The organism is Bradyrhizobium sp. SZCCHNRI2009, assembly GCF_032485115.1.
In the GTDB taxonomy this organism is placed as follows: Bacteria; Pseudomonadota; Alphaproteobacteria; order Rhizobiales; family Xanthobacteraceae; genus Bradyrhizobium.
On the sequence record NZ_JAUEUH010000002.1, the window covers coordinates 115344 to 346029 of the forward strand.

A 230686-nucleotide genomic window follows, 5' to 3' on the forward strand; every position below is an offset into this window, starting at 1 on the left:
TGCGCGAGATGATCGGCGACCTCACGCCGAAATTCGGTTGCGGCCAGGGCGGCTGCGGCGCCTGCACGGTCCTCATCGATGGCGACGCGCACCTGTCTTGTCTGACGCTCGCCGAAGCCGTCGAGGGCCGCGCGGTCGAGACCCTCGACGGCATCAAGAGCGGTCCGAATTTACATCCGCTGCAGCGCGCCTTCGCCGAGGGTTTTGCCGCGCAATGCGGCTACTGCACGCCGGGCATGCTGATGGCGGCGAAGGCGCTGCTCGACAAGATCCCGCAGCCAAGCCGCGAGCAGGTGGTGGAGGCGATTTCGGGCAACATCTGCCGGTGTACCGGCTACGAGCCGATCATCAATGCGGTGCTGGCGGCGGCCGCGTCGCTGCGCGCGAGTGCGTGAGGAGAGATCGCCATGCTGGAACTGCGCAAGGACATCTTCGCCGACGAGCGCGACGACAATCTCAACGAGGTCGGCAAGGGCACCCAACGCCAGGACATGCTCGGCCATGTCACGGGGACCTCGACCTATTTCAACGATCACAAGCTGCAGGGCATGCTGCATCTGAAGGTCGTCAGATCCACGCAGCCGCATGCGCGGCTGCGCCGCATCGAGACCAGCGAGGCCGAACGGAGCGAGGGCGTGCGGCGGATCATCCGCGGCAGCGACGTGCCGCGCAATCTCAACACGCTGCTCAGCCTGATCAATTTTGGCAAGGACGATGAGCCGACGCTTGCCGTCGACAAGGTACGCTACCGCGGCGAGCCGATCGTCGCCGTCGTCGCCGAGACGCCGCGCGCGGCGGCCGAGGCGGCGGCCAGGGTACGCGTCGACTATGAGATCTTGCCGGCGGTGTTCGACGTCGAGGAGGCGCTGAAGCCGGGCGCGCCCACCGTCAACGAGACCTATCCAAAGAACACATTCACCTATCACGACCGTTACGATCATCAGAAGCTGCGTTTCGGCGACGTCGAGCGCGGCTTTGCCGGCGCCGATCACGTGCTGGAGCAGCGCTACCAGATGTCGCCGATCGAGCACGCGCCGGTCGAGACCAACGGCTCGATCGCCGCGCCCGACACCAACGGCCGCTACGTGGTCTATACCTCGACCCAGGCGCTGTTCTTCTCGCTCGACACCTGCGCCAAGATCCTCGATCTGCCGTCGAACACATTCCACTTCATCGGCGGCACGGTCGGTGGCGGCTTCGGCGGCAAGGTCGACACGCTGACCGAGCCGCTCGCCATTCTCGCTGCGATGTTGACGGGGCGCCCGGTGCGCTATGTGCTCGGGCGAGAGGAGGAGATGCAGTTCGGGCCGCCCCGCGGCGCCGAGCGCATCTACATCAAGGACGGGGTCATGCGCGACGGCCGCATCGTGGCGCGCCAGATCCGCGGCTATTTCGACTCTGGTGCTTATACGCGGCTGTCGAGCTACGCGGTGGTCAAATGTGCCGCGCACCTGCCGGGGCCCTACACGATCCCGAACGTCCATGGCGACATCTACTGCATCTTCACCAACCGCACGCCGGCCACCGCAATGCGCGGCTTCGGCATCACCGGCATGGACTTCGCGCTCGAATGCCAGATGGACAAGCTCGCGCATCTGATCGGCATGGACCCGATGGAGTTTCGTATCCTCAATGCCTATCGCGACGGCGACATGAAGGCGCATCGCCGCGAGGCCAAGAACACCGCGCTGATCGAATGCGTCCAGGTCGCGGCGGAGAAAGCGAAATGGCCGATCCGCGAGGAGTTCCGCCGGATGTCGTCGCGCAGGGATGGCGGTGGCGCGCGGGCCGCGGTGCCGTCGACGCCGCGCGAGCCCTCACAGCCGCGCTCGGCGCCGGCGCAGCAACGCACCAGCTACGATCGTGGTCTCTCGGCGCCGCCACAGCCCGAGCCGCCACCACCTCCGCCAACGAGCCCGGCGCCTTCGCCGGGGCACGGCGCGACGCGGTTCTCGTCGGTGTTCGGCACGAGGAGGCGCTGAGATGACGAGGCACCGCGGCCGCGGCATGGCGGCGATCAACTATCCCATCGGCATGAATCTCGGCGGCGATCCGAGCCAGGCGCTGGTGCATTCCAATCCCAGCGGCAAGTTCACGGTGGCGCTGTCGTCGATCGATCTCGGCCAGGGCATGAAGTCGGTGACGCGGCAGATCTGCGCCGAGACGCTCGGCGTGCCGGTCGAGGACGTCTATGTCGACACCGCCGATTCCGACACCGGCCCGCATTGCATGGGCTCGTTCGCTTCGCGCGGCACGCATCGCGTCGGCAATGCCGTGATGGCGGCGGCCAAGGAGGCGCGTGGCGTCATGATGGAGGCCGCGGCCGAGGAGCTCGAGGTCAACGCCAGCGATCTCGAGACCGATGGTCGCGGCAACATTCACGTCAAGGGCGCGCCGCAGCGCTCGATCTCGGTGAAGGACGTCGCCATCGCCGCGCAGTTCCGCCAGGGCAAGACCATCTCCGGCCGTGGCATCTTCCTGGTGCCGCTGTCGGAGGTGGATCCCGAGACTGGCGAAATGTCCCCGGCGACCTGCTACGCGCATGCCTGTCTCGTCGCCGAGGTCGAGGTCGATGACGAGACCGGTGAGGTCGGCGTGGTCAGGATGGACAGCGCCTATGAGCTGGGACGCGCGCTCAATCCCCGCCTCGTCGAGCAGCAGCTGGTCGGCGGCGCCTGGATGGGCATGAGCCACGCGCTCTACGAGACGACGGAGCCGTACTACCCGGACCCGAAGCAAGGACCGCGCGACTTCGTGGAATACCTGATGCCGGGACCTGGCGACATCTGTCCGCACGACATCGCCGTGCTGGAGCGGCCGGCGCCCGACGGACCGTTCGGCGGTAAGGGCCCTGGCGAGATGTGCGCCAATCCGGTGCTTCCTGCCATCGCGAATGCGATCTTCAAGGCCGTCGGCGTGCGCCTCGACGAACTGCCGATCACGCCAGAGAAAGTGCTGCGCGCGATCAAGGCCCAGGGCGGCGCCCGGCCGCAGACGCGGCGGTGACGCAGCATGGTGGTCCGCAGCAACATCGTCGGCATCGACTCGCCGCAGGCGCTGGAAAAGGCACTGCGCGCGGCGTACTACCTCGCCGATGACGGGCTCTCCACCGCGGCCTATCTCGCGCTCGCGCTGGGCAAGCCATTGCTCTTGGAAGGCGCGCCCGGCGTCGGAAAAACCGAGGCGGCAAAGGCAATCGCCGCGGTGCTCGGCCGCAAGCTGATCCGCCTGCAATGCTACGAAGGTATCGACGCTGCTGCGGCGCTCTACGAGTGGAACTATCCGCGCCAGATGCTCGCGATCCGCCAAGCCGGCGAGGAGAGCATCGACATCTATGGCGAGAGCTTTCTGATCGAGCGGCCGATGCTGGCATGCCTGCGCGCGCCCGATGCGACCGTGCTGCTGATCGACGAGATCGATCGGGCCGACCAGGAGTTCGAGGCGTTCCTGCTCGAATTTCTCTCCGATTTCCAGATATCGATCCCCGAGCGCGGCACGGTGCGCGCCGCGGAGCGGCCGATCGTGGTGCTGACCTCGAATCGGACCCGTGACCTGCACGAAGCGCTGCGCCGACGCTGTGTCTATCATTGGATCGACTATCCCGATGCGGAGCGCGAGGCGCGCATCGTGATGATGCGGGCCTCCAGTGTTGCCGAAGCGACCGCGCGGGCCGTGGTGGCTGCAGTGGCGAAGCTGCGGCGCGAGCCGCTGAGCAAGGCGCCCGGGATTGCCGAGGCGGTCGATTGGGCGGAGGCGGCGACGCTGCTCAACCAGACCGGCGCGCGCTGGCCCGATGCGTTCAAGCGCGCGATTGGCGTCGCGCTGAAGGATGAGGAGGATCTGTCCTTCATCGCGCCGCGGCTCGACGCGCTGCTCGCGGAGGCGATGACATGAGCGAGCCCCGCCTGCCGCAGGCGACCGAGATCTTCGTGACATTCGCTGCGCTGTTGCGGCGAAACGGCTTCGCAATTGCGCCGGAGCAGACCACCGCCTTCCTCGCTGCGATCGAACTGCTGGGGCCTGTCAGCATCGAGGATATCCGTCGTGCCGGGACGGCGACCCTCGCGCCGCCTCCGGAGCGGCTCGCGACCTACAATCTGCTGTTCGACGTCCATTTTGGTGTCGCCGAGGCAACGGCCTTCAGCGAGAGCGACAGGCAGGACGATGTCGTGCGTCTCCAGGAGGAAGGGGACGGCGCTGTCGATCCCGATCTCGCCGAGGAGCAGAACGAGTCAGGTCTGGCTGCGACGCGCGTTGAAGCGCTGGTCGCCCGCCGCTTGGCTGCGACGACGGGCGGCCATGCTCTGCAGCGCCTCGCGCGTCAGGCGCGTGCAAAACTGCCGAAACGGCGTGGCCACCGGCGCATGCGCGCGCGGCGCGGCAGCTTCGTGGACCTGCGCCGGACCCTGCGCGAGAGCATAAGGCGCGACGGTGAGGTGCTGTCGCTGCGGCGGTTGAAGCGGCGACCTCGATTGCGACGATTGCTGCTGCTGATCGATGTCTCCGGCTCGATGAAGGCGCGGACCGAGGACAACATGCGGCTCGCCCACGTGCTGGTGCAGGCCGTACCCCAGGCCGAGGTGTTCACCCTTGGCACACGGCTGACACGCGTGACGCGGCCCTTGCGGCTGAAGCGGCGCGAACAGGCGCTGCTCGCTGCCTCCCATCTCGTCAGCGACTGGGACGGTGGCACGCGTATCGGCGAGGCGCTGCAGGCCTTCCTCGCGGTGCCGCGGTTCTCGACCTACGCGCGGGGCGCCGTCGTGCTGGTCATCTCGGACGGGCTCGAGCGTGGTGACCATCACGTGCTCCGTGACGCCGTGTGGAGGCTGTCGCTGCGCGCCTGGCGCCTGAGCTGGCTGACGCCGCTGGCGACGGGGCCCGGCTTCAAGCCGCAGACCGAGGCGTTGCAGGCGATCGCGCCATTCGTCGACGACATCGCAGCCGGCGGGTCGGACGAGACCATCGTCGCGCATGTTCTGTCGCTGGCACAGAGGAGGGCGGCATGACCGGTTATGTCGATGCGCATCACCACATCTGGCGTCAGGCCGATCTGCCCTGGCTGGTCGGGCCGATGCAGCCGCGGATTTTCGGCCCCTATGAGCCGATCAGGCGCGACTACACGATCGAGGAGTATCTCGACGACATCGCCGGCAGCGGCGTCACGCAATCGGTCTACGTCCAGACCAACTGGGCCAAGGACGGCTTCGAGGACGAAGCCGCCTGGGTGCAGCGAACTTCTGAGCAGCACGGCTTTCCGCACGCGATCGTCGCCTATGCCGATCTGAGCGTCGAAGATGCGCGGCCGCAGTTCAGCCGGCTGGCGCGCTATCCCCTGCTGCGCGGGGTCCGGATGCAGCTGCACTGGCATGAGAACCCGCTCTATCGTTTCGCTTCGTCCCCAGACCTTTGCAGAGATACCCATATCCGCGCCAACATCGCGCGGCTCGCCGACTACGGCTGGTCCTTCGACCTGCAGGTCTTCGGGCCGCAGATGGCGGGCGCCGCAGCGCTCGCCGAGAGCTGTCCGTCCGTGACCTTCATCCTCCAGCATGCCGGCATGCTGGAGGATCTGTCCACGCGCGGTCGCGATCGATGGCGAGCCGGCATGCAGCGGCTGGCGAGCTGCAGCAATGTCGTCAGCAAGCTCTCGGGCCTCGGCACCTTCATTCGCCGCAACGATCCGGCGCATGTCGCCGACGTGGTGCGGGAGACGGTCGGAATGTTCGGCCCCGAGCGCTGCCTGTTCGGCTCGAACTTTCCGATCGAGAAGCTCTGGACCGACTACCGCGTACTGGTGGGGGCCTATGAGGCTGCCATCCGGGACCTCGACGAGCATGCGCGCGCGCAGGTCATGGGAGGGACGGCGCAGCGCGTCTATCGGCTGGGATGATACCGCCTGCAACGACAACAAAAGCAACAGGGAACGCTCATGGCGCTGGAAATCAAGGTTCTCGACTATGGTGATATCGAATTGGAATCGAGCTTCCTTGTGCTCGGCCGTGATTGCGGCCGCACCCGCCGGGTGCTGACGCTCGGCTTCCTGATCCTGGGCGGGCCGTATCCGGTCGTGGTCGATACCGGCTACCGCTCCAACCAGATCATGGAGACGCTGGGCATGCGCGGGCTGCAGTACCATGAGAACATGATCGAGAACCAATTGGCGCGGCACGGCGTGCGCATGGGCGATGTCCGCTACGTCTGCCACACCCATCTGCACATCGATCACGCCGGGAAGGACGATCTGTTCCCGATGAACACGACGGTCGTGCTCAACCGCCGCGAGCTCGAATACTCGGTTTCCGGGCTGATGCATCCGCAATATCCGGCGCCCGACATCAAGCATCTGATCGACCGGCTGCACACCAAGAGTGCGCTGCGTTTCCTCGACCTCGAGCTCACCGGCCCGGTCGAGCTGATGCCGGGCGTCTATTGCGACGCTGCGAATGCCCATACCGAAGGCTCGATGAACATCCACGTCCACACTGCCGATGGCATCGCTACCATCTGCGGCGACGTCATCTACGACTTCAACGACCAGATCGTGACGCCGTTCAACGAGATCCAGGATGGCGAGCCGCGCACCACCGGCAATCACGGCACGACAAAACGCGCCGAGAAGGCAGCGATCAAGAAGCTGCTGTCAAGTTCGCGCTATCTGCTGCCGGTGCACGATCGTCCCGCCAAGATCGAAGGCGGTGTGGTGGTGGGACGGCTGCACGACCAGGTGCCGGGGCCGCTGGTGCAGTCGCTGCCGCAGCGGCACTGGTTTCCGGCGTGAGCAGCACAAGGTGCCCCCATGACCCACGTGACGTTGCGCAGTGAGTTCGAAACTCTGATCGATCCGTATGCGCCGGTGGCGCAGGTCGCGACCGGCTTCGAGTTCACCGAGGGGCCGATCTGGCATCCCGTCGAGCAGTTCCTGCTGTTCTCCGACATGCCGGCTGATGTCCGCCGCCGCTGGGACGCCAAGCGTGGCGTGGTGGAGATGCGGCGGCCGTCGAACAAGTGCAACGGCATGACCTATGATGCCGAGCTCAATCTGATCGTCTGCGAACACGCGACGTCGTCGCTGGTGCGCGAGCGTCCCGACGGCCGCCGCGAGATCCTGGCATCGCATTTCGAGAACCAGGAGCTGAACAGCCCCAACGACGTGTGCGTCCACTCCAGCGGGGCGATCTACTTCTCCGACCCGTGGTATGGCCGCATGCCGGTCTATGGCGTGGAGCGGCCGCGCCAGCTCGGCTTCCAGGGCGTGTACCGGGTGCCGCCGGGCGGCGGTCCGCCGCGGCTGCTGGTTGACCGCCATCTGTTCGACCAGCCCAACGGGCTGTGCTTTTCCCCGGACGAGAAGCTGCTTTACGTCAACGATACGGTGCAGGCGGTGATCCGCGTGTTCGACGTCGGCGGCGATGGTGCGCTGGCGAACGGGCGCGTCTTTGCCAGCGGCATCCGCTCCGAGCTCGAGCCGGGCGTGCCCGACGGCATGAAATGCGACCAGCGCGGCAATGTCTGGGTCACCGCACCCGGCGGCGTCTGGGTCTATGCGCCTACGGGCGAACTGCTCGGCAAGGTGCGCGCGCCGGAGCTCGTCGCCAATCTCGCCTGGGGCGGTCCCGAGTTTCGCACGCTCTATCTCACCGCGACCCATTCGGTCTATGCGATCGCGACCAAGGTCGGTCCGCGCCACGAGCCGTATATGAGCGCGCGAAGTCGAGGGGCGTCAACGGCAGGTCTGGCGATGTCCAGCGCGACGTCCGCGCCATCGGCGCCGCAGCTGGCATCTGGCGACATGCAGCTCGATCCGCGCCGCTGCGCGATGATCATCCAGGATCTGCAGAACGACGTCATCATGGACGGTGGCGCCTTCGCGGATTCCGGCGCGCCCGGTCATGCCAAGCAGCAGCGCGTGGTCGACAATGTCCGGCGGCTCGCCGAGGTCGCGCGTGCGCGCGGCGTCGTCATCATTCATGTCTGGTTCGTGGTCGAGCCGGGCGCGCCCGGCGTGACCTTGAACGCACCGCTGTTCGAGGGGCTGGTCGACAGCAAGGCGATGGTGCGCGGCAGCTGGGGCGCGGCGCCTGTCGCCGGCCTGGAGCCGCGCAGCGGCGACTTCGTGGTCGAGAAGATGCGCATGAGCGCGTGGGAAGGCACGCGGCTCGAGACGATTCTCAAGGCCACCGGGCGCGACGTCCTCATCAATACCGGCGCCTGGACGAACATGTCGGTGGAGCACACCGCGCGCACCGGGGCCGACAAGGGCTACTTCATCGTGGTGCCGGAGGATTGCTGCTCGACCATGAACGCGGACTGGCACAATGCGTCGATCAACTTCGCCATGCAGAATGTTGCTGTCGTGACCACGGCCGACGCGGTGATCAGGGCGCTGGGGTGAGGCATGCCAAAGCTGCTGCATCTCGTCGCCTCGCCGCGGGCAGATTCGGAATCCAGCGCCGGCGCGCGCGCCTTCCTGGACCGCTTCAGGCAGGCGCGGCCGGGTTGGGACGTCGACGAGATGAATCTGTGGCGCGAGAGTCTGCCCGAGTTCGACGGCGAGATCCTGCAGGCGAAATATGCCCGCATGGGCGGCCGCGCCTTCACCGACGGCCAGCGCCGGGCGTTCGCTGTGGCCGAGCGCATGGCGGTGCGGCTCGATCTGGCCGAGCGCGTCGTGATCTCGACGCCGATGTGGAATTTCGGCATTCCCTACAAACTCAAGCACTGGCTCGACATCATCAATCAGCCGGGCCTCACCTTTCGCTTCGATCCGTCGCGTGGCTACCTGCCGCTTCTGAAGGATCGTCCGACGCTGGTGATCCTCGCCAGCGGCGGCGACTTCACCACCGGCATCAGCCGGGGGCGTACCGACCTCGCGACGCCCTATTTGCGCGAGGCGCTGCGCTTCATGGGCCTTCGCGACCTGCACTTCGTGGCGATCGGGCCGACCAGCGGGCCGGCGGCGCACACCGGCGTGGCGCGTGAGCGGGCGCACAGGCGGCTCGTCGAGATGGCCGCGCGATTTTGACGAGGCAGCCGCGCGGCGCGCATCAGGTCCTAGCAGCAAGCGGTGCGGCCTTCGACCGGCGACCGTCGTCCTCTAGCCGCGCTCTCGACTGATTCGGCCGCGAATTCAAGCGACAAGCTCGACTGTCGCTCCGGTCGCGTCGATCAGGTGAACACGTTCGACCTCGGTGCGGGGCAGCAGGGCACGAATCTCAGGCTCCGACATCAGGCTGAAGGCGGTCGAGAGCGCGTCTGCCGCCGTTGCATTGCCGGCGACCGTGGTCACGCTGCGATAGCGCTGCGCACAGCCGCCGTCGTGCGGATCGAACAGATGATTGAAGCGGCCTCGCGGATCGAAGCGGAAGCCATAGGCGCCCGATGTCGATACGGCGCGATCGATGATCGGAAGCAGTGCAGCGGTCCGGTCGGGAATGTCCGGATCGGCGATTGCGATCTCCCAGGGCCGTGCATCCGGCCGTGCGCCGATGGCGCGGGCTTCGCCCATGTCGACCAGGCTGTGCTGCACGCCCTCGCTGCGCAGGAGCTCGACGATCCGGTCCGTGACATAGCCCTGCGCGATGCCATTGAGGGTGAGCGCCATGCCGCGCGGCATGACGATGCGATCGCGGCTGACGCTGAGCCGCTGATGGCCGACCCGCGCCAGCGCCTCTTGCACGGCCGCTTGCGGCGGCCCGTCGGGATTGGCATGCGGGCGCGAAAAATGATCGGCATAGAGCGTCCACAGCGGTTGCACCGTCGGGTCGAAGCGGCCGTCGGTCATCGCGGCGTAGCGCTGCGAGCGTGTGAGGATGTCGACCAGCTCGGGCGCGGGGTCCACCAGCACACCGGTGCGGTTCAGCGTCACCAGCGCCGATTGCTCCAGATACAGGCTGAACAGGCGCTCGAGCCGCCGGGCTTCGCCGATCGACACCGTGATCAGCCGTTCGGCTTCCTGCCGGTCGCGGTGATGAAGCTTGATCGTGGCGACGGCGCCGAGCAGCGTGCCGCGCCATTCGACCGATCCGCTTGTGCTGTCGGCCGCCTGCGCCCAGGAAGGAGCAACCGCGAGACCCGCCAATGCGGCGCTGATGCGGATGAAGCGCCGGCGCGAGAGGTAAAGTGTCATCGCTGGACTCCCGTGGTTTGCTTCGAACCCGGCTCGGCCAGACCGGCGTTGTCGTCGGCGGAGCTCAGCACGTAGTCGCGGGGCACCTCGGTGAAGCCGACGATGCGGCCGCCGTGCTCGGCAGCGAACCGCTCGGCCGCGGTCCGATCCGAGAACGGCACCGCCTCGTCGCTGCCCATGCCGCTCCTGACCCGGCTGCCGATCACGAACACCGCCTTGCGCGCCTCGACCCAATTGTCGGCGCCCGGATTGTCCCAGCTCGCGGCTTTGCCCATGTCGGAGACGTAGATCGCCTGGATGTCCTTGGGCTCGTCGGGCAGCATCGTGAAGGCGATGGCGTCACGCGCGGAGGAGAACCAGACCGGTTCGATCAGGCTGGCGGCGAAGATCTGTCCCTTGGGGCCAGAATGCTCGAGCAGATTCATGCCGCAATAATGCCCGATCGCCTCCGCCGTCAGCTTGATCGGCGGCGGCGGCGCGGCCGCCTGCCTGTCGTTGCAGGCGGCAAGCGCAAAGGCGGCGATGAGCAAGCCGGCGAAAGCGAGGCGTTTCATAGCTCCCTCCGGGAGAAGGCCAGCGCGGCGCCGGCGAGCGGCACCAACGTCCAAAGCACCAGCGCTGTGAGCAACACCTGCACCGACAGCGTGCTGCTGCCGGCGAGCCCGGCCATGCCGGAGAACAGGCTGACATTGGCGAAGCCGGTCAGGTTGAACAGCCGGTAGGCGTCGGTCGGGTTGAGCAGCAGCAGCGCGCTGAGCACGCCGCCGGAAACGTTGCGGCCCTGATCGATCACGAGAAGGCCGAGCAGCGCCATGTCGTAGATCAGGACGAGCACGAGCCACAGGCCGATGCTGACCCCCGCTGCGGTGCCGCGGTCGCGCACCACTGCACTGACGAGATAGCCGATCGCGACGAACACCGCGCCAAGCAGAACGGAGGAGCCGATCATCGCGGCGAAGGCCGCGAGCCCGTCACTGTCGAAGTGACTGCCGGCGATCAGCAGCGCTACGGCAGCGGCGCCATAGCCGAGGCAGGTCGCGAAGGCGAGCACCGCGAGATGACCGAGGAACTTGCCGAGCAGCACCTGCCAGCGCGCCACGGGATAGCTGAGCAGCAGCAGCATGGTGCCGCGCTCCATGTCTCCGACGATGGCGTCGTGCGAGATCAGAAGCGCGATCAGCGGGATCAGGAAGATGGTCAGGCTCGACAGGCTGACGATGACGACGTCGAGCGCGCGCGCGCCCACGGTGCCGGTCGGTGCGCTGCCGAGAAAGGTCAGCGACAGCGCGAGCCCTGCCAGCAGCAGGGTCGACGCCAGCACCCAGCGGTTGCGGATCGCCTGCTGGATTTCCTTCGCGGCGATGGTGATCACGGCATTCATTGCGAACGCTCCGCGTGGCGCAGGAAATGCGCGTAGAGCTCGTCGAGACTGGGTGGAATGAGCTCGAGATCCTGCACGGCGGTGCCGTCGGCCGTCGCACGGCGCAGCAGAGCGATCTTCTCGTCCGGCGCTGCGTCGATCTCGACGATGTGGCCATTGACCCGACGATAGGAGGTCGCCTCCGGCAGCCAGGAGGGCCGGCCGGATGGCGGCAGCTCAGCGACCTTGACCCGGATCCGGGTCGGCAGTCGCGCGAGGCGGCGCAACTCGTCGAGCGTGCCGTCGGCGACCTTGAGTCCCTTGTTCATGATGATGACACGGCCGGCCCGCTCCTCCAGCTCGGTCAGCGCATGCGATGACAGCAGCACCGTCGTGCCCTCGGCGGCGAGCTTCTGGATCACCTCGTAGAACGTCTGGCGCAGCTCGGGATCGAGACCGGTGGTCGGCTCGTCCAGCAGCAGCACGCGTGGCCGGCCGATCAGCGCCTGTGCCAAGCCGAGGCGCTGGCGCATGCCCTTCGAGTAGGTATTGACGCGGCGTCCGGCAGCGTCGCCCAGCCCGACGACATCGAGCAGCGCCAGCGCGCCCTTCACAGGCTCGCGCTTGAGGCGGGCGTAGAAGCTCTGCGTCTCGCGGCCGGTGAGCGCGGCATCGAAGGCGACGTTCTCCGGCAGATAGCCGAGCCGACGCCGCGAGGAGAACTCGCCCGCGGCCGGGTTTTCGCCGAGCAGCGCGATCGCGCCCTTGGTCGGTTGGATCAGGCCGAGCATCATCTTCATCAGCGTGGTCTTGCCGGCGCCGTTGTGGCCGATCAGGGCCACCATCTCCCCGGCCGCGAGATCGAACGACACGCCCTTGACGGCTTCGACCTTGCCGTAGTGCTTGATCACGTCGGCGATATGGACGGTCGCGCTCATCGGGCGCTGCTCCTAGCGGCAGTGCGGCGCGCCGGCGGTGGCGACATCAGCGGATGGCTGTCGACCACGCCGCCGGGCAGGATCGCCGGGAACTGCGCCTGTGCCCAGCGGATCACCTGCACGGCCGGACTGTTGATCAGGACCTTGGCGGCCGGCGCGGTCCACAGCACGCGGTCGATCAGATCATTCGGCCGGTAGGCGGTGTCGGCAACGCCGTCGCCGTTGAGGTCGAAGCCCGGGTTGTCGCTCCAATAATTGCCGCGGCCGTCTTTCGACCAGTCGAGATGGCGGGTGCCGACATACTTGATCTGGCTGGCATTGTTGACGAAGGCATTGCCCCTGATGTCGTTGCCCTCGGAGCCGGCGGTAAAGTGAACGCCGATCTCGCACCCTTCGAACCAGTTGTCAGTGATATGGTTGTTGTTGGTGTTGTAGATGAACACGCATTTCTCGGGACCGGGACGGGCGCCGGCGGTCGGCGTGGCCGTGCTCGCATCGGCCTGCGGCACGCCTTCGTCGGTGCCGCGGTTCTCCGCGGTGGCCCAGCGCTCTGCCGGCTGCAGCCCACCGATCACGCTGTTGCCGGCGATCTGCGAGCCGTTGGCCGCGTTGAACAGCAAGCCGCGGTCGCGGTCGTGATCCGAGACGTTATCCCTCACGACGAGCGCCTTGGAGAACATCATCGCATAGCCGATGATGTTGCGGGTCGAGACGTTGCCGGAGATTTCGCTGTCGTTGGTGTACATGAAGTGGACCGCGAAGCGCAGGTCGCTGAAGCGATTGCCGCTGAAGACGTTGTTGCGGCTGGTGATGGCGAACACGCCATCGCGGCCGTACCGGAATTGGTTGTCGATCACCTTGGCGCCCGGCGCGTTCCAGACGGAGACGCCGTTGCCGGTGACGCCGCCGCGCGTCGCGCGCAGGCCGATGATGCTGTTGTGACGGACCATGGCGTTGGCTGATCCGTGCAGATAGATGCCGAACAGATTGCCCTCGATCCGGTTGTTCTCGATCACTGCGTCGTGCGCGGCCTGGTCGACGAAGATGCCGGAATCCATCTGCTCCAGCGCGCGGCCGGATCCGTTGATAGCGAGGCCGCGAATGACGGTGCCCGGCGCCGCCACGGTGATGACGCTCCCACGGCCGTCGCCGGTGATCACGGCGCCATGCGCGCCGGTCAGTGTCAGGCGACGGGTGATCCGCAGCGGCCCGTGATAGGTGCCTGCGGCCAGCGCGATCTCGTCGCCGTCGGCGGCGCGGTCGAGCAGGGCCTGCAGGTCGGTGGTTTCAGCTCCGACCTGCAGAGTCGCCGCCTGGGCGCGGAAGGGCAGGCCGGCGACGACAAGCGCCGCCAGCCCCAGAGTCTTGATATGGCGCATGCGCCGCATCGCTCACGCGTTCCGCGGCGAGACCAGCATGCGTCCGCGCATTTCCATGTGCATGGCGTGGCAGAACCATGTGCAGAAATACCAGTACACGCCGGGCTTGTCGGCGATGAACGTCACCGACGAGGTCTGCTGCGGATCGATCTCCATGTTGACGCCGTAGTTGACGATGCAGAAGCCGTGCACCAGATCCTCGACGTCGTCGATGTTGGTGACATAGACCGTCACCTCGTCGCCCTGCTTGACCTCGAACTTCTCGAGCGCGTAGGCGGGCGCGCTGGACCACATATAGACGCGCACCTTGTTGCCGTCGCGGATCACCTTGGCGTCGCTCTCCAGCGTGACGCCGTCGGCTGCGGCCTGCTTGCGGGCGTCGGCAAAGAACGGGTCGTCGCGCTTCCAGATCGAGGTCACGCGGCCCTCGAGCTTGGAGCGGTGCACGATCACGGCGTCATGCGGCTCAGCGAAGCTCGGGCCGTCATGCACCAGCTCCATCTTGTCGCCGGAGATGTCGATCAGCTGGTCGTTCTCCGGCTTGAGCGGGCCGACATTCAGGAAGCGATCCTTGGAGAACTTGTTCAGCGACAGCAGCCATTTGCCGTCGGCTTCCTTGGTCTCGCCCATCGAGGCGTGGTTGTGGCCCGGCTGATAGTGGACGTCGAGCTTCTGGATGATGGGGTTGACCTTCTCGCCCTTGAAGGCGCGCTTGGCGAGATCGAGGCTCCATTTGCAGACCTGGCTGTCAAGGAACAGCGTGGTGTAGGCGTTGCCCCGGCCGTCGAAGGCGGTGTGCAGCGGCCCGAGGCCGAGCTCCGGCTCGGCCACGACGACGTCGCGCGGCTTGATCTTGTCGTCGAACAGGTTGTCGATCAGGCGGACGTCGATCACCGTGACCGTCGGCGCCAGCTTGCCATTGGCGACGACGTGGATGCCATCGGGGGCCGTGTTGAGGCCATGCGGACTGTTGGAGACCGGCACGTAGCGCGTGTAAGGCGATCCTTTGCGGCCGTCGATCACGGGAACGCCGTTCATCTCCTTGAAGTCGCCCTTCTTGACGGCCTCCTCGATGCGCTTGATGTTGAAGATCGTGACCCAGTCCTGTTCGCTTGCCGTCATCTCGGCCAGGGTGACGCCCTTCTCAGAGTTGTAGCAGGTCGAGAACGCATATTTGCCCTGGTAGTCGCAGTCGGTGTTGTCGAGATTGCCGTCGACGATCACCTGCCAGGCGACCTTCATGGTGTCGCCGTCGACGGCCGAGAACATCGACCAGTATTTCGACTTGTCGTCGAGCACCTTGCCGTCGTTCGGCAGCGGCACCTCATATTCGCCGTTGCAGAAAACGTAACCGGTGCGCGGGAACTTCTGCGGACGCATGCCGTGGATGGTGTACTGGTTCGGCAGCTCGATGATCTTGTCGCATTTCATCACGTCGGTGCGAATGCGGGCGAGCCGGGTGTTGGCCTTGTCGTTGATGAAGATGTAGCGGCCGTCATATGTGCCGTTGGTGAACGACATGTGCGGATGGTGGCAGTCGCCGTTCATCCAGATGCCGAGCCGGTCCTTGAGCCGTTCGCGCGTCTCGGGCAGCAGCCCCTCGGTCATGATCTTGCGGCTCTCGTTGGTCTGGCCCCAGCCGGTGGCGCTGCACCGGTTGAAGACCGGAATGCGCATCAGCTCGCGCATCGAGGGCATGCCCACGATCCGCAACTCGCCGGTCTGGCCGCTGGAGAAGAATACATAGTACTCGTCGAGCTGGCCGGGCGCGACCTCCGCCTTGCCGGCGCCTTGCGCCGGTCGCGATTGTGCGGCGGCCGGCGTGGTCTCGACGCTCTTGCCGAGGCCGATGCTGCCGGCCACGCCGGCCGCGCCGAGCGCGGCGGTGCCGACGATTTGTCGGCGGCTGAGTTTCGTCTGGTCGTCGTCGTGCGCCATCGTCGTCTCCTTATGATGGATGAGTGAGATCGTCGGATTGAGCCGGCGCCGTTGTCGGCCGACCGGCATGGGTGATCACGGTCTTCGGACCGGCCTTGCCGGCGCGCATCGACGGCGATGACATCGCCTCGAACTTCTCGCGCTTGAGCCGGACCTGGATCATGTGCGGACAGCGCTGATCGTCGTAGTAGAGCTCCTGGCAATGCATGCAGTAGATGCATTCATTGACGTTGATGTGTCCCTCGGGATGGATCGACTGCACCGGACATTCCTTGGCACAGCGCTGGCAGGGCGAGCCGCACTCCTTCCAGCGACGCAGCCATTCGAAGGTGCGGATGCGTCCGGGAATCGCCAGCGCGGCGCCCAGCGGGCAGAGATAGCGGCAGAAGAAGCGTTCGATGAACAGGCCGATGCCGAGCAGCGCCGCGGCATACAGCACGAACGGCCAGCTGCGCGAGAATTTCAGGATGATCGCGGTCTTGAACGGCTCGATCTCCGCGACCTGCTCGGCGAGCGCGACCGAATACAGCGACAGCCCGAACAGGCCGAGGAAGATGATGTATTTGATCGGCCACAGCCGCTCATGCAGCCCCCAGGGCACCGTGATCTGCGGCACCTTGAGCCATTTTGCCACTGTGTTGGTCAGCTCCTGCAGCGCGCCGAACGGACAGAGCCAGCCGCAGAACGGCCCGCGGCCCCAGAACAGCAGTCCAGCCGCCGTTGCCGCCCACAGGATGAAGATCAAGGGCGCCGCGAGGAAGAACTCCCAATGGAAGCCGGTCAGCAGCGCGTTGACGAAGGTGACGACGTTGACGACCGAGAGCTGGGCGTTGGCGTACCAGCCGAGCCAGACCAGCACGAACAGCAGATAGGCGCGGCGCACCCAGGTGTAGAGCCGGGGACGGCGCACCAGAACGTTCTGGAAGAAGAAGATCCCTGTGAGCGCGGCCAGCGCCAGCGCGGTGATGCCGATGGAGACCGTCTGCGAGCGCCAGATGCGCATCCATAACGGCTCCTCGGTGTCGTCGGCGACCGGTTGCGCCGTGGTCGGGGCGGGACGCGCGGACGTCGCCTTCGCTGCCGACACAGCGGGGCGCGTCTGCTGCTTCAAGTAGGCGTCGGGCACCGTGTAGTCGACATCGAATGTCAGGAACGCCTTGTCGTGGCTGCCTGTGCTTCGTTGCACCAGGAGCTGGAGCTGCCATGGCTCGGTCGGGTCGAGCGTGAATTCGGGCGGCGTGATGAACAGTCCGATCTCGCGCAGGGCAGGGGCGCCGGCGGCGGTCAGCGCACCGAGTCGCATGTGGTTCTTGTCGCGGAGCCGTGTGCTTCCGCCCTCCTGCAGCACCTCGATACGGTCGAAGATGCCGCCTCGGACATAAGCGGAGCCCTTGAACGAGTAGACGCCGTCGCCGGCGACGACGATCGCCTGCTGTCCGGGCTGCAATCGCTGCTTGAGTCGCTGATAGCCCTCGTCGCCGAGCAGGCTGCGGCCGATCGTGGGCACGCTGGCCATGGCCACATAGAGATCGATGAAGGTGTCGCCGGCATCGCCGGGCTCCGGATTCTGCGCGGCCGCCGCATTGCCCGACTTGGCGAACGCGTCGTTGACGTCGCCGATGCTGAGATGCAGGCGCCGCACCGAGCCGTCGCCGAGCAGACTGCTCCAGTCGCGGATCTCGCTCTTGTCGGGATCGACCGTCTTGGTCACGCCGGGCTGCGCTGCGGCGGCGGTCGCCGCTGAGCCGGCGCCGATGCGGCCGCTGCGGATCAGGCGCGTGGCGGCGCGCACGATGCTGTCGTGCATCACCAGCACGGTGACCGTGGCACCTGAGACGATGTCGGCCTGCGGCGCATGTTCCGCGCCTTGCGCAATCGGCATCATGTCCTTGCCGAGCAGGCCGTTGAGTGCGGCAACGATGCGTGGCTGGGGAATGCCGATCAGCACGATCGGCTCTTTGTGATCGACCAGCTTCAGCCCGGAGATGACGCCCTTGGGATCGATGCCGACGAGGATGTGGATCGGCTTGCCCGAATAGCCGACGGAATTGGCGAAATCGGAGTTGAGATAGACGTAACCCTTGAGCTGATCGCCGCGATACACCGGCATGATCGGCGGCTCGCCTTGCGGCTCGCCGAAACGATCCGCATCCGGGAACAGCTCACCCGGCGTGATCTTCGAGAGGTAGGTTGCGAGATCGCCGGCCGCATGTGCTGCGCGCGGGGCCGCGATCGCGCAGAGCCCGATGAGGATTGCTACCAGGATAGCAGGCATGCGCCACCGATTGGTGGCGACATCACTCGCAACCATGATCACCTCAAGCGGAACGGACGGCCCGCGAAGGGGCCGTATTCCAGTCAGGACTGTTTCGGGGAAGGAAGGATCGTCGCCATTGACAATCCCTGAGCAAATAGAGCCAGGCTAAATTGACTCCTTATCGTGCCGGTTGTCTAGTGGGTCGCAATCCGACGGACGTTGCGCTGGATCAAACAAGCCAGGACAATCAGGCGGACCATCATATGTTGTTGACACGCACGCTCTCGCTCAAGTCGGAACCGGCCGGGAACCTGCATTCGATCGACGAGCTGTTCGCGCTCGCCAATGCGATGGAGCAGGAGGCGGCCGATCGCTACGACGAGCTGTCCGGAGAGATGCAGCGTCAAGGCCGGCTCGATCTGGCCGCTGTCTTCGCGAGGCTGGCCGCGGCCGAGCGCGAGCATGTCGACAGTGTCGCGCAATGGTCGCAAGCGCGAACGGGGCGTGCCCCCGATGCGTCGCTGGTGCGCTGGCAACCACCGGAGACCTTTGAGCCCGGCGTGGCACGCGAAATCCAGGACTCGCGGCTGATGACGCCGTACCGCGCGCTGTCGATGGCGGTGCGCAACGAGGAGCGGGCCTTTGCGTTCTGGTCCTATCTTGCGGCATTTGCCGATGATCCCGAGGTCAAGAGGGCGTCCGAGGCGATGGCGCGAGAGGAACTCGGTCATGTCGCGACGCTGCGCAAGGAGCGGCGCCGTGCCTATCATCTTGAGACCGACGCCAGGCGCGCGGCGTCGGTGGCGTCGGACGCCGGCACGATCGACGCCGGCCGGCTGGAGCGTCGACTCGCCGAGTTGCTCGACGCGATGGCTGTGCGCGCCGCTGGCCGCCCGGCGGATCGCGTGCGCGAGCTTGCGCAGGAAGCCGCGGCAATGGCATCGGAGGTTGCGGACCTGTTGCGCCTGCCGGCTGGGCTCGCGCAAGCCGATGCAGCCGTGCTGGCGGAGGCGCTCGCGGACGCGTATCTGGAGCATGCGGAGCGAGCGACCGAACCGGACCGGCTCGATCTGATGCAGCGGCTGGCGTCGCAGGCGATCGCCCGGCTGGCCTGGCTGCGGTCGCTCGGTTGAGTCCGACTCCAGAACTCCGCGAAAGAGGCGAAAGACAAGGGTCGCCCAGCCAAGCTGGACGACCCGATCATCATGAGGCTCAGTTGCGGGTCGGCGCCGGCACGGCGGTGCGGTTCGCTGGCACCGTGACGGGCTGGAAGGAGAACACGTCGCGACTGCGCGGATCGACGGTCACCTTGAGCCAGCGCACGTCGTTGTTGCCGTTGCCCTGATTGTCGCCGAACGTTTCGACGCGAACGAAGTTCTCAAGCCGCTGGCCGGCACTGTTGAGGAAGGGCTGGTCGATCCGGAAGTAATGGGAATCGCCGTGGACGTAGGCGACCGGCTTGCGGAACGCCTCGACTTCGGTGCGCAAGGCGGTCAGAAAGCTGACGAAGCCATCGGGCTGCCCGTCGGTTTCGGCGAGCGTCCTGGGATCGCGCAGCGGCGCGCGCGTCGGATCGGCCTGGTCCCAGCCCGGGTTGCCCTGGGTGATGAACATCACCGCGGCGGAGTTGCGCCTCTTGGCTTCCGCGAAGGTCTGTTGCATCCACAGAATCACGGCCGCGTTGCGCGCGTTGTATTCGTCCGGATCGGGATTTGTGTCGCAGAGATTGTTGCAGGATCCCTGGATGTTGAGGGTCGCGTAGGTGACCCGGCCAACGGTCCAGCGGCGATTCTCGACGCAGCCGACCTTGGTGCCGTTGGCGCTCAGACACAGCGGATCGGTCTGCACCTCCTGGCGCAGCTTGCGCTGGCCGAGCGAAAACGGCGTCGAGAAGAACACCTTGCGCTCGTAATCGAGCCGGTCGCGCGAGTTGAAGCCGCCATTCGAGGGGCGATCGCAATCGACCCAGTCATTGTCGCCCGGGGTGAACATCGCGGGCGCCTCGAGGCTGTTGAAGAAAGCGAGCGCCTGGGCGTAGAGGCCGGCGTCGCAGGCGGAATTGGAGCCCTGCTTCAGGTCGCCATCGTGCGCCGTAAATTTCAGTCGATGGGCGTTCATGTCGGCGATCAGGTTGGGGACGCCGACGGTGGCCTGCAGCGTGGAGTAGGGCAGGTCGCCCCACAGGCCGATGGCGTAGCTGTCGTCATCGTCGTCGAAGCCATGGTCGTGCGCAAGGCTCGGCGCGGCAGCGGAAAACGCCAGCAAAGACACCGTGACGGACAATGCGAGCAATTCATGAAAGGCAGATTTGAAAGATGATCGAAGTGACATTCTGCAAGATCCCCCAAGACCTCGGTTGCACCGCGCCGCTTCGTTCAAGCGGCGGCGGGACGATGCGGAGGCTCGATAACGGGGGCGTGACGATCGGCTGACAATCCGCTGACGGCGTCACGATGTTGCAATTCGGTGCACCATCAATGTCGTCGCCGCGCACAATGCGCAGATGGCCCGCCGCAACGTGTGCGGCGGGCTGTTCTTGACAGCGGCAGACTCCCGGTCGATCAGCGGTCGTCGCCGTATCCGTGCTCACCGTGGTCGTGATGATGCCAGCCGCCGTCGTGATCGTGATCGCCATCGTTATCGCCGAAGGCGAACAGATTCATCAGGTCGCCGATCGCAGGACGGTTCTTCGGCACATAGCGGTTGTCGTCCCGGTCATGGATCGGATTGGGGAGTCGGTCGCGGCTGACGGCGGAGATCGTGGGCAGCCGCCAGTTGCGCTCGATGAATTTCAGCAGCGAGACGTGATCGTAATAGGTGTGGTCGACATGACCCTTCTTGGCCAGCGGCGAGACCAGGATGAAGGGAATGCGGGTGCCGTCGCCGAGGAAGTCCACCGGCTGGACATAGCCGGAGTCATAGTAGCCACCGCCCTCGTCCGTCGTGATGAAGATCGCGGTCTTGGCCCAGAGCTGCGGGTTGGCCTTGACGCGATTGATCAGGGCCTCGAGGAATTTTTCGTAGAGGTCGGTGGTCGAATCGGCGGGATGCCCGGCGAGCGCCTCGAACGGACGCACGAATGACACTGCGGGCAGCGTGTTGTTCTGCACGTCCTTCACGAAGGCGCCGTAGTTCTGCAGCTTGGCTTCCTCGGCGGGGTTCTTCATGATGTTGTTGAAGCCGGTGAGCGGGTCGCAGATGCCGCAATAGGAGTGGAACAGCAGCGGCACACCGTCGACGCTCTTGGCGAAGGTGGTGGCATCGTCACCGCGGTCGGCGCTGTAGTATTTCCAGGACACGCCTTTTGCGGTCATCACGTCGGCGATGGTCGGCGCGCTCTGCGGCGGCAGCACGAATTTGTCCGAGCCGAGGGCATTCGGCTTGGCGCTGGTCTGGTTCCAGAACATGCTGTAGTTGTTGACGAGATAATAGTGGTTCGGCGCGCAGTTGTTGCTATAGACGCCGTTCTTGAAAAGCTGCTCGTTGACGGCGGCGACGCCGGGCGCGCTGGGGTCCGAGCAATTGACGTAGGAGCCGCCGCTGTAACCGTCCTGCTTGTAGTAGTTGTTGGTGCCGGGAACCGGATCCGGATTCTCGATCTGGTTGGCGTAGGGCACGGCGGGGGCGCCGTTCAGCGTCTCGGGATTGGTGAAGAACGCGGCGTGGCCGGTCACGAGCGCCTGGAAGTTGGCTCCGGTGCCGCCCATGATCGCCTGATGATAGTTGTCGCTGATCGCATACTCGTCGGCGAGCTGCTTGAAGAACGCTGCGTCACCGGGCTGGGCCTTGCCGGCGGCGTCGGTGAACGGGTTCATATTGTAGAAGCCCATCGAGATGGCGCCTTCCATCGGGTTGAACCCGCCGGCCGGATAGGGCTGACCGTTCGAGCCGGTGCCGATGGTCTGCTCGACCCACACGAATTTGTCGTGCTTGCCGCCGTCGATGTCCTGCCACATCTGGAAGAAGCGGTGCACTGGATCTCCGGTGTAGGCCGCATAGGAGACGTATTTCGAAATCTGGTACGGGCCGTTGGGAAGATTGGCCGGGAAGCGGGTGTCGAGGACGTTCTGCGGCAGGCCGATCCCGTAGGTGGTGTAGGGCTGCGGCAGTGTCGCATAGGCGCCGGTGGACGCGGTCTCGGCAGTGTAGCGAACCTCGTCGCGGCCGATCCGCTGCTCCGCCTTCTTGAAATGCCGGCCCGGCGTGCCGTCTTCGTTGACGATGCCCTTGCTGAGCAGATTGTCGATCGTCTGACCCGCCTTCGGCTTGTAGGTGCCGAACAGATTGTCGAAGGTGTGGTTCTCGCCGACGATGATGATGACGTGCTCGATCGGCGTACTCGTCGCCGGTTCGGCGAAGGCCGGCGCGACGCTGGTCGCGGTGAAGACGGCGGTGGTCGCAAGGGCGAGCGCCTTGGACCGTGTGACTGTTCTGGTCATGAGATCTCCGGACGGAGGAGGGTGGTGGCGCGCGCATGCTGATGGCCGCTTGCCTGCGACGATCTATCGCGGCAACAAATTGCAACGTGGTGTCGGTCTTGCTTCGGTTTTGTGAAATGCGCCGAGCAGCGCGGATACTGGACACGCACGTCACAGCACCAGCTTGGCAGCGCGTGTGCCGCCAGGAGCTTGACTCCATTGCTGTCGGGAGCCAGCGCTCGCCGGGCTATGGACCGGTGATACTGGTCAGAGCTGGCCGGGCACCCAGCTCAGCGCGAGGGCTTGGCCTTGCGCGATCTGGCTGGCCGACATTTTGGATGCGACGGCGTTGCGAAGCCGCAGGAAGTAGCTGCGCTGGGTCGACTTGGCATGTCCGGCAGCAAGGTTCAGCCATTTGTAGGCGAGCACGACGTCCTGTGGAACGCCATGACCCTTGTCGTACATCAGGCCGAGCATCGCTTGGCCGAACGGATTGCCGGCTGCGGCGGCCTGACAATAGAGATCGCTCGCGACCTCGTAGGCCTGCGGGGTTCCAAAGCCGTTTTCATACATGAAGCCGAGCATCGCCTGAGCGCGTGGATCGCCGCGCAGGGCAGGCGGGGTCAGCATGCGCACGGCGCGGACGAAGTCGCCGCGCGCATAGGCGATGCGTGCGGTGCTGACCGAATCGGCGCGAACGGGCGAGGCGAGTGCTCCGAGCAGCAGGATGGCTGCGGTGCAGGCGATGGTGAGGCGCCCCATCGTCGGCCGGATCACTTGGCTGGGGTCAACGGGTGGTGCGGACACGCAAATCATCCGTGATGCTCGCTCCGACTGATCCGCGGAGCTTGGAACGGAGTTCTTCTGCCACCTGATGCGCATCGCTGCCGTCGCGGATGATCTGCGGCCGGATGAAGATGATGAGCTCGGTGCGCGTACCCTTCTTGCCCTGATGCGAGAACGCGTCGCCAAGAACCGGAATCTCGTCGAAGGCCGGAATGCCGTTGCGATTGCCGGTCTGCTGCTCGCTGATCAGGCCCGCCAGCAGCACGGTCTGGCCGTTGGCGACCGAGATGGCGCTCTTGACCTTGCGCTGCGACACCGTCGGCGTGAGACTCGCGGCGGTCTGGGCCGCGACGTTGCTGATCTCCTGCTCGACCTCGAGCCGCACATTGCCGTTGGCGGCGATGCGCGGCACGACGCGCAGGATGATGCCGGTGTTGCGATAGTCGATGGTGTTGACGACAGTATTGCTCGACGACAGTACGGTCGCGCTGCCGGTCGATACCGGCACGACGTCGCCGACCTGCAGGGTGGCGGTCTGGTTGTTGATCACGACCAGCGAGGGATTGGAGAGCACCTTGACGCTGGTGACGGTATGGAGTGCGTCGAGGATCATGTTGGGCGAGGCGTCGTGTCCGATCAGGAAGTTGAAGCCGGGCAGAGCGCGGTTGATCAAGGCCGTCGTCGCCGCGGATGTCGTCGCTGTGGCGACCGACGTGGCTTGCGTATTGGTGATCGATCCTTTGTCGGTCCCGAGGCCGAGCACCTTGCTCGAAAGATAGGCCTGCACGCCGTAGGACAGCTCGTTGGTGAGCGTCACTTCGGCAATCGTGGCGTCGATCCCGACCTGCAGCACCGGCTGGTCGAGCTGCTGCAGCGTGTTGGAGATGATGCGGTAGTTCTCGCGGTCGGCATAGATGAGCAGCGAGTTGTTCACGGTGTCCGGGGTGATCCGGACATTCGGCATGATGGCCTGGCCTCCGCCAGCACCACTGCTGCGTGGCTCCAGCCCGGTCGAGGACGGCGTACTGCTGGAGGACGATGTGCTCGAAGATGACATGCTCGAGAGACCACCGGCTTGGGACCGGCTCGTCGGATTGGCGCTCGAACCCGATGATCCCGCTGCATTTGTGTTGAAGGAGAGCCGATCGGCGACCGATGTCGTCGTGCCGTCGGACCCCGGCGCGGTCTGGCCGTCGGCGCCGTCGGTGGAGGACGAGCCGGCGCCGCCGAACATGTCGGTGAGCACCTTGGCGAGCTGGCGCGCGTCGCCGTAGCGGACCCGGTAGACGTGGACGCTGGTGCGCCCGGAGTCGGCCTGATCGAGCCGGCGGATCCAGGTTGCCGCGCTCTGCAGCAGCGCTGGCTTGCGCGTCACGACCATGATCGCGTTCAGGCGATTGACGACCTGCAGCTTGACGAGATTCTGGCTCAATCCGTTCTCACCGGAGTCCATGATCTTCTCCAGCTCCGCCATCAAAGGCTCTGGCGCCGAATTGCTGACCGGGAAGATGCCGACGGACTGGCCGCGCATCCAGTCGACGTCGAAGCTCATCACCGTTTCGATCGCGGAGCGTCGCTCGGCTCCTGTGCCCTGGATCAGAAGCAAGTTCCGGGTAGTGTCGGCGCGCACGCTGCCGGCGCGAGTCGCGAAGCTGTCCATCAGCTTGAGGATCGTCTGCGCACCGACATATTGCAGCGGCACGACGGAGACGCCGTAGCCGGGCTCGGCGCGGCCGGCCTCGCCGTCGACGCGTCCGGCGCCGATGGCGTCGCCGAGCGGGGTCAGCTTGTAGCCGCCGCCTTCGCGGACCAGCACGACGCCGGACAGGCGCAGCGCGCTCTCCAGCACGAACAGGATGTCGGATTTCGGCACCGGCCGCGCCGACACCAGGCTGACGCTGCCCTGCACGCGGGGATCGATCGCGTAGCCCGCGCCGAGGATGTCGCCGATCACGACCTTCGCAACCACTGCGATCGGCGTGTTCTCGAAATTGAGGTCATAGCCCTTGCCATCGGCCGCCGGAAGCGGCCTGACCTCGGCGACCTCCTGAACCGTGGTCCCCTGATATGTCCGCGCGCTCGCGCGCTCGACCTCGGGGCGTCCCTGGATCGATGCGACCGGTCCACTGTCGCGCGGCAGGATATCGAGCGAGCGCACCTTGTCGATGACGTCGACATCGGCCGGCGCGCTGGCCTGGGAATTGAGCGTTGCCATGTTGCAGGAGGCGAGCAGCACCGCAATCGCCAGCAGCGAGGCAGGTCTGACAACCGCAGCGGACTGGCTTCGATTGCCGATACGAAACATGGACTTACCGATCTACTCGTGTTGACCGGCCGAAACGCAGCAGCGCCTCGTTTAGACCGCGCAGCCTGCATAGCGGTCCAATATGACACTTATGTATAATTGGCGGCTGCCGCCCGACCTTTGCGCCGCATGTGTGTCGGAAATGTCGGCGCCTCCGGCATTCGTACAGCCGTCATGTTCGCGATCAATAACGTGGGTCACCAGTAGCGGCGTGCCGAGACGTTGGGGCCGGCACGGGCGCCACCCGGATCACGCCATGAGCGGTACACTGTCGACCCAATTTCATGCCTATCTTCGCGAGCGCCATCCCCAGGCGGCGGGCGAAGGCGGAGCTGCGGGCGAAACGCAGATCGCGCTCTGGGACAGGTTCGGCCTGACCGCCGACGTTTTCGCGGAGGAGGTCGCCGGCTTCACCGGACTGCAGCGCGTCGCGCTGCGCGAACTGATGGCGGCACTCCCCGCGGTGAGCGAGTTCTCCGACCGCTTCCTCCGCGAGGTGCTCGGCTATCCATACAAAGATTCTGACGGCGCCGCCGTGTTCGCGATGGCCGATCCGACCGATCAGGCCGTGCGCCGGGCCGCCGAACTGGTGCTCGGCCCGCAGACTCTCTTCAAGGTCGCCTCGCATGAGGATATCGCCGTCGTCCTCGACCAGCGGCTTGGCGATTCCGACGACGCCGAGATCTCGCCGGCACAGGAGATCCGTGACGACGACATCGAAAGTCTGCGCGATCTCGCCAGCGGCGCGCCGGTCGTCCGCGCGGTGAACGATCTGATCGAGAAGGCGGTGGAGATGCGCGCCAGCGACATCCACATCGAGCCGTTCTCGACCGGCCTCGTGGTCAGGCTGCGTGTCGACGGCCTGTTGCGTCCGATCGCAGCGCCCTCAGGCGTGCTGCCGCAGGCAGTGATCTCGCGCATCAAGATCGTCGCCGGTCTGAACATCGCCGAGCGGCGCCTGCCGCAGGACGGCGCGGCGCGCATTCGCGCTGGCCGGGCCGAAATCGACGTCCGCGTCGCGGTCATGCCGACCCAGCACGGGGAATCGGCGGTGCTGCGCATCCTGCCGAAGGATCGCTCGCAGCTGGTTGCGAGCCGCCTCGGCCTCGCGACCCGCGACGACGCTGCACTCCGGCGCCTGATCACGCTGCCGCACGGCATGATCGTGATCACGGGGCCCACCGGCAGCGGCAAGACCACGACCCTGGCGACGATCCTGTCCATGCTCAACACGCCGGAGCGCAAGATACTCACTGTCGAGGATCCGGTGGAATATGAGATCCCCGGCATCAATCAGTCTCAGATCAAGCCGGCGATCGGGCTGACATTTGCGAGCGCGCTGCGCTCCTTCGTGCGTCAGGATCCCGACGTCATCATGGTCGGCGAAGTCCGAGACAGCGAGACGGCGCATGTCGCTGTCCATGCTGCGCTGACCGGCCATCTGGTGCTGACGACGCTGCACACGGAAACCGCCGCGGCGGCGGTGCCGCGCCTGCTCGACCTCGGCGTCGAAGGCTTCTTGTTGCGGTCGACCCTGCGCGCGGTGATCGCGCAGCGGTTGGTGCGCCAGCTCTGCGATCACTGCAAGACGCCGAAGCCGCTCGATGAGGACACGTGTCGCCAGGACCCACGCCTCGGTCATCTTGGCCTCGTCCCCGGCGACATCACCTGGCACCCGAGGGGATGCGAGCGATGCGGCCAGAGCGGCTATCGAGGCCGGGTTGGTGTGTTCGAACTGCTCGAGCTGAGCAGCGGTCTGCGCGAGCTGATCGCGGATCGTGCCGACGGCCTCGCGATCGATCGGCTGGCGATCCGGGAAGGCATGACGACGATGCTGGACGACGGCGTTGCCAAGTGCCGCGCCGGCGTCACCTCGGCCTCCGAGCTGCTTCGTGTCCTCGTTGCGCGGTGAGGTGGATCGTGCCGAGCTACCGCTATCGCGCTCTGACGCAGTCTGGTGAAATCGTCGTCGGATCTCTCGTCGCGCCGTCGCGCAGCGAGGTCGAACGGCGCATCTCGTATCTGCAACTGCTGCCGATCGAAACCGTGGAGGAAAAGAAGGAGCGGACGGGGGCTGCGTCCGGGTTCTCGTTCGGCGCTCCGTCCGCGGCTGAAGTGACCACTTTCACGCGCGACCTGGCCCTGCTGCTCAAGGCCGGCGCGCGGCTCGACGACGCGCTCGACCTGCTGTCCGGCGACTCCGACATCGGCCGCCTCCGTCCCGTGGTGGCGCGGCTGCGCGCGGCGATCATGGCCGGCGAAAGCTTCGCCGACGCGGCGGCCGCCCAGCCGCAGCTGTTCTCGCCGATGTATGTCGCGCTGATGCGCGTCGGCGAAGCGTCGGGAACGCTCGATCACGTGCTGACTGCGCTGGCCGGCGAACGCGAGCGTTCCGAGGCGACGCGACGCAAACTGACCGACGCGATGCAATATCCCGCCTTCGTCTTCCTCGCGGCGATCGGCGTGATGCTGTTCTTTCTCGTGGCCGTGCTGCCGAACTTCTCTGCCGTGCTGCGCGACTTCGGCGGCCGTGCCGATACCGCGCTCGGCTTCTTCATGACGATGTCGGATCTGCTGCGCGCCAATGCAGTTGCGATCACGCTCGGCTGTGCGGCGCTGCTTGCGGCAGGCTGGTGGCTGTTGCGTCAGCCCGCGGTTCGCGCCGGCCTGACCAGTGTGTTGGCGGTGACGCCCGGCATCGGCAGCCTCCTGCTGTTCTATCGGACCAGCCTGTTCTGCCGCAATCTCGGCCTGCTGCTCGGCTGCGGCGTCAATCTGAGCGCCGCCCTGCGCATCCTCGTTGACGTGATGGCGGTGACGTCGTCGCGCGCGCCATGGTCGGCGGCGGCGGATCGCGTCCGTCACGGCGGCAAGCTGTCCCAGGCGCTGTCGGCCGACAACATGCTGCCGCCGATGGCGCTGCGCATGCTGCGGCTCGGCGAGGAGACCGGCCAGTTGCCGACGCTGTCGACCCGGATCGCCGAATTCTACGAAGCCAAGCTGCAGCGGGGACTCGACCGTGTCGTCGGCATCGTCGGTCCCGCCGCCATTCTGCTGATCAGCGTGGTCGTCGGTGGCCTGATCGTCTCGATCATGACGGCCCTGCTTTCGGTGACGCAACTGGTCGGCTGACCGCCATCAAGGAGAACGACATGAGATCAGATACCCAGATCGAGCCGGCCACGAGGGCCGGGCGCGAGCAGGAGCGCGGCTTCACGCTGGTCGAGATGCTGGTCGTGATCACGATCATCGGACTGATCATGGGGCTGATCGGTCCGCGCGTTCTGAACTATCTCAGCGAATCCAAGACCAAGGCGGCGCGGATCCAACTGCAGAGCTTCTCGGCGGCGCTCGATCTGTTCTATCTCGATGCCGGCCGCTACCCCTCGACCTCGGAAGGTCTCGCGGCGTTGGCGCAACGGCCGGCCGGACTGAGCGCCTGGAACGGCCCCTATCTCAAGGGCGGTGCCGTGCCGAAGGATCCGTGGAATACGGCCTATGTCTACCGCGCGCCGGGCGACCACGGCCCGTATGACATCCTGTCCTACGGTGCCGATGGCCAGGAGGGCGGCAGCGGAACGGCGGCGGACATCGTCCTGGGAACGCCGACGCAGACGAGCGCGCGCAGTGAGTGACGACGGCCAGCGCGGCTTCACGCTGCTCGAGATGGTCTGCGTGCTCGCGATCGTCGCGCTGCTGGCGTCCGTCGCGCTGCCTTATCTGCCGCGACAGACGTCGCGGCCTCGGCTGCAGGCCTATGCGCTGCAAGCTGCGGTACTCCTGAAGTCCGATCGTGCCTCGTCGATGCGGACAGGTACGCGCGTCGACACTGAGATCGACACGTCGCGCCGCTTGATCCGCTCCGGTAGCGGCGCGGCTGCGTTGAAGCTGCCCGACGACGTCGCGTTCCTGGCGACGTTGCCGCGCAGCTGCCAGCATCGGCCGGTGCTGGCGACGATCAGCTTCTTTCCTGATGGCCTGTCCTGCGGCGGCGCGATTACCTTGTCGCGCGCCGATCTGAGCCTGGAGATCAGGGTGAACTGGCTGACGGGGAGGATCGACATTGTCTCGCGCGCGCTTGCCAATGGTTGATATAGGCGACCGGAGTGACGCAGGCTTCACGCTGATCGAGGTGCTCGTCGCGCTTGCCATCGTCAGCGTGTCGATCATCGCCATCGGCGCCGTGGTGTCGCGCAACGCGGCCAGTGTTCGCAAGCTCGAACAGCATGTCACCCTGGTCACCGACATGAGGCTGGCATTGGCAACGGTGCTGGCTGATCGCAGCCGGCTGCAGCCGGGCAGGATCGATCAGCGCTCCGGCTCTGGGGCGGTGGTGCTGCAAGTCAGGCCGCTCGGTGGTGATTGGAATGAGCCGGCCGGGCAGACCGGGTGGATTCCGGAGGCAGTGACCTTGCGTGTGAAGACCGGCTCGGGCGCCGTCGCCGATGTGCAGACGGTTCGCCTCGCGCGAGGAGCGCGCTGATGCGCGTCCCACCCGATCGACCGAAACAGCAGGGCTTTGCGCTGATCGAGGCGCTGGGCGCGCTCGCGATTGCCGGAATCGTGTTGTCGGCGCTGGCTGCGGTGACGTCGCAATGGCTGCCGGCATGGAAGCGCGGACTGGATCGCGTGCAGCGCGCCGAGATGGTGGCCGCCGCGCTGCGGCGGGTCGGCGATGATTTCGCTGCCGTGCAGTTTGTTTCGGCCAATCGCGAGCAGAAGGGACCGCTGTTCGTGGGCGACGAGGTCTCGGCGATGTTCGTGCGCGCCGAGTTTGGTCCGAATGCGGGACATGGCCTCGATATCGTGCGCATCGGCGAGGAAGGGGGCAGGGGCGAGCGCGCTCTGCGGCGATCGCGTGCCGCGTTCGAGCCCGTGTCGGTCGGCCAGCCCGTGACCGAGCATTTCAAATTCGTCGATCCCGTGGTGCTGCTGTCGGCGCCGTTCCGGATGTCGTTCGCCTATGCCGACAGGACGATGGCCTGGACGACGGAATGGCGCGATGCGACCAAGCTGCCGTCCGCCGTCCGCATGACGATCTACGACGACAGCCGTGGCGGCGCGGCCGTACTCGTCAGCGCAGTCCGTATTCAGGTCGATGCGCCGGGGGGCGGTTTTGCCGATACGGGAGCGGGCGGCACCGCGAACCAGCCAGCCGTGGCCGAGCCGGCCCAACCGAACAAGAGCGAGCCGGTCGACTGATGCCCGTTCGCTTCTTCAGCAATGGCTCTGCCGACCGGCGCGGCGCGCAGGATGGCTTCATCCTGATCGCGGCGCTGTGGATGCTCGCGGCGCTGGCGGCCCTCGTCGTGGTCGTCTCGCAGCAGCTGGGCAGCTCGGCGCGGTTGCTGCGGCTCGAAGACGAGGCGGTCGAGGCCGATGCGCTGATCTCGGCGGCCATCGAACTGTCGGCCTATCGCCTGCTGCTGTCCAAGGAGGAGGAACGGCCGCGGCAGGGCGGTTTCCGCCTGGCGCTTGCAGGCAACGACATCGCGGTCTCGTTCGTCAACGAAGCGGCGCGGATCGATCTCAACACGGCCTCGAAGGACATGCTCGAAAACCTCTTCGTCACGCTGGGCGTCGACCGGGATGCCGCCAAGGATCATGCTGAGCGGGTGGTCGCGTGGCGCTCCAAGCCATCCGATGCAGCCAAGGCCCAGGCGGAGGAGGCGCGCTATGCGGCGGCCGGTCTCAAGCGTGTCCCGCGCCTGGCGCCGTTCGCGCATGTCGGCGAGCTGTCGCTCGTCCTCGGCATTCCCGCATCGCTCGTCGATCGGGTCCTTCCGCTGGTGACCGTCTTCAACGGCTCTCCCGGAATCGATCCGACGATCGCTGCGCCGGAGGTCGTTGCAGCGTTGCCGGGAATGACGCCGCTGATCTTGAAGGATTTCCTCAACGCAAGGGCGTCGCTGTCACAGGATGCCGATACGCTGGCCAAGACGCTCGGTCCTGTTGCGAAGGATGCCGCCAAGGGCAAGAGCAAGGCCTATCGGCTGCGCATCGTCGTCGGTCCGGCGGGCGGGCTTCGTCATGCGGCGACGGCGGTGATCGTTCCCGGCGAAGGCGAGGAGCCTTATCGGCTGCTGGCGCGCCAGGACGAGGGGCCGCAACCGAGGGGAGCGCTTCAGGCGCGGGGAATGCCATGAAGCTGACCGAAGCGATCGAGCGCGGACTGACGGTGTGGACGGCGAGCGTCGCGACGGCGATCGAAGCCGTGGCCGATCGGCTGCTCAGACGTCCGCAGGTCCTGGTCCGCCATGACCGAACAGAAAGCGTCGCCTTGACGATTCAGGCGCAACCGAAGGCGAAGGTGAAGCCGATGCCGGCGCCGGCAAGGGTGAATCCGGCGGCCGGCGCTGCGCAGGCCGGGCTCTCGCCGGAGTGGCTGCGAACGTTGCGCGGCGCCGCGCTGGAAATCCATCTGGCCGCCGAGAGCGTCCTGGTCCGCCCGCTCGACTTTCCGAGGCAGGCCGAGCCGTTTCTCGATGGCATGATCCGGACTCAGATCGGCAGGTTGACGCCGTGGAATCTCGATCAGGTCCTCTACGGTTGCAGCGCCCCGCGCGCAGTCGGGGATCGGATCGCGCTGACGCTCGCGGCGACGCCGCGCGCTCTGGTCCAGCCCTTGCTTGCCTTGGCCGATCAGGTCGGCGCCGCCAGGCTCGTCATCACCGCCGATGTCGACTCAGCCGATGGCGGCCAGATCCAGATCTTCAAGACGTCGCTGCGCTCGTCGCTTGCCGGCGGGCGCGATCTCGGGCGCGTGCTCAAGCTCGGCTGGCTGTCGGTTGCTGCGACCACGGCCGTGCTGCTGATCGCGACAACATTGATCGGCGGATTTCTCGATGGCGAGCTCGAAGATGCGCAGGCGCAGGTCACGCGGCTGCGCGCGGCGCTGCGGCCCGCGATGGGCGCCACCGCCGCCGACGGGCTGCTCGCCAAGCGCAAGCAGACCAGTCCCGCCAGCGTCATCGTGCTCGACACGCTGTCGAAGATTCTGCCCGACGGGACGTATGTCGTCGAGATGCATGTCGAGAACGATCGGCTGCAGATCTCCGGCCTGACCCAGGACGCCCCCGCGCTGATCCGGCTGATCGAGCAGTCGCCGCAGTTCAGCCGCGCCACCTTCTATGCGCCGACGACGCGCACCGCCGGGGAAGCGGGCGAGCGTTTCCATATCGAGGCGCGCATCAACGCCTATTTCGGGGATCGGGCATGAACTGGGCGACATCGCTGCGCCGGATCTTCGTGAACTCGCCGGCCGCTTCTGCGATCCTCTATGCGGCGACCATCGTCGCACTGCTCTGGCTTGGTGCTGCAGCGGTCGCCGATCTCGTCGCCAAGCGCGACCAGCTCAATGACACCAACGCGCAACTGGCGCAGTTTTCCGGACGCAAACGGCCGGACAGCAGTTCCTCCTCGGACAGCGTGACGGCTCCGGGCGGATCGGTGTTCGTCGAGGGACGAACGGTCACCATCGCGGGCGCGGCGCTGGTGCAGCGCCTCACGGAGGCGATCAGCAAGGCCGGCGGCAGCGTGCTGTCGACCCAGGTCGAGCTACCGGCGGCGCGCGGCAACGAGAACCTGATCAGCGTCGTCGCCAGCTGCGAGCTCGAACAGCCGGCGTTGCAGCAGTTGCTCTATGATCTCGAAGCGGGATTGCCGTTTCTCTTCGTCGATCAGCTGCACGTGCAGCAACCGCTGGCGGCCGCGACCGGCGGTGTGGGGCGACTGACGGTGCTGGTCACCGTGTCGGGCCAATGGCAGGGAAAGATGTGATGCGATCGTTCGTCGGTTCAGGTCTCGTCACCGTTGCGACCGTATGCGTGCTTGCAGCTTCGCTCGGCCGTGCCTGGGGTGAGACGGCGGATGGTCTCGAGCCCGCTGCGCCCGTGCAGGCCGCGCCCGGCGCCTCCGACCCGCCGGCCGTTTCCGAGGTGCTCAGCGCGCAAGTCCCGGGGCGCAGGAGTGCCAACCCGCTGTGGGATGTTCCGATCAGTGCTCTCTCGGCGACGCGCGACCGTCCGATCTTCTCGGCCTCGCGCCGGCCGCCACCGGTTGCCGCACCCGTCATGGTCATGCGAGCGCCGCCGCCCCCGCCGCCGCAAGAGCCGGAACGACCAAACCTGCAGCTCGTCGGCACGGTGATCGGCGACGAGGAGAGCTTCGGCATCTTCGTCGATGCCTCGTCGCAGGCGTCGCTGCGCTTGCGGGTCGGCGCCTCGCATGAGGGATGGGTGCTGCAGTCGCTGCGACCGCGTGAGGCCTCGCTGCTGAAGGCGCCGGAGACCGTCACTCTGCAAATGCCGCAGCTCGGCACAGCCGGCAGCGGCGACGTGCAGGCGGGACCGATGACCCCGCCTGCGCCGCCGGGCGGACGCGAGCGGATGGCGCGGCGGGCGCGTTGAGGTCACGGCTTACCGCATTCAGAAGGTCACGAGCAATTCGCTCGCGGTGGCCTGCAGAGCGAGTACGGCAAGCAGGCCGAGGACGAGGAACGGGCCGAACGGCAGCGCCGTTTGGCCTGTCAGCCGGCGGCCCATGATGAAGAGGACGAGCGCTGCGGCGAGTGCCGTCGTCGCGGCGATGAGCAGCAGGATCGGCATATTTGGCAGGCCGGCCCAAAGCGTCGCAGCCATCAGAAACTTGACGTCGCCGAGGCCCAATCCTTGGCGGCCGCGGGCCATTGCGTAGAGCAGCCGCAGCAGCAGCAGCGCCGAGCCGAGGGCGAGGGCTGCGGCGCAATTCCACAGTGCCTCGGGGAGATCGACAAGCGTCGCCAGTCTTGCGAAGCCGCTGGCGGCGACCAGCGCATTCATCCAGTCCGGCAGCAGCCCGCTGCGCAGATCTGTCCAGATCAGTCCGGCGCAGGTCAGGAGCAGCGCGACGATCGTAACGATGTTGATGGCGTCGGTCACGCAGCCCTGGAATTCGCGGGGTCGGATCGCCCGAGCATAGGCCAGCTCAGGCTGCGAGCGATAGTCCCGCCATCATCAGGCCGATTGCGGCGACCCAGCCACCGACTGCGCGCACCGCGATCCCGCGCCAGCTCGATACCGGCTCGGTCTCAGGACGCCTGAAGGTGACCGCCAGCGCCATCACGAGGGTGATGGTGACGTAGCCCGCACTGGCGAGACCGGCGGCGTAGAGGAGGCGGTCGGTCTGCGGCACGAGCTCGCCGGCATTGGCGGCGCCGCGCATCACGCCGAGCACGAATGCAATCATGCTCAGCAGGACCACGGGAATGCGCAAGGCCGCCGCCAGCAGCAGCCCGAGAATCAGAATGGTCGCGGCATCGCCGAGTGGAGACACCGCCGTTGCGCCAGAGCCGGCGGCGAGTGCAAGCCCCGTGCACAAGCCGAGCGGGAACACCACGACCAGCCAGCGTCCGCTCGCTGTACCGAGCGAGCCGGCCAGCAACCCGAGGGCGACCCAGACCACGACGTCCTGCAGCGCGAGCAGCGGGTGCAGGGCGCCGGCGTAGAAGTCGCCGAGCCGGGCCGACACGATATGGGCATCAGCGAGCTGCGCTTGCGTCAGCAGCAGCGCCGATGCGAGCAGGGCGGTCCGGCGGTACGTGCTCATGCCGCGACTCCGAGGCTCGCGACGAGGAAGTAGCCGCCGAGCGCGGCGATGGCTGCTCCGACGCCTTGGATGATGCGCTCGCCGCCGGGCCAGCGCGCGAGCGCGCCGATGGTGATGCCGCAGGCGTGGAGAAGACCGGTCGCGACCACGAAGCCGCAGCCATAGGCCAGGGGATTTGCCGCCGTCGGAAGCTCGACGCCGTGCGCGTGGCCGTGAAAGATGGCGAAGATCGCAACGATGATGGCCGCAACTGCAAACGGGACACGGATGCGGATCGCGACCGCGAGCCCGAGCACCAGCGCCGACAGCGCGATGATGAGCTCCGGGACGGGCAATCCGACCTTGAGGATTCCCAGGACGGCCCCGAACGCCATCACCAGCGGGAAGACGACCGGCAGGATCCAGATCGCCGCGCCGCCGAGCTGCGCGCCCCAGATGCCGACTGCAACCATCGCGACCAGATGATCCAGCCCCGTCAAGGGATGCAGCAGGCCGCTGGCCAGCCCGCCGCCGACGCCCGTCTGCTCGTGGGCAAGGCTCGGATTCGCTGTCAGCAGCGAGAGCAGCGCCGCACCCAACACGGCGTGCAGGAGTTTGCGCGCGATCATGTTCGTCCCATTCGTCATCATGCGGCCGCCAGAACCCGCACCAGGCGGCCCAGGAACCAGAACATCGATACCGAGCCGATTGCATAGGCCGGCAGCTCGGCGCCCCAGCGCGGCAGCGCCGCGCCGAGGCGGCGATGTGCCCAGATCAGCGCCAGCACCAGCAGCACGAATAGGATCTGTCCGATCTCGACGCCGACATTGAAGAAGAGCAATGCCGCAGGCAGGATCCGTCGTTCGAGCCCGAGGCCTGCGAGCGCACTGGCGAAGCCGATGCCGTGCACCAGACCGAAGCTGAAAGCGACGGCCCATGGGTAGCGGGCGGTCAGCCCGATCTCGCCGCGCTGCTGTTTGACGATCTCGACGCCGACAAACACGATGCTGAGCGCGATGCAGGCGTTGAGCGGCCCTTCGGCGACGCCGATCCATCCGAACGCCGTTGCGGCCAACGAGGCGCTATGGCCGATCGTGAAGGCCGTGATCGTCTTGAGCAGGCGCCAGCCGCCCTGGACGATCCAGATCAGGCCGAGCACGAACAGCAGGTGATCGGCGCCGAGCAGGATGTGGTCAATGCCGAGGTTGACGTATGTCTTGGCGAGCTCGAGCCAGGTGTCGAGCGTCGGCGCATCGGTGCCCAGCACGGTCACGACCGGATTGGCCGCAGAGATCGTGTAGCTGCGCGTCTCTCCAGCGAGCGACGTCACGCGGATGATGGCGGCCGACATGTCCTCGCCGAGATTGGCGATCGTCATCTGCCCGACGAGGCCCTTGTCGCCGCAATTGAGCTCCGGCAGGCGCAGGTAGCAATGCGGGGGCATCTTGAGATCGATGCGGTTGACGCCATCCTTCGGCAAGGTCGTCCATCGCCCGATATAGACGCCGGAGCGCATCTCGCGAAACTCGAGCACGGCGATCGTCGCCTGATGCGCAGCCGCCGGCCGCCCGGGCAGCAGCGCTGCGAGCGCGAGCACGATGGCGATCAGGGCGCGCGCGCCGGTCACGGCTCGTACCTGATCGTGTAGTTGGCCTTGAGCCGGCTCACCGCCTCCCAGGCCCGTTTCCGTGTCTCTTCGGTGTGCCAGATCTTGGCCGCCTCGGCGCTGACGTCCTCGAGCTTCGCCGGGGCGCCCGGCTTCCGGGCGTCGAGACGAACCACGTGCCACCCGTCCTTCGACTGCAGCAAGGTCCATTCCTGGAGGGGCGCCTTGAGCAGGCCGTCGCTGAAGCCGTCGCCGAAGCCGGCGGCCAGGCTCGGCACCGGTCGGTCGAGAATCGCGCGCGTCTGATCGCGCAGCTCCTCGGATTCGCGCTGCTCGCGAATGTCGTCCAGATAGCGCCGCGCCGTCGCTTCGTCGCTGGGTGGCGTCATGAAGAAGCTGACACGCTCGGGCTCGTCGAACCGGGCATGATTGTCGGCGAACCAGGCGCGCAACTGCTCCTCGCTCGGCTGTGGCACGCGCACCTGATCGAAGATCAGATATTGCAGCTTGAACGCGACACGGTCGCGGATCATCTCGTCGCCGCGGTCAACGCCGAGCGTCTTGCCTTCCCGATAGAGGATTTCGCTGGCGACCCAGGCCTCGACCATCTTCTGCAGCTCGGCCTCGCTCGGGGTCCGCTGCTTGTCCTCGTCGAACGTGTCGATGAAGGACTGGCGCAGGGCCTTGGTCACGGTGATGACCTTCTCGTCCTTCGCCGGCGGGTGGATGATGGCATCGGCCGCGAAGATCAGGCCACCGAGAACGAGGAAGTGCAGGAGCGGCTCCCTGCTGAGCCCGCGCAGGGCGGTCACGGATGATGATCGCGCAGGGGAAGAGCTGTTGCCATCTTGCTGATTGGAGCGTGCAGGGGCGCTCTCGAAGGTCTGCGCCGCATTCGACATGGCAGGGGCTGACATACGTTCTTTACAACTCGGACCGCGCTCGTTGCGCGGCGCGTATATGCAACGGCACACTTGCCGTTGTCACCGGGCAAACGTCAGTGTCACAAAAATTTCGCAACGACTGCGGACCGCGATGTTCGTGGGGAAGGCACCGGCAAAAATAAATCCTTCAACAAACTGTCTCCGAGTTTTGGTTTGGTCGCGCCGCGAATGACGACGGCGCATCGGTCGCGTTGTCATCTCGGTTTGGAGATCGATCGAATTCTTTAGGGGCGACGATAATGGTTCCATCTACCAAGACAATCCTGCTGACAGCGGCCTCGGTCTCGCTGGCCCTGTCACAGAGCGCCGACGCTGGGGAGCGTTGGGGGGAAACGACCAAGAACAATCCGTATGTCGCGGGCGACATGCACAACCACAACACCTGCACCGACGGTTCGGTTGCTGCCGGCTATGCGATCGACCGCTCGGTCGGCAAGGGCACCGCGGCGGCTGGCGGCAACAATTTCGATCTCGACTGGTTCACGCTCGGCAACCACGGCGGTTCGGGCAACCGCGATTGCCGCTTCAGCGATGCGAGCGCCAACATCCCGGGCGACAATACGACGACGTATTGGAGCCAGACGCTCGGGAAGACCATCGACGGCATTACGATCACCAGCCTGAAGGGCACGCCGAACGGCACCGATACCGGCGCCAAGATGTGGCGCTGGCAGTCGATCAAGGAGATCGAGTACCCAACCATCGTCAATCGCACCGCGACCTACAACAAGGTGCTGGTCGAGGGCCTGGAGTGGATCCTGCCCGGCCACGAGCATGGCGACGTCGCCGTGATCGCCGGCCAGAACCCGCGCGGTTACGGCAATGCCGACAAGATGGCCGAGTTCGAATATCGCTTCGACCGCGCCGACACCGACGCCATCGGTCCGGTCGATGCCAGCAACAACCCGGTCTGGGCCGGCAAGGACAATGTCAACAATTCCGGCACGGCCGGTCACCAGAAGGCCGTCGCCGGCATCGCCTGGCTGCAGGCGAACCACCCGCTGCAATCCTATGCTGTGCCGACCCATACCGAGCGGCAGGGACCGTTCAATCCGAATGGCTCGGCCGGCTACAACATCGAGCACTTCCGTGACTTCAACAACGCCGGCCCGACGGTCGCGTTCGGCATCGAAGCCCCGGGTCACATGGCCGAGGGCGGCGTGAACGGCGGCTCGGGCTCCTATGGCTCGGGCGCAGTCGGCGGCGGCACCTACGGCATGCAGGGCGTCTACACCGCCAAGGTCGGCGGGCTGTGGGACGGTCTGCTCGGCGAAGGCCGCAACTTCTTCCTGTTCCAGAGTTCGGACTGGCACAGCCGCGGCGTCTATGGCGCGCGCGATCCCGGCACGACGGCGGACTTCATCCCCGGCGAGTATACCAGGCTGTACGTGCCGAACGAGCGGCGCTTCTCCCAGCAGTCGATCATCGACGGCATGCGCTCGGGTAATTCCTACTCGGTCAACGCCGACATCATCGGCTCCGATATGGAGTTCCGTGCGAAGGGTGAGGGGGACGATGACTGGAAGACGATGGGCGAGACGCTCGTCGTGCGCCCGGGCGAGAAGGTCACGCTCGAGATGGAGATGACCGTTCCGGCCTCCAACAACAGCCCGTACGGCTTCAACAATCCGCTGCTGCTGCCGGTCGGCATCAAGCAGCCGTTGAACAAGCCCTATCTCGACCACGTCGATCTGATTACCGGCGACATCACCGGTCCGATCGCGCCGGGCGCCCCGGGCTATGCGGTGGCCAATGCCAAGGGTGTCGATGGTGCGGCCATCGTCTACAACCCGTCGGCCAAGATCGCGAAGCAGATCCAGGCGACCAAGATGCGGAGCCACAAGCTGCGCGACGGTTCGACCCGCCTCAGCTTCACGACCACCTTCATCGCCGGCCAGACACCGTTCTACATCCGCGCCCGCGGCACCAACATCCCGCCGGCGACTCCGAACGTGTCCGACAGCGCCGGCAATCCACTGCTCGATGCCAACAACGCCACCGTCGGTTGCACCGATCCGGCATGTCCCTCGCACCTCGGCACGGTCGGCGGCGTCAAGAAGGTGACCAACGACGTGCAGGCCTGGTCGAACGTCTGGTTCTACGCGAACCCGATCTTCGTCCGAACCTACAGCACGCCCAAGCTGCTGGTCGAAAAGAATCAGGAGCTGGCCCGCAAGCTGGCTCACGAGCATCACCACTGGCACGATTGGGACCACTGGGGTCACTGGGGCCACTGGGGTCGCTGGGCGTTCAACCGCGACTGATTGATCGGCACCAATCCGGCGGGACATGTCGTCCCGTCGGATCCTGCTCACTCCGAGCGCCGGTTTGCGAACCGGCGCTTCGTCTTTGCAACCTGCTTTTTTCCTGGGGTTCGTCGAGGTGATGTCTCGTTTGTCCGCCGTGAGTCTCGCCGTCCTAGTCCTCACGATCGCAGTCGCATCGGCGCATGACGAGGAGCCGACGCAGGAGGTCTGCGACGCCGCAGTGGCGGAGGCCCGCGCACAGGCGGCGACCCTGCCGGCGGACGACGTGTCGCGCTATTTCGCCGAGCGGGACATTCAGCAGGCGCTGGTCGAGGCCGGCAATGGCGAGTTCGATGATTGTGTCGAGAAGGCCGAGAGGGCCGTGCTGGAAGTGCGCGACCGGCCCCACAGCCTGAGGCCCGGCGAGCGGCTCAACATTCTCAGTGCCGACGAAATGCCGACGCGCTGACGGGCGCGCACCGCTTCTCCACTCTCGTCATCCGGCTGTCATGCAAGTCGGCAAATTGTCGGTCCCGTTGCGGCGCGTGCAAGGCCTTGAGACATGGACCAGATCGAAGCTCTTTTTCCGATACCGTTGTTGCGTTCGCCTGGGCTCTTGAGCGCCGAGCTCAAGGACGCGGCGGTGGCAGCCATCCGCAATTCGAAGATCGAGAACAACCTGCGGTCCGGACAACTGTTCCACACCGAGGTCGCCGATCCCCGCGCCAACAATCTGTTTCAGACCATCGCCGAGCTCGCCGTGCCCAAGCTGATCGATTTCGGCGAGCTGCTGTTCGGCGAGAAGCTGCGCTGGACGGTCAAGGAGATGTGGACGAACATGCTGGAGACCGGCGGCAACCAGACCCTGCACGCCCACGCCAACAGCTTCATCTCCGGCATCTTCTATCTGACGCCGTCTCACCCCGGCAGCCGCACCGTGTTCGTGCGGCCGCCCGGCGGCAGCGACTTCTCGTTCCGCCATCACACGCGCAGCGCCGCGGTCGGCCCGTTCAATGCCGGCAAATACGTGCTGCCGGAGGCGGAGCCCGGCGATCTCGTGCTGTTCCCAAGCTATCTCTACCACGAGGTGCCGCGCAATCAGGGCGACCAACGTATCACGATCGCTTTCAACGCGATTCCTGATCATCTGGATTGCTGGGGCTACCGCGTCAGCTTCGCGTCCTGACGCTCTATCGTTCGAACTCGCGCGACAGCAGGTCGCGCGCTTCGCGTCGCGACGGCGCGGCGGAGTCGATTGCCCGAAGCAGGCGTTCAGCAGCCGCGCGATCCGATGCAAGCAGCGCTTTTGCCATGCTCATCAGCGGCGCATAGGCCGGCTCGAACTCGGCGCTGGCGCGAATGGAATCGAGGAGACCGGGCGCGGCGGCTGCGATGAGCGCCGGCCCGCGCGGTTCGCCGGTCAGCGCCGCGCCGACCTGGATGAATTGGTTGCGAGCCCGCCAATAGGCGCCGAGTCGTTGCTCCCACATTCCGCGTTTCGAGTCTTCCAGCAAATCGGCCGCGTCGGTCTTTGTCTGGCTCAGGACCGTCAGCAGCAATTGCCATGGGGCCGCCGAGAGAGCGTGGACGTTGCTGCGCGCGTCGAACGTGACGAATGGGAAATCGTCGGTGTTGCGCGGTCCCGGACCGGCGAAGCTCGCGAGTGCTTTCGCGCCGGCGACATACTGGCCCAGAAGGTCGACCGTCTGATCGAAGCCGAGAGGTTGAATGATCGGGTGAAGCTTCCGGTCGGAGAACCGTGCGGCGACGAGTTCGGGGGCGATCGGGCTCGGGGCGCCTGATCCGATCAGAGCCAGCATCGGCGTGCGCACGCTGTAATGGTTCAGCCAGGCGGACCCTTGTGGAAAGACTGCGAGAAAGCTCCTGATGATCGCGCGCAGCGACGGCGCATCGAGCTGATAGAGCGGCAGCCACTGGCAGAACACGCCCTCGGCCGCCAGTCGCCGCTTGACGGCCGCGAAATGTTCGACCGTGTACAGCGCGCCGCTGCCATCGAGCGCCGGGTGGAACAGGTCGGCCACGATCACGTCGTAGCGTCCGTCATCGGCGATGACGAAGCGCCGGGCATCGGCAACGGAGATCGGCGGCCTTTCCTTCTCGGCCGCAGGGTTGTCGAACCAGGGCAACAGCGCGACGACTTCGGAAGAGAGTTCGACCGCGCGCACGTCGAGATCCGGCATCTGCGCGGCGCCGAGCACGGTCGCGCCGGTGCCGACACCGAGGAAGAGGGCCTTGCGCGGCGCTGGATGCAAGAGCAACGGCAGCATGGCCTGGCGGAAATCGGATCGGACCGAACTGGTGCCGCCCATGCGAAAGTGGCCGTTGACCTCGAGATAGCGTGCTCCTGAGGCGTCGTCGACGACGCTCGCGGTCGCCATCGGTCCCTCGCGCACGGCCAGAAGCTTGCCGCCCGGCGGGACCCTGATGAGCAGCGGGGCGGGAAGCCACAACAGCGCGAGTGCAAGCAGAGCGGGCGCCGCCGCCCAGCGCAGCGCAGCGCGTCGGGGCTGCAGCAGCAGAAGATATCCGACGGCAACGAGGACCAATGCTCTCCAAGTGCCGAAAGCGGGAATCAGCAGCTGTGCCGCGACCAGCGGCGCAATGGCTGCGCCGAGGCTGTTGATGCCGACGGCCCAGCCGACCGATCCCCTGACGTTGCGGACATCCTGCATGAGCTGGCCGAACAAGGCGCCCATCGCCATCGCAGGCAACAGGAACAGCGCCAGCGCAATGCCGAGCTCGCCGACGACGCCGAGGCTCGCAGCGCTGTCAGCGAGGCCGCCCAGCAAGGGCGTCACGAGCGCCGTGCCGAGGCAGACGAGCGCGGTGCCGCTGATCAACGCGGTTCTGCCGCGCGCAACCGTGTGCCCCACGCGCTGCCAGATCATGCCGCCCATCGCAGTGCCCAGCAGGTAGGCGGCCAACAGACAGGCGAAGCTGTAGACCGTGTCCTGCATCATCTGCGCGGCCAGGCGCACGACCAGCACTTCGAACACGATGCCGAGCAGGCCGGTGACGAACAGGGTTCCTGTCAGGCGGAGGCCGGCGACAGCACGCCTGCGATCGTCGCGCGCGCGAGCGTCGACCTTTGGGGCTCGGTCGAGGCGAAGCGCTGCGAGCGCGCAGGCTGCGTTGACGGCTGCCAGGCAAAGCAGCGTCGCCGACAATCCGAGCGCGGGGATCAGCACGAAGGTGGACAGCAGCGTGCCGGCGACGGCGCCGGCGGTGTTCGCGCCATAGACGCCGGCGCTGACCGGCCGCGTGCCATGCGCCGCGGACATCATGCGTTCCAGCGCGGTCAGCGTGCCGCCCATCGCCACCGTCGCCGGCAACAGCATCAGCGTCGGCAGCAGGAAGCTCGCGCTCCACAACAAGATGGGGGAAGGCGCCGTGCCGAGAAGCGGCGCGAGGGCGCGCGCGCACGCGGGAAGCAGCCAGACCGCACATAGCCCCCACAGGCCGATGACCGTTTCGAGGACGGCATACACCCGGTGCGGATTGGCGGCGCGGCGGATCCGGCCATCGAGGATGAAGGCGCCCACCGCCAGCCCGGCAAAAAATCCTGCGATGGCGCCGAGCACGGCCATCATCTCCGTGCCCAGGGCGAGGGCGAGCTGGCGCGTCCAGACGATCTCATAGCCCAGCCCGGCGAGGCCGGATGCTGCAATCAGCAGCTTCAGCGTTCTCAGCCGAGCCATGCTCTGGCGGGCGACGAGATCGACGCCGGAAGACCGGGCGCCTTGCTTCTCCGCGACCAGATCATTGTCGCGCGGGTCTGCGTGGCGTGCCTCGGTCAAGATTTGGTACCTGCAATTCCCGTGATCGGTCTTCGGATGCAGCGCGCCGTGCGGGATACTGCTCCGGGCGCGGGATCAAGCTCGGCTGCATGGGCCGCCAAGGTCGAGATCGTTTCCTTGTGTTCGTGTTTCGTGACGGTGGTTTGACAGAAGCTGTGGGAGCACGCGGCTCGGCGCAGATGGTTGTATCGCATGAGACCCGTCAGGGAGCGATGACCAGACGCAGCCGCGATCTGCGGAACGTTGTGGTTGAATTCGGTAAACCATCGATCCTCTCCGATCCGGCATTGTTGTGCTGCGCACGAAAAACGGGTCGAAATCGGTGGAAACCAGTGTAAATGCGCGGTGATCGGGTGGCTCTGGTACACTTCTAATGGCTGATGTCTCGAATAAAACAGTGGAATCAACGTCTTGGCGCTTCTCCGTCGCGCCGATGATGGATTGGACAGAGAGCTTTTTGAAATCAAATAGTTAGGTGAAGGGCGTGTGCAAATCCTGTGCACGCATGTTCTACTATTCTTTCGCTTTCGTTCTCACGAAATTGCCGCCGGCGCTCGCCGAAAACTGTCGGTCCTGCATTGAAGCTTTGTCGGGACGCTGCTCTTGGCCGTCATGGTGTCGCGGAAATGCCGAGTGGCTGGCGATGTGAACGAACGCCTTGTTCGTCTGCACATCCGTTTGCGACGTCGAGGGTCGCCGGCAGGGTTGTTGTGCATGAGCGTAGCGCCGCAGCTAAATAACTGACAGAACGAGAACTTTGGAAGATGCCCCATCAACGGGGGACGGAGAGTGGGGACGGTAGCGCGCGACAAATCGTGATCATCACGCCTGATCATGCCCAGTCACCGGCGACCGTCCTGGCGCACGGCAGGACACCGTGTTTCTCTTGTCCCACGCGTCGAGTTCACCAATCGGATATAGGACCGCTTTCCCGATTTTGACGAAGGCCGGCCCAACGCGCATTGCTCGCCAGTTCCGGAGTGTTCCGACGCTCACTGCGCCACGGTAGCGATCCGAGACTTCCTCCGGTGTCAGGTATTTTCGATCCTCCATTGCATCACTCCCGATCACGCGACCATGAATGCAGTATTTTCCGGTCCCAGCGGCGCTCGATAGCCAGACGTACTCGTGGATAGTGAAAGAGAAAGCGAACGGCGGTACAAAGGCGTATCGTCCACTTCGATCTAGCGTCGCGATGTCCGGTGTGCTCAAGAAACCGCATCTCATTTCGATGAGTGATATCGTCAGCTTCAGGCCAGAAGCACACCTCAGCGATCGATTGACGGGTCGTAAAGCTGCGCTCTCACTCCGGCAGGCCCGCCAGCCGCAGCCCCTTCTTGAACGTAGCCCGATGCTCAGGCCGCTGGATCGGTATCCAATTCTCCAGATTGGACATCCGAAACGCGGGATGCAGCTTGAGCAAATGCGCGGCTGCGTCTTTCGCCTGCTCCATCCGCCCGGCAAGCGCGTGCGACGCGATGATGATCAGCACGACGAACCCTGAACTCGGCAATTGCCGGAACGATCGTTCGGCCCAGGACAGAGCCAGCTCGAAGCGCTCCGCGAACAAATGCGCCATCGCCATCCCGGCCTGCATCCGGAACATCTCTGGATCGAGCGGGCTGAATCGCATCGCACGTGTGAAGAAATCGATAGCGCTCTCGGGATCACCGCGCAAAACCCGCAGGAAGCCGCCCAAGAACCAGGCCGCCGCCAGATTGGGGTTGAGCAGCAGCGCCCTGTCGAGCAATGCAACCGCGCCCTCCAGATCACCGTCCAGATGGGCCAGCGTATGCCCCGCGCGGGTCAGCGCGACGGCGTCATCCCTGCCCAATTCGATCGCCGAACGAGCCAGCCGGATCCCTTCGGCGAACTCCAGGGACTGATCGGTCATCCAGCCGTTGATCTTTCGCAGGCAATAGCACCACGCCGCCATCGCATGGGCCGAGGCAAAACTGGGATCGAGCGAAAGCGCTTTCTGAAACAGAAGCGAAGCCTCGTCGATCGCGTCGCGCGTCCCGCGGTGCAAATGCGGCATCGCGCGCAAATAGTGATCATACGCGCTCAGATTCCCCGTCGGCTTTCGCCGGGCGCGGTCGATTTCCGCGCGCTCGAGTTGTGAGGCGATCACGCCGACGATGCTGGTTGCGATCTGGTCCTGAAGCTCGAAAAGGTCGTCGATCGTCTCTTCAAACCTATCCGCCCACAGATGAGTGCCGGTGGTCGCGTCCACGAGTTGCCCGGTGATGCGTACCCGGTTCGCGGACTGCCGCACACTGCCTTCGACGACGTAGCGCACGCCGAGCTCGCGGCCGACCTGCTGCTCATTCACGGTGCGTCCCTTGTAGGTGAAGCTCGAATTGCGGGCGATCACGAACAGCCAGCCGATCCGCGACAACGCAGTGATGATGTCTTCGACGACGCCGTCCGCAAAATAGTCCTGCCCGGGATCGCCGCTGAGGTTACGAAACGGCAGCACCGCGACGGAGGGAGCATCCGGGAGTGACAGCGTCGGCCGCTGGTCGCCCGCCGAAGAATGCGATCGGGCGTCTACGGCGGTGGCGGACACCTCGTCCTGCCGGACCTGCCCGATGAAGCGCATTCCCTTGCGCGAAATCGTCCGGATCAGGCGCTGCTCCTTGCCGCTATCTCCGACTGCCCGGCGCACGGCGTTGACGTGACTCGTCAATGTCGATTCGGAGACGATGCGACCCTGCCAGACGGCGGTCAGCAGATCGTCCCGTGTCACCACCTGATCCCTGTTGCGGACCAGGTAGAGCAGAAGGTCGAAAACTTTCGGCCCGACCGCGACGAGCTGCGAGCCACGGGTCAGCTCGCGCCGCTCCGCATCCAGGCAAAAATCTTCGAACAGGAAACGCAAAGCCGCTCCGCTTGGACGAAAATCCAATGAGAATTGAAGGCCGATTCAGCCCGTCCGCAAGGCTTTCCTGCCCGCATCAGCTCATCCTCGCCGTCGCAATAAGGCCGTCTCCGGCTGGAAAAGTCGAGGAAAATCAGCATGAAGATCGTTGTCGTCGGGGGCACAGGCCGGATCGGGACCAAGCTTGCCGGCTTGCTGCGCCGCAAGGGGCACGATGTCGTTCAGGCCTCCCCCCGCACGGGTGTCGACGCCGTCACCGGTGACGGGCTCGACTTCGCGCTGTCGGGCGCGGACGTTGTCGTCGATGTCGCCAATTCACCGTCGTTCGAGGACGGCGCGGTTCTGGAATTCTTCACGAGGTCCACCCGCAATGTCCTTGCGGCCGAAATCGCCGCGCGCGTACAGCACCACGTCGCACTGTCCATCGTCGGGACCGATCGCCTTCCGGATTGCGGTTACTTCCGCGGCAAGCTCGCCCAAGAGCGTCTGATCCGGAATTCGGGGCGTCGTTACAGCATCCTCCGCGCCACACAGTTCTACGAATTTGCCGACGATATCGTCGCGACCTCCACGCATGGACAAGTCGCCCGGCTCTCGCCGGCGCTGTTTCAGCCGGTCGCCGCGGACGATGTCGCTGCCGCGCTGGCCGCCGTGACGCTGGCCCCGCCGATCGACGGCATCATCGAACTGGCCGGCCCGGAGCAGCTCAGCCTCGACGACTTCGGCCGCAGATACCTCGCCGCGATCAACGACCCGCGCAAGGTCGTCGCCGATATCCACGCCCGCTATTTCGGCGCGGAGCTGGACGACCGATCGCTCACGCCGGGCGACCATCCGCGGCTCGGCGTCATCCGCTTCGCCGATTGGCTTTCCTCCCTTCGCCAGTAACGCAGCGCGGCCGGCGGTGCTCTCCGGCAACCGCCACGCCGCTCCTCGTGCGAGATGAACATGACCAAGGCTGTTCCACACGATCTTGAGGGAGAGGAGACGGCGGCAGCGCCCGAACCGCGCGAAGCCGTTCGCCCGTCGGCCAACCGCCCTCTCGCGGACGCCGAGATGGCCCGCGTGCTCGGCACCGAGCCATTTCGCATGGCACTGGACGCGACCGGCGGCGGGGTGACGCACTGGAAGCACGACCCGCTCCACGACGTCGTCGAGCCGATGACCCACCACGTCATCATGGCCTACAACGGCGTGGTTCAGCGCATGGAGCGGCGGTCGGGACGTTTCGTCTCGGCGGGCACGTTTCGTCCCGGCGTCGTGATCATCATTCCCGAGGGCGCGAGCTCGCGATGGGACATCCCGAAGCCGGTCGATGTCGTGCAGCTCTATCTTCCGCACAGCACGCTGGTTCGTGTGGCCGACGAAGCCGAAACCAACAGGCCGGCCGATCTCCTGGAACGGACCGCGCATCCCGACCCGATCACGTCCCGCCTGCTGCTGAGCGCGGCCGACGTCCTGGAAGGCAGCGAGGCCCTGGATTCGCTGTTCAGACAGCAACTCACCGACCTCCTCGCCACGCGTCTGCTGGCCGCGCACACCGGCGCGCCGACCGCGGTCCAGCCCATCGTCGGCGGTCTGGCGCCGAGAGTGCTGATGCGCGCCATCGAGCGGCTTCGCTCCGAGAGCGACGCGGACGTCTCGCTTGCGGCGCTCGCCGCGGACGCCGGCCTGTCGCGCTTCCATTTCTGCCGCGCCTTCAAGGAAAGCACCGGGCTCTCGCCGCACGCCTGGCTCCGCCAGCGCCGGCTCGAGCAGGCGATGCAGATGCTGCGCGACCCGGACGTGTCCGTCGTCACGGTCGCGGCCGCGCTCGGCTACGCCTCGCAGACCGCGTTTGCTGCTGCATTCAAGCGGCTGACCGGGGACACCCCTACCGATTGGCGCCGGCGGGCGCGTTAGCAGCAATTGCTCTTTAGTCGCCGCAACCGCGCTGGGGCACCAGCACACAGGGTTTGTTAGATCATCATCGTGTCCAAGCCCACCAATCGGAGATGACCAATGCCCTTGAACAAGCCGCTCAATCGGATTGTGAACACCACGCGCCGGAAGATCCTCGCGACCTCGGTGATGTCCGCGGTCTCGCTCAGCGTCCGTTCCACGACCGCGATCGGCGAGGAGTCAAGAAGCTCGACCTTCGCCGCGCAAGCGGTGGATCCGACGGCGTTCGTAACGACCAAAGACGGCGTGAAGATCTTCTACAAGGACTGGGGGCCGAAATCGGGTCAGCCGATCGTCTTCCATCACGGCTGGCCGCTCTCGTCCGACGACTGGGACACTCAGATACTGCATTTCGTCGGCAAGGGGTTTCGCGTGATCGCCCATGACCGCCGCGGTCACGGCCGTTCGAGCCAAGTCGGCGAAGGCCACGACATGGATCACTACGCGGCCGATGCTGCCGCGGTCGTCGACCATCTGGACCTGCGAAATGCGGTCCATGTCGGACATTCCACCGGCGGCGGCGAAGCCGCCCGCTACGTCGCGCGTCACGGCCGCGGCCGTGTCGCGAAGCTCGTGCTGATCAGCGCCGTGCCGCCGCTGATGGTCAAGACGGAGAACAATCCCGGCGGCTTGCCGATCGCCGTTCTCGACGATGTGCGCCGGCAGCTCGCCGCCGGCCGGGCGCAGTTCTATCTGGAATTCGCGAGCGGTCCGTTCTTTGGCTACAACCGCCCCGGTGCCACGGCGTCGCAGGCCGTGATCTGGAACTGGTGGCGTCAGGCCATGAGCGGCGGCGCCAAGGCGCATCTCGACGGCATCAAGGCGTTCTCCGAAACCGACTTCACCGAAGACCTCAAGGCCATCGCGGTGCCGACCCTCGTCCTGCACGGCAGCGACGACCAGATCGTGCCCGTCGCGGACTCGGCGCCGCTTTCGGCGAAATTGCTGAAGAACAGCTCGCTGAAAATCTACGACGGCCTGCCGCACGGCATCTGTACCACCCATGCAGCGATCGTGAATGCCGACCTGTCGGCCTTCATCGCCGGCTGATCCTCTGCATCGATCCAATCCAATCACAGGAGACACAAAATGCGACTGGTCGTCATCGGTGCCGGCTTCGCCGGTATGTATGCGGCATTGTCCGCCGCCCGGCTGCGCGACATCCACGGCGTTTCGCCCGAGGCGCTGGAGATCGCGCTGATCGCCCCGGAGCCGACCTTGGTTGTCCGTCCGCGGCTCTACGAACCAAACCCCGAAACGCTGACGGCGCCGCTGCTGGATGTGCTCGAGGCGATCGACGTGGTCTATGTGCAGGGCACCGCCGAGGCGATCGATGCTGCGGCGCGCGAAGTGAGCATAGCGGCACCCGGGGGCAAACGAACGCGGCTCGCCTACGATCGCCTGGTCGTGGCCACCGGCAGCCGGCTGTTTCGTCCGAGCATTCCCGGCCTTGCCGAGTACGGTTTCAGCGTCGACTCGCTGGACGACGCGGTGGCCCTCGACAGGCACCTGCACGGACTGGCCGGCCGGCCGGCCGGGAATGGCCGCGACACGGTCGTCGTCGCCGGCGGCGGGTTCACGGGCATCGAGGCAGCCACCGAGATGCCCGCGCGGCTCCGCGCCATTCTCGGCCCCGATGCGCGGCCGCGCGTCGTCATCGTCGAGCGCAATCCGGTCATCGCCCCCGACATGGGCGAAACCGCGCGTCCCGTCATCGAGAACGCATTGAAGCGGATCGGCGTGGAGACATGGCTGGGAGTCGGCGTTGCGTCGCTCGACCAGTCCGGCGTGACCTTGTCGGGTGGCGAGCGCATCGCAGCCGAGACCGTGATCTGGGCTGCCGGCATGCGTGCCGCGCCCCTGACCGCGCAGATTCCAGCCGAGCGCGACAGTTTCGGCCGGCTGCTGGTCGACCGCGACTTGCGCGTGCCGAGCGCGGCGGGCATCTTCGCGACCGGCGACGCTGCGCGTGCCGCCTGTGATGATGCCGGCAACTACGCGCTAATGTCGTGCCAGCACGCCACGCGGATGGGCGCTTTCGCCGGCAATAACGCCGCCGCCGAACTGCTCGGCGTTCCGACCGCGCCTTATCACCAGGCGGCCTACGTCACCTGCCTCGATCTCGGCGAGGCCGGCGCTTTGTTTACACGCGGCTGGGATCGGGCGATCGAGATGGTCGGCGACCAAGCGAAGAAGACCAAACGCGAGATCAACACCGCCTGGATCTACCCGCCGCTTGCAGAACGTGCCGCCGCGCTCGCCTCCGCCGATCCGGAACGCGTCACCGATCTCTGACCGCCTCACCGAACGAGCCGGACGTCTTCAGGGATGAAACCAGCCTTCAATAACCTACAACAGGAGACCAACATGAATCTGCAAAACACCTCACACCTCGTCACACCGAAGCCGGATGAACTGGTGCCGTCGCGCTATGCCCTGAAGGTCGGCGAGATCGACGTGCTGGTGATCAGCGACGGGGTGCTCCCGCTGCCGACCACGATGCTCGGGCACAACGCTGCGCCGTCGGCGCGGGCCGCTTGGTTCAAGGACATGTTCCTGCCGACCGACGCCTTCGATTGGGCCCTGAATGCCGTCGTCGTCCGGAGCGGCGGCAAGACCATCCTGATCGACGCAGGGCTCGGGTCGGATCCCGACCTGAACCTGCCGCGGGCCGGACAGCTGATCAAACGCCTCGACGCCGCCGGCATCGATCTCGCGTCCGTCACCGACGTCGTGCTGACCCATATGCACATGGATCACGTCGGCGGCCTGCTGGTCGAGGGCGTGAAAGACCGGCTGCGGCCGGACCTGCAGATCCATGTTGCGGCCGCCGAAGTCGAATTCTGGCGGGCGCCGGATTTCTCGCGAACGGCGATGCCGGAAGGCTTCCCGGACGCGCTGCGCGCAGCCGCGAAGCGGTTCGCGAGGGAGTACCACAACCAGATCCGGCAGTTCGACGAGGAGCATGAAGTCGCGCCGGGCGTCGTCGTCCGCCGCACCGGCGGTCACACCCCGGGACACAGCATCGTCCGCCTGACGTCCGGCGGCGAAGCGATGACCTTCGCGGGCGACGCCGTGTTCACGGTCGGCTTCGACCATCCCGACTGGCACAACGGCTTCGAGCACGACCCGGACGAGGCAACGCGCGTTCGCGAGGGATTGCTGCGGGACTTGGCGAAGACGGGCGAGTTACTGGTCGCCACCCATATGCCGTTCCCGTCCATCGGACGCGTCGGGCGCGAAGGTAACGTGTTTCGGTTCGTGCCGATCTACTGGGACTACTAATCGTTCACCGGATTGAAGCCGGGCTGCGGCGCAGGACATCACCAACGGAGTGTGCCTGCGCCGCAGTTTGCAAGGCTGGTCAGCCGGCTTCGCCGATCGCGCTTAGGCGCGAGCTCTAACTGGTTCCGGTGATCCGGCAGCGGTCCTCCATGGGCTCACGGCTAGGTCTTCCCAATTTTGCGAACCGGCTCGCTAGGCTGCGATTAGTGCCATCCGGCACGTTGATCTCTCGGGTCTTTCTTCTTCTAGCAACACTGTGAGTGTCGGAGCAGTGCCATACTGCAATAAGTGAGCAACAGAACTTACGACCGCCGAATCTACGCCGCGGAGAGGCGCTTTTATCTTGCCGTCGAACCCGCTCTACGCTCGCTCCTCTCAAATCCAAGTCTGAACTGCGCTCAGACACCGTGCGGTGGCTACACGAGGAGTGAGTCTCAGGCAGCATCTCTGCTGCGGCTCTGGTCTGACCGTTGGCATACGGCCGCGGGGTCTTGGCGATCTATCGACAGAAACCAGAGCGATCGAACTGCATCGGCGATGCAATTCGTCCGCAGATCCGAGATGGAAAGTCGGACGGCCCGCTAGCATCAGTTCAACACGGACCGGTCCAGCATCGAGGAAAACTGGTGTTAAAGCCGCACGCAAATCGCCCACACGGATGGACCAGACTGAGTGTCGAGCGGCGGCAGCTCGGCAGCAACGGCGCGCATCGTGGCCGTTAAGGGCAGGGCTGTAGCGTGCGACGTCGCGCAATTCGGCCGTTCCGCTCTGGCCTCGGACGTGCCACCTTTGCGGGACACCTGCGCGGAGGGCGGGGCTCGCGAGCCTTGATCCGCTTTCGCCAACCGTCGGGCAGAATCGTCCGCCATCCGGCACCGCTACGCCCAGGCCTCTCCGTATTCTCTCCACGGGGCGAGCAGAAGAGATGACCGATCCCGGTCCGGGCAGGCAGCTCCCCGTTCCGGCCACTGAGTTCTGCGTTATCGTTTTGGAGCAGCCGGCCTTTGGCGTGCCTCCGAACGCGCGGGGCCGAGACGCAAGGAGCAGCATCTGATCATGACCGAGTCCGTTCCGCCCCATCCATTCGATGATATGGAGGCGCTGGCTTGGCTGCGCTCTCAGCCCGACGGACGCGTGACGGTCAGCGCCGCGGAGCTCGGACGTCAGTGGGGCTGGAACAGGATGCGGACCAGTCGTCGCCTGAAAGCCTGGGAGCACGCGGGCCTGATCAGTCGTAACGCTGAAGCGATCAATGTAACGGGGACCGCGACGTCGATCGTTACAGATGGTACTGCCGTCGCTACGGACGCCGCCGGCGTTACAGGGATGTCCGGAGCGGAGGAAGGCCGTCGTTCCCTGACACGCGTCAAGCTCGCTGCTTTGATTGTGGCTCTGGCGCTGGCTTGTGTATCGGCTGCCTTTTCTATCGACGGCCTGACCGCGATCTTCGCCGGGGCTTTCTGGCCTGTCATCATGATGGGCGCCGTGCTGGAGGCCGGAAAGCTCGTGGCGGCGGCCTGGCTGACGGAGCATTGGACGTCTGCGCCGTCCCTCTTGAGGTTCGTCCTCGTCCTGATGATTGGTGTGTTGATGGGCCTGAACGCCATTGGCGTATTCGGCTTCCTCACCCGCGCTCACCTCGACCATATGGCATCCAGAGATCTCACCCTTGCCGACAGAACCGCAGACGTCGAGGCCCGCCTCGGGATGCAGAGCCGAGTGGTCACCGACATTGACCGGCGTATTGCCCAGATGGACGCGGCCGTCGACGAGGCGACGCGCCTTGGCAGGCCAGTCGGAGCGATGACGATTGTTGACCAGAGGCGTCGCGAACGTGCCGACATCGCTGCGGAACGGCAGCGTGAGTCCCAGGCTCTCGCCAATCTACAGATCGAAAAAGCCAAGATTGACGCGCAGCGCCGGCGCGCCGAGGCTGAGGTCGGACCGATACGCTATCTCGCCGAGCTGATTGGCATACCCGCCACGGACTTCGAGCGAGCGGTCCGGCTGCTCACGCTGGCGCTGGTTGCCGTCCTTGATCCGATGGCAGTGGCGCTGCTGCTCGCTGCCGGAGTTCACAGCAGGCGCGCTGGTTCATTCTGACTTTGCCGTTTCGTCTAAGCAAGCTCATTGCGCGATACGGGTCTGCCCCAAATCGGTGAGCAGCAAACCTGCGTACGCGCAGACTTCCAGCCGAAGGCCAGAAGAACAAAGCAAGGCCTTCTCACACCCTATGCACCTGTGGTGCTGACGCTTCGCGGGCCGCATGCGGCTATCTCATTGGGTGAAGCCAGCAATTCCGCTGAACACGTATTTACATAAGACATCCTGAGTGAATACAGCAGTCTTGCCGATTGATCGACAAATCGAATATCGTCAATAACTTGCCGGCGTTTGGGCGCGCATACGAATGGAATTGCCCGTCTCGTTCTCGATCGGTGGTGAGTTTGCGTCGGTTTAGGGGCCCCGAAAGCTGTCGGCTCTCGCGATCTGAATTGAAGTTCTCGCTTCCTGAGGGCTGCAGATTCATTGCGAGGCGCGCAGGGGCTCTGCCAGCCGGCAATCCCGTTGCGCGATCCTTCGGCCTCCGCAGGCCCAGGAAGCAACGTCCACGCGGCATAGGCGGCTCAATTCCGTCTGATATTTCTCAAGCTCAAGGGCCGATGACAGGCCGGGTCCGTTTGGACGCATCGATCCGCGCGTGGTTCGTGCGGCTGATACCGCCCGGCCGGATTGAACGATACGCATCCTGGTCACGGGAGCCGAGGGCCCGACGACCCCCGCTGCCGCTTCGCATCATGGCGGTTATCATCAGGCGTTGCTGACACAACGGGGCGGTGTGAGCTTACGCAGGTTGTTCGCGAATGATGAGGTGTTCGCAGCAGCTTATTTAGAACGCAACGGCAAAGCCGCATTGTCCTCGGTGAGATACGGACCGCGGTGGGGCCGGATGCGGCAAAGGTGGTTGGTGGCATGTGCTGCCATTCATCATGGGCAGTTCAGGCTCACTGTGGGCGCCGGCTCCAGACATGTCCCTTGCGCAATGTTTGTTTCGCATTGGTCACGACGGTCTCGGCCGCCACGATATCGATGCCCAGCACCCGCAGGATGGCCTGGGCCGCCATTGCTGGAATCGAGTCGTCTCTTTTGACCAATGCTTCGCGCATCGAGGCGCTGACGATGGCCAACAGCATCGCATACAGGGCCGGCGAATCGACCGTCTTAAAATAACCCTGGCGGATGCCGATGCCGACATCCTTGCGAATGCCCGCAAAGATCTGCTCACGAAATTCTCCGAGATCGGAGAGTGCGTGGACGATCAGGCGCCCCCATATCGGATCCTGCAGACCGCGTTCGATGAACAGCATCGTTGCGAGCGCAACCCGCTCGGTGCCCTGCTCAATTCCAGAAATCGCCTCGTCGACCTCGCGGACCAATGCGGCCGCGACGGCGCCGGCAACGGCCTCGACCAGCTCCGTCTTGTTTCGGAAGTGATAATAGAAGCTTCCGTTGGAGAGCCCGGCCTGCTCGGCGACTTCCATGACGGACGTGCGTTCGATTCCTTTTTTGGCCATGACCGCGATAGCCGTGTCCAGGATCAACGCTCGAGTCCGCAGGCGCTTGGTGTCGTCCTGACTTGCGTCCTGAAAGTGACGGCTCTTCTTCGTCCGGGGCGAGTACGTGCTCATGTCACGGCAATAGCACGGTCAGGCTGCGGCGGCTCCGATTATCCCATCCAATGAGCGCTGAATCATCTCCGTATATTCCGCCGCAGACGGGTGGTAGCGTGCGGTCTGGTTGAAGGGGCTCGCATGTGCGCGCGAACCCAAAGCTGAGACGTCGGCCCCCCGGTAACCAAGTTCGGCCAAGGTCGCCGGCAGGTTCAAGGTCCGCATCAACACGGCGATTGCCGCGGAAAGCGACGCTCCGGGGGAGAGTCCCATCGCCCCCGCAATAGCCGCGGCCCGATCGGAGGCGTGACAGCAGACGGAGTCCAACGAGCAGACCAGGCCAATGCCGCTCAACAGTCCATGATGGAAGCCCTGGTCGCCGCAGGTGATCGCGATGGCGTGCGCCGGTCCTAGGCCCATGCTGATGGCTACGCCGCCTGCATAGGCCGCGGCCATCATCTCCGATCGTGCGCGAAGGTCGCCGCCGCGTTGGGTTGCGTCTCGGATGGCCGCCATTGCTCGTCGGATGCCGTCCAATGCAAGCGCGTCGGCAAAGGGTAACATTCGGCTGGAAAGATAACCTTCCACGCAGTGTGAGATCGCATCGATTCCGGTGGCCGCGGTGAGCCGGGGCGGCAGCGTCAACGACAGCTCCGGATCGAGCATCGCAAAATGCGGCACGATGGCGGGCGAACTCATTCCCGTCGAGGCGGTCGTGGCGTCCGGGTGGATGCCGGCATCGGGCGATGCCTCGCTTCCTGTCCCGGCAGTGGTCGGAATCACTGCAAGCGGGGCGCATCGCCGAGGCTTGGCCGTGGGATTGCCGGCATAGTTGGTTACGCTTCCAGGGTTGGTTGCGAGCAGCGCGATGTATTTGGCCGTGTCGATCACCGAGCCGCCGCCGAGCGCGATCACGCCATCGCAATTGCTTGTTCTGTAGAGCGCCGCACCCCGGTCAGCGTCCGAGAACAGGGGATTTTCGGTCACGTCGTTCAGGATCGCCGCGGCCGGGCCCCGTTTGAGCGCAGCGGTGACGCGATCGACCAGGCCGACCGTCGTGATCCCGTGGTCGGTCACCAGCATCGGCCGCCTCATGCCCAGACGATCGAGCTCCTCGTCGAGGCAGGACAGTGCACCGGCGCCGAACACGGTGCGGGGAAGTTGCAGTGATGCGACCATCTGCAATCCTGTGATCATTTTCCGGCGAGGACCATGCGCAATGCTCTCACAACGAGAGCCCAGCTCAGAAACCTGTAGCCGGCCCGCAGCTCGTTGCCGCGAAGGACGCCCTTCATCGGCATGGCGCCCATGATCGTGCCGCCGATGACAAGCCCGTCCTCCGTTGCATCGACGCTGGTGATCGTCATCAGCTCGGTCCCTTCCGGTGTGAAGATCCGCATCGCCTCACCCGATCAAGCTGTCGAAGTTGATCTTCAGATCCTGGCATGCCCTGATCGCGGTCGCGCGGCCTGCGCCGCTGACGCTCGATACGTTGATCGCGGTCCCCGTGAGATAGAGGTTCTCGATCCCCGGTATCTTCAGTTTCGCGAGCTCGGGATTGGGACGGTGGCCCCCGATCTGGTGCAGATATTCGCCGGCCCCGCTCACGTCGCCCTTCTGGAACATCGATGAATGCCGTGACACTTCCAATGGCGTATCGAACCGGCGGCCGATGATGTTCTCATGGGTGACGTTGGGCGCATATTCGCGGTAACGCTCCAGCAGCCAGTCGCCGATTTCCCATTGGCGCTCGTCCCAGGATGCCGCACCGGTCCGCAGGTCGAACGGACCGAAGCCATAGACGGTGATCGCGGCCTTGCCCGGGGGACATTGGGTCTCATCGAACTGGCACTGCATATGCGAGGCAAGAATGGTGTCGGTCGATCCTTCGCTCCACATATCGCCGTAGCGATAATTGTCGAAGACGCGCAGAAATCGCTCGAGCGTGGGCGGTGCATAATTGGCGAGGATCACCCGGCCGGCCTCGGCGCCGGCCTTGTATTTTGGGGGTTCGTTAAGCGCGAGATGCTGGGGCATGATGGAGAAGGCGCCGGTCTTGACTCGCCTGGCACGGGCGACGACATCCGGCGCCACTTTCTCGACCATATCGCCGATCAGCCAAGGATGAATTTGGCCGATAACAGCTGCACGCGCCTTGATCTCTTCGCCGGACGCCAGACGGACCGAGGTGGCGCGGCCGTTTTGGACCAGTACCTTTTCGACCGGTGCTTCCGTCCGAAGCTCCGCGCCATGATCCTCAAGGCAGGCGACCAATGCGTCGACCAGTGCGCCGCTGCCGCCGACCGGGACGCCGATCGGATACGTGTGAACCATCCCAGGCATGGTGTAGAGGATGAATCCAGTGCCCATGTCCTCTGGCGCGGTCAGCGTCTCCGCTGCGAACTTGAGCAGGTGAATGATCAGCTTGTCGCTCTCGAACCACTCGCGGCAGATGTCGAGCTTGCTCATCTGCAGAGCGCGGAAAATCTCCTGTCCCTCCACGCTCTGGTCGAGCAGGGCGTAAAACGGCCCTTGCTGCGGCGCGGGCGTGAACAGGCTCTGCGTCACCATCGGCACGATCTTCATGCTCATCGCCGCAAAGCGGCGGTAGGCCTCGGCGTCGCTGGGCGAAATCCTGGCAATGCTCTCGCAGGTCCGGTCAACATCCTTATAGGTGACGAGGGAGGAGCCGTCCTCGAACATCGTCGAATAGACGGCGTCCGGGTAAAGATATTTCAAGCCGTATTTGGACTGAAGCTTCAGCTCGTCATTCCTGATCAGTGGATTGGCCTGGATGTTGACGTGCAGCGACGAATGCAGGTCGAACTTGAAGCCGGGCGCCAAGATTTCCTTGGTCACCACGCCACCGCCGAGCCAGTCATTCTTTTCCAGTACGAGCACGCTCAGGCCTGCCTTGGCCAGATAGGCTGCGGTCGTCAGGCCGTTATGGCCGGACCCGATGACCACGATGTCGTAGCTCTTGGACATTGGATGTTCCTCGCGATCGCGGCAAAACGGTCAGATCGGATAGTGCTGGTTGGGATCCTCGACGGAGATCCACTGCACGTCGGTGAATTCATGGATGCCCGGGGCACCGCCGAACCGGCCATACCCGCTTGCCTTCATGCCGCCGAGCGGCATCTGAGCCTCGTCGTTGACGGTCGGTCCGTTGATATGGCAGCAGCCAAAATCGAGCCGCTGCGCGATCACCATCGCAAGACCGACATCCCTGGTGAAGATCGCGGAGGAAAGACCATATTCCGTGTCGTTGGCGACACGGATGGCGTCCTCGATGTCATTGACGCGCACAATCGTCGTGACCGGTCCAAAGGACTCCTCGTAGTAGATGTTCATGCCGGGCCTGACGTGATCGAGCAGCGCCGCATTCATGAGCGCGCCGTCCGCGTCGCCGCCGGCAAGCAGCTTTGCGCCTTTTCCAACCGCGTCCGCGATCAGTTCCTGCACGCGATGAACGGACTGGACGGAGATCAATCCGCCGAGCGGAACATCGCTGGTCAACGGATTGCCAGCGACCAGAGTCCTGGCCTTCGCCGCCAGCTTGTTGGCGAACTCGTCGGCGACGGCATGATCGATAACCACGCGCTCGGTCGACATGCAGATTTGACCCTGGTGCATGTAGGCGCCGAACGCGGTCGCTGCGACCGCGGCGTCGATATCAGCATCTCTCAACACCAGAATCGGAGCTTTGCCACCGAGTTCGAGCAGCGCCGGCTTCAGATAGCGGGCACAAGTTCCGGCGACGATCCTGCCCGTTCGCGTCGAACCGGTGAAGTTGACGCGGCGGACGGCCGGATGAGCGATCATCGCCTCGGCGACGGCTCCGGCATCCTGCGGCTTGTGAGTGATGAAGTTGAGGACGCCCGGTGGCAGCCCCGCATCGTGCATCACCTGCGCGAGCTTGAACTGGGTCCCGGGGCTAAGCTCGGAGGCCTTGAGAATTACCGTGTTGCCGCAAGCAATGGCCGTGCAGAACGCCCGCACGGCCAGGATCACGGGTGCATTCCACGGCGCAATCGCCAACACCACGCCAGCCGGGCGTCGTACCGCCATCGAGAACATTCCCGGCTTGTTGCTCGGAATGATCTCTCCCTTCACCTGGGTGGTAAGACCGGCGGCTTCCCGCAACATGCCGGCGGCAAGTTTCGCGTTGAATACATACCAGGGCTTCGATGCTCCGGTCTCGCCGATCATGACGTCCCTGAACTCGTCAGTGCGCGCTTCGAGCAAAGCGGCAGCTCGTAGGAGAATGTCGCGCTTGGCGGCGGGGGCCGTCGCGGCCCAGGCGGGAAAAGCCGCCGCGCAGGACTCGACCGCCTTGACGGCTTGTTCGGGTGTCGCTGCGGCTGCTTCCGTGACCAGATCGCCGCTGATGGGGCTGCGCCTTTCGAACCGTCCGGCGGCGCCGGGCCACTCCACGCCGTCGATGATCAATGATGCCTCGAGCACGCATTCCTCCCAAAACCGTCGGATGCCCTGGTTCAGTCCCCGGGCCCGCGCTTGTTGTTTTTCGAGACTACTCTCGAAATTGTCCGCAAGTCAAACTGAACATCGCATGAAGCGAAGAGCACGGACCGGATCTTTGATCCGAAGAGGAGGCAGAGGACCGCCGCACTGCGCGACGGGTGGGTATCGACAACGTCGATACATCTCATCGATACAATCTGTTATGTGATTTGAGGGCCCATCCATAAAGTACATATTCGGAAAATCAAAAAAGGAGTGGTTGATGGAGGGATGCTTCGCGTGGGTGGTGTCGACGCCGCTATCGCCAGCTCAACTGATGGGCTTTCGATTGCCGTCCTCAGGAGTTATCTCCCGCACGAGGGGCGGATAGACTTCGCGAAACCCAGCACTGCATTTCCACCGTGTTTGAGGGCCGGCCGTCCAGCCGTGCATCGGAAATCGCTCGCCCGATCATGGAGCGACGCCGGTTTCGATGATCCCATCGTGTCGTTCTCGTTGTGAAAGGAAATCGAAATGAACGAACATGTCGGGCCGGCGGAGGGGATGCAGTTTCCGGATGATATCGTCTTCCAGGGACACGCCGCACCCGTTCGCATCGAAGGCAGCGTTCACGACCTGGAAGTGGTCGGTGCCATTCCTCCCGAACTCGAAGGCGTCTATTACCGCAACAGCGCGGACCATGCCTATCCGCCGCTGCACGGCCGCGACATTTTCCTGAATGGCGACGGCATGGTGCACATGGTGCGGTTCGAGCGCGGGCACGCCGACCTCACCACGCGCTACGTGCGCACGCGCAAGTTCGAGTTGGAGCGGGCGGCCAGGCGAGCGTTATTCGGTGCATACCGCAATTCGTTTACCGACTCCTCCGAAGTTGCGGGCGAGGACGCCAACACGGCGAACACATCCGTGATGTGGCACCACGGCAAGCTGTACGCCTTGAAGGAATCCGGCAGGCCGTACGAACTGGATCCGATCACCTGGAGACTCGCGGGCAGAGCGACTTTGGCGGCCAGTTGAAGAGCCGTACCTTCACGGCTCACCCGAAGTTCGATCCTTTGACCGGCGAATGTATCGCGTTCGCCTACAATTGCGAGGGCGTGGCCAGCGACGAAATCGAGCTCTACCGAGTCGACCGCGAGGGCTGTTTCACTCGGACCGAACGCTTCAAGGCGCCGTACTGCTCCATGGTGCACGATTTCCTGGTCTCGCGAAACTACATCGCTTTCGTCATCTGTCCGATGGTTTGCGATTGGGAACGCGTCAAGCGCGGCGAGCCGTATTGGCATTGGGACAGCTATCGCAAGACCTATATCGGCGTGATTCCGCGTGAGCAGGGCGTCGACGCTATCCGCTGGTTCACCGCGCCCAAGCTGGCGATGCAGACGCACACGTTCAACGCCTGGGAAGACGGCAGCAGGCTGGTGCTCGATCATTTCGTGACGGAGTCCGGCTGGCTGAGCCAGTTTCCTGATCTGCACAATCCCAACGCCCATGAAATGCCGCCATTCGGCGAGCGCTGGATCGTGGATCTCGCAAGCGAAGCCGATCACGTCGAGATCAGGCGGTTCATCTCGCATATCGGCGAGATGCCGGTGATCGATCCGCGCTTTGCGATGGGCCGCGCCCGGCATTACTGGTTCGGGACCAACAATCCGAAGCTGGGACCCATGCTGCCGTCCGGCCCGAAGGGGCCGCCCTTTACCTGCTTGGGCCACTTCGACGAGAGGACCGGAGCCCTGGATTTCTATTACGCCGGCCCCGACTCGTCCCCCGAGGAGCCGTACTTCGTTCCCCGAAGCGCCGACGCAGCCGAAGGCGACGGATGGCTGCTGTCAATGGTCGGCCGGAGAGCCGAGAACCGGACCGACCTCGTGATCCTCGATGCTCTGCATCTGAGCCGTGGGCCCGGTGCCGTCGTGAAGTTTCCATGCCGGGTGCACGAGGGCTTTCACGGTACCTGGGTCAGCCAAAAAGTACTTGAGCGGTCGCTGTGATGCGCTCGCACCGATCTCAGCACGACGGAGGAATCTGGCAGTGATAAAGCTCTACGGCTCGCTGCATTCGCGCGCCCTTCGGAATGGGTGGATGCTCAGAGAACTCGGGTTGGAATGGGAGAACGTGCCGACCAATTTTCAGGATGGCAGCACGCGTACACCGGAGTTTCTCGCCATCAACCCCAATGGCCGTGTCCCTGCGCTCGAGGACGACGGCCTGCGACTGTGCGAGTCGCTTGCGATCAATCTCTATCTCGCTCGCAAGTATGGCGGACCGCTCGCGCCGCGCACGAGGGAGGAGGAAGCGCTCGCAACCCAATGGAGCTTCTGGGTGATCGCCGAAATCGAGAAGCCCCTGCTGCTGGCTGCGGCCAACCGAGTTCTGTTCGAGCCCGCGAGTGCGCGACGCGAGGCTGAGGTCGATATCGCGCTCGGCAAGCTCGCGCGGCCCTGGGGCGTCCTCGACGCTCATCTACAGAAGCAGGCTTATCTAGTGAATGAGGACTTCACCGTCGCCGACCTGAACGTTGCATCGGTCATGACGCTTCTACCGCTCGCCGGGATCGATATTGAGGCGTGGCCGGCCATGCGACGTTGGTTGCTTGAATGTTTGGAGCGCCCTGCGATCGCAGACTGGAAGGATGTCAGCTTCAGGATCCCTCGTTCGGAAACGCCGCTCGAGATGCTGCGGATGTTCGTTTGACGCGTGATGCTGCACTGGGCCGGTGAAACGCGGTCGTCACAGCGCCGTTCCGATCTGACTTGCGAGCTCTGACTTGCAAGACAGGGCGGGTCTCCGGGATCGGATGCGTGATCCCTGGAGATCAATGCAGATACATAAAAGCGATCGGGGAGCGAAAGATGAGAAGGGACCGGTGAGCAGGACGAGATCGTTGCGCTCAGTGCTGTGGCAACCCTGACTTAGGCCGAATCTCATCGACGATCCTGCGTTCGAATCACAACCGACCAGTTGTTGATTGCGCGTATCGCCTGTGCGACGCCTTGCAGGCGATCGCCTGCTGCAATCGAACAGAGGCGGGAGCAATCCGAAGCGCTACTATCAAAAACGACGATAGCTGATATCGATTGATTTTGTTTGTTTAGGAAGCGTCTGCTCTCCAGGATCGCGATGTTTGCGCCAAGCTCTTGAGAGAGCCCGTTCGGCCAAGGTTCCGAAGAGGATCGCAAGCCGCGGAAAACAAAGGGGGGATACATGGCATTTCGTTGCCACTTGCTTGCGTCTGTCATCATCGTTCAACTGAGCGCCGTTGCCAATGCCGCGGACTTGGCCGTCAAGGCCAATCCGCCGCCGGATCAGCCGTTCTTCTTCGTGGTCGACGATCGCGCGACTGTCTCATGGATGCCGAGCGGGACGACACCCGGCCAGTTCAGTGTCGGCCCCAATGGGACGGTCAACGGCACGACCGCCAAGCAGGTCTATGCGCTCACGCACTTCGACGCGTGGGCCTACGGTACCAACTTCGTCAATATCATGATGCTCAAGTCGGGTCACAATGACCCGGCGTCGCCCTGCATCAACGCGGGCGTCACGGTCAATTTCACAGCAGGAGATTGTGCGGGGGCGACCGAGTTCTACGGACTGTTTCGAAGCACCTTCGGATGGAATCAGATCTTCAACACCAATGCATTCAGCGCCGGGCCGTTGCATAACGTTTCCTTCGAAATCGGCGCGGATGCCGAGACCGCCAACATCTTTCTTGCGCCGGCCAAGCGACAGGTCGTCGCCGGCCTGCAATTTGCGTTTGACCTGCCGTACAAGGGATACTTCAACGTCGCGCCCCTGGTGTCCTGGGAGTTCTCCAACCACAACGCATTCACTCAATGCGGAACCGCTTTCGCAGGCGGGCCGATCGCGGGCGTTAGCTGTAACGCCAGCGGAAACATCAGCTTTCGGCCGACATGGGCAGTCGAGGTGAACTACTACATGGACCTGGGCGTCCTGCCTCTGTCCCTGCAATTCTTCTCGATCAGCGGACGCGCCGGATGGTATGGGGCCAAAGGGGACTCGAATGGCTTGCCCGCTCTCTCAGGCACGGGACGGTTCAGCACCGCGAGCGCGGTCGAGTTCAACAGCGAGCCCATCCGGCTGACGTTCGACGCCAGTAAGGCGGTGATGGGTCCTAAATACTCGCATCTTGTGGACGTCTGGGTTGCCTACCGATATTGGCAGAACAAGTTCGGCCTTGATCACAACGCGGCGCCTGGGGTGTGCACCATCGCCGCGACTGGCCAAAGCACGAATTCCTGCACGGAAAAGACCGTCTATAGTGGTATCACCGTGAAGTTCTAGCTGATTGCCCGTATGCCTGGCCTCGAAGCGGCGGTGCGATGCTCGCGTAGCGCCGCTCAGGACAGGGGGAGGCCGGCAGGTTCCGAAACGGACCATCGTGCCTCCACCTCGGCTGCCGACGCCTGGATCATGTCGCGCAGCCACATGTTGGCGGGATCCTTGTCGAGATGCACAGGCCACTGCAGCCTTTCGGTGATGGTCGGGAGCTCGAAATCAGTCTGCAGAATACGAAGCGGCAGGCGCTGCGCGCGAGACAGGACCAGGCGCAGCGGGAGAATCGCCATATATGGCGTGCCGACGATGAACTCGGGCACCAGGAGGAGGCTCTGTAGCCGGATCGTCTTGGTCCGGCTGATACCCATGGACTGAAAGAACTGATCGACGATCCGGACGTTCAGTCGCTCGTCGAGCGCAACGGAAACGTGGGTGAAGGTCGCAATCGTGTTCAGCGAGACAGCGGCCGACGCCGCCGTATTGCCGGACCAGACAACAGGAACGAACCGCTCCTCCCACAGCATGCTAGTATTGACGGCGGTATCGAAGGGAACATTGGAGCCTATGAAGACATCGAATTGGGCGACCGAGGCACGCTCGCGCGACTCCGGAAGCGGCAGCTGGGAAATTGAAATACCAGGCGCCACCTGGGCGACCCGCCTGATGAGATTGGACAGGAGAAGGCCTGCCACGTAATCCAGTGCGACCACGGAAAAATCGTGCTCTGCGGTTTCCGGCGTGAACTCGGTGCGGGCCAGCGCTATCGTGCGGGCGCGCGCCACGAACTGATCAACCGCTTCCGCAATCTGAGCGGCGAACGGCGTCGCCAGCATCTCACGGCCGGATTGAATCAAGAGGTCGTCATCGAAGTGATTGCGCAATCGCGCCAGCGCGCTGCTGATCGTTGATTGTGTCAGGTTGAGCGTCTCGGCAACCCGGCTGACGTTCCTCATCTTGAGCAGCAGGTCCAGCACCAGCAGTAGGTTCAGGTCCAGTCTATGGCACCGCATGGGCCCTCCGGCGAAGACGCCGCATCGCGCGACATGTCTCGTGGGGTGGCGGCCAGCCGAGGTGCGTGGCCGATCCGCTCAGGACAGCGCAAACAGGCGCTCGGCATTTTGGTATGCAATCAGTTCTCTCTCGCGCTGCGTGAGCGCAGCTCCCTCGAGGAAGCGAACGGCTTCGGCGTCATCCTCGTAAGGAAAATCGGCGGCGAACAGGATGCGTTCAGCGCCGAGCGCGTCGATCGAGAGGCGAAGTGCGGGCATCGAGGTGACACCGGCCGTGGTGATCACGAAGTTGTCCAGGAAATATTCGCTCGGAAGTCGGGGCAGCTGTTCGACGGCGCCGATTTTCACCTGCAGCAGATAGCGGTTGTCGATGCGCTGCAGCCAGAACGGGATGCCTTCGCCCATATGGCCAAGAATGATCTTGAGCTTCGGATAGCGGGCAAAGGTGCCGGACATGATCAGCCGCATGGCGTGCAGTCCGGTCTCCGCCGCAAAGCCCCAGCCGGCGAAATACAGGCCATAGTCGAGAAACGGCTGGACCATTCCGGGTCCAGGTTCCCGCGGGTGCAAGTACATCGGCAGGCCGGTCGCCTCCATCGCCTCGAAGATCGGGGCGTAGCGTGACGCATCGAGATATTCGCCGAACGTGTGGGAATTGACGATCAGGCCGCGCAGGCCGAGCGCCTTGATCCGTTCGATCTCGCGCGCAGCAGCAACCGGATCCTGCGGCGCAATGGCGCCCAGGCCGGCCAGCCTTGTCGGTACAGCGCGCACTGCTTCAGCTAGCGCATCGTTGGCTTCGGCGGCGAGCCGTACCGCGAGATCCGGCGCGAACACCTGGACGCCGGGGGACGTCAAGGAGAGCACCTGCATGTCGATACCGACTTTGTCCATATGGGCGATCCGGCCCTTGCCGATATCGATCAGGCGTCCGTGCAGCAGCGCGTTGCCGGGCGTGTCGGCCAGGATGCTTTCGCCCATCTTGGCAAAGCCGGGCTCGACGTCGGCGCGCGCTAGCACCTTTTTCCATTCCGCGGCGATCTCGGCGGTGACGAAGGCTTCCTCGACCGCAATCTTCTTCATTTCGATCTCCTTGCGGCCGTCGGCCGCTCACTCTTCAGTCCCGAAGTAAAGATGACGCAGCCGCTCGTCCGCACGCAGGACGGCAGGCGGCCCGGATAGGGTAATCCGTCCCTTGTTGATGATATGCGCGACGTCGGCAAGGTCGAGCGCGCGCTCGATATCCTGCTCCACCACGAGCATGGTGAGGCCCTCGCGCTTGAGCTCGGCGAGTGCCGCGTACAGGCGGTCCATCATGACCGGTGCGAGGCCCAGGCTGATCTCGTCGAAGATGACGAGCCGCGGCTTGGCCATTAGCGCGCGACCGATCGCCAAGGTCTGCTGCTGGCCGCCGGACATCGAGGTGCCCGGCGCGTTGCGGCGATCGGCGAGCACCGGAAACAGGGCGTAGACGTGCGCCAGACGCGCCTTGCGCTCTGCTGCATCGGCGCCGCGTGCAGCGACCAGTAGATTTTCCTCAACCGACAGCGAGCCGAAGATGCGCCGCCCCTCCATGCAATGGGCGAGGCCGCGTGTCGCCACCGCATGCGCCGGCAAACGCGTGATGTCCTCGCCGTCAAATCGGATCCGGCCAGCGGTGATCGGCAAGGCGCGGCTGATGACATGGGCGACAGTAGTCTTGCCAGCACCGTTGCTGCCGAGAAGCCCGACGACCTGGCCCTGCATGACCGACAGGCTGAGGTCGTGGAGCACGCGGGCTTGGCCGTAGCCCGCGGACACGCCGTCAAGTGCAAGCAGCGGCTCGGTGCTTGCTATCGACGAAACGACATCGGCGCGCGGCGCAACTGAAGTGGAGGTCCTGGCCGCGGCGCCATGGCTGGTGCCGAGATAGATTGCAGCGACCTCGTCGCTCCCCAACACGTCGGTCGTCGGCCCCCTGGCGAGCACCTTGCCGAAGTTGATGACCATGAGGTCCTCGCAGCACTCCTTCACGATCCGGATCACATGTTCGATGATGATGATCGAGCGTTCCGCGTCCTTCAGCGACTGGATCAGGGCGATCAATTCGCTGACTTCGCTGTCGATGAGACCCGCGCCGACCTCGTCGAGCAGCAACAGTTTGGGCTTGAGCGCAAGGGCGCGGGCGACTTCGAGGCGCTTGCGCCGCAGCAGCGGCAGATCGCGCGCCGTGACGTGTGCAGCATCGCCGAGGCCGCAGCGATCGAGGATCTCGCGCCGTTCAGCGGCGGCGGTGCCCGAGGCGATGAAGGGAGACAGCGAGAATTGCGCGACGGCCAGATTTTCTTCAACGGTCATGTCGAGGAAGGGGCGAGGAATCTGATAGGTCCGGCCAATGCCGCTGCGCGCCCGCTCGGAAGCGGGCAGGCTGGTGATGTCGTGGCCATCGAAATGGATTCGTCCTGCGCTTGCGGAAATGGCGCCGCCGAGCAGCCCTATCAGGGTTGACTTGCCGGCGCCGTTCGGCCCGATGACGCCGAGCACGCGGCCCTTGTCGAGGCGGATATCGAGGCTTTCGACTGCGACAAGGCCGCCATAGCGCTTGCCGAGGCCAACGGCGTCGAGCAGGGGAGGCGCGTCAGCGGCGATCATGAGCTCGCAACCTTGGTGAGGCCGGTGCGCCGAAGCGCGGTTTCCAGCAAGCCGCAAAGTCCGCGCGGGGCACAACGGATCAGGATGATGAGAATGACCCCGGTGATCGCGACATGAAGCTCGGGATAATCGGCGAGCAGCTCGCCGATCGCGACGAAGAAGATCGCGCCGACGATGGCGCCGAAGCGCATACCGAGGCCGCCGATGATCACGATCGCGAGCGGATCGACCGACCATTGCAGGCCGAAGCTGCCATAGGGCTCGATGGCGCCAAGCTTGATCGCCTGGAGGCCGCCCGCGATCGCGATCAATGCGCTGGCGACCATGAGAGCCGCAAGCTTCACCCGGAATGCGCGCACGCCGACTTGGCTTGCGGCGTCCTCGTCGTCGCGCACCGCTCGCAGCAGCACTGAGAACCGCGAGCCCGTGGCCAAGGTCATGACCAGGGAGGTGACGACGAGCAGCAGAGCGGCGTCCCGAAACAGCTCTGCGATTTCGGGCAAGTCGGCGCTGACGAACAGGCCGGAAGCACCGCCGAACCAGGGCACGTTGACGACGAGCAGCCGGAGCGCTTCGGCGAGCGCCAGGGTCCCGACGGTGAAATAGAGCCCGCGCAGCCGAAACAGACCGCGCGACATCACAAGCGCCAGCGCCATAGCCACAAGCGCCGAGGCGGCCAGCGCCAAGCCGATACCGCTATCCGTGTGATTGAGTAGCCCGACCGTGAGATAGGCGCCGAGGCCGAAGAAGGAGGAACTGCCCAGCGAAACCAGCCCGCAATAGCCGGCGAGCAGATTCCACGCTTCCGCCAGCACGATATAGAGCAGCAGCTTGAATCCGATCTCGACGAAATAGGCCGGAAGAAACGAAGGCGCCGCCATCAGCGCCGCGAAGGAGATGCCGGCAACCGCGACGCGGACGAACGGATGATACAGCAACAGGCTGCGTTCGGGGACGGACGTTGTTAGCACGGTCATGCGCGGCTCCCGAGGAAGCCTTGCGGCCTGAGCTGCAGCATCGCCAGGAACAGCACGAGGCCGACGAGGTCGCGATAGCCGTCGCCGAGGGTGAGCCCGCCGACGCTCTGCAGCACCCCGAGCACGATGCCTCCGACCAGCGTCCCCAGCACGTTGCCGAGCCCGCCAAGCACGATCACCGCGAAATCCGTCAGCAGATAGGTGGCGCCGCTGGTCGGCGTGAACGATAGCGCCACACCAATCAGCGTACCGCCGATCCCGGCACAGGCAGTGCCGAGACAGAAGGTCAGGGCATGGACCCGGCTCACATTGATTCCGATTATGGCAGCCGCCAGCGGCTGGTCGGCGCTCGCGCGCAACTCGCTGCCGAACCGGCTGCGCGCAATCAACACGTGCACGGCCATGATCAGCGCGACCGAGATGGCAAAGCCGATTGCATAGATCTGCGGCACGCTGATTGGGCCGAGCGTCAGGGGAACTGTGGCGTAGTCCCGCTCGATGGCGCGGGTATCGGCGCTGAACAGCAGCACGAACAGGTTCTGCAGGATGATCGAGAGACCGAACATGGTCATCATCGCTGCTTCGGATCCCTTGCCTGCGAGCGGCGCCAGCAGGAAGCGATAGGTCGGATACCCGATCAGCGCGAGAATGAGGCCGATCAGCAGGAGTCCAACGAGCGGATCGATGCCGGTTCGTTGCAGCAGAAAGAGACCGGCGTAGGCACCCGCAACGAGGAATTCGCCATGCGCGAGGTTCACCAGACGCATGACGCCCAGGATGATCGAGAGGCCGAGCGCCGTCAGTGCCAGCATGCCGCCGAGCAGCAGGCCAGAGATCAGTGCATTGACGATCACATCGAGACCGGGCATTTGCGTTCGCTCCGCATGAGATCATTGAAGGCGGGCGCGATCGGCGCCGGCCTTCGGTCTGCGGTCAAGGCACGGGGAACAGGATCTTGCCGGTGGCGCGGTCCGCCGGCCAGACGATGCTCGTCTTGCCGCCCTGCCATTGTAGCATCGCCAGCGGCAGCTTGGCGGTATGGCTCTCGTCGAACTTGATGGGCCCGACCACATAGGTCTTGTCGGTCTTGGCTACCGCGGCATTTATCTTTTCGGGATCGAGCGAGCCGGCTGACGCGATCGCGTCGAGCAGGATCTGTGCCGCCGCATAACTGTCGGCGATGTGCTGGCTGAAGGTGAGCTTGGTCTCGCTTTCGAACGCGGTCGCGAGATCCTTGGCACCGGGATAGGGGAAGCTTGGATCCCAGTAGCCGCCGACCAGCACGCCGTCGGCGAGCTTGCCGAGCGCTTCGGCGAACTGCACCGGCTCGGCGCCCTTTTCGATGACGAGGAGCTTCGGCGTATAGCCTGCCGAGGCAATCTGCTTGCGGATCGAGACCGCCTGCGGCGTGATGGCATCGACCAGCACGACCTCGGCGCCCTTTGCTTTCGCCTCCGCAACTAGCGAGGTGAACTGGGTGTTGTCGACTGGGAATGATGCGTTCTGCACGACCTCGTAGCCGGCGGCCTTGGCCATCTGCGGCCACAGCGTGCCGCCGACGACTTGGCCGTCCGGGCCGTTGTCGTGGAAGATCGCGACCTTCTTGTTGGTCTCGAGCTTGAGATCGTCCAGCACCTTGAACGGAATCGCGGCGAGCTCGGGCTCGTGGAAGAACAGATCCCAGGCGTAATTCCATTTGCGAGCCGACTTGAACGCTTCGAGCGGATTGCAGCCGGTGACCAGCGGGATCTTCTTGCGTTCGGCGACCAGCGCCCCGGCATTGACCAATGCTGGCGTGCAGGAGCCGAGCAGGGCTCGCGCCTGATCGCGCGACAGCAGGCTCTCCGTATTGGCCGCTGTGACATTGGGATCGGTCTTGTCGTCACGCAGCACGAGTCGGACCGGCATCTTCCTGCCGTCGATGGTGATGCCGCCGGCCTTGTTGACCTCGTCGACCGCCCGGCTGTAGCCCCATTTCTGGAAGCTGCCGAAACCAGCGAGCGGTCCGCTCAGCGGGATCGACGCGCCGATGACGATCTCGTCTGCTGCTTTGGCCGATGTTGATGTCCAGGCTGCTGCGATCGTGAGCAGCGCGACGGGAAGAAGTCGCTTCAGGACGGGAAGCGGCGCTGATAACGCCGCCTGCGACGTGCGAGTTGCCATGTTTTCCTCCATGATGGGTGAGGCCGTTTCGCCTCGTTTTATTGACGGTCGCTCCGTCGGGTCGGAGCGTTCCGCAGATGCGTCAGAACGCGTTGTCGCCGGTATAGCGCCGGTACAGCACCGGCAGGATCTCGGCGAGATAGCCCATCTCCTCGGTGGCGTGCTGATGCAGGCGACGGGTAAAATCGTCATTGAGCTGACGCTTGCGCCCTTCGACCGCGATGTGCTCAGGCACCGGCTCGCGTGTCTTCTTGTCGGCGAGAATGCCGAGCCAGAACCGCGAGCGCATCTCGCAGCCATAATCGGTGTCGCGCACGAAGTGGCACATCCGGCCGACATGGACGGGCGCGCCCTGATCGCCGATCCGCGCGCACACCGCGACCGCGCCGGAGGCGTCATAGCGTGTAGCGTCGAAGATCTCGTGCGGATGATGGAAGTCGATGGTCAGGTCATAGACGGGGCCTGTGGGACCAGCAAGATATTCGCTGACCACGTGGGACGCGCCGATGTAATTCCCGTCGACGCGGTTGAGCCAGGCGCTCGCGACATGATCGCGCGGATGCCAGAGCTTGTATTGTTCGATGCCGCCGAGCCATCCGAACCACCAATGGACCATCTTGGCGCGGCAGCCCGGCATGCGGGTCAAGGCCGCGACCAGCTTCTTGCCGCCGGCGAGGTCCTTGTACCCCGACTCGAACGGAAGATAGCCGGGATCAAGCAGCTGATTGCAGTCCTCGAATTCCACCATTTCCTCCTGATGTAGTTATCGTCGATCTTGCTTATTGTCTTCGTCTCAAGCGCAAGATGCCGCTGCTACGCGGCGTGAGATGGTCGCCCCGAAAGGTTGAGAACCTCCCGCGCGCCGGGTGCGGTTGCAACGCTCCCGTTTGCCTCGCGAACGAGACGTGCAGCACGGGCAACAAACTCAGCATTGTTCTTGGCAAGGCGGCCCTTGGCGTAGAGGACGTTGTCCTCCATGCCGACCCTGATATGGCCCCCTAGCGAAAGGGTCGCGAACAAGATTGGCAGATGGCCAGCGCCGATGCCGAAAGCCGACCATTGCGCGTGAGGCGGCAAGAGGCTCTTGAGGAACACAAGGTTTTCGACCGTAGCGGCTATGCCTCCGGCTGCGCCAAGTACGAACTGAAAATAGCCGGGCCCGCGCAATACGTTTTTCTTCATGTAGTGGATGGCGTTGTAGAGCATGCCCGGATCGAATACCTCGATCTCCGGCCTGACGCCGTTCTCGTTCATAACACCAGCAAGCCTCTCAAGGAATGCCGGATGATTGATGAACAGCGTCGAATGCATCCAATTCATAGAGCCTGCATCGAAGGAAGCGAGCTCGGGTTTCAGTTCGATCAAATGCGCCATGCGGGTCTCATCGGTCGCATTCAGGTCGCCGGACGTGGTGAGGTTCAGCACAATGTCGCAGCGTTGGCGGATGCGTCCGACGGTCTCGATAAATCGGCCTTTGTCCATCGTGCCCTTGCCGGCATCGTCGCGCATATGCAGATGCGCGATTGCTGCGCCTGCCTGCCAGCATTCATAGACGTCCTCGGCGATTTCGCGCGGCGTCAGCGGAACCGCGGGATTGTGCTCCTTGGTGGGCCAGGCGCCGGTTGGTGCGACGGTGATGATGGTATCGGCCATGGCTGTCGTTCCTCTTCTTACGGCGGCCCGCGTCTTTGCGCGTCCTGCAATCGTCAGGGATAGGTGCGTGATGCCTTCAGTTGCGTGATCAGCCGGCCGAGAAATGCGCGGCGCACCGATGAGGTCGATGTCGGGTCGTATTGATAGAAACCCTCGCCGCTCTTCACGCCGAGCTTGCCGTCGGCCACCTTGCGGCGGAGCAGGGCGCTTGCCTGTTTTGAAGCATCCATGACGGCGAGCAGATTGTCGCCGACCGTCAGCCAGATATCGAGGCCGCCGAAATCGGAGACTTCGAGCTGGCCGGTCGTGGCATAGCGAAACGCCGGACCGAATTTCAGCGCGGTGTCGATGTCGACGGCATCGGCGACGCCCTGCTCGATCAACGAGAATACCTCGCGTGCGATCGCCTGCTGAATGCGATTGGCGATCAGGCCAGGGACGTCCTTCGCCACCTTGGCGACGCGCTTGCCGATCTGCCGATGCAGGGTTACGACCTCTTCGAGCAGATCGGAAGGCATGTTGCCGAACGCGGAGATCTCGACGAGCGGCATCAGCAGCGGCGGATTGTACCAATGCGTCACCAGGGTGCGGACCTGTCGCGCCTCCGGCAAGGCCGCGACCATCGGAGCAAGCGGCAGGCTCGACGTGTTGGTGGCGAAGATGGCATCAGCTGGCGCCAGACCGTCGATCTCTGCCAACAGCGCCTGCTTCAGCTCCATCTTCTCGGGCGCGGCCTCCACGATAAAGTCGCGGTCTTGCACCGCCGGCGCCAGTGCTTCGAATAGAGCGATACGATCGAAGGCGGTCACAGCCGTGTCCGCGTCGACGAAGTTCTCATCCACCAGAAGTCGAAATCCGTCTGCGACCTCGGACCTGATGGTTGCGCGCTGTGCGGCCGAAGGTTCGACCAGATTCACCGAAAAACCGTGCAGCGCAAAGCAGGCCGCGATCCCGCGCCCCATCGTGCCGCCACCGATGACGCCAATCCGCTGCAACATTCCTTTCTCCAGATGTTAGGAGCTAGGCGGCGGGATCATCCCGCCGTATAGCCGCCGTCGGCGTCGAGGATGTGGCCGGTGTAGAAATCCGACGCCTTCGAGACCAGGAAGAGCAGGGGGCCTGCGAGATCCTGCGGCTCGCCCAGTCGTCCCTTGGGGACGCGGGCGAGGAAACCCTTGCGGACCTCGCGCGCCCGCTCGGTGTCCTCGAACATCCAGGCCGTCAGCGGCGAGCGGAAGACCGTCGGCGCGATCGCATTGACGGTGATTCCGGTATCGCCCCATTCGCAGCCCAGCGCACGGGTGATGCCGTCGATCGCCGATTTCGAGGCGCAATAGGCCGAATAGCCGGCAGGATGGCCGAGCTTGCCGCGCGCCGACGACATCAGCACGATCTTGCCGCCACGGCCTTGCGCCAGCATCTGCTTGCCGACGGCCTTGGCCATCAGCCAGGACTGCGTCACATTGGCGTCCATTACGTCGAGAAAACGCTCCGGCGCCATGTCGACGATCTTCGACACGTCGTTCTTGCCGGAGGCGACGACGAGGATATCGACGCCGTCGAACGCCGCGACGGTCTTTGCAACGATATCGTCGCAGGTCTTCTCATCGCTCGGGCGCGCCTGGATGCTCAGCATCTCGGCGCCGAGCGCCTTGGCGTCCGCGGCCGTTTTCTCCAGCGCCTCGAGATTGCCGGCGACGGCTGCGACCTTGGCGCCGGCACCGGCCAGCACCTGCACAGCCAGTGCGCCAAACGCACCTGAGGCGCCGGTTACGATCGCGACTTTGCCGCTAATGTCGAACAGAGACAGGGGATTTTTCAGGAAGTTTGCCCTCTCGCTCATGGTGTGACACCCGGCGGATAGGGGATGACGACCAGCATCGTGCAGACATCATTGCGACGATTGACGATCTCGCGAATCTCGTTCGGCGCGATGGTGCAGCTGTCGTAAGGCCCGAGCACGGTCTCCTTCCCGTCGACCATGACCGTCATCTCGCCGGCAAGGACGACATAGACCTTCTCGAACGGCGTCGAGTCCGGACCGGCGCCGCCGCCTGGCAGGAATTGCGAGAGGCCGACCCATTGGTTGGTCGGGCCGCCCGGCTCAAAGCCCTGCAGCCGCAAGCCAACCACGCCGCGGTGGTTGGGCGCGTCATAGGGCTTGGCTTCATGGAAGCGTTTCACACGCATCAGAACGCCTCGCCCTTCTCGATGCGGTAAGCTTGGTTCGGATCGGTGATGGCAACCAAGCGGATGATGCAGCCGTCGCCACGATCCCAATTCCAGGGGAAGAACGCGAATGTGCAGCGCTTGCCGGTGACCTCGTCGAGATCGCCGCCGACATTCTCGATGCCAAGGATGCCATGCTTGAACAGCTTGTTGTGCACTGGCTCCCATTCCGGGAAGTCCTCGGTCCAGTCGCGACCGCCCGACCAGGCACGATATTCCTCCCTCAGATGCGGCAGCAGCGGGCCATTGCGATGCTGGCCGATTGCGGTGGCGAGCGGGTGATCATTGGCCTGGGTGTCGTGACCAACGACCTTCACCTGCTTGTCGACCATCCAATCTGCCGCTGACGGGACCAGCCCCGGGCAATAGGCGAAATAATCGCCGTCCTCATAGACCTTGTGCCAACCGGTATTGATGATCAGAACGTCGTGGGGGCGGATGGCATGGCCACAGGCCTTTTCCAGATCATCTGCGGTGATGGATTCCCATTTCTTCTTCGGCAGCGAGACGACGAGGCCCGAGCCGAAGAAATGCGGCAGCGGCACTTCGTCGATGAAAGGCGTGCCCTGCACCACATGGGCCGGCGCATCGATATGTGTCGTTGAATGCATCGAGGTCGTGATGCGCTGCGACAGCACACCAGACTTTGCCATGTAGTGGATGCGCTCGATCTTGACGTCTTCGAAATAGGGCCAGTTCGGGCACTGGAAGCCCCAGCGATGGGAGAGGTTGGTGAACCTCAGGCCCATGGCGTTGTCAGTATTGCTCTGAAAATCGATGCCCCGAATCTTGATGGACATGCGCATCCTTCCCTTCTGAAACCGTTTTTCCTGGAGGCAAGTGATCCCGCTTGCCCCACGTTGCGATACACATGTACCATATAATGGAAAACGTCAATCGAAATTCGGAATGGACAACAGTTCACGCGAGGCGGCTACGTCCGTCGGTCAGGTGCATCGGTGTGATCCGCATACCCGACGTCGTCGGGCATCGGCCGCTGCGCTAAAGTGTTAGCGAAGAGATTCCAATCTCATGATCGATCAATGGAGGACAGGAGACTGATGTCGAAAGCCGCAGCGCGGGCGTTGAAAACGAGAGCCTCCGCGCCGCCACCGTCTGACGACCGTGGTGGCAATGGCATTCAAGTGCTGGCGCGAGCTGGCAGCATTCTGCGCACGCTTGAGAGCCATCCGAACGGCTTGAGCCTTGGCCAGATCGCGAAGTCGGTGGGGCTCGCCCGTTCGACCGTGCAACGAATCGTGGCGGCGCTGATGGCCGAGGACTTCGTCACGTCGAGCGGGCCTGGACAGGTCAGGATCGGCATGGGTCTGTTGCGGATCGCGGCTTCCATTGGTGCGAATTCCAGCGAGATGATCCGTCCGCACCTTCTCGCCTTGGGCGAGGAGGTCGGCGAAACCGTCGACCTGTCAGTTCTGGCGGGCGGCTCGGTGGTGTTTGTCGACCAGGTGCCGGGGCGGCGTCGACTAACGGCGTTGTCGGCCGTCGGCGAACGCTTCCCGCTGCATTGCACTGCCAACGGCAAGGCGGTGCTGTCCTGCTTTTCGCCTGAAGAAAGCGAGGAACTGATCGAGAAGAGCCTTGCCGAACATCCCGACTTTCCGCTGGCGAACCGCAGGCGCCTGATCGATGAACTCAACGACATCCGCCGCACCCATCTCGCTTATGATCTCGAAGAGCACGGTGCCGGCATCAGCGCGATCGGCACGGCCGTCATCGATCATTTTGGCCGACCCGTCGCCGTATCGATTCCGGTGCCGACCCAGCGCTTTCTCGAAAACCGCGACGCCTTTGCCGAAAAGCTGCTCGGCTTCCGGCGGAGGGTGGAAGGCATTCTGTCGCGCTGAGCGGTCGGAGCTGGCCCTTGCAGACGCAACCGTGATACGATACAGCTGAACCGAATAACAATACAGCGACAGAAGGTGTCCGATCGAGACACCCGCGCTGCAGCACTGGGGCGAACAAGCTCCGGGCGCAGGAGGCCAGGAGGGAAACGCCATGATCACACGTCGTTCGGCTCTGCTTGGAGCCATCTCGGGGGCTGCGATTGGGATGGTCGGCTCACGGTCCGCAAGGGCAGAGCCCATCGGGCTGAAGGTCTCGCATTATCTGCCGCCCAACCACACCTTCCACCGCGAGCTGACAAAATGGGGTGAGAGCCTTGCCGAGCAGTCGCAAGGGCAGCTCGCGCTCAATATCTTCCCGGCGTCGCAGCTGGGGCCGGTCAACCGCCAATTCGATCTGGTGCGCAACGGCGTCGTGGACATCGCGGTCGGTCTCCATGGCGCTACCCCCGGCCGTTTCCCAATGGCGGATCTGGTGGCGCTGCCCTATTCGGCGCCGAAGGCGGGCAACAATAGCGCCGTGACGTCACGCAGGCTCACGGAATTGGCGCCGACCTATCTCTATCCAGAACATCCGGGTATGAAGGTGTTATGGATGGCGGTGACCAATCCGCTCATGGTCCACACCAGCAAGCGTCCTGTCGCCAAGCTTGAAGATTTCAAGGGCTTGCGGGTGCGCTATGCAGGCGAACAGTTCGCGCAGATCATTCCGCTGCTCGGTGCAACGCCGCTCGCGGTGCCGCCGGCGGAGACAGCAGACAGCCTCTCCAAGGGCATCATCGATGCCGCCACATTTCCATATGAAGCGTGCCAGAGCTTCGATCTGGGCACCGTGATCAAATATTCGCTGGAGCCGGGCGTCAGCACAGCGACCTTCGCGGTGGCCATGAATCCAAATAAGTTCAAGTCGCTGCCGGCCGATCTGCAACAGCTGATCGACAAGACCACGGGGCCTGCAATGGCCGAACGTTTCGGCGCCGCGTTCGACGCCAGCGAGAAAGCGGGCCGTGCCTACATGACCGGCAAGGGCGTGCAGATTTCGCAGCTCGCCGATGCTGAGCTGTCCCGCGTGAAGGAGATTCTTGCGCCGCTGCGCGACAAGGCCCTTGGCGAGCTCGAAGGGGCAGGCAAACCGGGCAAGGCGTTTCTCGACGCCTACACGGCCTGAAGCGGAAGCCACCTGACACCTGCCGGAAGCTCGGCAGTGTCCTGCGACAGGATATCAGCATGGCCGCCGCGCCTCTCGAAACCTTCACCGCACGTCTGAAGACAACTCAGCTCCGGCTTGCGATGATCGCACTGGTCATCATGATGCTCAGCACATGCGTCGACGTGACCTTGCGTTTCCTCTTCAACCGCCCGATCCGCGGGGCCTATGACATCGTCGAGGCCTGCCTCGTCGTCTTTGTCTTTCACGGCATGTCGGCAAGTTTCTTTGCCCGCAAGAACATCGTGATCGACATCATCGATTCCTTGGTGAGCTCGCGGGTCGAGCGCGTGCTGGTGCGCCTCTCAGACATTATCTCGGTTGCGCTCCTCATCCTCGTCACCGCGGCGATGATCGCGCCCGCCCTGCAGGCCTATGATTACGGCGATCGCAAGCTGGAGCTGGGCCTGCAGCTCTGGGTGCTCTGGATTTTTGCGATCGTCGGCCTGATCGGCACGCTGCTGTGTGCGCTCGGACCCTTAGTGAGACCAGTGCCGACCTCGCGCAGGATATCTCATGCCGAAGGCGGGGAGGGGGCATGAGCGTCCAGTGGATCGGTGCGATCGGCGTTCTCGCGCTGTTTGCGCTGCTGTTCTTTCGCATTCCGGTCTGGGCGGCGTTGATCATCGTCGGCCTGACCGGCAACACCATCATAAATGGCTGGGCCGCGGCTTTCACCACTCTGGGCACGACGCCGTTCGACGTCGCGAATTCCTACCCGTTGTCGGTGATTCCGCTGTTCATCCTGATGGGGGACGTTGCTTCGAGCACGCGGCTGTCGGCCGATCTGTTCAACGCCGCGCGCCTGCTGTTGTCGGGCGTGCGCGGTGGCCTCGCGGTCGCGGCGATCGGGGCGTCCGCCTGTTTCGGCGCGGTCTGCGGTTCATCAATCGCGACCGCGGCCACCATGTCGCGTATTGCGCTGCCGGAGATGCGCAAGGCGGACTATGATGATGGTCTTGCCGCGGGCGCGATTGCGGCGGGAGGATCGATCGGCATTCTGGTCCCGCCATCGATCATCCTGGTGATCTACGGCGCCATCGCCGAGCAGTCGGTGCCAAAGCTGTTCGCAGCCGCGCTGTTTCCGGCGATCATCCTCACCGTGTCCTATGTCGCGCTGGCGCTGCTTGCGGCGAAGCTGAACCCGAAGCTGGCTCCGCTTGGCAAGCCCGTCAGTTGGCGCGAGCGTCTCGGCGCGCTGCGTCAGCCCTGGCAATTCGTGCTGCTGTTCACGCTGACCATCGGCGGCATCTATGGCGGCATTTTCAGTCCGACCGAAGCCGCAGCGCTTGGTGCATTCGGCGCGATCGTGCTCGGAGTGATCGGCCGCAGGCTGTCGGCGGCCCAGCTGTTTCAGGCGGTCGAGGGCGCGGTTTCGACCTCGGCCTTGCTTTTCGCCATCATCATCGGTGCGACCTATTTCGCAAATTTCGTCGTCCAGACGCAATTGCCGCAGCTGCTTGCCACGGCCGCGCAGTCGCTGCACCTGCCTGGCCTTGCGGTGATGGGCATCATCATCGTCGCCTATGTCGTGATCGGCTGCTTCCTCGAAGGCATCGGCATGGTCCTGATCACGGTCCCGGTGTTCCTGCCGTTGGTCACGCAGTATGGCTACGATCCGGTATGGTTCTCGATCATCGTGGTGATCGTGGTCGAGCTCGGCCTGATCCATCCGCCGGTTGGCATGAACCTGTTCGTCATCCAGGCGCAGGTGCCTGACATCAGCCTCGGCGCCATCTATCGCGGCATCCTGCCGTTCCTGATCGCGCCCTTCGTGCTGCTCGCTCTGCTCCTGATCTTTCCTGAACTCGCACTCTGGCTGCCGAGGATCCTGTATGGCTGATCGTCCTCTCGAGATCGTCGTTATCACGCACGACGTGCCGCGTCTGGCGGCCGGTCTCGCCGAGGCCTGTCCGGAGGTCATCATCCATGCCGGCGAGTCCGCGTCGGAGGTGCTGGCGCACGCAGCCTCGGCACAGGTTCTCATGGGACTCGCGCAGTCGATTACGCCCGGTCTGGTCACGGCGACCCCGCAGCTGCAATGGATTCAGGCCTTCACCACCGGGGTCGATCCCTTGCTGGCGCTTGGCTTGCCTCGCCACATCCTCGTCACTTCGGCGCGCGGCATTCACGGGCCGCAGATGTCGGAGATGGCGTTCATGCACATGCTGGCGCTGGGACGGGGATTGCCACGGATGGTCGACAACCAGCATCGCTCGGCATGGGAGCGCTGGCCACAGCGGCTTCTGCTCGGAAAAACCGCAGTATTGGTCGGTATCGGGACGATCAGCGAGGAGCTCGCGCTGCGCTGTCAGGCATTCGGCATGCGCGTGATCGGCATCAGCGACGCGCGCAACGAGGCGGCTGGATTTGACGCGATCCGTCCCCGTGGCGAGCTGGTGCGCACAGCGCGAGAGGCGGATTTCCTGATCGTACTTGCAGCTTCTACGCCGGAGACGCGGCACCTGATCGACGGAGCGGTGTTCGACGCGCTGCCATCCCACGGCTTCCTGATCAATCTGGCGCGCGGGCCGGTCGTGGACGAAGCCGCGCTGATCGAAAGGCTGCAGCGGCGGACATTCGCGGGGGCAGGGCTCGACGTCTTCAACGTTGAACCGCTACCTGCCAGCAGCGCCCTCTGGCAGTTGGACAACGTGCTGATCACGCCGCATCTCGGCGGCATGAGCGACTGCTATGACGAGCAGCTGCTGCCGCTTGTCGTCGAGAACGTAAGGGCATTCGTGACCGGGGATCATGCGCGGATGCGCAACCGGATCATATTGGGTCAAGCTGGAGCTGCCGCATGAGCATGCAAGAACGAATCCCGGTCCGCATCAGCGATTCTGAACTCGCTCGGCGCTGGGCCGCGATGCGGGTAGCGATGAAGCGGCACGACATCGATGTCGTCATTGTGCAGGCCACCAATGATTGGCTCGGTGGAAATGTCAAATGGCTCACCGACATTCCCGCCAATAACGGCTATCCTCGGACGGTCTTGTTCTATGCTGACGACCTGATGACCGTGATCGAAATGGGGGTCTTTGATGGCCGACGTTCGCTCAAGGGCGAGGACCCTGTCCACCGCGGTGTCGGCACCATCCTGACGACGCCATCGTTTCCTTCGATCGACTACACGGTGCGCTATGATGCTGATTTGACCGTGAGGGATTTGCTGGCGCGGAATGTGCGGCGGGTCGGGCTCGCCAATGCCAGCGGATTTCTCGCGGGGTTCAGCGATACTCTGCGCGACGGACTTGCTAATATTGAGATCACCGACGTCACCGCGGATCTCGACGCGCTGAAGGCGATCAAGAGCGAGGAGGAGCAGAGCCTGATCCGGCGCACCGCGGCGCTGCAGGATGAGGTGTTCGCGCATGTCTGCCGCGTGATCCGTCCTGGCCTGCGCGACATCGATGTCACCTCGGCTGCGCAGATGAAGGCCCAGCAGCTCGGCAGCGAGCAGGGCATCTTCCTGGGTGCGTCAGCCAAGATCGGCATCCGCTCGCCCTTCATGGGCCGGCACTTCCAGGGCCGCACCCTGGCCGAGGGCGATCATCTGTCGCTGCTGATCGAGGTCAACGGCCCCGGCGGCTTCTTTTGCGAGATTGCGCGCACCTTAGCGCTGGGCAAGGCGAGTGCGCAATTGCGTGACGGCTTTGCGGCCGTGAAGGCGGCACAGGAGCATACGCTGTCGCTGCTCAAGCCGGGAATGTCGGCGCAGTCTATTGCGGCGGCTCACGATGCGTACATGACCTCACGCGGCCTGCCGCCGGAGGTGAGGCTCTATGCGCACAGCCAGGGCTATGACATGGTGGAGCGCCCGCTGATCCGGCGCGACGAGACGATGGCAGTCGCTTCAGGAATGAACCTCGCCGTGCATCCGGGATATGAGACCGAAGCGATCTTTGCGGTGATCTGCGATAACTACATCATCGGTCCCGAAGGACCGGGGTCATGCCTGCACCGGACCGAGAAGAGGATATTCGAGCTATAAGGGTTCGCATTGCCTACCGCTTGGGCGGCTTAGGTCGTCAAAGCTCAAAGGTTCCGCTGTCTTTGTTTGATGCCGACGCTGCACTTGAACCCAGACAGCTCTTCGTCGCAATCAACGGTGCGCCAGCGAACGGCTCAAGGATTCTGTGTGCCTGTTGCCCTAGAAGGCTTGAGGACCCGCGGCTCTGTTTGGGTGACTCTCTAGAATGACCTTGTAAAACAACGGAGCAATCTTTCCCCAAACGATGTTCTAGTCCGTTGATTTTGTTGGGGTTGCCCGCTTCCCTAGGGAGTGCCAGCCTGGGTGTCGTTCAAACGCAGGGCTGTTTTCTGACTTATGGCTCTCGGATGCTTAAGGGCGTGCTTGCGACGTTGCATATGGCTTCAACGAGCAGACGCACCGCTCGTCCTTCCCAACCTATTTGATCGATTGGGGCTTCCCAGTACTCCGACAGAACGTAGGCCAAGTGACGGGCCTTCACACTCAAGCCCGTCATCGTATAGGCGGGAGTCCCCATGATGGCTCGTTCAACGGGATCAAGGCGGGCCAGGAGGGCTTCATCCCGCGCCGTCAGGTACTCGTCGGACTGCATGAGGTTTTCACCGTCACGATTGAGTTCAGCTATCAACGCCAAGAACTGGTTTTCGAAGGCGACCAAAGGAGCGTCTAGGTCTCCGGTAGCTTCCTCGGGGCTGGTGCGTTCGGCGTGATCACGCATTTTTTCAGCTCGGTACACGGAAACCGATAATGTTAAACGGTTAGCGTTTAAATTCGCGGATGTCAACGCTTTTCGTGGCTGTTAAACGAAAATCGTGTCCCCATGAAATGGCGGTTGAATGACTCCCGATCAATCTCGGGCGGCTCGTGGTTTGCTCGACTGGTCTCAGGCTGAATTGGCTGCTCGGTCCAATTTGAGCGAGAGTACAATTCGTGATTTCGAAAAAGGCCGCCGTATTCCGTCAATCAACAATCTGGCGGCTGTCAGGCGCGCTCTTGAGGCCGCGGGCGTACAATTCATCGACGGCGATCATCCTGGAGTTCGCTTAGTGCGATGACAGACTGCTTCACGCGTTGGCACTCACTTACAGTTCAGGACGATTGCCGCGCCACCACGGGCTGCTTCTGGAGCCGAGCCTGAATTAAGACGGTTGACGACTTCGGCTGCTTCGTTCTGAATCGTGCTCTAGCCTGTTGAAGTTCAGAACCGGTGAATTCTGGCATACGTCAACGTCATGCCAAGCCAATTCCCATATCTACGATGCTCGTTGAGACTTCTTGACGAACCGTCGTGGGTCAGCCTTTTCAGCTGTCGATTGAGGCAAGATCGGTGCGCGGTCCGTCCGTTCGTGCATTGAGGCTATCCATTTTAGGCCCCTCGCAAACGGTTCCAGCTGCTGGAATTCGCTTGATGCTGGCCCCTTAATGCTCGGACTAGGTATCCTCTCCAACGAAAACGTCGCCTGATCGACACGATCTGGGCGGAGGGACGGAGCCGATTTCATGCCAGCAGTCACGCCCGTTCGCGTTGCTGTGCTCGACGATTTTCAGAACGTCGCGCGGTCGCTCGCCGACTGGAGCTCACTCGAACCCCGTGCCACGACGACGTTTTTCAATGACAACGTCACGGGGGACGCGCTCCTGGCGCGATTGCTGCCGTTCGACGTGATCATGCTCATCCGCGAGCGCACGAAATTGCCGGCGTCGCTGATCGGCGGTCTGCCAAACCTTAAGCTCGTGGTCACCGCGGGGATGCGCAATCTGGGCATCGATGTGGCCGCGTGCACGGCGCGCGGGATCCCGGTCTGCGGCACCGATACCGGGAGCAGCTCGACCGCCGAGCTGGCCTTCGGGATGCTTTTGGCGCTGTCGCGAAATATTGTGGTGGAGGACCGCGCGCTGCGCGAGGGACGCTGGCAGACGCGCATGGGCGTTGCCGTGAGGGGCTTAACACTCGGCATCCTCGGGCTCGGCCGGCTCGGCGCTCAGATGGCCGGTTACGGCAGGGCATTTGGCATGGACGTCATCGCCTGGAGCCAGAACTTGACCCCGCAGGATGCGGCAATGGCGGGCGCCGACTTTGTCGAAAAGGACGAGCTATTTTGGCGCTCGGACTTCATCAGTCTGCATGTCGTGTTGAGCGAGCGGACTCGCAACATCGTGGGCGCTGCGGAATTGGGGCAGATGAAGCCGTCGGCTTGTCTGATCAATACTTCGCGGGCCGGCCTTGTCGACGAGGTCGCCCTGATTGCCGCGCTGAGGGACGGGCGGATTGCCGGCGCAGCGCTTGATGTGTTCGACGTCGAGCCGTTGCCGCGGGATGCGCCGATCCTGTCGGCGCCCAACACTTTGCTGACGCCGCATCTCGGCTATGCCGCGCGCGACAGCTACAAGACCTATTTCAGCCAAGCCGTGGAGGACATCGCCGCCTGGCTCGACGGCAAGCCGATCCGGGTCCTGACCGCATGATCTCTGGACCCGCGCTATCCTCGAGCCTGATACGTCTCCGCGGGCGACACCGCCGGCGGCGCTATCCGTTCCGGCTCGTGGCTTGAACCCTTGTCCGGCCGGCGCCGCGCCAGCAGCCCCGACACGATCTGCCAAGCGAAGATCATGGCGACGATCCCGAGAATGGCCCCGCTGATCGGATGCTCGACGAACGTCATGAAGCTGCCGTGGCTGAGCAGCATCGCGCGCCGGAAATTTTCTTCCAGGATCGGTCCAAGGATGAAACCAAGCATCAACGGCGCAGGATCCAGGCTGAGCCGGAAGAAGATGTAGCCAAGCACGCCGAAGAGGGCCGTGGTGTAGATGTCGTCCAGGCTGTTGTTCACGCTGTAGGTGCCGACGCAGCAGAAGAACAGGATGGAAGGGAACAGCGCGCTGTAGGGAATCTTGAAGACCGTCAGCCAGTATCTGACCAGCGGAACGTTCAGGACGACTAGGAAGAGATTTCCGATCCACATGCTCGCGACCAGCCCCCAGAACAGATCCGGATGGTCCGCAATCATCGTGGGCCCTGGCTTGATGCCGTTGATGATGAAGGCCGCCATCATCAGCGCCATCACGGCATTCTCCGGAATACCGATGCTCATCAGCGGAATGAAGCTTGTTCGCGCGGCTGCTTCGTCTGCCGCCGCCTGGCCCGCAACGCCCTCGATCGCGCCCTGACCAATCTCGTCGCGGTACTTGCTGAATTTCTTGTCGATGGCGTAGGCCGCGAATTGAGCGATGACGGGACCGCCGCCCGGCAGAAGTCCGAGGAGCGATCCGGCGGCGCTGCCGCGGAGCGCGCTTGGAATGATGCGCTTGAACTCGGTCCAGTTGGGTATCAGCTTGATCTCACCGCGAAACGGCGACGTCTGCCGGTCCTTGTCCAGGTTCTTGGTGATCTCGGCAATGCCGAAGCAGCCGAGCGACAGGCTGACAAGCGCGATCCCGTCGTACAGCGACGGGAGGCCCATCGTGAATCGGAGCGTTCCGGTATTAACGTCGGTGCCGACGAGGCCGAGGAGGACGCCAACGAGGCACATCGACAGGCCGTCGAGCACGCTCCCGGTCGTCACGAGGCTAACGCAGAGGAAGCCGAGCAGCACGAGCGCGCAGTATTCGGTCGGGCCGAACATCAGGGCGACCTGGCTCAAGGGCGGCGCGAGCGATGCCAGAACGATCGTCGCGATCGTGCCGCCGATAAAGCTCGAAATGCCCGCCGTGAACAGCGCGAGGCCGGTCTTGCCCTTGAGCGTCATCTCATAGCCGTCGATGCAGGCGATGATGCTGGACGCGTGCGGCATCCTCATCGTAATGGCGCTGACATTGTCGCCGTACTGGGCGCCGTAATAGATCCCGGCCAGCATAATCAGCGCGCCGTCTGTCGGCAATGAGTAGGTGAGAGGCAGCAGAAGACTGATCGTCGCCAGCGGCCCCAGCCCCGGGAGCAGGCCCACCAGCGTGCCAATGGTGCAGCCCGCGGCGCAGAACAGCAGGTTGTTGAGCGTCAGGGCGTGACTGAAGCCGAACGAGAGGTTGGACAGGATATCCATGGTGACGACTCAATAGAGCGGGAGCTGCAGTCCGAGGCCGAGCTTCATCGCCAGCGCGACGGACGCGAGCACGGCGCTCAGCGCCAGAGCGCGCGACAGCTTGAAGTCGGAGGCTGCGTAGGAGGTGATGAGCACCATCACGACGAGGCCGACCAGCATGTTCACGTATTCGGAGAGCAGCACGAAGCTGAGCAGGCCGGCGGCCACCAGTGCGATGTTCCTCGCCTTGAATGCGAGTGCGTCGCCATTGATGATGCGGGCGCGCACGACGATCGCGAGGCCCACGAGGAAGAGCAGGGCAGAAACGACGAGCGGAAACATGCCAGGTCCCGCACGGCCCAGCGTACCCAAGGAATAGCCGCGGGCCTGCAGGCCGAAGAACAGGGCTATAGCGAGCAGGCTCAGCCCTTTTGCCAGATCTCGGTTGATTGTCATGTTTCCTCCGGGGGCGTGCACTTGAGATCGGCACATTGTCCCATGAGGAGGCAGCCCAGCCTGTGACGGACTTAGTCACGCGCATAGTCGTCTGGTCGGCTTCGATTTAATCAGAGCCGAGCCGGAACAGACCTGATGGGCTTCCTCCACTCGCATCCAGGATAGCTGCCGTGCTAGGGTCGAGATGCACCCGAATTCCATCTGCTGGAACGCGAGAAAATGGCGGCGGACCACAGCTACGACAGCCTGAATCGCTCGCTGGAGCGAGGCATCGCGATATTGCGGGCGTTCAAGCCGGGGGTTGCCGATCTCGGCAACGCCGAGATCGCGGAACGCACGGGGCTTGCCAAGGCGACCGTCAGCCGGCTGACGCAGACGCTGGTGAGCGGAGGGCTGCTACAGAGGGATGCGGGCCGCCGGGTCTACAGGCTGGCGCCGGCGGTCCTCAGTCTGGCGCACGCCATGCGCCTCAGCTCGCCGATGCTGTCGGTGGTTGCGCCCTTGATGCGGACCGAAGCATCGCGGCGTCGCGTCAATGTCGGGCTGGCCGCGGCGGACCAGGATATGATGGTTTACCTGGAGTCGTTTCGCTATCACCCACGATTGACCCATCGAACGGTGGTATCGGGCCAGCGTATTCCTGTCGAGCTCACCTCGCTGGGGCGCGCCTATCTATGGGCGCTAGAGCCCTCCGCCCGCGAACGGGAGTATGCCGCGATCGCAAAGCGGCGTCCAAAGACGTACAAGCGGCTCATTCGCGAGATCGAGCGATCCTTCACCGAACTGGACAAGCTCGGCTATTGCGCGGTCGGCTGGCAGCCCGGAGTGGTGGCCGTTGCGACGACACTGCCTTACGGCGCTGGTGAGCCGCATCTGATGAACATGAGCATCGGGAGCGTCGAGCCACTCGAAGAGGCCTCGCACAGGCTGGCGCCATGGCTGCTCGATCTGAAACGCCGCTGCCTCAATCGGCTCGAGCATGCAGCGACATCCGAGCTGAGCTGAGCTCGCGTCCCGCGCAGCTCAATTCCAATAGGTGGAATTGGGGTCGTCCCGGACGCGCCGTCGCATCGTAGTCTCCTCTGCAACAAGGTTCGGCGGCCTACGCCGGATGCGACGGAGGAAACCTGCAATGGCAGATCATCGCGTAGGACGACAAGTCATAATGCTGGCGAGCCTGGGCTTGGCCATCGTCGGCGCAATCCCGGGGGCGGCCCGGGCCGAGTATCCCGATCGACCGATCAAGCTCGTGGTTCCCTTCTCGCCCGGCGGCGGGACGGATCTGATCGCGCGAACGCTGGCGAAGCCGATGGCTGCGAAGCTCGGGCAATCGATCGTGGTGGAGAACAAGGCCGGCGCGGGCACCATCATCGGCTCGGATGCCGTCGCTCGAAGCCAGCCGGATGGCTACACGTTCCTGATCGCGACGCTCGCCCATTCAGTCAATCCGAGCCTTCACGCCAAGTTGCCCTACGACACGGAGAAGGCGTTCGCCCCGGTCACGCTCATCGGCACCTACCAGAACATTCTGGTCGTCAAGCCGGAGAGCCCGTTCAAGACCGTCGAAGACGTTATCAAGGCAGCCAAGGCAAGTCCTGGGAAGTACACCTATGCCTCGCAGGGCATTGGGACGTCGGCGCATCTGGCGGGCGAGCTTTTGAACAATCTTGCTCATATCGAGCTGACCCACATCCCCTACAAGGGCGCGGGCCCAGCACTGACCGATGTGCTCGGCGGTCAGGTCGATATGATGTTCGCGAGCAGCGCCGCAGTGTCCGGCTTCATCGCGAGCAAGAGCCTGCGGCCGATTGCCGTGACGGGCGCCAAGGGGCAGACCCAAGTGCCGGGCGTTCCCAGCGTCGAGGAGACCGTGCCCGGCTATGTGTTCGACAGCTGGTACGGCCTGTACGTGCCCGCGAAGACGCCGAAGCCCGTCGTCGACAAGCTGCTCGAGGCCGTCAAGTTCGCCGCGCAGGATCCGGACTTTCTCAAGCGGGCGCAGGATGAAGGCCTCCTGATGCGGGTCGGGACTCCCGAAGAACTCGACGCCTACGTCAAGGCGGACACCGTTCGCTGGCGCAAGGTCGTGACCGAAAACAAGATCAAACCGGAATAGGCACTATGGGCTCGGATATCGTTCTGAAGACTGTCAGCAGCGGCATTGCGACCGTGACGCTGAACCGCCCCGACAAGCGCAATGCCATGAGCGACGAGATGCGCTCGTTGCTGATCGAGGTGCTCGAGGAGATCGCTGCAGACAAATCGGTTCGCGCGCTCGTGCTCACCGGGGCCGGCAAGGGGTTCTGTGCCGGCGGCGATGTCGCCGGCATGAAGCGACGGATGGAGGCGCCGGCCGGGGAGGTTGGGTTCAATGGCTGGGCGCGTCAGCAGCGGGTGCACCAAGCCCAGATGTTGCTCCATACCATGCCCAAGCCGACCATCGCTGCCGTGAACGGGGCGGCGGCGGGGCTCGGAGCGGACACCGCGCTGGCGTGCGACTTCATCATCGCGAGCCCGTTTGCGAAGTTCGCGTGGTCATACATCCTGCGAGGTCTCATCCCGGACGGCGGAGGCATGTACTTCCTGCCGCGACGCGTCGGGCTTCCGAAGGCGAAGGAACTGATCTTCACCGGTCGGCAGGTCGGTGCCGACGAGGCCGTTCAACTCGGCCTCGTCGATCGCATGAGTTCGCCCGAGACGTTGCTTCAGGATGCGCAAGCTTGGGCACGCGAACTCTCCGCCGGGTCGAGCACTGCGATCGCTCTCGGAAAAGCCATTCTCAATCGGTCGTTCGAGACTGAGGCCAACAACATCTTTGCGAGCGGAAGCCAGGCGCAGGGTATCTGCTATACCAGCACCGAGCATCGCGAGTCGGTCCTCGCATTCCTCGCCAAGTCGAGCAACTGACGAGCGCAGCCGATGTCCCTGGATGCTTTGTTCAATCCCCGCAGCATTGCCATCGTCGGCGCCTCCGCGGACGCCACCAAGACGGCCGGTCTGCCGATCCGGTTCTTGCGGCAGCAGACGTACGAGGGTGAGATTTTCCCGGTCAATCCGCGCGTGGCCGAAATCGACGGTCTTCGGTGTTACAAAAACATCGAGGCTCTGCCGGTCTCGCCTGATGTCGCGATGGTGCTGCTGGGGTCGGCTCACGCGGTGCAGGCGGTGCGCGAACTGGCCGCCAAGGGGACGAAGTACGCGATCGTCCTGGCAGGCGGATTTGGCGAGAGCGGAGAAGACGGACTTGAGCGCCAGCAGCAGCTTCGTGATGCGGCAGGCGACATGCGCATTCTCGGACCGAACACGATTGGCCTCGTGAACGTCTCGAACGCCGTGCCACTGTCGGCAAGCGGTGCGCTGTCGGCCGGCACGCTGCTGAAGGGCTCCGTCAGCGTAGTCTCCCAGAGCGGCGGAATTCTCGGCGCATTGCTCTCGCGGTTGACCGCGAATGGCGTCGGGCTTTCCAAGCTGATTGCGACCGGCAACGAGGCGGATCTCGAAATTTCCGACTTTGTGGAGCATCTTGCCCATGACCCGGACACAAGGGTGATCGCTCTCTACATCGAGGCGATCCGGCATCCCGCGAAGTTCCGTCGCGCGGCGCGCCGGGCGCGAGAGGCGGGCAAGACGATCGTTGCCTTGAAGATCGGCCGGTCGGCAGCCGGCGCACGCGCCGCCGCCTCGCACACCGGCGCGATGGCCGGCACGGACCGGACCTATGATGCGTTCTTCCGTGATCTCGGCATCATCCGAGCGCAGACCTTCGGCGACCTTGTCGACATCCCCGCTGCGTTGGCGACGCAGCCGGCATTGAGGGGACGCCGTGTCGCGATCCTGACGTCGACCGGCGGGGCAGGGACCCTCGTCGTCGACAGCTTAGGCCTGAACGGATTCGAAGCGCCCGATCCGGACACGAGGACCGCGGCGCAGCTCGCCGCCCTCATGCCCGATGGTCCATTGTCATTGAGGACCAATCCGATCGACGTCACCCTCGCAGGACTGCAGCCGGCGATCCTGAAGGGCTGCATCGAAACGCTGCTGGACAGCGCTGCCTACGACGCCCTGGTGGTGATCGTCGGGGCTACGAGCGTGCGCAATCCCGAGTTGATCAGCAACGCCATCCGCGAAGCAAAGTCGGTGGGCCTGAAGCCTTTGCTGGCCTATGTGAGCCCGCATGCGCCGGAAGCCGCGTCGCGATTGACCGCCCAGGGCGTTCCGACCTTCAGTACGCCCGAAGCGGTCACCGTTGCTCTCAATGCGCTGTGGACCGTTGGACGCCCGCTCCGTCGGCTTGAAGGAGCTCAGCCGCGCCCGGCCGTCGACATTCCCCACGATTGGATTGGTTCGCTCGACGAGCATAAGGCCAAAGCGCTGTTCGCAAGGTTTGGCATTCCCGTCGTGCGCGAAAAGATCGTCGCAAATGAGTCCGAGGCCCGGGAGGCGGCGCAAGCGTTTGGTGGCTCTGTCGTCCTGAAGAGTCTCTCATCGACGATCACCCACAAGAGCGATGTCGGGGGCGTGGCCGTCGGGCTCGATGCCGCCACGGTCGGGGCTGCTCTCGATCGGATGCGGGAGGTCGTCACGGCCAAAGCGGGACGCGCGCCGGAAGCGTTCATTGTGCAGGAGATGGTCCAAGACGGCGGATTGGAGCTGATCCTCGGCTGCCACCGCGATCCACTCGGTCCGGTCTTGCTGCTCGGTATGGGAGGCGTCACGGCCGAGCTCATGAACGACACGGTCATCCGGCTGCTGACCTCCGAGGCTTCGTTTTCGCACGACCTCGCGCTGGAGATGGTTCAAGAACTCAGGTGCTGGCCCTTGCTCGATGGATATCGAGGCCGCCTCAAACTCGACGTCGATGCGCTGGTCAGCGCGGTCGTCAATTTCGCCGCGATGGCCGTCGCGCTCGACGGGCGCATCGTCGAGGCCGAAATCAATCCAGTGTTTGTTCTTCCGGCAGGCGCGGGCGTTCGCGCCGCCGATGCGGTGGCCGTATTGACGGGCCGTCGGAAGTCGCAAGAATGATCTTTCCGAGGGGATTCCTTGTTTGGAAATGCCTGGTAAGTAATTGAAACTACTAGAGGTTAATTCAGCCATTTTTGCAGGCTGAAATCACTTCATGATCAAGCATGTTGCGATTCCGCCATTCGTAGGACTGATCCCGCCCGTGCATGCGCACAACCGAAGGGCGCCGCGGCCGGCCTGATTTCGGGATTTTGTCTGGATCAGAGATATGGGACTGAGGCAGCGATATCAGGCGGATTTTCTTTTCCTCTCGATGATAATGAATAGATCTCGGGGGGAGGGGGAGACGCGTGAATCGCCCCCCCCCCGCTACCAACGGTCACCCCCCCCCACCCGAACGTTTCAGCAACGGTCCCGGCAACGTCAAATCAGACAAGGATGTCTTGATCTCGATTGCGAGTTCGTCGGTCCCCGGAGGTGCAAAAACCGTAACGGCTTGGACCAGTTGGCGGAGCGTTGTCACGAGTTCGGGCTATTTCCGCCTATCTGCTGACTATCACAGCTATGAACGTCGCTGTCGGAACTGCGACTGCCGTTGCGACATATTTATGTGGGCTTGGAGACCCCTTGTTGTGGGGCGCCGCCGCTTTCCTGCTCAACTACGTGCCAATTCTGGGGCCGCTGTTGGGCACGCTCATATTCCTACTGGTCGGGATGTTGAGCTTCGACAGCTTGTGGTGGGCCTTGCCGCCGGCGACCCTCTACTTCCTTATCCACCTCGCCGAAGGCGAAACCCTGACCCCTATGCTGCTTGCGCGTCGCTTCACCCTGAACCCCGTGCTCGTGATCTTGTCCCTGGTGTTCTGGTTCTGGATGTGGGGCGTGCCGGGTGCGATCCTGGCCGTTCCGATGCTGGCCATCCTGAAGATCGTGAGCGATCGCGTGCGTCCGCTCAAGGCCTTGGGTCACGTGCTCGAAGGATAGTCGGTCGCAAATCCGGTGTAATCGAAGATTTCAGGAAGGCCGCTTGGCGTCGGCCGCGCTGGCTTGCAGGGGAACGCTGGAGGCATCGAAGGCTTGCATTGCATGCAAGTCTACGCTGACGCGCACCATGCGTGAATGGCTCACGAAGGGCGACGTTACGGTCGTCTGACGGCCGGAGCAACGCGTCTAAGGCGCTAGGCGGTCATCTCGTCCGTCCACACTTTGAAGCTGATCAAGGTATTGATGAAGCGAGCCGCGAATCCCAAGCTGCGGACGGCTTGAAGCATCAGGACCGCAAAGTCCCGACACGTGCCTTTCCCCAGTTGAAGTGTTGTGGTGGGAGGCTGGGCCCAGGCGCGGTGCTGCGGTCGTAAGCGAAGCCATCAGAAGCGAGCTCGCATTTCGAAGGACGGCTGGTCAGCCGTCCTTCGGTGTCTCGTAATCGCCTGCCCTGCGGCCGGCCAAATCGCTCAATCTTCGATGATATAGACGATCTCGTGGGTGCGCGGGCGCAGAACGATGTACTTGCCGTGCACCAAAATGAAATCATATCCACGCCATTCCGGATAGATTTCGACGATCCGTGTTGGCATAGGGTGATAACGGACACCCGCAGGTACAGCCGTTCCGATCGAGATATTGAAGTTTACGTTTGTTACCTCGTCGACCTTCTCTTGCTTCATCGCCGAGGTAATCTGAGTACGCTTTTCCGCAGGAGGCGCTGCTGTCGCCGAGGTTGCCGCATTGCCGGTCGTTCGATTGTCCGAGCTTGAGGGCTTGGTCTCGGCAGTCGGCGACGTAGAGGCCTTCGAGCTCGCAGCCGAATCGGAGGAGTTCGTCTTGCTGTCGGCCTTCTCGCTCGCCGTCTTGTTGGTGGGACGCGATGTCGTTTCAGCGGTCGGACTCTTCATGTCCTTTGACGTCGTGGCCGGCGCTATGGCCTCCGAGGCCTTCGAACGGCCATCAGCTTTCATCTCGCCAGTCGTCTTTGCATCCGGTTTGCCTTGCGCATGCTGAGGCGTCAACTCTTTTGACCCCGCCACGGAGGGGGGCGTCTCGGCGCCCTTTACAGGAGGTGCATTCATCGTCCCGGCGGCGTCAGTTTTCGGCGAAGCAGCCGTCGGAGAGTCCTTCGGTGCTGCTTGACCGGCGCCTTGTGCTGACGCAAGCCCGGTCGTAGCCACAAGCCCGGTCGTAGCCAAGAGGGCCGCAACGGCCGCAGAGACCATTAATGACTTCCTCATTTGATTTTTTCCAATGCAAATTCAAGATATGCCGACGAAGGTCGGCCATAGAGTGCAACGACCCCAACACTCTATAGTTCCGAATCCTACAAGTTGGATCCAAGACTGGAAAATGGCTCGGATGAAAGCGCATTGCTCTACAATGATCACTTTCAGCTTCGACCCTCACGTCGCCAGGACCTGCAATGCAGAGGGGGCGTCTGCCTTCAAGTCCCGAATGCCCCCTGTTCGTCATCTGCGGCGAGCGATGGCGATTCCGAGCAGGAAGGCGACGAGTAACGATCCAAGAGGAGCTTCGCGCGCTATATTGCTCAAGATGCTAAGCGGCATCCCTGGTTTCCGGCCTGCTTCGATCGCGCCTTCAACCCGATTGGCGGCGCCTTTCACAGCTTCGGAGACCTCCGCCATGGTGGACTTCTGCTCCACAGCAGGATCCACGCCGGCTTGGGGAGGTGGGGCAAGCGGGATATCATTACTCATGAGTCAATCTCCAAACCAACATTCAGGCGTGAGCTGAGCGAATGCGGTCGCTTTGGCAGCCGCGCGGGCAAGAACCATCAATGGGTGGAGACCTAACAGGCAGGATCGGGCGTTGTTCCGGCCCTGTATGAAAGCTCGATGTGCGATCGTAACGGGCGAGCCAAGGGAGGCCACCTTGAAAGGGCGCGGGCTGAAGTTTCATCAGCAGGGGCTCGCGCAGCGCTCACGACTCCCTGGTAGAGGCCCAGTCGGAGCGACATCCTAAGCGTCTTACTGCCCCGAGGTTGGTGGCACCACGTTTTACGCAGGCGGAGCGCCTGTTTTGGTACCACGCTCCTGCGTTCCTGAATTCGGACCTGCAGGACCGTCATCCGGTGCTGCAGTCCGCAAATACGACCCGGCGTCGAGGGATGAGCTAAACCGATTCCTAGGCGCGCCGGCGAGAAAATGGTTTTCAAGTTCGATTTCGATCGGCTTTGCCGCGCCGGCCGGATAGATCTTGCCAAGGAGATGGAGTGGCCCGCCGATCGCGGTGAAGACCATCGGGGTTATGACATTCGGTCACTCGAAACGGACGGCGAGGAGCGACTGATGGAGATCAAAACCACCAACGGCACGCGCGGACTCGATTCTGGTTGTCACGTAATCAGTACGAAGTTGCCGCTCAGAACCCGTCGAATTACCGCGTCCGGAAAGTCTTCCATTTCCAAAACGGCGCTCAGATGTTTGAAATCAAACCACCGCTCGACGCCAGCCGACGACTCATCCCGGACAAGTACGTGGCTATGCCCAGGTAAACTATTTCGCGGTGCCGTAGGCTCGAACCTGTTTGGACAAGCCGTCAGCCAATGGAGCTATGGCTCTCTGCCCCCGGAGGTTGTCAGAGAAGGCTATTCATTCAGGAAATTCATTGAGTCTGCTTCTCTCGCTTGCTCTCAGACCGCCCCTCGGCTACGTTGATCGGCAACTGTCACGATCAAGAGATCGCATGCCAATGCTTTGGCATGCTCTGCGGCCACATCAATTGCGCGACATGCGCCCCCGGGATCGGTTGCCACTATGATGTTCGTCATCAGAGTGTTCCCTGGGCAATTTCACGATTCCGCCGGCGATGAACGACTCAGTGATCTGACCCAGGCATGCTGGGCAACAGGACAGGCCCCGGGTGAAAGTCTTAGGGCACATTCGGCCGGTAGCGATCGGCGTCTCGCACGCGACTATCTATGATACAGGCCGACCAGGGTGGCCTCGGCAAGGGTGAACTTGCGCGCCTCGCGTTCGACGTCGCGGCACGAAGCATTCGTCCGTACATTCAGATGATCCGTCGAGAGCGCAAGGAGCCGGAAATGATAGTGGTGGACACCGTGTCCCGGCGGAGGACACGGTCCTCCATATCCAATCTTCCGGAAATCGTTGGTGGCCTGCTTCAGCCTTGCGCTCTGAGCTGCGCCGTCCACAAGCCCGGTCTGCGTGGGTGGAATGTCGTAGGCCGCCCAGTGATGCCAGGTGCCGCCGGGGGCATCGGGATCGTCGCAGAGCAGGACATAACTCCGGGTTCCCTCGGGGGCGTTGGCCCACTGCAGGTGTGGGGAGAGGTTTTCGCCGTCACAGGTGAAGCGTCGCGGAATGATCGATCGATCGACAAAAGCGCCGGATAGGAGTTCCATGGTTCTCTCCTAGCTTGAGGTGGGGATAGGCGCCGCGGTGCGCAGATATCGGCCGAACCACTGGCCGGCATGGTCGATGACAGCGTTCATCGCGCCCGGCTCTGGAAACAGGTGCGTTGCGCCAGGAATGATTTCCAGCGCCGTTGGCCCGCCAAGCCGGGTGAGCGCCCCCTCGTTCAGCTCGATCACGCCGGAGTCGGCGCCGCCCACGATCAGCAGGGTTGGCGCATGGATATGGAGCAAGGCCTCGCCAGCCAAATCCGGACGGCCGCCGCGGGAGACCACGGCGGCAATTCGATGAGGCAATTGAGCCGCTGCGACAAGGGCGGCCGCGGCGCCGGTGCTGGCGCCGAACAATCCGATCGGGAGGCCGGCAATCGCTGGTTTAAGGCCTTGAAGCCAGTCGACGGCTGCGACCAGCCGTTTTCCAAGCATTCCGATATCGAAAACGTTCGAGCGGTCATGCTCTTCTTCCGGCGTGAGAAGATCGAATAGCAGCGTCGCAAAGCCGCGCTCGTTCAGCCCCTGCGCGACTGCAATGTTCCGGATACTGAATCGGCTTGAGCCGCTGCCGTGTGCAAAGACGACCAGACCACGTGCATTTTCCGGCAGGGTCAGCGTCCCTGCCAGCCCATACGGCGGAATGACAACGTCGAACGCCTGATCGATCTTCATGACGCGTCCGCTCTGGGTCAACCCTGGAGGTTTCTGAGTTGGGCCGGAAAATGGGCCATCAATTTCTCGAATTCGCCGGGATCCAGCTTTTCCCATAGCACTTCGTAGATTCCACGCGCGGCCGCGAGAGGATCGATGGGAAACCGCGGTGGAAGCTCTCTGCCAACATGCGCGACAAATTCGTCGAGGTTCCGCTCCTTGGTCGGAGTCGTCGCCATATGCCAGCCCTCGTAGTAAATGCCGCGCACTATGATCGGTAGCTGCGCGCCGAGCTTAGCTGCGACCCTCCGGCGGCAGGCGGTCGCGCAGTGCGTGCAGGACGGCTCGCAACGCATTGTAGGCATGGTGGCGGCTTTCCAGAGCCAACTGCTCATCGATCGCTTTGAGCCATACATTGGTTTCCTGAACCGAATGATCCAACGCAGTCACACCCATTGATGTGCTCATGGTGTTGCTCCCGGGACAGAGACGAATGGTCGATTAGTGGCAGCCTGACCTGGGCCTGCTTTGACGTGCCGCAAAGTTCCCCGCGGGCGGGCAACAAAATGAGCGCCACCGGGCGTTCAGGACTGGCGGTTGAAGTGAAGGCATCGGGCGGGTTGATTTCGCGCAAGGCCGTGCGCGCGCGGCGGGCTCAGATTGGCCACCTTTCGAGAACCTGACGCCGTCTCCGGAGCTGCAGCACATTTTCCGAGCTGGAGAGGCGCTTCGGTCGAGCAACCGCAGGGCGCGTCATCGTGCGAGGCTCTGGCGAGCATCACAGGACGGGTGGTCAGTACAGGTAGGCATCCGGCTCGCTCTTCCCGACGGGCGCGAAGTCAACGTGGGACGGACGCCCAAGGAGGATGAAAGGTATGCCGACCCGACCTTTGCAGTGGACGACGCATTCAAGCGGGCGCGGCAGCAACTGCAGGATCGGGTGCTTTTGATGCAGACGAAGCACCACCAAGGAGAGCCGGTCGGCACCGTGCTACGGATCGATCCTGGCGGTGAATCCGGGTTCCTTGAGGCGGATGACGGCCACGAGATTTATTTCAATTGCAACAGTGTTCTGGAAGGCCGCGCTAACATGGCCGTCGGTGCGCGTGTCAGCTATGTCGAGGAGATCGGAGACAAGGGGCCTCAGGCCAGCACGGTCAAGCTCTTAAGCAAACACGGCATGCGGACGTAGGTGGTACCTCATCTCAATTGGTGGGGCGCCAATAATGGAGAGTAGCTTTCCTATCGCATTGACGCGGAGCGATCGGTTGCGCCTGTTTGCCTTGAATGGCAGCACGGAGCTGGGCGAGCAGATTGCGTCGTCATTGGGCTGCAAGCTGCCGGCCCAGGAAGAGCGCAGCTTTGAAGACGCCGGGCAGCGCTATCTCGTTCGGTTAGTCCCAGCCTAAATGGAGAGCACCTTCTGCCAGAAATTCCTGACAATTGCAGTCTTTGGCTTCCGGCGGTACAATCCAACTACCCAGCCGAGGGTTTGCGCGATGGAGCGTTTCATTCACAATGAGAATATCCGCCTTTACCGAAAGCTCCTCGAAGAAGAAAAGAACGAGGACAAGCGGGCCATCATTCGAAAGCTCTTAGCCGAGGAAGAAGCCAAAGACGTGCCGGCGAGCCAGAGAGGCCAGAACGACAAGTCAAAACACACATAGTGTCACACGCCCGCCTCATCAACGGACGCCATTCTTCCATCGCTGGCGCGCGCAGCAGGGTCTCCTGCACCAGATCATCGGCGCGGTCGGCATTTCGGCACAGTGAAATTGCGAAAGCACGAAGACTTGGGATTGCAGCCAGCATTGGATCGTGGGACGCCGACACTGGACTTGGAGGGACGCTGTTTCGCCGGTCGAGCTGCAGAGCTAAGAAAACCGGTCGCGGGATGGAGGGGATAGACAAGGCGGGTGCTGGTTGAGTTACGACGAGGCCGATTGCGAGCAACTCCGCAGAGCCGGTCGAACGAACGGCAATCATAAAATATGCTCCAGGTGTCCTCATCCGGCGGGCACCGCGTCTTTTTGGCAGGTAGTTGATTGAGTTCCCGTAGGGGTACGCCGACCCCAAATAACCATGCGTAAGCTCAGGCACGTCGGTAGACACTCGATGTGGCGGCTCAGCAATACCGATAGCCGATGACTAGGCCGGGCTTAGCGCCCCCGTCGGCACGTTCAATTCAGTCGAAGGCGATTGCAGCGCCGGCAGCATCCTTGAACGCCCAACTCAAACGGTGGCGGCGAGCTCGTGACGGTGACACACACAGAGCCGATTGACCCAGATCCATATTGCATCTTCAGATTGCCGATCTGATCTCGATGCCTCGAAGCGGGTCAAGTCCGCGGTCGTCAGAGATGGAGCGCAGCGATGAATTTCGTGCCGGCTTCGTTGCCGCAGCAACGTCAGCGCTCGCGGCCGATGTCACCGATGCAGGCGCAACGTTTCCGTTTCCGCTGTATTCCAAATGGGCCGACGCCTATCACAAGGAGACCGGAAACAATCTTAACTACCAGTCGATCGGGTCCGGCGGTGGTATCAAGCAGATCCAGGCCAAGACCGTCACATTTGGCGCCACCGACATGCCACTAAAGGCGGCGCAGCTTGAGAAGGATGGGCTGACGCAGTAGCCGATGGTGATGGGGGCAATCGTTCCCGTGGTCAATCTCGAGTCTGTAAAGCCTAGTGAGCTGGTGTTCAACGGCGAAACGCTGGCCGGCATCTATATCGGCAAAATCACGAAGTGGAATGACCCGGCGATCAAAAAGCTCAATCCCAATCTGAAGTCGCCGAACAAAGCCATCACGGTGGTGCATCGTTCGGATGGTTCGGGCACGACCTTCAATTTCACCAACTACCTGTCCAAGGTCAGCGCGGACTGGAAGTCCAAGGTGGGCGAGGGGGCCGCCGTTGAGTGGCCGATCGGCGTCGGCGCCAAGGATAACGAGGGTGTCTCCGGGAACGTAGGCCAAACCAGGAATTCGATCGGCTATGTGGAGTACGCCTATGCCAAGCAGAATGGGATGACCTACACCGGAATGGTCAATTGGGCTGGCGCTGTCGCGCAGCCGAACATGGAATCCGTCCAAGCTGCCGCCTCAAATGCCGACTGGACCAGGGCCCAAGGCTACTACCTCGTCCTCACGGACCAGCCTGGCGAGAAGTCGTGGCCCATTACCGCATCCATCTTCATCCTAATGCGCAAGGAACCGTTTGACAAAATGGCTTCTGCGGAGGCCATCAAGTTCTTTAGATGGGCATTCGCGAAGAGCTCCAAGACCGCCGAGGACCTCGACTATATTCCTATGCCTGACAATGTGATAAAGTTAATCGAGCAGACTTGGTTGGTCGATATCAGGAGTTGAATGCAATCGCCGTCGGTCCCAAATGCGTCAAATACGACGCATTGATCAAGTCCGAATTGAACGCTATCCGAACCCGCCGATCGACGGACGACCGTGACGACTAAGACTACTGCCTCCTCTTGTTGAGAACAATCCGGCAGATACACAGGGCCGACGACCTGAATGCATTGCTGCGGGACGTCGATAGGCAGTTGGATCGCGTAGCCGTCGCTCGCCATATCCACTTGCGAGACCAACGAGCAATCACCATATGCAGTCTATCGAGTTTCGGCCGAACGACTTGGCCTCGCCGCTTAAAGCGCGCCTGACTGACGACCCTCCCTCCAGATCTCGAGTTCGCATGCTGCGCCAGTGCGCGGCACTAAACATCTATCTTAAAGGACGATCACCCATGAATACGGGAACGGTGAAGTGGTTTAACGGCCAAAAAGGCTTCGGCTTCATTCAGCCAGACCAAGGAAGCCAGGATGTCTTCGTTCATATCAGCGCGGTCGAACGTGCCGGCATGAGCACCCTTGATGAGGGACAAAAGGTTTCTTTCGACGTCGTTGCTGACCGCCGGACCGGCAAGTCTGCCGCAGAAAACCTGCGCGCTGCCTAAGCTCGCAACCGATGCTATCCTGCTTTGACCACGGATGTAATGGCAGAGCCTCTGGTTTCGCAACCCCGCGACCGGTTTCCGGCCGCGGGGTTTCTATTGATACCCTTCTATAAACGCGGCCCCATTGGCGCTTGATCCATTCTGTAGTGCGACCGTCGGTCAATGCGGCCGGAAGAGCGTTTGCCGACGTTGATCCAGGTCAGGAACACGAGCGCATCGTCTACCCGCAGCCTGCAGTGATTGCGATGTGCGTTGTTCTGTATTGATTGCATATATTCGCGATCATTGCCGGGTATCATGTTCATGAAATAGAGCAAACAACTGTTGGTCGGTTCGCTCAAGAGCATCGCGCTGGCGAACAGACGGACCGGTGCAGTCGCGCCTAATCGATCTACATCTTCGTAGGACGTCGTGCATCTCGAGGGTGAGCAAAAAAGTGGCATTCGCCGTGAGCGCCCCCATATAAGATGGATGGCAAAATGGCAAAAATCGAGCGCGCGGCAACCGCACAAGACGAAGGCTGAGCTTCGTGAGATGCTAACCGATGCGGTCCGCAATACGCCCAGTTCGGGCCGGCGACCGGAGCCCCTGGTTAAACGCAACGGCATTGCGGATCGGGCGCCGGCTTGCGTCGATTAGTCGAACGCGGTCGCCGCAATAGTCCGTTCAACCGAGCAGAGTCTTTCGAAAATCCGCAAGGGAAAGGATCAGAATGCGCAAGCTGCCCGAACCCACCCAACAGGAGACCGGCGAGGGATCCCAAGAAGTTTTCTTTCAGATCGCGAATGGGAACGCGCGCCAGACTTGCGTTTTGCAAACCGCTTTTCCGACCAAATTGCAGGCGCATAAGTACCCTATGGCGAACTGGCCGACCATCGGAAAGATGGCGCGCGACGCTCTCGCGGCCGGGGCTATTGAAGACGGCGAGATCAGGCTCTTGGCGAGCTGAGCAGTCTGAAACGGAAGTGCGCGACGTCATATCTCAGAAGAAGACGCGGCGCTATCGCTGGCTTCATTGAAGAGCGCTCTCAGCAAGCGCCACAGCTCGCGGTGGCCGGCGGTTTGACCGCCTTGCATTAGATAGTCCGCAATATCCATGGTCGCTGTTTGGTATTCGACAGTACTCCCTGAGCCCGTGTCCGAATGCGCCGCCTCTCGCTCGACATACAAGCGTTTGGTGTCTGTATCGAACACAAGGCTACAACGATCCTCCTGCGTGGTTTCGGGGTCGGTTACGCGACGATAAAGTTGTCTTCTTAGGAAGGCCATTTGCTGCTCCCGATGAGGACGGTGGGATAGTTGAGTGTCTTAGCCCAATAATGTTCGGTTCCCGTAAGGGCGTCACAAATCTCGATCTTGAGCATCGGGCAGGTGGATTTGAGTTTACGACCCGATGTTTCGGCAGCTTCAGCTGTGTCGAATTCAGAGTTGAAGTGCCCGTCGACAATGATCACAGATCCTTCCATCGGCGGCCTGTCCGCACGTGGCGCCTTTCGCTCGGGCTCGTCAATCAAGTGAACTGGCTTTTCACCCTCATCGTATCGCGGAAGTGCAGCAGGCGGCTCTTTCAGAGCCGACAGCGCAATCAGCCGCGGGATCTCATCACCGCGTCGGAAGAACGGGAATGACAAAACCCGGAGGCCGCAACCAGCTCCCCTGGTCCGGCTCTCCGGTTTGTCGCGAAGACTGTACAGGACTAGGCGGCCTTGCCGGCCGCGGTAGTCTTATCCGATAGGCTCGCGCTCGGTGGAGAGCCTCTCTTGATATCGATTGTCTTGGCAGTCTTCACGGCCTTGGCGGGCTTTCTGATAGCGAGATGAAGCACGCCCTTGTCGAAATGAGCTTCGACGGTTCCATCATCCGGCTCGAAGGGCAGAGACATCGATCGGTAGAAGGACCCGTAGCTGCGCTCTTCGACATGCCAGTCCTTTTCCTCTTTCGTGCTCTCCGCCTTTTTCTCGCCGGAGATGACCAGCCGATTGCCGTCTAGGCTGACCTTGATATCTTTCTCGTCCACGCCGGGGAGTTCGGCGGTTATTTCGAAGGCATCCTTGGTTTCAGCCACGTTGATTGCCGGCGCGCCCGCCCCAATGCAGAGAGATAACGAACCCTGATTGAAGGCGCGAAGGGTGTCTTCCACCTCACGTCGCAAGGCCCTGAATGGGTCGAATGCAGGTTCCGGGCTGGTGGTCCACAATCTCGGAAGACTCATTTGCTCTCTCCCAAAGGTTGAAGAAGTATTGAAATAGTGCCCCGCGTCCTCGCGACCGCGTTGATGTAGCGCAAGTTGGCTGGGTTACTGGAGTGTGTTCGTGATGGAACCCGCAATCAATGGCGCGCGTCAGCGTCGTAGACCTAATGAGCAGAGCATGCGCTGCGGGCTTCCATCGGTCTGCGCCGAAGCGAGTGAGGCGAGCAGACAAGTCTATGGTCACGATGTTTGCGCGATCGCCACCTACGTCTTGTCCGGCACAGTCTCGGCCTCGACAGCCGCCGCAAGCTCGGGCTCAAGGCGCGCAGACAAGCGTTGAATGATGCTGAGTAGCTGCAAGAGTTCCTGCTCACGTAAGGCATCAACCTTGTTGTGCAGAAATTCGATTTCGAGTTCAGCTTTCACATTTATCCGGTAGTCGTGTTCTGCATGCCGGCGGTCGATCTCAGGCTGGAGGTTCTGGCTCATCATATTGATGGAAGCTGCGTAGACCGCCTGGAACGAAAGAACCAGGTTCAGAAAAATGAAGGGATAAGGGTCCCAATGTTTGATGAATGCTATCAGGTTCAGCGTGATCTAAATGCCAAGAAGATGCTTTGGATGACGATGAAGCGCCAAGAACAAACTGTTTCAGCGACCCGGCCGGCAAGCACCGCGCCCTGCGTCAGTGTGAGCTTGGGTAAGCTGCGGGCTGGTTTGCGCCCGGAGTTCTCGTAGCCGCCCTTTGCAAGAACCAGCTCAAGCGGGCCCTCCTGCTTTCAAGGTAGGGTCAACGGCGGGCCGTCGACGGATCGGTTACTCGTAGCGCAGCGCTTCGATAGGATCGAGCCGCGCCGCCTTTCGCGCAGGGTAGTAGCCGAAGAATATGCCAACGGCTGCCGAGAACATGAACCCGCCGGCAATCGCGGCCAGGGAGATCGGCGCCGGCCAGCCTGTGAGGATGGAGATGGCGACGGACAACGCCGCGCCGATGGCAATCCCCACGATGCCGCCGCTGACGCTGATGAAGATCGCCTCGGCAAGAAATTGTAGCAGGACGTGCAATCTCCGCGCGCCAATCGCCATCCGTAGTCCGATCTCCCGCGTTCGCTCCGTCACCGAGACGAGCAGGATGTTCATGATGCCGATGCCGCCGACCACAAGCGAGATGGACGCCACCGCGGCCAAAAGGAGCGCCATGATGCGGCTGCTTCCCTCCGCGGTCTGCGCAATCTGACTGAGGTTGCGCACGGAAAAATCGTTGATGGTGCCAGGGCGGATGCGGTGACGCCGCGCCAGGATTTCAGTAGCCTGATCGATCGCCGCCTGGATGCCGGCCTGATCCACCGCCTGCACGTAAATCTGATTCACATACCCGGTCATGCGCGGTTGAAGCCCATACGGATTCGGCGGCGCCGGATAAATCCAGTTGATCGCCGTTTGCTGCTGGCTTGGGGCGGCAACGCCGATAATCTTGCGCTCGGCGGTGGTGAACGGAACCATGATCAGATCGTCCTGGTCCTGTCCAAAAGATGTCTGTCCCTTGGTTTCGAGAATTCCGACCACCCGCAACGATACACCCTTGGCCTGCACCGTCGCCCCGATGGGATTCTGAGAGGTGCCGAAGAGTTGCCGGCGCACGGTCTCGCCAAGGACCGCGACCAGCGCCGAGCTTCGCTCGTCCTCCGGAGTGATCGCCCGCCCCGCGGCGATCTGCCAGTTCGTCATCGGAGGATAATTGGCGCTTACGCCCTGAATGCCCGTGGTCCAGTTCTGGTTCGCAAAGCGGATCAGCCCCGGCTGGCGGATGAGGTAGCTCACCGCCCCGGCGGCGGGTGCCTCCAGCCGGATCGCCCGGACGTCGGCCACGGTCAGCGTCGAAGCGCTTCCGGAGCCCCCGCGAGCGCCCCCGCTTGTGGCCGCGCCCGGCAGGATAACCACGAGGTTGGTCCCGAGCCTTGCGATCTCCTTTCGGACCGCCTCGTTCGCTCCCTGGCCGACGGACACCATGACAATCAATGCGGCGACGCCGATGAAGACTCCGAGCATTGTGAGCGCTGAACGCATCTTGTTGCGCCAGATCGCCTCCGCGGCCGCCGTCATCACCATCCAGGCAAAGGGCCATGATGCGACCGACATTGCGATGTAGGGCGACCGTTCCCTGGGTTGGACCAATTTGTCCGTCGTCCCGCTCGCCGGCCGCGGCCCCTTGGCGGGCTTTGTCTTCTTCACATCCGTGATGATCTGGCCGTCGCGCATGGTCAGCACGCGATCCGCAAAGGCCGCGACATCCGGCTCGTGGGTCACCACGATGATGGTGACGCCTTGCTCGCGATTGAGCGAGCTGAGTGTCTGCATGATCTCGTTGGAGTTACGGGTATCGAGATTGCCGGTCGGCTCATCTGCCAACAGCAGGCTCGGCTGATTGATCAGGGCCCGCGCGATTGCCACCCGCTGCTGCTGCCCGCCCGACAACTGGCCCGGCGTGTTGCGCTCCCGGTCCCGCAGCCCGAGCTTGTCCAGAACCGCCCGGGCCCGCTCGAAGCGCGCGCTCGCATGGCTCTGGCCGGACATCGCATACAGAAGCGGCAGGGCGACATTGTCCATGGCGCTGGTACGCGGCAACAGATTGAAGCTCTGGAATACGAACCCAAGCCGCTCGCTGCGAAGGCCGGCAAGATCCGGTTCCGCAAGCTGCGCGACGTCGATGCCGTCGAACCAGTAATGACCGGCGGTAGGCCGATCGAGGCAACCGAGGATCGACATCAGCGTCGACTTGCCAGATCCGGACGCGCCCATGATGGCGATGAACTCGCCATGTTCGACGATCAGGCTGACGTCCGAAAGCGCGCGAACGTCGATGTCGCCGACATGATATGTCCGCGATACTCGCTCAATCCTGATAACCGGCTCCGCCATGTGCCTTCAATCGTTGTGGCTGATGCGATCAGAGGCGGGGCCGCGGCACGCTGGAACGTGCTTTCGCTGAGTTCCGTTGCTCCGCGACGATCACCCGGTCGTCGATCTTCAGGTCGCCTTGCACGATCTCCGTAAACTCGTCGTCGTCGAGCCCGACCGAAACCTGAACCGGCACCGGCGATCCGTCCCGCAGCACCCAAACGCGCGCTTGCTTCGTGTCGCCAAGGGCGGTCCCGGTCGGGACGTAACGCAACGCCCGGTTCGGAACTCGGAGCACGCCGCTGCGCCGATCGATGATGATCCTTGTCGCCGCCGTCAGGCCCGGCTTGAGCGCCAGATCAGGGTTGTTGACGCTGACGACGACATCGTAAGTGATGACGTTCTGCACGGTTTGCGGGGACTGGCGGACCTGGGTCACTCTTCCCTCGAACAGCCGTTTCGGATATGCGTCGACCGTGAACGTCGCCTTGTCGCCATTCTTGATGCCGCCGATGTCGCTCTCGCTGACATTGGCGTCCACCTGCATCCTGGTGAGGTCGGTCGCGATCAGAAACAAGGTGGGAGTCTGGAAACTCGCCGCCACAGTTTGTCCCATGGTGACGGCGCGCGAAACGACAGTGCCATCGACCGGCGAGATGATGTTGGTATAGTCGAGATTGACCTGTGCCGCGGCGAGCACGGCTTCGCGCTGCTGGATGGTGGCCCCGTCAAACGCTATTTGCGCCAGAGCCTGATCGTACACGTTTTTCGCATTGTCGTAGGCGTCCTCCGACACGGCGCTTGTCTTGACGAGCGTGGCGAGGCGTTCCAGGTTGGCCTTGGCATAGGTGAGCGATGCCTTGTCCTTTTCCAGCTGCGCTTTCGCGATGGCGAGACTGGCTTTCGCCTGATCGACGATGCTCTGATAGGGGCGGGGATCGATCTTGGCGCAGCTTTGCCCGCGTTTGACCTGCGTGTTGTAATCGCAACTCAATTCCTGGATCACGCCGGATACATAGGTCCCGACAATGATCGTCAATTCCGGATTGACCGACCCCGTGGCATTTACGTCGCGCGCGACGTCCCCGATCGCAACAGGCGCCGTCTCATATCGGACCGACGCGTCGCCGCTGAGTGACCACCAGATGCCCAGAGATGCAGCGGAAAGCAGCACCGCGATCGCCACGGCAATTCGGTACCTCGTCGCAAATCGCGGCTGTGCGAGTGGCTCCCTGACCGGGCGCCCGGTCGACGGCAGCGGCACATAGGGCAGAGCGTCCCCGTTTTCGGCCATGGCACCACTGCCGAGATGCGTGCTCATTTCGCCTTGGCTCCAGGCGTCGGATGATAACTGTTGTCATCATAGGCTTCCGCCGGGCGGAATGGTTGATTGGGATCAAGGTCTGCGGGCTGGGAGTTTGACCGGAACGAGCTCGTTCATCGCGCTCGCTGGGCACTCGCGTGATGGGCCGCCGACCACTAACGAACGGTGCCGTCGTTCTCGGCGAGTTGCCTCGATGCCGAGAATATATCCCAAGCCGCGATGAACATGGCCGCAATCACCGTACCTATGACGAATCCGTTGAGACCGAAGGTAGCGATTCCGCCCAGCGTGGAGATGAGAACGACATAGTCGGGCATCTTGGTGTCGTTGCCCACCAGGATAGGGCGCAAGAAATTATCCACGAGTCCGATGATGAGCGCGCCGAAGGCGATCAAGACAATACCCTGCCACGTAGCACCGGTCACAAGAAGATAGACGGCGACCGGGATCCAGATGAGGCCGGCGCCTATCGCCGGCAACAATGAAAAGACAGCCATCACAACGGCCCAGAGTAGTGGGGCGTTGATCCCGAGGAACCAGAATATCAGGCCGCCGAGCGCCCCCTGCAACAGGGCCACAAGCATGTCGCCCCTGACCGTGGCGCGGATGACGATTGCGAATTTGAGCACGAAGGCGCTCTGCTGTTCGGCGCGTAGCGGAATAGCATCTCTGATCCGGCTGGAGAGCGTGTCCTCGTCGCGGAGCAGGAAGAACAACAGATAAAGCATGACGAATAGGTTCGCGATGAAGTCGAATGTGCTTTGACCAATGTTGAGTGCCTGAGCGGCGATGTATTGGCTGCCGGCCATGAGGGCGGCGGAAAGCTTTTGTTGTACCGCACTGAGACTCGCCAGGCCGAAGCGGTCCAGCAGATTGATCGTCCACGCTGGCAAGATGTCATGGACCTGCTTAAAGAATCGGCCGAGATCCAACTCTCCCGACTGGACTTTCCCATAGAAGCCCAACGCTTCCTGCGTCAACGCCGCCGCGATCAGCGTCATCGGCAGGATCACGATCGCTATGATGATCATGACGGTAGACAGGGCGGCAAGGGAGCGCCGCTGGCCCATCGATTTCAGCAGCCGCCGATGTAATGGCGCAAATAACACGGCTGCGACGGTTCCCCAGAGAACCGCTCCATAAAACGGCAGCAAGATCCACGCGAACGCCAGCGATACCGCAATCGTCAGCAGCAAAAACGAGTTGTCTTCGATGGTGCGCATCCCGCCATTCTATTAGTTAAGCGGAGCCGTCCAAGCTGGCCCGTGCTGCGCCGTGCGGCTGCTCTGAAAAGCTCAAACAACACATGAAACGGAAAGTCGCGACCATGCGTTTGGTCGGGGCTGGCTGGGACCCGTTACGCCGACGACAGGATGTTCTGGGAGTGCGGCCGGTCTACGCAGCCGACACCGACAGGATCAGAGTCGACCCAGGAGCAGCAATACGACCAGGATGACCAGGATGATGCCGATGACACCCATTCCGCCGTGGCCGAAGCCGTAGCCGTAGCCGCCAAAGCGGCCGCTGAAGCCACCAAGCAGGAAGATGATGAGGATGATGACAAGGATAAGTCCGATCGACATTGGCCGGCTCCTTTGGTGGGGCCTTTGAACATTGGGGTGAATATTAGGCCTTCTGGTAGTCCAAGTGGTGCGCGCGGCCCTCAAGCTCCAGCGCCGGCTGTCGCCAGCATCGCCGGAGAACGGCCCGTGCTATTTCTTCTCGATCGAAACACCCCGCTCGCCGATGTTGATCTCGACGCCAGTGGTTTTCTGTCGCTCCCGGTAGACTTGATAGCCCAGTATCACCGCGACGACGGCGAGCCCACCGATGACGAGGTAAAGAACATTGCGAGACATTGTCCGGGAATCCTAATCTGTGTGCGTCGCTCTTGATCCCAAGGCATGGCAGCTTACGAGGCGGTCACCAGGTCATTTTGATGCAAATCAACGGACCCAAGCGGGACTTCGGCTGAAATTGAAAAGTCAACTTTGCGATTAGGCGAGGCGTGATCGGAATCAATCAAGACGATTATCTCCCTCAATCAGGCTTGGTTCTCCGTCATCTGCCGGAAAGCGAAAACAGGAGTTGAGAATGTTCGGGCTGAAACGGCCAACTCGCATTGAACTCCGTGCCAACGACGCGGCTATCGTTGTTCGTGAAAATGGCGAGATGGAAATGTTCATTCGGCAGGCAAAGGGTGACGAGGAACTTCCGCCCGGCCAGGTCGTTCTGGCCCCTTTTCGGAATGACATTTCACGACGAGCGAGTGCGCAGACTGTTGGCGCAGATTGTAAAAGAGAAGCAAAGCCCAACATGACGTCGCCGCAGGTCATCGTGCGCGCGGCGCCGATTCAGTCGGCTTGGGGTGCGCAGTTCATCAGATGATGGCGGTGAAAGGGTGCGGCGAAGTTAGAATTCACGCGAGGGGCCGGCACGGTCACGGTCATCGTTGAAGATCGCTCTCAGCAAACGCCAAAGTTCGCGGTGACCAGCTGTTTGGCCGCCCTGCGTCAGGTAGTCCGAAATATCCATTGTCGCCGTTTGGTATTCGATCGTGCCCCCAATGCCAGTCTCCAAACGCGCCACCTCTCGCTCGACATACAAGTTCTTGGTGTCTGTATCGAAGACAAGGAAACAGCGATCCTCGCGTGTGATATCGGGGCCTTTCACCTGGCGATACAGTTCCCTTTTAGGAAGGCCATGGTCCGCTCCAGACGAGGACGATGCGATAGCTATGTGTCGTTGGTCAACAAGGTTCGGACCCTTGTAGCGGCGTCATAGATTTCGATTTTGAGCATCGGATACGTCGACTTCAGTTTACGACCTGATGCTTCGGCCGCTTCGGCCGTCTCAAACGCCGACTTGAAGTGCCCGTCGACAATGACCACGAATCCTTCCGACGGAGGCCGGTCGGCACGTGGCACCTTCTGCTCATACTCTTCAATTGAGCGAACTGGCTTCTTCTTCATCGGAGCTCTCATTGTATCGCAGAAGCGTAACGGGGCTCGCTGTGAGACCAAGAAGCCAATCAGGCTACGAAGTCTCATTCGATCGCCGCATCGGAGAAGGCGAATGACCAAATCCGGAGACCGCGACCGGCTTACCTCGGTCTGGTCTCCGGCTTTCTGCCGCGCAGGACTAGGCGGCCTTGCCAGGTGCGGCGGCCTTGTTAGGTGCGGGGCTTGCGCTCGGCGGAGCACCTGTCTTGATATCGATCGTCTTGGTGGCCTTCACCGCCTTGGCCGGCTTCTTGATGGCGAGATGCAGCACGCCTTTGTCGAAGTGAGCTTCGACGGCTCCCTCTTCCGGCTCGAATGGGAGAGACATCGATCGATAGAATGAGCCGTAGCTGCGCTCCTCGACGTGCCAGTCCTTTTCGTCTTTCGTGCTCTCCGCCTTCTTCTCGCCGGCGATAACCAGCTGGTTGCGGTCCAGGCTGACCTTGATATCTTTGTCGTCCACGCCGGGAAGTTCGGCGGTCACTTCGAAGGCATCCTTGGTTTCCGCCACACTGATTGCTGGCGCCCCGGCACCAATGCTGGGAGAAGGCAAACCCTGATCGAAAACGCGAAGCGCGTTCTCCATTTCGCGCCGCATGGCCCTGAATGGGTCGAATGCAGGCTCCTGGCTGGTAGTCCACAATCTCGGAAGGCTCATCTGGTTTCTCCGCAGGTTGAAGTAAGAGCAAAGAGAGCCTGCTCCTCGCGGTCATGGCGGCCTTGATGTGGCGCAAAGCCGCGGGCTAGTTTCGAGGCGGAAAGGCCGGTATGACGATAAAGGAGAACGCGTCAACGGAGTTGACCTAATCACAACAACGAACTCTGGCGCGCTGCGCGGCGCATGTTTAGCCGTGACGTTCCGAAACGCAAGAAAAGCGCGACCGCATATCTTCTGATCCCTTGCCCGCGTGTCTGGCGCTTGCGCCTGGCCGGGCTAATGCCAGAGGATCCATTTCGCGCCGAGGACGGTCTCCCAGACCGCCGTCAACTCGACCGGCGGCACGACGACGCTGGCCAGCAGCGCTATCGAAAGCAGCAGCCCGTCCTCCTCGAGATAGGCCAGCGAGATCAGCGCGATCACGAGGGCGGGGACGACGTTGCTCAGGGGGACCGGTGTGAACAGCAGGGTGATATTCAGCAGAACGAGGACGGCGCCGACGAGGCGCTTGGTCGCATCGAGCGGGGTCGGCCAGCGCGGATGAATGAGTTTCTCAAGAAACCTGAGCGTGGGCACAGCCCGCAGCACCAGAGCGGCAAGGTGCTGCGTCGGCAATGGACGGATGGCGATTCGGCGTGGGAACACGGGCATGTCCTGGCCCAGGATCATCGGAATGCGGGGATCATGAGCAGCAGGCCCGCGACGATCGAGACACCGGGTGCAATAGCGACGACAGCGAGCAACAGCATGATGAGGCCGAAGGAGCGCTTGTGTATGCGGCTCAATAGCCAGCCCAAGTTAAAGTGATCCTTTGGCGCCTCGTCGTGCAGCCGCTGCAGCAGGACCGAGGTGGGGACAAACGCTATTGCGCCGGCGGGTAGCGTCAGCTTCAGGTTGGGTCTCCTCTTCCTTGACGCCAGGGCCGACAGCAAGGGGCTAAATCAACGAACTCGTCCGCGCGTGCGGACGCGCGAGAGGAAATCTCAAAGCCGGGGACCCATGGAATGAGCCGCCTTTCAACCCGGCTCATCGGTTGCTCGCCGCCTTGCGCCTGGTCAAAGTTTGCCAAGCAGGAGCAAGACCAGCAGAATGACGATCACCAAGCCAAGGCCACCACCGCCGTAGTAGCCGGTCCCATAAAACGGACCGCCGCCGATCCCGCTAAAGCCGCCCAGTAGCGCGATCACTAGAATGATCAGAATGATGGTCCAAATTGACATCGCACTGTCTCCCGTTTCGTTTTGGCCGTGAGGTTCTGGAACACGTTCAGCCCAGGGCGATCCCAAGCAAGTTCCCAATGAGGAACTTATCTTGCAGCGAAGATGGCCAGGTTTTGTTGACGCAAGTCAAGGATGTGGGCGCTCGAAACGGCAACCGCGTCATGGTCTGATAGTCAGCAGCCAGTCGTCGAGCCGCTGCAGCCAGCGCCGAGGCGGAGGTGGCACAGGAGGCGGCTTCAGTTTGAGGCGGTCACCGTCACGTCCATGAACGAGCTGAAGCGTTCGGGTGTGGTAGACGGCAAGATCGGGACGGTGACCAATGCTCAGCACCGTGGTCTGCTTCAGCTCATCATCGAACAGAGCCATGACGCGGCGTTGGCTGTCCTCGTCGAGCGCGGCCGTCGCTTCGTCGAGAAAGACCCATCCCGGCTTGTGCAGGAGAAGGCGCGCAAAAGCGAGGCGCTCCTGTTCGCCAAGCGAAAGCTCCTTGTCCCAGCGCTCGGTCTTGTCGAGCCTGGGAATGAGATCGCCGAGATCGCAGCGCTCCAGGGCGTGACGCACGTCCGCATCGAGGAAGGCGTCGGGCGGGCTCGGATAGCTCAGGGCGTTTCGCAACGTACCCAGCGGCAGATACGGGCGCTGCGGCAGGAACGCCATGGCGCCGGGGGCAGGCGTGAGGATGATCCCTGAACCCCATGGCCAGAGGCCCGCTACGGCGCGAAACAGTGTCGATTTTCCTCGTCCAGTGTCGCCGACAATCAGGACGCGCTCGCCCGGAACGATGCTGACGGTGGCGTCATCGATGACGATATGCCCGTCCGGCAAGAGGATGCGCACGCCCTGGAAAGCAAGATGTCCGTCAGGGTGCAGCGCGCGTTTGATTTCCTCCGCGCCCTCGTCGATCGCCGGGAGATTGTCGAGGGCCTCGCGAAAGCGGGCGACCCGGTGGACCGCTGCACGCCAGTCGGCGAGCCGTGAAAAATTATCGACGAACCATCGCAGCGCCAATTGGACCTGGGTGAACGCGCCCGCCACCATGATCAGGCCGCCCAGCGTCAGGTTGCCGCCGAAATAGGCGGGTGCGGCCACCAATATCGGAACGACCAGCGACAGCCAGCCAATGCCCGATGTGATCCAGGTCAGGTGAGCAAGCGATGAGGATATCCGTCGCATCGTGTCCACGACGGCCGCGAGCGCGGCCTCGAGATGCCGTCGTTCGTCCGCCTCTCCACCATGCAGTGCGATGCTCTCGCCGGATTCGTTGACCCGAACGAGTGCGAAGCGGAATTCCGCCTCACGCGCATATCGCTCGCCGTTCAGCGCGATTAGCGGTCGCCCCACGATCCAGGTCAGACAGGATCCGGTCAGGGCATAAGCGAGCGCACACCAGACCATGTAACCGGGAATAGCGATGTCGTAGCCCGCGAGCTGGAACGTGACTTGCGCCGATAGAGTCCAGAGCATGCCGACGAAAGCTGTGAGCTGAAGCAAGGAATAGACGATTCCGCAGCCGAGGTCGGCGGTGTAGTCGCCCAAGAGGCGCGTGTCCTCCTGGATGCGCTGGTCCGGATTGTGACCGAACTCACCGGCAAAGCTGAGCTGATAGACGCGCAATGGCTTGAGCCACTCGGCCAGGAGATGACAGGTGATCCATTCGCGCAGTCGAAACTTCAGGCGTTCCTGGAGAAAGGTGTTTGCGACTGTGAGCGCCAACAATACGGCGACGATGACAACGAACGTCCGGAGATCCTGGACAAAGCCCGACAGGTCCTTGCGGCCGACGGCATCGAAGAACAGGCCGTTCCAATCATTCAGTTGGACCTGGCCAAACATGTTGGCAATGGTGACGACAGTCGAGGTAGCGAAGATCGCCATCACCCGCCGCCCGCCTTCGGCCTGCCGAAGCACGCGCGCAAAGAGGCCCAGGTCCCGGGCAAGATTGAAACCGTGAATTGGCGTAGCCTTGACGCGTGCGTCCGCGAGAGGGGGTCTGGCAACCGCGTCCGGCATGATCGGTATCAAAGGATGTGCAGCCTGCGGCAGCTTCGAAATTGTCTCCTCCTGCGGGGGATTGGCTTGAGGAGCAGCAGGTGATGCAACATCCGCCTTCATACGCCCGGCCATTCCTGTTTCGTCCGCCGGTTCACCGGATTGGCTAGCAGACCCGGGAGAGCTGGATTTTGACCGCCGCAATGATTTGCCACGGCGGCATGTTCATTATGCTATCATGAGAATACTTGGTTCAGGAAGACGCCTGCGGACCGTCATCACGGCATTGCCTGCAAGGCACATCGATCGACCGGGGACATGTCGGAAATTGCGCAAAAATCCGATCGGCAGAAGGGCGCCGAAGCCGCGGTCGAAGGCTTTCGGAAGGACCTCGGTCCGTTTGTCGTTGCCGCTGAAACGACCCGAATGGCCATGCTGTTTACGGATGCAGCGAAGCCCGACAATCCGATCATTTTTGCCAACGACAGCTTTCTCGCTCTGACCGGGTATGGCCGGGACGAAGTGCTCGGCAAAGACTTCAATTTCCTAATGGCTAGGGGTTCGGATGCCGAGGCGCTGACGCGAACCAAGGACGAGTTCGCCGGCTCCTCCAGTGGTGGCGTAGAAACTCTCTGCCGCCGCAAGGATGGCAGCGAATTCTGGGCCGCGCTCTTCGTCAGCCCGGTTCGTGATGCCGACCGCAATGTCGTTCAGTATTTCGTATCCCTCATCGATCTCACCAAGCACAAGGAGGATGAAGTTCGATCCAGGATGCTGATTGACGAGCTGAACCATCGCGTCAAGAATACCCTTTCCACGGTGCAATCGATCGTCTGGCAGACATTGCGAACGACGACTGATCCCAAGGAGATTCGGCGGTCCATCGAGTCCCGGCTTTTTGCGCTCTCCCGGTCGCACGACCTGCTGACCCGCGAGAAATGGGAAAGTGCCGGTCTGCTCGATATCGCTCACGACGCGCTGGAACCATTCGGAGTCTCTGGCGGACGGGCGGATCGCATCGTGATCACGGGGGAGAACGTCCGTTTTCCGCCGAAATCAGCTTTGGCCCTCAGTATCGCGTTCAACGAACTTGCGACCAATGCGGTGAAGTACGGTGCGTTGTCCAACGCGGTCGGATCAATCAAGATCTCGTGGACGGTTGAGACGACACCGGCCGGAAAGCGGCTCCTGCTGAACTGGAACGAGAGAGATGGTCCTCCGGTCCCGCCGCCGGCACACAAGGGATTTGGCTCGCGGGTGCTCGAGCATGGCCTCGCTCTCGAGCTGGAAGGCACGGTGCAACTGGACTATCGGCCGAACGGCCTTATCTGCACGATAGATATTCCGTTACCAAGAGGTGCTCCTGGTGGATAAGTTGCTTTGCGGCCGGCGAGCCCTTGTGGTCGAGGATGAGATGCTGATTTCCATGATGATTGAAGACATGCTTGCCGACCTCGGCTGCAAATCCGTGACCTGCGCCGCGACTGTCGACACGGCCCTCACGTTGATTGAAGCGCAGGCCTTCGACGTCGCGCTGCTCGACATGAATCTGGGCGGCACCGATAGCCATCCGGTGGCGCAAGCGCTCTCCGCGCACGGGGTCCCTTTCGTCTATTCGACCGGCAACAGCCGTCAAAACTTGGGAGACGGCAACCCGGGTCGGCTTGTGCTGAAGAAGCCCTTTCGGTTCGATGACCTGGTTACGATACTTGCCGGCCTCGAACTCGCGCCGATTGAGTGAGAGGATCGATGACAGGTCGCGCTGCTACATCAAGTTCCGCCCCGGAGATCGATCACGACAACTGACTCGAGAGCGGGGAACCAACCGCCGACGTCCTTGCGAACCGGATCCGTCGCAAAGCCATATCACTGTTGCAGCCGACCTTCGAACTGGTCGCGTTTGCCATTGATCGCGGTCAGATCGTCCTCAGTCGGCTTGCCCCATTGCTCCTTACGATTTGCCTCGGCGTACTTTCCATTTTTTTCAATTTTTTGTGGTTCCTGTCGTGTCTACATATCTCGGCTTAATCGTGCCCTCGGTGCGTAGTCGCGACGACGATAGGGATAGGGACAACCGGATTAGCCTGCGCGTAACCCGGCCCCGTAATGGCTGGGTCCGTAGGTATGGACTCCAGCCGCGGCGCCCAGAATGCCAGGACCGATTGCGGACTCCGGAGCGCGGTGGTAGCGGCCGCGATAGAATCAGTAGCAGACCTCTATCACGCCGAACGAGGAAGGCCCGTTGTTTCAGAAGAACAGCACTTGCCGAGACCGGAGCAGCCTCTGAAGGGGGCACGCAGTCAAAGGGTGTCCACTCATTCTCATGAGTGGACAAGAATGTACGGAGCCCGCCAATGAGGGTTCCAGCTATGGCGGATTTTTTTCGAGCGATTGATCATCAATCGATGACGAGCTTGATCACAACAGGCAGGCGGAGACTCCGGTTACTCTCACGGGCACGGATGTCGCAAGCCGTCGTAACCAAGATACGTGCCGGAATACGGATCATAAGACCTGAAGCGTTGCGCACAATAGCTGACCGCGTCGCCCACATAGGGAGCCGGAGCGACGTAGACCGGCCCGGGACCGTAGCCGTAGTATCCGTAGGGTTGCGTTGCCCCAATGATCGCTCCGCCGATCAGCGCGCCAGCGATGCCTGCACCAATTCCGACACCCGCGCCGCCGTGCCAGCCATGGCGATATCGCACGGTCTCGACCGATGGCGCTACGGCGCTACGTAGCATCAGCGGGGAGGTTACCGGAGCGGCAATCACAGGTGTAACGAGAAGCGGCGTGGTGACGATGACGAGCGCAGCCAGTACGGTTTTGGACGACTTGTTCATAGGAGTATCTCCAAGCTCGTTTTCGGGTAGCGCAGCTACCCGCATCCGGTGTCTCAAAAGTGATAATGATCCGAGGAGGCCTGTATGAATTGATCTAGCGCAACGTCAGCGTGCATCGATTGGACAAACTTGATCTTGTCTCATTGGAGACATTCATGCCCTGCGCACGAGCGAGGGGCCGACCTTTCGTTTCATCGTCGTGGCGCACGCGCGTCGCTGATGCGGTAGCACAGGGGCTTCCATGCTTTCACTCATCATTGGGATCTTGATCATTTGCGTCGTCGGAGCGCTTTGCTTCTGGGCAATCGACAGGTTCGTGAACGAATCTCGCTTGGCAGGCCTTCTCAAATTGCTGGTAGCGCTGCTCTGCTTGGCGGCCATCCTTCAACGGCTGTTGCCGTTGGCGGGGATCAATTGGTTGTAGCCGACCAGCAATACGCCGAAGATCGATCTAAGACGTGACAAAAACCTCTACCGACATCCCGGCGAAGGCGCCGGTGCTGCCGACGAAGCTGCCGGACACCGGAATCGTCTGTCGGATGTCGCGCGCGACCGCGACGGGGATCAGATTGAGACCGCCTAGGCTTCGATTCGTTGGGTCGAAAGTGATCCAGCCAGCTCCCGGTACGAAGACCTCCGCCCACGCATGGGTTGATCCCGCACCGCCCGATCCGACGCTGCGTTGTTCCGGATTGTAGAGGTAGCCGGAGACGATTCTGGCTCCGAACCCGAGCATGCGCGCTGCCTCGGTGAATAACACCGCGAAATCCCGGCACGACCCCCAGCCACGATTTAGGGTTTCTACCGGCGTTTGGGTGCCCTCATCCTCACGGCTCTGATATCGGATCGCTTCAGAAACGCCGACGCTAAGGTCCTTTAGCAGTGACAGCGTGTCAGTCCGACTTCCTCGAACGAACATTTGAGCCCAATTTCGCAGGACCCCCGCCGTGTCCGAGAACTGGGGGAGAGCGAGGGCGCCGAGATCGGTCCAATCGTCATCGGAATAACGGAAGGGGTAAGACATGGCCGAGACAGCGATATCGAACACCGGCCATGCCACCGCGTCGAGCTGAAGCTCGGCGGCGCTGGCGATCACCAGGCTGGGGGCGGTCATCTGAAACGTGGCCGTTGCGATTGCATTGCCAAACACATCGTGCGCCCAGGTCAAGGCCGCATGCGGAGTCACCGTGACGTTGCTCGAAATCAAGCGAAGCTCGCGGCTTTCGCGCGGACGCAGCATCAAGCGGTGCGGCAAGAGGCGCACGGGTTCGTTGAAACGGTAAGTCGTCGTGTGAAGAACCTTCAGCGCAATCAACGAAAGCTCCAATCGGGGCAGCTTCTGACCAGACTCATTCCCCGGCGGCCCTCGGAAAGTATGGCCGAGTTGAACGGGTCCATGCAAATGTCGACCCAGACCACCGAAACCCGGACCGATTTGGCGGCCGACAAATCGGTCAATCGCGCTGCGATTCGTAGATGCGGCCATGTCAACGGGGATCGGTTTGCAGGCACAACAGCGGTCTCACACCGCGACACGGTCCTACGGGTGTCACGCGCTGCTGGTCAGGCTGCAAATTGAGCCGCAGCGGCGAATATGTTTCCGTCAGTTCGCAGTCGGATACGGAGCATGCCGACCTCGCGCGCGAGAAGCGCGAACTGGCAGACGACCCGGTGTTTGAGAGAGAAGAACTCACCCAGATTTATGTAGCGCGTGGCGTCGAGGCCGGCCTCGCTCGCGAGGTTTCGAAGCAATTGATGGCAAACGACGCCTTGAGCGCGCACGCCCGGGACGAGCTTGGAATTTCGGAAATCAGCACCGCTCGTCCGGTGCGAGCCGCATTGGCATCGGCCGCGACCTTCTCCGTCGGAGCGGTAGCGCCGCTTGCGCTTGTCCTGGTCTCGCCGTCCAATGTGTTGATACCGGCCGTCGCTGCGGGGCGCCTGCGATGGCACTGGCGGCCGGAATTGGTGCGGTTGTTGGCAAGGTTGCGTAAGCGCCCCTTTGCGGAGCCTTTGCCACAGCGGGGCAGCGCCCTGCGAAGCCTCTTGGTCTGCGTGCGGCGAAACCATGTGGTCCTGGTCGTCGTTGCTAGGGTCAAGCCTTGGCGAAGGCCTCAATCGCGTCAACCGGCGCGCGAAACGAGTATTTCCGCGAGGCGCATCACACATCGCGCGTTCGAACCCGGGAAGCTTGCAGTCGTAGACATGGTCGTCTCCAAAAAGCCTTGCAGAATAATGATGCCGTTTCTCCCCAAACGGTTCTCATCCCGGTGATTTTTTTGGCCTTCCCACTTCCCTAGCGACTGCGACCAACCAGCAGAGCCTGGCTACCAGGATGCGGAGCTCGCGAGTTGGGGCGGCACGCACCCGGCTCGACCTAGGCGAAGGATTGGATGAGATATCGTATGTTTAATTGGTGTGGGGAAAGGCGGTAGCGTTCCCCTGACTCGAACCCCCGATACCTCAGGATGGCGGCTCCTAATGTTGGATCGCAGGCGCGCCGACCTGCAGCGAGTTTTCAGCAGAGAAACTAAATCCAACCCGTGGGTGAGGGAGTGATCTTTGGGCCCGCTTCAAGTCGGACAGTCCAGAAAAGCGATTTCAGTTCAATCACGCCTGGAGCTGCCGTTGTTCGCACCCGCCTTTAGGTGTTCAACTGTCGAAACCCTTCGAAGCTGATTACCGTGTTCGCCCCACTCCAGATGAACTTATCACTTTCTTTTTTGTTTTCGGTTCCTGTCAGGCAACCCGCACCGAACGAATGGAATGAAGAGTTTCTGGCTTTAGATGCGTGTAGCGACGCAGCATTTTCCAATCTTTGTGCCCGGTGACAAGTGCAACCTGTTCAATGGAAAACCCTGCCTCGAAAAGACGACTCGTTCCCTCATGGCGCAGATCGTGAAAATGTAGGTCATCGATCTTCAATTGTTGGCACTGGCGGCGAAATGCCGTTCCAACGGATCGTCCGTTGTAAGGAAAAATCCGGCCCTCTCGACTGTTCGAGAAGCGACCTTGCTCCTCAAGAATTTTGCACGCGTCATAGCCTGAGACATCCAGCAGGGGAATTCGCTGATCGTTGCCATTCTTCCTTCGGGGATCTTTCCGATTTCGAATGAGGAGCATTCGATTGTCGGCGTCGAAGTCGCGCCATTCGACTCTCGCAATCTCATCTTGCCGCATAGCCGTTGCGATCGCGAATCGGATTACACGACCGACTGGAATTTGTTGCCGATTGTTTGATTCGAACGCTGAGATGATACGATCGAGTTCGTCTTGCGTGGGACGGCGGTTGCGCTCATCGCCTTTTCCGACGAGCCCGAGACGTCGAAGAGCTATCCGGGCGTGGTCGAGTGGTTCGGTTGACACAATGATGCCGTGTACTGCGGCGGCGTGAGACAGAATCGTTTTGATATATCCGAGATCGATCCCGACCGTCACCGGGCCGGCCCCCTTTAGCGCGCGCTCCTTTCCAAATTTGATGAACCGCTCTCGATCAAGCTCTGAAAGACGAAGATGCCCAAGTCTTTCGTCCAGGGAGATGAGGCTCGCAGTCTTGGAGCGACCAATGTTCTTTCCCACCTCGGCTAGATCTTGACGATGAAGCGTAATGAGATCGCCGAAGAGCCGGACGTCGCGGGATTTGCGCGTCGTTGTCGGTTCTTGGCGGTCGATCCGCCGCTCGATATCGATGGCCCATTCGTCGGCGTCCTTTCGGCGGAGAAACGTCCCGTTGACATATTTTCCCTTTCGTCGGACTTGGGCTCTCCAAGAGCCGGATTTCAGTCTGGTGAAAGTTGCCACGTGTGTGCGCTCCGTGTGCACTGAGGCGGCGAAAAGCCGGAAAAAACATCGCGCTGTGGCGTAGGATAGAGTGCACACAAGGCGACCTAACGAATTGAATATGCTCGAAAAATGAAGCGATATCAATTACATAGATTTGCCGTGGCGCCGATGATGGATTGGACCGACCGGCATTGCCGGGTGTTCCATCGGCTGCTGTCGCGCCGGGCGCTGCTCTATACCGAGATGGTCACGACCGGTGCCGTGATACATGGCGACCGCCAGCGGCTGCTCGGCTTCGATCGAAGCGAGCATCCGGTGGCGCTGCAGCTCGGCGGCTCCGATCCCGGCGATCTCGCGACGTCAGCCAAGATCGGCGAGGAGTTCGGCTACGATGAGATCAATCTCAATGTCGGCTGCCCGTCGGACCGGGTGAAGGACGGCCGCTTCGGGGCCTGTTTGATGGCCGAGCCTGCGCTCGTCGGCGCCTGCGTCGCCGCGATGAAGCACGCCGTTCGCATTCCCGTCACGGTGAAGTGCCGCATCGGCATCGACGATCAGGATCCGGAAATCGCACTCGATATGCTGGCGGACGCGGTCGTCGACAGCGGCGCAGACGCGCTGATCGTGCACGCGCGCAAGGCGTGGCTGGACGGCTTGTCGCCGAAGGAGAACCGTGACGTCCCGCCGCTCGACTACGACAGGGTGTACCGGCTGAAGGCGAGGCTGCCGCACGTGCCCGTCATCATCAATGGTGGCATCGGCAGCATCGAAGCTGCGCAAGGTCATCTCGCGCATGTCGATGGCGTGATGCTCGGGCGAGCGGCCTATCAGGAGCCGTGGCGGCTGCTCGATGTCGATCCCGTCCTGTTCGGCGACGTCGCGCCGCATCGAACCATGAAGGGCGCATTGGCGGCGTTCGAGCCGTACATCGCGCGCCAGCTCGGGCAGGGCACGCGGCTGCACGCGATCACGCGGCATCTCGTCGGCGCCTATCACGCGGTGCCCGGCGCACGCGCGTTCCGCCGCCATCTCGCCGAGCGCGGCGTCAAGCCGGGCGCCGGCATCGAGGTGCTGCGCGAGGCGGTCGCGATGGTCGAGGAGCGCCCTGCGGTTGCTGCGCTGGCCTGAGCGGCTCAGGCCAGCGGCGGCAGTTCGACAACGGCCTGTCGCGCAACCGGATTGCAGGCTGCCACGAGGCTCAGCCCCTCAGCTGCGATCGGGAAAGCCGTGCAGCATCAGCCGGTCGGAGCGCACTTCCCAGCGCTCCAGCCGGTCGAGGAAGCTCATGCCGAGCAAGTTGGTCTTCATCTGGCCGTGCGGTACCACCAGCGCCGGAACCGAGCGTTCCACCAGTTTGCCGATCGCGAGCCGGTCCAAAGTCAATCGCGCCGCCTTGGTGTGGCCGCCAGCGGTCTCGACGTCGACGTCGTAGGCGAGCAGTTCGAGCGGCAGGCCTGCGGCCTTGGCGGTCTCGTAGGTCAGAACCACCGATGTGGCGCCGGTGTCGACCACCATCGGCGCGGTGACGCCGTTGATCTTGGCGCGCAACGCGAACTCGCCGCCTCTGGTGCGCTCGATCTCGACCGCGCTGGTCGGAGGACTCGCCTTGGCCCTGAGCGCGCGGCTGCGCAGAACCTCCGACACTGTGTCGCTCGCGAGCGCCGCCTGCTCGGGATCCTTGTAGACGATCACGGCGCCCGCGGTGAGCACCATGGTGACGAAAACGAGCACGACCTTGTTCATGCCGCGCCTCCCGTCGGCACGGAGGCGCTCAGTCGCGCCGACGCGCCAGCGCGGGCAGACCGGCGTCGTGCATGCGGGACGGCAGCCCGTCCATCAGCGCGAGCCGCTCGTCGGTCGACATGCGGCCCCAGCGGGCGATCTCCGGCAGCGTGCGTCCGCAGCCGAAGCAGAGCTTTGTCTTGGGGTCGATCATGCAGACGGCGATGCAGGGCGTATCCTGGCTCATGGCGCGAGTTTGAAAGGTTCTGACACTGTCGTGCAAGTGCAATCATCTCACAGTCCCGTTCCGGCATTCATGATCGGCTTGCGCACCCGGCGCTTCTCCTGAGCGGGGGCGATCGCATGCTCCGGCTGCAATGGCGGTGCCTCGTCCGACAGCGGAGCGAGCGCCGACATCACCCGCTCCGGCGGGAAGGTGACGATCACCTCGGTGCCGATGCGGACCTTCGATTTCAGCGTGAACGTGCCACCATGCATCTCGATCAGATTCTTGGCGATGGGCAAGCCTAATCCCGCGCCCTGTTCGGCCGACTTGATCGAGTTGGAGCCCTGGCCGAACGACGCGAGCACGATCGGAATCTCGTTCTCGGGGATGCCCGAGCCGGTGTCCTTGACGCTGAGATATTGTCCGCCCGAGGCCGTCCAGCCAGCCTTCAGCCAGATGTCGCCACCCTGCGGCGTGAACTTGATGGCGTTGGAGAGCAGGTTGAGCACGACCTGGCGGATCGCGCGCTCGTCGGCCCACAGCCGCGGCATCTTCTGCTCGAACACCTCGTGAATGGTGATGCCGCGGCTCGTTGCGCGCAGCTTCAGCAAATGGTGGCAGTCGGCGATCACGTGCACCAGCGCCACGGCTTCCTCGTTCAGCTCGTAGCGGCCGGCCTCGATGCGCGAGAGATCGAGGATCTCGTTGATGAGGTTGAGCAGGTGGACGCCCGAATTGTGGATGTCGGCCGAATATTCCTTGTAGACCGGCACCGCATGGACGCCGAAGATCTCGCTCTTCATCACCTCGGAAAAGCCGAGGATGGCGTTCAGCGGCGTCCGCAGCTCATGGCTCATCTGCGCAAGGAAGCGCGACTTGGCGACGTTGGCGGCCTCCGCGCGGTAGCGTGCCTCGTCGGAGATCGCCTTGGCCTGCTCGAGTTCGCCGATCAAGGCGTCCTTCTCGGCGCGCGCTTCGAGCGTGGCCAGCGTCGTCGCATGCAGCTGATGGGCGAGCAGCACGAAGTAGCCTTCGGCGGCGACGGCGAACCCGGCGAGCAGGTAGTTGTCGAACGTGCCCGACAGCGCGAGGCTGAGGGTGATGGCGACCGTCATCGGTGCGGTGACGGCGACGGCGGCGACGGGCAGGTTGGCGGCGAGCATGCTCGAGACCGCGATCACCAGCAGCATCAGGAACATCATCAGCGTGCCCGACACCGCCGCGAGCGCCGGATGGATCAAGATCGCCATCCAGCAAACGCCGTAGAGCAAGTCGAGCAGCACGAAGCGCGTGCGCCAGCGCCGCGTAGCCGCCAGCGACGGCTGGTCGGCGAGGAAGTTCGAGCAGTTGCGCACGATCGCGGCATGAATGCAGAGCACGCCGAGCGTCCATGCGCCAGCCGCGATCGTATGCAGCCAGACGCTGAGCATCAGGCCGGTTGCGACCACCAGCAGCACGACGATGTAGGAGGCGGAGATGCGGGTCTGTGCGTATTGGCGCAGCAGCTCGCGATCGAAGGCCGGACGTGTTCCCGACGTCGACGTTAACCGGTCGCGCGCCTCGCGCACCCGCTGCTGCGCGGCCCGGCGCTGGCTTGCTGGTGCAAGCGCCGGCGGATCTGCCGGAAGCTCGACGACCTCAGGCTTTTCAGCGGGTTTACTCATCAAACAACACAAATCCTGCCCGCGAGGTACGGGCTGCTTTCTGCATTGTCTATAACTGGGCCCAAATCCTTAAGACGGATTATAGACAACGAAAAATTTGCGCTAACCGCGCGTTAAATTAACGATTGTGGCGAGGCTCAGCGGAGCTGCATTCGCAGGCGGCGCCAGCCGATCACCACGCCCGTGATGCTGAAGACGAGGCCGATCGCGCAGAGGCCGACGATGAGAACCGTGCGCAGCGCCGCATGGGCGAGCAGGGCCGGAAAGTCGAGCGTGTGCAGCGCCTGATAGAGCCACCGATAGGCGCGTCGGGACGGATCGAGCTTCTCGAGCACCGCGCCGGAGGCGGCGTCGACATGATACCAGGTGTCGCCGCAGATCACGCGATGGACCGGCGCGCCCGGCACATCGGAGACGAACGGATAGTCGTCGCCCGGCTCGACTTCGGTCGAGCGCGCGCAATCGCCGCGCAGGCGCGACACCGCGGTATTGACGTCGGCCGGCTGCAGGAAACGGCCGACGATGCGTGCTGATGCGCCGTCCAGCACCGAAATCTGCTGCTGGCTCGGCGCGCGCCGGATGCGCTGATAGAGGCGGCCGCCGAAGGCGAACCACTCGATCTCGCGGACCTCGCCATGCGCCGCCGCGAGCGCCGCCGTCGTCAAGCCGGTCCAATCCGGTGCGCCGACGAGAATGGCTTGCTCGGACGGCGTCAGATGGCCGGTCGCAAACAGCCTGCCATGGTCCATCGACAGCCAGCCGCTGACCATCCAGGTCAGCACGAACTGCATGCAGATCAGGCCGGCCCAATGATGCCAAAGGTGCCAGCCGTGGTAGCGCGAGCACAGCCGCGCCTTCCGATATCTCAGCCGCATCGGGCCGAGCAGCGCGCCGCTCACGGCGGCGATGACCGCCGCGAGCGACAGCCACCACACGACGGCGTTCCAGGCCGCCCAGTCCTTGCGCAGGACGGTCGGATAGATCCAATGGACGACGCTGCCGACGTAGTTCCAGGCGCGTTCGGACCGTGTCGTGTCGAGCACGACCTCGCCGGTGATCCAGGACACGTAGAGTTCGGTGCCATTGGGATCGTTGAGCGCGATCCGGTGCAGCGGACGATGCACGTCGAAACGGTTCGGCACCGTCCATTGGTCGTAGTGCTCCAGTGAGGCGATGGTGGCGCCATCGGCCTCGAGCCCGCGCCGCCGGGCTGCCGTGCGCGCGATCGACAGCACGAGGTCGGGGGCGCTCACATCGGCCGCGGCCAGCGTGTCTGCACGAATGGCCGCGCTGCGGCCGGCGGCCGAGATGACATAGACCGGACCATCCACGCGCTGCATCAGCCGGATGCGGTCGGGATGATCGATGCCACCTGCGACGAGGGCCTCCGCGGGACCGTGCAGCGACAGGGCGGTGTCGAGCACGGGCAGCGCGGCGAAGCGCTCGCTCTCGGTCTGCGCCGGGAACGGCACGTAGTGCATCACGATCCCGGTCGCGAACCACAGCACGAACAGCGGACCCAGCGGGATGCTCAGCCAGCGGTGCGTGAGGATCAGCGCCCGGATCATGCGGCCATCAGAACTTGAACGAGGCTTCGACCTCGTAGGTGCGGGGCGCGCCGAGGAAGATCTGGTCGGGATAGAACGGATCGCTCCAAGCCGCATAACGTTTGTCGGCAACGTTGCGGACGCGGAAGGCGAGCCGCGTGCTGGTCGCGGTGGCGAACAGCGGCACCCTCGGCAGGTCGACGAACGCGAACAGATCGGCGGTGGTGTAGGCGAGCAGTTTCACCGTGTTGGCATCGGTGCTCCAGCGATCGCCCACGTGGCGCACGGAGAAACCAAGCTCGACCGGCCACCAGCGGGGATTGAGGAAGCGGTAGGAGCCGCCGCCATTGACGATGACGGCGGGAATGTTGGGCGGCGTGTTGCCCGAGAACGAGCCGCCGCCGGCGAGATCATAATCGGCATAGCGGGCGCGGACATAGGCGACGTTGCCCCAGAGCCTGCTCTCGGGTGTCGGCCGCACGGCGGCTGCGACCTCGATGCCCTGAGATTTCACCTTGCCGGCCAGGTTGAGCTGCTGGCCGGCCTGGGCGCTGTAGACGTTGTTGCGTTCGATATCGAAGGCGGAGAAGGTCCACTCCGCACGGCCGTTCCACGCGAGCTGCTTGACGCCGGTCTCATAGCTGCGGGAGTCCGAGAGCGTAAGGTTCTGGGTCGGACTCAGCAGGAAGATGCTGTCGGCGGAGATGTCGGTGGCGGTCGCATATTGGCTGTAGAAGGTGGTGCCCGGCAGCGCTTCCCAGGTGTAGCCGATGCGGCCGGTGACCGGCTGCCAGCTCTTGGAATAGGGGAAGCCGCTCTTCACGACGCCGTTCTTGTCGATCGAGTTGCGGTCGAGCGAGAACGGGTTGTAGCGCAGGCCGCCGACCAGCGCGAAATTGTTGGTGAGCTTCAGCCGGTCTTCGAGATTGAGTACCACGCTGTCGATGGTGGCGGTCTGCAACTGCGTTCCGAGCGGGCCGTAGACGCCTCGGTCGAAGCCGGTCAGCGGAATGCTGTCACCCGGGAAGATCGCCGCGCCAGGCCGCGTGAAGTCGGTATGCGAGCTTTCCACCGCTGTCACGAGCCGGTTGGCCAGACCGAACAGGTTGGCGTTCCAGGTGAGGTCGGTGGTGTTGCCGACCATGTTGTGGTTGTGGTGGACGAAGAACCGCTCGCGATCGACGGTGTTGGTGGTCGCGTTGAACGCCGAGACCTCGTTGTTGTACCAGTCGCGGCTGGCGTTGTAGTTGTAGACTTGGCTCCGCAGCCTGACGTCGTTGCTCAGGTCCCATTCGAACCCGCTGCGGACCCACGATTCCTTGATCGTCTTGTGGCCGTCGACCACGTTGTAGTTGGTCGACAGCGTGCGGCCGTCGATCGTGACGGCGCCGAGATCGGTGCCGTTGTAGGCCGACACCTTGGTGCCTGAGACGATGCCGCTGGTCGCGTTGGCGCCGCTGAAGGTGACCGGCACCAGCGGCGTGCCCTCATAGGGCTTGGCCTTGTAGTCCTTGAACTCGGCGGCAAAGAAGGTCTTGAAGCTGTCGGACAGCCGGTAGTCGAGCTGGCCTGAGACATGGATATTCTTGAACTCGGTGTCGTCGATGAAGCCGACCTCCCTGGTCCGGCTGATGTCGAAGCGATAGTCCAGGCCCTTGACGGTCGTGCTGCCGCCCGAGCCGAAGCCGCTGCGGAACGTGCCGCGCTGGTCGAAGCCGACGAAGGCTTCGCTCTCGATCGGGCCGGTGTGCGGGGTCTTGGTCACGAAATTGACGGTGCCGCCGACCGCGCCCTGGCCCGAGATCAGCGAGGAGGGGCCCTTGAGAAACTCGACCCGGTCGAGGTTGAACGTCTCCATCGTCAGCGCGGTGAAGCCGGTCGGGCCGATGTTGATGCCGTTGTAGAGCACGTTGACCTGATTGCCCTGGAAGCCGCGCATCGCGAAGCCGACATCGTTCGGGGCATCACCCGCGCTGACGCCGGCGGCGCCTTTCACCGCGTCGACGGTCGTGTGGTAGCCCTGCTCACGCAGCGTCTCGGCGCCGACCACCTCGATCGAGGCCGGCAGCTCGCGTACGGTGAGGCCGAGCCGGCTGCCGCTCGCGGGCGTCGCATTGCCGTTGAGCGGCGTGGTGGCCGCCGTGTTGGACGAAGGCCGCGTCGGCGCTGCTGCGGGCGTGGGCGCGGCCATGCGCCGGGACGCCGGAGGTGTGGTCCGACGGGCGGCTTGGGTCGAGGAGGGCGCGCGGCCGGCCGCCGGGCGCTGCCGCGGCGCATCGACCGTCACGTCCGGCAGCAGGGTGTCTGCGGCGGCCTGCCTCCCGTCCGGAGGGGAGGTCTGTTGGGCATAAGCCGCCGGCACCGCCGACCAGCCTGCCACCAGCAGCCCCGCAAGCGATATCGAACCCCAGACGTCGCGCACGCTCATTCCGCTCCCCATCGCAGCAGCCGGCTTCCCGGCCATCTGCGCCCCCAGCCAACGTTCATGATCACCACGACGAGAGTTAGCCCAGCCCAACGGATATGTAATGTTATAACATTACATATCCATCTTTCTCTGAGTGGGTGTCTCGATCGGGCAACACATGCGAACGATTAGCGATTGCAAGGGGTATCAGCGAGTCGCAGATGGCGCAATGGCGCCCGTCCGCGGCGGACGTATCCCGCCGCGTGTCTGCGGCAATACATGGGGGAAGGCAGATGAGCCGGGGCCTGCCAAGGTCCCGGATCGGAAATCTGCCGCCGCAGCACACGCGCAGCGGCAGATCGATCAGTCGGAGAGCGGCGGAATCACTTCTCCAGCCGGGCCAGCAGGCTCGACGTGTCCCAGCGCTTGCCGCCGAGCTTCTCGACCTCGGAATAGAACTGGTCGACCAGCGCGGTCACCGGCAGATGGGCGCCGTTGCGGCGCGCTTCGCTGAGGCAGATCGACAGGTCCTTGCGCATCCATTCCACCGCAAAACCAAAGTCGTATTTGCCGTCGTTCATGGTCTTGTAGCGGTTCTCCATCTGCCAGGACTGGGCGGCGCCCTTGGAGATGGTCTCGATGACAGCGGGAACGTCGAGGCCGGACTTCTTCGCGAAATGGATACCCTCGGACAGGCCCTGCACGAGGCCGGCGATGCAGATCTGGTTGACCATCTTGGTCAGCTGGCCGCTGCCGGCCGGTCCCAGCAGCTTGCACATCCGGGCATAGGCCGCGATCACCGGCTCGGCGCCGGCATAGGCGTCGGCGGTGCCGCCGCACATCACCGTCAGCACGCCGTTCTCGGCGCCGGCCTGGCCGCCGGACACTGGCGCGTCGATGAATTTGAAGCCGGCCTTGGTGGCTGCGGCGTCGAGCTCACGTGCCACTTCAGCCGAGGCGGTGGTGTGGTCGACGAAGGTCGCGCCCTTCGCCATGCCGGCAAATGCGCCGTCCGGGCCGATCGTGACCGCGCGCAGGTCGTTGTCGTTGCCGACGCAGCACATCACGAAGTCCTGGCCTTCCGCGGCCTGCTTCGGCGTGGGGGCTGCCTTGCCGCCGAACTTGTCGGCCCATTCCTTCGCCTTGGCCGCGGTACGGTTGTAGACCGTGACCTCGTGACCGCCCTTCTTCACGAGATGTCCTGCCATGGGGAAACCCATGACGCCGAGACCGATGAAAGCGACTTTAGCCATATGAGCTACCTTGACCTTGGGGTTCTGCCGACAGCCTTGAGAGGGCCGGGCTGTTCTTGAAAGGAACACATCAGCATCCGGCGCGGGTCGCGGCGGTGCTGGACGCCGCACCATAACGGCTTGAGAGGCGGGGGCAACGGCTTCGTGACGGATGCGAAAGCGGCGCCGCGTGCTAAAGAGGCATCATCATGACGGCTTGCAAAGCCGTCATCGCGCAACGAAATCCAGTCAACCAACGAACCAGCCAGGGGAGTGTCTCGCATGGGCGTCAGCGTCGGCGTGCTCGATCATTTCAACATCCGGACCCGCAACCTCGCCGAGACGGTCCGCTTCTATGAAGACGTGCTCGGGCTGGAGAACGGCGCCCGGCCGAACTTCGCCTTTCCTGGCGCCTGGATGTACAGCGAGGGCCGCCCGGTGGTGCACCTCGTCGACATCTCGCCGACCTCAGAGGCACAGAAGCCGGACTCCGGCGTCGTCCACCACGTCGCCTTCGTCAGCCGCGGCTTCGCCGGCATGAAGGCGCGGCTCGCCGCCAAGGGCATGCCGTTCGAGGCGCGGCAGGTGCCGGGCGGGGAGCTGTGGCAGATCTTCGTGCGCGACCCCAACGGCGTGATGATCGAGCTCAATTACGAGGCAGCGAAGGAGCGGGCCGAGGATGCGCCGGTCGAGACCGCCTCCGACATCGGAACCATGGTGGCGTTTTGAGCCGGTCGGCCTTATGAAGCAGCGCAACGCAGGGCCGGAGCGGTACCGTCGCAGACGACGGAAGATCATGTCCGGCCAACGGGATAGGGCGCGACGATGTGGCGCGTTCTGAACTTCTTCAGGAGACGCGCCGTGAGCGTGACGCAGCAGCAGGTTATCGAGGCACTCAAGCGGGTCCGCTCGCCACGTGGCGTGGCGCTGCCGGACGCCGGCGTGCTGTCGCCGATCACGGCCAATGACGGCAAGGTGTTCTTCTCGATCAATGTCGAGGCCAGCGAGGCCCGCGCCTGGGAAGACACCCGCGCGAAAGCCGAAGCCGCCGTGCGCGCCATACCCGGCGTGACCATGGCGATGATCGCGCTGACCGCGGAGCGCAAGGCGGGCGCTGCCGCCCCGCCGCCGCGACAGGGCGGCGTGCAGCCGGTCGCGGCGCATCGTCCGCATCAGCACCAGCATCCGGCGGACTCGCCGATGTCCCGGCAGGCCGCGATCCCGGGTATCGCGGCCGTCATCGCGGTGGCCTCGGGCAAGGGCGGTGTCGGCAAGTCGACCACCGCGATCAATCTCGCGCTGGGCTTGCGCGATCTCGGCCTCAAGGTCGGGCTGCTCGACGCCGACATCTACGGCCCGTCGGTGCCGCGGCTGACCGGGCTGCAGGAAAAGCCCAAGCTCACCGACGACAAGAAGATGATTCCGCTGTCGCGGTTCGGCCTGTCGATCATGTCCATCGGCTTTCTCGTCGACGAGGACAGCCCGATGATCTGGCGCGGCCCGATGGTGATGTCGGCGATCAACCAGATGCTGCGCGACGTCGCGTGGGGCACGCTCGACGTGCTCGTCGTCGACATGCCGCCGGGCACCGGCGACGCCCAGCTGACCCTGGCGCAGAACGTGCCGCTGAAGGGCGCCGTGATCGTGTCGACGCCGCAGGACCTGTCGCTGATCGACGCCCGCCGCGGGCTTGCGATGTTCCGCAAGGTCAACGTGCCCGTGCTCGGCATCATCGAGAACATGAGCTACTTCCAGTGCCCGGAATGCGGCACCCGGTCCGACATCTTCGGCCATGGCGGCGCGCGCCACGAGGCCGAGCGGCTCGGCGTGCCGTTCCTTGGTGAAATCCCGCTGCACATGGACATCCGCTCGACGTCGGACGCCGGCAACCCGGTGGTCGAGAGCGAGCCGAAGGGTCCGCATGCCGCGATCTACCGGGCCATCGCCGCGTCGGTGCGGGATCAGCTCAAGGACGCGATCGCCGCTGCTTGATGCACTGCAGCGAAGCGTGTGCGACTATTGGACCGTTTGTCATTCCAACGTCGCGTTTTCGCTTAACCGGTTCCGTGCTAAAGCCCGGCCCGGATCGCCTTCGACCGTGTGCGGCCAATCGCATCGGCGGATAAATGCTTTTTCAACGGGAAAACGCCCCCAACAAGGAGATGCCTTAATATGAAGCGTCGTGATTTTCTGAAGGTCTCGGCCGCCGGTGCCGCCGCGTCGGCAGCGGTGGCCTCGCCTGCGATCGCGCAGTCGATGCCCGAGATCAAATGGCGGTTGACCTCCAGCTTCCCGAAGTCGCTCGACACGATCTATGGCGGCGCCGAATATATGGCGAAGCAGGTTGCCGAGATGACCGACAACAAGTTCCAGATCCAGGTCTTCCAGGCTGGTGAGCTGGTGCCGGGCCTGCAGGCGCTCGACGCGACCTCCAAGAACACCGTCGAGATGTGCCATACGGTGTCGTATTATTACGTCGGCAAGGACCCGACCTTCGCGATCTTCGCCTCGGTGCCGTTCGGCCTGAACGCCCGGCAGCAGAACTCCTGGCTATATCAGGGCGGCGGCAACGAGCTCGCCAACGAGTTCTTCAAGAAGGCCGCCAACGTCATTGGCTTCCCCTGCGGCAACACCGGCACCCAGATGGGCGGCTGGTTCCGCAAGGAGATCAAGACCGTCGCCGACCTTTCGGGCTTGAAGTTCCGCATCGGTGGCATCGCCGGCCAGGTGCTGCAGAAGCTCGGCGTCGTGCCGCAGCAGCTCGCGGGCGGCGACATCTACCCGTCGCTCGAGAAGGGCACCATCGACGCCGCCGAGTGGGTCGGTCCGTATGACGACGAGAAGCTCGGCTTCCAGAAGGTGGCGAAGTACTACTACTACCCGGGCTTCTGGGAGGGCGGTCCGACCGTCCACGCCTTCGCCAATCTCGACAAGTGGAACGAGCTGCCGAAGCACTATCAGTCGATCCTCGCCAACGCGACGGTCAATGCCAACACCTGGATGGCCGCGCGCTACGACCAGGTGAACCCGGCGGCGCTGAAGCGCCTGGTCGCCGGCGGCACGCAGCTGCGGCCGTTCACCAACGAGGTGCTCGAGGCCTGCCTCAAGGCGACCAACGAGCTGTGGGGCGAGATCTCGGCCAAGAACGCCGACTTCAAGAAGGTCATCGACGCGATGCAGGCCTACCGCTCGGATGAATATCTGTGGTGGCAGGTTGCCGAGTATACCTACGACAGCTTCATGATCCGCTCGCGTACCCGCGGCTGATCGCAAACTTCAGATCGGCGGATCGACATCAGCCCGGCCTCGCGAGAGGCCGGGCTTTTGCGTTGCGACAACGTTTCGCAATGGCACTCCGACGCGCTTTGATCCACACTGGAACTGAAGCCTCACAAAGAAGGCTGCTCAGGAAACGAACACAATGACCCCAAGGGAGGGAAGAACTATGAAGCGGAGAGACTTCATCAAGGTGACCGGGCTTGGCGCCGCTGGCGCGGCCGCGATCGCAGCGCCGGCCATCGCACAATCGATGCCGGAGCTGAAATGGCGCATGCCGACGAGCTGGCCGAAATCGCTCGACACCTTGTATGGCGGCGCCGAGATCATGGCCAAGGTGGTCGGTGAGGCCACCGACAACAAATTCCAGATCCAGCCCTTCGCCGCCGGCGAAATCGTGCCCGGCCTGCAGGTCCTCGACGCCGTGCAGAACGGCACCGTCGAAATCGGCCACACTGCGTCGTACTACTATTTCGGCAAGGACCCGACGTTCACCTTCGGCTCGTCGGTCCCGTTCGGGCCGAACATGCGCATCAACCAGGCCTGGTACATGCTCGGCGGAGGACGTGAGATCCTCAACGAGTTCTACGCGAAGTACAATGTCGTCTCGCTGCTTGCCGGCAACACCGGTTGCCAGATGGGCGGCTGGTTCCGCAAGGAGCTCACCGGCGTCAACGATCTCAAGGGGCTGAAATTCCGCGTCGGTGGCTTTGCCGGCCGCGTGCTGCAGAAGCTCGGCGCGGTGCCGCAGCAGATCGCCGGCGGCGACATCTATCCGGCGTTGGAGAAGGGCACGATCGATGCGGCCGAGTGGGTCGGACCCTACGACGACGAGAAGCTCGGCTTCGTCAAGGTCGCGCCCCACTACTACTATCCGGGCTGGTGGGAGGGCGGACCGATACTGCTTTCCTTCGTCAACCAGGATCGTTGGAATGCGCTGCCCAAGAACTATCAGAAGATCCTCGAGCATGCCGGCCATTATGCCAACAACTGGATGATGGCGAAGTACGACCAGAGCAATCCGGCGGCGCTGCGCCGGCTGCTCGCCGCCGGTGCCAAGCTGCATGCGTTCTCGCCGGAGATCATGCAGGCCTGCCTGAAGGCTGCCCGCGAGCTGCACAACGAGGTCGCGGCCACCAACCCCGACTTCAAGAAGACCTATGAGTCGCTGTCGGCCTTCGCCGGCAATGGCTACTCCTGGTTCCAGGTCGCCGAGATCGGCTACGACGCCTTCATGGCGCGCAATCCGCTGAGCTGAGACCGGCGCCGTATCGCGTCAGGAGCCAGCGACAAAACAAAACCCCGGCGCGTTGCGCCGGGGTTTTTCGTGGGCGGAGCGATTGCGCGTCGCGGCCATCACTGCTTCGGCGGTCCGACATCGATCTGAGGCGGGCCGAAATCGAGCGGCGGCGCGTCGATCTGCGGGATCTCGATCTTGATCGAGTTCGGATCAACGGTGGAGAGCGAGCCCTTGTAGTGCATGACCATCGAGGGGAACAGGATCACCAGCATCACCATGATCAACTGGATCACCACGAACGGCACCGCGCCCCAGTAGATCTGTCCCGTGGTCACCGGCTCCATCCTCTTGCCGGTGACACGGTCGAGATAGGACTCCTTCGGTGCCACTGATCGCAAATAGAACAAGGCAAAGCCGAACGGCGGATGCATGAACGAGGTCTGCATGTTGACGCCGAGGATGACGCCGAACCAGATCAGGTCGATGCCGAGCTTTTCGGCCGCGGGTCCGAGCAGCGGGATGATGATGAAGGCGAGCTCGAAGAAGTCGAGGAAGAACGCCAGCACGAACACGAAGGCGTTGACGAAGATCAGGAAGCCGACCTGACCGCCGGGCAGCGAAGTCAGCAGGTGCTCGACCCAGACATGGCCGTTGACGCCGTAGAAGGTCAGCGAGAACACGCGCGCGCCGACCAGGATGAAGACCACGAAGGCCGACAGCTTGGCAGTGGATTCCACCGCCTGGCGGACCAGGTCGAAGCTGAGCCGCCGCTTGATCGCACCAAGGATGATCGCGCCGGCGGCGCCCATCGCGCCGCCTTCCGTCGGCGTCGCGAGCCCGATGAAGATCGTGCCGAGCACCAGGAAGATCAGGAACAGCGGCGGCACCATCACGAAGGTGGTCTGCTGCGCCATGCGGGACAGGAAGCGGTATCCGGTGGTGCGCTCCAGCACCCAGTTCACGACGGCGACGGCGAAGGCGAACACGATGCCGTAGAACATGCTCAGCACGACGAAGTCGGCGCCGTGATATTCCGAGCCGCGCATCATGAACCAGCCGAACACACAGCTCGCCAGAAACAGCACGCCCAGCGATTTCAGGCCGCGGTCGCCTGAGTCCTCCCGAAAGCCGATCGCATCGGCCGGCAGGCCGGGGGCCGATTTCGGGAAGATCATGCTGGTGAGGAAGGCATAGGCTGCATAGATCGCCGACAGCACGAGGCCAGGGATGAAGGCGCCTTCGTACATGTCGCCGACGGACTTGCCGAGCTGGTCGGCCATGACGATCAGGACCAGCGACGGCGGGATGATCTGCGCGAGCGTGCCGGAGGCGGCGATGATGCCCGAGGCAAGCCGGCGGTCGTAGCCGTAGCGCAGCATGATCGGCAGCGAGATCAGGCCCATCGAGATCACCGAGGCGGCGACCACGCCGGTGGTGGCCGCGAGCAGCGCGCCGACGAACACGACCGCATAAGCGAGGCCGCCGCGGATGGTGCCGAACAGCTGTCCGATGGTGTCGAGCAGATCCTCGGCCATGCCGGATCGTTCCAGCACCAGGCCCATGAAGGTGAAGAACGGAATCGCCAGCAGCGTGTCGTTGTTCATCACGCCGTAGACACGTTCCGGTAGCGCCTGCAGGAAGTCCGGCCGGAATTCGCCGAGCCCGATGCCGACGAGGGCGTAAAACAGGCCGACGGCGCCGAGCGAGAACGCTGCCGGATAGCCGAGCAGCAGCATCACGACCAGCGACCCGAACATGATCGGCGCCATATTGGCGATCAGAAACGCTTCCATTGGATGATCCCCCAGCCCGCCGCTTACTTCTTCTCGATCGCTTCGACGAGGTGCTCGACCTCGGCCTCGATGCCGTGGGGCTTCGAAGCGTGGGGATCCGGGATCAGCCCGCGCATGACCGCGATGCGCTTGATCAGCTCGGACACGCCCTGCGCCAGCAGGAAGGCGAAGCCGAGCATGATGAGGGACTTCGCCGGCCATTGCGGCAGGCCGCCAGCGTTGCTCGATTGCTCGTTGATCTCGATGGAGCGCAGAAAGAAGGGCACGCTGGTGATGATCATCACGATGCAGAGCGGGATGAGGAAGAGCACGTGACCGACGACGTCGATGGTGTCACGCAGCCATTTGGGCATCATGGCGTTGACGATGTCGATGCGGATGTGCTCGTTGTCGAGCAGGGTCCAGGGGGAGCACAGCAGGAAGACGGCTGAGAACAGCACCCATTGCAGCTCAAGCCAGGAATTCGACGAGGTGTCGAGCGTCTTGCGGACGATGGCGTTGATCGTCGAGATGATGACAGCGAGCAGGATCAGCCACGCCAGCCGCTTGCCGGTCCAGGTCGTGAACGCATCGATCCCACGGCTCAATTTCAGCAACGCTTGCAACGCAATCCTCCCCCAAATGTCTTGCGACGTCCCATGGCCCGTTCTGGCTGCGCAGCACATGGCGCAACGGCCTATCCGGCCCGGCAGGCTCAAAAACGGGGGCACCATTTCAGCGCCTCGTGTTGCCGTCAATCGGAAAAATGGGCAAAAATGAGCGTTGCCGCAACATGTTGCAGCAGTGGCGACGCCGCGCCACAGCTGTCGCAGGTCGCCGGGGCCTGGCGATCGCCGGCCGGCGAATGAAGGTCAACGGGCCGAGCGTGAGGGCGGGGGACTCTCGGGTGCGGCCGACGGACCACGTCCGGTGCGCAGCGGTCTTACAGCACCACCACGCCGGAATGCTTGGCCTTGTTTTCGGGTTCGACGTGGATGGTGATCCAGCTGTGCTCGTCGTCCTCGCGCAAGGCTGCCTCGATCCGGTCGCAGATTTCGTGCGCCTGGTTGACCGACATCTCGCCAGGCACCACGAGGTGGAACTCGATGAAGGTCAGCTTGCCGGCATGGCGGGTCCGGACATCATGCGCCTCCAGCGCGCCGCCGGCATGCTGACTGATGATCAGGCGAATGCGCGCCAGCGTGGCGTCCGGGACCGCTTCATCCATCAGCCCGCTGGTGGATTCCTTAAGCACCTGCCATCCCGACCACAGGATGTTCACGGCGACCAGCACGGCCAGTGCCGGATCGAGGATCGGCAGCTGCAACATCACCGCGAGGCCGAGGCCGACCACGACGCCGCCCGAGGACACGACGTCCGTCAGCAGGTGCCGGCCGTCTGCCACCAGCGCCGGCGACCGCAACCGCTTGCCCCGCGTGATCAACAGCCAGCACCAGACCGCATTGATCGCGCTCGCCAGCGCATTCACCGCGAGCCCCTCGACGGGTGCGGAAAACGCCCGCGGATCGAAGAAATTCCCGTAGGCCTCGTGGATGATGAGCAGCGCCGCCACGACGATCATGACGCCCTCGATCACTGCGCTGAAATACTCGACCTTGTGGTGACCGAACGGATGGTTGGCATCCGCGGGCTTGGCGGCGATGCGCACCGCGACGAGCGCGACCACGGCGGTGACGACGTTGACGATGCTCTCGACGGCATCGGAGTAGAGCGCGACCGAGCCGGTGATCCAATAGGCGAGATACTTCAGGCCGAGCACGATCGTTCCGACCACGAGGCTGCCGATGGCGAGCTTGAGCGATTGCGAGGCCATGATGTCCTGATCCGATCCCGCGCTGGGGTACCCAACGCTGCGGCGGAACGCAACCAGGGTGGACGCGGTTCGGTGTCGGGAAGGGACTGATAACCCCGGTTTTCTGTGGCCGCCACGACTGCGTCTATCGGCGGCGTGGCCCCGATCGAAAACTGATCTGTGGACAACAGAAAGTCGCGCCCACGGACATGGGCGCGACCGTGTCGCGGCAAGCGCCGATCGCAATGACGCCGCCGACTACTTCTCTTTGATGACCGTGGTGGTGCTGGTCGAGCTGCCGACCGTGCCTTCGTCCTCACAGACCTTGGTCTGGCGGATGCGGTCCTCGGCTTCCACGCGGCTGGTGAACGCCATCGGTCCGATTTGCGTGACGACCTCGCGGTCGGCGGGGCGCGTGGTGGTGATGGTGCAGCGATGGCTCGGTCCCTGCACGATGTAGTATTCGTCAGCGAGCACTGGCGCGACCGATCCGATGATCACTGCGCCGGCAAGAAGAAGGGTTGCTTTCATCGTCGCCTCTCTTTTCAAGAACAGCCAAAAGGGGAGCGGGATTGATGAGGAGTTTTCTGCCTCGTCGTTCGATGCTCCGTGTTTGCAACTCGGCCGGATGGTCGCAGTTCCGGCGGTTCAAGCGGAGCCTGTATTGACGCGGTGCGGTGTCGGCGGCGATGGACGCGAGATCTCGTCAGGGCGCAGCGACACGCGCGCGGTGGCGCGCTTGCCACTGCCCCAAGCGGTCGCGCCGCGGTTGGCAGGCGAACCGTCGATCATGACCTCGTCTCCGCCTGGTGGCGTCGGCGGTTCAGAGCAGCCTGACGGTCACCTTCGCCTTGCCGGCGTTGTTCGGATAGAATGCATCGTACACCCAGGGCAGCCCGATCACCGCGTCATTGACATAGAGGAACAGCTCACCGCCGCGCTCGGCCTTGAAGCGCGCTTTGTAGGCTTGAGGTGTCGTGTTGGGGGCGGGAACGGGGTCGAGGAAATATTCGTCGACGCCGGTCTCGCCGACCCTGGCGATCAGCCGATACCAGGGACGGAAGAGAACGCGGCGCAGCAGGATGCCTGCGCGGAACGTCCAGCGGGCGTAGCCCCGGACCGTCGAGGTGCGATAGCCGGCGGGGGTGACCGGACGCCCGGCATCCTCCCACGGGTCGGTCATGGTGACGACGATCTCGTAGGAGAAGCCGGGACGGACGCTCAACCCGGTGGGAGCGCAAACCGCATCGGTCGAGAAATCCCTGGCATCCTGCGGAATGCCCTTGTCGACCGCGACGAGCTCGCGGGCAGGGGTGCCATGGCAAAAGGCGCCCATCGAATCCGCGGCGTTGAACAGGAAATGGCTGATCAGCGTGGCTGCGAGCCAGACGGTGCCGATAGCGAGCAAGAACGGGCCGACATGCCGCTTGCCGTTCCTGATGGCAAACTGATAGGCGCGATTGGTCCGGAGCGCGTAGATGGCCCGATGCAGCGGGCCGGACGGCATCGGGGGCGATGCCCGTTCGCGCCAGATCACGCGCATCCGGTCGCCGATGCGGTCGCTGAGGAATGTCCCGAGCGCGGTCAGCATGACAAGGATGATGATCCCGCCGGCGAACCATTCGGGGTTGGCGGCGTACCAGTCCGTCCACCAGTGCAGCGATGTCGGCAGGAACGATTCGATCAGCCTGACTGCTTCGGAGACCATCCTGATGCGCGAGTCGTATTCGTGCGTGCGATCGAGGTCGTGGAACAGCCAGAAGGCCGCGAGGTGCAGCGAGGCCGCCAGGGTTGCGAAATAGGCGAGGCGCCTGAACCACACCAGATTCCACAGCTTCTCCTGGGCCGCGAACCGGGCGGCCGCGCCGGCCGGCGTTTCGAACGTGGTCGGCCCGAGCGGCGTCAGCGTGCCGTCGTAGTGGACGATCATGTAGTTGTCGGGCAGCCCGATGGGCGCATAGGCATTGCAGCCGCTGTCGATGCGGTCGAAGACGCTTTCGTGAATCTTCGGCATCGACACCTGGACGCCCGCCGCCGGGTCGTTGCAGAGCTCCGACACCTTGCGCGGGCCGTATCGATAATAGGACCCGAGCCCGGAGCGCGAGTTGTAGAGGCGTCCGTCCTTGTCCTGCGATGTGACGATCGACTTGATCGCATCCGGATCGGCCTCGGGCTCGGTCTTGAAGATCAAGCCCCGTTTGACGGCCTCGCCGACGAGCCAGGTCAGGGGGACGTAGGAGACGGAATCGTCCGGATAGCCGCCGCCGACATTGGCGTGCATGCCGACGAACCAGACCTGCACCAGCCTCTCGTCATCGATCGTCCTGGCATCCTGCGGCTTGGTCTCGCCCGCCTCGGTCCAGAGCACCGGGTGGAAGGTCGTCCTCTCGTCGTCGAGCGCGAGCGCGTGGCGCGCGTATGTCACCCGCGGACTGAGCACGCGATTGGGAAGCTCGAGCGGCCACACCCAGTTGGAGATGCCCCGCGTCATCTCGTCGATCGGTAGCCCATAGGCTGCGACGGTGTCCCACAGCCCGATGAACTCGATCGCCGGGAGGCTTTTTCGCTCGATGAGGTCGAGAGATTTACGGCCCATGATGCGGTCGATCACCGGCACCAGCACATGATCGCGAATCCAGCGGAGCGGCACTTCGATCCGCCAGATCGAATGGTACCCCTTGGCGCGATAGGCGCGATAGGCCTTCACGGCGCCGTCGTGCAGCTCAGCCTCGGTGTCGGCAACGATCAGCCCCTGATCGAGCATCAGCGCGGCGAGCACCCGCACGGTGAACGCGCCGCGGCTGAAGCCGAACAGATAGATCTTCGAGCCGTTCGCGTGGTCGTAGTTGCGGCAGACGAACTTATAGGCATCCAGGATGTTGCGCTTGAGGCCGAAGCCGAACGCGCCGCCGAGCAGGGCGAGCGGAACGAACGACGATGTGCCGACGCCGTCGTCATACTTGGCCGCCTGGGCGTTGCCCTGCAGGTCGAGCGCCTGGAACATGCGCCAGACGTTGGTTCGCCACACGCTCGAGGCGGCGTTGCCGGTCCCGTCGGACAGGATGATGATCTTGGGACTCGCCATGCAAAGGACCCCGCTCGACATTGAGAGCCGAGGAGCGGAAGGGTAAACTGAAGGAGAGAGAAATCAACCTGAGATGGTGTGAGGCTTTCGGCGGCGTGGCCGGATGATGCGGAGGGCGCCGCTGCAGCGACGCGGCGACTCGAGGACGAGAAATGCACTGTCCTGCTACCGAAATGCCGCCGTCACCGAAATGCGGTTGCCGTGGCCGTTCGTCGCCCTTCAGGCCGAGTTGATGCGCTCGACGAGATGCGCGCGCGAGGGCGCTGGGTCGAAGCGATCGCCGAAATATTGGGTCTCGTGCGCTACTCCGCCGTCCCGGAATTCCATGACGCTCACCACGTAAGACGGCACGCCATCATAGGTCAGGACCAGTTCGGTCACCCACAGATCGCCGCTCCCGATGATTCGGCGCACTGCGAAGCGCTTCCTGCTGGGCTGCACGAAGCGGCTCTCCTGAATGTTGCGCCGGCCCTGGATGCGTTCGCCCGATTGCGGATAATCCAGCACGGCATCGTCGCGATAGATGTCGTGCTCGGCTTCGAAATCATTCACGTCCGATGCATCCCAATGGTGCTGCAAGGCAGCGCGCTTCGCTCTGTCATCCATGGCAATTCTCCCATTCAGGGGCGCGCCCTCATTGCATAGCGTGCCCCTGGCCACTACGGTCTACAAGCCGGAGAATGGAGCATCCCTCGTCGCCGCCGACGCATCATAGGACGATGTCCGACGCGTCACTACGCTGATCCAAACGGGCGTGGAGAATATCAGCGCTGGTAGTACTGCCGGTGGAGAAAGTTCTCAGGACAGAGAACTCCGCGCGCGACGAGGCGCAATCACGCCGGCCGCGTCGCGATCCAGATCACGTGACGGGCGCCGCCGCCGCGGCCGGTGGCGCGGATGTTGATCTCCTCGGCGGCGAAGCCTGCCTTGCGCAGGCGCGGGGCAAAGCGATCGTCGGGGTGGGACGACCATACCGCCAGCACGCCGCCGGGGCGCAGGGCGGTGAAGGCGGTGCGCAAACCCGAGGGGTCATACAGCGCGTCGTTGGATTGCCGCGTCAGCCCCTGCGGGCCGTTGTCGACGTCGAGCAGGATCGCATCATAGGTGCCGCGCGCCGCGGCGATCAGCTTCACGACGTCGCCCTCGCGGATGTCGACGCGCGGATCGGCAAGGCTGGCGCCGGACAATTCGGCCATCGGCCCGCGCGCCCAGGCGATCACCGCCGGCACCAGCTCGGCGACGGTGATACGGGCCTGCGGACCAAGCACCTTCAGCGCCGCCCGCAAGGTGAAGCCCATGCCGAGGCCGCCGATCAGCAGCCTCGGAGCCGGCTCGGCCTTGATGCGGGCGCAGCTCAGGGTCGCCAGCGCCTCCTCGGATCCGTGCAGCCGGCTGTTCATCAGCTCGTTCGAACCGAGCTTGATCGAAAACTCCTTGCCGCGCTGCATCAGCCGCAGCGGTTCACCGCCGCCGGGCACGTCTGCGGTGTCGATCAGCTTCCAGGGAATCACGGGCGTCTCGCGTCAGTTCGGTTGCGGCATTCCACGCGACGGAGTCGCCACGCTGGAGCCTGCTTACCATGTTGCCCGCATCCCATGCCAAGGGGCAGCCGCCACTCTCGCGACGACCTGCATCGCGTCGTTGCGCGTCATTGCGGTAGGGACACCAGCATCCAGGCGCCCGCGGCACTGCAAGCAATGCCGGCCGCGCGCGCGACCCATCGTCCGACCGGAGTCAGTTTCTCAAACAGCACGAGCAGGGTCAGAATGGCAATCCACATCACGCTCATCACCCCGCCGACGAACAGCAGCGCCATCAGAGCCCAGCAGCAGCCCACGCAATAGCCGCCGTGTCGAAGCCCCAGCAGCACGCAGCCCTGCAGGTCGCCGCGAAAGCCGCCGTGACGCATCAGGAACAGAAGCGGCGACTGGCATTGGGCAAGGCAGGCGCTCTTCAGCGGCGTCCACTGATAGATGCCTGCCGCGATCAGCACGATGGCGCCGAGCAGATGGTTGTCGATCGCCATCCGCGAATCCAGCAGCGCAGTCCGCTCCACACCCCATTGCAGGCCGGTCGCCACGAGCGAAAAGCCGCTCCAGGCGAGCAGATAGCCGGCCGCAAACCAGCCGGTCGCAGCGAACGGCTGGCCCTGCGCTCGGCCCTGCCGACCCACGCGGGCGTACATCAGGATCATGGGCGCGGCCGAAGGCGCCATCATCCCGACCATCATCACCGCCCACATCAGGAACACATAGGCGAACTCGATCGCGCGCCACGGCTCGCCGGCCGGCAACATGATTCCGATGCCGGCCGGGATCATGCGGAAGCCGGTCATGTCCATGCCGCCCATGTTCATGTCGTTGGCAAGCCAGAGAACATAGGCCCACGACAGGGCGACCATGATCGCGATCGCGCCGCCGACGATCCAGCGATCGCGCCGCAGCACGGCTTCCAGGGCGCTGCCGGTCATCTGCAAGGCGGGTTGCCGGCCTTGCGCCACGTGGAATTAGGCCTGGTTGGACCAACTGATCGACGCGTACAGGCCGTTCTTGCCGGAATTGTCCCAACGCATGCCGTGATCGTTGTAGGTGTTGCCCGCCGCGCCGACGGCGAGCGCCATCCTGTCCGGGCTGACGGGATGGCCGATGTTTACCCACATCTCTCCGCTCGGGTGCATGGTCGGCAGCGGCTCGACGGACATGTGCAGAATGTCGGTGATGTCGGCGGATCGCGTCTTGCCGTCGATCCGGAAGTTGATGGCGACCTTGCGCACGCCGAGATTGGTGCTGATCAGCGGCGTGAACGCAGCCATCGGGCCGCCGGCAGCCCCGGTGAAGATCGCGGCCATCGCCTCAGTCTGCGGATCGTCGGCGCGCTGATCGACATAGGCGGCGATCGACCAGTCTCCATCCGCCATCACGCCGGGCGCATGCAGCATCACCGCCGCGTTGAGGCCATCGAGCGCGACATCGCCATAGCGGCCGGTTTCGATGTGGAACAGCAATGGTACGTTGCAGAACCCCTCGGTCGGTTGCGCGGTCAGGGGAGGGGCGGCCGACATGAGGCACGGACACAGCAGGCTACAGCTGCAATTCTCGAAATAGTCACCGGACAGGTGCCATGCGACTGGGTCTGCCATCGCTGTCTCCCGCTAGGCCGAACCGACAAATTGCTTTCGAATGCGCGATCTGCAGCTGAAAGCTATGCCGCATGGGGACGTGCCGCAAGCCGATAAATGATCAGTCTCCGCGTCGTGACTGCGCCTCGGGCCGATCCGCTCATACGGTATGCGTGATCGTCGGCTGAATGGCCGGCCAACAGGCCGGCTCCGATTGCGATTGATCGCAGGGCCCGATGGTTATGGACTCCGACTACCCGCCCGTCACGCTCATGTGCCGGCTGACGCTCGGACGGTTGTGGCGGCGGTCGATGATGAAGTCGTGGCCCTTCGGCTTGAGGCCGATGGCGCGGTCGATCGCGGCGCTGAGATCCTCGTCGCTGGCCGAGGCACGCAGCGGCTTGCGCAGGTCGGAGGCGTCCTCGTGGCCGAGGCAGGTGTGCAGGGTGCCGGTGCAGGTGACGCGGACGCGATTGCAGCTCTCGCAGAAATTATGCGTCATCGGCGTGATGAAGCCGATCGTGCCGCCGGTCTCGGCGACGCGGACGTAGCGGGCCGGGCCGCCGGTGGTCTCGTCGAGGTCGGTCATGGTGTAGGTCTGCGCCAGACGCGCGCGCAGCAGCGACAACGGCAGATACTGGTCGATGCGGCCCTCGCCGATCTCGCCCATCGGCATCACCTCGATCAAGGTCAACGCCATGCCCTTGCCGTGCGCCCAGTCGATCAGCGAGGGGATCTCGTCCTCGTTCATGTTCTTCAGCGCGACGGCGTTGATCTTCACGGCGAGACCTGCGGCGCGCGCCGCCTCGATGCCGGCCAGCACGCGCTCGAGATCGCCCCAGCGGGTGATGGCGCGGAACTTGTCCGGGTCGAGCGTGTCGAGCGAGACGTTGATGCGACGGACGCCGCAATCGGCGAGCTCGGCGGCATATTTGGCGAGCTGCGTCGCGTTGGTCGTCATCGTCAGCTCGTTGAGCGCGCCGCTCTTCAGATGTCGCGACAGCGAGCGGACCAGGCCCATCACGTTGCGCCGGACCAGCGGCTCACCGCCGGTGAGCCTGAGCTTCTTGACGCCCTTGTGGATGAACGCCGAGCACAGCCGGTCGAGCTCTTCGAGCGTCAGCAGGTCGGCCTTCGGCAGGAAGGTCATGTCCTCGGACATGCAGTAGAAGCAGCGCAAGTCGCAGCGGTCGGTCACCGAGACGCGCAGATAGCTGATGCGGCGACCGAACGGGTCGGTCATCGGGCGCGTCAGGGCGGTGTCACTCAACGTCTCTGCGGTCATGGAAAGCCTTGGCTGGTGGCGGCCCAGGTGGCGGCGATGCCACGCGGCGGCCGCGCAAGCGCGGCCGGATGTCGGTCTCACGACAATCTAATCATGATCGCCGCGCCCCACAATCATCGACGTGGATCCGTCGATGCTGCAATGCAGCTTCGCCTTGGCAAGCGGACGCGCGGGACGACGGTCCGCTATTGGCGTCCCGGCGCGGGGGCGGGGAAGGCGGACCCGGTGGCCGCCGGTGCAGCGGCGGACTTCTGCGGCTTCGGCTTCTTCGGCCGCATGCGCTTGACGGCCTTCGGCGGCGCGCCGGGCATCGGCTGCAGCTCGGCGACGACCGGGCTCGGGTCCATCACCACCGGCGGCGAGGTGTTGAAATCGCCGGAGTTGCGGATCACCTGCACCGGGATGGTCGCGGGCTGGTACTTGTCCATCGTGAAGGTGACGCTGAAGCCCGCATCGGGCGCCGGCACCGAGACGGTGCACGGCGTCTTGCAGCCCGGTCCGAGCGAGGTCTTGGCGTCGGCGCCCGGCGGCACGGAGTCGAGCTGCACCGGAACCTCGGGCGCTGCCATCTTGAAGCTGTCCATGGAGAAGGACGAGCAACCGGCCAAGCCGGCTCCCGCAACCGCAATTGCGATGACACGCCGCATCATGATGTCCGCCCCACAACCCTGCGGCCATCGGCCGCAATCCCAGGGCGACCATAGGAGCGTCAGAACAGCGGCGCAACTGCGGTCAACCCTATTCTCAACAGAACGTTAACGCACCGCAAGGTGCGGATTCAGGTCGACAGGGCAGTGGGTTAGGGTGCGATGCGGCAGTGGAATCGCAAGTTGACTCACGCGATCCTGAGCGATGGGCTGAGGGCCGCGACGGCGGCCGGCAGCTCGCGCATGTGGTCGATCAGGTGGTCCGGATTGAGCTCCGCGATCGGTACGTCGGTATAGCCGAAGGTGCAGCCGATCACCGGCACGCCGGCGCGGCGGGCGGCGCCGACGTCGGTGCCGGCATCGCCGACCATGATCGCGGCCCCGACCTCGCCGCCGGCCTGCGCGATGGTCTGGCGCAGGATCGCCGGATCCGGCTTGGCGACCCCGAACGTGTCGGCACCGCAGATCGCGGCGAAGCGGGAGGACAGGCCGAGCTGGTCGAGCAGCCGCCTCGACAGCCATTCCAGCTTGTTGGTGCACACCGCGAACTGGCAGCCGCGGCCGGCGAGCTCGTCGAGCGCCGCCTCCAGCCCCTCGAAGGGGCGCGATTCGATGGCGATGTTCTCAGCGTAGAAATCGATGAAATCGGTGGTGAGGCGGCCGACGTCATCGGTGCTGGCGAAGCGACCCTCTGCCTCCAGACCGCGCTCGATCAGCTTGCGGGCGCCGTGGCCGATCATCTTGCGGGCCGAGGCCAGCGGCACCGGCCGCAGACCCTCGCGCTGCAGGACATGGTTGAGTGCGCTGATGAGATCCGGCGCCGTGTCGACCAGGGTGCCGTCGAGATCGAAGACGATGGTGCTGGAGATGGGCATCGGTATCCGCTAGCGGCCGGCTTACGTCCTTGCAAGAGGCCCGCAATGGCTTTTTGTCCGATTTCGTGGCCGGCGAGAGCTAGGCCCCGCGTCAAAACATCGCTAGATATGCGCCGGCTTTCGGCCCCCGCCCGTGGGGGCCCTGGGTGCGAAGGGCGGGTTCCTTGGTCGACATGGATGCATTGAAGCGGCAGGCGGCGGCGCGTGCGCTGGAGGAGGTCGAGAGCGGCATGAAGCTCGGTCTCGGCACCGGATCGACTGCCAAGCATTTCGTCGATCTGCTCGGAGAAAAGGTGCGCGCCGGCCTCAAGATCGTGGGCGTGCCGACCTCGGAGGCGACAAGGGCGCAGGCGCAAGCGTGCGGCGTGCCGCTGACCACGCTCGATGAGATCGACCGGCTCGACATCACCATCGACGGCGCCGACGAGATCAATCCGGCGCTCGACCTGATCAAGGGCGGCGGCGGCGCGCTGCTGCGCGAGAAGATCGTCGCCAGCGCCTCGGATCGCATGATCGTGATCGCCGACGACAGCAAATGGGTGGCGCAGCTCGGCCGCTATCCGCTGCCGGTCGAGGTGGTTCCGTTCGGCCTCGCCGCGACCCAGCGCGAGATGAGTGACGCCTTCGCCACGGCCGGCGTGTCCGGGCCCATGAGCCTGCGCAAGTCCGCAGACGGCCACGTTTTCGTCACCGATGGCGGCCACTGGATTATCGACGTCCGCCTTGGGGAGATCATGGATCCCCCGCGCCTGGCGGGTCTTTTGAGCGCAATTCCGGGCGTGGTCGAGCATGGGCTGTTCATCGGCCTCGGCAGCACGGCGATCCTGGCAGGCGCACAGGGAATTCGCGTTATCCAGCGGCCCTGAGCGCGGCACGAGGCTGCGCTCATGGCGGCAACTCACAGGAGACTTGGAATGAAGAGCGTGTTCAGAATCTTGCCGGCCGCCGGAATCGTGCTGGCCTTGGCCTCGGCAAGCCCGGTTGCGGCGCAGGGCCAGGCGCCTGCGCTGAAGCCGGCCTCGCCCGCCTGCATGGCCGGCGCGCGCGAGATTCTGGGGATGAAGAACGCGGCTGCGATGTACGCCAATGCCGTCCCCGGCATCGTGCAGCAGACCAAGCAGGCGCTGCTGCAGTCCAATCTCAACTACCAGAAGGACCTCGACGAGGTCGCCGTGGTGGTCGCGCAGACCTACGCCGGCAAGGAGAAGGAGATCGGCGAGAAGATGGCGCAGATCTACTGCAACGAGTTCTCCGACCAGGAGATCGCCAACCTCGTCGCCTTCTACAAGTCTGCCATCGGCCAGAAGCTGCTTGCGGCCGAGCCGAAGGCGATCCAGATGAGCATGCAGGCGATGAACCTGTGGGCGGCGGAGTTTTCCGACACCGTCACCGCGCAGTTCCGCGCCGAGATGCGCAAACGCAACAAGCCGATCTGAGGCTTGCGGCCGAAAGGCCAGGTCGGGGGAGAGATGGCTGAATTCGACGTCGACCTGTTCGTGATCGGTGGCGGCTCGGGCGGCGTGCGCGCCGCCCGCATCGCCAGCGGCTATGGCGCCCGCGTGATGGTCGCCGAGGAATACCGCATGGGCGGCACCTGCGTGATCCGCGGCTGTGTCCCTAAGAAGCTGTTCGTGATCGGCTCGCATGTCCGCCAGGAGATCGCCGATGCCGCCGGCTTCGGCTGGACCATCCCGACCGCGACCTTCGACTGGCCGACGCTGATCAGGAACAAGGACAAGGAGATCGCCCGGCTCGAGGCGGCCTACACCAGCAACGTCGAGAAGTCTGGCGCCAGGATCGTCAAGACCCGCGCGGTGCTCGAGGACGCCCACACCGTGCGGCTGATGACCGGCGAGACCGTCCGCGCCAAATACATTCTCATCGCGACCGGCGGCGCGCCCAACCACGGCACGCCGATTCCCGGCATCGAGCACGTCATCTCCTCCAACGAGGCGTTTCATCTCGACGAGCTGCCGCGCCGCATCGTGATCCAGGGCGGCGGCTACATCGCGCTCGAATTCGCCTGCATCTTCGCCAATTTCGGCTCCGACGTGACCGTCGTCTATCGCGGCGACAACATCCTGCGCGGTTTCGACGAGGACGTCCGCAAACATGTCCGCTCCGAGATGGAGAAGGAAGGCATCACCATCCTGACCGGCTGCACGGTCACCAGCGTCGACAGGCACGGCCAGGACTACACCACGCATCTGTCGAACGGCTCCAGCATCGCCTCCGACAAGGTGATGTTCGCGATCGGCCGCCATCCGGCGGTGGCCAATCTCGGCCTCGAGAAGGCCGGGGTCGCAATCAATCCAAGGAACGGCGGCATCGCGGTGGACGCGTTCTCGCAGAGCTCGGTGCCGAGCATCTACGCGATCGGCGACGTCACCCATCGCTTCAACCTGACGCCGGTCGCGATCCGCGAGGGCCACGCTTTTGCCGACACCGTGTTCGGCGGCAAGACCGTGCGCGTCGACCACGCGGACATTCCGACGGCCGTGTTCTGCCAGCCTGAAGTGGGCACGGTCGGTCTCACCGAGACGCAGGCGCGCGAGCTGTACGACCGCGTCGACATCTACAAGACGAATTTCCGCCCGATCAAGGCAACGATGTCCGGCCGCGACACCCGGGTGCTGATGAAGCTCGTCGTCGATGGCGCCAGCGATCGCGTGCTCGGCTGCCACATCGTTGGCGACATGGCCGCCGAAATCACCCAGGCCGTGGCGATCGCCATCAAGATGAAGGCGACCAAGGCCGATTTCGACGCCACCATCGCGCTGCATCCCTCCGCCGCCGAGGAGCTGGTGACGATGCGCACGGTGACCGAGCGCCACGTGCGGCAGGCGGCGGAGTAGGGCGCCAACTGCTTTTGGGGCTCGTGCGCGGCCGGCGTCCGTAGCGACTGCGTGGGCCGGTGCTCACGGTCAGACGACGGTCCACACCGTGGCCGATCGGGCGTGCTGTCGTTGGAACCGTTCAGCGGTTGGAGAGCGACCAGCATGTCCCAAGATGATTGCCTTGCGACCTATCCGCCGCTCAACACCCTGAAGCCCGTTGCCGAGAACGTCTGGATCGTCGACGGGCCCGTGATCCGCTTCGGCATTCCCGGGCTGAAATTTCCGTTTCCCACCCGCATGACCGTGGTGCGCTGCGCCTCCGGCGATCTGTTCATCCACTCGCCCACGCCGTTGACGCCGGCGCTGCGGGCCGAGATCGACCGGGAAGGCCGGGCGCGCCACATCATCGGTCCGAATCGCATCCACTATTGGTGGATCCCCGACTGGCAGGCGGCCTTTCCCGACGCGGCGATCTATCTTGCGCCGGGCATTCGCGCGCAGGCGAAGGGCCGCATCGAATTCCAGGGCAGGCCACTGGATCGCAGCGGTGGCTATCCCTGGGATGATGAGATCGCGACCTTGCCCGTCCTCGGCAGCTATATGACGGAGGTCGTGTTCTTCCATCGCCCTTCGCGCACGCTGATCCTGACCGATCTGATGGAGAATTTCGAGCCGGCCAAGATCGGTGCCGGCTTGGCGCGCTACCTGAGTTGGATCGGGGGCGTCGGTCCGCCGCATGGCGGCCTGCCGCGCGAACTCCGGCTGACATTTACCTGGCGGCACCGACGCGAGTTGCGGGCGGCCGTGGAGACCATGCTTGGGTGGCACCCCGAGCGGATCGTGATCGCCCATGGCGCCTGGCACCGGACTGACGGCACCGAGATCCTGCGCGAGGCATTCTGCTGGTTGCTGCGGCCTTGAACCGCCGGCTGGGCTTCACGAGACCGGCCTTCGTGATGCCGTGCTTTTCTCTTCCCGCGACGGACGTATAAGCTCGTGCGATTGAGGTTGGCGCCAGGCATCCCTCGGCCGCGGAGGGGCTGGTGACGATGCGCACGGTGACCGAGCGCCACGTGCGGCAGGCGGCGGAGTAGGTGGACGACCGCGACGCGCGGCCGGGTCAGGGGCCGGCTCGCCGGTAAAGCGCAAGGGCGCCGGCAAGGCTCAGCAGCGCGCCGCCGCAGATGCGATCGAGCCAGAGGGCACCGGAGCGCTTGAGGAAACGCATCGCTTGCGAGCCCGCGCTCGCGTAGGCGAGCATGATCAGGACATCGAGCATCGCGAAGGTGAGGGCCAGCGTGAGATATTGCGGCAGCTGCGGCGCGGACGGCACCACGAACTGCGGCAGGAATGCCGAGAAGAACAGATAGCCCTTTGGATTGGTGATCGCGACGAGGAAGCTTTTCAGAAACAGCGCGTGCGGCTGTCGTGACCCGTCCTTGCCGTCTGCGGACGCCGCAAGGTCGATCGACCCGCTGGACCGCAGCAGCATCAGCCCGAGATAGGCGAGGTAGGCCACGCCGATCCACTTCACGACCGAGAACCAGAATTCTGAAGCGGCCAGCAGCGCGCCCAGACCGACCGCGACGGCGCCGATGAGGATGAAGTCCGAAGCCACCGCGCCGGCGATGCCGGCCCAGGCGCGGCGTACACCGACACGCGAGCCGTTGGTGAGGGCCAGCAGCACCGTCGGACCGGGGGTCGCGATCCCGATGAAGGCGACGATGGCGAAGCTGAAGAGCGTAAGAGCGTTCACGTCAGAATAGCCTCGTTGGCGGAAGACGCGCCAGTAGGGCGCGGTTCGGCCGCGAACGCAAGACGGTCCTTGGAGGCGGCCAGCGATCGTCTTCGCTGACGCACGCTCGACCTGCCGGATCGCCAAGAGGCTTGACTCCCTCCCGGAAAACGCCGCTGGGCGCGATTGCCCGTTCAGCGCTCCACCCGCGAGGCGGTCAACTTCGTCGCGACGTAGGGCAGCGCGAACAGATACAGCCCCGTGCCGAGCAGCACGATGAGCGGAATCAGCGCCAGCAGGCCGACCCACAGCGGGGCTTGCGTCTGCGTCATCGCGGCGATGTTGATGATGACGGCGACCGTGAAGGCGATCGATACCCAGCGATGGACCTGCCGGACGGTGTTGTTCCAGTTCAAGTGCTTCTCCCCTGATGACGTCGTGATGCGCACGCCTCAGCCGAGGCGCGCGACGCTCTGTTCGAGCGCATCGAAGAATTTCGGCCAGCCGTAGCGTGCGCCCTGATAGGCGCGGGTCTGGTCGGCTGCGAAGCCGGTCTGCTCCATGCGCAGGTGCGTGCCCAAGGCGGTCGGCGTCAGCGTCCAGGTCACGACGCTGTCGAGGCCGGCCGCCGCCCAGGTGTAGGACAACGTCTTGTGCGGCTCGATGGTCACGACCTGGCAGTCGACGACGCCCCAGTCGGCCTTCAGCTTGAAGCGATGATCGACCGACGGCGCAAAGTCGTTGGTCATCAGCCACTCCGCGATCAGATGCGGCTGCGTCAGCGCGCGCCAGAGTTTTTCGGGCGGATGCGCGAATTCGCGCTCGACGACGACGGTGCGGGTTTCTGGCGCGGGTGAGCTCATTGATCCATCCTGTTGAGCAGAGTGTCGAGCTGGTCGAACCGGCTCTCCCAGAACGCAGCCATCCGGCTCGTCCAGTCGAGCAGCGGCGCCAGCGCCTTGGGTTGCGCGCGGTAATGCGTCTGGCGGCCTTCGTGACGCTCCCGCACCAGGCCCGCCTGCTTGAGCAGGCCGAGATGCTTCGACACCGCCGGCTGCGATACGCCGGCCTTGGCCGTCAGCGCCCCGACGGTCTGCTCGCCATGCCGGCACAGGCCTTCGAAGATGGCGCGCCGCGTCGGGTCGGCAAGCGTTCGGAACAGCATGTCGGGAGAGCGCGGCATTCGATCCATAACTCATTGGTTATGGATTGACGCATAACCGGTTGGTTATGGATTAGTCAAGCGGAATCCTTCGCCGGTCAGGCGCGATGGCGTAGCGCCTCGCACAGAACCGCGAAGGCGGGTGTGGTCTGCCCGACGAGCTCGCTTTCGATCTTCTCGGACCGCGGCCCGATCCGGTGCAGCAGACGCTCGCCGGCCTCGGTGGGAGCGACCGATCGCGTCGTGCGCGACAGCAGCCGCACGGCGAGCAAACAAGACTCCGCCGCCGAACACGCCTTCGTGACGAGCTCCGGGATCACGGCACAAGGGACGGCCAGGGGACGTCGCGGTGCTACCAGCCTGACAGCAGTAGCTGGAGGTGACGGAGATGCAGGCCAACGAGACCCCGCCGCGGCGCAAGCTGTCGATCACGCCGCAGGCGGCGCTGGCGGCGAGCGTCCTCGCCATCTTTCTGCTCCTGCACGTTGTCGCCGGTGCGATCCTGCGAGGTGCTGCCATGCGGGACGGCACGCAGGCGCAGCCGGTTTCGACGCTCCCATCCCACGATTGAAGCTCGCTCATTTCAACCCTCATCAGCCGGAGATATTCATGCCCGGGCTCGCCTCTTTCTTGTTGCTCAGCGCCGCCGTGTTCTCTGGCGCCTTCGTTTCCGGATTGGCCGGATTTGCCTTCTCGGCCGTGGCCGGCGCGATCCTGCTGCATGGTCTGCAACCGCTGGAGGCGGTGCCGCTGATGATGGCGTGCAGCGTCGGCGTGCAGGCGACGAATCTGTGGGCGTTGCGCAACAGCATCCGGTGGAAGGACAGCCTGGTCCTGATCCTGGGCGGGCTGCTCGGCGTGCCCTTGGCGCTCTGGCTGCTGCACAACGCGGACGCCCGGCTGTTTCAGCAGGTGTTCGGAGCGACGATTGCGATCTACGCCGCCACCATGCTGTTCAAGCCCGGCCTCGGCAGCGTTCGACGCATGAGCAGACATCGCACGGCGATCGTCGGATTCGGCGGCGGTCTGATCGGTGGCCTGACCGCGATGCCCGGAGCACTGCCGACCATCTGGTGCGAGATGCACGGCCTGCCGAAAACCGACCAGCGCGGCCTAGTGCAGCCCTTCATTGCCGTGATGCAGATCGCCTCGCTGGGGATGATGCTGGCCCGGCAGGACCTGTCGTCGAGGGTGATCGTCGATCTCGCGCTGAGCATTCCGGCTCTGCTCGCCGGCACGGCGCTCGGCATCTTCGCCTTCCGCAGGGTCAACGACACCTTGTTCAGGAGGCTCATCCTGAGCATTCTGCTGCTGTCCGGTGTGCTGCTTGTTGTCTGACCCCCGGCCGGCTCAATCGCGCCGGCGCCGACACGCCCTGCGATGAGGGCCGGCGACGGCCGTCACCCGACCCAGCCGGTCGCGATGGCATTCGCCCAGTCGTGCATGCCCTTGCGTCGTGCGAGTGCCGCCATCCGCGCGGGATCGTACGGCACATAGCGGATTGTCAGCGACCACCGTCCAAGCCGTTGCTCCGCGATCGCATAGCAGGCATCGGGCGTCCCGGTCTCGACGTGGTAGCCGTGCGGAGGGCGGCCGCGATAGCCGGGTAGCCCGACGCTGCCGGGATTGACGACGAGCCGGCCATCGCTGAGCCGGACAATGCGCGGAATGTGGCTGTGTCCGCACAGGATCAGCGAGGCATCGATGCCGGCGGCCCGTGCTTCGATACGCGCAAGGGGGCTCTGACGCAGCGTGCCATAGGCGGTGACCTCATCGAGCCAGAACACGGCGTCGTCGTCCGGCGCGGCATGGCACAGGAAGACGTCGTCGTGATAGATCAGCGTCGCCGGCTGCGCCGCCAACCAGCCGACATGCACCTGATCGAGGGCGCGGACGTCGCTGCGCCCCGTGTCTCCCGCACGATAGAGATCGATCATGTGCCGGTCCTGATCGCCCCGGATCGACGGAAAGTCGCGTGCCATCAGCATCTCCGCCGTTCGAACCGGTTCGAGCGGGCCGCTGAGATGATCACCGAGATTGACGACCTCATCGATGCCGAGCGCCGCAATGTCCTTCAGGACCGCGGCCAGCGCGTCGGAATTTCCGTGAATGTCGGCAATGGCCGCAAACCGCATGGGAGCCTCCGTTCAGAGAACGGCCGGCAGGGATTTTCCATGCGGGACCCGTTCGCTTTAGCTGCATTTTGAGACGCGCCCGCAAGCTGATGGTCAAATCGGCGCTTGACGGTGTTGATAGCATGGGCCGTCGGGGGCGAACAACCTGTAGGCAGCAGTCGTGCAGCTCGAGCCGTGTTGCCGCTGATCTCTGAAACGCTATTCTCCGGCGCCGCCCTTGTTGTCGTGCGGTAGCGACCGCAAAGCGGTTTGGAATATCTCGGCTGCTTCGTTGGAGCGGTTCAGCAAGCACTATTCCAGCCCAAAGATTTCTCTTTACGAATATCAGAAATCATGCTCTATTGTGCGTATCCCGCCTCGGTACGGAGGGGCGTAGCGCGCGATCGTCACGACACGCGGGGCGGGGAGCGATGGCCGTGGTTTTGCCGCAGCGTGTCCCTGGATGCGCGGACGAACGGCGAGGCCGCGGACGCGAAGTCGCAGCGTGCTGGCACCCCGACGCTGGTGCTACGTTCGCGACGGCGCTTGCGCGCCGCGCGGGCAATGGTGGCCAACAAGCCCGGCGCACCAGGCAGACTGCGTATAAGCGTGAAGACCATCGCGCAGGGAAGGCCGGGTGTTCTCGGCTGCACCTGTGGTACCTGCCGCCTGCATTTTTTTCGCAGGCGGGCCGCAGGCGTCAGCCGACGCCTGGCCTTCCCTGCGCCCTCCGACTTGACGAGGGTGAACGAGATGAGCATGACCCGGGCAGTGTCTGTCGCGGGATTGCGATGGTGTGGCTTGTGCGAGAATCCCACCACGCACTCCGCTGTCATCGCCCGGCTTGAACCGGGCGATCCAGTACGCCGCGGCGTCTCGATCCAATCATTGCGATCCCTGGACGACGGGACGTCCGGTCAGCCGGAGGATGACAGCGTGGGCGCTGTCGCGTGCAGCATCGAAATATGTCGCTTGGGTGCGACCATCTCCACCCCGCGGAATATTTTCCACGCTTGCCAAGCTCTATCCAACGGTCCAAAAAATCTCCAACCACCTGGGACGAAACGACAGGAAGCGGAGACGGAGTTGACCATCAAGGGCAAGGCCTACATTGCCGGGATCTATGAGCATCCGACCCGGCATGCACCCGACAAATCCACCGCGCAGCTGCATGCCGAGGTCGCCAAGGGCGCGCTCGAGGATGCGGGTCTCAGCGCGAAGGATGTCGACGGCTATTTCTGCGCCGGCGACGCGCCGGGCGGCGCGTGGCCGATGGTCGACTATCTCGGGCTGAAGGTCCGGCACATCGACTCCACCGAGACCGGCGGCTGCTCCTATCTCATCCATGTTGGCCATGCCGCCGAGGCCATCGCCGCCGGTAAATGCTCGATCGCGCTGATCACCTTGGCCGGCAAGCCGCGCACCGGGCCGATGCCGCCGCGTGCCGCTGGCGCCGAGGCCGATTTCGAGATGGCCTATGGCGCCACCACCCACAACGCCTATGGCATGTGCGCGATGCGCCACATGCACGATTACGGCACCACGTCGGAGCAGCTCGCCTGGATCAAGGTCGCGGCCTCGCATCACGCGCAGTACAATCCGCATGCGATGCTGAAGGAGGTCGTCACGGTCGAGGACGTGATCAACTCGCCGATGATCTCCGATCCGCTGCACCGCATGGATTGCTGCGTCGTCACCGACGGCGGCGGCGCGCTGATCGTGACCACGCCGGAGATCGCCAGGAGTCTGAAGAAGCCGCTGGTGCGTCTCATCGGCCATGGCGAGGCGATGAAGGGGCCGCGCGGCGGCAAGAACCTCGATCTCACCTATTCCGCCGGTGTGTGGTCCGGCCCGCGCGCCTTCGAGGAAGCGGGTGTGACCCCCAAGGACATCAAATACGCCTCGATCTATGACAGCTTCACCATCACCGTGCTGATGCAGCTCGAGGATCTCGGCTTCTGCAAGAAGGGTGAGGGCGGCAAGTTCGTCGCCGACGGCAATCTCATCTCCGGTGTCGGCAAGCTGCCGTTCAACACCGATGGCGGCGGCCTCTGCAGCAACCATCCCGTCAACCGCGGCGGCATGACCAAGGTGATCGAGGCCGTGCGCCAGCTGCGCGGCGAAGCCCATCCCAAGGTGCAGGTGCAAAACTGCGATCTCGCCATCGCCCATGGCACCGGTGGCCTGCTCGGCGTGCGCCACGCCGCCTCGACCTGCATTCTGGAGCGCGTCTGATGTCCGAAGCGAAGAAACTGCCGGCCCCCATCACCAATCCCGAGACCAAGGCGTTCTGGGATGCCGCGGCCGAGGGCAAGTTCATGATCAAGCGCTGCACGGCCTGTGGCGAGGCGCATTATTTTCCGCGCTCGATCTGCCCGTTCTGCTTCTCGGACCAGACGGTGTGGGAGCAGAGCGCGGGCGAGGGGGAAATCTACACGTTCTCGATCATGCGGAAGTCGCCGACCGGCCCTTACGCGATCGGCTACGTCACCTTGAAGGAGGGCCCGTCGCTGCAGACCAATTTCGTCGATTGCGATTTCGACGTGTTGAAGATCGGCCAGAAGGTGAAGGTGGTGTTCAAGCCGACCGACGGCGCCCCGCTGCCGTTCTTCACGCCGGTTTAGGAGAGGGAGCAAAGATGCATCCACGCGTCATTGCGAGGAGCGAAGCGACGAAGCAATCCAGAGTCCTTGCGCAGCTCTGGATTGCTTCGCTCCGCTCGCAATGACGGATGCGGAACGAGCGGTGTGCTCCACGACGAGTGCGTAGGGTGGGCAAAGGTGCAGAGCGCCGTGCCCACCGTTCTACCAAGAAAGGCGGTGGGCACGCTTCGCTTTTCCCACCCTACAAAGAACGAGGTTTGGGGAGGCAACATGCCGATCAACTACGATGAGCTGATGGCGATGAAGGCGATCGCGCAGAACTACGCCTACACCGATCGCGAGGTGATGCTCTACGCCTACGGCATCGGCATGGGGGCCGATCCGATGGATGAGAAGGAGCTTGCCTTCGTCAACGAGGCTACGGCCGAGCCGCGTCCACTGAAGGTGGTGCCGACCTTTGCCTCCGTCGCCGCCTGGGGCGCGGGCCCCGGCGACATGAAGCTGAACCGCGTGCTGGTCGTCGACGGCGAGCGCGACATCACCTTTCACAAGCCGCTGGCGGTGGCGGCGAAGATCACGGCCGACTCCTCCGTGCTCGCGGTGTCCGACAAGGGCAAGGACAAGGGCGCGGTCATCCGCCATCAGACGATCTTGCGCGACGAGGGCGGCGCTCCGCTGGCGACCCTGGTGGCCTCGCGCTTCGCCCGCGGTGATGGCGGCTTCGGCGGTCCCTCGGGCGGCATCCCCGACCCGCATCCGGTGCCGTCGCGTGCACCCGACCGCAGCGTCGAGATCCCGACGCGGCCGGACCAGGCGCTGATCTACCGCCTCTGCGGCGACCGCAATCCGCTGCACTCGGATCCCGAATTCGCGCGCCGCGCGGGCTTCCCGCGGCCGATTCTGCACGGCATGTGCACCTACGGCCTGACCTGCCGCGCCGTGCTGCAGACCTACGCCGACTACGATGCGTCAGCCTTCCGCCAGCACGCCGCGCGATTCTCCTCGCCGGTGTTTCCCGGCGAGACCGTGACGGTCGATCTGTGGAAGGACGGCGACGTGATCTCATTCGAAGCGCGCGTCACCGCGCGCAACGTCACCGTGATCAAGAACGGCAAGACCGTGCTGGGTTGATTATTGCTATGTGAGGCACGTCTGTTAGTTGCCGTCAAGCCCGGCCATGACGGGCAACAAAAGACACGGCGCAGGAGGAGACACCCATGGGACTGCTCGACGGCAAGGTGGCGCTGATCACCGGCGCAGGTGGCGGTCTCGGTGAGGCCTATGCAAAACTATTCGCACGCGAAGGCGCGGCGGTGGTCGTGAACGACCTCGGTGGCCCGCGCGACGGCTCCGGCTCGGACCTGTCGATGGCCGAGCAGGTGGTGGCGGCCATCACCGCTGAAGGCGGCCGCGCCGTCGCCAACGGCGCCGACGTCTCGACCATGGCCGGCGGCCAGTCGGTGTTCGACGATGCCATCCGCCATTTCGGTTGCGCCGACATCCTGGTCAACAATGCCGGCATCCTGCGCGACCAGACCTTCGCCAAGTCGAGCGAGGCCGACTGGGACAAGGTGGTCCAGGTGCACCTCAAGGGCACGTTCTGCTGCACGCTTCCCGTGTTCCGTTGGATGCGCGACAATGGCGGCGGCGTCATCGTCAACACCTCCTCGACCTCGGGCCTGATCGGCAATTTCGGCCAGTCCAATTACGGCGCCGCGAAGGGCGGTATCTGGGGCCTGTCGAACGTGCTGGCGATCGAGGGACGCAAGTACAACATCCGGGTGTGGACCTTGGCGCCGGGCGCACTGACCCGCATGACCGCGGACCTGCCGCGCTACAAGGAAAACCCGGGCGCGGCGCTGACGCCCGAGGGCATCGCGCCAGCCGTGCTCTACATGGTCAGCAGACTCTCGGGGGATCAGACCGGCAAGGTGCTCGGCGTGTCGGGTCCGCGCGGCGTGCGCGAGTTGCGTATGATGGAAATGGACGGCTGGAAACCGCCGTCGTCGGCGTGGAAAGCGGAGGACATCGCCGCCCATGCAGAGGAGATATTCTTTTCGGAGGCCGATATAGCCAAGTCCGCACGGCGGTTTTGATGTATTCAGGTCGTCATTCTGGGCCTGCGCTTGGCGCGTCCGGAATGACGCCAGAGAGATTGGAGACCAGACGAGATGAAGCTCACCGCCGCCGCCAAAGGCACCTTCGCGATCGCGCCGACGCCGTTCCATGATGACGGTCGCATCGACGAGGCCTCGATCGACCGGTTGGTCGATTTCTATGCCGAGGCCGGCTGCGACGGCATCACCGTGTTGGGCATCATGGGCGAGGCGCCGAAACTGGACGCCGCTGAATCCGAGCAGGTTGCAGTGCGCTTTGCCAAGCGGGCCAAGAACCTGCAGATCATCGTCGGTGTCTCCGCGCCGGGTTTTGCCACCATGCGCGCGCTGGCGCGCGCCTCGATGGATGCGGGCGCTGCCGGCGTGATGATCGCGCCGCCGCCGAGCCTGCGCACCGATGATCAGATCACGAGCTATTTCAAGCAGGCCCAGGAGGCCATCGGCGAGGACGTTCCGTGGGTGCTGCAGGACTATCCGCTGACGCTGAGCGTCCAGTTCACGCCGGCCGTCATCCGCAAGATCGTCATGGACAGCCCCTCCTGCGTGATGCTCAAGCACGAGGACTGGCCGGGCCTGGAGAAGATCTCGACGCTGCGCGCGTTCCAGAAGGACGGCTCGCTGCGGCCGCTGTCGATACTGTGCGGCAATGGCGGCCTGTTCCTCGACTTCGAGATGGAGCGCGGCGCCGACGGTGCCATGACCGGCTACGCCTTCCCTGAAATGCTGGTCGACGTGGTCAAGCTGTCGCAGGCGGGCAAGCGCGACGCCGCGCATGACCTGTTCGACGCGCATCTGCCGCTGGTGCGCTACGAGCAGCAGCCGGGGGCAGGGCTGGCCGTGCGCAAATACGTGCTGCAGAAGCGCGGCGCGATCGCCTCCAGCGCGCAGCGCAGGCCGGCCTCCGCGATCACGGCCGCGGCCAGGGCCGAGGTCGACTATCTCTTGTCGCGCGTGGCGCGTTACGACGCGCGTGCCAATCTGCAACCTCGTGCCACCGCCGCGGAGTGACCATGGCTGACGCTGCCGCCGTCCGTCCCGCCTCGACCGTGCTGCTGCTGCGCGACAGCGCAGTCGCACGCGAGATCGAGGTGTTCATGATGGTGCGTCACCATCAGATCGAGTTCAACTCGGGCGCCCTGGTGTTTCCCGGCGGTAGCGTCGACAGAGGCGATCAGGAGATCGCCGGCAGGCCGGAGCTCTATGCCGGCGACGAGGGTCTTGAAGCCGAGGCGCTCGGCTTCCGCATCGCCGGGGTGCGCGAGACCTTCGAGGAGAGCGGCATCCTGCTGGCGCGGCTGCGCCGATCGGACGCGCTGATCGAGGCCGCTGCCGCTCGCGACATCGAGGCGGCGCATCGTCTGGCGCTGTGCGAGGGCAAGATCAGCTTTCTCCAGGTTCTGGAGGCTCACGGTCTGGTGCTGGCGCTCGATGCGCTCGTTCCCTACGCCCATTGGATCACGCCCGAGGGCATGCCGAAGCGCTTCGACACCTGGTTCTTTCTGGCGGCGGCGCCGCCGGACCAACTCGGCGCCCATGACGGCCGAGAATCGACCGATTCCGTCTGGGTCTCGCCGCGCGAGGCGCTGGCCGGCGGCGAGGACGGCCGGTTCAAGCTGCCGTTCCCGACCACGCGCAACCTGATCCGGCTCGGCAAGCAGCCCGCGGTGGCCGACGCCCTGGCGGCGGCGCGGGACATGGACATCGTCACCGTGATGCCGGTCATGACCAAGACCGCCGAGGGCGGTCGCCAGCTGCGCATTCCGCGCGAGGCGGGCTATGATGGGGAGGTGTTCGAGTTCGGTGCGGCCGGTTAACCGCACAGGCTATTTTTCGTCCGGCGGATGATGCGCGGACGAAAATTGTTCTCTATATGTTCATTTGGCCGCCCGGCGGCTCGTATATAGTGCGGTTCCGACCATCGGATCCCATGAGTAGATTACCGGACCTCGACACGGCCTGCAGCAGCCTCCGATCGATGACGATCGGGCGGATGATCTTTGGCAGCTTTTTGCTGCTGCTTGCCGTCATCACCGCGACCAGCATGGCGAGCGTGATCGCCATTCGGCATATCGATTCGACCTTTGCCGAGTTGCAGCGGCTGCAGGGCGTCGGCGATCTCGCCGAGGAGATCGACCAGCGCATGAACGAGCTGCGGCTCGCGGCGCGCGATTTCGTCACCGATCCCGGCTCGCGCTCCGACCGTGCCATGGAGGCGGCGACCGAGCTCAGCGCGCTCCTGAAGAAGACGCGCCTGCAGCTCGCACCGGAGCAGCAGGCGACCATCGACGGCGTTGCCCAGCGGCTCGCCAATTACCGCGAAGGCATCGACCGCATCAGCGCGCTGATCGCGCGGCGTGCCGAGCTGCTGTCGGGTTTGCCGACGGCGCGCGAGAGCTTCGAGGACGCCATCGCCGGCCTGACTGATCGCGCCACGGCGCGGGCCTTGTTCCAGGTGCAGAATCAGGTCGGCGCGGCGCTGCTGGCGCGCGACCCGGCCGGCGCCGAGCAGGCCGCCCGCAGCATGCGCGCAATGCCGATCGAGGACAGCGCGCTTCGTGCGGCCGCCGACCGCTATGCCGAGGCGATCATCGCCATTGCCGGCACCGAGGACGAGATCGCGCGCCTCGACAAGGAGGTGCTGGGCATCGAGGGGCGGCTGATCGGCCGGGTCACCGAGTTGCTGCGCGCCCTGAGCGCAAGCCAGGGCAAGGTGCTGTCGCGCGACTTCGCCCGCACCTTGGCGGAGACGAAATGGCAAAGCATCATCTTCGGCACGGCGGGCGTTCTGATCGGCATCTTCGCTGCGTCCTTCGTGGTCCGGCGCACCGTGCGGCCGCTGGCCTCGATCGCGCGCTCGATCAGGGCGCTGGCGGCGGGCGAAAAGGCGGCGTCGATCCCGCAGACCGACGTTCAGAACGAGATCGGCGACATCGCGCGGGCGGCGGAAGTCTTCCGGCAGACTTTGCAGGATGCCGACGCGGCGCGTGAGGCGGCGGTCCGCGCGCTGGCCGAGCAGCGGCTGGCCGAGGAGAGCTATCGCAAGCTGTTCGAAGCTTCGATCGACGGCATCTATGTGACCACACCGAGTGGTCTCGTGCTCAATGCCAATCCGGCGCTCGCGCGCATCATGGGCTACGAATCCGCGAGCGAGCTGATCCAGAGCGTGAACGACATCGCGGATACGATCTATGTCCATCCCCTGGCGCGCGAACGCTATCAGCGGCTGATGCGGCGCGACGGCATGGTGCGCGAGTTCGAATACCAGGTGCGGCGGCGCACCGGCGAGATCCGCTGGCTTTCCGACAGCGGCACGGTGGTGCGGGATGAGAACGGCGAGGTGGTTCGCTACGAAGGCGTGGTCCGCGACATCACGGATCAGAAGCGCGCCGAGGACGCGATCGCTGAAGGCCGGCGATTGCTGCAGCAGGTCATCGACACGGTGCCGGCGGTGATCAACGTCAAGGATCGCGAGCTGCGCTATGTCCTGATGAACCGCTACATGGCCGGCATCTTCAACGTCGAGCCCGAGGATGCGCTCGGCCGCACCACGGGCGAGCTGATGTCGCGCTACGGCGCGAACAAGACGGACTCGAACGACAAGCGCGTGCTGGCGACGAAGGCCGGCCTCGGGTTCTACGAGGAGGAATACCTCGATTCATGCAACGTCATGCGGCAATGGCTGGTCAACAAGCTGCCGCTTCTCGACGCCGACGGCGAGGTCGACAAGATCGTCACGGTGGCGCTCGACATCGGCGAGCGCAAGAAGAGCGAACTGGAGATGCGCAAGGCCAAGGAGGCCGCCGAGACGGCGCTCCGGAACCTGCGCGACACCCAGGCCTCGCTGATCGAAGCCGAGAAGCTCGCGGCGCTCGGGCGGATGGTCGCCGGCGTTGCCCACGAGGTCAACAACCCCGTCGGCATCAGCCTGACGGTCGCTTCCGCGCTCGAGCGCAAGACCGAGCGCTTCAGCGAGGCGGTCACGCGGGGTGAGCTGCGGCGGTCGAGCCTCAACGAGTTCATCGAGATGAGCCGCAGCGCCGCGGGGCAGCTCGTCGCCAACCTCAATCGCGCGGCCGAACTGATCCAGTCGTTCAAGCAGGTCGCAGCGGACCGCAACTACTCCGATCAGCGCACCTTCGATCTCGCCGATCTCACCGAGCAGGTGGTGATGAGCCTGCGCCCGGGTGTGCGCAGACAGAACCTGACGGTGAACGTGGATTGCCAGCCCGATCTGGTGATGAACAGCTACCCCGGGCCTTACGGGCAGGTCCTGACCAATCTGTTCCTCAATGCGGTCGCGCACGCGTTTCCGGACGGCAGGAGCGGTGTGATCGAAATCAGGGCGCGGGAGTCCGGCCGCGACAATGTCGAGATCGTCTTTTCCGACAATGGCTGCGGCATGTCGCTCGACGTCCGCCGCCGCGCCTTCGATCCTTTCTTCACGACGCGCCGCGACCAGGGCGGCACCGGCCTGGGCCTTCACATCGTCTACAGCATCGTGACCAGCCGGCTCGGCGGCCGGCTCGATCTGGACTCCGAGCCTGGCGCGGGCACGCGCATCCAGATCATTCTGCCGCGGGTCGCACCTCTCGAGCAGGCGGCCGAGTAGGGAGATCTGCGTAAACCCCCGGATTGACTCTCACGAAGCCGAGATCGAATCGAAATCTGGCCCGGTTGATGCATTTCCATCCCGCGCACCCTGGGGTGGTGCAGGAGCCAGATGGAAATGAGCAGATGGATCGGGTCCCGCGGCCATGGGCCGCATCGCGCTGATCGTGCCGACATCAGCAACACGGGTTCGAGGCGGCAGGCGGTCGCGCGATGGAAGCCGCCTGTCCAAGTCAGCAGTGCGGCGCTGTTGATCGCACTCGCCGCGCCACCGTCACTGGCGCGTGATCGCGGCCAGTATGCGAACTCGTCGCCGGAGATCAAGGCATGGTTCGACGGTCTGCGCAGCGGCAAGGGCCCATGCTGCTCTGACGCCGACGGCAGCGCCGTCAGCGATGTCGACTGGGAGAGCAGGGGCGGTCACTACCGCGTCCGTATCGAGGGGGAATGGCTCGATGTTCCCGACGACGCGGTCATCACCGAGCCCAACCGTGTCGGCCGCACCATGGTATGGCCGATGCGCGGCTATCAGGGCCTCCAGATTCGCTGCTTCATGCCGGGCAGCATGACGTAGCCGTGCGGGACGGCGGTCAGACGTATTTCTTGTCGCGCTCCAGGAGCTCGATGGAAATGCCCTGCGGCCCGCGGATGAAGCAGATGCGAACACCGGGGCGGATCGTGGTCGGCTCGGTCGTGAAGGTGACGCCTTTGGCCTTGAGCTCGGCGGCCGCGGCGTCGATGTCCTTCACGGTGAGGCCGAAATGATCGAGGCCCTGGTGCGGCGTCGTAGGCGGCGCGTTGACGCCGTCGCCCGGCTCGACCTTGGCGATGAACACGCTGGCACCGCCGAGCCTGACGTCGATGCGGCCGGGATTGCGGATGATCTCGCCGCCGAGAATGTCGTGAAGCCAGCTGGCGGTGGCTTCCGGGTCCGGGCTGCGGAGATGGATGTGGTCCCACGTGACATTCAACATCGTCGAGATCTTTCGAAGGAGTGAACCGCCCGCGGCGGGGGCGGCGTTTCTTGAGGTGTCGGCAACTGTGCGGATGTCTACCGGTCTGTCAGCGGCCGCGCCAGCCCGGCCGACCGACCGGTATCCGGGCCTGCCCTCCAATTGTCGGCTTTGCATGCAACCCTATCGATGTTTGCCGATTGAAGCTTCCAGATGCCCCCGCCGGGCAGCCGATGGTGCAGACATGAGCGCGGGTCTCTTTCGTTTGCTGGGACGCAAGCCCGATGCCGCGGCGTCGCTGGCCATGCGCCGAAGCGACGGAGCGTCCATCCCTTTGGGAGCCGCCGTGTCGGGGTTGGCGATCTTCGCGCTGGTCATGTTCAGCACAGTCGGGTGGCTGATCATGTCGGTCGAAGAGGAGGAGGTGGCCGACCCCAGCCTCACGCGGGTCGGATCGGCCCCCCCGAGCAGCGGCTACGAAGGAGACGAAGACGGGACTGAGACGTCGCGTCGGCTCTCGCCCGTGGTGCCCGGTCTGGCGGATGCATCCAATCCGCACCCCGATTCGTCCCCCGTGGTCGGCTCCGGCCGGAACGTCATGGACGCCAATGCCAGCCTGTCGCCGACGATGCCGCCTGCGTCATCCCCTGCGCTCGACCCGGCCGCTCTGTCCGGCCTGCGGATCAGTTCCCAGTCGTGGCGGCGCGGCGGTCTTGGATCGAAGGCGCTGGTGACCTTTACGCTACGGAATGCCAACAGTTTCGCAATCAAGGACGTCGAAATCACCTGCGCCTTCAGCCGGCGGGACGGTGGTCACGTCACCGACCGCCGACGGATCGTGCCCGGCCAAGTCGGGTCGCGCAGCCGGAAGACCTTCGCGGCGGTCCATGTCGGATTCGTCAACGTTAACGTCAGCGCGGCCAAATGCACGCTGGTTGCAGCGACGAAAATCTAATTATGTCGCGCTAGTCTCCCGCGGTCTTTGAACCCGAGCGTTCGACGCGGGAACATACTGTCATGATCCTCCGTTAGGTGGATGTCGGCGCAGGTGCCGACGGAGCGGTAAATTATGCCCATTCTGCGTTACTTTATGTTCGTCGGTGGAACTCTGCTGGCGCTGCTCGTCCTGGCGGATGCCGTGCTTCCCAGCGTGCCATTGCCTGCAAGCCTGTCGTCTGCGTCGGATCTTCCCCCGGTGCGCATTCAGTCCACGAGAAAGTGGCCGGAGCGGATCGTGATGGACACCTCGATCGCCACGCCAGCTCCGGTGAAGCTCGCGAAGGCGGAGCAGCCTGCGGCAGAAGTCGCCAAGAGCAGTCCCCGCGACGCCTTCGCGCAGATGAGCGCCGTCGAGGCCAACCCGCAGGTTGCGGCAGTGAAGGCCGCCGAGAAGCCTCGCGCGACCCGGATTGCCGACACAGGCAAGCCGGCTGCAGAGGTGAAGAAGCGAAGGATCGCAAGAGCTCATCCGGGCAGACCGATGATCCTGGTCGCGCAGCAGCCGCGTGTCGGCTCTTTCGATTGGACCTGGTAGTATCGATCGTCCGCAGTCCCTGGTCGATCCAAGCAGTCCCGCTGCAATCGCGCCGCGGGGCGGTTGAACTCGCGCGGGCTGTTGCGCCGTTTTTCACGCCGCCACACTGCCTTGATCTTGCGCAAAGTGCGCTCCTTCCGGAACGCCTAGCGTCTCTGCATGGGACCTGGGAGCGTTTGCCCGGGGACCCAGGAGACGCTGAATGACGACTACCACGCCCACCCTCTCAATCTCGCCGGAGAAGGTCGCCTTCGTCGTGACCAAAATCCACAAGCACGAAATGGAAGCGACCGAACCCGAATTGCTGGCAGATTTGGCAGATGACGACGCGGCGCCCGGTACCGCTGGGCGAGGCCTGAACACTGACAGGTCGGAGCTCGTCAGCTTCATCAGGGGCCTCAATGTCGACGAACAGATCGATCTGGTCACGCTGATGTGGCTGGGCCGGGGCGACGGCTCGCTGGACAATTGGGATGAGCTTCGTGCGCAGGCCGCTCAGGCACACAACAATCGCACCGCGACGTACCTGATCGAAACTCCGATGCTCGGCGACTATCTGGAGGAGGCTCTCTCGGAGTTCGGCCTTTCCTTGGAAGATTTCGAAGAAGGCATATAGCTGGGGGCAGTTTCTCCCGATGGGCTCGCCAGCACATTCTTCGCTGCAATTCGGATGATGGAGTAATCTCATGGACAAGATGAAGGTCGGAACCGGTGATTGGATCGTCGTGTGCGACGGGCGCAAGGCGCTGATCCTCGAGAACGTCGGTGACAGCATGTTTCCGAACCTGCACACCAAAGAGGTCCGTGAGCAGGAGAACGACCGCACGAGCGCTCAGGGCACCGACGCTCCCGGCTCGGTGCAGCAGTCATTCGGCAATGCTCGGAGTTCAGTGGATCAGACGGATTGGCATGATCAGGCTGAGCGCGCCTTTCTCAAGCAGCTTGCTGATCGCCTGCATCATGCTGTCATTTCAGGCGAAACCAAAGCCGTCACGATGGTGGCGTCGCCGCGCGCGCTCGGGATCATCCGCGCCGACTATTCCGACGCGGTACGAAAGGCGCTGCATGGCGAGATCCACAAGGATCTGGTCAAGCTTCCGGTCTACGAAATCGAAAAACAACTGCTCGCCTGAGTCGGGCTTTCTCATGCCAATGACTGTCCGGAGACCCTGTTCGCGGTGACCGCGACGGGATCAATGTGTGCTTTCATGCGACGGTGTCGATACCGGCGCAGCAGGCACCAAGCTTGCGCCCAGGTGCGCAGCTCCTTTTTCGACGATCTCGTAACCGCAATCATCCAGCCAGGCGATCAGGCGATCGGCCATGGCGTAATCCCAGGTCGGGTAGGAGCGTGCGATGACCTGGCGTGGTGTGAGCTTGCGAGACATTGGTAATCCTTCCCTGATCTCATGCTGCTCGATGAAACGTCGAGCGTTGGTCTTGTCATCTTGAACCCCAGAACGGGATGCGCAGTTCCTGCGCCGCCCGAGCGCTGCCACTTGAGGAGCGCTGATCGTTCACAGCGCCCCGGCGGAAGGGGCTCCATTCATCGAGCGCCGATCAGGTGTGGCCGCGCGTCATCGGTCACGAGAGCCGCGGTGCGCTCCGGCTTCTTCTCCACGATCTCGTAACCGCAATGATCGAGCCATGCGATCAACCGGTCCGCCATGGCATAGTCCCAACTGGGATAGGATCTGGCGATGACTTCGCGGACTGAAAGCTTTCGTGTCATGATGTCGATCTATCGCTCCCTGCATTCGCCACGGCCCGTCCGGCACGCATCCGGACGATCCAAGGCTGGCCGGCAGTTCGTGCCGCCGGCTCCTGATGTTGTTTGGCTCGTCACGTTTCTAAGCGCGCGCGCCCCAACGCCTTGATCAACTGGCGTGGAGAGGTGACTTTTTCGCTTCCGGCTCGCCCAGGCTGCGCAATCATCGCCCAACATGGTGAAAACCTTCTCGCTACATGGTTTCCCATTCCCGTGCACGGATATGGCGCAGTCGTGCGCGTAGTAGGGCTGGAGTGTGGTGGCGACGCGGTGTTTCGTCACAGGCTGGCGGCGACGATCTCCGACGAAATCTCAGCCCGAGCAGGCGGGGACAGACGGAGGAACGGTTTGGCACCTTCATGGTTTCCGCTGGGGCGCGGTCGCAGGGGCTCGTCGCCTCAGAGCCAATGGAGCGAAGCGATGAGGCTGATGTTTTGGGTCGTGCTGCTGACCGGCCTTGCGGCAGGGGCGGGCCGGTTGGTCGCCAATGAGTCCTGCGGCCCTGGGTGCCACGTCGCGCCGAATGGCGGCTGCGTCGTGAATGGCTGGGAGGTAGGAGCGCCGGTGTGGAACGAATGCCCTGCGGGCGCTCGGCCAAGGCCGCCGTGCGGAACCGCGTTCAAATGGAGCAAACAGGCGAAGGCCTGTGTCAGCAGGTGAACATACGATGGCTGATCATCGGCGCGGGAGCGTGGATCGGACTGCCGGCTGCCGCGAGCCTTGCCGTGCCTTGTATCAGGAGGCAGACGAAGCTGCTGCCGTTGGCGACACGGGCGAGACGTCCAAAGTGAACAGGCGCTGATCCCCAGCGGTCTCCGAATGCGCCAGCACCTGTTCGAGCAAGGCGATGACCGCGACCGCCCGCGCCCGTTCGTTGGTATCGTCGTAGCTCGTTGTCGCAAGGACGGTCCCGTTGGCTTCGCACATCGCCTTGATCTCAACAATCATCGTTGCATCCCTTGCCGTTCCGGAGGCCTGAGATTGGCGGCAATCATGTTAAATTCGTGCAAAATGGTCCGAATAAACCGCTGGTAGAAGGGCACCGCGAAGCACGGGCCGACCGATGACCCGGCGCGCTCAGACCGGGCTATGGATCACGTCGCGCGGTGCGCTGGTGCCGAAGGTTCTCCGTAACCATGTTCGCGAGGGCGCCTCGATGAGCATGTAGGTGAACCAGGCCATCGCCGTCGCAATCGCAACGAACAGACCGAGCCGCAGCGCGAGCTCAAGAGCGCCAGGAGCATCTGACTTTCCGATCATCGCAAGCCGAATGAGAAAGGGATGCAGCAGATAGATCGAATAGCTGCATTCGCCACCAATGATCAGGGCTCTGGACGACAGCCAAGCGGCATGACCGTACCGACTTGCTGCGACGAAGACGATCGAAAATCCCGAGATCTCGATGAGACGTACGGCAAGTTCGATCGCGAACGACCAGCCGGGCAGACGAGGCTGCAGAAACAGCAGCACAGGCGCACAGACGAGGCTCGCCAGCGAAAGCCAGAACAGGAGCCTCACGCAGCGTCGCTCCCGATCACCGACGCCGGCATCCGCGCGGTTCCTGTAGATCATGGCGGCAAGGCAGCCGGCCAGGAACTGAGCGATGTGAAGATAGGGAGAGTAGTAGGTCAGCCACTGCATCCCGTTTTGCGTAAGGCTCGGCGCGGCGGCCCGTAGCAACGCATCGCCGAAGGTGAAGGCGGCTGCGATCGTCAGCGCGAACGTCACGATGTTCGCCAGCGCGATCCAGATGATCGTGGGCAGCCGGACGACGGCTGCAAACAGCAGGCAGACGAATGGAAACAGCAGGTAGAAGAACAGCTCCACGCTGATGGACCAGAGGTGCTGCAGCGACGGCACGACTGCGACCAGCATGGTGCCGTTCTGCACGGGAAACCAGGCTTGCGTCATCGTGAGGATGAAGCCGAGCGACGGGGCCGAGAGACCTCGCGCGATCACGACGTATGCGACGACTGCGAGCGTAATCACGGCGTACATGGGGTAGAGCCGGGCGAAGCGCGCGATGGCAAATTCGCGAAGAGCGCTTCCGAGCGGTTGCGACTGGAAGCGCGCGGCATAGTTGAGCCACAGGACGAATCCGCTCAGCACGAAGAACATTGTCATTCCGATGCTGCTGACTTGTGCGATGAGCTCGGGCAGCAGGCCTTGCGCCAACGACGGGGCGCCATGGCCGACGGCGACCGTTGCGGCCGCGACGAAGCGTAAGCCGGTCAGCGAGCCGATGAAGCGTTGCTCGTTCACTTTGAGGGATGGTCCTGATGCTTGGGAGGCGCTCCGGCTGTTGTAGAAACAGCAGGGCCTGGAGGCAACCCGACGCCGGCCGGAGACGGGGATTGCCGCCCGCTCGAGCGACGATCTGGCGTTCAGGCCAGAGATGACTCTGCACCGTGATCGCTCCGACGTCCGCCGTGGCGGCGTTGCACGTTGCTGTCAACGAACTGAAAAATATAGAAAAATTAGCCTTGGCATCGGCGGTCAACGGTCGAGCGATTTCCCGGCGCGGCAGACGATCGGCGGGAAGGTCGGGCAACAGGCCGACAGAGTTTGAAGAAATCCGGGTAGAGCAGCTCCTGCAGCGGATCGTGCCCGTTGCGAAAAGCCGCCGGGACTCCTCGATCCGCGGGAGGTGACGGCCAGGGCCATGGTCGCACCTGCGTGGGATGCGGAGCCCCGTCCGGACGGGTGCCGGGGCCGGATTGCAAATGGACTCGCAAACCGGCGGCGGCTAGTTATTTGTCACCCTCCGGCTGGTCATTTTGCATGACGCTGAGCGCTTGAACGAGGACGGAAGCCGCCTTGCCCGCTGCGCCATCTCAGCTCACCGATCAAACCGTCAACACCCAGCTGACGACGAATTGCAATGCGCAGGTGGCTGCAACGTTCGACACGAATGACAGCACCTGGGTGACCTTCTTTTTCAACGGTACGATCCCGTGCTGGAGAGCGCTGGTGTCGATTGGCGAAGTAGAGGTCGAACTGACCGAGGACATTGCAATTGCAGGCATTGTCCTGCGCAAGGGGCTGACGGTGACCATGCACCCGATGGGTCGCTACTACACGGTCACGATGAGCGGGGAGATTGTCGATTCCGGAAAGGAGAGCAGCTTTACCGGATTCGTGCTCGGCTCGTTCATCCGGTCCGCAGCGATGAAGCGTGCGATGCAGATGCTTCGGAAACAAGTCAGCCGCTGAGCGGCGCCCGGCTTCGCCTGAAATGTAAACACCAGAATGTGACCGGGCGTTGGGGGAAGACTGTGATCTGGCCCGATTGACCACCGTCGCGAACCCTGTTACACGCCACAACCTCTGATAGATTTCAATCATTGGTAGCTTAGTCGATTTTCCATTCGTTTCAGCCGCGCCGGCAGTTGCGTACTGCGGGTTTTGATCTGTGTTTTATAAAAGGAGATAGCCATGGCTCATCATGAAGGCGTGCGTTTTTCGGCTCCTGCCGTCGTTACCACTCCCACAAGCCCCAACACCGAGGTCGTCGCGACGCCGACGGGCGATCAAAACAACACGACGCAGCTCGTGTTCGAGTATCAGGGGCGCATTCCGGTCTGGACGCCGGTGGTCTCGCAGGCACAACCTCAAGTCGTTTTGGCGGCTGACATCACGATCGGCGCAACGACTTGGCGCAAGGGCATTACGATCCAGTATGCGGCGCTGGGATCGACCCAGTACACCGTGACCATCATCTCGGGCGAGATCGTGGACGATCGTGGGCTCTACTTGCTCCAGGGCGTGACGCTCGGCATCTTCCCGATCGGTTTGGATGTCAAGGCAGCGCCATCCGCGACCGCACGGACCGAGGAATATCCGCGCGCGGCCTTCACGGCGCTGCCGACGGTGAACACCCCGACCAGCCCGAACAGCAACGTGGTGACGACGCCGAGCGGCGACACCAACAACACGACCTACGTCTCATTCCAGTACCAGGGACGAATTCCGGTCTGGACGCCGATCGTCTCGCAGTCCCAGATCACTGCGGTCCTCGCCGCTGATATCACGATCGGCGCGACGACGTGGAAGGCGGGCATCACGGTGCAATATGCTGCGCTGGGCTCGGCCCAATATACGGTGACCATCATCAAGGGCGACATCATCGACGATCGTGCCCTCTATTCACTGGCGGGCACCTTGCTCGGCATCTTCCCGATCGGGTGATACGAGCATGGACGCGTCCGCGTCAGCGCAGTTCGAGCAGGTCGACTCCTCTGCGATTTACGAGACCAGGGTTGCCGGCTCGGTTGGCTGGGCCGGCTACCTTCTCGGCACGGGCTCGTCTCTGCCACCGTTCATCAATTACGACGACTCGCTGAAGAAGTACGGTGGCAGTTATTTGTTTGCGACACAGCGGCCCGCCGATCTCGATCGGGATCCCGGCGGGTTCGCCGAGCGTGTCCGGGCCTATATCAGCAAGGCGACGCGCAATCGTGCTGTCGTCTGGCTCGCGTCGGCCAACCCGGTCGCGTTCGGCGACTTCGAGCGCTATGGCGTCTCCTTCATCAATCTGCCGCCGGTCTACCAGGTCTCGGGCAACCTGAACCTGTGGTTTGCCAGCAACGCCAAGTTCTACATCCTCGATCAGAGCCGGATCGATATCGAGGGTGGGGCGCTGCGCCTGTCGGGCTCGGCGCTGAGCTCACCTCCGTTCATCGGCTTTTCGGGCAAGGGCGACAACCCGCTGGGCATTCGCCTTGCGCCGACCTCCAACAATCGCATCTACGCCTATGTGCCGTTCGGCGGCGCCAACACCGGTTGCGTAACCTTCGATGGGCTGCTCGATTCGAAGCAGGCGTTCGTCAGCCAGGGCTTGGAGCAGGGCATCCGCTACGTCATCAACAACAGCGCGACGACGTCGCTGCAAGCTGCGCAATATGCAGCCATGACGGTGGCGGCGTTGCCGTCGCAGCTTTCGATCGCAGGTGCCTTCGACCTCGGCGATCCGGCCAACCGCGTGATCGGCCGAGAGCAGCTCGAGCAGGGGTATCTGCGTTCGGGGTTCGCCATCAAGGGGGCGCCTGCGCTGACGAGCGAATTCCGCACGACCGGCGGGCGTGTCGTGCAACTGACGCCGCTCGGGGCTAGCAGCACGGATACGGCGCCGGCGCTCGGAGCAGGGGGCTTCGCCTTTGCGACCAGCGCCGCGAAGACGGCCGCGGTCGACACTGGCACGACCTATCTCAGCCTGGCCGGCCACTATGCGCTCGGCGCCGATGGCAGTTCGACGGGGCAGCTTGCGAAGCTGATGGGTGGACTATTCGGATCGGAGGCGCTCAGCTTCAAGGCGTACGACGCCAGCCAGCCCGCAGCGCAGAACGATCGTCTCAACGCCATTCCCTCGAAGCCCGGCTACGCGCCGGTGTTCCCATTCGAGACGGCGGATCTCAACCGTCCCGCGAGCGGTGCCGTTGCGCCGCGCCTGACCGACGACCACCAGACCTCCTGGGTGACCATCGTCGCCGGGGGCGGGGCCGTCGACTATCTGGCCGAGCCCGAGGGCAGCGCGATCTATAGTACGGCCGCGGCCGGCGCTCCGAATGCGGAGATCCTGCAATCGGCACCGCCATTCATGCCGCTCGCCCAGGGCAGCGACAAGACGTTCCCGCTGGCGCCTTATGGAGCTGCTGCGAGTAGCGGCCTCGATGGCGCGACGCTCGTCCAGTTCGAAAGCCAGATCGTGGCTGCAACCCGCAAGTCGCTGATCTCGAGCTATGGCAGCAAGACGTGGTCGGCGCGTGTGCAGGCGGCGCGGGCTCACGCGTTGCGCGGCACGCTGCCGGACGGCCCGAGCACCGATGGGACGACGCCGCAGGGCTTCATCATCGAGCGAGATCCGACGACGGGGGCCTATCTGAAGGTCAGCATGGCGCAGTCGATCGACCGCGACGGCAACACCCTGCCATTCGCGCTATCCGCTCCCTCCCAGGCGATGCAGGACGCCTTGCAGACCAACCAGCTCTTTCTGGTCGCCGTCAATCCGGAGCCGTTCGGCACAGGCGCCCAGTTCGCCAACACCGTCAATATTGCGGGCTGGACCATGACCGCGGCGGTCGGCGCCGGCGCCTCGGCCACCGCCTACCGCAACGTGATGATCATGAAGTTCTGCTCTGGCTCGTTGCTGGAGCGGGTCACGAATGCCAATCGCTGGACGTCCGCGGAGCAGTTCTCTTTGTTGCCCGGCACACCGCCGGTGACCGCTGCGCTGTCCTACACCGGCCTGTCGCAATGGCTACAGGACTACATCGCGGACGCCATCGCACGCTCGAAGGGACCGTCCGGCCCATTCTACGAGAATTTCGCGCGCATCGCCCAGGACCCGAACTGGACCGGCGTCATCGTGCTCGCGGCCGACCTCGGCCAGCGCGACATGCCGCCGGAGATTGCGGGGCTTGCCGCCGGCATCGACTTCACCCGCTTCAACGCCCATCATTTCGGCTTCACCGTCAGCCGCGTCACGGTCGACGGCCGGAGCGGTCGGATCACGATGCCCCAGGGCAATTCGAGCCTGTTCGGGCTGATCGACTACGAAGATCCGCGCTATGCGATGAACATCTCCAACGGCGTTGCGCCTGACGTGCCGGTGGCGGTGCAGATGAGCGGCGAGTTCGATTTTACCGTGCTGCAGCTGCAGTCGTTGTTCGAGAACGCCAGGCTGACGCGGTTCGACAGCCACGTCCAGCTCTCGGTCGCGGCGCTGTTCGGCGCGCCGGTGGCGCGGCTGTACTCGCGCGGCAAGCCGCAGCCTTTCACGGGAATCGTGCTCAAGGGCAGCTATGTCGATCAGGGCGGCCGCGGCGCCTATGTCTTCGAGCAGAACACGACCAACGTGCTGACCAGCCCGTCGAACGTGCTGCCGGCCGTGGCCTTCGACCGGGTGCAGTTCAACACGATTGGCATCCAGGACCAGGGCGCCACGGTGGCGAGCAACTTCCTTGTCTGGGGGCAGCTCGATTTCACGGCGCTTCAGAGCACCATCGGAGAGACGCTCGACCTGCTGTCGTTCGGCAGTCCGCCGGATACGCCCGAGGAAGCGCTCGGGGTCGGGCTCGCCTTCTCCGGCCTCGTCATCGGCATGACCTATCCGCAGGCGACGCCCGGAGCCAAGAGGTTTGGGGTCGCGACCGGCAACCTGGCCTGGAATCTCAACGGCTCGACGATGCGCGACACCAGCCTGTTCCGCGGCTTCGCGCTGCAACTGAAGAGCTTCGTCAACGCGACCGGTGATCAGAAGCCGTCCGATCTCGGCTTCCTGCCGGTGACGTCGCAGCTCAACCTCACCGAACTCGAGGGGCCCTGGTTCGGCGTCGTCTACGACATCACGCTGGGCGGTCCGGGGGCGCTCGCCTCTGGCGTCGGCTTCCAGTCGCAGCTGCTCGCGGCATGGTCACCGGTCACCACCGGGTCGGATGCGCAGCACGCGGTCTTCATCGGCATGAGCCTGCCGGGCGCGGCGCCCGGCGCCAGCCTGTTCAGCATCCAGGGCGTCATCAAGGTTGCGGTCGGGGCGATCTCGATCCTGCGCCAGCCGGTGCCGACCGCATCGGGACGCAAGCTGTCGGATGACGGTCCGAAGTGGTTCTACTGCCTGCGGATCGACGATATCGCCATCAAGATATTCGGCATCGCCAAGCTGCCGCCGTCCGCCAACATCCAGTTCTTCCTGTTCGGCGATCCCGACAACACCGGCAGCCTCGGCTGGTACGCCGCCTATGTCGCCGACGACAATCCGGGCTGCGAGCAGTCGCTCGCATTCGCCGCACGCAAGCCCGAGCTACAGGAGCCGTCATCATGACGCGGATCCTGTTCTGGAATATCGAGAAATTCTCGATCAACAAGATCTTTTCGGCCTCGATCAAGCGGCAACGCGGGCATGGCGGTCTCAACGACATGCAGAGCGCGATCCAGCGCCGCGCGGTGATCAATGCCGTGCTGGCGGCCGTGCAGCCGGACATCATCGTCATCATCGAGGTGAGCTCGGGCGACAATGCGCCCAACGCTCTGGCGAGCCAGACCGGCGGCATCAATGCGCTCGCCATGGTGCAGTTCGGGCTCAACAACCCCGCCACGATGGTGGCGGGCGGATGGAACGCCGTGCCGCCGCTCTACACCGGGGTCGGTGGGCGCTCAGAGACGGTTGGCATTCTCTATCGCCGCACCAACACCGCTGGCACCCTCAACCGCTACTTCACCGGGCCCAACATCTGGACCGGCGGGCATGGCGGCGTGTCGGTGCCGCCGGGCGGCGGCGTCGCCACGCCGTACAATGGCATGGTGGTGCCCCTCGGTGCCGTCAACGTCAATGGAATGCTGGTGCCTCCGGGCCTGGGCGGGGTGCGCCAGATCCCTGCGGGTGCCCAGCACAATGGCGGCCTCAACGAGGACGTCGTCGCGGCGCGGATCGCCTTCACGACCACGCTCGGCGCTCCTGTTGCCTTTGCCGGACTGCGCGAGCCGTTCATGGCGACGTTCACCGAGGCCGATAATCTCGGCGTCGTGCAGCGAGACCTCACCATCTTCGGCATCCATTCCCCGCCGAACAATCCGGCGGCGGCGAACTACATCACCACGCTGTCGACGATCAACGACGTCGTCGGCGCTCTGGGCGTAAACGAGACGCGGGTGATCGGCGGCGATTTCAACGTCAACCTGTTCGCCGTCAATGGTACCGCCTCGGGCCTCTATAATCCGCTCACCGGCGGTCCCGGTGCCTACACGCTGCTCGTCAGTCCGACGGCGGTGGGCGTTCCTGTCAATCTCGACCAGTACAAGGGTTATTTCTCCACCCATATCCGCGGCAAGGACAAGACGGCGGCGTCCAAGTTCCTCTGGTCCAACGGCGGCGGGCCGGGACAGAGCTTCTATCCCGGCTACGGCTATGTCGGCTCGAACTTCGTCGCCGCGCCGTTCTACTCGATCGACAACGTCCTGGTCTGGCCGCACAACGGCATGCACAACTATCAGACCACGATCATGAACACGGTGACCGGCACGCCGATGAACGGGGTCATGGCGCCGCCGGACAATCCTCCCCCCGGTGCGATCGCTTTGGCCAACCAGTTCACCGCGCCGCCGATGGGGTGGCCGGGCGCACCGACGGCGGCGAACTATCCGGGGATCGGCGGTGCCGGAAATCTGACCGGCTGGAGCAATTACGGGCGCGTTCGCAACACCAGCGATCACTTCGGCATCTCTGCCGACATCTGAGGGAGCGCCGGCTGATGAGCGCTATCGACAATCTCCGTGCCGCTGTCGAAGCCGCCGCCGGCGACACCGCCTTCGCGCTCGATGCCGCCTTCCTGACGGCGGGCCTCGCCGATCCCGCCGTGAAGGTCCCCGCAGACTACGACGCCTGGCTGAGCCAGGCCTTCTTCCTCAAGGCCGCGGCCGACTTCAAGGTGACGGTGGCAAAATCCGATGTCGGGCCCGTCGAAGGGACGGCGTTCACGGTGCAGTCGGCGACGATCCCGTTCATCGGCGCCTCGGCTCCGCTGGCCGCGAAGGCCACGCTTGTCTTCACCGTGGACGGCGACCAACTGATCGTGCAGGTCGAGGCGACGCCATCGAACTGGACCTGGACCAGCAGCTTCGCCTTCATGGGCGGCTTCCCGTTCAATCAGTTCGGCACCCTGAAGAACGTCAGCTTCGTGTTCTCGACGGCGACCGGCACCTACCCGTATGGTGACTCCGCAGGGCGTGCCGTGAGCGGCGGCGCGGTGCAGAATTTCGTTGCCAAGGTCGCTCTGCCGGATGTCGCCAAGCCGTTCCTGCTGCTGTTTCCAGGCCTCACCGCGCCGACCGGCGATCTGCTGCTGAGCGGCGCGCTCAACATGGGCATCTTCAACGGCGAGACCGTGCTGTTCCCGCCGGGGCAGCTGCGGGCCGCGATCCAGGACGGCACGTTCAAGCTCGCGTCGCAGTTCACGGTCAGGGATCCGAGCCTCGCTCTGACCATTCCCGCGCCCGATGGCGCCGATGAGGTCGACGGCGTGCTGGTGCTGGCCGATCCCGCCGATCCGGATGCCGGAGATCAGGCGCCGACGCTCGCGATCTCCTCGCAGTTCGACGTCGGCAGCACCGGCTCCTATCAGCTCGACGTCGAGATCACACCCGGCGCCGATGCCAACTATTCGGTGGCACTTGCCGTCGTCGAAGGCGGCGCGCCGCTGACGCCGGCCACGGTGATCGAGGTGATGGGCGGCAATGGCGGCTATCTCGCCGCGACTCCCGATGTGCTGCAGCAGTTCCTCGCCTTTGTCGGTCTCAACGGCTTCTCGATCGCCGGCACGCTCGGCCGCTCGCCGACGATCACGGCGGTCTCGATCGAGATCGGCAGCTCGAAGGATACGAGCTGGCAGATCCTGCCGCCGACCGGGGTGCTCGACTTCAAGATCACGAGCTTCGCGCTGCAATGGTCGATGGCCTATCCGTTCGACGGCACCAAGCGGCAACAGACCTACGACTTCACGACCGAGTTCGTACTGGCGCCGAGCGTCTTCAAGGGGCCCGACGGCGAGGGCGACGGCGTGTTCACCGTCCAGTTCACCTCCGCGAAGCAGTTCTTCGCATCCTTCGCCGGGACCGCGAAGCTGAGCGACTTCCTGACGGCACTGTCCGGCGGTGCCGTCGTGCTCGACGTCGAGAATGTCGGCGATTTCGAGCTTGGCGACATCGCGGTCGCGGTCGACTACGGCGCGCAGAGCTTTCAGTTCGACGCCGGCTTCAGCCTCACGCTCAATCTGCTCAAGATCAACAACCAGCCGATCCTTGCCGTGCGAGAGGGGACGGTCTCGATCGCGGCGCAGACTCCGACGCAGACGCCAGACGGGGGCAATGCGACGACGCTGCTGCGGGCGGCGCCGCTGCCGATGCTGCGGACCTCGCGAGGGGGCGCGCTGCAAACCGCCTCGCAGACGCAATGGAAGTCGAGCGTCGGAGGCTTCCTCGATGTCGGCCCGTTGCACACCAAGGTCAGCGTGACCTATGACGGGTTCGAAACGCCGAAGCGGTGGGACCTCGCCGCCTCGCTGGAGGAACCGCTCGAGGTCTCGGACCTGATCAACCAGTTCTTTTCGCCCGGCAGCGCCTACGGTTTCCCGAGCTTCCTGCCCGGCGACCTCATCATCTCCGAATTCGCGATCACCGCGACCATTCCGGCCGAGCAGGGCGAGCTGAAGACGAGCTACGACATCACCGTCGGCTTCAGCTGGACGTTCGCCTTCGGCGATCAGACCGTCGGCATCGATCCGGCGCGGCTCGGCGTCAGCTATGACGGCCAGAAGCCGGCCCAGCAGCAGTTCTCCGGCTTCGCGCAAGGCACCTGGATCTACTCGGCGATCAACCTCAAGCTCACGATGGGCTATGAGTTCAAGACGACGGAGGCGGGCTCCAACAACATTCTGTTCGTCGAGTGGGAGGGTTTTCGAGCGGATTGGGAGAGCGGCAAGGAGCTGGTCACGTTCAGCCTCAAGGGCTGGAGCATCGGCTCGCTGGTGCAGGCGCTGGTGCGTACGCTCGGCAATCCTTACTTCACGCTGGATTCGCCATGGGACCTGCTCAACCAGATCTCGCTCGATGCGCTGCGTGTCAACGTCTCGCTCAAGAGCGGCGAGAGCTTCTCGCAGCGCCTGTCGGCCAGCTACGAGCTGTCGAGCCCGATCAATCTCGGCTTCATCAGCATCACCGCGCTGACCTTCCGTCGCGGCACCGACGGAAAGGTGACGCTCGCCATCGAGGGCTCGAGCCCACTGGTCGCCGACGATCCGGCGTTCAAGAATCTGCTCGATCCCGCCAAGGGGCAGGACGTGCAGAACCTGCCGTCGGTGCCCGGCCGGGGCGAGGAATGGTTCAAGCTCTTCCTGCTGGTGCTTGGGCAGCGCATCGGCATCACCGGCCATTCCAGCTTCAACAGTACCAAGGAGGTGATCTGCGCACTGCAGTCTGTCCCCAGCACGACGGGCAAGATGAATCCGGTCGATCCCAATGCGGACGACGGCGGGACGCCCGGACTGCCCTATTACGACCAGTCCAACAACTGGCTCATTGCCGGGCATCTCGGCCTGATGAAGGTGGCCGGCGCCTGGTCGATCGATGCCATGCTGGTGTTCAATGACCCGAATCTCTACGGCCTGCGGCTGGCACTCGCCGGCGAGAAGATGGGCGGGCTCGCCAACCTCGTCGTCGACATCCTCTACAAGAAGATCACCGACGACATCGGCGTCTACCAGATCGACTTCACCTTCCCGGACATCATCCGCAACCTCAATTTCGGTGCGGTGTCGATCACGCTGCCGCAGCTCGGGATCAAGGTCTACACCAACGGCGATTTCTTCATCGACATCGGCTTCCCGTACAATCTCGATTTCCGCCGCTCCTTCTCGATCTCGGTGATCGTGTACGGCGTGCCGGTGCTGGGCGCGGGCGGCTTCTACATCGGCAAACTGTCTAACGCGACCTCGACCAAGATCCCGAAGACCAACCTCGGCACTTTCGATCCCGTCATCGAGTTCGGCATCGGGCTGCAGCTCGGTCTAGGCTACAATTTCGAGAAGGGGCCTCTGAAGGCGGGCTTTGCGCTCACCGTCTTCGGCATCGTCGAAGGCGTCGTGGCGCCGTGGCATCCCTATGACCCCGCGCGCACGCTGGCATCGCGCGCCAGCAGCGGCGCGCTGCAGAGCGACTATTATTTCAAGCTGTCGGGAACGGTCGGCATCATCGGCCTGCTGTATGGCAGCGTCGACTTCGCGATCATTTCAGCCTCGGTCAATGTCAAGATCGTGCTGTCGATCCAGCTCACCTATGAGAGCTATCGCGAGATTCCGGTGGTCGCCAACGCGAGCGTGACGATCAGCCTCAAGGTCAAGATCAATCTCGGCCTGTTCTCGATCTCCATCAGCCTGTCGTTCTCGGCCCAGGTCTCTGCGACCTTCGTGATCGGACAGACCAGCACGGCGCCATGGGAGGTTCAGGGGGCACGCGCCGACGCGCTGCTGATGCAGCGGGCTCACGCGCGCGGACCGGACGCGGCCATGCGGCTGGCGCGCAGCTTGAAGCCGCGACCGAAGCGGCTCGGGCCCGCTAGCGCCCGCCGGATGGGCCTTGCCGCCGCAGATGGCAACAAGCCGAAGCTGTCGCTGATGGCGGGCGCGCAGTACACCGTGCTTGCTCCGGAGGCAGCCACAGACGCAGCCTCGAACCAGGGGGCATTCGTGCTCCTGCTCGCAATGGACGCGCCGGATGCCGCGGCGAGCGCGCCGTCCGCCACCAAGACGTCCTTCGACGTGCTGGCCGAGGTCTACTTCCCCTGGATCATCGACGCACTGGGAAACGAGAGCGGGGATGCGGCCGAGCTCACCGAGACGCTGGCCATGTCGGTGACGCTCACCCAGCTCGAGGCCTATGTCGCGCGTCTCGCTGACACGACCGATCCGTTCCTGTCGATCAAGGGCCTGCTGCAGTTCCTGGCCGACGGCTTCACGCTCGACATCTTCAATCCGGCGACGGCGCAATCGTCGGGGCTGAAGACCAAGCTCGATGCCGGTTCGGTGCTGTTTCCGGTGTTCGACGGATTGAAGCTGCAGGTCCCCGGCATGTCCGGTGGCCAGACCTCGCCGATCGCGTTCGAGACCTACACCACGGCCACGCCCGGCTACGCGACCGCGGTCAGCAAAATATTCGCGCAGGTCGCCGCGAACATCGAGGCCCAGAACAAGGAAACGCGCCGGCTTGCCGCGGAGACCGATACGAGCTCGGCGGAGTCGATGGCGGCCCTGGTGTTCGTCGACACCTTCACGCTGATCGCGCGCCAACTGCTCCAGGCCGCGGCCGACGCGCTGCAGAGCTATGCCTATCCGCTGACCCCGACGAGCAGCATCGGTGCTATTCTCGATGAGCTCAACGGGATCGCCGGCAACGCCTTGACGATTGCGGATATCGTACAGCCCAATGTCGACCATGCCTTGGGGGCCGGGCTGTCCCTGCATATCGACGGCCTCGAATATGTGGTGCAGAGCGGGGACACCCTGCAGGGCATCGCCGGCCGCTATTCCGATGCGGCGTTGCCGCCGCGCTGGATCACGACGCCGGACCGCCTGATCGTGGCCAACCGGGCCCGTCACATGCTGCAGGGCGGCGTCGTCCTGCTGCTCACCAACAGCCACGGCCAGGAGCAGATCTGTGTGACGCGGCAGGGCGGCAGCTTCGACGACATCGCGCTGCAGCTCGGCGCGATCTCGATCGACGCGCTCGCTGCACAGAGCGTGCTCTACGGCGTCGCCGGCCTGCTGCAGCCGACCTTGCCGCTCGCGATCTGGCCGATCGCCTACAGGACCGCAGGGACCTCCGGCCCGTCATCCGATACCTTGTCGACGGTCGCGAACCTGTTCCAGACCACTGCGGTTGCGGTGGCGGACGCCAATCGCGGCGTCGCCGGCCTGTTCTCGGTGCAGGCGGAGCGCGGCCTGCTCACGGTCGGCAGTCTTCAGGCCCTGTCGGTCGGCGCGTTGTGGTCGGCCATCGCGGCCACGGGCCAGGTCGGGCAGACCGCCGGCATGGTCTCGCGCTTCCTGGTCTATGGATTGCGGCTGCCGGTCCGGGACGGACTGACCCTGTCGCCTGCGTTCCTCTATCCGAGGACGCAATCGGGCTACGGCGTCTATCAGCTCACGGGCCAGCAATTCCCGACGCCCAGTTCTGCCACGAGCTACAAGGTCGGCTTCGCACGCGAGACTCAGAGCCACGGCGTCCCGCTCGATTTCATCTTGCTGAACGACACCACCGACCTCAGCATGGACGTCGATCTGAGTCAGGCCTATGCCGCGCTGAACGTCGTCGTCAGCTGGGCCAGGGCGCCGGGCAATTTCGTCCCGAGCCCGACGTTTGCGGCGCTGCCGCTCGCCGAGCGTCAGCCGCGGCCGTTTACCGCCAGCGGCTACGCGCGCTGGTCGAGCGGATCCGTCGCGAGCCTGTTGGCTCTGACGAACCGCAGCGGCGTGGCCGCGGCGGCCGATGCCGGCGCGCAGGTGCAGCCGACGCTATGGAGCCTGCCGCCGGCGCAGACCAATCTGGTCGCCACGCGGGAGCAGTCGATCCGCGCTGTCATGCCGGATCTCCGCTCGACCTTTGCGCTGCTGCCGAAGTTCCAGCCGCAGACCGGGCGCAGCAATCCCGCGACCGGACGCACAGACTATGCGGACCTGGGGCGCTGGACCTGGTGCACGCGGCTCGATATTGAGATCAAGCGTCTGCCGGACGCGGCGGCGCTGGCTGCTCAGGGCACCGGCGCAGGCGATCTGCCGAGCGGTCCGGCATCGGCGCCGTCGCTGCCGTTCGTCTATGAGCTCGTCGGACCCAGCTCGGAGGACGCGGTGCGGCTGCAGCGCATCCTGACCGCCATGGATGCGCTGGGCGAAGGCATCGCCTCCGCCGTCTTCCTGCTCTACAACCAGTCCGGACCCGGCGCGCCGATGCTGGTGACGCCTGCGGACGCCGACTTCCTCGCCTTTATCACCCAGACCAACCTGTCGACCGAGACCAATCCTGCGGCGGCGCTGCGCCTGATGCTGAGCGCCGAGGACGCTCCGCCGCGCGGCATTGCCAATTCGCCGGCGCAGTTCATCCGCCTGATGTGGGAGCTCAGCACGGTCCGCAGCGGCGGCTACTATCTCTACTACGAGAACGTCGAAAGCGAGGAAGGCCTGCCGGCGGCCGTCTTCGATTCCTCCGGCTCTGGCATTGTGACAATGGTCGTGACGTTCGCGGCGCAGGGCAGCGAGTCCTTCGGCACCACGCTTCCCGACTTCGTCAACGCCTTCGTGACGACCGACGCTGTCGATCCGCAGAGCGATCTGGTACAGACGGTGTCGCTCGCCTCGACCGCCCAGACGGCACCGGTTGCGGCGGGAGCATCGCTCGATGCGCTCGCGGCGATCTACGGCCCCGGGCCCGGGCGGATCGCCGAGGTCAACGCGACCAAGCCGCTCGCCGCGGGCGCGCTGGTGCCGATCGTGGGCGCGGTGCGCCAACTGACCGACGCGGATCTGGTTCGCGGCACCGGGGGGGCCATCGACGCGCAGGCCACGCTCGACAAGCTCGCCAAACTGTTCTCAGCCGGTGCAGTCCATCCTATCACCGGCCAGGACATCGCCGCCTTCAATCCACAAGTCGCTGTTGCGCTGGCCGCCGTGTTCTACATCCCGCCGCTGGCCTATCAGGTCAGTTCCTCGGCCGCGCCCGGGATGAGCTTTGCCAGCATGGCCTCCTATTACGGGTTGGATGTCGACCTGATCGCCCGTGGCGCCAGCGCAGCGCCCGGGCTGTTCCCGGTCAATGCCGTGCTCGATCTCGATCCGCAGCTGTTCTCCCTGCGCGACCAGTTGCCACCGCAGAACATCGGGTTCTCGTTGACGCGCGACAATCTCGGCCTGCCGCCGGACGATCCAGCGGCGCCGGACTTTGCCAAGAAGACGATGTATCAGCTCTACACCTCGCTGGCCGCGGGGCTCGCGGGCAACGTCTTCTACAAGGCTACTCCGCTGGGCATGCCGTTCGGTCCCCAGGACCATGACGACGATGAGTCCAGTGCGTTCGAGAGCCATGCGCGCTCGGCGCGGACGCGCGGCGACCGCCTGGCGCAGGTTGCGATCGCTGATCTCGACTATCGCCAGTCGATCGGCATTGGTGCGCAGTTCGCGCTGGTCAACGCCGCGCCGGACCCGTCTGATCCGGATCTGCCGCCGAAGGCGGCCAATCCCTATCTCGGCGTCGGCACCATGGCGCAGGTCGCGCTGCAATGGCGCGACATCTTCGGCAACACCACGGTGACACCGTTCGAGGCGCCGCCGCAAGGGTACCGCGGCGCGCTCAACGGGGCTGCGGTGTCGATGCTGTACCGCGATGAGCTGATCGGGCTGGGGTCCTGGATCAATACCAATGCCAGCTACAGCTATGACGCGGCGGGCGGTGCCGCGTTCAAGCTTGCATTGTCCCTCAACGCCGCCGCCTATGCCGGGCCGGACGGTGCGGCGCGGGCCGCCGACGATCTCTCGCTCTACACCCGGATCTACTATCAGCTGCATCAGGATTATTCCGCCGATGTCGCCGTTCCCGTGCCGGGCGTCTCCGGTAACGCGGTGGCGATGCGGCTGTCGAATTCGCTGATGGCAAAGCCCGATGTGGATCTTGGCGATGCGCAGGCGGACATCATTCGCGGCTATGTGCGCGCGTGCGTGCTGTATCTGAAGCTCGTGACGCGCGGCCAGGCGCCCGCAGCCCCGGCTGTGACCTTGTCGCTTCCGGTCGACGTCAATGCGATCGCCGCCGGCAACATCCTCGAGCTCGATGTCACGCTCACGTTCAGCCGCAATCCGCTGCTGGTCGACCCGGCGGTGGCGGCGTTGCAGGGCGGCACCGGCGTGGCCGCGGCGATCCTGCCGCGTGCCGACGGCGACGGCAATGTATCCTACACGGAGTTCAGCAAGATCGTCGAAACGGTCTTCGTCACCGCCGACTGGTATCTCAAGGTCGGGCAGGGCCTGTCCCGCGACGGTGAGGATGCGGCCGACGGCGCTCAGCAGCTCTGGGCCGTCCGCTTCGGCAAGGCGGCCGGGCAGGGCATCCATTTCAAGCTGGGCACGTCACCGAGCTATTTCGCGCCGAAGCCGATCGCCAAGGCGCTTGCCAGCGGCGATGCGACGATCACGCGCTATGACAGCGGCGACACCGACACGCTGCATCTCGACGGTGTCGATCTGAACCAGTGGTTCCAGAGCGCGCTGGATGCCATCGATCAGTTCCTGTCGGCCGACTACGCGCCGCACGCGTTCATCCTCGACCGGATCGACGGCGTGACCGATCCGCTCAAGGACGGTTCGCTGGGAAGCGTGCTGTCGACCAAGGAATCGCTGGCCGATACGATCAGCCTGAAGACGCTGCCGGTGCTGTCGACCAGCGCGGGCGATCCTTCAACCGGATTCGCGGCCAGCGAGAAGCTGCGCCAGCAGCTGCTCAATCAGCTTGGCGCAGCCTATCGGGCCGGTGCGGCCGTCGTGTTCGGATTGACCGAGGTGACCGGCGGAGGCGATAGCAACCCGGCCGGTCCGCCGAACCTCTACGGTCAGCCGGGCGGCAGCATCAAGGGCGCCGCGGACAATCAGAATTTCACGCTGACGTCGACGCGCATCCCGCTCGGCGAAGTCTACGATCCCGCCAGCAAGACCTGGTACGATCCGCGGCTGGCCTTCGTATTTGCCACCAAGAACGTCGTCGACCAGGCCTATGTGCCGCTCGAGCTCACGCTCTCGCTCACTCATCTCGAATTCGAGCGGCGCACCGTCCCCGGAATCGACGGCTATGTCGATTCGCGATGGCTCGCCTTCGTCAACGGGCCGTTCAGCTATCCGCTGGGGACGCAGGTCACCAACATTCCCGTGGTCAACCGCGATCTGCCGACGCCGCCGACGGTCTCCGCGCAGCAGGCGCGGCAGCTCACCGGCGAGGGCACGACCGATCCATCGAAGCTGAACGCCTGGGGTTATTTGTTCGACTACCTCTATCAGCAGGCGGCAGCCGACGCAGTGTCCTGCACGATGGAGTTCAACCGGCCGACCGAGCCGACGCTGCGCGGCTCGGCCAGGTTGAGCGGCGAGCCCGACCTGTTCACCGCGCTCGCGCAATTCGTCACCAACTATCCGGCGATCCTGCGCGACCTCAACCAGTATCTGGTCGGCATCGATGGCGCCGAGCCGGATCCGGCGACGCTGGCTGCCGCGCGCAAGGCGACCGCCGCCTTTGCGCTGGAGACCAGGCAGATCGCGGATGCCTATGCGCGGGAGACGGTCGGGCCTGCAAGGCTGGCGGTCGCACCGGCGCATGTGATCGTGAAGTTTCTGTCGACGCTCGACAGCACCAGCGACGGGCACGCGCGCATCAATCTCGTCAACATCACCATCGATGGAACGGCGGCGAGCTGGAATGCGGCGGCCAACACGATCTCGAACGGCACGACCACGCTTCCGGCGCCCGCGATCGCGATTGCACCCGAGCTCTATACGCCCCAGGCCGTGCCTCCGGCAGAGCTGCCCGTCGGCGTGCAGATCGCCTACGTCTATGCGCGTCAGGTCGACGGCAAGACGGTTTATCTCGGCGAAGAGGAGGCACGTGAGTTGCCGGCCCGAACCGTTTCGATCGCTCCGCTCGACGTGCTGCTATACCAGAGCGGCTGGGCGTCGGTGTTCGTGCAGCGCAATCTCGCGCTGTTCCCGCTGGCAGATCTCAAGACCACCAGCACCAACCCGGCGTTCCTGTTCCAGACGCCGGAGGTGCGGTTCGCGTCCACAGTGGTTCCGCAGCTGAACTACACGGCGTTCTCGCTCGACGCGATGTCGGGGGCGACCGGTGACCTCGACGCGCGCCTGACGACGTTCTTCGCGGGGCTCTATGCCGGCGGCAATGGCGGCACCAGCGACGAGGTCGCGATGCAGGGCATGTACAGCTACGAGATCGTGGCCGGCCAGCCGGCGATCCCGCGCGTACGGCTGCCGATCAACCTGCTGACGCCGACCCCGTCAGCGGTCGATCCGGGCGTGAAGCCGCCCTTCGTGGCCCCGTTCGCGCAGATGATCGATACGTGGCGGGCGACGACGAAGCCAACGACGTCGGGCCGTGCCCGCGTCGAGATCGAGCTGAAGGTCTTCGGTGGCGTCGGCGATGCGACGCAGCCGTTGATCCAGGTCGGCCGGCTCACTCACGAGGTCACAACCGCTTGAGGCCGTGTCGGTCCCGGCATCGCAACTGCGGCCGCCGTGGGAGGTCATCTGGACAGGCCCAGCCCGCAGAGTCGGATCGCACCGGCTCAGGGCGCCGGAGTTGGGCTGGTCAAAGGCTCTGGCGCGCTCGGAGAGATTCGAACTCCCGACCCTCGGAATCGAAATCCGATGCTCTATCCAGCTGAGCTACGAGCGCGCGATGCGGGCCAAATCTCCCGCGTCACCGGGATACCAGACTTGGATGGCCAAGGCCAGCCTCCGCCGGACATGAACGGTCGTTCGCCGAAGCTGGCGGGGCGTCCATGGATGGCGTCAGAAGCAGGGATGCCGGCGGCGGTCCTGGCCGATGTAGGCCGCCGAGCTCTGGTAGCAGTGGTTGGTGGAAGGACCGTCATAGAACGCAAAGCTACCGGGCAGCGGGCCGGGGCCATAATTGTGCAGGAAGCTGATGGCGTAGGGCAGCCCGTAGTGGTGGCGATGATGCCGATGATGGCTGCGCGCCTCGGACGTGGCCGGCACCAGGGCGGCAATTGACACGATCAAGGCGGCGGCGAGGGATGCGAGCTTGCTCATGACTTTTCTTCTCCGGAAAACGACGTCAAGGCCGGCCGTCTGGCTGATAGCCTAACGCGGAAGTGGCGGAAAGGGTGCGCAAAAGGCGATAACCCGTCAAAATTTTGGCCTTTTCCGCGTGCTTAAGAACACCATGACAAGGTCCGGCAAGTGCCGTCGTGCATTGGGCCCGAGGCGTTGTCGCGACAGCGCCAGAAAAGACCGGGTTTGCCGTCCGATCCATGAATCGCCTGATCCCAAGCGTCGTGCTCCTGCTGGTCGCCGCTAGCCCGGCGCGTGCGGATTTGCACATTACGCGTGACCATGGTGGCTACATCGAAGAGTACAAGGCCAAGTACAGGCACGTCAGGGAAACGCGTCAGCGCGTCATCATCGACGGCATCTGCAATTCCGCCTGCACGCTCGTCTTCGGCTTCGTGCCGCTCAACAGGATCTGCGTCACGCCCAGGGCCAGCCTCGGCTTCCACCAGGCCTATTACGACAAGGCGTTCACGTTCGGCATCAAGGTCACCAGCGTGGAGGGGACGTCCGAGCTGATGTCCTATTACCCCGATTCGGTGAAGGACTGGATCCGGCGCAACGGCGGGCTCACCACCGAGATGAAGCGGATCAAGAACGGCATCGAGCTCTGGAAGATCGTCGACCCCTGTCCCGACGTCTGGTGACGGCACCGCCCGCACTGAATCTCTGTCCCAGCAGACCTCAGCCGGCAATCCGATCGCAAGCCAGTCCGGCGTCCGCGCGGCATCACCGGTCGCTGCGTAGCGCCGCGGATGCCAGGTCCCGGCTCCCAACCGCACGGCGACAAACGAAACAATCCAGCGCCAGATCGTCCCCACTACCGGGCACTGGATTGTTTCGCCAAGACCATCAGCGAAGGTGACGAGTCGCCTTCGGTCCCGAGCCAGGCAGAATCAGCGCTTGGCCTTCTTCGTCTTCTTGGCCGCTTTCTTGGTGGCCTTCTTGGCCGTCTTCTTCGCAGCTTTCTTGGCCGCCTTCTTCACGGTCTTCTTGGCGGACTTCTTGGTCGCGACCTTCTTGGCCTTGGCGGCGGCCCGCTTGGGTGCAGCCCTCTTGGAGGTCTTCTTCGCGGTCTTCTTGGCCGCTCGTCGGGCCTTAGGCGCCGTCGTGATCACCGGATCCTTCGGCGCCTCGGCGGGCATGCTGGTCTCGGTCACGGTCGGATCAGAGAGTGGAGTGTCGTCCATATCGGGTCCCCCGATTTGTTGGAAACCCTGCGACGATAGCTGGATTCTCTGTACTGTCAAAGCGCGCCCCAACTAATCACTTGTGCGCAAGCTTGCGTAGGCTGCCAGCGCGCGCTCCCGCCCGGGCTTGTGATCCACGATCGGCGCCGGGTAGGTGCGGCCGAGTTCAACCCCGGCCTCGGCGAGCTCGAGCGGCTTCGCCGCCCAGGGCTGGTGGATCAGCGTGGCCGGCAGGCGCGCCAGCTCCGGCACCCAGCGGCGGACATAGGTCCCGCGAGAATCGAATTTTTCGCCCTGCAGCACGGGATTGAAGACGCGGAAGTAGGGCGCGGCGTCGGCGCCCGATCCCGCAACCCATTGCCAACTTGCCGGATTGCTGCCCGGGTCGGCGTCGACCAGCGTGTCCCAGAACCACTGTTCGCCGAGCCGCCAGTCGATCAGAAGGTGCTTCACGAGCAGCGAGGCGACCACCATACGGACGCGGTTGTGCATGCTCCCGGTATGCCAGAGCTCACGCATCCCGGCATCGACGATCGGATATCCGGTTCGCCCGCGCTGCCAGGCCTGCAGCGCTGAATGATCCTGGGTCCAGGGAAAGGCATCGAAGGCCGGCTGCAGATTGCGGGTCGCGAGGTCGGGATTGTTGTAGAGCAGGTGGCGGCTGAACTCGCGCCAGCCGAGCTCACTCAGGAACTTGTCGATGCCGGCGGCGGAAGCTGGACGCTCGGCGGCGGCAAATCGCGCCGCATGCCAGACCTGGCGCGGGCTGATCTCGCCGAAGCGCAGATGCGGCGACAGCCGGGAGGTCGCCTCGATGTCGGGCCGGTCGCGATCGGCGGCATAGGTCTGCACGGCCGTTTCGAGAAAGCTGGCGAGGCGCGCCTGTGCCGCGCGCTCGCCGGCTTGCCATGACGCTCGCAGGCCGCCGGCCCAGTCGGGCTTGCGCGGCTCGAGCGCGAGCTCACCGATCGGCAAGCTTGCGCCGCCGGGGGCGTGCGACAGCCGGGCCGGCCGCGGCAGCGGCTTCGGCGGATCACCCAGAGCGAGCACACGCTTCCAGAACGGTGTGAACACGCGCGGGCCGCGCCCATCCTTGCCGCGCAACTCGGCCGGATCGACCAGAAGGTCATCGGGAAACACGCGTGAAGAGACGCCGATCTCGGCGAGTGCTGCTTCGACGCCGGCAGCCACGGCGCGGGGGCCGGCCTGCGCGACATCGTTCCAATACACCGCGCTGGCCCTGGTTTGGCGCGCCAGCTCGCCGAGCACCTTGGCCGCGGAGCCGCGCCGGATCACGAGCTCGGCGCCGAGCGCATGTAGTTCGGCCTCGAGTGCACGCAACGATTGCGCGAGCCACCAGCGCGCCGCGCCGCCGAGCGGACGCAATCCAGGGCTTTCCTGATCGTGGACGTAACTACAAACGATCTGAGTGCCCGACTTCGCTGCTTCATGCAACGCGGGGTGGTCAGACAGCCGCAGGCTCTCGCGAAACCATACGATGATGGGGGAGGAGGACATGATCAGGGTATCTTATTGCCGTTTTTATCGAGAGTTCCGGTATTCTACGCTCCGGAAAATAACCGCTTTGAAACCAACTACGGGCAGTTTGAGATTCAGTTGCAGTTCCCCTGGAAGGTTTATCTCGTGTCCGTCAAATTGAAGCTCGGCACCAAGGCGCTGATTGGCGCCGTTGTCGTGATCGCCCTGAACACAGCTCTCGTGGTCGGCGCGGCGTACTGGTCGCTGTCCTCCGATTTCACGGATCGCGCCAAACGCGACATCGAAGGCAATCTGCGCACCTTCGCGCTGACGTTCACCGAAACGTTCGGCGACGCGAAAGTCAGCGTGCAGAACGGCGTCGTTACGCGCATCGAGATTCCGGCGATTCCCGAGATCAAGGATCACGCGATCGTCGATCGCGCGGTGTCCTATGTCGGCGGCAGCGCCACGCTGTTCGTGGTTGATGACAGCGGCCAGTTCGTCCGCCGCTCGACCAATGTGAAGAAGGAGAATGGCGACCGCGCCGTGGGCACCCAGCTTGCCGCGGATCATCCGGCGCAGGCGCTGCTGCGCCGCGGCGAGGCCTACAAGGGCCCCGCGACGCTGTTCGGCAAGTCGTTCATGACCGCTTATTTTCCTGTCACCAATCCGGCTGGAAAGGTGATCGGCATTCTCTATGTCGGCGTGCCCATGGCCGAGCTCGACGCCATGCTGTCGCAGGCGATGCGGACCATGGTCGTCGCCGCTGCGATCGCCGCGCTGCTGGTGCTCGGCTTGACCATGCTGGCGGTTCGCCGCGTCACCAAGCCTCTCGCCGCGGTGACCGACGCGCTCACCGCCATCGCCGAGGGCCGCGAGGACGTTGCGATCAAGTCCGATGACCGCAGCGACGAGATCGGTGAAATCGCCCGCAGCCTGGTCGTGTTCCGCAGTGCCGCGAGCGAGCGGCGCCGGATGCGCGAGGAGCAGACCGCTGCGGCCGCAGCGGCTGTCGAGCAGCGCAAGGCCGAGCTGCAGCGTTTCGTCGATTCGTTCCAGGCCAGCATCGGCGGCATCATCGAGAACGTCTTGACCTCGTCGGGCGAGTTCGAGCGCGAGGCGCGCCAGCTCACCCAGACGGCGCGCACCACCGCCGACCTGTCCGGCCACTCGGCCGGCGCGTCGGAAACCGCATCCGAGCACGTCCGCACTGCGGCTGCTGCATCGGACGAGCTGTCCGGCTCGATCGCCGAGATCATCCGTCGCGTGCAGGAGTCCAACGCCATCGCCGCCGAGGCGGTCAACCAGGCGACCGCGACCGACCAGCGCATCAAGGAGCTGTCCGACGCCGGCAACCGCATCGGCGACGTCGTCAAGCTGATCACCTCGATCGCCGAGCAGACCAACCTGCTGGCGCTCAACGCCACCATCGAGGCCGCCCGTGCCGGTGATGCCGGCCGCGGCTTCGCGGTGGTCGCTCAGGAGGTCAAGACCCTGGCCGGCCAGACCGCCAAGGCGACGGAGGAGATCTCCAGCCAGATCGCCAACATGCAGACCGTGACCCAGGAATCGGTCGACGCCATCAAGGCAATCGGCTCGACCATCGAGCGCATCAACGGGATCGCCGCCTCGATCTCCGCCGCCGTCGAACAGCAGCGCGCCGCTACGCAGAACATCACCCAGAGCGTCCGCTCGGCCGCAACCGGCACCGCAGAGGTCGTCGAGAACATCCGCAGCGCGGCGCGTGGGGCAGGCGAGACCGGCGAAAGCTCCAACCGGATGTTCGCCTCGGCGCAGGCGCTGTCCGGCGAGAGCCTGCGGCTGAAGGCTGAGGTGCAGAAGTTCCTCGACGGCATGCGCGCGGCCTGACACGGCTGCTCACCCGTCGCGCAATCGTGGCAGGATGGTCACGATGCCCGGAAACAGCGTGAGCAGAAGCACGAAGCCGATCATGATGACGAGGTAGGGGGCGGTCACGCGCGCGATGTAGCCGAGACCGTCCTCCGTCAGGCCCTGGATCACGGACGGTGCCCGGGACGACAACAGAGATCTGCGCAAGCGTCTCAAGACATGACCTCGCATTCCCGCGGCATGAGCAGCCCGAGTTCTGCGGCCTGTTTACCCTCTGCAAAACGAGAGGGCGCAGGGAATGCCGGGTGAAGGCCTCACCCATGGCCCGCCTGCGAAAAAAATGCAGGCGGCAGGTACCACAGGCAAAGCCGATCAACCGGCATTCCCTGCGCGATGTCTTCACGCTTATACGCAGTCTCCCTGGTGCGCCGGGCGTGTTGGCCACCATGATCCGCGCGGCGCGTTAGCGCCGTCGCGAACGTGACACCAGCTTCGGGGTGTCAGGACGCTGCGACTTCACGTCCGCGATCATGCCGGTCGTCTGCGCGAAACGCGCGTCCGGCATGGTTCGCGGCCACCGCATCCCGCACCGACGTTCGTGACGACGCGTACGTCCCTCTGCATGGGGCAGGACGACGTGGATCATACATGATTTACGAGAAAACGAAAGAGAAGAATTCGGCCTTTTCGAAATTGGCCGGGCGACCTCCCGGCGACGGTCAGGCGTGATTGCTGTCTCCGCGGCCAGGCTCGATCTTCTGATCCGGTCTCTGCAGGGCCGCATACACGGCGCCCAGCACGACGCTATACGCCTCGACCATCGCCAGCGAAAACAGCGCCGGGCCGGCGCCCAGGCCGAGCGACGTTGCGAACGGTCCAAGGCCGATGGCGGGAAACAACCCGATTCCGAGCAGCAGCCAGCCGGCAAGCCCGAGCAGGAAGCCTTTGGCGACACCGCTGCCGCCGGGCAGGCGGTGGAAGAAGCGCCCGAACAGCAGGCCGATCAGGAAGGCTCCGTTGAGCTGCGAGAGCAACCACAGCGGCGCCCCATCATGCATCGCTCGGGCGAACAGGGGCGAGAGCGTGTCGAGAAGCGCCGTGGCGGGATCGAATTGCGGCAACAGGTGAAGCCCGCTCTTGAGCTCCATCAGGCCGATATGCGCCAGCGTCCCGCAGCCCGATGCGACCGCCGATGTCCATATCCAGCGATAGCTGCGTATCGTTGTCATCTCCTCAATTCGCCATGGCTCTGCAGTGATCCGTTGATCTCGCTCAAGCACCAAAGCTCGCCGCGCGCTTAGTTTGCGCAAACTCATCGGTGCCACGTCAAGGAGTTCTGCCATGCGATTAGATCCACGCGCGCTGGTCTTCGCGGCCGCAATCGTGACCGTCACCGCCGCGCCGGCCTTTGCCCAGCCGGGCGCGGGCGGACCAGGGTGGGGCCCCGGCATGATGATGGGGCCGGGGATGATGGGCGGTCGGGGCTTCGGCTTCCTGTGCAATCCCCGCATGGCCGGATTTGCCGAATGGCGGATGTCGCAGATCGAGGCCGCCATCAAGCCGAACGACACGCAGCGGGCGCGGCTCGATGATCTCAAGGCGGCATCGGCAAAGGCCGCGGAGCTGATCACGAAGGACTGCCCGGCGACGCCGCCGGTCAAGGCGACCGACCGCCTCGCACTGGCGGAACAGCGCCTCGACACGATGCAGCAGGCGATCAAGATCGTCCGCCCGGCGTTTCAGGCGCTTTACGACTCGCTCGATGACAAGCAGAAGGCGGCCATGGACGCCAGCGGTCCGCGCAACTGGGGCTGGCATCACTGGCATTGGCCGTGGAGCGACGAGTAGCCGAGACCTGGCGGGGCAGTGGCCGCGCGTCTCGCCTTCCCGGCCGCGCGGCCGTCGACCATCGGTGTCGTCCGGGCGGGCTGGGCGCACTGAGCAGGACGGCATTTGACCGTTCACGGCCCTCGTGTTCCGGCGCGGCATGGCGTAAAGCAGCCGGATCGAAACGAGGTTTCCCGTCACTTGTCCTTTCCCACGACGAATCCGCCGCTCGCCCGCGCCCTGGCCGAGCGCAGTTATGAGACTCCGACGCCCGTACAGCTCGCCGTGCTTGCACATGACGCCGTCGACCGTGACCTGCTGGTTTCGGCGCAGACCGGCTCGGGCAAGACCGTGGCCTATGGGCTGGCGCTTGCGAAGAACCTGCTCGGCGAGGCCGAGCGGTTTGCGCGGGCGACCGCGCCGCTGGCGCTGATCGTGGCGCCGACGCGCGAGCTTGCCTTGCAGGTGCAGCGCGAGCTCGCATGGCTCTATCAGCACGCCGGCGCGCGCGTCGTCTCCTGCGTCGGCGGCATGGATCCGCGCCGCGAGCAGCGCGAGCTCGAGGCGGGCGCCCATATCGTGGTCGGCACGCCCGGGCGGCTGTGCGACCATCTGCGGCGCGGGCGTCTCGACATCTCGGAATTGAAGGCCGTGGTGCTCGACGAGGCCGACGAGATGCTCAATCTCGGCTTTCGCGAGGACCTCGAGTTCATCCTCGAGACCACGCCGGAAACGCGCCGGACCCTGCTGTTCTCGGCGACCTTCCCGCGCGGCATCGTGGCGCTGGCGAAGCAGTATCAGGACGACGCGTTCCGGATCGAGGTCGAGGGCGACGAAGGCGGGCATGCCGACATCGAGTACCGCGCCATCCGCATCGCCGCCGACGATGTCGAGCACGCGGTCGTCAACGTGCTGCGCTTCTACGAGTCGCCGAGCGCGATCGTATTCTGCAACACCCGCGAGAAGGTGCGCCATCTGCAGGCGGCGCTGCTGGAACGCGGCTTTTCCGTCGTCGCGCTGTCGGGTGAGCTGACCCAGAACGAGCGAACCACGGCGCTGCAGTCGCTGCGCGACGGGCGCGCGCGGGTGTGCGTGGCAACCGACGTCGCAGCACGCGGCATCGATCTCGCCAAGCTCGACCTCGTGGTCCACGCCGAGCTGCCGAACGATCCCGAGGTGATGCAGCATCGCTCGGGCCGCACCGGCCGCGCCGGCCGCAAGGGCGTGAGCGTGCTGCTGGTGCCGCCGGCGCGGCGGCGGCGGGCGGAAACGCTGCTGAACCTCGCCGGCATCGAGGCCGCGTGGGGCGCGGCGCCGCAAGCTGATGAGATCCGCAAGCTCGATCAGGAGCGCATGCTCCACGACCAGGTGTTCACCGAGGAGACGACGGCGGAGGATCTGGCGCTCGCGCAGGCGCTGCTGGCGGAGCGGTCGGCCGAGGACATCGCCGCCGCATTGGCGCGGCTCTATCGCGCGCGGCTGCCGTCACCCGAGGACATTCTGGATCCGGGTCAGGATCGCGGCCGTGCGCGGGAGGATCGCGGTCGCGACACCGCCAGGCCGGCGCGCGGCGAGGAGCGGCCGCCGGCGCCCCGAACGAAGACAGGAAAGCCGTCGGCGCGCCACGGCATGGGCGAGCCGAGCGTCTGGTTCCGGGCGGCGATCGGGCGCAGGAAGAATGCGGAAGCGCGCTGGCTGCTGCCGATGATCTGCCGCCGCGGCGGCATCGACAAGCACGACATCGGCGCCATCAAGATCCAGGACACGACGACCGAGTTCGAGATCGCCGCGCGCGTCGCCGACGCTTTCACTGCGAACATCCGCCGTCCCGACAAGGAGGACAATATCCGGATCGAGCCGCTGGCGGGCGCGCCCTCGGGGCAGGCCTCGCCGGACAAGCCGCGCGCCGACAAGCGGCCGCCGCGGCGCGAGGCGGACGAGACGGCCTACCATCCGCTGCAGCGCGATGAGCCGCGCGGGGGCAGGGACGCCAAGCCGCGTGGCAAGCCGCATCGCGAGGGGCCGGCGAAACCCGGCCAACAGCCGGCGTTCGCGAACAAAAAGCAGCATCGCGACAAGTCCAGCCACGGCGGACAGACGTATTCAGACAGACCCTCGCGGGCCAAGGCGCCGGGTGGAAAGAAGGCCAAGGCCAAGCGCCGCGGCTGATCGGCCCGGCCCGGGCGGGGGCTGCCGTCGCTCCGCGTGATCGGCAGGTGAGCTACCAGGGAGGAGCCGCGCATGGGCCGGTACGCCGTTCTGTATTTCGCGACACTGGCCGTGCTGCTCGGCTTCGACATCCCGTTCCTGAGCGTCGTCGCCAGGGGCTTCTTCCAGTCGCAGGTCGGCGAGATGCTGGGCGAGATCCGCCCCGTGCCGGCGGTGCTGTTCTATCTGCTCTATGTCGTGGGCGTGCTGATCTTCGTCAGCGGGACGGCCGACGCGACATGGCGCTCGACCTTGCTCTACGGCGCGCTGTTTGGGCTGTTCTGCTACGCGACCTTCGAGCTGACGTCGCTGGCGATGCTCAAGCAATGGACCTGGGCGGTGGTGGCGGTCGACATCAGCTGGGGCGTGTTCGTCACTGCGGTGTCGGCGACACTCGGGCTGCTGATCGCGGACTGGGCGACGCCACGGGGCTGAAGTGGCGTCGGCCCGAAGCGCTCAGAGTTCGAGCCCAGTCTATCGAGATCCCGGGTCCGCCTCTGCGAGGCGTCCCGGGATGACGTCGTTAAACGTCGTTTGCCGCCGTCACTTCGGCTGCGGCACCACGCGCAGATACGGCTTCGGCGCCTTCCAGCCGTTCGGATAGATCGTCTTGGCCTCGTCGTCGGACACCGAGCCGGCGATGATGACGTCCTCACCCTGCTTCCAGTCGGCGGGGGTGGCGACGCGATGCTTGGAGGTGAGCTGCAGCGAGTCGATGACGCGGAGAATTTCCTGGAAGTTGCGCCCGGTGGTCATCGGGTAGACCAGGATCAGCTTGATCTTCTTGTCGGGCCCGATGATGAAGACGTTGCGGACGGTCTGGTTGTCGGCCGCGCTGCGCTTGGACGGATCCCCGGAGATCGCCGCCGGCAGCATGTCGTAGAGCTTGGAGACGTTGTAGTCGGTGTCGCCGATCATCGGGTAGTTCGGCGCGGCACCCTGCGTCTCGCGAATGTCCTCGGACCACTTGGCGTGGTTCTCCACCGGGTCGACCGACAGGCCCATCAGCTTGACGCCGCGCTTGTCGAACTCCGGTTTCAGCCGCGCCAGCGCGCCGAGCTCGGTGGTGCAGACCGGGGTGAAATCCTTCGGATGCGAGAACAAGAGGGCCCAGCTGTCGCCGATCCAGTCGTGGAATTTGATCTTGCCTTCGGTGGTTTGCGCCTCGAAGTCCGGGGCAGTGGAGCCGATCTGGAGAGCCATGGCAGTCCTCAATTCATTGCAGTGGCGGAAATAAATTCTTCTAAACACTATAGGAAATACTGCTCCTCAAGGGAACTGTCTCACGAGAAAGAGAAAAAGATTTCTCTGGAACTCACGGAGCCAACAACTTCTTTTGAGTTCCCGGGCTGCGACGAAACATCCGTGAGACGACCGGTTGCCCAGATTTCGCCATCTGGCGGTCGCAACACGCCGCCCCCTGACGGCCCTCGGCATTGAACCGTGATCGAGGTCACTGCGGCAAATCGGCAACCGATACAAAAACCCACAGCAGCGTTTCGAACCGTTAACCACTCGTTCAGACGCGCGCCGACAAGGTGGGTCAACACAGCAACTGAGAAGAGAACATGGCTACCTCTGCACCAAAAACCATCGGCATCGATGGTCTCGAACCGTCCTCCTGTGAGACCGCTGCTTTCGCGCTCGGCATCGTGCGCGACGGCGTGATCACCGGTGAGGGTCCGACCACCGCGGGACGCGTGCATTTCTCCCGGGTGCTCGATGCCGACGACGTCGCCTGGTGCGTGCGCATCCTCACCGCCGCTGCGGTGAACGATGCCCCGGTGAGCCGTGCCGAAGCCGAGGCCCTGTTCGCGATCGACCAGGCCGCGACCGAACGCAACGATAACGGCCGGTTCGAGGACCTGCTCGCCAAGGCGATTGCGCATCACACCGCCTCCGCATCCGGCCTGCCGGTGCCGCCGCGCAGCGTCGCGCTGGCCGCCGAGACCGACATCGCGAGCTGGGCGCCGGCCAATGCGCGCGGCGTCCGCACCGACGTGCTGGAATGGGTCGCCAAGCAGATGCGCGGCAAGCGCCAGGGCAACCGCGTCCTGAGAGCCATGGTCGCGACGCTCGTCGGCGTCACCGTGCTGCCGCTGGCGCAACTGCCGTCGATGATCGACATCGGGATGTAAGCGCAGCACGCCTCATCCACGAGACCGAGTTCGAGGAGCGCGATGACATCATCGCGCTCTTTTCTTTTCGGCGTATGCGTGGCGTGCGTCGGCTCCTGTAGGCGCAGACCCGCTGCTTGACGAGGCGGACCGGTGGCATTGAAATACTCCGCTGGCGCCGGTGCACCTGCCGTGATTGCGCAGATCGGGGGATATCGTGGAGATCGTGATCCGAAGCCTCGAAGCTTGGCTTTTTGGCTTCGTATGTGCGCTGCCCTACATCTGGAACAGGCGTTACGTTCCGCGGGTGCTCCTGAGCGCGTTCGCGCCGATCCTGTTCCAACTATGGCTGTTGTGGAATCTCAAGGGAGCCTGGTTCGCGGTCGCGCGGGACTTCGCGTTCTCTGGCGATCTTGTGCTGGAAATCTTAGGAGGGATTTGCGCCGCACAGGTGAGGCTTATTCTGGCGCGCTGGGGCTTACAGACCTCGAACGATCGAGGTCTCATCGATCGTTTGCGGAGTTTGCACTCGGTGGTGCTAATGTTGCTGTCGCTCGCTGCTGCTGCCCTGGCGACATACCTCATGCTCGAGTGGACATCCGGGTTCGAATGGCAGCCCTACATCGCGATCGTGATTGCGATCATGTCTGTCGCCATTTGTCTGGCGTGGCTCTATCGGCTCAACACGATCGCGTTTGTCTGGACCGGGGCCGCGGGCGGCTATCTCGGCAGCTTTGTCGCGGCCGTGCATCGCGAATGGGACATCATCACGGCAACTGCGAGTCGCCAGCACTATGATTATGCAATCGAGATGCTCATGATTCCGGAGTACTTCCTATTTGCTGCGGCCGGCGCGCTCGCAGCGGGACTGATGATCGGCTTCTCGTTCGTTGCGCTCAGACTGCAGCGCATGCGGACCACGATAGCTGTCCGTGCGTCTGGCTAGACGAGTGTTTCCTTAGAACCGACGGTGGTTGCTGGGTTGAGCTCTCGCCGTCTCCACGGCTGTCATGCTCCGCGAAGGTGGAGCATCCAGTAGTCCGCGGCAGAAGATATTGAACCGAGACGTCACGGCGTACTGGATCGTCCGCCTTCGCGGACGATGACAGCGGGGGTCTGCACGTCCATATCAATATGGCCAGGACTTTGGAAACGGTCGTCTAGTGCCAATGCGAATTTGCAAGGCGGAAGGAGCCTTTGACCTAGCAAACAAGAATGCCCCGCTTTCACGGGGCACTAAGTCTTTTGGTCTTGGACGGGCGTCGCAACGCCTGACTACTTCGCCGCCGCCTTCTGCTTCGGCGCTTCCTCGTCCAGGCCCACGGTGCGGCCGGGGAAGCCGGCGACGTCGAAATAGCGCTGGGTGCCGACGCGCTGCAGCTTCAGCACGGTCCGCAGGCCGCCGGCGGCCGGGTCCGACTTGATGACGTCCGACGTCGCCTTGGGCGTTGTGCCGTTCGGCATCGCCTCGGTCATGATGCGGCCGATCAGCTTGCCCTTCGGCGCGACCTTGAGGTCGAGCAGCTTCGCCGCGGTGATGCCGACATCGGCATTGCTGACGGGCAGGGGATCGACGAAGCCAGCCTTGAAGTCGGGTCCGATGGCCGCCATGAAGTTGTAGGTGTCGCCGCGGCCGAACGAGCCATGCATGCCCTGGCCCTGGCGCAGCACGGTGTCGGCGACCTCGACCTGGCAGTTGGACGGCTGGTCGCAGTCCGGCGCGACGTAGGAGCGGAAATTGACCACGATCGCCGGGTGCGGCGTCACCGCCTTGCCCTGCAGGTTGATCCGCGACAGCGGCAGCGTGCCGGGAATCTCGCCGAGCTTGTCGTCGACGAAGATGCCGGAGACGTAGTCCTGCGCCAGCAGCGCCTTGACGGTACGGCGGGCGAGCTTCCTGTCGTTGTTGGGCAGATAGATCAGGTCGGAGCCGCCATTCGTGGCGACGACGAGGTCGGGCTTGGCAGGATCCTTGCCGAGCACGCCGTTGCCGGCCTTCGGGTGCTTGCCCTCAGATACGGCCGCGTTCTTGTCGTTGGGATCGAACAGCGGCAGATCGAGCGCCTTGGCGAGGTCGATCGCCAGGAAGCCCATCGGCAGGAAATCCTTCGGCGTGTCGTCGTAGCCGACCTTGGCCGACGGGCTCGTCTTGCTCTCCTTGGAGATGGTCGAGAAGCCGTGGTCGGCCTGGACCATGATGTTGGTCGAGGCGGCAAGCCCGAGATCGTCGAGCGCCTTGCGCAGCGCCGCCAGATTGTCGTCGGCATTCCTGATGCCGGCCATCGAGGTCGGGCCGTTGATGCCCGGCGTGATGGTGTTGAGGCTGTCGCCGTGATTGTGCTGGCTGCCGTCCGGGTCGCGCGACCAGAACACCAGAACGAACGGCTTGTTGCGGGCCTTGAACATCGGCAGCACCGCCTTGGTGGCGACGTCGACCATGTAGGCCTGCTGCGCGACGTTGGCCGAGGTCGTGCCTGGCGTCTTGGCGTCGCCCGCCTTTCCGTTGTCGCCGCGCGACGGCGTCGCCAGCGGCAGGCCGGCCTTGGTCATGGCGTCCTTGACCTCGTCGGTCACCGGCACGCCATTCTTGTTGCCGGTGGAGTCGTCGATCACGATCGAGGAGGTCGCGCCGGGCTTGCAAGGGCAGCCGGTGTGGTCGAACAGATAGGTCGGGCCGAGCTTGCCGATCGCGGCGGTCGAATAACCGGCCTTGCGGGCAAGCTTCAGGATCGTGTCCTCGTTGAGGTAGTCGCCGTTGAAATGCTCGTCGATGTCGCCGAGCACGGCGTCGTTCTCGATGAAGGGCACGACGGTATCGCCGGCCGGCGCCGAGGTGTAGCCCGTGAAGATCGTGTTCGAGAATGTGCCGGTGTCGCCGAGATAGTGGCCGGTCGCCATGGCCGAGCCGTTGGCCATCGTGAAGGTCGGAAACAGCGAGTGCGAATTCTTGAAGTTGACGCCCTTGTCGCGGACGGCGGCCATGGCCGGGGCGGTCTCCGGCGTCACCTTGAGCGCACGCAGGCCGTCGGGAATGAACAGGATGAGATTATGGGGGGTGGCGTTCTGCGCAAATGCGGCTCCGGACGACAGCAAGGTCAGTCCGGCGCACAGCAGCACGAGCGGGCGGCGCATTGAAAACTCCTGAAGGCATTCGGCGGAATCGCGGCGTCTCGCCGCAGGGAAGAGCTTTAGTTTTGCCGGGTGACAGTTTTGTTACAAGAGGCTCGGAGGCCGCCGGCAGCGCTCAGGACAGGATTTTCTTGCGGCGGGCTCGTCGGTGGCAGGAACTAGGGTATGGCTTTCTGGTTGTCGGCTCACAATCAACAGGAGCACACCATGCCTGCCGACAAAGACCTCAACGAGCTCTTCCTCGATACCCTCAAGGACATCTACTACGCCGAGAAGCAGATCCTGAAGACGCTGCCGAAAATGGCCAAGGCGGCGCAGTCGGAGAAGCTGGCGGCGGCGTTCGAGAAGCACCACGACGAGACCGAAGGCCAGATCGAGCGGCTCGAGCAGATTTTCGAGCTGATCGGCAAGCCCGCCCGCGGCAAGAAGTGCGATGCGATCGAGGGCATCATCGACGAGGGCAAGGAGATCATGGACGAGTACAAGGGGACACAGGCGCTCGACGCCGGCCTTCTTGCTGCAGCGCAGGCGGTCGAGCACTACGAGATGTCGCGCTATGGCACCCTGAAGGCCTGGGCCCTCAAGCTCAACCTGCCGAAAGCCGCCAAGCTGCTCGACCAGACGCTGAATGAAGAGCGGAAGACCGACGAGACGCTGACCAAGATCGCTGAGACCGCGGTCAACTACGAAGCTGCGGCCTGATCGTCAGGTCGATCGTCGTGACCACAACGCCGCCGCCGGCGTGCCACCAGCGCCGGCGGCGTCGTCACGAGTCGCACCTTTGGAGGCTGGTTGGAGCCTGCCAAGGTGCCGACCTCGATCTTCTCCCGCCGGTTGCGTCTTTCCCTGCGTTCTGACGAAGCAGGGGCTGCAAGTCGGTCGCTGCCTATCGGATGGTTCCGATCCCGGCCAGGATGAGGTCGATGCCGGCAAGAAACTGCTCGCGGTCGTCGTGCTCGCGCAGGTCCGTCGCCACGCGATGGGCGAACGGGTACTTGGCGGAATCGAGCTGCGCCCATTGCGCGGCGACCGATCCGAGGAACGCCGCGCGGTCCGTCTCGCGCGGCAGCAGGCGGGCGTTCGCGGCGTTCTGCCCGGCCACGCCGAGGATGTAGTTCACCAGCGCAGACGCGGCATCGAACAGGGCTCTTTCGGGGACACCGAGCGTCTGGAGCCGTCCGCCGACGCTTTCCACGATCTGCAGCATCGCGGACCGCCACGGTTCACGGAAAAGCTGGGCGCCGACCCACGGGTGGGCGTCGATCGCATCGAACACCCCGAGCGCAACGGCACGGATTGCCTGTCGCGGCTCGGCATCGCCGCCGACACCGGTCATGACGCGGGCAATGACGTCATCGGTGGCCGCTGCGAGCAAGTCGCTCTTGTTGGCGACGTGCCAGTAGATCGCCCCGCTCCCGGTTGCCAGCCGAGCCGCGAGCGCGCGGAAGGTCAGAGCGCTTTCGCCGCCGGCGTCCAGGATCTCGATCGCCGCCTCGACGATCTTCTCCTTCGAGAGCGCGTCCGCGCGCCGTTCCGTCCGTATTGATCTGGTCGCCATGACCATCATCTTGACATGATTGGAACGTTGTTCCAATCAACTTTCATCGAACGGTGTTCCAGGTCGGTTGAAAGGCAGATGATGACGACACCCGTCACGATCGTCGGTGCGGGCCTCGGTGGCCTCACGCTCGCACGCGTCCTCCATGTCCACGGCGTCCCGGCGACGATCTATGAGGCGGAGCCGTCCGCGGAAGCTCGGACGCAAGGCGGCCAGCTCGATATTCACGAGCACGACGGGCAACGTGCCCTCGCAGACGCCGGCCTCATCGATGCGTTCCGTGCGATCATCCATGAGGGCGGCGCGGCGTCGCGCGTGCTTGACCGGCATGGCACGGTGCTGCTCGCACAGGCCGATGACGGTCGACGCCCCGAGGTGTTGCGCGGCGATCTGCGGCGGCTTCTGCTCGATTCCCTTCCAGATGAGACGATCCGGTGGGGCAAGAAGCTGACCGGCGCCGTGCCCCTCGGCGACCACAGGCATGAACTGAGATTCGCGGACGGGTCGAGCGTGGTCACGAGCCTCCTGGTCGGCGCCGACGGCGCCTGGTCGAAGGTTCGGCCGCTGTTGTCGGCCGCCAAGCCGGAATATGTCGGCACGACGTTCATTGAGACCTACCTGCATGACGCCGACCAGCGGCACACCGCAGCGGCCGAGGCGGTCGGCGGCGGCGCATTGTTCGCGCTCGCTCCGGGACAGGGGATCTTCGCCCACCGTGAGACGGGAAGCGTTCTTCACGCCTACGTCGCGCTGAACCGCTCCGCCGCGTGGATCGCCGGCATCGACTTCACGGACGCTGCCGCTGCGACCGCCCGGATCGCGGCCGAGTTCGACGGATGGGCGCCCGCGCTCACCGCGCTGATCACCGACGGCGAAACCCCGCCGGTCCCGCGCATGATCCACACGCTTCCGAACGACCATCGATGGGATCGTGTGCCTGGAGTGACGCTTCTCGGCGATGCCGCGCACCTGGCGCCGCCGGCGGGCGAGGGCGCGAACCTGGCGATGTTCGACGGCGCCGAGCTCGGCAAGGCGATTGCCGCCCACCCCGGCGACATCGAAGCGGCACTCGCCATCTACGAAGCAGCGCTATTCCCGCGCAGCTCGTCGGCGGCCGCAGGCGCGCATCAAATCCTCAAGCTCTGCCTCGGCGACAGCGCACCATTCGGGCTCGTCGACTTCTTCAACGGAGCCCTGGAGCGGTAGGGGCGGGCCCCCACACTCATCAACGTGCCCATCGCAAATCAATCGATGTCAGATCGCTGCCGCCAGTGCCGCGATCAGCGCCGGCGGCGTTGCGACGAGTCCGATCTTGAGAAACTGCCAGGCGGACACCTCGATCTTCTCGCGCCGCAACGCCGTCAGCCACAGGATGGTGGCAAGCGAGCCTGTGACCGAGATGTTCGGGCCGAGATCGACCCCGATCAGGATGGCCCGGATGACCTCATGCGGCAGGTGGTCGCTGGCGGCGACGGAGCCCGCAACCAGGCCGACCGGCAGGTTGTTGGCGATGTTGTCGGCCACCGCGGTGATCAGGCCCGCGGCCCACGCCGTGCCGTGCGGCGACGACGTCACGCCCTGGTGCAACCAGGCGCTGAGCTGTCCGATCGCGCCGGCGCGGCTTAGACCCTCGACCATCACGAACAGGCCGCCGACCAGGGGCAGCACACCCCATGAGATGCCGCGGATCACCGGCCAAGGCGATTGCCGGCTGACCAGCAGGATCGCGGTCGCCGTGACGACGCCACAGACGAAGGTCGGCAGGCCGAGTTGCACGTCGAGCGCCGAGGCAGTCAGAAGCACCGCTGCGATGGCGCCGATTCCGAACGCGGCGAGCCGGCCCTCGCGGCTCAGGTGCGGTTTCTCGACATCGGTGCGCAGCGTTTCCTCACGGAGCGCGCGGCGCTGGGTCAGCCACAGCGCGACATAGGTCAGGGCGATCGCGACCATCGAGGGCAGGGTGAACTGGCGCAGCCATTCGGTGAGATGCGGCATGCGTTCGCCGAACACGACCAGATTGGCCGGATTGGAGATCGGCAGCACGAAGCTCGCGGCATTGGCGATGAAGGCGCATACGTACAGATAGGGCAGCGGCGAGGCGCCGGCGGCGCGGGTGGCGGCATAGACGGCCGGCGTCAGCACGATCGCGGTCGCATCGTTGGAGAGCAGCACGGTGACCAGGGTGCCGACCGCATAGACCAGCAGGAACAGGAGCTGCGGCGAGCCGCGCGCATGCTCCACCGCATAGGCCGCCAGATAGTCGAACAGGCCCTCGCGGCGCGCCAGCTCGGCAATCAGCATCATGCCGATCAGGAACAGATAGACGTCGACGCCCTTGCGGATGCCGGTGAGCGCTTCAGCGACAGGCAGCAGGCCGAGCGCGACCAGCAGGATCGCGCCGGCGACGGCCCACACGGCCTCGGGCAGCCGGAAGGGGCGGATGATGACGCCAGCGGTGGCGGGAATGATGATGGCGTAGGCGAGCCAGGTATCGTGCAGGGACATGATCAGGGATCGATAGAGCAAATCATTCGGCGGGGATAGCGGGCGAGGGCGCCGCATTCGGGTGCGCGGCCTCTGCTCCACCGGTCTCGGGAAGCAGCAGCCAGCATACGATCACGGCGAGCGCGGCCGCCGCGCCGAGCACTAGGAATGCGGCGCTGTAGCCGCCATGGACGACGACCAGGCCCGCCAGCGCGGTCGACAGCGCCGCGCCAATGCTCTGCGCTGTGATCACAGCGCCCTGCGCAATGTTGAAGCGTCCGGTGCCGCGCATCAGGTCCGCGACGATCACCGGCATGATCGCGCCGAAGATGCCGGCGCCGACGCCGTCCAGCAGCTGCACGCCGACCAGCCACGCCTTGTCGTCCGATAGCGTATAGAGCACCGCGCGCAGCGGCAGGATCAGCAGCGCCGCCAGGAAGAACCGCTTGTGGCCCCAGCGGTCGGCGCGGGCGCCGACCAGCAGCGCCATCGGTACCATCACGAGCTGGGCCGCGGCGATGCAGGCCGACATCAGGCTGGTGCCGAGATTCTTGTCCTGCAGCGCCAGCTTCTGGCCGACCAGCGGCAGCATGGCGGCGTTGGCGAGGTGAAACAGCGCGACGCAGACCGCGAAGATCAGCAGCGGACGGCAGGTCAGGAGAATGCTGAGGCCCGAGGGCTGCTCGCCCCGCTTCGGGCGATTGCCCTCCGCCTGATGCGCCAGTCCGCGCGCGACGTCATGGTCGATGGCGCGCTCGGGGATGGCGAGCACGCTGATGAGGCTGCCGGCCGACGTCACCGCCATCAGATAGAACACCGCCGACGGTCCGAGCGCGTAGGCGGCAGCGCCGGCGATGACGGCGCCGACCGTATTGCCGGCATGGTTGAAGGACTCGTTGCGGCCGACCCGCGCGGTGAAGGCTTTGGCGCCGACGATCCCGAGCGACACCGCGGCGATCGCCGGCGCGAAGATCACGCCGGCGGCATTGGCGATGCTCTGTGAGATCGCGACCGGCCAGAAGCTGGTCATGAGAGGTAACAGCAGCGAAGCGGCCGTGACGACGATCGCGGCTGATATCATGACCAGCCGTTTTGCCCTGGTGGCGTCGACCAGCGCGCCGGCGGGCGTCTGCGCGACGATGCCCGCGATCGTCGCGAGCGACATCACGACGCCGATCGAGGCCTCGTCCCATTTCTGCTCGGTCAGGAGATAGATCGCGAGATAAGGGCCGAGCCCGTCACGCACATCGGCCAGGAAGAAATTGGTGGCGTCGAGTGCATGGCCGGCGCGGGCCAGGTCCTTGCCGCTATCGAAGTCCGCCATGCCGCCTCGTTGCGCGTGATCCATCGCAACAGCGGTGTACGCCATTTGGTTCCGCAGGGCCCTCGGCGTGACCCACTCCGTCCACGTGGCATTCCGGGGCGCGGAGCGCGCACTACTCAGCGCGGCAGCGGCGCCTTTTCGGCCATTGCCTTGCGCAGGATGCGCGACAGCGACTCCACCGAATAGGGCTTCTTGATCAGCTCGAAGCCGTGATGGGCATTCTCCGCGAGCACGTGGCTGTAGCCGGATGTCAGCACCACCGGCAGGCCGGGATAGCGGTCGCGGATGATGCCGGCAAGCTCCAGGCCGTTGATGCCGGGCATGATGACGTCGGAGAACACGAGGTCGACCGCGAATTCGTCGTTCGCCAGGATTGCCAGCGCATCGGCGGCATTGGCGACGCGGCGCGTCACATAGCCGAGATCCTCGAGCAGCTCGGTCGAGAACTGCCCCACCTCGTCATTGTCCTCGACCACGAGCACGCGGTAGCCGCGCCCGATGGTCGCCGGCTCGATGCGCGCGGAGCCGGCTTCCGTGCCGGATTGCGGAGCCGTGGCCTGCGGCAGATAGATCGTGAAGGTCGCGCCGTCGCCGATGCGGCTGTCGACCGCGATGTCGCCTTCGGACTGCTTGGCGAAGCCGAACGCCTGGCTGAGGCCGAGACCCGTGCCCTTGCCGACCTCCTTGGTGGTGAAGAAGGGTTCGAAGATTGCGTTGAGATGTTGAGGCGCGATGCCGCCCCCGGTGTCGGCGACCGAAATCGCGATGAAGGCACCGGGCCGGGTGCTCTGGCCACGCAAGGCCGGGATGCTCTCGGTCCGCTGCACGCCGATCTTCAGATGTCCTTCACCGTTCATGGCGTCGCGCGCATTGACGGCGAGATTGATGAGCGCGGTCTGGAATTGCGCGACGTCGGCGAGGGTGAACAGCCCGCTGTCCGTGACCGCGAGCTCGATCTGGATGCGGCTGCCGACGAGAGGACGGATCAGTTGCACGACGCTCTCGACCTGCTCGCCAACATTGAACACCTGCGGCGTCAAGGGTTGTCGCCGCGCGAAGGCCAGGAGCTGCGCGGTCAGCTTCGAGGCGCGCTCCACCGTCTCCGAGATCGCATCGACATAGCGCCGGCGCCGCTCCTCGGGAAGATCGCGGCGGCGCAGGAAGTCGGTGGCCGAGCGGATGATGGTGAGCAGGTTGTTGAAGTCGTGTGCGACGCCGCCGGTGAGCTGGCCGATCGCCTCCATCTTCTGCGACTGCCGCAACAGCTCCTCGCCCTGGATGCGCTCGGTGACGTCGACCGCCTCGGCGACCGCGCCGGTCACCACATCATGCTGGTCGAACAGAGGCCGCATCGAAAGCTCGAAATGTCGCTGGCCGCTGGCGAAATCGAGCCGCATCTCGGTCCGAAAGCTCTCGCCGGCGAGAACGCGGGCGAACGCCTTGCGCAGCATCTCGGTCACGCCCGGCGTATGGGTGAACCAGGGCGCATCCCAGAGCGGCTGGCCGATGACGTTCACTTCACCGGCGCGCATGCCGGCGACCGCGATGCGGTTGGCATGCAGCACGCGGCCCTCGACGTCGAGGATGGCTTGATACTGATTGCTGGTGTCGAAGATCGCGCGCATGCGCGCTTCATTGGCCTCGAGTTGGGCGGTGCGCTCCTTGATCCGCTCTTCGAGGGTCTCGTTGATGCGGCGCAGCTCGATCTCGGCCTGCTTGGCGGCCGTGACGTCGTGAGCGACGCCGATGAATCCGACATGTTTGCCGTTCGCGTCCCAGCGCGGCTGCGATTCCGAGCGCAGCCAGCGCCATTCGCCGTCGGCGCGGCGGTAGCGCGCCTCGAGGAAGAACGGCTTCAGCGAGCGCTCTCCCGATTGCTGCTGCTCCAGGATGCGCGGAAGATCCTCGGGATGCAGCACCTTGCGCCAGTCGAAGGCCAGCGTCTCGTCATGGGGCAGGCCGAGGAAATCGACATAGGCGCGATTGACGAAGGAGCGGGTGCGGTCGAGCTTCGTCACCCAGATCGGCACCGGGGCGCTGTCGGCGATCAGCCGGAAGCGCTCCTCGCTCTCGCGCAGCTTGGCCTGCGCCAGCATCTGGTCGGTGACATCGATATGCGCGCCGACCAGACGGATCGCGCGGCCGTTCCAGTCACGCTCGATGCGGGCGATGACGCGGACCCAGCGGATCTCGCCGTCGCTGGGACGGATGATGCGGTATTCGGTGGTGTAGTCCTCCTGCTTACTCTTGACTGCAGCAATGAAGTCCTGCTCGGCCTTGACGCGGTCGTCGGGATGCACGCGTCTGACCCAGTCTTCGTGAGTCTCGTGGACAGCCTCCGGCGGCAGGCCGTGAATGATCAGGTATTCGGGGGAGCGGCGGTTGCGGTAGCCTTCGCGCAGGTCGACCTCGACGCCGCCGACCCGGGCGATCCGCTGGATGCGCGCGAGCTCCGCCTCGCGTTCCTGCAGCGCGCGATAGGCCTCATCGCGATCGCGCGCTATCTCCTCGATATGCTGGCGCAGCGCATCGGCGGCAGCCTCCGGCCTCACTTCGTCTCTGGGCGCATCCGCGCTGTTCATGCTGACCTGCACTGATGTGGCGAGCAGTCGCCCGAGCATTCCATCGCGGGTGTTCGGAAGCGTGGCGACATTGGGACCAAGGAAAGCAAACTGACCAGAGATTATGGCGGGCAAACGCCGGCATGACGTGAACGTGAGGGCAGATAAAAAGTTCCGTGCTCCCGGAACGGACTGTTACTGTCGTGCGTCGTCAGGCCCTGAACACCGCAACACGAAGGTCCACGCTGTGAAGCTCTTCGTCTGTCAGGCCTGCAAGAACATCCTGTATTTCGAGAATCGCAGCTGCGGGCGCTGCGGCCATCAGCTCGCCTTCATGCCGGAGCGCCAGATCCTGTCGGCGATCGAGCCGGCGGAGGAGGGCTTTCGGACGCTCGCCGACCACGGGACGGGGCGCTTCTTCTGCGCCAATGCCGAGCACGACGCCTGCAACTGGCTGCTCGAGATCGGCGAGACTTCGGGCTTCTGCCGCGCCTGCCGGCACAACGGTACGATTCCCAATCTGTCTGATCCCGCGCAACTCGCCGGATGGCGAGAGCTGGAGGTGGCCAAGCACCGGCTGTTCTATTCGCTGATCCGCTGGAAACTCCCTGTGAAGACACGGATCGAGGATCCCGGGCACGGGTTGATCTTCAACTTCCTTGCCGATGACCCCGCCGGTCAGCAGAGGGTCCTGACCGGCCACGACAACGGCCTCATCACCATCGCTCTGGCCGAGGCCGACGATTTCGAGCGCGAGCGGCGCCGGCTCGAAATGGGCGAGCCGTACCGGACCTTGCTCGGTCATTTTCGCCACGAGGTCGGGCACTACTTCTGGGACGTGCTGGTGCGCGATGCCGGCAGGCTCGAGGAATGCCGGGCCATGTTCGGCGACGATACGCAGGACTACGGCGCGGCGCTGAGGCGGCATTACGATCAGGGGCCGCCGGTGGACTGGCAGGACAATTTCGTTTCGGCCTACGCCACCACACATCCGTGGGAGGATTTTGCCGAGACCTGGGCGCACTACCTCCACATCGTCGATACGCTGGAGATGGCCTCCGAGTTCGGTATCGAGATCGATCCGCCCGCCGACCAGATCGGCGGGCTGACGGCGCGCGTCACCTTCGATCCGTACGTCGCGGAGGACTTCGACACCATCGTCAACGCCTGGCTGCCGTTCACCTTTGCGATGAACAGCGTCGCGCGAGCGATGGGCGCGCGGGATCTCTATCCTTTCATCCTGACGCCGCCGGTCATCGGCAAGCTGGGCTTCATCCACCGCCTGGTGCGGCAGGGTGCACAGCAAGAGTCTGTCGCTCTGGCTCCCGAAAAGCCACAGGCCGAGCCGCAGCAGGAAGAGATCGGGGCGGCGTGATCCGCCTTGACTCTTGAGAACATAAAGTGAACATGAAGGCGTGACCGGAGCGAGGACCGTCATCGCGCATGCAGCCCAGATCGCAATCCAAGACCAATGCTCAAGCCGCGGACAGCGAAGACCTCGCGCTGGAGGCCGCCGTGGACGAGGCCATCGCTGCCTGCGAAGGCGATCCGCGGGCGGCCATTCGTGCCCTGATCGTTGCGAACGATTTCCTTGAGACCGAGGTCGGCGAGCTGATGAAGGCGGTGTCGCACGCCTATGCCCGCGGACGTTTCCACAGCTATTCCGGCTGACGGCAGGGGACACGGCTGGCATGCCTCGCCGGACGGCAGGGGCGGAACGAGAGGCGGGTTGCGCGCGGGCGATTTTGGTATAGACGAACCGGTCAAGCTCGCGGTGTTACGCCTGTGCCACGAGCGGGGAGCCCGCCCAAAGGTATCAAGCAAGAAATGTTCAAAACCATTCTGATCGCGAACCGCGGCGAGATCGCCTGCCGGGTCATCAAGACCGCCCGCCGCATGGGAATCCGAACCGTTGCGGTCTATTCGGAAGCCGACCGCGATGCGCTTCATGTCGAGATGGCCGATGACGCCGTGCTGATCGGCCCGCCCGCCGCCGCCGAGAGCTATCTCCTGATCGACCGCATCGTCGAGGCCTGCCGCAAGACCGGCGCCGAGGCGGTGCATCCGGGCTACGGCTTCCTGTCCGAGCGCGAGGCTTTCCCGCGGGCATTGGCCGAGGCCGGCATCGTCTTCATCGGCCCCAATCCCGGCGCCATCGCCGCCATGGGCGACAAGATCGAATCCAAGAAGGCGGCCGCCAAGGCCAAGGTCTCGACCGTGCCCGGCTTCCTCGGCGTCATCGAGGACGACAAGCACGCCGTGCGCATCGCCGACGAGATCGGCTACCCCGTGATGATCAAGGCCTCCGCCGGCGGCGGCGGCAAGGGCATGCGCATCGCGCGTTCGACCGCCGAGGTCGCCGAGGGTTTCAATCTCGCCAAGGCCGAGGCCAAGGCTTCGTTCGGCGACGATCGCGTCTTCATCGAGAAGTTCATCGTCGATCCCCGCCACATCGAGATCCAGGTGCTCGGCGACAAGCATGGCAACGTGATCTATCTCGGCGAGCGCGAATGCTCGATCCAGCGCCGCAACCAGAAGGTCATCGAGGAGGCGCCGTCGCCGCTGCTCGATGAGGAGACGCGGCGCAAGATGGGCGAGCAGGCGGTCGCGCTTGCCAAGGCCGTGAACTACGACTCCGCCGGCACCGTCGAGTTCGTCGCCGGCCAGGACAAGAGCTTCTACTTCCTCGAGATGAACACCCGCCTGCAGGTCGAGCATCCCGTGACCGAGCTCGTCACCGGTATCGATCTCGTCGAGCAGATGATCCGCGTCGCCGCCGGCGAGAAGCTTTCGCTTGCGCAGAAGGACGTGACGCTGACCGGCTGGGCGGTGGAATCGCGCGTCTATGCGGAAGATCCGTTCCGCAGCTTCCTGCCGTCGATCGGCCGCCTCGTGAAGTATCGCCCGCCGGCCGAGAGCAAGGCTGACGGCATCACCGTACGCAACGACACCGGCGTGCAGGAGGGCGGCGAGATCTCGATCTATTACGATCCGATGATCGCCAAGCTCGTCACCCATGCGGAGTCGCGGGCTGCCGCGATCGAGGCGCAGTCGACCGCGCTCGATGCGTTCTATGTCGATGGCATCCGCCACAACATTCCGTTCCTGTCGGCGCTGATGAACCATCCGCGCTGGCGCGAGGGCCGGCTGTCGACCGGCTTCATCGCCGAGGAGTTTCCCAAGGGCTTTGCCGCGCGTGCGCCGGAAGGCGAGATCGCGCGCCGGCTGGCGGCGGTGGGTGCTGCGATCGACCACGTGCTCGGCGAGCGCAAGCGGCAGATCTCGCAGCAGATGATCGGCCGTCCGGTGAAGCGCCAGGGCCGCCGCGCGGTGTGGCTCGGGCGTGACGAGATCCTGCTCGACATCACCAGGGAGAACGGCGCGATCACGGTCCGCTTCGTCGGGGCCGACGGCAAGGTCGGTCCGGCGCATCAGTTGGTGTCGGACTGGAAACCGGGCGATGCGGTCTGGCACGGCACCATCGATGGCGCGGCCATCGCCGTGCAGACGCGCCTCATTGCGAACGGTGTGCGGCTCGCGCATCAGGGCGTCGAAGCGCCGGTCTACGTCTACACGGAAGCCGAGGCGACCGCGGCGCGGCTGATGCCGGTCGTCACCGCAGGTGATAGCGGCAAGAAGCTCCTGTGCCCGATGCCCGGCCTCGTGGTCTCGATCGCCGTGACCGAAGGGCAGGAGGTCAAGGCCGGCGAGACGCTCGCCGTGGTCGAAGCCATGAAGATGCAAAACGTGCTGCGCGCCGAGCAGGACGGTACGGTGAAGAAGATCCACGCGACAGCCGGCGCTACGCTCGCGGTGGACGCGCTGATCCTGGAGTTTGCGTAAGCTCAGAAGTCGACGTCGTTGCGAACGAAGCGACTTTGTCCGCCGAAGCCTGTAGGCGAAGGCGGAAGCAATCCGGGGCTCGGGAGACGACTCCGGATTGCCTGGTCGCGGAGCCTGTCATCGGGCCGCGCTTTGTGCGGACCCGTTGGCTCCTCGCAATGACGGGAGAGAGGAGGCGAGGATGACTTTCCGTGCACGTCGAGAGGCGCTCCGTGCGATCCTCGCCGGCGATCGCTGCATCCATCCGGGATCGGTATACGACGCGATTTCGATCCGGATCGCAGAGGACCTCGGCTTCGAGCTCGGCATGTTCGGCGGCTCGGCTGCTTCGCTCGCCGTGCTCGGCGACCCCGACATCGCGCTGATCACGCTGACGGAGTTGGCCGAGCAGATGCGGCGAATGTCGCGCGCTGCCGCGCTGTCGGTGCTGGTCGATGCCGATCACGGCTACGGCAGCGCGATGAACGTGCGCCGCACGGTGCAGGAACTGGAAGCGGCCGGTGCCGCGGGTCTCACCATCGAGGATACCCTGCTGCCGCAGGCTTTCGGCGAAGCGAAGCCGCAACTGATCTCGCTTGCCGAAGGGGTCGGCAAGGTGAAGGCCGCGCTCGATGGCCGCGACGATCCCGCGCTGGTCATCCTGGGACGGACGGGCGCCGTTTCCATCACCTCGCTCGACGACGCGATCGCGCGAGCCAGGGCGTATGAGGCCTGCGGCGTCGACGGCCTGTTCTTCACCGGCATTACCGCGCGCGACCAACTCGATGCGGTCGCGGCGGCGACGACGCTGCCGATCGTGCTCGGCGGCGCGCCGGAGGAGATGTCCGATCTCGGCTATCTCGCCTCGCGCCGTGTCCGCGTCGCGCTACAGGGCCATGCGCCGATCGCCGCGGCGACGCAGGCGGTGTATGAGACGCTGAAGGCGCTCCGCGACGGCGCCTCGCCGAAGCAGCTCAAGGGGCTGCCGTCGGCGGAGCTGACGGCACGCGTGATGCGCGAGGCGGATGTGAAGAAGCGCCTGCGCGATTTTCTGGGGCTCGGATCATGATCGATCGCGCCATCGTCCACGTCTTGGTGCGCGGCCGCGTCCAGGGAGTGGGTTATCGTGCCTGGGTCGAGGACCAGGCCATCCTGAACGGCCTCGAAGGCTGGGTCCGCAACCGCACCGATGGCAGTGTCGAGGCGTTGTTCGCGGGTCCCTCGGACGACGTTGCCGCCGTGTTGGCAGCCTGCCGCGAGGGACCGCCAGCAGCGCATGTCGATGCCGTGATGGAAAACCCGGCGACGGCCGATCAGCTCAAACCGCGCCGGCCGGGCGAGGCGTTCTCCGTGTTGCCGACGCTCTAACGACACGGCGCGCGAGCCCGCCGCTCACCCCGCCGAGATCACCAGCGCCTGGATGCGGCCCTCGATCGGTCCGTTGCCGAACCGGCGCGCCAGCGCGTCGGCGGCCGCCTGCGTCACGGCGGCGAGGCCGGGCGTGCCGCGTGCTTCGATCTCGCCGCGCATCGGTGTGCCCTGGCAAAATGCCGTGGCCGGGTCCTGAGGCGATGCCGCGCGGCTGCGATGCGTCACCGTCTCGATCGCGATGTCGGTGAAGCCCGCTGCGGTCAGATCGGCCTCGATCCGCCCGGCATCGAAATAGCCGTGCGGAGTCCGGATGAAGAACTGCGGCGGGCTTTCGGGGAAGACCTGCTGCAACGTCTCGTGAACGACGTGAGGGATTTCATTCTCCTCGATCCGATCCCAGACGTTGAAGACGAAACGTCCGCCGGGCCTGAGCACGCGGCGGGCCTCCGCATAGCCCTTGACGCGATCGGGGAAGAACATCGCGCCGAACTGACATGCGACGGCATCGAAGCTCGCGTCGGCAAAGGGCAGGGCCAGCGCATCGGCTTGATGAAATGCGATGCGGTCCGCAGCGGCGAGATGGGTCTTCGCCTGCGCGAGCATCGGCTCGTTGAGGTCGGTGGCGGTGATCCGGACCTCCGGCGGCAGTTGAGCATGCAGGGCCCGCGTAACCACGCCGGTGCCCGCCGCCGTCTCCAGCACGTCGCGCGGCAGGTACGCCGCGATGCGCCGCGCGAGGTCCAGCGCATAGGGCACGAAGATCAAGGGGACCATCAGTTGATCGTAGATCTGTGGGATCGATCCAGTGAACGCCTTGTCGGATGCCGTCATGGCTTGCTCCTGTTGCAGAGGGGGCAGGCGGGGAACCGGGCGGTCGGCAGGCGCAAAATGGGCGCCGTAACATCCGTCGGGCCAGCCCCCAGCCCGGTTCAAGAGCGGGTCTCTTGACATTCATCCTCGTACGTCAGATATTTCTGTTATGACAGAATTTACAGGTCATCGAAAACTTCCGCCCGCCGTCGAGCGTTTCATCCTCAACTGGGGCGACATGGGCGACCGGTGGGGCGTGAACCGCTCGGTGAGCCAGATCCACGGGCTGCTGTACCTCGCCGAGAAGCCGATGACGGCGGAGGACATCGCCGACACGCTCGGCATGGCCCGCTCCAATGTCTCGAACTCGCTGAAGGAGCTGCTCGCCTGGGGCTTGATCCGGCGCGTGCCGATCCTCGGCGACCGCCGCGATCATTTCGAGGCCGAGACCGACATCTGGGAGGTCGCACAGCGGATCGCGGCCGGCCGCAAGGAGCGCGAGATCGATCCCGCGATCGCTGCGCTGCGCGCCTGCGTCGCGGAAGCGACCGGCGATCCCGCGATCAGCACGGTCGCAGCCAGGCGGCTGAAAGACATGCTGGCGTTCACCGAGCTGGTCGACCGCTGGTACGTGCAGATGCTGAAGGTGCCGCGGCCGCGTCTCGTTGCGCTGATCAAGCTCGGCGAGAAGATCGCAAATCTGCTGCCGTCGGGAAGATCAAGGTCGTAGATGAGCGGAGGGCGTCATGGTGACCATGGGACATCTCGGACTTTCAACGCCCTCCAACGCCCGGCTTCATGACGATCACAGGTTTCGTGCGCTGTTGTCCGCCGAGGATTGGGGGCGGCTGCCGGTGTCGATCTGGCGCCGCTTCTCCAAGAAACTCGCCGACGGCGCGACCGTCGTCTATGTCGGCGAGGTCGATCAGGCCGAGATCAGTCGTGCCGGCTTCTGGTTCGCGCATCTGGCGCGGCTGATCGGCGGGCCGCTGCCGACGCACGCAGACATCGGTGTGCCGATGATCGTCGCGGTGACGGAGGACGCGGCGAGAGGCGGCCAGATCTGGACGCGCATCTGCGGACGCCCGCATGGCTTCCCGCAGGTGATCCATTCCGCCAAGCGCTTCGCCGGTCCGACGGGGCTCGAGGAATATCTCGGCTGGGGCCTTAGCATGAGCCTGCGCGTCGGCGTCGCCGATGGCGCGCTTCATTTCCATAGCGCCGGCTACACGTTCGACTTCGCGGGCCGGCGCTGGGCGCTGCCGGCATGGCTCACGCCCGGCGACCTCACCGTCACCCATTCCGATCTCGGCAGCGGCGTCTTTCGCTTCTCGCTCGAGATCATCCATCCGCGCTTCGGGCGCATCATCCGCCAGAGCGCCGTATTCCGGGAGTCCGCACCATGACGCCGCTACTCTGGTCCCTGATTGCGCTTCAGATCGTGATGGGCGTGTTCGACACCGTCTATCACCATGAGTTCACCGAGCGCCTGGCCTGGCGCCCGTCGCAGCTGGGCGAGCTCAAGCTGCACGGCGTCCGCAATATGCTCTATGCGCTGCTGTTCGCCGTCATCGGCTGGTGCGAGGTGCATGGATTGTTCGCAATCCTCGTGCTCGCGGTGCTCGTGGCCGAGATCGGCATCACCCTGACCGATTTCGTCGAGGAGGATCTGACGCGCAAGCTGCCGCCGAGCGAACGCGTGAATCACACGCTGCTCGCCATCAACTACGGCGCGATCCTCATGCTGCTGGTGCCGCTGCTGATCGGCTGGGCGATGCAGCCCTCGGCGATCGTGCCGGCCTTTGCCGGCTTGCTGAGCTGGATTGCGGCTGCCGCCGCGGTTGGCGCTGCCCTGTGCGGTCTGCGCGACTTCACCGCGGCACGGCGCCTTGCGCGGATGTCGCAGCCGGATGCGGCCGGGCTGGTCGCGGCGCTGCCGCCGGCGCAGACCATCCTCATCACCGGCGCGACCGGTTTCATCGGCGCGCGGCTGGTGGCCGGTCTCGCCGCGGCCGGCCATCACGTCGTCGCCCTGGTACGTGATCCGGCCAAGGCCGCAATGTTGCCGGCGCCGCTGGCCTTGATCACCAATCTCGATCAGCTCGCCTCCGACACCCGTATCGACGCGATCGTCAATCTTGCCGGTGAACCGATCGGCAATGCGCCGTGGACCGCGGCCAAGCGCGCGACGATCCTGCAGTCCCGGCTGGCTACGACGGAAGCCGTCTTATCCCTGATTGCGCGGCTCGACCGTAAGCCGAAGGTCTTGGTCAACGGTTCGGCGATCGGCTGGTACGGCCTGTGGCAGGACCAGCCGCTGACCGAATCCGCCAAGTCGCATGCCTGCTTCAGCCATGACCTCTGCGACGCCTGGGAGCAAGCGGCTCGCGGTGCCGAAGCGCACGGCGTCCGCGTCGCACTGCTGAGGATCGGGCTCGTGGTCGGCCGCGACGGCGGCTTCCTGGCGCGGATGCTGACGCCGTTCGAATTCGGCCTCGGCGGGCCATTCGGCTCCGGTCTGCAATGGATGTCCTGGATCGAGCGCGACGATCTCGTTCGGCTGATCGCGCATGTGATCGCGACCGAGGCCATCACCGGGCCGGTCAATGCGACGGCGCCGCTGCCGGTGCGCAATCTCGCCTTCACCGCCGAACTCGCGCGCTGCCTGCGGCGTCCGGCGCTGCTGCGCGTCCCCGCCGGCCTGCTGCGCCGGATCGGCGGCGACTTCGCCGAGGAGCTTTTGCTCGGCGGCCAGCGCGTGGTGCCGAACAAGGCGCTGTCGAGCGGCTTCGTGTTCCGGCATCAGAGCCTGCGTAGCGCGCTCGAAGCCATCCTGTGAGCGGTCGAAAAGAGCGTCACGGTTGCTCGGCGCGTGCCATCGTCGCCGATGGCAGCTCGCCGAACGTGGCGCGGTAGTAGCGGGCGAAGTGTCCGGCATTGGCAAAGTTGCAGGCGGCAGCGGCCGCTGCCACCGTGATGTCGGGATCGCCGGAGCGCAGCATCTCGCGGGCGCGCCGCAGGCGCACCGATTTGGCAAAGGCCATCGGCGAATAGCCGCGCACGCGCTCGAACAGACGGAAGATCGAGCGGGCGCTGACGCCGGCTTCGCGCGCCAGGTGCTCGATCGTGATCGGCTCGCGCCAGTTCGCCTCGATGTAGTCCTCGAGCCGCTTGACCAGGCCGAAGTCCGGCATCGGGGAGGGATCCAGGAGCGTGTCGCGGAAACGATGACGGCTGGCGCAGAGGAAGGCGACATGCACCGCATCCTCCAGCTCGCGATAGACCGCGGCGGGGAACGCCGCATCCTGCTCGTTGAGCTGGGTCGTCAGGAAATCCAGCAGCCGCATCAGGTTGCGGGCCTGCGGATCGGCGGTCGGAACGGCAGGGTCGATCGTAAAGTCGGCGCGCGGCTGCACGCCGACCAGCGCCGTCAGGCGCCGTCGCAGCGCCTGCGGATCGAGCCGCAGAGTCAGTCGCCGATGGCCGCCCTGGCACGCCATCTGCCATGGCACGCCGGCCGGCGCGACTGCGAACTGATGCTCATTGACGTCGGTCGCCTCGCCGGGAGTGCAACTGACCGCGCGTCCCTTCAGGGCGATCTGCACTCTCATGAAATCGGCGGCGCGATGGTCGCAGACCATGTCGCAGGTCGTGGTGCCGAACGCGAGGCCGATGGTCTCGAGCTCGATCAGGTTGACGATCGCCTCGAAGCGCTCGGCGTTCCTGAAGTCGACGCGCTCGGCGCCGAGCCGGCGCCCCGCGAGGTCGCGCAGCACGTCGGCGTTCGAGGTTCGGATCAGCGCGTGGCGATGCAATGGTTCGAGGCCGGTCGCGCCGGTCGAGGCCGGGCTCGGCTTTGCTGGGGCGCTGACGAGGTCAGCTGCGGTCAAGAGACGGTTCAAGCCGCTGCTCCTGAACTCCGATTATTCATCCATGCTACATCAGGCTCCGCGGGCGTCAATTACTTCGAGATCGCGGCGCTTCGGAATGCTGCGGCCAGCGTGCGCAAGGCCGCGCGCTTGGCCGCATCGCCCGCCTTCGCATGCAGCATCACCTTGGAGCGGCCGAGCTTGGGCAGGCCGAGATCCGTTCCGACATCGATCAGTCCGCTGGGCGCGATCCGGCGGGCCAGCGGCGCAATCGCAAGACCGGCCCGCGCGGCGGCCGCAACGGCCGTCACTCCGCCGCCGACGAACGTCTCGCTGAAGCTGATTCGGGCGCGCTCGAGCGCGCGGACCGCGATGCTGCGCACGCCACAGGGCGGCGCGAGCGTGGCGAGCGGCAGCGTGCCGGCCGCCGGCAGACGAAATCTGGGAGCTGCGAACCAGCCGAACTCGTCCGTGATCAACGCCTCGCCACCGCGGCGGCTCGCCTCCTGGCGGACGATCACGGCGTCGAGCTTGCCGGCATCGTAGCGGTCGAGCAGGTCGCGCGAGAAGCCGATGCTGACCGACAGGACGAGGTCCGCCATGGCCCCATGCAACTGCTCGAGCATCGGCACCAGCTCGGGGCCGGCGACGTGATCGCTGATCCCCAGCGACAACAGCGGCCGGGCACGAGGAGCGCCGGTCAGCGCGAGGTCATGTGCGGCAACCAGCGCGCGGGCGTTCTCGGCGAAGGCCGCGCCGTCGGCGGTGAGCCGGACCGCGCGCGGCGAGCGTTCGACCAGCCGCTTTCCGAGCAGCGCTTCCAGGCGCTGCAGCTTCAGGCTGACCGCGGCCTGCGTGGTGCCGAGCGTCTCGGCCGCCCGGGTGAAGCTGTGCAGCTCGCTCACCAGCAGAAAGGCGCGGACGGTCGCGATGTCGAGCGTGGCTGTCATATGCGATCGTTATCATTGATATCCATCCCGATAAGATACCAAAATGGCAGGTGCGCGGCTAGCTTTGCTGTCGAGGCGCAGTCACGCGCTGGATACCGGGAGCCAACCATGCCGTTGATCAACATCGTCTATGCCAGCCAGCGCCGCTCGCCGTCGCTGAAAAAGGCCATCGCGGACGCCGTCACCGAATTGACGGCGCGGATCCTGCGCAAGGATCCCAAGGTCACCGCCGTCATCGTCTCGGAAGCGGATGCCGCGGACTGGTTCGCCGGCGGCGCCTCGCTGGCGGAGCAGGGGCTTGCCAGCTACTGGATCGACGTTCACGTCAGCGAGGGCACCAACACCAAGGACGAGAAGGCCGCCTATCTGGCCGCGGTGTTCGCGCGCATGGCCGAGCTGATCGGCCCGCTGCATCACGAGACCTACCTTCATGTCGACGAGGTCAAGGCGGATGCCTACGGCTTCGGTGGCTTGAGCCAGGAGCGCCGCTATGTCGCGGCGAAGCTCGACGTGCCGCCGCAACAGGGCGCCGCGTGAGCTCATGCCGTCTCCGGCTGCGCGACGCTGACGGCGCCGAAGACGCTCTCGAACGCCTGCCGGAACGCGATGTCGACATCGGCGAGCGTCACCGGCAGGCCGAGATCAACCAGGCTGGTGACGCCGTAGCGCGGATCGGTCACGCCGCAGGGCACGATGGCCTGAAAGTGCGACAGGTCCGGCTCGACATTGATGGCGATGCCGTGAAAGGTGACCCAGCGCTTCAGCCGCACGCCGATCGCGGCGATCTTGTCCTCATGGCCCTCGCCCTTGTCGGGCCGTTTGACCCAGACGCCGACGCGATCCTCGCGCCGCTCGCCGCGCACGTTGAAGGCATCGAGGGTGCGGATGATGGTCTCCTCGAGCGCCGCGACATAGGCTCGCACATCCGGCCGGCGCCGCTTGAGGTCGAGCATGACATAGGCCACCCGCTGGCCGGGCCCATGATAGGTGACCTGGCCGCCGCGCCCGGTCGGCACCAGCGGAAAGCGCGGATCGCGCAGGTCTTCGGCCTTGCCCGACGTACCGGAGGTGTAGACCGGCGGGTGCTCGAGCAGCCAGACCATCTCCGCGGCCTCGTGGGCGGCGATCGCGGCCGCCCGCGCCTCCATGAACTCGGTGGCCTGGGCGTAGTCGATCAGCGAATCGGAGATGCGCCACGCCACGGCGTTGCCGGGGGGGCCAGCAAAGGTGGTCAGGTCGAGCGTTTCGCGGCTGTTAACCATTGGCTAACCACAACATGGTGATGTCTGGGCAACGAAAATCCAGTCGTGACTTCGGTGGTCCTGCAGTGTCAACCCTCGATAAAGTGACAGTCGACCTGATGGTCGTTCTCGGCACCTGCTCCATGCCCATCCACCAGGTTCTGCGCCTGTCCCGCGGCGCCATCATCGAGCTGGACGCCACCGAGGCCGACGACGTCAAGGTGCTCGCCAACAATCTGCCGATCGCAAATGGGGTGGTGCTGGTCGACCGCAACCGCATCGCGGTCGAGGTCAAGCAGATGCTGCCGCGCTCGCCGACGCCGACGTCGCGATAGCGCGCCCCGGCCAAGCCAAAACCGTCCACAATCCGGTATTTTAGGGCAGGGCGGGCCTTGTCCCCCCGACATCGATTTGATACACGGGCGCCACTGATCCGGTGCCGCCCTTCCTCTGGCTCCGGCTTCTTCTTCGCGCTCGTGGCGGAATTGGTAGACGCGCTGCCTTGAGGTGGCAGTGGGTAACACCGTGGGGGTTCGAGTCCCTCCGAGCGCACCATCCCTCTCTCCCCAAAACTTCAAATCTGTTTGCGGTTTGTTCCGGCCTCGCGCCCTTTGTTCGGGCGATGGGCTGCGATCCCGCGGCGCGATGGCGTCCGAGTTGTGCCGGTCGTTCCGCCCTCGAGAATGAGAGGGCGCAGGGAATGCCGGGCGCTGGCCGCACCCATGGCCCGCCTGCGAAAAAAATGCAGGCGGCAGGAACCACAGGTTCAGCCGAGACATCCCGGCATTCCCCGCGCGATGGTTTTCACGCTTATGTCGCGATCTCCCCGGTGTCCGGCTCTTTAGCCACCGTCGCCCTCGGGATCATCGCCCGACGACTTGGCGCCAGCATCGGGGCGCCAGGACCACGCGTCTTCACGTCCGCAAACCTGCCGTTCGTCGGCGAGCCCGTGAGCCCGCTGCAGCACGCCTGCGGCCACCGCATCCCCAGACCCCACGTCTCGTGACGATCGCGAAGCGCCCCTCTCGGCGGGTCCAGGATGGCGATACACAAGCACATATTCGGAAAAATAGCAACAAGATTATTTTCTTCAGAAGGTCTGGGCGGGCCAAATCAGCTTGATGACGCTGATGGAGTCTGTCGCGCCGTGCACCCCGACTCCGCCGCACGTGACGCTGCCATGGGATGGCAAAGCGACGCCGAAGGCGACGCGTGCCCACCATTGGCGCCAGTGGGGGCGGTGGGCACGGCCCATGAGAGATCGTGCATGACGCCATCGCTGTTGGCGCGCCTTTGCCCACCCTGCGGCGCCTGCGTGGCGTCATCGCTCAACCATGATCGCCAGATGAGCGGGGGCGTGCCGCGATGCGTTCGCCGAACTAAACGATGCCGCCGTTCGGTCCGGGTTGTTCAAGGCGTCATCTCGAGAGCGAGGGCTTCCCTCGGTGTGGCGATCGCGAGGACGCCGGGCTGCCACGAGACCGCACAGTAGAAGCGCGCCTCGTTCATCATGGCGACAACGATCCTTCCGCCCGCAGGTCACGGAATTCAGGTAAGTCGCTGAAAAGGCGCGATAATCGGCGTTCAACCCCGATCCCCTGCGCCTACTACCTTCCGCCTATGAGAGCCGGGCGGAGCTGATGCTGTAATCGCCCCGTTGCTTGCAGCGCGACTGCTCATCTTGGGGCTGGCGCACGCGCCATACGACCACAACAAAGACATAAGCGGAGGGAACTGATGAACTTCACGAGCAGGAGATTCTTGGCTGGCATCTCGACGGTTGCCTTCCTTGTCGCCGGCACGCTGGGCGTCCGCGCCAACGACTCGGCGCTGAAGGCCGCCAGCGAGCCCGGCGCCTGGGTGATGACCGGGCATGACTACGGCAACACCCGGTTCAGCCCGCTCAAGGAGATCAACACCGAGAACGCCAGCAAGCTGTCGCTGGTCTATTCGTTCTCGCTGGCCTCGCTACGCTCGAACGAGGCCTCGCCGATCGTGATCGGCAACACGCTCTACGTCTCGACGTCGTGGGGGCCGAAATACGTCTATGCGCTGGATGCCGCGACCGGCGCGCGCAAATGGACCTATGAGCCGGACATTCCGGACGATACGCTGCAATATGCCTGCTGCGACGTGAACAGCCGCGGCATCTCCTATGCCGACGGCAAGCTGTTCGTCGGCCGGCTCGACGGCAAGCTGACCGCGCTCGATGCCGCCACCGGCAAGGAGCTGTGGACGTCCAAGGTGGTGGACTACAAGCAGGGCTCGGTGATCACCTCGCCGCCGCTGGTCGTGCGCGACAAGGTCATCACCGGCTTCGGCGGCGGCGAGTACGGCGTGCGCGGCTCGCTGCAGGCCTACGACATCAACTCCGGCAAGATGGTCTGGCAGACCTACACGGTGCCTGCGCCCGGCGAGCCCGGCAGCGAGACCTGGAAGGGTGACACCGGCCTGCATGGTGGCGGCGCGGCCTGGCTGGTCGGCTCCTACGATCCGAAGAGCGACACGGTCTATTGGGGCACCAGCAATCCAGGTCCCTGGAACACCGCCGTGCGCTCGACCGGCAATGGCGATTTCGGCAAGCTGACCAATCTGTATACGGCATCCACGCTGGCGCTCGATCCGAACACCGGCAAGATCAAGTGGCACATCCAGACCACGCCTGCCGATGCCTGGGACTATGACGGCGTCAACGAGGCTATTCTCGCCGATCTCAAGGTTGGCGGTGCGGCTGTCCCGACGCTGATGAAGGCCGATCGCAATGGCTTCTTCTTCGTGGCCAACCGCGAGACCGGCAAGGTGATCTCGGCCGAGAAATACGTCTTCGCCAACTGGGCGCAGAAATGGGACACCTCGACGTTGCGCGCGGTCGAGGATCCGGACAAACGGCCCGGCCCCGGACATCCCGTCAAGGACGTCTGCCCGAACCTGATCGGCGGCAAGAACTGGCAGCCGATGTCGTACAATCCGGACACCGGCCTGGTCTACATCCCGGCGAACAATGTCTGCATGGACTGGTCGGTCAGCGACGTCTCGTACAAGCGCGGCGTGTTCTATCTCGGTGCGGAATTCCCGACCAAGGAAGGCCCCGGCGGGTTCCTCGGTGAACTCATCGCCTGGGATCCCGTGAACAACAAGAAGGTCTGGTCGATCCAGGAAGACCTTCCGTTCAACGGCGGCACGCTGAGCACCGCCGGCGGCTTGGTGTTCTCCGGCAATCTTCACGGCGACTTCCGCGCCATCGACGCCAAGACCGGCAAGATTCTGTGGAAGAAGAATCTCGGCTCCGGCATCGGCGCCGGTCCGGTGACCTACTCGGTGGACGGCAAGCAGTACGTTGCCGTCGTCGTCGGCCGCACCGCCTCGATCCCGGCGTTCCTGGGCGAGATCGGCAAGAAGATGACGAACGCAGCTCCCGAGGGCGGCGCTCTGTTCGTGTTCGCGGTCCAATAACCGCAACGCTCGCGACGGCTGCGCGTGGCCCCGGCCGCGGGGACACGCGCGGCGTTCAGCCAATCCGCATCAAGCGGACGAAGACGGCCCGGCCGCGAGACCGAGCCGTACAAGCAGATAAACAAGACCTGAGGGATCGAGGATGCGCCTGAATCGCCGTCAGACTGGCTCGAATTGGCGGGCCACCGCCGAACTGACAGCAAGCGCGACGGCTCTCGTCGCCTTGGTGGCCTCCACCGTGCTGGCCGCGTCGGCGGCGGGCCGGGCCAACGAGGCGGAGCCGCTGCGGCTTTGCGCGGACCCGACCAATCTTCCGTTCTCGAGCGACAATCCAACGCAGCCGGGATTCTATCTCGAGGTTGGCCAGGCGCTATCACGCGAGCTCGGCCGCCCCGTGACGTATGATTGGTACAAATCCTATTTCGGCAAGCGCACCGTGCGCGTGACGCTGCTGGGCAAGCAGTGCGACGCGATGATCGGCCTGCCGCTGTCAGCGGACTTCATGGGACCGGCAGTGATCTTCTCGCAGAAGATCGCAACCGAAACCTACGCGCTCGTCAGCCGCGGAACGTTGCTCGTCCATGGCATCGACGACCTCCGAGGCAAGCGCGTCGCGGTGCAATACCAGACCACGCCGCAAAATCTGCTGGCCCAGCGCGACGACATCGAGAAGGTGACGGTGCTGACACCGGACGAAGGCTTGGCGGCGCTGGCCCACGGCAAGGCCGACATCGCCTTCATCTGGGGGCCGGTTGCAGGCTGGCTGAACAAGACGATCTACCAGAGCAGTTTCCGGATCCAGCCGGTCGAGGGCGACGGTCTGTCCTGGGATGCCGCGATCGGCCTTGCCAAGAGCTCCACGCAATTGCGCGATCAGATCGACGCCGCGCTGCCGCAGCTCGCACCGCGGATCGCCGAGCTGGCGGTCAAATACGGGCTGCCGAGCGAGCCGTCGATCAGGCTCGGCGCCGTGCCGCGCCCGATCAAGCTGGCGTCGGCGACTGACCCTGCTCAGCTTCTCCGCCAGCCGGTCGCCGAGGCCGCCGTGATGAGGGTTTCGGACTCGACTGCGAGCGAGTCGAAGACCGAGGCGGTGACGCTGGGCAAAGAGATCTTCAACGGCACCTGCGCGCATTGTCACGGACCCGACGCCGTGCAGGCGGAACGGCGCATCGACCTGCGACGGCTGCGGACCCGCTACGGCGAGGACATGCGCGACAAATTTTGGACCACCGTGCATGAAGGCCGTCCCTCCAAGGGCATGCCCGCCTGGAAGGAGGTCTTTACCGACGACCAGTTCGAGAGCATCTATACGTTCCTGCTGACTGTGCAGTCGTCAGAAACGGCAAATTGAAGGAGGGACACCGGCCGACACGATCTGCCGGATCACCCGGCACGTGCTGGCGGCGAGTGAAGGTCGGACATGACGCGCTTTCTGATCATCGACGATCATCCGCTGTTTCGCGAAGCTCTCGGCAACGCGGTGCGTCTGGCGCATCCCGACGCCGAGATCTTCGAGGCGCTGTCGATTGCCGATGCGCTCACCACCCTCGCAATGAAACCCGACATCGACCTGGCGCTGCTCGACCTGACGCTGCCCGATGCCATGGGCTTCTCGGGATTCCAGCGGCTTCGCGCCGCGTATCCGCGGCTTCCGGTCGCGATCGTCTCGAGTGAAGAGGACCAGAACGTCGTGCGCGAGGCGCTTTCGCTCGGCGCGGCCGGCTATCTGCCGAAGTCGACCTCGAAGCGTGAGCTGACGTCGGCGATCGAGCGCGTGCTCAGCGGCTCGATCTCGGTCCCGAAAGACTTCGTGCCCGTCGTCGAGCGCCACGGGAAGGGGTCATCTCGCGCGCTGCAGGCGCGTCTCGAGGAGCTGACGCCACAACAGCTTCGCGTCCTCGACCTGATCAGGCGTGGCTATCAGAACCGGGAAATCGCCAGCGAGCTTCAGCTTGCGGAGTCGACCGTCAAGGCGCACATCACCGAGATCCTGAGAAAACTCCGTCTGTTCAGCCGCAACAAGGCCGTCATCGAGATCGGCAAGATCGCGCTGAACGTGCCGGCCGACCGGCAGGGATCGCGCACCGCTTCGAGTCGAAAGCACCCGTAGCGAATTGTTGCGCCGCACGACTCCACGGCCACCGCAGGCGTAGCGACGTCGATGGCGTCTTGATCGTTGATTGATGCCAACCAACGCGGTATCGCTGATGCTCCGGTTCTGACGGTCCTTCGAAGACGCAGCCCGCACGCTGGTTGAATGTCGGATCCGCGACACTGAATGATCCGGATCTTCGATCCGGCCGGGGGAGGCAGGCACGTGGCTCGATTGCTCATCGTCGAGGACCATCCGCTGTTTCGGGAGGCGCTGGAGAGCGCGATCCGCGCCGCTCTGGCTGATGCCGAGATGCGCGAGGCGACGTCCGTCGACATGGCCGTCGGGCTTCTTTCATCTCCGCCGAGATTCGACCTGATCCTGCTCGACCTCTCGACACCCGGAACGACCGGCCTCTCCGGCGTCATCCGCATCCGCAAGACCGCGCCGCGCACACCGATCCTGGTGGTTTCCGCGCATCGGGACCCGGACCTCGTCGCCCATGTTCTCGCGCTGGGTGTCTCCGGCTACATCTCGAAATCGACTTCGAAGCAGCAACTTGCCGACGCGATCAAGGCCGTGCTGCGGGGCGAGGTCCATGTTGAAGGCGGCTCCCTCTGCGCCAGCGCGCGCCGTGGCCGACTTCCTGCTCAGGACCTCCTGAAGCGTCTTCACGAGCTGACGCCGCAGCAACTGCGCGTGCTCGACCTGATCCGCCGCGGATTGCAGAACAAGCAGATCGCCTATGAGCTCGGGATCTGCGAGACGACGGTGAAGGTCCACGTCTCGGAGATCCTGCGAAAGCTTCGCGTCATGAGCAGGACCAAGGCCATCATCGAGATGGAAAAGATCGACTTCGTGAACCTCATCGGCGAGCCGCGCACGCCGGCTCGGGCAAACGGCGCTGAGGCGCTCATGACAGCAAGAACGACAACAGCGCGCGAAGCTCCGCAGGCCTGACCGGCTTGGTCAAGATCTCGAGCCCGTATTGGCTTGCTTCCCTGGCTGCGTCTTCGGAATAGTCGGCGGTCACGATCATGGCCGCAACATCTCGGCCGAGGAATTGCCTGATGTCCCGGATGGCGGCAAGCCCGCTCTCGTCGCCATCCAGGTGGAGATCCGCGATGATCGTCTCGGGGACCGCCCCGAGCGCACTCAAACGCTGCAAAGCGTCATTCAACGACGCCGTCGCCACGACGTCGCAGCCCCATTTTTCCAACAGACTGACCATGGCCTCGGCGGTGGCCAGGTCGTTTTCGATCAGCAGGATCTTGGCGCCTTCGAGCCCGCCATAGTCGTGGTCGACGTGATCCGCAGGATGCGGATCCGGCAGTACGGCTGCCGGGTCGGCGCGGTCGAGCTCGAGCTTGAATGTGGACCCATGTCCAACCCGCGAAGCCAGCCCGACCTCATGGTCCAATGCCTTGGCGAAGCGACGGACGATCGACAGGCCCAGCCCGAAGCCGGCTTGATCCTCGGCGCTCGGCTGACCGCGCTGGAATTCGAGAAAGATCGCTTCTTGTTGCGGTTTGGGAATGCCCGGGCCGGTGTCGTGGACCTCGATGCGAACCCGGCCTGCTCCCGGCCCCGGCCGGCATCCCATGACGACGCCGCCTCGCCGCGTGTAGCGCAGAGAGTTGGCGAGGAGGTTCTGCAAGATGCGCCGCAACATCATGGCATCCGAGACCACGGCGATCGAGCACGGACAAATGCGCAGGGACAACCCGCGTTTGGCAGCGATCGGGGCGAATTCGCGTTCGAGCGGCTCGAACAGGGTCGAGAGCAGAACGGGCCTGACATCGGGGCGCAGGGCTCCGGCATCGAGCTTGGCAATCTCCAGCAGGGACCGCAGCAGATCCTCGAGCATGGCCAGCGAATGGTCGACCTGGCCGACCATGGCCGTTCCGCGATCGGACGAGACTTCGTCCGCCAAGGTCGAGAGCGTGAGCCGCGCGGCGTTGAGCGGCTGAAGCAGATCATGCGTAACGGAGATGAGAACCGAGGATTTCAGGGAACTGGCCGCTTCAGCCTGCTGCTTGGCCCGAAAGAGGTCCTTGTTGGCGGTTTCGATCGAACGCAGCGCATCACGCAGCTGGCGCGTCCGCTCGCGCACCTGCTGATCGAGGGCGATCGCCGTTTCGAACAGCGAGAACGCATTGAACTGCTGGTCCATCGAGCGTTCGACCCGGGACATCAGCGCGGCGTTGATCTTCCTGAGCTTGGCCGCCTCGCGCTGCAGGTCTTCCGGAGACCCCGCGGCGGTCATGGCTGCGCCGCTCCACGTTTGCCGATCGCGACCCCGGTCAGCGTCTGATTGACGTGCATTGAACCGTACTGCTCGCCATAGGTATGGAATCCGACGATCCGGTTGTCGCGATAGAGATCGGACATTTCCCGCGCAAACTGATGCTGCTCTGCGTCAAGACGCCTGAGGATGCACTCGAAACCGATGAAGATCGAGACCTCGCCGATCTCGTCGCGGACCTCGGCCAGCATCTCGCGGGCGGCCGCCACGGAGTTGCGTGACCTCGCCGCCGTCAGCACCATTCCTTCGTCGATCGCGCAGAAGAACCGGAGCGAGCCGTCAGGGCTGACGCGCTGAATCGAGCGCGCGAAATAGGAGCCTCCCACGCGCACCAGGACCGGATGGGCCGCAAACAGGAACGGGTCGAGCTCGGAATCGGCTATTCCGATCGCGCGACAATATTCCTCCGCCGCCGGCTCGGCATTGAGCTGCTTGACGATACGCTGCTCGAGATCGGCCTCCGTCACCACCATCTTGGTCGAGGTCGGCTCGAAATTGTCGCATTTGAACAGCCGGAACGGCAATGACGTCCTGATCAGGATCAGCACGGCCATGTCCGTGTGGGCCTTGCCGTCGTGAAAGACCCAGGTGCGCTCGAACCGCAGACCATCGCCGGCCGACCCGCCAACCAGGGGAATGTTGTCGAGCGAGGCGTAGATCGCCGACATGATCGCCTCTTCGCGCTGGCACATGCCGTCGATCAGGACGAGCCCGAACACGCCGTCGTCGTCGCGACCAGCGTGCTGCGAGAGGTCCTGCCTCATCTGGTTGCCGAGGCGACGTCCTTCATCGACGCGAAAGCCCGACAACCCGAAGATGGGCTGTGCGAATACCGTGAAATCCTCGGCGGCAAATCCGAGAGCGACGACGCTGTTGTCGTCCCAGCCATCGGGCGACAGCTCTCCGGCCGTCGTACAGCCGTATACGGGGACGTCCGCAAGACGGGTCGTCACCTCCACCATGAACTCGTTTGGATCGTAGTGGGGCGACAGGAAGATCAGC

The 230686-nt window shown here is 64.3% G+C and carries 209 protein-coding genes, 2 tRNA genes and 9 pseudogenes (2 of these 220 only partly in view); 108 read left to right on the forward strand and 112 right to left on the reverse strand.

Translation table 11 applies throughout. The annotated features are described in order from the left end of the window. The 9 genes in view from QX041_RS08065 to QX041_RS08105 are tightly spaced (at most 39 nt apart) and all read left to right on the forward strand, a layout consistent with a single transcriptional unit that may run on beyond the window. Positions 1–395, forward strand: the 3' portion of a protein-coding gene (locus tag QX041_RS08065) for a (2Fe-2S)-binding protein (RefSeq protein WP_315717444.1). 85 nt of this gene lie to the left of the window's left edge; 395 of the gene's 480 nt are visible here — the last part of the coding sequence; its start codon lies off the left edge, out of view; its stop codon occupies positions 393–395. Positions 396–407: 12 nt separating this feature from the next. Then, the gene (locus QX041_RS08070; RefSeq protein ID WP_316164892.1) at positions 408–1982 is read left to right on the forward strand and encodes a xanthine dehydrogenase family protein molybdopterin-binding subunit; all 1575 of its coding nucleotides are present in this window, start codon (positions 408–410) and stop codon (positions 1980–1982) included. 1 nt (position 1983) lies between these two features. Beyond that, a complete protein-coding gene (locus tag QX041_RS08075) occupies positions 1984–3006 on the forward strand; it encodes a xanthine dehydrogenase family protein molybdopterin-binding subunit (RefSeq protein WP_316164893.1) in 1023 nt (340 codons plus the stop codon). A 6-nt stretch (positions 3007–3012) separates the two neighbouring features. Further along, on the forward strand, positions 3013–3894 hold the full coding sequence (locus tag QX041_RS08080) for a MoxR family ATPase (RefSeq protein WP_315717447.1): 882 nt from the start codon (positions 3013–3015) through the stop codon (positions 3892–3894). After that, entirely contained in the window at positions 3891–5009 is a 1119-nt protein-coding gene (locus QX041_RS08085; RefSeq protein ID WP_316164894.1) for a VWA domain-containing protein, read from the forward strand. The genes QX041_RS08080 and QX041_RS08085 overlap by 4 nt, the downstream gene beginning before the upstream one ends. After that, positions 5006–5893 (forward strand): amidohydrolase family protein, encoded by an 888-nt coding sequence (locus QX041_RS08090; RefSeq protein ID WP_316164895.1) that lies wholly within the window; start codon positions 5006–5008, stop codon positions 5891–5893. Before QX041_RS08085 ends, QX041_RS08090 begins: the two co-directional genes overlap by 4 nt. A gap of 39 nt (positions 5894–5932) precedes the next feature. Beyond that, entirely contained in the window at positions 5933–6781 is an 849-nt protein-coding gene (locus QX041_RS08095) for an MBL fold metallo-hydrolase (protein ID WP_315717450.1), read from the forward strand. An 18-nt stretch (positions 6782–6799) separates the two neighbouring features. Continuing rightward, entirely contained in the window at positions 6800–8395 is a 1596-nt protein-coding gene (locus QX041_RS08100) for an isochorismatase family protein (RefSeq protein WP_316164896.1), read from the forward strand. Positions 8396–8398: 3 nt separating this feature from the next. Continuing rightward, complete coding sequence (locus tag QX041_RS08105; RefSeq protein ID WP_315752539.1) at positions 8399–9025, forward strand: NAD(P)H-dependent oxidoreductase; 627 nt, start codon at positions 8399–8401, stop codon at positions 9023–9025. Between the two features lie 105 nt (positions 9026–9130). Here QX041_RS08105 and QX041_RS08110 read toward each other — a convergent pair whose 3' ends face one another. Genes QX041_RS08110 through QX041_RS08140 form a run of 7 tightly spaced genes read right to left on the reverse strand, consistent with a single transcriptional unit; the run spans position 9131 to position 18055 of the window. Further along, the gene (locus tag QX041_RS08110) at positions 9131–10129 is read right to left on the reverse strand and encodes an FAD:protein FMN transferase (RefSeq protein WP_315717453.1); all 999 of its coding nucleotides are present in this window, start codon (positions 10127–10129) and stop codon (positions 9131–9133) included. Then, the gene (locus QX041_RS08115) at positions 10126–10683 is read right to left on the reverse strand and encodes a nitrous oxide reductase accessory protein NosL (protein WP_315717454.1); all 558 of its coding nucleotides are present in this window, start codon (positions 10681–10683) and stop codon (positions 10126–10128) included. The genes QX041_RS08110 and QX041_RS08115 overlap by 4 nt, the downstream gene beginning before the upstream one ends. Next, the gene (locus tag QX041_RS08120) at positions 10680–11510 is read right to left on the reverse strand and encodes an ABC transporter permease (protein ID WP_315717455.1); all 831 of its coding nucleotides are present in this window, start codon (positions 11508–11510) and stop codon (positions 10680–10682) included. Before QX041_RS08120 ends, QX041_RS08115 begins: the two co-directional genes overlap by 4 nt. Continuing rightward, positions 11507–12427: an ABC transporter ATP-binding protein gene (locus tag QX041_RS08125; protein WP_316164897.1), complete on the reverse strand. Its 921-nt coding sequence runs from the start codon at positions 12425–12427 to the stop codon at positions 11507–11509. The genes QX041_RS08120 and QX041_RS08125 overlap by 4 nt, the downstream gene beginning before the upstream one ends. Beyond that, entirely contained in the window at positions 12424–13815 is a 1392-nt protein-coding gene (locus tag QX041_RS08130; protein WP_315827797.1) for a nitrous oxide reductase family maturation protein NosD, read from the reverse strand. The genes QX041_RS08125 and QX041_RS08130 overlap by 4 nt, the downstream gene beginning before the upstream one ends. Before the next feature lie 3 nt (positions 13816–13818). Then, positions 13819–15744 carry a TAT-dependent nitrous-oxide reductase gene (gene nosZ, locus QX041_RS08135; protein ID WP_315717460.1) on the reverse strand — a complete coding sequence of 642 codons (1926 nt, stop codon included), beginning with the start codon at positions 15742–15744 and terminating at the stop codon, positions 13819–13821. 10 nt (positions 15745–15754) lie between these two features. Continuing rightward, positions 15755–18055 (reverse strand): 4Fe-4S binding protein, encoded by a 2301-nt coding sequence (locus QX041_RS08140; protein ID WP_316164898.1) that lies wholly within the window; start codon positions 18053–18055, stop codon positions 15755–15757. 209 nt (positions 18056–18264) lie between these two features. On the opposite strand from QX041_RS08140, the gene QX041_RS08145 reads away from it, so the two are divergent. Further along, positions 18265–19134 (forward strand): ferritin family protein, encoded by an 870-nt coding sequence (locus QX041_RS08145; RefSeq protein ID WP_315717461.1) that lies wholly within the window; start codon positions 18265–18267, stop codon positions 19132–19134. Positions 19135–19213: 79 nt separating this feature from the next. On the opposite strand, the gene QX041_RS08150 is transcribed toward QX041_RS08145, so the two are convergent. From QX041_RS08150 to gspD, 5 genes are all read right to left on the reverse strand, one after another. Beyond that, positions 19214–20332 (reverse strand): hypothetical protein, encoded by a 1119-nt coding sequence (locus tag QX041_RS08150; protein WP_315827799.1) that lies wholly within the window; start codon positions 20330–20332, stop codon positions 19214–19216. Continuing rightward, a complete protein-coding gene (locus QX041_RS08155) occupies positions 20295–20636 on the reverse strand; it encodes a hypothetical protein (RefSeq protein WP_315827896.1) in 342 nt (113 codons plus the stop codon). The genes QX041_RS08150 and QX041_RS08155 overlap by 38 nt, the downstream gene beginning before the upstream one ends. Further along, complete coding sequence (locus QX041_RS08160; RefSeq protein ID WP_315827800.1) at positions 20563–22440, reverse strand: alkaline phosphatase family protein; 1878 nt, start codon at positions 22438–22440, stop codon at positions 20563–20565. Before QX041_RS08160 ends, QX041_RS08155 begins: the two co-directional genes overlap by 74 nt. Before the next feature lie 246 nt (positions 22441–22686). Continuing rightward, the gene (locus QX041_RS08165) at positions 22687–23235 is read right to left on the reverse strand and encodes a tetratricopeptide repeat protein (protein WP_315827801.1); all 549 of its coding nucleotides are present in this window, start codon (positions 23233–23235) and stop codon (positions 22687–22689) included. After that, complete coding sequence (gspD, locus tag QX041_RS08170; RefSeq protein ID WP_315827802.1) at positions 23207–25510, reverse strand: type II secretion system secretin GspD; 2304 nt, start codon at positions 25508–25510, stop codon at positions 23207–23209. The genes QX041_RS08165 and gspD overlap by 29 nt, the downstream gene beginning before the upstream one ends. A gap of 256 nt (positions 25511–25766) precedes the next feature. Here gspD and QX041_RS08175 point away from each other — a divergent pair, with 256 nt between their 5' ends. Genes QX041_RS08175 through QX041_RS08220 form a run of 10 tightly spaced genes read left to right on the forward strand, consistent with a single transcriptional unit; the run spans position 25767 to position 33918 of the window. Next, the gene (locus QX041_RS08175; RefSeq protein WP_315827803.1) at positions 25767–27422 is read left to right on the forward strand and encodes a GspE/PulE family protein; all 1656 of its coding nucleotides are present in this window, start codon (positions 25767–25769) and stop codon (positions 27420–27422) included. 8 nt (positions 27423–27430) lie between these two features. Beyond that, positions 27431–28642: a type II secretion system F family protein gene (locus tag QX041_RS08180; protein WP_315827804.1), complete on the forward strand. Its 1212-nt coding sequence runs from the start codon at positions 27431–27433 to the stop codon at positions 28640–28642. 20 nt (positions 28643–28662) lie between these two features. After that, positions 28663–29145 (forward strand): type II secretion system major pseudopilin GspG, encoded by a 483-nt coding sequence (gspG, locus tag QX041_RS08185; protein ID WP_315827805.1) that lies wholly within the window; start codon positions 28663–28665, stop codon positions 29143–29145. Continuing rightward, positions 29138–29602, forward strand: a complete 465-nt coding sequence (locus QX041_RS08190; RefSeq protein ID WP_315827806.1) for a prepilin-type N-terminal cleavage/methylation domain-containing protein — start codon at positions 29138–29140, stop codon at positions 29600–29602. The genes gspG and QX041_RS08190 overlap by 8 nt, the downstream gene beginning before the upstream one ends. Beyond that, a complete protein-coding gene (locus QX041_RS08195) occupies positions 29595–29993 on the forward strand; it encodes a type II secretion system protein J (protein WP_315717470.1) in 399 nt (132 codons plus the stop codon). Before QX041_RS08190 ends, QX041_RS08195 begins: the two co-directional genes overlap by 8 nt. After that, positions 29993–30712 carry a type II secretion system protein gene (locus QX041_RS08200; protein ID WP_315717471.1) on the forward strand — a complete coding sequence of 240 codons (720 nt, stop codon included), beginning with the start codon at positions 29993–29995 and terminating at the stop codon, positions 30710–30712. The genes QX041_RS08195 and QX041_RS08200 overlap by 1 nt, the downstream gene beginning before the upstream one ends. Further along, complete coding sequence (locus QX041_RS08205; protein WP_315827807.1) at positions 30712–31656, forward strand: type II secretion system protein GspK; 945 nt, start codon at positions 30712–30714, stop codon at positions 31654–31656. Before QX041_RS08200 ends, QX041_RS08205 begins: the two co-directional genes overlap by 1 nt. Then, entirely contained in the window at positions 31653–32729 is a 1077-nt protein-coding gene (locus tag QX041_RS08210; protein WP_316164899.1) for a PilN domain-containing protein, read from the forward strand. Before QX041_RS08205 ends, QX041_RS08210 begins: the two co-directional genes overlap by 4 nt. Further along, positions 32726–33289 (forward strand): type II secretion system protein GspM, encoded by a 564-nt coding sequence (gene gspM / locus QX041_RS08215; protein ID WP_316164900.1) that lies wholly within the window; start codon positions 32726–32728, stop codon positions 33287–33289. Before QX041_RS08210 ends, gspM begins: the two co-directional genes overlap by 4 nt. Beyond that, on the forward strand, positions 33289–33918 hold the full coding sequence (locus tag QX041_RS08220) for a hypothetical protein (protein ID WP_316164901.1): 630 nt from the start codon (positions 33289–33291) through the stop codon (positions 33916–33918). The genes gspM and QX041_RS08220 overlap by 1 nt, the downstream gene beginning before the upstream one ends. Positions 33919–33936: 18 nt before the next feature. Here QX041_RS08220 and QX041_RS08225 read toward each other — a convergent pair whose 3' ends face one another. The 5 genes from QX041_RS08225 to QX041_RS08245 are packed head-to-tail and all read right to left on the reverse strand — an operon-like array spanning position 33937 to position 37582. Next, positions 33937–34428: a prepilin peptidase gene (locus tag QX041_RS08225; protein ID WP_315768965.1), complete on the reverse strand. Its 492-nt coding sequence runs from the start codon at positions 34426–34428 to the stop codon at positions 33937–33939. Positions 34429–34474: 46 nt separating this feature from the next. Then, positions 34475–35095, reverse strand: a complete 621-nt coding sequence (locus tag QX041_RS08230; protein WP_315717477.1) for a HupE/UreJ family protein — start codon at positions 35093–35095, stop codon at positions 34475–34477. After that, complete coding sequence (locus QX041_RS08235; RefSeq protein ID WP_316164902.1) at positions 35092–35703, reverse strand: HupE/UreJ family protein; 612 nt, start codon at positions 35701–35703, stop codon at positions 35092–35094. Before QX041_RS08235 ends, QX041_RS08230 begins: the two co-directional genes overlap by 4 nt. Positions 35704–35720: 17 nt before the next feature. Next, entirely contained in the window at positions 35721–36701 is a 981-nt protein-coding gene (locus QX041_RS08240; protein ID WP_316164903.1) for a HupE/UreJ family protein, read from the reverse strand. After that, the gene (locus tag QX041_RS08245) at positions 36698–37582 is read right to left on the reverse strand and encodes a peptidylprolyl isomerase (protein WP_316165434.1); all 885 of its coding nucleotides are present in this window, start codon (positions 37580–37582) and stop codon (positions 36698–36700) included. The genes QX041_RS08240 and QX041_RS08245 overlap by 4 nt, the downstream gene beginning before the upstream one ends. Before the next feature lie 281 nt (positions 37583–37863). On the opposite strand from QX041_RS08245, the gene QX041_RS08250 reads away from it, so the two are divergent. From QX041_RS08250 to QX041_RS08260, 3 genes are all read left to right on the forward strand, one after another. Then, positions 37864–39888, forward strand: a complete 2025-nt coding sequence (locus QX041_RS08250; protein WP_316164904.1) for a hypothetical protein — start codon at positions 37864–37866, stop codon at positions 39886–39888. Between the two features lie 121 nt (positions 39889–40009). Next, positions 40010–40339, forward strand: coding sequence for a hypothetical protein (locus QX041_RS08255; protein WP_315717488.1), 330 nt, complete (start codon positions 40010–40012; stop codon positions 40337–40339). 93 nt (positions 40340–40432) lie between these two features. Continuing rightward, positions 40433–41056: a 2OG-Fe(II) oxygenase family protein gene (locus tag QX041_RS08260; RefSeq protein ID WP_315752560.1), complete on the forward strand. Its 624-nt coding sequence runs from the start codon at positions 40433–40435 to the stop codon at positions 41054–41056. Positions 41057–41060: 4 nt separating this feature from the next. Here the strand turns inward: QX041_RS08260 and QX041_RS08265 are convergent, their stop codons facing one another. The 3 genes from QX041_RS08265 to QX041_RS08275 all read right to left on the reverse strand — a co-directional run bounded on the left by QX041_RS08265 (position 41061) and on the right by QX041_RS08275 (position 46569). Continuing rightward, a complete protein-coding gene (locus QX041_RS08265; RefSeq protein WP_316164905.1) occupies positions 41061–43688 on the reverse strand; it encodes a spermidine synthase in 2628 nt (875 codons plus the stop codon). 822 nt (positions 43689–44510) lie between these two features. Next, positions 44511–44741 (reverse strand): helix-turn-helix domain-containing protein, encoded by a 231-nt coding sequence (locus QX041_RS08270; RefSeq protein WP_315726599.1) that lies wholly within the window; start codon positions 44739–44741, stop codon positions 44511–44513. A gap of 250 nt (positions 44742–44991) precedes the next feature. Beyond that, entirely contained in the window at positions 44992–46569 is a 1578-nt protein-coding gene (locus QX041_RS08275) for a winged helix-turn-helix domain-containing tetratricopeptide repeat protein (RefSeq protein ID WP_316164906.1), read from the reverse strand. A 138-nt stretch (positions 46570–46707) separates the two neighbouring features. Here QX041_RS08275 and QX041_RS08280 point away from each other — a divergent pair, with 138 nt between their 5' ends. The 6 genes from QX041_RS08280 (at position 46708) to QX041_RS08305 (ending at position 53898) form a co-directional block, all read left to right on the forward strand. Continuing rightward, a complete protein-coding gene (locus QX041_RS08280; RefSeq protein ID WP_316164907.1) occupies positions 46708–47457 on the forward strand; it encodes an SDR family oxidoreductase in 750 nt (249 codons plus the stop codon). A 60-nt stretch (positions 47458–47517) separates the two neighbouring features. Continuing rightward, positions 47518–48471: an AraC family transcriptional regulator gene (locus QX041_RS08285; protein ID WP_316164908.1), complete on the forward strand. Its 954-nt coding sequence runs from the start codon at positions 47518–47520 to the stop codon at positions 48469–48471. 99 nt (positions 48472–48570) lie between these two features. Continuing rightward, complete coding sequence (locus tag QX041_RS08290; protein ID WP_315724106.1) at positions 48571–49560, forward strand: alpha/beta hydrolase; 990 nt, start codon at positions 48571–48573, stop codon at positions 49558–49560. 39 nt (positions 49561–49599) lie between these two features. Then, complete coding sequence (locus QX041_RS08295; protein ID WP_316164909.1) at positions 49600–50805, forward strand: NAD(P)/FAD-dependent oxidoreductase; 1206 nt, start codon at positions 49600–49602, stop codon at positions 50803–50805. Positions 50806–50877: 72 nt separating this feature from the next. Next, positions 50878–51795 carry an MBL fold metallo-hydrolase gene (locus QX041_RS08300; RefSeq protein WP_315724110.1) on the forward strand — a complete coding sequence of 306 codons (918 nt, stop codon included), beginning with the start codon at positions 50878–50880 and terminating at the stop codon, positions 51793–51795. Between the two features lie 1056 nt (positions 51796–52851). Then, on the forward strand, positions 52852–53898 hold the full coding sequence (locus QX041_RS08305; RefSeq protein WP_316164910.1) for a hypothetical protein: 1047 nt from the start codon (positions 52852–52854) through the stop codon (positions 53896–53898). Between the two features lie 902 nt (positions 53899–54800). On the opposite strand, the gene QX041_RS08310 is transcribed toward QX041_RS08305, so the two are convergent. The 5 genes from QX041_RS08310 to QX041_RS08330 form a co-directional block, all read right to left on the reverse strand. Beyond that, the gene (locus tag QX041_RS08310) at positions 54801–55397 is read right to left on the reverse strand and encodes a helix-turn-helix domain-containing protein (protein WP_316164911.1); all 597 of its coding nucleotides are present in this window, start codon (positions 55395–55397) and stop codon (positions 54801–54803) included. Between the two features lie 105 nt (positions 55398–55502). Next, on the reverse strand, positions 55503–56645 hold the full coding sequence (locus QX041_RS08315; protein ID WP_316164912.1) for an iron-containing alcohol dehydrogenase: 1143 nt from the start codon (positions 56643–56645) through the stop codon (positions 55503–55505). A gap of 14 nt (positions 56646–56659) precedes the next feature. Further along, a complete protein-coding gene (locus QX041_RS08320) occupies positions 56660–56833 on the reverse strand; it encodes a hypothetical protein (protein WP_316164913.1) in 174 nt (57 codons plus the stop codon). 37 nt (positions 56834–56870) lie between these two features. Beyond that, positions 56871–58454, reverse strand: coding sequence for an NAD(P)/FAD-dependent oxidoreductase (locus tag QX041_RS08325; protein WP_316164914.1), 1584 nt, complete (start codon positions 58452–58454; stop codon positions 56871–56873). Positions 58455–58484: 30 nt separating this feature from the next. Further along, positions 58485–59933, reverse strand: a complete 1449-nt coding sequence (locus QX041_RS08330; protein WP_316164915.1) for an aldehyde dehydrogenase family protein — start codon at positions 59931–59933, stop codon at positions 58485–58487. A 561-nt stretch (positions 59934–60494) separates the two neighbouring features. On the opposite strand from QX041_RS08330, the pseudogene QX041_RS08335 reads away from it, so the two are divergent. The 3 genes and pseudogenes from QX041_RS08335 (at position 60495) to QX041_RS08345 (ending at position 64256) form a co-directional block, all read left to right on the forward strand. Further along, a pseudogene (locus QX041_RS08335) lies at positions 60495–61945 on the forward strand (carotenoid oxygenase family protein). Between the two features lie 91 nt (positions 61946–62036). Further along, positions 62037–62648 (forward strand): glutathione S-transferase family protein, encoded by a 612-nt coding sequence (locus tag QX041_RS08340; protein ID WP_410051860.1) that lies wholly within the window; start codon positions 62037–62039, stop codon positions 62646–62648. A 510-nt stretch (positions 62649–63158) separates the two neighbouring features. Beyond that, positions 63159–64256, forward strand: coding sequence for a hypothetical protein (locus tag QX041_RS08345; protein ID WP_316164917.1), 1098 nt, complete (start codon positions 63159–63161; stop codon positions 64254–64256). Positions 64257–64312: 56 nt separating this feature from the next. Here the strand turns inward: QX041_RS08345 and QX041_RS08350 are convergent, their stop codons facing one another. From QX041_RS08350 to QX041_RS08405, 12 genes are all read right to left on the reverse strand, one after another. Beyond that, on the reverse strand, positions 64313–65260 hold the full coding sequence (locus QX041_RS08350) for a LysR family transcriptional regulator (RefSeq protein ID WP_316164918.1): 948 nt from the start codon (positions 65258–65260) through the stop codon (positions 64313–64315). A 78-nt stretch (positions 65261–65338) separates the two neighbouring features. After that, complete coding sequence (locus QX041_RS08355) at positions 65339–66343, reverse strand: amidohydrolase family protein (protein ID WP_316164919.1); 1005 nt, start codon at positions 66341–66343, stop codon at positions 65339–65341. Positions 66344–66370: 27 nt separating this feature from the next. Beyond that, a complete protein-coding gene (locus QX041_RS08360; RefSeq protein ID WP_316164920.1) occupies positions 66371–67891 on the reverse strand; it encodes an ATP-binding cassette domain-containing protein in 1521 nt (506 codons plus the stop codon). Next, the gene (locus QX041_RS08365) at positions 67888–68868 is read right to left on the reverse strand and encodes a branched-chain amino acid ABC transporter permease (RefSeq protein ID WP_316164921.1); all 981 of its coding nucleotides are present in this window, start codon (positions 68866–68868) and stop codon (positions 67888–67890) included. Before QX041_RS08365 ends, QX041_RS08360 begins: the two co-directional genes overlap by 4 nt. Then, positions 68865–69737, reverse strand: coding sequence for a branched-chain amino acid ABC transporter permease (locus QX041_RS08370; protein ID WP_316164922.1), 873 nt, complete (start codon positions 69735–69737; stop codon positions 68865–68867). Before QX041_RS08370 ends, QX041_RS08365 begins: the two co-directional genes overlap by 4 nt. 64 nt (positions 69738–69801) lie before the next feature. After that, a complete protein-coding gene (locus QX041_RS08375) occupies positions 69802–71031 on the reverse strand; it encodes an amino acid ABC transporter substrate-binding protein (protein ID WP_316164923.1) in 1230 nt (409 codons plus the stop codon). 82 nt (positions 71032–71113) lie between these two features. Beyond that, positions 71114–71776, reverse strand: coding sequence for a DAPG hydrolase family protein (locus QX041_RS08380; RefSeq protein ID WP_316164924.1), 663 nt, complete (start codon positions 71774–71776; stop codon positions 71114–71116). A 68-nt stretch (positions 71777–71844) separates the two neighbouring features. After that, on the reverse strand, positions 71845–72684 hold the full coding sequence (locus QX041_RS08385) for a 3-keto-5-aminohexanoate cleavage protein (protein ID WP_316164925.1): 840 nt from the start codon (positions 72682–72684) through the stop codon (positions 71845–71847). A gap of 53 nt (positions 72685–72737) precedes the next feature. Then, positions 72738–73682, reverse strand: a complete 945-nt coding sequence (locus tag QX041_RS08390; protein ID WP_316164926.1) for a 3-hydroxyacyl-CoA dehydrogenase family protein — start codon at positions 73680–73682, stop codon at positions 72738–72740. Positions 73683–73717: 35 nt separating this feature from the next. Next, the gene (locus QX041_RS08395) at positions 73718–74527 is read right to left on the reverse strand and encodes an SDR family NAD(P)-dependent oxidoreductase (protein WP_316164928.1); all 810 of its coding nucleotides are present in this window, start codon (positions 74525–74527) and stop codon (positions 73718–73720) included. Then, positions 74524–74874, reverse strand: coding sequence for a cupin domain-containing protein (locus QX041_RS08400; protein WP_315718701.1), 351 nt, complete (start codon positions 74872–74874; stop codon positions 74524–74526). The genes QX041_RS08395 and QX041_RS08400 overlap by 4 nt, the downstream gene beginning before the upstream one ends. Beyond that, positions 74874–75713: a cyclase family protein gene (locus QX041_RS08405; RefSeq protein WP_315718702.1), complete on the reverse strand. Its 840-nt coding sequence runs from the start codon at positions 75711–75713 to the stop codon at positions 74874–74876. The genes QX041_RS08400 and QX041_RS08405 overlap by 1 nt, the downstream gene beginning before the upstream one ends. A gap of 261 nt (positions 75714–75974) precedes the next feature. On the opposite strand from QX041_RS08405, the gene QX041_RS08410 reads away from it, so the two are divergent. From QX041_RS08410 to QX041_RS08435, 6 genes are all read left to right on the forward strand, one after another. Further along, the gene (locus tag QX041_RS08410; RefSeq protein WP_316164930.1) at positions 75975–76778 is read left to right on the forward strand and encodes an IclR family transcriptional regulator; all 804 of its coding nucleotides are present in this window, start codon (positions 75975–75977) and stop codon (positions 76776–76778) included. Between the two features lie 205 nt (positions 76779–76983). Continuing rightward, positions 76984–77943, forward strand: coding sequence for a TRAP transporter substrate-binding protein (locus tag QX041_RS08415; RefSeq protein ID WP_316165435.1), 960 nt, complete (start codon positions 76984–76986; stop codon positions 77941–77943). A 59-nt stretch (positions 77944–78002) separates the two neighbouring features. Beyond that, positions 78003–78524 (forward strand): TRAP transporter small permease, encoded by a 522-nt coding sequence (locus QX041_RS08420; RefSeq protein WP_316164932.1) that lies wholly within the window; start codon positions 78003–78005, stop codon positions 78522–78524. Then, complete coding sequence (locus QX041_RS08425; RefSeq protein ID WP_316164934.1) at positions 78521–79825, forward strand: TRAP transporter large permease; 1305 nt, start codon at positions 78521–78523, stop codon at positions 79823–79825. The genes QX041_RS08420 and QX041_RS08425 overlap by 4 nt, the downstream gene beginning before the upstream one ends. A gap of 34 nt (positions 79826–79859) precedes the next feature. Then, positions 79860–80789, forward strand: coding sequence for a D-2-hydroxyacid dehydrogenase (locus tag QX041_RS08430; protein WP_316164936.1), 930 nt, complete (start codon positions 79860–79862; stop codon positions 80787–80789). Beyond that, positions 80786–81976, forward strand: a complete 1191-nt coding sequence (locus QX041_RS08435; protein WP_316164937.1) for a M24 family metallopeptidase — start codon at positions 80786–80788, stop codon at positions 81974–81976. The genes QX041_RS08430 and QX041_RS08435 overlap by 4 nt, the downstream gene beginning before the upstream one ends. 334 nt (positions 81977–82310) lie before the next feature. Here QX041_RS08435 and QX041_RS08440 read toward each other — a convergent pair whose 3' ends face one another. Continuing rightward, positions 82311–82694 carry a hypothetical protein gene (locus QX041_RS08440; protein WP_316164939.1) on the reverse strand — a complete coding sequence of 128 codons (384 nt, stop codon included), beginning with the start codon at positions 82692–82694 and terminating at the stop codon, positions 82311–82313. A gap of 118 nt (positions 82695–82812) precedes the next feature. Here QX041_RS08440 and QX041_RS08445 point away from each other — a divergent pair, with 118 nt between their 5' ends. Beyond that, complete coding sequence (locus tag QX041_RS08445; RefSeq protein WP_042340407.1) at positions 82813–83031, forward strand: multiprotein-bridging factor 1 family protein; 219 nt, start codon at positions 82813–82815, stop codon at positions 83029–83031. A gap of 445 nt (positions 83032–83476) precedes the next feature. Beyond that, positions 83477–84442: a D-2-hydroxyacid dehydrogenase family protein gene (locus QX041_RS08450; RefSeq protein WP_316164940.1), complete on the forward strand. Its 966-nt coding sequence runs from the start codon at positions 83477–83479 to the stop codon at positions 84440–84442. A 14-nt stretch (positions 84443–84456) separates the two neighbouring features. Here the strand turns inward: QX041_RS08450 and QX041_RS08455 are convergent, their stop codons facing one another. Both QX041_RS08455 and QX041_RS08460 read right to left on the reverse strand, forming a co-directional pair. Beyond that, positions 84457–86016 carry a tripartite tricarboxylate transporter permease gene (locus QX041_RS08455; RefSeq protein ID WP_316164941.1) on the reverse strand — a complete coding sequence of 520 codons (1560 nt, stop codon included), beginning with the start codon at positions 86014–86016 and terminating at the stop codon, positions 84457–84459. A gap of 9 nt (positions 86017–86025) precedes the next feature. Beyond that, positions 86026–86451 (reverse strand): tripartite tricarboxylate transporter TctB family protein, encoded by a 426-nt coding sequence (locus QX041_RS08460; RefSeq protein WP_316164943.1) that lies wholly within the window; start codon positions 86449–86451, stop codon positions 86026–86028. Positions 86452–86670: 219 nt separating this feature from the next. Between QX041_RS08460 and QX041_RS08465 the strand changes: the two genes are divergently transcribed. The 5 genes and pseudogenes from QX041_RS08465 to QX041_RS08485 form a co-directional block, all read left to right on the forward strand. Beyond that, positions 86671–87456: an IclR family transcriptional regulator gene (locus QX041_RS08465; protein ID WP_316164945.1), complete on the forward strand. Its 786-nt coding sequence runs from the start codon at positions 86671–86673 to the stop codon at positions 87454–87456. Between the two features lie 160 nt (positions 87457–87616). After that, positions 87617–88567 carry a tripartite tricarboxylate transporter substrate binding protein gene (locus QX041_RS08470; RefSeq protein ID WP_316164946.1) on the forward strand — a complete coding sequence of 317 codons (951 nt, stop codon included), beginning with the start codon at positions 87617–87619 and terminating at the stop codon, positions 88565–88567. A 5-nt stretch (positions 88568–88572) separates the two neighbouring features. After that, on the forward strand, positions 88573–89358 hold the full coding sequence (locus QX041_RS08475; protein WP_316164947.1) for an enoyl-CoA hydratase/isomerase family protein: 786 nt from the start codon (positions 88573–88575) through the stop codon (positions 89356–89358). Between the two features lie 12 nt (positions 89359–89370). Continuing rightward, the gene (locus QX041_RS08480) at positions 89371–91476 is read left to right on the forward strand and encodes an acetate--CoA ligase family protein (protein WP_316164949.1); all 2106 of its coding nucleotides are present in this window, start codon (positions 89371–89373) and stop codon (positions 91474–91476) included. Positions 91477–91950: 474 nt separating this feature from the next. Further along, positions 91951–92400: pseudogene (locus tag QX041_RS08485) on the forward strand (AI-2E family transporter); the annotation flags it as partial. A 230-nt stretch (positions 92401–92630) separates the two neighbouring features. On the opposite strand, the pseudogene QX041_RS08490 reads toward QX041_RS08485, so the two are convergent. The 3 genes and pseudogenes from QX041_RS08490 to QX041_RS08500 all read right to left on the reverse strand — a co-directional run. Continuing rightward, positions 92631–92752 (reverse strand): annotated as a pseudogene (locus QX041_RS08490) (transglutaminase domain-containing protein); the annotation flags it as partial. 118 nt (positions 92753–92870) lie between these two features. Continuing rightward, on the reverse strand, positions 92871–93629 hold the full coding sequence (locus QX041_RS08495; RefSeq protein ID WP_316164950.1) for a DUF1236 domain-containing protein: 759 nt from the start codon (positions 93627–93629) through the stop codon (positions 92871–92873). 246 nt (positions 93630–93875) lie between these two features. Beyond that, the gene (locus tag QX041_RS08500) at positions 93876–94124 is read right to left on the reverse strand and encodes a hypothetical protein (protein ID WP_316164951.1); all 249 of its coding nucleotides are present in this window, start codon (positions 94122–94124) and stop codon (positions 93876–93878) included. Positions 94125–94571: 447 nt separating this feature from the next. Between QX041_RS08500 and QX041_RS08505 the strand changes: the two genes are divergently transcribed. Then, the gene (locus QX041_RS08505) at positions 94572–95084 is read left to right on the forward strand and encodes a protein NO VEIN domain-containing protein (protein WP_316164952.1); all 513 of its coding nucleotides are present in this window, start codon (positions 94572–94574) and stop codon (positions 95082–95084) included. A 257-nt stretch (positions 95085–95341) separates the two neighbouring features. On the opposite strand, the gene QX041_RS08510 is transcribed toward QX041_RS08505, so the two are convergent. From QX041_RS08510 to QX041_RS08525, 4 genes are read right to left on the reverse strand one after another with little or no spacing between them, the layout of a single operon-like run. After that, positions 95342–95791: a YbhB/YbcL family Raf kinase inhibitor-like protein gene (locus QX041_RS08510; RefSeq protein WP_316164954.1), complete on the reverse strand. Its 450-nt coding sequence runs from the start codon at positions 95789–95791 to the stop codon at positions 95342–95344. 9 nt (positions 95792–95800) lie between these two features. Continuing rightward, positions 95801–96466 (reverse strand): dienelactone hydrolase family protein, encoded by a 666-nt coding sequence (locus QX041_RS08515; RefSeq protein WP_316164955.1) that lies wholly within the window; start codon positions 96464–96466, stop codon positions 95801–95803. Positions 96467–96483: 17 nt separating this feature from the next. After that, positions 96484–96810: a DUF2267 domain-containing protein gene (locus QX041_RS08520; protein WP_316164956.1), complete on the reverse strand. Its 327-nt coding sequence runs from the start codon at positions 96808–96810 to the stop codon at positions 96484–96486. Next, on the reverse strand, positions 96740–96913 hold the full coding sequence (locus tag QX041_RS08525) for a DUF2267 domain-containing protein (RefSeq protein WP_316164957.1): 174 nt from the start codon (positions 96911–96913) through the stop codon (positions 96740–96742). Before QX041_RS08525 ends, QX041_RS08520 begins: the two co-directional genes overlap by 71 nt. Before the next feature lie 376 nt (positions 96914–97289). Between QX041_RS08525 and QX041_RS08530 the strand changes: the two genes are divergently transcribed. Continuing rightward, a complete protein-coding gene (locus QX041_RS08530; protein ID WP_316164958.1) occupies positions 97290–97637 on the forward strand; it encodes a hypothetical protein in 348 nt (115 codons plus the stop codon). A 217-nt stretch (positions 97638–97854) separates the two neighbouring features. Further along, entirely contained in the window at positions 97855–98112 is a 258-nt protein-coding gene (locus tag QX041_RS08535) for a hypothetical protein (protein ID WP_316164959.1), read from the forward strand. 40 nt (positions 98113–98152) lie between these two features. Here the strand turns inward: QX041_RS08535 and QX041_RS08540 are convergent. Next, positions 98153–98257, reverse strand: a pseudogene (locus tag QX041_RS08540) (sigma factor); the annotation flags it as partial. A gap of 548 nt (positions 98258–98805) precedes the next feature. Here QX041_RS08540 and pstS point away from each other — a divergent pair. The 3 genes and pseudogenes from pstS to QX041_RS08555 all read left to right on the forward strand — a co-directional run bounded on the left by pstS (position 98806) and on the right by QX041_RS08555 (position 101363). Beyond that, positions 98806–99813 (forward strand): annotated as a pseudogene (pstS, locus tag QX041_RS08545) (phosphate ABC transporter substrate-binding protein PstS). A 391-nt stretch (positions 99814–100204) separates the two neighbouring features. Continuing rightward, positions 100205–100414: a cold-shock protein gene (locus QX041_RS08550; protein ID WP_271568181.1), complete on the forward strand. Its 210-nt coding sequence runs from the start codon at positions 100205–100207 to the stop codon at positions 100412–100414. Positions 100415–101126: 712 nt separating this feature from the next. Further along, positions 101127–101363, forward strand: coding sequence for a hypothetical protein (locus QX041_RS08555; protein ID WP_315758976.1), 237 nt, complete (start codon positions 101127–101129; stop codon positions 101361–101363). Between the two features lie 26 nt (positions 101364–101389). On the opposite strand, the gene QX041_RS08560 is transcribed toward QX041_RS08555, so the two are convergent. From QX041_RS08560 to QX041_RS08595, 8 genes are all read right to left on the reverse strand, one after another. Then, entirely contained in the window at positions 101390–101683 is a 294-nt protein-coding gene (locus QX041_RS08560) for a hypothetical protein (RefSeq protein ID WP_315758975.1), read from the reverse strand. A 427-nt stretch (positions 101684–102110) separates the two neighbouring features. Continuing rightward, entirely contained in the window at positions 102111–102626 is a 516-nt protein-coding gene (locus QX041_RS08565; protein WP_316164961.1) for an Hsp20/alpha crystallin family protein, read from the reverse strand. Between the two features lie 243 nt (positions 102627–102869). Beyond that, positions 102870–103202, reverse strand: coding sequence for a DUF1003 domain-containing protein (locus tag QX041_RS08570; protein ID WP_316165436.1), 333 nt, complete (start codon positions 103200–103202; stop codon positions 102870–102872). 219 nt (positions 103203–103421) lie between these two features. Next, a complete protein-coding gene (locus tag QX041_RS08575) occupies positions 103422–105524 on the reverse strand; it encodes an ABC transporter permease (protein ID WP_316164962.1) in 2103 nt (700 codons plus the stop codon). 28 nt (positions 105525–105552) lie between these two features. Beyond that, positions 105553–106824 carry an efflux RND transporter periplasmic adaptor subunit gene (locus QX041_RS08580; RefSeq protein WP_316164963.1) on the reverse strand — a complete coding sequence of 424 codons (1272 nt, stop codon included), beginning with the start codon at positions 106822–106824 and terminating at the stop codon, positions 105553–105555. Between the two features lie 158 nt (positions 106825–106982). Beyond that, positions 106983–108050 carry an AI-2E family transporter gene (locus QX041_RS08585; protein WP_316164964.1) on the reverse strand — a complete coding sequence of 356 codons (1068 nt, stop codon included), beginning with the start codon at positions 108048–108050 and terminating at the stop codon, positions 106983–106985. A gap of 195 nt (positions 108051–108245) precedes the next feature. Next, a complete protein-coding gene (locus QX041_RS08590; RefSeq protein ID WP_080660040.1) occupies positions 108246–108410 on the reverse strand; it encodes a DUF3309 family protein in 165 nt (54 codons plus the stop codon). A gap of 129 nt (positions 108411–108539) precedes the next feature. Next, positions 108540–108686, reverse strand: a complete 147-nt coding sequence (locus QX041_RS08595; protein WP_316164966.1) for a hypothetical protein — start codon at positions 108684–108686, stop codon at positions 108540–108542. Between the two features lie 235 nt (positions 108687–108921). On the opposite strand from QX041_RS08595, the gene QX041_RS08600 reads away from it, so the two are divergent. After that, positions 108922–109215 carry a hypothetical protein gene (locus tag QX041_RS08600; RefSeq protein WP_316164968.1) on the forward strand — a complete coding sequence of 98 codons (294 nt, stop codon included), beginning with the start codon at positions 108922–108924 and terminating at the stop codon, positions 109213–109215. Between the two features lie 24 nt (positions 109216–109239). Here QX041_RS08600 and QX041_RS08605 read toward each other — a convergent pair whose 3' ends face one another. From QX041_RS08605 to QX041_RS08630, 6 genes and pseudogenes are all read right to left on the reverse strand, one after another. Beyond that, a complete protein-coding gene (locus tag QX041_RS08605) occupies positions 109240–109500 on the reverse strand; it encodes a hypothetical protein (RefSeq protein WP_316164969.1) in 261 nt (86 codons plus the stop codon). 62 nt (positions 109501–109562) lie between these two features. After that, the gene (locus QX041_RS08610; RefSeq protein ID WP_316164971.1) at positions 109563–109799 is read right to left on the reverse strand and encodes a hypothetical protein; all 237 of its coding nucleotides are present in this window, start codon (positions 109797–109799) and stop codon (positions 109563–109565) included. A 169-nt stretch (positions 109800–109968) separates the two neighbouring features. Further along, positions 109969–110487 carry an Hsp20/alpha crystallin family protein gene (locus tag QX041_RS08615; protein ID WP_316164973.1) on the reverse strand — a complete coding sequence of 173 codons (519 nt, stop codon included), beginning with the start codon at positions 110485–110487 and terminating at the stop codon, positions 109969–109971. Positions 110488–110763: 276 nt separating this feature from the next. Then, positions 110764–111419: pseudogene (locus QX041_RS08620) on the reverse strand (exopolysaccharide biosynthesis protein). A gap of 123 nt (positions 111420–111542) precedes the next feature. Then, a complete protein-coding gene (locus QX041_RS08625) occupies positions 111543–111707 on the reverse strand; it encodes a DUF3309 family protein (RefSeq protein ID WP_316164975.1) in 165 nt (54 codons plus the stop codon). Between the two features lie 159 nt (positions 111708–111866). Continuing rightward, positions 111867–113831, reverse strand: a complete 1965-nt coding sequence (locus QX041_RS08630; protein ID WP_316164977.1) for an ABC transporter ATP-binding protein/permease — start codon at positions 113829–113831, stop codon at positions 111867–111869. 183 nt (positions 113832–114014) lie between these two features. On the opposite strand from QX041_RS08630, the gene QX041_RS08635 reads away from it, so the two are divergent. Further along, positions 114015–115070, forward strand: coding sequence for an HWE histidine kinase domain-containing protein (locus QX041_RS08635; RefSeq protein ID WP_316164979.1), 1056 nt, complete (start codon positions 114015–114017; stop codon positions 115068–115070). Further along, positions 115063–115437, forward strand: coding sequence for a response regulator (locus QX041_RS08640; protein ID WP_316164981.1), 375 nt, complete (start codon positions 115063–115065; stop codon positions 115435–115437). The genes QX041_RS08635 and QX041_RS08640 overlap by 8 nt, the downstream gene beginning before the upstream one ends. Before the next feature lie 709 nt (positions 115438–116146). Here the strand turns inward: QX041_RS08640 and QX041_RS08650 are convergent. Both QX041_RS08650 and QX041_RS08655 read right to left on the reverse strand, forming a co-directional pair. Then, positions 116147–116539, reverse strand: a complete 393-nt coding sequence (locus tag QX041_RS08650; protein WP_316164983.1) for a BA14K family protein — start codon at positions 116537–116539, stop codon at positions 116147–116149. Positions 116540–116990: 451 nt separating this feature from the next. Beyond that, positions 116991–117854: a transglutaminase family protein gene (locus tag QX041_RS08655; RefSeq protein WP_316164985.1), complete on the reverse strand. Its 864-nt coding sequence runs from the start codon at positions 117852–117854 to the stop codon at positions 116991–116993. 269 nt (positions 117855–118123) lie between these two features. Between QX041_RS08655 and QX041_RS34365 the strand changes: the two are divergent. After that, positions 118124–118483: pseudogene (locus QX041_RS34365) on the forward strand (VIT1/CCC1 transporter family protein); the annotation flags it as partial. 795 nt (positions 118484–119278) lie between these two features. Here the strand turns inward: QX041_RS34365 and QX041_RS08665 are convergent. Further along, entirely contained in the window at positions 119279–120340 is a 1062-nt protein-coding gene (locus QX041_RS08665; RefSeq protein ID WP_316164989.1) for a site-specific integrase, read from the reverse strand. A gap of 111 nt (positions 120341–120451) precedes the next feature. On the opposite strand from QX041_RS08665, the gene dusA reads away from it, so the two are divergent. Next, positions 120452–121450: a tRNA dihydrouridine(20/20a) synthase DusA gene (gene dusA, locus QX041_RS08670; RefSeq protein ID WP_316164991.1), complete on the forward strand. Its 999-nt coding sequence runs from the start codon at positions 120452–120454 to the stop codon at positions 121448–121450. Between the two features lie 78 nt (positions 121451–121528). Here the strand turns inward: dusA and QX041_RS08675 are convergent, their stop codons facing one another. The 6 genes from QX041_RS08675 to QX041_RS08700 form a co-directional block, all read right to left on the reverse strand. Continuing rightward, the gene (locus QX041_RS08675; RefSeq protein WP_316164993.1) at positions 121529–122065 is read right to left on the reverse strand and encodes a TIGR02281 family clan AA aspartic protease; all 537 of its coding nucleotides are present in this window, start codon (positions 122063–122065) and stop codon (positions 121529–121531) included. Positions 122066–122093: 28 nt separating this feature from the next. Continuing rightward, on the reverse strand, positions 122094–122291 hold the full coding sequence (locus tag QX041_RS08680; protein WP_315717626.1) for a DUF1289 domain-containing protein: 198 nt from the start codon (positions 122289–122291) through the stop codon (positions 122094–122096). 47 nt (positions 122292–122338) lie between these two features. Then, positions 122339–123934 (reverse strand): HAMP domain-containing sensor histidine kinase, encoded by a 1596-nt coding sequence (locus QX041_RS08685; RefSeq protein WP_315717627.1) that lies wholly within the window; start codon positions 123932–123934, stop codon positions 122339–122341. A 137-nt stretch (positions 123935–124071) separates the two neighbouring features. Next, positions 124072–125502, reverse strand: coding sequence for a PepSY domain-containing protein (locus QX041_RS08690; protein WP_316164995.1), 1431 nt, complete (start codon positions 125500–125502; stop codon positions 124072–124074). 7 nt (positions 125503–125509) lie between these two features. Then, positions 125510–127909, reverse strand: a complete 2400-nt coding sequence (locus QX041_RS08695; protein ID WP_316164997.1) for a TonB-dependent receptor domain-containing protein — start codon at positions 127907–127909, stop codon at positions 125510–125512. A gap of 362 nt (positions 127910–128271) precedes the next feature. After that, positions 128272–129141, reverse strand: a complete 870-nt coding sequence (locus QX041_RS08700) for an NAD(P)-dependent oxidoreductase (RefSeq protein WP_315717630.1) — start codon at positions 129139–129141, stop codon at positions 128272–128274. Between the two features lie 261 nt (positions 129142–129402). On the opposite strand from QX041_RS08700, the gene QX041_RS08705 reads away from it, so the two are divergent. From QX041_RS08705 to QX041_RS08720, 4 genes are all read left to right on the forward strand, one after another. Continuing rightward, complete coding sequence (locus QX041_RS08705; RefSeq protein ID WP_315827817.1) at positions 129403–129849, forward strand: VOC family protein; 447 nt, start codon at positions 129403–129405, stop codon at positions 129847–129849. 132 nt (positions 129850–129981) lie between these two features. Beyond that, positions 129982–131112, forward strand: a complete 1131-nt coding sequence (locus tag QX041_RS08710) for an Mrp/NBP35 family ATP-binding protein (RefSeq protein WP_316164999.1) — start codon at positions 129982–129984, stop codon at positions 131110–131112. Between the two features lie 180 nt (positions 131113–131292). Further along, positions 131293–132387: a TRAP transporter substrate-binding protein gene (locus QX041_RS08715; protein WP_316165001.1), complete on the forward strand. Its 1095-nt coding sequence runs from the start codon at positions 131293–131295 to the stop codon at positions 132385–132387. 178 nt (positions 132388–132565) lie between these two features. Continuing rightward, positions 132566–133654, forward strand: a complete 1089-nt coding sequence (locus QX041_RS08720) for a TRAP transporter substrate-binding protein (RefSeq protein ID WP_315752568.1) — start codon at positions 132566–132568, stop codon at positions 133652–133654. 98 nt (positions 133655–133752) lie between these two features. On the opposite strand, the gene QX041_RS08725 is transcribed toward QX041_RS08720, so the two are convergent. From QX041_RS08725 to QX041_RS08780, 12 genes are all read right to left on the reverse strand, one after another. Next, on the reverse strand, positions 133753–135429 hold the full coding sequence (locus QX041_RS08725; protein ID WP_315752569.1) for a TRAP transporter large permease subunit: 1677 nt from the start codon (positions 135427–135429) through the stop codon (positions 133753–133755). 23 nt (positions 135430–135452) lie between these two features. Further along, positions 135453–136034, reverse strand: a complete 582-nt coding sequence (locus QX041_RS08730) for a TRAP transporter small permease subunit (protein ID WP_315752570.1) — start codon at positions 136032–136034, stop codon at positions 135453–135455. Between the two features lie 317 nt (positions 136035–136351). Beyond that, positions 136352–137242 carry a cation diffusion facilitator family transporter gene (locus QX041_RS08735; protein WP_315752571.1) on the reverse strand — a complete coding sequence of 297 codons (891 nt, stop codon included), beginning with the start codon at positions 137240–137242 and terminating at the stop codon, positions 136352–136354. A gap of 237 nt (positions 137243–137479) precedes the next feature. Next, entirely contained in the window at positions 137480–137752 is a 273-nt protein-coding gene (locus QX041_RS08740) for a hypothetical protein (RefSeq protein ID WP_316165003.1), read from the reverse strand. A gap of 292 nt (positions 137753–138044) precedes the next feature. Further along, complete coding sequence (locus QX041_RS08745; RefSeq protein WP_316165005.1) at positions 138045–140306, reverse strand: DUF2235 domain-containing protein; 2262 nt, start codon at positions 140304–140306, stop codon at positions 138045–138047. Positions 140307–140525: 219 nt separating this feature from the next. Continuing rightward, a complete protein-coding gene (locus tag QX041_RS08750) occupies positions 140526–140912 on the reverse strand; it encodes a nuclear transport factor 2 family protein (protein WP_316165007.1) in 387 nt (128 codons plus the stop codon). A gap of 227 nt (positions 140913–141139) precedes the next feature. Continuing rightward, the gene (locus QX041_RS08755) at positions 141140–141817 is read right to left on the reverse strand and encodes a spermidine synthase (RefSeq protein ID WP_316165009.1); all 678 of its coding nucleotides are present in this window, start codon (positions 141815–141817) and stop codon (positions 141140–141142) included. Positions 141818–141954: 137 nt separating this feature from the next. Beyond that, positions 141955–142776, reverse strand: coding sequence for a DUF2182 domain-containing protein (locus tag QX041_RS08760; protein ID WP_316165011.1), 822 nt, complete (start codon positions 142774–142776; stop codon positions 141955–141957). Between the two features lie 36 nt (positions 142777–142812). Further along, on the reverse strand, positions 142813–143445 hold the full coding sequence (locus tag QX041_RS08765; protein WP_316165013.1) for a DUF1326 domain-containing protein: 633 nt from the start codon (positions 143443–143445) through the stop codon (positions 142813–142815). A gap of 232 nt (positions 143446–143677) precedes the next feature. Beyond that, positions 143678–144709 (reverse strand): GTP 3',8-cyclase MoaA, encoded by a 1032-nt coding sequence (gene moaA, locus QX041_RS08770; RefSeq protein ID WP_316165015.1) that lies wholly within the window; start codon positions 144707–144709, stop codon positions 143678–143680. A 185-nt stretch (positions 144710–144894) separates the two neighbouring features. Beyond that, complete coding sequence (locus QX041_RS08775; RefSeq protein WP_316165017.1) at positions 144895–145278, reverse strand: hypothetical protein; 384 nt, start codon at positions 145276–145278, stop codon at positions 144895–144897. Positions 145279–145544: 266 nt separating this feature from the next. Next, positions 145545–146231 (reverse strand): HAD family hydrolase, encoded by a 687-nt coding sequence (locus QX041_RS08780; protein ID WP_316165019.1) that lies wholly within the window; start codon positions 146229–146231, stop codon positions 145545–145547. Positions 146232–146404: 173 nt separating this feature from the next. On the opposite strand from QX041_RS08780, the gene rpiA reads away from it, so the two are divergent. The 4 genes from rpiA to QX041_RS08800 all read left to right on the forward strand — a co-directional run bounded on the left by rpiA (position 146405) and on the right by QX041_RS08800 (position 149989). Beyond that, entirely contained in the window at positions 146405–147097 is a 693-nt protein-coding gene (gene rpiA / locus QX041_RS08785) for a ribose-5-phosphate isomerase RpiA (protein WP_315752604.1), read from the forward strand. Positions 147098–147145: 48 nt separating this feature from the next. Next, complete coding sequence (locus QX041_RS08790) at positions 147146–147667, forward strand: DUF2059 domain-containing protein (protein WP_315717652.1); 522 nt, start codon at positions 147146–147148, stop codon at positions 147665–147667. Positions 147668–147700: 33 nt separating this feature from the next. Further along, positions 147701–149086, forward strand: coding sequence for a glutathione-disulfide reductase (gene gorA, locus QX041_RS08795; protein ID WP_315752577.1), 1386 nt, complete (start codon positions 147701–147703; stop codon positions 149084–149086). Positions 149087–149230: 144 nt separating this feature from the next. Next, positions 149231–149989, forward strand: a complete 759-nt coding sequence (locus QX041_RS08800; protein WP_316165021.1) for a DUF4336 domain-containing protein — start codon at positions 149231–149233, stop codon at positions 149987–149989. A 199-nt stretch (positions 149990–150188) separates the two neighbouring features. Here the strand turns inward: QX041_RS08800 and QX041_RS08805 are convergent, their stop codons facing one another. The 5 genes and pseudogenes from QX041_RS08805 to QX041_RS08825 form a co-directional block, all read right to left on the reverse strand. Beyond that, complete coding sequence (locus QX041_RS08805) at positions 150189–150824, reverse strand: LysE family translocator (protein ID WP_315739638.1); 636 nt, start codon at positions 150822–150824, stop codon at positions 150189–150191. A gap of 173 nt (positions 150825–150997) precedes the next feature. Beyond that, the gene (locus QX041_RS08810) at positions 150998–151219 is read right to left on the reverse strand and encodes a hypothetical protein (protein WP_315717656.1); all 222 of its coding nucleotides are present in this window, start codon (positions 151217–151219) and stop codon (positions 150998–151000) included. A gap of 36 nt (positions 151220–151255) precedes the next feature. Next, positions 151256–151666 (reverse strand): SRPBCC domain-containing protein, encoded by a 411-nt coding sequence (locus QX041_RS08815; RefSeq protein WP_315717657.1) that lies wholly within the window; start codon positions 151664–151666, stop codon positions 151256–151258. Continuing rightward, positions 151663–151986: a metalloregulator ArsR/SmtB family transcription factor gene (locus QX041_RS08820; RefSeq protein WP_315717658.1), complete on the reverse strand. Its 324-nt coding sequence runs from the start codon at positions 151984–151986 to the stop codon at positions 151663–151665. Before QX041_RS08820 ends, QX041_RS08815 begins: the two co-directional genes overlap by 4 nt. Before the next feature lie 134 nt (positions 151987–152120). After that, a pseudogene (locus QX041_RS08825) lies at positions 152121–152234 on the reverse strand (LysR family transcriptional regulator); the annotation flags it as partial. 119 nt (positions 152235–152353) lie between these two features. Between QX041_RS08825 and QX041_RS08830 the strand changes: the two are divergent. Together QX041_RS08830 and QX041_RS08835 are read left to right on the forward strand one after the other, a co-directional pair. Continuing rightward, positions 152354–152536 carry a hypothetical protein gene (locus QX041_RS08830; RefSeq protein ID WP_316165022.1) on the forward strand — a complete coding sequence of 61 codons (183 nt, stop codon included), beginning with the start codon at positions 152354–152356 and terminating at the stop codon, positions 152534–152536. Between the two features lie 38 nt (positions 152537–152574). Next, positions 152575–153303: a sulfite exporter TauE/SafE family protein gene (locus QX041_RS08835; RefSeq protein ID WP_315752581.1), complete on the forward strand. Its 729-nt coding sequence runs from the start codon at positions 152575–152577 to the stop codon at positions 153301–153303. A 62-nt stretch (positions 153304–153365) separates the two neighbouring features. On the opposite strand, the gene QX041_RS08840 is transcribed toward QX041_RS08835, so the two are convergent. After that, complete coding sequence (locus tag QX041_RS08840) at positions 153366–154100, reverse strand: metallophosphoesterase family protein (protein WP_316165023.1); 735 nt, start codon at positions 154098–154100, stop codon at positions 153366–153368. Positions 154101–155165: 1065 nt separating this feature from the next. On the opposite strand from QX041_RS08840, the gene QX041_RS08845 reads away from it, so the two are divergent. The 8 genes from QX041_RS08845 to QX041_RS08880 all read left to right on the forward strand — a co-directional run bounded on the left by QX041_RS08845 (position 155166) and on the right by QX041_RS08880 (position 163981). Beyond that, complete coding sequence (locus QX041_RS08845) at positions 155166–156314, forward strand: thiolase domain-containing protein (RefSeq protein ID WP_316165024.1); 1149 nt, start codon at positions 155166–155168, stop codon at positions 156312–156314. Continuing rightward, positions 156314–156703, forward strand: coding sequence for a Zn-ribbon domain-containing OB-fold protein (locus QX041_RS08850; protein ID WP_316165026.1), 390 nt, complete (start codon positions 156314–156316; stop codon positions 156701–156703). The genes QX041_RS08845 and QX041_RS08850 overlap by 1 nt, the downstream gene beginning before the upstream one ends. A 249-nt stretch (positions 156704–156952) precedes the next feature. Beyond that, positions 156953–157813, forward strand: a complete 861-nt coding sequence (locus QX041_RS08855) for a MaoC family dehydratase (RefSeq protein WP_316165028.1) — start codon at positions 156953–156955, stop codon at positions 157811–157813. An 86-nt stretch (positions 157814–157899) separates the two neighbouring features. Beyond that, entirely contained in the window at positions 157900–158778 is an 879-nt protein-coding gene (locus QX041_RS08860; RefSeq protein ID WP_316165029.1) for an SDR family oxidoreductase, read from the forward strand. 75 nt (positions 158779–158853) lie between these two features. Then, positions 158854–159807, forward strand: coding sequence for a dihydrodipicolinate synthase family protein (locus QX041_RS08865; RefSeq protein ID WP_315827824.1), 954 nt, complete (start codon positions 158854–158856; stop codon positions 159805–159807). A 2-nt stretch (positions 159808–159809) separates the two neighbouring features. After that, the gene (locus QX041_RS08870) at positions 159810–160613 is read left to right on the forward strand and encodes an NUDIX hydrolase (RefSeq protein WP_316165031.1); all 804 of its coding nucleotides are present in this window, start codon (positions 159810–159812) and stop codon (positions 160611–160613) included. Positions 160614–160726: 113 nt separating this feature from the next. After that, entirely contained in the window at positions 160727–163408 is a 2682-nt protein-coding gene (locus tag QX041_RS08875; RefSeq protein WP_316165437.1) for a PAS domain S-box protein, read from the forward strand. Between the two features lie 117 nt (positions 163409–163525). Then, positions 163526–163981 (forward strand): hypothetical protein, encoded by a 456-nt coding sequence (locus QX041_RS08880; protein WP_410051861.1) that lies wholly within the window; start codon positions 163526–163528, stop codon positions 163979–163981. 16 nt (positions 163982–163997) lie between these two features. Here the strand turns inward: QX041_RS08880 and QX041_RS08885 are convergent, their stop codons facing one another. Next, on the reverse strand, positions 163998–164381 hold the full coding sequence (locus QX041_RS08885; protein WP_316165033.1) for a VOC family protein: 384 nt from the start codon (positions 164379–164381) through the stop codon (positions 163998–164000). A 223-nt stretch (positions 164382–164604) separates the two neighbouring features. On the opposite strand from QX041_RS08885, the gene QX041_RS08890 reads away from it, so the two are divergent. From QX041_RS08890 to QX041_RS08905, 4 genes are all read left to right on the forward strand, one after another. Further along, a complete protein-coding gene (locus QX041_RS08890; protein ID WP_316165034.1) occupies positions 164605–165315 on the forward strand; it encodes a hypothetical protein in 711 nt (236 codons plus the stop codon). Positions 165316–165429: 114 nt separating this feature from the next. Continuing rightward, the gene (locus QX041_RS08895; RefSeq protein WP_315827829.1) at positions 165430–165894 is read left to right on the forward strand and encodes a hypothetical protein; all 465 of its coding nucleotides are present in this window, start codon (positions 165430–165432) and stop codon (positions 165892–165894) included. Between the two features lie 202 nt (positions 165895–166096). Further along, a complete protein-coding gene (locus QX041_RS08900) occupies positions 166097–166510 on the forward strand; it encodes a DUF3775 domain-containing protein (protein WP_315752592.1) in 414 nt (137 codons plus the stop codon). A 70-nt stretch (positions 166511–166580) separates the two neighbouring features. Then, positions 166581–167027: a host attachment protein gene (locus QX041_RS08905; RefSeq protein WP_316165035.1), complete on the forward strand. Its 447-nt coding sequence runs from the start codon at positions 166581–166583 to the stop codon at positions 167025–167027. Between the two features lie 60 nt (positions 167028–167087). Here the strand turns inward: QX041_RS08905 and QX041_RS08910 are convergent, their stop codons facing one another. Further along, complete coding sequence (locus QX041_RS08910; RefSeq protein WP_316165036.1) at positions 167088–167282, reverse strand: hypothetical protein; 195 nt, start codon at positions 167280–167282, stop codon at positions 167088–167090. A 158-nt stretch (positions 167283–167440) separates the two neighbouring features. Further along, complete coding sequence (locus QX041_RS08915; RefSeq protein ID WP_315752594.1) at positions 167441–167626, reverse strand: hypothetical protein; 186 nt, start codon at positions 167624–167626, stop codon at positions 167441–167443. Between the two features lie 456 nt (positions 167627–168082). On the opposite strand from QX041_RS08915, the gene QX041_RS34370 reads away from it, so the two are divergent. After that, positions 168083–168322, forward strand: a complete 240-nt coding sequence (locus QX041_RS34370) for a hypothetical protein (RefSeq protein WP_409999270.1) — start codon at positions 168083–168085, stop codon at positions 168320–168322. A gap of 75 nt (positions 168323–168397) precedes the next feature. Here the strand turns inward: QX041_RS34370 and QX041_RS08920 are convergent, their stop codons facing one another. Then, positions 168398–168610, reverse strand: a complete 213-nt coding sequence (locus tag QX041_RS08920; RefSeq protein WP_315717677.1) for a hypothetical protein — start codon at positions 168608–168610, stop codon at positions 168398–168400. Positions 168611–168739: 129 nt separating this feature from the next. Beyond that, positions 168740–169924 (reverse strand): acyltransferase, encoded by a 1185-nt coding sequence (locus QX041_RS08925; RefSeq protein WP_316165038.1) that lies wholly within the window; start codon positions 169922–169924, stop codon positions 168740–168742. Between the two features lie 555 nt (positions 169925–170479). Here QX041_RS08925 and QX041_RS08930 point away from each other — a divergent pair. The 5 genes from QX041_RS08930 to QX041_RS08950 all read left to right on the forward strand — a co-directional run bounded on the left by QX041_RS08930 (position 170480) and on the right by QX041_RS08950 (position 187449). Next, entirely contained in the window at positions 170480–170875 is a 396-nt protein-coding gene (locus QX041_RS08930) for a hypothetical protein (RefSeq protein ID WP_315717679.1), read from the forward strand. Positions 170876–171097: 222 nt separating this feature from the next. Next, positions 171098–171850: a hypothetical protein gene (locus QX041_RS08935; RefSeq protein WP_315717680.1), complete on the forward strand. Its 753-nt coding sequence runs from the start codon at positions 171098–171100 to the stop codon at positions 171848–171850. A 7-nt stretch (positions 171851–171857) separates the two neighbouring features. Next, positions 171858–175481: a hypothetical protein gene (locus QX041_RS08940; RefSeq protein WP_316165039.1), complete on the forward strand. Its 3624-nt coding sequence runs from the start codon at positions 171858–171860 to the stop codon at positions 175479–175481. After that, complete coding sequence (locus QX041_RS08945; RefSeq protein WP_316165040.1) at positions 175478–176893, forward strand: hypothetical protein; 1416 nt, start codon at positions 175478–175480, stop codon at positions 176891–176893. The genes QX041_RS08940 and QX041_RS08945 overlap by 4 nt, the downstream gene beginning before the upstream one ends. A gap of 14 nt (positions 176894–176907) precedes the next feature. Then, positions 176908–187449, forward strand: a complete 10542-nt coding sequence (locus QX041_RS08950) for a LysM peptidoglycan-binding domain-containing protein (protein ID WP_316165041.1) — start codon at positions 176908–176910, stop codon at positions 187447–187449. A 119-nt stretch (positions 187450–187568) separates the two neighbouring features. Here QX041_RS08950 and QX041_RS08955 read toward each other — a convergent pair. Beyond that, a tRNA-Arg gene (locus QX041_RS08955) sits at positions 187569–187645 on the reverse strand. A 116-nt stretch (positions 187646–187761) separates the two neighbouring features. Next, positions 187762–188022: a hypothetical protein gene (locus tag QX041_RS08960; RefSeq protein WP_315717684.1), complete on the reverse strand. Its 261-nt coding sequence runs from the start codon at positions 188020–188022 to the stop codon at positions 187762–187764. A 221-nt stretch (positions 188023–188243) separates the two neighbouring features. Here QX041_RS08960 and QX041_RS08965 point away from each other — a divergent pair, with 221 nt between their 5' ends. Continuing rightward, on the forward strand, positions 188244–188687 hold the full coding sequence (locus QX041_RS08965) for a hypothetical protein (RefSeq protein ID WP_316165043.1): 444 nt from the start codon (positions 188244–188246) through the stop codon (positions 188685–188687). Between the two features lie 249 nt (positions 188688–188936). Here QX041_RS08965 and QX041_RS08970 read toward each other — a convergent pair whose 3' ends face one another. Beyond that, the gene (locus QX041_RS08970) at positions 188937–189230 is read right to left on the reverse strand and encodes a histone (protein WP_315717686.1); all 294 of its coding nucleotides are present in this window, start codon (positions 189228–189230) and stop codon (positions 188937–188939) included. A gap of 72 nt (positions 189231–189302) precedes the next feature. Continuing rightward, positions 189303–190748, reverse strand: a complete 1446-nt coding sequence (locus QX041_RS08975; protein ID WP_316165044.1) for a deoxyribodipyrimidine photo-lyase — start codon at positions 190746–190748, stop codon at positions 189303–189305. A 126-nt stretch (positions 190749–190874) separates the two neighbouring features. Between QX041_RS08975 and QX041_RS08980 the strand changes: the two genes are divergently transcribed. Beyond that, positions 190875–192578, forward strand: coding sequence for a methyl-accepting chemotaxis protein (locus QX041_RS08980; RefSeq protein ID WP_315717688.1), 1704 nt, complete (start codon positions 190875–190877; stop codon positions 192576–192578). Positions 192579–192587: 9 nt separating this feature from the next. On the opposite strand, the pseudogene QX041_RS08985 reads toward QX041_RS08980, so the two are convergent. Further along, positions 192588–192731: pseudogene (locus QX041_RS08985) on the reverse strand (C4-dicarboxylate ABC transporter permease); the annotation flags it as partial. A 548-nt stretch (positions 192732–193279) separates the two neighbouring features. Further along, the gene (locus tag QX041_RS08990; protein ID WP_315827864.1) at positions 193280–193789 is read right to left on the reverse strand and encodes a DUF6789 family protein; all 510 of its coding nucleotides are present in this window, start codon (positions 193787–193789) and stop codon (positions 193280–193282) included. A gap of 112 nt (positions 193790–193901) precedes the next feature. Here QX041_RS08990 and QX041_RS08995 point away from each other — a divergent pair, with 112 nt between their 5' ends. The 3 genes from QX041_RS08995 to QX041_RS09005 all read left to right on the forward strand — a co-directional run bounded on the left by QX041_RS08995 (position 193902) and on the right by QX041_RS09005 (position 197030). Further along, entirely contained in the window at positions 193902–194408 is a 507-nt protein-coding gene (locus QX041_RS08995; RefSeq protein ID WP_315754798.1) for a Spy/CpxP family protein refolding chaperone, read from the forward strand. A 180-nt stretch (positions 194409–194588) separates the two neighbouring features. Beyond that, positions 194589–196556, forward strand: coding sequence for a DEAD/DEAH box helicase (locus QX041_RS09000; protein WP_315827865.1), 1968 nt, complete (start codon positions 194589–194591; stop codon positions 196554–196556). Between the two features lie 72 nt (positions 196557–196628). Beyond that, positions 196629–197030 (forward strand): DUF2177 family protein, encoded by a 402-nt coding sequence (locus QX041_RS09005; RefSeq protein WP_316165045.1) that lies wholly within the window; start codon positions 196629–196631, stop codon positions 197028–197030. Positions 197031–197138: 108 nt separating this feature from the next. Here the strand turns inward: QX041_RS09005 and QX041_RS09010 are convergent, their stop codons facing one another. Continuing rightward, positions 197139–197798, reverse strand: a complete 660-nt coding sequence (locus tag QX041_RS09010; RefSeq protein WP_315717694.1) for a peroxiredoxin — start codon at positions 197796–197798, stop codon at positions 197139–197141. Positions 197799–198163: 365 nt separating this feature from the next. On the opposite strand from QX041_RS09010, the gene QX041_RS09015 reads away from it, so the two are divergent. Both QX041_RS09015 and QX041_RS09020 read left to right on the forward strand, forming a co-directional pair. Then, a complete protein-coding gene (locus tag QX041_RS09015; protein ID WP_315717695.1) occupies positions 198164–198733 on the forward strand; it encodes a hypothetical protein in 570 nt (189 codons plus the stop codon). A 196-nt stretch (positions 198734–198929) separates the two neighbouring features. Beyond that, complete coding sequence (locus QX041_RS09020; RefSeq protein WP_315827866.1) at positions 198930–199658, forward strand: hypothetical protein; 729 nt, start codon at positions 198930–198932, stop codon at positions 199656–199658. 329 nt (positions 199659–199987) lie between these two features. On the opposite strand, the gene QX041_RS09025 is transcribed toward QX041_RS09020, so the two are convergent. After that, positions 199988–201844 carry an alkaline phosphatase family protein gene (locus tag QX041_RS09025; protein ID WP_316165046.1) on the reverse strand — a complete coding sequence of 619 codons (1857 nt, stop codon included), beginning with the start codon at positions 201842–201844 and terminating at the stop codon, positions 199988–199990. A 204-nt stretch (positions 201845–202048) separates the two neighbouring features. On the opposite strand from QX041_RS09025, the gene QX041_RS09030 reads away from it, so the two are divergent. Then, entirely contained in the window at positions 202049–202543 is a 495-nt protein-coding gene (locus QX041_RS09030) for a ferritin-like domain-containing protein (protein WP_315737676.1), read from the forward strand. A 184-nt stretch (positions 202544–202727) separates the two neighbouring features. On the opposite strand, the gene QX041_RS09035 is transcribed toward QX041_RS09030, so the two are convergent. Further along, complete coding sequence (locus tag QX041_RS09035; protein WP_316165047.1) at positions 202728–203408, reverse strand: TetR/AcrR family transcriptional regulator; 681 nt, start codon at positions 203406–203408, stop codon at positions 202728–202730. Between the two features lie 72 nt (positions 203409–203480). Here QX041_RS09035 and QX041_RS09040 point away from each other — a divergent pair, with 72 nt between their 5' ends. After that, entirely contained in the window at positions 203481–204605 is a 1125-nt protein-coding gene (locus QX041_RS09040; RefSeq protein ID WP_316165438.1) for an NAD(P)/FAD-dependent oxidoreductase, read from the forward strand. Between the two features lie 48 nt (positions 204606–204653). Here QX041_RS09040 and QX041_RS09045 read toward each other — a convergent pair whose 3' ends face one another. The 3 genes from QX041_RS09045 to QX041_RS09055 all read right to left on the reverse strand — a co-directional run bounded on the left by QX041_RS09045 (position 204654) and on the right by QX041_RS09055 (position 209789). Beyond that, positions 204654–205904 (reverse strand): arsenic transporter, encoded by a 1251-nt coding sequence (locus QX041_RS09045; RefSeq protein ID WP_316165049.1) that lies wholly within the window; start codon positions 205902–205904, stop codon positions 204654–204656. Between the two features lie 22 nt (positions 205905–205926). Further along, positions 205927–207207 carry an MFS transporter gene (locus QX041_RS09050; protein WP_316165050.1) on the reverse strand — a complete coding sequence of 427 codons (1281 nt, stop codon included), beginning with the start codon at positions 207205–207207 and terminating at the stop codon, positions 205927–205929. Between the two features lie 116 nt (positions 207208–207323). After that, entirely contained in the window at positions 207324–209789 is a 2466-nt protein-coding gene (locus QX041_RS09055; protein ID WP_316165051.1) for a PAS domain-containing protein, read from the reverse strand. Between the two features lie 226 nt (positions 209790–210015). Between QX041_RS09055 and QX041_RS09060 the strand changes: the two genes are divergently transcribed. The 5 genes from QX041_RS09060 (at position 210016) to QX041_RS09080 (ending at position 214958) form a co-directional block, all read left to right on the forward strand. After that, on the forward strand, positions 210016–211143 hold the full coding sequence (locus QX041_RS09060; protein WP_316165053.1) for a putative zinc-binding peptidase: 1128 nt from the start codon (positions 210016–210018) through the stop codon (positions 211141–211143). Between the two features lie 68 nt (positions 211144–211211). Next, positions 211212–211439 carry a hypothetical protein gene (locus QX041_RS09065; RefSeq protein ID WP_315754780.1) on the forward strand — a complete coding sequence of 76 codons (228 nt, stop codon included), beginning with the start codon at positions 211212–211214 and terminating at the stop codon, positions 211437–211439. 156 nt (positions 211440–211595) lie between these two features. Further along, positions 211596–213611, forward strand: coding sequence for an acetyl/propionyl/methylcrotonyl-CoA carboxylase subunit alpha (locus QX041_RS09070; RefSeq protein ID WP_315717707.1), 2016 nt, complete (start codon positions 211596–211598; stop codon positions 213609–213611). 181 nt (positions 213612–213792) lie between these two features. Beyond that, positions 213793–214659, forward strand: a complete 867-nt coding sequence (locus QX041_RS09075; RefSeq protein ID WP_316165055.1) for an isocitrate lyase/PEP mutase family protein — start codon at positions 213793–213795, stop codon at positions 214657–214659. Continuing rightward, positions 214656–214958: an acylphosphatase gene (locus QX041_RS09080; RefSeq protein WP_315717709.1), complete on the forward strand. Its 303-nt coding sequence runs from the start codon at positions 214656–214658 to the stop codon at positions 214956–214958. Before QX041_RS09075 ends, QX041_RS09080 begins: the two co-directional genes overlap by 4 nt. A 24-nt stretch (positions 214959–214982) precedes the next feature. Here QX041_RS09080 and QX041_RS09085 read toward each other — a convergent pair whose 3' ends face one another. Continuing rightward, on the reverse strand, positions 214983–215792 hold the full coding sequence (locus QX041_RS09085; protein ID WP_316165056.1) for a class I SAM-dependent methyltransferase: 810 nt from the start codon (positions 215790–215792) through the stop codon (positions 214983–214985). Positions 215793–215940: 148 nt separating this feature from the next. Here QX041_RS09085 and QX041_RS09090 point away from each other — a divergent pair, with 148 nt between their 5' ends. Genes QX041_RS09090 through QX041_RS09100 form a run of 3 tightly spaced genes read left to right on the forward strand, consistent with a single transcriptional unit; the run spans position 215941 to position 218610 of the window. Further along, positions 215941–216501, forward strand: coding sequence for a GbsR/MarR family transcriptional regulator (locus QX041_RS09090; protein ID WP_315827874.1), 561 nt, complete (start codon positions 215941–215943; stop codon positions 216499–216501). 16 nt (positions 216502–216517) lie between these two features. Next, positions 216518–217177, forward strand: a complete 660-nt coding sequence (locus tag QX041_RS09095; protein WP_316165058.1) for a DUF4166 domain-containing protein — start codon at positions 216518–216520, stop codon at positions 217175–217177. After that, entirely contained in the window at positions 217174–218610 is a 1437-nt protein-coding gene (locus tag QX041_RS09100; RefSeq protein WP_316165059.1) for a TIGR01777 family oxidoreductase, read from the forward strand. The genes QX041_RS09095 and QX041_RS09100 overlap by 4 nt, the downstream gene beginning before the upstream one ends. A gap of 16 nt (positions 218611–218626) precedes the next feature. On the opposite strand, the gene QX041_RS09105 is transcribed toward QX041_RS09100, so the two are convergent. Then, positions 218627–219673, reverse strand: a complete 1047-nt coding sequence (locus tag QX041_RS09105; protein WP_316165061.1) for an AraC family transcriptional regulator — start codon at positions 219671–219673, stop codon at positions 218627–218629. Positions 219674–219732: 59 nt separating this feature from the next. Beyond that, a complete protein-coding gene (locus QX041_RS09110; RefSeq protein ID WP_316165063.1) occupies positions 219733–220590 on the reverse strand; it encodes a LysR family transcriptional regulator in 858 nt (285 codons plus the stop codon). Positions 220591–220698: 108 nt separating this feature from the next. Between QX041_RS09110 and QX041_RS09115 the strand changes: the two genes are divergently transcribed. Next, positions 220699–221127 carry a 4-oxalocrotonate tautomerase family protein gene (locus tag QX041_RS09115; protein WP_315717716.1) on the forward strand — a complete coding sequence of 143 codons (429 nt, stop codon included), beginning with the start codon at positions 220699–220701 and terminating at the stop codon, positions 221125–221127. Between the two features lie 2 nt (positions 221128–221129). Here the strand turns inward: QX041_RS09115 and lipB are convergent, their stop codons facing one another. Next, on the reverse strand, positions 221130–221852 hold the full coding sequence (gene lipB / locus QX041_RS09120; RefSeq protein WP_315754767.1) for a lipoyl(octanoyl) transferase LipB: 723 nt from the start codon (positions 221850–221852) through the stop codon (positions 221130–221132). Between the two features lie 20 nt (positions 221853–221872). Between lipB and QX041_RS09125 the strand changes: the two genes are divergently transcribed. The 6 genes from QX041_RS09125 (at position 221873) to QX041_RS09150 (ending at position 228339) form a co-directional block, all read left to right on the forward strand. Continuing rightward, positions 221873–222166: a FliM/FliN family flagellar motor switch protein gene (locus tag QX041_RS09125; RefSeq protein ID WP_409997775.1), complete on the forward strand. Its 294-nt coding sequence runs from the start codon at positions 221873–221875 to the stop codon at positions 222164–222166. Between the two features lie 135 nt (positions 222167–222301). Next, a tRNA-Leu gene (locus QX041_RS09130) sits at positions 222302–222386 on the forward strand. 1206 nt (positions 222387–223592) lie between these two features. Further along, positions 223593–225284: a PQQ-dependent methanol/ethanol family dehydrogenase gene (locus QX041_RS09135; protein ID WP_410051864.1), complete on the forward strand. Its 1692-nt coding sequence runs from the start codon at positions 223593–223595 to the stop codon at positions 225282–225284. Between the two features lie 142 nt (positions 225285–225426). Beyond that, complete coding sequence (locus QX041_RS09140) at positions 225427–226638, forward strand: c-type cytochrome (protein WP_316165066.1); 1212 nt, start codon at positions 225427–225429, stop codon at positions 226636–226638. Positions 226639–226707: 69 nt separating this feature from the next. Then, positions 226708–227397 carry a response regulator transcription factor gene (locus tag QX041_RS09145; RefSeq protein WP_316165067.1) on the forward strand — a complete coding sequence of 230 codons (690 nt, stop codon included), beginning with the start codon at positions 226708–226710 and terminating at the stop codon, positions 227395–227397. 207 nt (positions 227398–227604) lie between these two features. Then, positions 227605–228339 (forward strand): response regulator transcription factor, encoded by a 735-nt coding sequence (locus tag QX041_RS09150; protein WP_316165069.1) that lies wholly within the window; start codon positions 227605–227607, stop codon positions 228337–228339. Here the strand turns inward: QX041_RS09150 and QX041_RS09155 are convergent. Both QX041_RS09155 and QX041_RS09160 read right to left on the reverse strand, forming a co-directional pair. Next, on the reverse strand, positions 228293–229645 hold the full coding sequence (locus tag QX041_RS09155; RefSeq protein ID WP_315717728.1) for a hybrid sensor histidine kinase/response regulator: 1353 nt from the start codon (positions 229643–229645) through the stop codon (positions 228293–228295). The two genes, QX041_RS09150 and QX041_RS09155, sit on opposite strands and share 47 nt — an antisense overlap. Then, positions 229642–230686: the 3' portion of an FIST N-terminal domain-containing protein gene (locus QX041_RS09160; protein ID WP_316165071.1), read on the reverse strand. 128 nt of this gene lie beyond the right edge of the window; only the last 1045 of its 1173 coding nucleotides appear in the window; its start codon lies beyond the right edge, outside the window; it ends in the stop codon at positions 229642–229644. Before QX041_RS09160 ends, QX041_RS09155 begins: the two co-directional genes overlap by 4 nt.

Excerpts from the sequence above, each read along its gene's own strand:
- QX041_RS08070 (WP_316164892.1), top strand. The coding sequence starts at position 408 with ATGCTGGAACTGCGCAAGGACATCTTCGCCGACGAGCGCGACGACAAT.
- QX041_RS08075 (WP_316164893.1), top strand. The coding sequence starts at position 1,984 with ATGACGAGGCACCGCGGCCGCGGCATGGCGGCGATCAACTATCCCATC.
- QX041_RS08080 (WP_315717447.1), top strand. The coding sequence starts at position 3,013 with ATGGTGGTCCGCAGCAACATCGTCGGCATCGACTCGCCGCAGGCGCTG.
- QX041_RS08085 (WP_316164894.1), top strand. The coding sequence starts at position 3,891 with ATGAGCGAGCCCCGCCTGCCGCAGGCGACCGAGATCTTCGTGACATTC.
- QX041_RS08090 (WP_316164895.1), top strand. The coding sequence starts at position 5,006 with ATGACCGGTTATGTCGATGCGCATCACCACATCTGGCGTCAGGCCGAT.
- QX041_RS08095 (WP_315717450.1), top strand. The coding sequence starts at position 5,933 with ATGGCGCTGGAAATCAAGGTTCTCGACTATGGTGATATCGAATTGGAA.
- QX041_RS08100 (WP_316164896.1), top strand. The coding sequence starts at position 6,800 with ATGACCCACGTGACGTTGCGCAGTGAGTTCGAAACTCTGATCGATCCG.
- QX041_RS08105 (WP_315752539.1), top strand. The coding sequence starts at position 8,399 with ATGCCAAAGCTGCTGCATCTCGTCGCCTCGCCGCGGGCAGATTCGGAA.
- QX041_RS08110 (WP_315717453.1), bottom strand. The coding sequence starts at position 10,129 with ATGACACTTTACCTCTCGCGCCGGCGCTTCATCCGCATCAGCGCCGCA.
- QX041_RS08115 (WP_315717454.1), bottom strand. The coding sequence starts at position 10,683 with ATGAAACGCCTCGCTTTCGCCGGCTTGCTCATCGCCGCCTTTGCGCTT.
- QX041_RS08120 (WP_315717455.1), bottom strand. The coding sequence starts at position 11,510 with ATGAATGCCGTGATCACCATCGCCGCGAAGGAAATCCAGCAGGCGATC.
- QX041_RS08125 (WP_316164897.1), bottom strand. The coding sequence starts at position 12,427 with ATGAGCGCGACCGTCCATATCGCCGACGTGATCAAGCACTACGGCAAG.
- QX041_RS08130 (WP_315827797.1), bottom strand. The coding sequence starts at position 13,815 with ATGCGGCGCATGCGCCATATCAAGACTCTGGGGCTGGCGGCGCTTGTC.
- nosZ (WP_315717460.1), bottom strand. The coding sequence starts at position 15,744 with ATGGCGCACGACGACGACCAGACGAAACTCAGCCGCCGACAAATCGTC.
- QX041_RS08140 (WP_316164898.1), bottom strand. The coding sequence starts at position 18,055 with ATGGTTGCGAGTGATGTCGCCACCAATCGGTGGCGCATGCCTGCTATC.
- QX041_RS08145 (WP_315717461.1), top strand. The coding sequence starts at position 18,265 with ATGTTGTTGACACGCACGCTCTCGCTCAAGTCGGAACCGGCCGGGAAC.
- QX041_RS08150 (WP_315827799.1), bottom strand. The coding sequence starts at position 20,332 with ATGTCACTTCGATCATCTTTCAAATCTGCCTTTCATGAATTGCTCGCA.
- QX041_RS08155 (WP_315827896.1), bottom strand. The coding sequence starts at position 20,636 with ATGGCGATCACGATCACGACGGCGGCTGGCATCATCACGACCACGGTG.
- QX041_RS08160 (WP_315827800.1), bottom strand. The coding sequence starts at position 22,440 with ATGACCAGAACAGTCACACGGTCCAAGGCGCTCGCCCTTGCGACCACC.
- QX041_RS08165 (WP_315827801.1), bottom strand. The coding sequence starts at position 23,235 with ATGATTTGCGTGTCCGCACCACCCGTTGACCCCAGCCAAGTGATCCGG.
- gspD (WP_315827802.1), bottom strand. The coding sequence starts at position 25,510 with ATGTTTCGTATCGGCAATCGAAGCCAGTCCGCTGCGGTTGTCAGACCT.
- QX041_RS08175 (WP_315827803.1), top strand. The coding sequence starts at position 25,767 with ATGAGCGGTACACTGTCGACCCAATTTCATGCCTATCTTCGCGAGCGC.
- gspG (WP_315827805.1), top strand. The coding sequence starts at position 28,663 with ATGAGATCAGATACCCAGATCGAGCCGGCCACGAGGGCCGGGCGCGAG.
- QX041_RS08195 (WP_315717470.1), top strand. The coding sequence starts at position 29,595 with ATGGTTGATATAGGCGACCGGAGTGACGCAGGCTTCACGCTGATCGAG.
- QX041_RS08200 (WP_315717471.1), top strand. The coding sequence starts at position 29,993 with ATGCGCGTCCCACCCGATCGACCGAAACAGCAGGGCTTTGCGCTGATC.
- QX041_RS08205 (WP_315827807.1), top strand. The coding sequence starts at position 30,712 with ATGCCCGTTCGCTTCTTCAGCAATGGCTCTGCCGACCGGCGCGGCGCG.
- QX041_RS08210 (WP_316164899.1), top strand. The coding sequence starts at position 31,653 with ATGAAGCTGACCGAAGCGATCGAGCGCGGACTGACGGTGTGGACGGCG.
- gspM (WP_316164900.1), top strand. The coding sequence starts at position 32,726 with ATGAACTGGGCGACATCGCTGCGCCGGATCTTCGTGAACTCGCCGGCC.
- QX041_RS08220 (WP_316164901.1), top strand. The coding sequence starts at position 33,289 with ATGCGATCGTTCGTCGGTTCAGGTCTCGTCACCGTTGCGACCGTATGC.
- QX041_RS08230 (WP_315717477.1), bottom strand. The coding sequence starts at position 35,095 with ATGAGCACGTACCGCCGGACCGCCCTGCTCGCATCGGCGCTGCTGCTG.
- QX041_RS08235 (WP_316164902.1), bottom strand. The coding sequence starts at position 35,703 with ATGATCGCGCGCAAACTCCTGCACGCCGTGTTGGGTGCGGCGCTGCTC.
- QX041_RS08245 (WP_316165434.1), bottom strand. The coding sequence starts at position 37,582 with ATGTCGAATGCGGCGCAGACCTTCGAGAGCGCCCCTGCACGCTCCAAT.
- QX041_RS08250 (WP_316164904.1), top strand. The coding sequence starts at position 37,864 with ATGGTTCCATCTACCAAGACAATCCTGCTGACAGCGGCCTCGGTCTCG.
- QX041_RS08255 (WP_315717488.1), top strand. The coding sequence starts at position 40,010 with ATGTCTCGTTTGTCCGCCGTGAGTCTCGCCGTCCTAGTCCTCACGATC.
- QX041_RS08260 (WP_315752560.1), top strand. The coding sequence starts at position 40,433 with ATGGACCAGATCGAAGCTCTTTTTCCGATACCGTTGTTGCGTTCGCCT.
- QX041_RS08270 (WP_315726599.1), bottom strand. The coding sequence starts at position 44,741 with ATGGAGGATCGAAAATACCTGACACCGGAGGAAGTCTCGGATCGCTAC.
- QX041_RS08280 (WP_316164907.1), top strand. The coding sequence starts at position 46,708 with ATGAAGATCGTTGTCGTCGGGGGCACAGGCCGGATCGGGACCAAGCTT.
- QX041_RS08285 (WP_316164908.1), top strand. The coding sequence starts at position 47,518 with ATGACCAAGGCTGTTCCACACGATCTTGAGGGAGAGGAGACGGCGGCA.
- QX041_RS08290 (WP_315724106.1), top strand. The coding sequence starts at position 48,571 with ATGCCCTTGAACAAGCCGCTCAATCGGATTGTGAACACCACGCGCCGG.
- QX041_RS08295 (WP_316164909.1), top strand. The coding sequence starts at position 49,600 with ATGCGACTGGTCGTCATCGGTGCCGGCTTCGCCGGTATGTATGCGGCA.
- QX041_RS08300 (WP_315724110.1), top strand. The coding sequence starts at position 50,878 with ATGAATCTGCAAAACACCTCACACCTCGTCACACCGAAGCCGGATGAA.
- QX041_RS08305 (WP_316164910.1), top strand. The coding sequence starts at position 52,852 with ATGACCGAGTCCGTTCCGCCCCATCCATTCGATGATATGGAGGCGCTG.
- QX041_RS08315 (WP_316164912.1), bottom strand. The coding sequence starts at position 56,645 with ATGGTCGCATCACTGCAACTTCCCCGCACCGTGTTCGGCGCCGGTGCA.
- QX041_RS08320 (WP_316164913.1), bottom strand. The coding sequence starts at position 56,833 with ATGACGATCACCAGCGTCGATGCAACGGAGGACGGGCTTGTCATCGGC.
- QX041_RS08325 (WP_316164914.1), bottom strand. The coding sequence starts at position 58,454 with ATGTCCAAGAGCTACGACATCGTGGTCATCGGGTCCGGCCATAACGGC.
- QX041_RS08340 (WP_410051860.1), top strand. The coding sequence starts at position 62,037 with ATGCTCAGAGAACTCGGGTTGGAATGGGAGAACGTGCCGACCAATTTT.
- QX041_RS08345 (WP_316164917.1), top strand. The coding sequence starts at position 63,159 with ATGGCATTTCGTTGCCACTTGCTTGCGTCTGTCATCATCGTTCAACTG.
- QX041_RS08350 (WP_316164918.1), bottom strand. The coding sequence starts at position 65,260 with ATGCGGTGCCATAGACTGGACCTGAACCTACTGCTGGTGCTGGACCTG.
- QX041_RS08355 (WP_316164919.1), bottom strand. The coding sequence starts at position 66,343 with ATGAAGAAGATTGCGGTCGAGGAAGCCTTCGTCACCGCCGAGATCGCC.
- QX041_RS08360 (WP_316164920.1), bottom strand. The coding sequence starts at position 67,891 with ATGATCGCCGCTGACGCGCCTCCCCTGCTCGACGCCGTTGGCCTCGGC.
- QX041_RS08365 (WP_316164921.1), bottom strand. The coding sequence starts at position 68,868 with ATGACCGTGCTAACAACGTCCGTCCCCGAACGCAGCCTGTTGCTGTAT.
- QX041_RS08370 (WP_316164922.1), bottom strand. The coding sequence starts at position 69,737 with ATGCCCGGTCTCGATGTGATCGTCAATGCACTGATCTCTGGCCTGCTG.
- QX041_RS08375 (WP_316164923.1), bottom strand. The coding sequence starts at position 71,031 with ATGGCAACTCGCACGTCGCAGGCGGCGTTATCAGCGCCGCTTCCCGTC.
- QX041_RS08385 (WP_316164925.1), bottom strand. The coding sequence starts at position 72,684 with ATGGCCGATACCATCATCACCGTCGCACCAACCGGCGCCTGGCCCACC.
- QX041_RS08390 (WP_316164926.1), bottom strand. The coding sequence starts at position 73,682 with ATGTTGCAGCGGATTGGCGTCATCGGTGGCGGCACGATGGGGCGCGGG.
- QX041_RS08395 (WP_316164928.1), bottom strand. The coding sequence starts at position 74,527 with ATGAGCGAGAGGGCAAACTTCCTGAAAAATCCCCTGTCTCTGTTCGAC.
- QX041_RS08400 (WP_315718701.1), bottom strand. The coding sequence starts at position 74,874 with ATGCGTGTGAAACGCTTCCATGAAGCCAAGCCCTATGACGCGCCCAAC.
- QX041_RS08405 (WP_315718702.1), bottom strand. The coding sequence starts at position 75,713 with ATGTCCATCAAGATTCGGGGCATCGATTTTCAGAGCAATACTGACAAC.
- QX041_RS08410 (WP_316164930.1), top strand. The coding sequence starts at position 75,975 with ATGTCGAAAGCCGCAGCGCGGGCGTTGAAAACGAGAGCCTCCGCGCCG.
- QX041_RS08415 (WP_316165435.1), top strand. The coding sequence starts at position 76,984 with ATGGTCGGCTCACGGTCCGCAAGGGCAGAGCCCATCGGGCTGAAGGTC.
- QX041_RS08420 (WP_316164932.1), top strand. The coding sequence starts at position 78,003 with ATGGCCGCCGCGCCTCTCGAAACCTTCACCGCACGTCTGAAGACAACT.
- QX041_RS08425 (WP_316164934.1), top strand. The coding sequence starts at position 78,521 with ATGAGCGTCCAGTGGATCGGTGCGATCGGCGTTCTCGCGCTGTTTGCG.
- QX041_RS08435 (WP_316164937.1), top strand. The coding sequence starts at position 80,786 with ATGAGCATGCAAGAACGAATCCCGGTCCGCATCAGCGATTCTGAACTC.
- QX041_RS08440 (WP_316164939.1), bottom strand. The coding sequence starts at position 82,694 with ATGCGTGATCACGCCGAACGCACCAGCCCCGAGGAAGCTACCGGAGAC.
- QX041_RS08445 (WP_042340407.1), top strand. The coding sequence starts at position 82,813 with ATGACTCCCGATCAATCTCGGGCGGCTCGTGGTTTGCTCGACTGGTCT.
- QX041_RS08450 (WP_316164940.1), top strand. The coding sequence starts at position 83,477 with ATGCCAGCAGTCACGCCCGTTCGCGTTGCTGTGCTCGACGATTTTCAG.
- QX041_RS08455 (WP_316164941.1), bottom strand. The coding sequence starts at position 86,016 with ATGGATATCCTGTCCAACCTCTCGTTCGGCTTCAGTCACGCCCTGACG.
- QX041_RS08460 (WP_316164943.1), bottom strand. The coding sequence starts at position 86,451 with ATGACAATCAACCGAGATCTGGCAAAAGGGCTGAGCCTGCTCGCTATA.
- QX041_RS08465 (WP_316164945.1), top strand. The coding sequence starts at position 86,671 with ATGGCGGCGGACCACAGCTACGACAGCCTGAATCGCTCGCTGGAGCGA.
- QX041_RS08470 (WP_316164946.1), top strand. The coding sequence starts at position 87,617 with ATGCTGGCGAGCCTGGGCTTGGCCATCGTCGGCGCAATCCCGGGGGCG.
- QX041_RS08475 (WP_316164947.1), top strand. The coding sequence starts at position 88,573 with ATGGGCTCGGATATCGTTCTGAAGACTGTCAGCAGCGGCATTGCGACC.
- QX041_RS08480 (WP_316164949.1), top strand. The coding sequence starts at position 89,371 with ATGTCCCTGGATGCTTTGTTCAATCCCCGCAGCATTGCCATCGTCGGC.
- QX041_RS08495 (WP_316164950.1), bottom strand. The coding sequence starts at position 93,629 with ATGGTCTCTGCGGCCGTTGCGGCCCTCTTGGCTACGACCGGGCTTGTG.
- QX041_RS08500 (WP_316164951.1), bottom strand. The coding sequence starts at position 94,124 with ATGAGTAATGATATCCCGCTTGCCCCACCTCCCCAAGCCGGCGTGGAT.
- QX041_RS08505 (WP_316164952.1), top strand. The coding sequence starts at position 94,572 with ATGGTTTTCAAGTTCGATTTCGATCGGCTTTGCCGCGCCGGCCGGATA.
- QX041_RS08510 (WP_316164954.1), bottom strand. The coding sequence starts at position 95,791 with ATGGAACTCCTATCCGGCGCTTTTGTCGATCGATCGATCATTCCGCGA.
- QX041_RS08515 (WP_316164955.1), bottom strand. The coding sequence starts at position 96,466 with ATGAAGATCGATCAGGCGTTCGACGTTGTCATTCCGCCGTATGGGCTG.
- QX041_RS08520 (WP_316164956.1), bottom strand. The coding sequence starts at position 96,810 with ATGCCTACAATGCGTTGCGAGCCGTCCTGCACGCACTGCGCGACCGCC.
- QX041_RS08525 (WP_316164957.1), bottom strand. The coding sequence starts at position 96,913 with ATGAGCACATCAATGGGTGTGACTGCGTTGGATCATTCGGTTCAGGAA.
- QX041_RS08535 (WP_316164959.1), top strand. The coding sequence starts at position 97,855 with ATGGAGAGCACCTTCTGCCAGAAATTCCTGACAATTGCAGTCTTTGGC.
- QX041_RS08550 (WP_271568181.1), top strand. The coding sequence starts at position 100,205 with ATGAATACGGGAACGGTGAAGTGGTTTAACGGCCAAAAAGGCTTCGGC.
- QX041_RS08555 (WP_315758976.1), top strand. The coding sequence starts at position 101,127 with ATGCGCAAGCTGCCCGAACCCACCCAACAGGAGACCGGCGAGGGATCC.
- QX041_RS08560 (WP_315758975.1), bottom strand. The coding sequence starts at position 101,683 with ATGGCCTTCCTAAGAAGACAACTTTATCGTCGCGTAACCGACCCCGAA.
- QX041_RS08565 (WP_316164961.1), bottom strand. The coding sequence starts at position 102,626 with ATGAGTCTTCCGAGATTGTGGACCACCAGCCCGGAACCTGCATTCGAC.
- QX041_RS08575 (WP_316164962.1), bottom strand. The coding sequence starts at position 105,524 with ATGGCGGAGCCGGTTATCAGGATTGAGCGAGTATCGCGGACATATCAT.
- QX041_RS08580 (WP_316164963.1), bottom strand. The coding sequence starts at position 106,824 with ATGAGCACGCATCTCGGCAGTGGTGCCATGGCCGAAAACGGGGACGCT.
- QX041_RS08585 (WP_316164964.1), bottom strand. The coding sequence starts at position 108,050 with ATGCGCACCATCGAAGACAACTCGTTTTTGCTGCTGACGATTGCGGTA.
- QX041_RS08590 (WP_080660040.1), bottom strand. The coding sequence starts at position 108,410 with ATGTCGATCGGACTTATCCTTGTCATCATCCTCATCATCTTCCTGCTT.
- QX041_RS08595 (WP_316164966.1), bottom strand. The coding sequence starts at position 108,686 with ATGTCTCGCAATGTTCTTTACCTCGTCATCGGTGGGCTCGCCGTCGTC.
- QX041_RS08600 (WP_316164968.1), top strand. The coding sequence starts at position 108,922 with ATGTTCGGGCTGAAACGGCCAACTCGCATTGAACTCCGTGCCAACGAC.
- QX041_RS08610 (WP_316164971.1), bottom strand. The coding sequence starts at position 109,799 with ATGAAGAAGAAGCCAGTTCGCTCAATTGAAGAGTATGAGCAGAAGGTG.
- QX041_RS08615 (WP_316164973.1), bottom strand. The coding sequence starts at position 110,487 with ATGAGCCTTCCGAGATTGTGGACTACCAGCCAGGAGCCTGCATTCGAC.
- QX041_RS08625 (WP_316164975.1), bottom strand. The coding sequence starts at position 111,707 with ATGTCAATTTGGACCATCATTCTGATCATTCTAGTGATCGCGCTACTG.
- QX041_RS08630 (WP_316164977.1), bottom strand. The coding sequence starts at position 113,831 with ATGGCCGGGCGTATGAAGGCGGATGTTGCATCACCTGCTGCTCCTCAA.
- QX041_RS08635 (WP_316164979.1), top strand. The coding sequence starts at position 114,015 with ATGTCGGAAATTGCGCAAAAATCCGATCGGCAGAAGGGCGCCGAAGCC.
- QX041_RS08650 (WP_316164983.1), bottom strand. The coding sequence starts at position 116,539 with ATGAACAAGTCGTCCAAAACCGTACTGGCTGCGCTCGTCATCGTCACC.
- dusA (WP_316164991.1), top strand. The coding sequence starts at position 120,452 with ATGAAGCGATATCAATTACATAGATTTGCCGTGGCGCCGATGATGGAT.
- QX041_RS08675 (WP_316164993.1), bottom strand. The coding sequence starts at position 122,065 with ATGAACAAGGTCGTGCTCGTTTTCGTCACCATGGTGCTCACCGCGGGC.
- QX041_RS08680 (WP_315717626.1), bottom strand. The coding sequence starts at position 122,291 with ATGAGCCAGGATACGCCCTGCATCGCCGTCTGCATGATCGACCCCAAG.
- QX041_RS08685 (WP_315717627.1), bottom strand. The coding sequence starts at position 123,934 with ATGAGTAAACCCGCTGAAAAGCCTGAGGTCGTCGAGCTTCCGGCAGAT.
- QX041_RS08690 (WP_316164995.1), bottom strand. The coding sequence starts at position 125,502 with ATGATCCGGGCGCTGATCCTCACGCACCGCTGGCTGAGCATCCCGCTG.
- QX041_RS08695 (WP_316164997.1), bottom strand. The coding sequence starts at position 127,909 with ATGAGCGTGCGCGACGTCTGGGGTTCGATATCGCTTGCGGGGCTGCTG.
- QX041_RS08700 (WP_315717630.1), bottom strand. The coding sequence starts at position 129,141 with ATGGCTAAAGTCGCTTTCATCGGTCTCGGCGTCATGGGTTTCCCCATG.
- QX041_RS08705 (WP_315827817.1), top strand. The coding sequence starts at position 129,403 with ATGGGCGTCAGCGTCGGCGTGCTCGATCATTTCAACATCCGGACCCGC.
- QX041_RS08715 (WP_316165001.1), top strand. The coding sequence starts at position 131,293 with ATGAAGCGTCGTGATTTTCTGAAGGTCTCGGCCGCCGGTGCCGCCGCG.
- QX041_RS08720 (WP_315752568.1), top strand. The coding sequence starts at position 132,566 with ATGAAGCGGAGAGACTTCATCAAGGTGACCGGGCTTGGCGCCGCTGGC.
- QX041_RS08725 (WP_315752569.1), bottom strand. The coding sequence starts at position 135,429 with ATGGAAGCGTTTCTGATCGCCAATATGGCGCCGATCATGTTCGGGTCG.
- QX041_RS08735 (WP_315752571.1), bottom strand. The coding sequence starts at position 137,242 with ATGGCCTCGCAATCGCTCAAGCTCGCCATCGGCAGCCTCGTGGTCGGA.
- QX041_RS08740 (WP_316165003.1), bottom strand. The coding sequence starts at position 137,752 with ATGAAAGCAACCCTTCTTCTTGCCGGCGCAGTGATCATCGGATCGGTC.
- QX041_RS08745 (WP_316165005.1), bottom strand. The coding sequence starts at position 140,306 with ATGGCGAGTCCCAAGATCATCATCCTGTCCGACGGGACCGGCAACGCC.
- QX041_RS08750 (WP_316165007.1), bottom strand. The coding sequence starts at position 140,912 with ATGGATGACAGAGCGAAGCGCGCTGCCTTGCAGCACCATTGGGATGCA.
- QX041_RS08760 (WP_316165011.1), bottom strand. The coding sequence starts at position 142,776 with ATGACCGGCAGCGCCCTGGAAGCCGTGCTGCGGCGCGATCGCTGGATC.
- QX041_RS08765 (WP_316165013.1), bottom strand. The coding sequence starts at position 143,445 with ATGGCAGACCCAGTCGCATGGCACCTGTCCGGTGACTATTTCGAGAAT.
- moaA (WP_316165015.1), bottom strand. The coding sequence starts at position 144,709 with ATGACCGCAGAGACGTTGAGTGACACCGCCCTGACGCGCCCGATGACC.
- QX041_RS08775 (WP_316165017.1), bottom strand. The coding sequence starts at position 145,278 with ATGGCAGCGCCCGAGGTTCCGGTGCAGCTCGACTCCGTGCCGCCGGGC.
- QX041_RS08780 (WP_316165019.1), bottom strand. The coding sequence starts at position 146,231 with ATGCCCATCTCCAGCACCATCGTCTTCGATCTCGACGGCACCCTGGTC.
- rpiA (WP_315752604.1), top strand. The coding sequence starts at position 146,405 with ATGGATGCATTGAAGCGGCAGGCGGCGGCGCGTGCGCTGGAGGAGGTC.
- QX041_RS08790 (WP_315717652.1), top strand. The coding sequence starts at position 147,146 with ATGAAGAGCGTGTTCAGAATCTTGCCGGCCGCCGGAATCGTGCTGGCC.
- gorA (WP_315752577.1), top strand. The coding sequence starts at position 147,701 with ATGGCTGAATTCGACGTCGACCTGTTCGTGATCGGTGGCGGCTCGGGC.
- QX041_RS08800 (WP_316165021.1), top strand. The coding sequence starts at position 149,231 with ATGTCCCAAGATGATTGCCTTGCGACCTATCCGCCGCTCAACACCCTG.
- QX041_RS08815 (WP_315717657.1), bottom strand. The coding sequence starts at position 151,666 with ATGAGCTCACCCGCGCCAGAAACCCGCACCGTCGTCGTCGAGCGCGAA.
- QX041_RS08820 (WP_315717658.1), bottom strand. The coding sequence starts at position 151,986 with ATGCCGCGCTCTCCCGACATGCTGTTCCGAACGCTTGCCGACCCGACG.
- QX041_RS08830 (WP_316165022.1), top strand. The coding sequence starts at position 152,354 with ATGCAGGCCAACGAGACCCCGCCGCGGCGCAAGCTGTCGATCACGCCG.
- QX041_RS08835 (WP_315752581.1), top strand. The coding sequence starts at position 152,575 with ATGCCCGGGCTCGCCTCTTTCTTGTTGCTCAGCGCCGCCGTGTTCTCT.
- QX041_RS08840 (WP_316165023.1), bottom strand. The coding sequence starts at position 154,100 with ATGCGGTTTGCGGCCATTGCCGACATTCACGGAAATTCCGACGCGCTG.
- QX041_RS08850 (WP_316165026.1), top strand. The coding sequence starts at position 156,314 with ATGTCCGAAGCGAAGAAACTGCCGGCCCCCATCACCAATCCCGAGACC.
- QX041_RS08855 (WP_316165028.1), top strand. The coding sequence starts at position 156,953 with ATGCCGATCAACTACGATGAGCTGATGGCGATGAAGGCGATCGCGCAG.
- QX041_RS08860 (WP_316165029.1), top strand. The coding sequence starts at position 157,900 with ATGGGACTGCTCGACGGCAAGGTGGCGCTGATCACCGGCGCAGGTGGC.
- QX041_RS08865 (WP_315827824.1), top strand. The coding sequence starts at position 158,854 with ATGAAGCTCACCGCCGCCGCCAAAGGCACCTTCGCGATCGCGCCGACG.
- QX041_RS08870 (WP_316165031.1), top strand. The coding sequence starts at position 159,810 with ATGGCTGACGCTGCCGCCGTCCGTCCCGCCTCGACCGTGCTGCTGCTG.
- QX041_RS08875 (WP_316165437.1), top strand. The coding sequence starts at position 160,727 with ATGAGTAGATTACCGGACCTCGACACGGCCTGCAGCAGCCTCCGATCG.
- QX041_RS08880 (WP_410051861.1), top strand. The coding sequence starts at position 163,526 with ATGAGCAGATGGATCGGGTCCCGCGGCCATGGGCCGCATCGCGCTGAT.
- QX041_RS08885 (WP_316165033.1), bottom strand. The coding sequence starts at position 164,381 with ATGTTGAATGTCACGTGGGACCACATCCATCTCCGCAGCCCGGACCCG.
- QX041_RS08890 (WP_316165034.1), top strand. The coding sequence starts at position 164,605 with ATGAGCGCGGGTCTCTTTCGTTTGCTGGGACGCAAGCCCGATGCCGCG.
- QX041_RS08895 (WP_315827829.1), top strand. The coding sequence starts at position 165,430 with ATGCCCATTCTGCGTTACTTTATGTTCGTCGGTGGAACTCTGCTGGCG.
- QX041_RS08900 (WP_315752592.1), top strand. The coding sequence starts at position 166,097 with ATGACGACTACCACGCCCACCCTCTCAATCTCGCCGGAGAAGGTCGCC.
- QX041_RS08905 (WP_316165035.1), top strand. The coding sequence starts at position 166,581 with ATGGACAAGATGAAGGTCGGAACCGGTGATTGGATCGTCGTGTGCGAC.
- QX041_RS08910 (WP_316165036.1), bottom strand. The coding sequence starts at position 167,282 with ATGTCTCGCAAGCTCACACCACGCCAGGTCATCGCACGCTCCTACCCG.
- QX041_RS08915 (WP_315752594.1), bottom strand. The coding sequence starts at position 167,626 with ATGACACGAAAGCTTTCAGTCCGCGAAGTCATCGCCAGATCCTATCCC.
- QX041_RS34370 (WP_409999270.1), top strand. The coding sequence starts at position 168,083 with ATGAGGCTGATGTTTTGGGTCGTGCTGCTGACCGGCCTTGCGGCAGGG.
- QX041_RS08920 (WP_315717677.1), bottom strand. The coding sequence starts at position 168,610 with ATGATTGTTGAGATCAAGGCGATGTGCGAAGCCAACGGGACCGTCCTT.
- QX041_RS08935 (WP_315717680.1), top strand. The coding sequence starts at position 171,098 with ATGGCTCATCATGAAGGCGTGCGTTTTTCGGCTCCTGCCGTCGTTACC.
- QX041_RS08940 (WP_316165039.1), top strand. The coding sequence starts at position 171,858 with ATGGACGCGTCCGCGTCAGCGCAGTTCGAGCAGGTCGACTCCTCTGCG.
- QX041_RS08945 (WP_316165040.1), top strand. The coding sequence starts at position 175,478 with ATGACGCGGATCCTGTTCTGGAATATCGAGAAATTCTCGATCAACAAG.
- QX041_RS08950 (WP_316165041.1), top strand. The coding sequence starts at position 176,908 with ATGAGCGCTATCGACAATCTCCGTGCCGCTGTCGAAGCCGCCGCCGGC.
- QX041_RS08960 (WP_315717684.1), bottom strand. The coding sequence starts at position 188,022 with ATGAGCAAGCTCGCATCCCTCGCCGCCGCCTTGATCGTGTCAATTGCC.
- QX041_RS08965 (WP_316165043.1), top strand. The coding sequence starts at position 188,244 with ATGAATCGCCTGATCCCAAGCGTCGTGCTCCTGCTGGTCGCCGCTAGC.
- QX041_RS08970 (WP_315717686.1), bottom strand. The coding sequence starts at position 189,230 with ATGGACGACACTCCACTCTCTGATCCGACCGTGACCGAGACCAGCATG.
- QX041_RS08975 (WP_316165044.1), bottom strand. The coding sequence starts at position 190,748 with ATGTCCTCCTCCCCCATCATCGTATGGTTTCGCGAGAGCCTGCGGCTG.
- QX041_RS08990 (WP_315827864.1), bottom strand. The coding sequence starts at position 193,789 with ATGACAACGATACGCAGCTATCGCTGGATATGGACATCGGCGGTCGCA.
- QX041_RS08995 (WP_315754798.1), top strand. The coding sequence starts at position 193,902 with ATGCGATTAGATCCACGCGCGCTGGTCTTCGCGGCCGCAATCGTGACC.
- QX041_RS09005 (WP_316165045.1), top strand. The coding sequence starts at position 196,629 with ATGGGCCGGTACGCCGTTCTGTATTTCGCGACACTGGCCGTGCTGCTC.
- QX041_RS09010 (WP_315717694.1), bottom strand. The coding sequence starts at position 197,798 with ATGGCTCTCCAGATCGGCTCCACTGCCCCGGACTTCGAGGCGCAAACC.
- QX041_RS09015 (WP_315717695.1), top strand. The coding sequence starts at position 198,164 with ATGGCTACCTCTGCACCAAAAACCATCGGCATCGATGGTCTCGAACCG.
- QX041_RS09025 (WP_316165046.1), bottom strand. The coding sequence starts at position 201,844 with ATGCGCCGCCCGCTCGTGCTGCTGTGCGCCGGACTGACCTTGCTGTCG.
- QX041_RS09030 (WP_315737676.1), top strand. The coding sequence starts at position 202,049 with ATGCCTGCCGACAAAGACCTCAACGAGCTCTTCCTCGATACCCTCAAG.
- QX041_RS09035 (WP_316165047.1), bottom strand. The coding sequence starts at position 203,408 with ATGATGGTCATGGCGACCAGATCAATACGGACGGAACGGCGCGCGGAC.
- QX041_RS09040 (WP_316165438.1), top strand. The coding sequence starts at position 203,481 with ATGACGACACCCGTCACGATCGTCGGTGCGGGCCTCGGTGGCCTCACG.
- QX041_RS09045 (WP_316165049.1), bottom strand. The coding sequence starts at position 205,904 with ATGTCCCTGCACGATACCTGGCTCGCCTACGCCATCATCATTCCCGCC.
- QX041_RS09050 (WP_316165050.1), bottom strand. The coding sequence starts at position 207,207 with ATGGCGGACTTCGATAGCGGCAAGGACCTGGCCCGCGCCGGCCATGCA.
- QX041_RS09055 (WP_316165051.1), bottom strand. The coding sequence starts at position 209,789 with ATGAACAGCGCGGATGCGCCCAGAGACGAAGTGAGGCCGGAGGCTGCC.
- QX041_RS09065 (WP_315754780.1), top strand. The coding sequence starts at position 211,212 with ATGCAGCCCAGATCGCAATCCAAGACCAATGCTCAAGCCGCGGACAGC.
- QX041_RS09070 (WP_315717707.1), top strand. The coding sequence starts at position 211,596 with ATGTTCAAAACCATTCTGATCGCGAACCGCGGCGAGATCGCCTGCCGG.
- QX041_RS09075 (WP_316165055.1), top strand. The coding sequence starts at position 213,793 with ATGACTTTCCGTGCACGTCGAGAGGCGCTCCGTGCGATCCTCGCCGGC.
- QX041_RS09080 (WP_315717709.1), top strand. The coding sequence starts at position 214,656 with ATGATCGATCGCGCCATCGTCCACGTCTTGGTGCGCGGCCGCGTCCAG.
- QX041_RS09085 (WP_316165056.1), bottom strand. The coding sequence starts at position 215,792 with ATGACGGCATCCGACAAGGCGTTCACTGGATCGATCCCACAGATCTAC.
- QX041_RS09090 (WP_315827874.1), top strand. The coding sequence starts at position 215,941 with ATGACAGAATTTACAGGTCATCGAAAACTTCCGCCCGCCGTCGAGCGT.
- QX041_RS09095 (WP_316165058.1), top strand. The coding sequence starts at position 216,518 with ATGGTGACCATGGGACATCTCGGACTTTCAACGCCCTCCAACGCCCGG.
- QX041_RS09100 (WP_316165059.1), top strand. The coding sequence starts at position 217,174 with ATGACGCCGCTACTCTGGTCCCTGATTGCGCTTCAGATCGTGATGGGC.
- QX041_RS09110 (WP_316165063.1), bottom strand. The coding sequence starts at position 220,590 with ATGACAGCCACGCTCGACATCGCGACCGTCCGCGCCTTTCTGCTGGTG.
- QX041_RS09115 (WP_315717716.1), top strand. The coding sequence starts at position 220,699 with ATGCCGTTGATCAACATCGTCTATGCCAGCCAGCGCCGCTCGCCGTCG.
- lipB (WP_315754767.1), bottom strand. The coding sequence starts at position 221,852 with ATGGTTAACAGCCGCGAAACGCTCGACCTGACCACCTTTGCTGGCCCC.
- QX041_RS09125 (WP_409997775.1), top strand. The coding sequence starts at position 221,873 with ATGTCTGGGCAACGAAAATCCAGTCGTGACTTCGGTGGTCCTGCAGTG.
- QX041_RS09140 (WP_316165066.1), top strand. The coding sequence starts at position 225,427 with ATGCGCCTGAATCGCCGTCAGACTGGCTCGAATTGGCGGGCCACCGCC.
- QX041_RS09145 (WP_316165067.1), top strand. The coding sequence starts at position 226,708 with ATGACGCGCTTTCTGATCATCGACGATCATCCGCTGTTTCGCGAAGCT.
- QX041_RS09155 (WP_315717728.1), bottom strand. The coding sequence starts at position 229,645 with ATGACCGCCGCGGGGTCTCCGGAAGACCTGCAGCGCGAGGCGGCCAAG.